The 183,206-nt window shown below is 39.0% G+C and carries 158 protein-coding genes and 1 pseudogene (1 of these 159 running past the window's edge); 101 read left to right on the forward strand and 58 right to left on the reverse strand.

Annotated elements, in window-relative coordinates; translation table 11 throughout:
• The 9 genes from dnaK to CWB65_RS01050 all read left to right on the forward strand — a co-directional run.
• A protein-coding gene (gene dnaK, locus CWB65_RS01010; protein WP_138739645.1) for a molecular chaperone DnaK crosses the window boundary here: on the forward strand, positions 1-820 show its end. It extends 1,097 nt beyond the left edge of the window; only the last 820 of its 1,917 coding nucleotides appear in the window; its start codon lies beyond the left edge, outside the window; the stop codon is at positions 818-820.
• 201 nt (positions 821-1,021) lie between these two features.
• Complete coding sequence (gene dnaJ / locus CWB65_RS01015; protein ID WP_006791697.1) at positions 1,022-2,161, forward strand: molecular chaperone DnaJ; 1,140 nt, start codon at positions 1,022-1,024, stop codon at positions 2,159-2,161.
• An 87-nt stretch (positions 2,162-2,248) separates the two neighbouring features.
• Positions 2,249-2,710: a Cys-tRNA(Pro) deacylase gene (gene ybaK / locus CWB65_RS01020; protein WP_138739646.1), complete on the forward strand. Its 462-nt coding sequence runs from the start codon at positions 2,249-2,251 to the stop codon at positions 2,708-2,710.
• A gap of 104 nt (positions 2,711-2,814) precedes the next feature.
• A complete protein-coding gene (locus CWB65_RS01025) occupies positions 2,815-3,219 on the forward strand; it encodes a DUF1761 domain-containing protein (protein WP_138739647.1) in 405 nt (134 codons plus the stop codon).
• A gap of 56 nt (positions 3,220-3,275) precedes the next feature.
• Positions 3,276-3,653 carry a response regulator gene (locus tag CWB65_RS01030; protein WP_138739648.1) on the forward strand — a complete coding sequence of 126 codons (378 nt, stop codon included), beginning with the start codon at positions 3,276-3,278 and terminating at the stop codon, positions 3,651-3,653.
• A gap of 110 nt (positions 3,654-3,763) precedes the next feature.
• Positions 3,764-4,015, forward strand: a complete 252-nt coding sequence (locus CWB65_RS01035; RefSeq protein WP_138739649.1) for a hypothetical protein — start codon at positions 3,764-3,766, stop codon at positions 4,013-4,015.
• Between the two features lie 151 nt (positions 4,016-4,166).
• Positions 4,167-4,430 carry a CBU_0592 family membrane protein gene (locus CWB65_RS01040; RefSeq protein ID WP_008127470.1) on the forward strand — a complete coding sequence of 88 codons (264 nt, stop codon included), beginning with the start codon at positions 4,167-4,169 and terminating at the stop codon, positions 4,428-4,430.
• 204 nt (positions 4,431-4,634) lie between these two features.
• On the forward strand, positions 4,635-6,101 hold the full coding sequence (locus CWB65_RS01045) for an SLC13 family permease (protein ID WP_033025038.1): 1,467 nt from the start codon (positions 4,635-4,637) through the stop codon (positions 6,099-6,101).
• Between the two features lie 139 nt (positions 6,102-6,240).
• Positions 6,241-7,659, forward strand: a complete 1,419-nt coding sequence (locus CWB65_RS01050) for a coniferyl aldehyde dehydrogenase (RefSeq protein WP_008127473.1) — start codon at positions 6,241-6,243, stop codon at positions 7,657-7,659.
• Between the two features lie 68 nt (positions 7,660-7,727).
• Here CWB65_RS01050 and CWB65_RS01055 read toward each other — a convergent pair whose 3' ends face one another.
• Positions 7,728-8,453 (reverse strand): tetratricopeptide repeat protein, encoded by a 726-nt coding sequence (locus CWB65_RS01055; protein ID WP_006791705.1) that lies wholly within the window; start codon positions 8,451-8,453, stop codon positions 7,728-7,730.
• A gap of 399 nt (positions 8,454-8,852) precedes the next feature.
• On the opposite strand from CWB65_RS01055, the gene CWB65_RS01060 reads away from it, so the two are divergent.
• The 7 genes from CWB65_RS01060 to CWB65_RS01090 all read left to right on the forward strand — a co-directional run bounded on the left by CWB65_RS01060 (position 8,853) and on the right by CWB65_RS01090 (position 16,842).
• Positions 8,853-9,713, forward strand: coding sequence for a DUF6279 family lipoprotein (locus CWB65_RS01060; RefSeq protein WP_008127475.1), 861 nt, complete (start codon positions 8,853-8,855; stop codon positions 9,711-9,713).
• A 167-nt stretch (positions 9,714-9,880) separates the two neighbouring features.
• The gene (locus CWB65_RS01065; protein WP_008127476.1) at positions 9,881-10,900 is read left to right on the forward strand and encodes an XdhC family protein; all 1,020 of its coding nucleotides are present in this window, start codon (positions 9,881-9,883) and stop codon (positions 10,898-10,900) included.
• A 3-nt stretch (positions 10,901-10,903) separates the two neighbouring features.
• Positions 10,904-11,503: a nucleotidyltransferase family protein gene (locus CWB65_RS01070; RefSeq protein ID WP_008127478.1), complete on the forward strand. Its 600-nt coding sequence runs from the start codon at positions 10,904-10,906 to the stop codon at positions 11,501-11,503.
• A gap of 236 nt (positions 11,504-11,739) precedes the next feature.
• Complete coding sequence (locus CWB65_RS01075) at positions 11,740-12,228, forward strand: (2Fe-2S)-binding protein (RefSeq protein WP_008127481.1); 489 nt, start codon at positions 11,740-11,742, stop codon at positions 12,226-12,228.
• 12 nt (positions 12,229-12,240) lie between these two features.
• Positions 12,241-14,532, forward strand: a complete 2,292-nt coding sequence (locus CWB65_RS01080; protein ID WP_008127483.1) for a xanthine dehydrogenase family protein molybdopterin-binding subunit — start codon at positions 12,241-12,243, stop codon at positions 14,530-14,532.
• 198 nt (positions 14,533-14,730) lie between these two features.
• Positions 14,731-15,702 carry a GTP 3',8-cyclase MoaA gene (gene moaA, locus CWB65_RS01085; RefSeq protein WP_138739650.1) on the forward strand — a complete coding sequence of 324 codons (972 nt, stop codon included), beginning with the start codon at positions 14,731-14,733 and terminating at the stop codon, positions 15,700-15,702.
• Positions 15,703-15,807: 105 nt separating this feature from the next.
• Positions 15,808-16,842, forward strand: coding sequence for a GGDEF domain-containing protein (locus CWB65_RS01090; RefSeq protein WP_138739651.1), 1,035 nt, complete (start codon positions 15,808-15,810; stop codon positions 16,840-16,842).
• Here the strand turns inward: CWB65_RS01090 and CWB65_RS01095 are convergent.
• Positions 16,839-17,777, reverse strand: a complete 939-nt coding sequence (locus tag CWB65_RS01095) for a LysR family transcriptional regulator (protein ID WP_033025041.1) — start codon at positions 17,775-17,777, stop codon at positions 16,839-16,841. The genes CWB65_RS01090 and CWB65_RS01095 overlap by 4 nt on opposite strands.
• A 120-nt stretch (positions 17,778-17,897) precedes the next feature.
• On the opposite strand from CWB65_RS01095, the gene CWB65_RS01100 reads away from it, so the two are divergent.
• The 5 genes from CWB65_RS01100 to CWB65_RS01120 all read left to right on the forward strand — a co-directional run bounded on the left by CWB65_RS01100 (position 17,898) and on the right by CWB65_RS01120 (position 27,402).
• Entirely contained in the window at positions 17,898-19,067 is a 1,170-nt protein-coding gene (locus CWB65_RS01100; RefSeq protein ID WP_006791714.1) for an efflux RND transporter periplasmic adaptor subunit, read from the forward strand.
• Positions 19,068-19,077: 10 nt separating this feature from the next.
• Positions 19,078-22,230, forward strand: coding sequence for an efflux RND transporter permease subunit (locus CWB65_RS01105; RefSeq protein WP_138739652.1), 3,153 nt, complete (start codon positions 19,078-19,080; stop codon positions 22,228-22,230).
• On the forward strand, positions 22,223-23,635 hold the full coding sequence (locus tag CWB65_RS01110) for a TolC family protein (RefSeq protein ID WP_138739653.1): 1,413 nt from the start codon (positions 22,223-22,225) through the stop codon (positions 23,633-23,635). Before CWB65_RS01105 ends, CWB65_RS01110 begins: the two co-directional genes overlap by 8 nt.
• A 9-nt stretch (positions 23,636-23,644) precedes the next feature.
• Positions 23,645-24,673 (forward strand): zinc-binding dehydrogenase, encoded by a 1,029-nt coding sequence (locus CWB65_RS01115; RefSeq protein WP_138739654.1) that lies wholly within the window; start codon positions 23,645-23,647, stop codon positions 24,671-24,673.
• A gap of 473 nt (positions 24,674-25,146) precedes the next feature.
• Complete coding sequence (locus tag CWB65_RS01120; protein WP_058429757.1) at positions 25,147-27,402, forward strand: acyl-CoA dehydrogenase; 2,256 nt, start codon at positions 25,147-25,149, stop codon at positions 27,400-27,402.
• A 190-nt stretch (positions 27,403-27,592) separates the two neighbouring features.
• Here CWB65_RS01120 and CWB65_RS19995 read toward each other — a convergent pair whose 3' ends face one another.
• On the reverse strand, positions 27,593-27,703 hold the full coding sequence (locus tag CWB65_RS19995; RefSeq protein ID WP_235591591.1) for a hypothetical protein: 111 nt from the start codon (positions 27,701-27,703) through the stop codon (positions 27,593-27,595).
• Positions 27,704-28,082: 379 nt separating this feature from the next.
• On the opposite strand from CWB65_RS19995, the gene CWB65_RS01130 reads away from it, so the two are divergent.
• The 8 genes from CWB65_RS01130 (at position 28,083) to CWB65_RS01165 (ending at position 37,941) form a co-directional block, all read left to right on the forward strand.
• On the forward strand, positions 28,083-28,757 hold the full coding sequence (locus tag CWB65_RS01130) for a hypothetical protein (RefSeq protein WP_138739655.1): 675 nt from the start codon (positions 28,083-28,085) through the stop codon (positions 28,755-28,757).
• Positions 28,758-29,368: 611 nt separating this feature from the next.
• Complete coding sequence (locus CWB65_RS01135; protein WP_138739656.1) at positions 29,369-29,791, forward strand: DUF4174 domain-containing protein; 423 nt, start codon at positions 29,369-29,371, stop codon at positions 29,789-29,791.
• A 122-nt stretch (positions 29,792-29,913) separates the two neighbouring features.
• A complete protein-coding gene (locus CWB65_RS01140) occupies positions 29,914-30,870 on the forward strand; it encodes a protein kinase family protein (protein ID WP_138739657.1) in 957 nt (318 codons plus the stop codon).
• A 142-nt stretch (positions 30,871-31,012) separates the two neighbouring features.
• Positions 31,013-31,642 carry a uracil phosphoribosyltransferase gene (gene upp, locus CWB65_RS01145; RefSeq protein WP_006791732.1) on the forward strand — a complete coding sequence of 210 codons (630 nt, stop codon included), beginning with the start codon at positions 31,013-31,015 and terminating at the stop codon, positions 31,640-31,642.
• 138 nt (positions 31,643-31,780) lie between these two features.
• Complete coding sequence (locus CWB65_RS01150) at positions 31,781-33,019, forward strand: uracil-xanthine permease family protein (protein WP_138739658.1); 1,239 nt, start codon at positions 31,781-31,783, stop codon at positions 33,017-33,019.
• 144 nt (positions 33,020-33,163) lie between these two features.
• Positions 33,164-34,909 carry an HAD-IIB family hydrolase gene (locus tag CWB65_RS01155; RefSeq protein WP_138739659.1) on the forward strand — a complete coding sequence of 582 codons (1,746 nt, stop codon included), beginning with the start codon at positions 33,164-33,166 and terminating at the stop codon, positions 34,907-34,909.
• Positions 34,902-36,122: a glycosyltransferase family protein gene (locus CWB65_RS01160; RefSeq protein WP_006791735.1), complete on the forward strand. Its 1,221-nt coding sequence runs from the start codon at positions 34,902-34,904 to the stop codon at positions 36,120-36,122. The genes CWB65_RS01155 and CWB65_RS01160 overlap by 8 nt, the downstream gene beginning before the upstream one ends.
• A 40-nt stretch (positions 36,123-36,162) precedes the next feature.
• Positions 36,163-37,941, forward strand: a complete 1,779-nt coding sequence (locus CWB65_RS01165; protein WP_010556278.1) for a sugar phosphorylase — start codon at positions 36,163-36,165, stop codon at positions 37,939-37,941.
• Positions 37,942-37,986: 45 nt separating this feature from the next.
• On the opposite strand, the gene CWB65_RS01170 is transcribed toward CWB65_RS01165, so the two are convergent.
• On the reverse strand, positions 37,987-40,830 hold the full coding sequence (locus CWB65_RS01170) for a TonB-dependent receptor domain-containing protein (protein WP_138739660.1): 2,844 nt from the start codon (positions 40,828-40,830) through the stop codon (positions 37,987-37,989).
• 693 nt (positions 40,831-41,523) lie between these two features.
• Between CWB65_RS01170 and CWB65_RS01175 the strand changes: the two genes are divergently transcribed.
• The 5 genes from CWB65_RS01175 (at position 41,524) to CWB65_RS01195 (ending at position 44,779) form a co-directional block, all read left to right on the forward strand.
• Entirely contained in the window at positions 41,524-41,913 is a 390-nt protein-coding gene (locus CWB65_RS01175; RefSeq protein WP_039037452.1) for a cytochrome b562, read from the forward strand.
• Positions 41,914-41,922: 9 nt separating this feature from the next.
• Complete coding sequence (locus CWB65_RS01180; protein ID WP_008127939.1) at positions 41,923-42,309, forward strand: OsmC family protein; 387 nt, start codon at positions 41,923-41,925, stop codon at positions 42,307-42,309.
• Positions 42,310-42,623: 314 nt separating this feature from the next.
• Complete coding sequence (locus CWB65_RS01185; protein ID WP_138739661.1) at positions 42,624-42,890, forward strand: hypothetical protein; 267 nt, start codon at positions 42,624-42,626, stop codon at positions 42,888-42,890.
• A 153-nt stretch (positions 42,891-43,043) separates the two neighbouring features.
• Positions 43,044-43,850 carry an alpha/beta fold hydrolase gene (locus CWB65_RS01190; protein WP_138739662.1) on the forward strand — a complete coding sequence of 269 codons (807 nt, stop codon included), beginning with the start codon at positions 43,044-43,046 and terminating at the stop codon, positions 43,848-43,850.
• A gap of 5 nt (positions 43,851-43,855) precedes the next feature.
• Positions 43,856-44,779 carry a diguanylate cyclase gene (locus tag CWB65_RS01195; RefSeq protein WP_138739663.1) on the forward strand — a complete coding sequence of 308 codons (924 nt, stop codon included), beginning with the start codon at positions 43,856-43,858 and terminating at the stop codon, positions 44,777-44,779.
• Here CWB65_RS01195 and CWB65_RS01200 read toward each other — a convergent pair.
• Together CWB65_RS01200 and CWB65_RS01205 are read right to left on the reverse strand one after the other, a co-directional pair.
• Positions 44,776-45,813 (reverse strand): metal-dependent hydrolase, encoded by a 1,038-nt coding sequence (locus CWB65_RS01200; protein ID WP_138739664.1) that lies wholly within the window; start codon positions 45,811-45,813, stop codon positions 44,776-44,778. The two genes, CWB65_RS01195 and CWB65_RS01200, sit on opposite strands and share 4 nt — an antisense overlap.
• Positions 45,814-45,871: 58 nt before the next feature.
• Positions 45,872-46,759 (reverse strand): LysR family transcriptional regulator, encoded by an 888-nt coding sequence (locus CWB65_RS01205; protein WP_138739665.1) that lies wholly within the window; start codon positions 46,757-46,759, stop codon positions 45,872-45,874.
• 114 nt (positions 46,760-46,873) lie between these two features.
• Here CWB65_RS01205 and CWB65_RS01210 point away from each other — a divergent pair, with 114 nt between their 5' ends.
• The 3 genes from CWB65_RS01210 (at position 46,874) to CWB65_RS01220 (ending at position 49,360) form a co-directional block, all read left to right on the forward strand.
• On the forward strand, positions 46,874-48,046 hold the full coding sequence (locus tag CWB65_RS01210; RefSeq protein WP_138739666.1) for an MFS transporter: 1,173 nt from the start codon (positions 46,874-46,876) through the stop codon (positions 48,044-48,046).
• A gap of 145 nt (positions 48,047-48,191) precedes the next feature.
• Positions 48,192-49,007, forward strand: a complete 816-nt coding sequence (gene dkgB / locus CWB65_RS01215) for a 2,5-didehydrogluconate reductase DkgB (protein ID WP_008127928.1) — start codon at positions 48,192-48,194, stop codon at positions 49,005-49,007.
• A 65-nt stretch (positions 49,008-49,072) separates the two neighbouring features.
• Positions 49,073-49,360 carry a putative quinol monooxygenase gene (locus CWB65_RS01220; protein ID WP_138739667.1) on the forward strand — a complete coding sequence of 96 codons (288 nt, stop codon included), beginning with the start codon at positions 49,073-49,075 and terminating at the stop codon, positions 49,358-49,360.
• Between the two features lie 109 nt (positions 49,361-49,469).
• Here the strand turns inward: CWB65_RS01220 and CWB65_RS01225 are convergent, their stop codons facing one another.
• On the reverse strand, positions 49,470-50,123 hold the full coding sequence (locus CWB65_RS01225; RefSeq protein ID WP_008127925.1) for a DUF6058 family natural product biosynthesis protein: 654 nt from the start codon (positions 50,121-50,123) through the stop codon (positions 49,470-49,472).
• Positions 50,124-50,295: 172 nt separating this feature from the next.
• On the opposite strand from CWB65_RS01225, the gene dapA reads away from it, so the two are divergent.
• Positions 50,296-51,213: a 4-hydroxy-tetrahydrodipicolinate synthase gene (dapA, locus tag CWB65_RS01230; protein WP_138739668.1), complete on the forward strand. Its 918-nt coding sequence runs from the start codon at positions 50,296-50,298 to the stop codon at positions 51,211-51,213.
• A gap of 51 nt (positions 51,214-51,264) precedes the next feature.
• On the opposite strand, the gene CWB65_RS01235 is transcribed toward dapA, so the two are convergent.
• Positions 51,265-53,085 carry an Lnb N-terminal periplasmic domain-containing protein gene (locus tag CWB65_RS01235; protein ID WP_138739669.1) on the reverse strand — a complete coding sequence of 607 codons (1,821 nt, stop codon included), beginning with the start codon at positions 53,083-53,085 and terminating at the stop codon, positions 51,265-51,267.
• A 59-nt stretch (positions 53,086-53,144) separates the two neighbouring features.
• Positions 53,145-53,606 carry a DUF3015 family protein gene (locus tag CWB65_RS01240; RefSeq protein ID WP_008127917.1) on the reverse strand — a complete coding sequence of 154 codons (462 nt, stop codon included), beginning with the start codon at positions 53,604-53,606 and terminating at the stop codon, positions 53,145-53,147.
• 300 nt (positions 53,607-53,906) lie between these two features.
• On the opposite strand from CWB65_RS01240, the gene CWB65_RS01245 reads away from it, so the two are divergent.
• Positions 53,907-55,208 carry a DEAD/DEAH box helicase gene (locus CWB65_RS01245; protein WP_138739670.1) on the forward strand — a complete coding sequence of 434 codons (1,302 nt, stop codon included), beginning with the start codon at positions 53,907-53,909 and terminating at the stop codon, positions 55,206-55,208.
• 33 nt (positions 55,209-55,241) lie between these two features.
• On the opposite strand, the gene CWB65_RS01250 is transcribed toward CWB65_RS01245, so the two are convergent.
• Together CWB65_RS01250 and CWB65_RS01255 are read right to left on the reverse strand one after the other, a co-directional pair.
• Positions 55,242-56,660 carry an amidase family protein gene (locus CWB65_RS01250; RefSeq protein WP_138739671.1) on the reverse strand — a complete coding sequence of 473 codons (1,419 nt, stop codon included), beginning with the start codon at positions 56,658-56,660 and terminating at the stop codon, positions 55,242-55,244.
• An 89-nt stretch (positions 56,661-56,749) separates the two neighbouring features.
• Positions 56,750-58,357, reverse strand: a complete 1,608-nt coding sequence (locus CWB65_RS01255; protein WP_138739672.1) for an NAD(P)/FAD-dependent oxidoreductase — start codon at positions 58,355-58,357, stop codon at positions 56,750-56,752.
• Positions 58,358-58,549: 192 nt separating this feature from the next.
• Here CWB65_RS01255 and fdxA point away from each other — a divergent pair, with 192 nt between their 5' ends.
• The 4 genes from fdxA (at position 58,550) to CWB65_RS01275 (ending at position 65,430) form a co-directional block, all read left to right on the forward strand.
• Complete coding sequence (gene fdxA, locus CWB65_RS01260) at positions 58,550-58,873, forward strand: ferredoxin FdxA (protein WP_006791755.1); 324 nt, start codon at positions 58,550-58,552, stop codon at positions 58,871-58,873.
• Between the two features lie 146 nt (positions 58,874-59,019).
• Positions 59,020-61,263: a carbohydrate binding family 9 domain-containing protein gene (locus CWB65_RS01265; RefSeq protein WP_138739673.1), complete on the forward strand. Its 2,244-nt coding sequence runs from the start codon at positions 59,020-59,022 to the stop codon at positions 61,261-61,263.
• Between the two features lie 240 nt (positions 61,264-61,503).
• Positions 61,504-63,414, forward strand: coding sequence for a putative bifunctional diguanylate cyclase/phosphodiesterase (locus CWB65_RS01270; protein WP_138739674.1), 1,911 nt, complete (start codon positions 61,504-61,506; stop codon positions 63,412-63,414).
• Between the two features lie 93 nt (positions 63,415-63,507).
• The gene (locus CWB65_RS01275) at positions 63,508-65,430 is read left to right on the forward strand and encodes a putative bifunctional diguanylate cyclase/phosphodiesterase (RefSeq protein ID WP_008127901.1); all 1,923 of its coding nucleotides are present in this window, start codon (positions 63,508-63,510) and stop codon (positions 65,428-65,430) included.
• A gap of 75 nt (positions 65,431-65,505) precedes the next feature.
• On the opposite strand, the gene CWB65_RS01280 is transcribed toward CWB65_RS01275, so the two are convergent.
• From CWB65_RS01280 to CWB65_RS01335, 12 genes are all read right to left on the reverse strand, one after another.
• Complete coding sequence (locus tag CWB65_RS01280; RefSeq protein ID WP_039037422.1) at positions 65,506-66,207, reverse strand: TorF family putative porin; 702 nt, start codon at positions 66,205-66,207, stop codon at positions 65,506-65,508.
• A 9-nt stretch (positions 66,208-66,216) separates the two neighbouring features.
• Complete coding sequence (locus CWB65_RS01285) at positions 66,217-67,434, reverse strand: BCCT family transporter (RefSeq protein ID WP_138739675.1); 1,218 nt, start codon at positions 67,432-67,434, stop codon at positions 66,217-66,219.
• Positions 67,435-67,583: 149 nt separating this feature from the next.
• Positions 67,584-69,251: a choline dehydrogenase gene (gene betA / locus CWB65_RS01290; RefSeq protein ID WP_138739676.1), complete on the reverse strand. Its 1,668-nt coding sequence runs from the start codon at positions 69,249-69,251 to the stop codon at positions 67,584-67,586.
• Between the two features lie 11 nt (positions 69,252-69,262).
• Positions 69,263-70,726 (reverse strand): betaine-aldehyde dehydrogenase, encoded by a 1,464-nt coding sequence (gene betB / locus CWB65_RS01295; RefSeq protein WP_138739677.1) that lies wholly within the window; start codon positions 70,724-70,726, stop codon positions 69,263-69,265.
• A 1-nt stretch (position 70,727) separates the two neighbouring features.
• The gene (gene betI / locus CWB65_RS01300; protein ID WP_008127893.1) at positions 70,728-71,303 is read right to left on the reverse strand and encodes a transcriptional regulator BetI; all 576 of its coding nucleotides are present in this window, start codon (positions 71,301-71,303) and stop codon (positions 70,728-70,730) included.
• 489 nt (positions 71,304-71,792) lie between these two features.
• On the reverse strand, positions 71,793-72,098 hold the full coding sequence (locus tag CWB65_RS01305) for a hypothetical protein (RefSeq protein WP_138739678.1): 306 nt from the start codon (positions 72,096-72,098) through the stop codon (positions 71,793-71,795).
• Positions 72,098-72,355 carry a DUF3081 domain-containing protein gene (locus CWB65_RS01310; RefSeq protein ID WP_138739679.1) on the reverse strand — a complete coding sequence of 86 codons (258 nt, stop codon included), beginning with the start codon at positions 72,353-72,355 and terminating at the stop codon, positions 72,098-72,100. The genes CWB65_RS01305 and CWB65_RS01310 overlap by 1 nt, the downstream gene beginning before the upstream one ends.
• A gap of 346 nt (positions 72,356-72,701) precedes the next feature.
• Positions 72,702-73,925 carry a type III PLP-dependent enzyme gene (locus CWB65_RS01315; RefSeq protein WP_138739680.1) on the reverse strand — a complete coding sequence of 408 codons (1,224 nt, stop codon included), beginning with the start codon at positions 73,923-73,925 and terminating at the stop codon, positions 72,702-72,704.
• A gap of 405 nt (positions 73,926-74,330) precedes the next feature.
• Positions 74,331-75,134: a DUF1338 domain-containing protein gene (locus CWB65_RS01320; RefSeq protein WP_138739681.1), complete on the reverse strand. Its 804-nt coding sequence runs from the start codon at positions 75,132-75,134 to the stop codon at positions 74,331-74,333.
• 22 nt (positions 75,135-75,156) lie between these two features.
• The gene (astD, locus tag CWB65_RS01325) at positions 75,157-76,623 is read right to left on the reverse strand and encodes a succinylglutamate-semialdehyde dehydrogenase (RefSeq protein WP_138739682.1); all 1,467 of its coding nucleotides are present in this window, start codon (positions 76,621-76,623) and stop codon (positions 75,157-75,159) included.
• A 7-nt stretch (positions 76,624-76,630) separates the two neighbouring features.
• Positions 76,631-77,665: an arginine N-succinyltransferase gene (gene astA / locus CWB65_RS01330; RefSeq protein ID WP_138739683.1), complete on the reverse strand. Its 1,035-nt coding sequence runs from the start codon at positions 77,663-77,665 to the stop codon at positions 76,631-76,633.
• Between the two features lie 45 nt (positions 77,666-77,710).
• Complete coding sequence (locus CWB65_RS01335) at positions 77,711-78,916, reverse strand: aspartate aminotransferase family protein (RefSeq protein WP_138739684.1); 1,206 nt, start codon at positions 78,914-78,916, stop codon at positions 77,711-77,713.
• A gap of 182 nt (positions 78,917-79,098) precedes the next feature.
• On the opposite strand from CWB65_RS01335, the gene CWB65_RS01340 reads away from it, so the two are divergent.
• Positions 79,099-79,527, forward strand: a complete 429-nt coding sequence (locus CWB65_RS01340) for an Lrp/AsnC family transcriptional regulator (protein ID WP_006791771.1) — start codon at positions 79,099-79,101, stop codon at positions 79,525-79,527.
• 33 nt (positions 79,528-79,560) lie between these two features.
• Here the strand turns inward: CWB65_RS01340 and CWB65_RS01345 are convergent, their stop codons facing one another.
• Entirely contained in the window at positions 79,561-80,475 is a 915-nt protein-coding gene (locus CWB65_RS01345) for a hypothetical protein (RefSeq protein WP_138739685.1), read from the reverse strand.
• A gap of 387 nt (positions 80,476-80,862) precedes the next feature.
• On the opposite strand from CWB65_RS01345, the gene CWB65_RS01350 reads away from it, so the two are divergent.
• The 10 genes from CWB65_RS01350 to rluF all read left to right on the forward strand — a co-directional run bounded on the left by CWB65_RS01350 (position 80,863) and on the right by rluF (position 96,348).
• On the forward strand, positions 80,863-81,165 hold the full coding sequence (locus CWB65_RS01350) for an isoamylase early set domain-containing protein (RefSeq protein ID WP_008127875.1): 303 nt from the start codon (positions 80,863-80,865) through the stop codon (positions 81,163-81,165).
• 9 nt (positions 81,166-81,174) lie between these two features.
• Positions 81,175-83,166 (forward strand): 4-alpha-glucanotransferase, encoded by a 1,992-nt coding sequence (malQ, locus tag CWB65_RS01355; protein ID WP_138739686.1) that lies wholly within the window; start codon positions 81,175-81,177, stop codon positions 83,164-83,166.
• Positions 83,167-85,404 carry a 1,4-alpha-glucan branching protein GlgB gene (gene glgB, locus CWB65_RS01360; RefSeq protein ID WP_138739687.1) on the forward strand — a complete coding sequence of 746 codons (2,238 nt, stop codon included), beginning with the start codon at positions 83,167-83,169 and terminating at the stop codon, positions 85,402-85,404.
• Positions 85,397-87,460 carry a glycogen debranching protein GlgX gene (gene glgX, locus CWB65_RS01365; RefSeq protein WP_138739688.1) on the forward strand — a complete coding sequence of 688 codons (2,064 nt, stop codon included), beginning with the start codon at positions 85,397-85,399 and terminating at the stop codon, positions 87,458-87,460. Before glgB ends, glgX begins: the two co-directional genes overlap by 8 nt.
• Positions 87,453-89,984 (forward strand): glycogen/starch/alpha-glucan phosphorylase, encoded by a 2,532-nt coding sequence (locus tag CWB65_RS01370; RefSeq protein ID WP_138739689.1) that lies wholly within the window; start codon positions 87,453-87,455, stop codon positions 89,982-89,984. The genes glgX and CWB65_RS01370 overlap by 8 nt, the downstream gene beginning before the upstream one ends.
• 18 nt (positions 89,985-90,002) lie before the next feature.
• Positions 90,003-91,304, forward strand: a complete 1,302-nt coding sequence (gene glgC / locus CWB65_RS01375; RefSeq protein WP_006791778.1) for a glucose-1-phosphate adenylyltransferase — start codon at positions 90,003-90,005, stop codon at positions 91,302-91,304.
• Positions 91,305-91,374: 70 nt separating this feature from the next.
• Positions 91,375-92,910: a glycogen synthase gene (locus CWB65_RS01380; RefSeq protein ID WP_138739690.1), complete on the forward strand. Its 1,536-nt coding sequence runs from the start codon at positions 91,375-91,377 to the stop codon at positions 92,908-92,910.
• 92 nt (positions 92,911-93,002) lie between these two features.
• Positions 93,003-94,217 carry an EAL and HDOD domain-containing protein gene (locus CWB65_RS01385; RefSeq protein ID WP_033018946.1) on the forward strand — a complete coding sequence of 405 codons (1,215 nt, stop codon included), beginning with the start codon at positions 93,003-93,005 and terminating at the stop codon, positions 94,215-94,217.
• A gap of 15 nt (positions 94,218-94,232) precedes the next feature.
• Positions 94,233-95,318 carry a DUF418 domain-containing protein gene (locus tag CWB65_RS01390; protein ID WP_249365005.1) on the forward strand — a complete coding sequence of 362 codons (1,086 nt, stop codon included), beginning with the start codon at positions 94,233-94,235 and terminating at the stop codon, positions 95,316-95,318.
• 64 nt (positions 95,319-95,382) lie between these two features.
• Positions 95,383-96,348 (forward strand): 23S rRNA pseudouridine(2604) synthase RluF, encoded by a 966-nt coding sequence (rluF, locus tag CWB65_RS01395; protein WP_138739691.1) that lies wholly within the window; start codon positions 95,383-95,385, stop codon positions 96,346-96,348.
• Positions 96,349-96,440: 92 nt separating this feature from the next.
• Here rluF and CWB65_RS01400 read toward each other — a convergent pair whose 3' ends face one another.
• Complete coding sequence (locus tag CWB65_RS01400; RefSeq protein ID WP_138739692.1) at positions 96,441-99,518, reverse strand: efflux RND transporter permease subunit; 3,078 nt, start codon at positions 99,516-99,518, stop codon at positions 96,441-96,443.
• 2 nt (positions 99,519-99,520) lie between these two features.
• Positions 99,521-100,603, reverse strand: coding sequence for an efflux RND transporter periplasmic adaptor subunit (locus CWB65_RS01405; RefSeq protein ID WP_008127849.1), 1,083 nt, complete (start codon positions 100,601-100,603; stop codon positions 99,521-99,523).
• A gap of 122 nt (positions 100,604-100,725) precedes the next feature.
• On the opposite strand from CWB65_RS01405, the gene CWB65_RS01410 reads away from it, so the two are divergent.
• Together CWB65_RS01410 and CWB65_RS01415 are read left to right on the forward strand one after the other, a co-directional pair.
• Positions 100,726-101,628: a LysR family transcriptional regulator gene (locus CWB65_RS01410; protein ID WP_008127847.1), complete on the forward strand. Its 903-nt coding sequence runs from the start codon at positions 100,726-100,728 to the stop codon at positions 101,626-101,628.
• Entirely contained in the window at positions 101,618-101,923 is a 306-nt protein-coding gene (locus CWB65_RS01415) for an MGMT family protein (RefSeq protein WP_008127844.1), read from the forward strand. Before CWB65_RS01410 ends, CWB65_RS01415 begins: the two co-directional genes overlap by 11 nt.
• 66 nt (positions 101,924-101,989) lie before the next feature.
• On the opposite strand, the pseudogene CWB65_RS20000 reads toward CWB65_RS01415, so the two are convergent.
• From CWB65_RS20000 to trhA, 5 genes and pseudogenes are all read right to left on the reverse strand, one after another.
• Positions 101,990-102,154 (reverse strand): annotated as a pseudogene (locus CWB65_RS20000) (transposase); the annotation flags it as partial.
• 33 nt (positions 102,155-102,187) lie between these two features.
• Positions 102,188-103,279 (reverse strand): HNH endonuclease, encoded by a 1,092-nt coding sequence (locus CWB65_RS01420; RefSeq protein WP_138739693.1) that lies wholly within the window; start codon positions 103,277-103,279, stop codon positions 102,188-102,190.
• 36 nt (positions 103,280-103,315) lie between these two features.
• The gene (locus tag CWB65_RS01425) at positions 103,316-103,732 is read right to left on the reverse strand and encodes a hypothetical protein (RefSeq protein WP_238530294.1); all 417 of its coding nucleotides are present in this window, start codon (positions 103,730-103,732) and stop codon (positions 103,316-103,318) included.
• Between the two features lie 195 nt (positions 103,733-103,927).
• Positions 103,928-105,082, reverse strand: coding sequence for a YaaC family protein (locus CWB65_RS01430; RefSeq protein WP_008129217.1), 1,155 nt, complete (start codon positions 105,080-105,082; stop codon positions 103,928-103,930).
• 266 nt (positions 105,083-105,348) lie between these two features.
• Positions 105,349-105,978 (reverse strand): PAQR family membrane homeostasis protein TrhA, encoded by a 630-nt coding sequence (gene trhA / locus CWB65_RS01435; protein ID WP_008129215.1) that lies wholly within the window; start codon positions 105,976-105,978, stop codon positions 105,349-105,351.
• A 151-nt stretch (positions 105,979-106,129) separates the two neighbouring features.
• Between trhA and CWB65_RS01440 the strand changes: the two genes are divergently transcribed.
• The 16 genes from CWB65_RS01440 (at position 106,130) to CWB65_RS01515 (ending at position 118,078) form a co-directional block, all read left to right on the forward strand.
• On the forward strand, positions 106,130-106,462 hold the full coding sequence (locus tag CWB65_RS01440; RefSeq protein WP_008129213.1) for a hypothetical protein: 333 nt from the start codon (positions 106,130-106,132) through the stop codon (positions 106,460-106,462).
• Between the two features lie 341 nt (positions 106,463-106,803).
• Complete coding sequence (locus CWB65_RS01445) at positions 106,804-107,076, forward strand: hypothetical protein (protein ID WP_006794865.1); 273 nt, start codon at positions 106,804-106,806, stop codon at positions 107,074-107,076.
• Between the two features lie 235 nt (positions 107,077-107,311).
• Positions 107,312-107,890 carry an LON peptidase substrate-binding domain-containing protein gene (locus CWB65_RS01450; protein ID WP_171047553.1) on the forward strand — a complete coding sequence of 193 codons (579 nt, stop codon included), beginning with the start codon at positions 107,312-107,314 and terminating at the stop codon, positions 107,888-107,890.
• 67 nt (positions 107,891-107,957) lie between these two features.
• Entirely contained in the window at positions 107,958-108,581 is a 624-nt protein-coding gene (locus CWB65_RS01455; protein WP_138739695.1) for a sigma-70 family RNA polymerase sigma factor, read from the forward strand.
• On the forward strand, positions 108,574-109,254 hold the full coding sequence (locus CWB65_RS01460; RefSeq protein WP_138739696.1) for a ChrR family anti-sigma-E factor: 681 nt from the start codon (positions 108,574-108,576) through the stop codon (positions 109,252-109,254). Before CWB65_RS01455 ends, CWB65_RS01460 begins: the two co-directional genes overlap by 8 nt.
• An 8-nt stretch (positions 109,255-109,262) precedes the next feature.
• Positions 109,263-110,216 (forward strand): YbgA family protein, encoded by a 954-nt coding sequence (locus tag CWB65_RS01465; protein WP_010556229.1) that lies wholly within the window; start codon positions 109,263-109,265, stop codon positions 110,214-110,216.
• The gene (phrB, locus tag CWB65_RS01470) at positions 110,216-111,610 is read left to right on the forward strand and encodes a deoxyribodipyrimidine photo-lyase (protein WP_138739697.1); all 1,395 of its coding nucleotides are present in this window, start codon (positions 110,216-110,218) and stop codon (positions 111,608-111,610) included. Before CWB65_RS01465 ends, phrB begins: the two co-directional genes overlap by 1 nt.
• Before the next feature lies 1 nt (position 111,611).
• Entirely contained in the window at positions 111,612-112,040 is a 429-nt protein-coding gene (locus CWB65_RS01475) for a nuclear transport factor 2 family protein (RefSeq protein ID WP_138739698.1), read from the forward strand.
• Between the two features lie 2 nt (positions 112,041-112,042).
• Positions 112,043-112,753 (forward strand): SDR family NAD(P)-dependent oxidoreductase, encoded by a 711-nt coding sequence (locus CWB65_RS01480; RefSeq protein WP_008129197.1) that lies wholly within the window; start codon positions 112,043-112,045, stop codon positions 112,751-112,753.
• Positions 112,750-114,006 (forward strand): NAD(P)/FAD-dependent oxidoreductase, encoded by a 1,257-nt coding sequence (locus CWB65_RS01485; protein WP_138739699.1) that lies wholly within the window; start codon positions 112,750-112,752, stop codon positions 114,004-114,006. The genes CWB65_RS01480 and CWB65_RS01485 overlap by 4 nt, the downstream gene beginning before the upstream one ends.
• On the forward strand, positions 113,999-114,727 hold the full coding sequence (locus CWB65_RS01490; protein WP_008129195.1) for a DUF1365 domain-containing protein: 729 nt from the start codon (positions 113,999-114,001) through the stop codon (positions 114,725-114,727). Before CWB65_RS01485 ends, CWB65_RS01490 begins: the two co-directional genes overlap by 8 nt.
• 49 nt (positions 114,728-114,776) lie before the next feature.
• Positions 114,777-116,039: an SAM-dependent methyltransferase gene (locus tag CWB65_RS01495; RefSeq protein WP_058429233.1), complete on the forward strand. Its 1,263-nt coding sequence runs from the start codon at positions 114,777-114,779 to the stop codon at positions 116,037-116,039.
• Complete coding sequence (locus tag CWB65_RS01500; RefSeq protein WP_039037394.1) at positions 116,017-116,526, forward strand: DUF2878 domain-containing protein; 510 nt, start codon at positions 116,017-116,019, stop codon at positions 116,524-116,526. Before CWB65_RS01495 ends, CWB65_RS01500 begins: the two co-directional genes overlap by 23 nt.
• A 48-nt stretch (positions 116,527-116,574) precedes the next feature.
• On the forward strand, positions 116,575-117,054 hold the full coding sequence (locus CWB65_RS01505) for a chalcone isomerase family protein (protein WP_412762936.1): 480 nt from the start codon (positions 116,575-116,577) through the stop codon (positions 117,052-117,054).
• A gap of 1 nt (position 117,055) precedes the next feature.
• Positions 117,056-117,595: a DUF3833 domain-containing protein gene (locus tag CWB65_RS01510; RefSeq protein WP_058429236.1), complete on the forward strand. Its 540-nt coding sequence runs from the start codon at positions 117,056-117,058 to the stop codon at positions 117,593-117,595.
• A 207-nt stretch (positions 117,596-117,802) separates the two neighbouring features.
• Positions 117,803-118,078: an HU family DNA-binding protein gene (locus tag CWB65_RS01515; protein ID WP_006793424.1), complete on the forward strand. Its 276-nt coding sequence runs from the start codon at positions 117,803-117,805 to the stop codon at positions 118,076-118,078.
• Positions 118,079-118,169: 91 nt separating this feature from the next.
• Here CWB65_RS01515 and ilvN read toward each other — a convergent pair whose 3' ends face one another.
• Complete coding sequence (gene ilvN / locus CWB65_RS01520; RefSeq protein ID WP_006793425.1) at positions 118,170-118,667, reverse strand: acetolactate synthase small subunit; 498 nt, start codon at positions 118,665-118,667, stop codon at positions 118,170-118,172.
• On the reverse strand, positions 118,667-120,394 hold the full coding sequence (locus CWB65_RS01525) for an acetolactate synthase 3 large subunit (RefSeq protein WP_008129190.1): 1,728 nt from the start codon (positions 120,392-120,394) through the stop codon (positions 118,667-118,669). The genes ilvN and CWB65_RS01525 overlap by 1 nt, the downstream gene beginning before the upstream one ends.
• Positions 120,395-120,877: 483 nt before the next feature.
• Between CWB65_RS01525 and CWB65_RS01530 the strand changes: the two genes are divergently transcribed.
• Positions 120,878-123,889, forward strand: coding sequence for an immune inhibitor A domain-containing protein (locus CWB65_RS01530; RefSeq protein WP_138739700.1), 3,012 nt, complete (start codon positions 120,878-120,880; stop codon positions 123,887-123,889).
• A 52-nt stretch (positions 123,890-123,941) separates the two neighbouring features.
• Here the strand turns inward: CWB65_RS01530 and CWB65_RS01535 are convergent, their stop codons facing one another.
• From CWB65_RS01535 to CWB65_RS01560, 6 genes are all read right to left on the reverse strand, one after another.
• Entirely contained in the window at positions 123,942-124,949 is a 1,008-nt protein-coding gene (locus CWB65_RS01535; RefSeq protein ID WP_006793428.1) for an isocitrate dehydrogenase, read from the reverse strand.
• Positions 124,950-125,135: 186 nt separating this feature from the next.
• Positions 125,136-126,824, reverse strand: coding sequence for a hypothetical protein (locus tag CWB65_RS01540; RefSeq protein ID WP_138739737.1), 1,689 nt, complete (start codon positions 126,822-126,824; stop codon positions 125,136-125,138).
• A gap of 7 nt (positions 126,825-126,831) precedes the next feature.
• Entirely contained in the window at positions 126,832-127,218 is a 387-nt protein-coding gene (locus tag CWB65_RS01545; protein WP_033025357.1) for a DUF3192 domain-containing protein, read from the reverse strand.
• Between the two features lie 68 nt (positions 127,219-127,286).
• Positions 127,287-128,060, reverse strand: a complete 774-nt coding sequence (gene xni, locus CWB65_RS01550; protein WP_138739701.1) for a flap endonuclease Xni — start codon at positions 128,058-128,060, stop codon at positions 127,287-127,289.
• A 10-nt stretch (positions 128,061-128,070) separates the two neighbouring features.
• Positions 128,071-129,414, reverse strand: a complete 1,344-nt coding sequence (gene ppnN, locus CWB65_RS01555; RefSeq protein ID WP_138739702.1) for a nucleotide 5'-monophosphate nucleosidase PpnN — start codon at positions 129,412-129,414, stop codon at positions 128,071-128,073.
• A 71-nt stretch (positions 129,415-129,485) separates the two neighbouring features.
• On the reverse strand, positions 129,486-131,021 hold the full coding sequence (locus tag CWB65_RS01560; protein WP_010556215.1) for a GGDEF domain-containing protein: 1,536 nt from the start codon (positions 131,019-131,021) through the stop codon (positions 129,486-129,488).
• 204 nt (positions 131,022-131,225) lie between these two features.
• Between CWB65_RS01560 and CWB65_RS01565 the strand changes: the two genes are divergently transcribed.
• From CWB65_RS01565 to CWB65_RS01575, 3 genes are all read left to right on the forward strand, one after another.
• Positions 131,226-133,013 (forward strand): M61 family metallopeptidase, encoded by a 1,788-nt coding sequence (locus CWB65_RS01565; protein ID WP_138739703.1) that lies wholly within the window; start codon positions 131,226-131,228, stop codon positions 133,011-133,013.
• A gap of 155 nt (positions 133,014-133,168) precedes the next feature.
• Positions 133,169-135,256, forward strand: a complete 2,088-nt coding sequence (locus CWB65_RS01570) for a sensor domain-containing protein (protein ID WP_138739704.1) — start codon at positions 133,169-133,171, stop codon at positions 135,254-135,256.
• A gap of 430 nt (positions 135,257-135,686) precedes the next feature.
• A complete protein-coding gene (locus tag CWB65_RS01575) occupies positions 135,687-136,958 on the forward strand; it encodes an O-acetylhomoserine aminocarboxypropyltransferase/cysteine synthase family protein (RefSeq protein ID WP_138739705.1) in 1,272 nt (423 codons plus the stop codon).
• 8 nt (positions 136,959-136,966) lie between these two features.
• Here the strand turns inward: CWB65_RS01575 and CWB65_RS01580 are convergent, their stop codons facing one another.
• The 11 genes from CWB65_RS01580 to hisG form a co-directional block, all read right to left on the reverse strand.
• Positions 136,967-137,773 (reverse strand): glycosyltransferase family 25 protein, encoded by an 807-nt coding sequence (locus CWB65_RS01580; protein WP_138739706.1) that lies wholly within the window; start codon positions 137,771-137,773, stop codon positions 136,967-136,969.
• A gap of 63 nt (positions 137,774-137,836) precedes the next feature.
• Positions 137,837-138,022 (reverse strand): DUF1289 domain-containing protein, encoded by a 186-nt coding sequence (locus CWB65_RS01585; protein WP_006793440.1) that lies wholly within the window; start codon positions 138,020-138,022, stop codon positions 137,837-137,839.
• A 2-nt stretch (positions 138,023-138,024) separates the two neighbouring features.
• On the reverse strand, positions 138,025-138,555 hold the full coding sequence (locus CWB65_RS01590) for a hypothetical protein (RefSeq protein WP_138739707.1): 531 nt from the start codon (positions 138,553-138,555) through the stop codon (positions 138,025-138,027).
• Between the two features lie 119 nt (positions 138,556-138,674).
• Positions 138,675-139,289 (reverse strand): bifunctional phosphoribosyl-AMP cyclohydrolase/phosphoribosyl-ATP diphosphatase HisIE, encoded by a 615-nt coding sequence (gene hisIE / locus CWB65_RS01595; protein WP_138739708.1) that lies wholly within the window; start codon positions 139,287-139,289, stop codon positions 138,675-138,677.
• A complete protein-coding gene (gene hisF / locus CWB65_RS01600; protein WP_006793443.1) occupies positions 139,280-140,059 on the reverse strand; it encodes an imidazole glycerol phosphate synthase subunit HisF in 780 nt (259 codons plus the stop codon). The genes hisIE and hisF overlap by 10 nt, the downstream gene beginning before the upstream one ends.
• Positions 140,041-140,775, reverse strand: a complete 735-nt coding sequence (locus CWB65_RS01605; RefSeq protein ID WP_004586383.1) for a 1-(5-phosphoribosyl)-5-[(5-phosphoribosylamino)methylideneamino] imidazole-4-carboxamide isomerase — start codon at positions 140,773-140,775, stop codon at positions 140,041-140,043. Before CWB65_RS01605 ends, hisF begins: the two co-directional genes overlap by 19 nt.
• A 33-nt stretch (positions 140,776-140,808) precedes the next feature.
• Complete coding sequence (gene hisH / locus CWB65_RS01610) at positions 140,809-141,399, reverse strand: imidazole glycerol phosphate synthase subunit HisH (RefSeq protein WP_138739709.1); 591 nt, start codon at positions 141,397-141,399, stop codon at positions 140,809-140,811.
• A complete protein-coding gene (gene hisB / locus CWB65_RS01615) occupies positions 141,396-142,457 on the reverse strand; it encodes a bifunctional histidinol-phosphatase/imidazoleglycerol-phosphate dehydratase HisB (protein WP_006793446.1) in 1,062 nt (353 codons plus the stop codon). Before hisB ends, hisH begins: the two co-directional genes overlap by 4 nt.
• On the reverse strand, positions 142,454-143,563 hold the full coding sequence (hisC, locus tag CWB65_RS01620; RefSeq protein ID WP_138739710.1) for a histidinol-phosphate transaminase: 1,110 nt from the start codon (positions 143,561-143,563) through the stop codon (positions 142,454-142,456). Before hisC ends, hisB begins: the two co-directional genes overlap by 4 nt.
• Positions 143,553-144,854, reverse strand: a complete 1,302-nt coding sequence (hisD, locus tag CWB65_RS01625) for a histidinol dehydrogenase (protein WP_138739711.1) — start codon at positions 144,852-144,854, stop codon at positions 143,553-143,555. The genes hisC and hisD overlap by 11 nt, the downstream gene beginning before the upstream one ends.
• Positions 144,855-144,859: 5 nt before the next feature.
• Positions 144,860-145,759: an ATP phosphoribosyltransferase gene (gene hisG / locus CWB65_RS01630; RefSeq protein WP_004586378.1), complete on the reverse strand. Its 900-nt coding sequence runs from the start codon at positions 145,757-145,759 to the stop codon at positions 144,860-144,862.
• A gap of 407 nt (positions 145,760-146,166) precedes the next feature.
• On the opposite strand from hisG, the gene CWB65_RS01635 reads away from it, so the two are divergent.
• Positions 146,167-146,415: a hypothetical protein gene (locus CWB65_RS01635; RefSeq protein ID WP_010556203.1), complete on the forward strand. Its 249-nt coding sequence runs from the start codon at positions 146,167-146,169 to the stop codon at positions 146,413-146,415.
• A gap of 22 nt (positions 146,416-146,437) precedes the next feature.
• On the opposite strand, the gene CWB65_RS01640 is transcribed toward CWB65_RS01635, so the two are convergent.
• Entirely contained in the window at positions 146,438-147,388 is a 951-nt protein-coding gene (locus CWB65_RS01640; RefSeq protein WP_138739712.1) for a GlxA family transcriptional regulator, read from the reverse strand.
• A gap of 195 nt (positions 147,389-147,583) precedes the next feature.
• On the opposite strand from CWB65_RS01640, the gene CWB65_RS01645 reads away from it, so the two are divergent.
• From CWB65_RS01645 to CWB65_RS01660, 4 genes are all read left to right on the forward strand, one after another.
• Complete coding sequence (locus CWB65_RS01645) at positions 147,584-148,207, forward strand: transglutaminase-like domain-containing protein (protein WP_138739713.1); 624 nt, start codon at positions 147,584-147,586, stop codon at positions 148,205-148,207.
• A 129-nt stretch (positions 148,208-148,336) separates the two neighbouring features.
• On the forward strand, positions 148,337-150,253 hold the full coding sequence (yoaA, locus tag CWB65_RS01650; RefSeq protein WP_010556200.1) for a DNA repair helicase YoaA: 1,917 nt from the start codon (positions 148,337-148,339) through the stop codon (positions 150,251-150,253).
• A gap of 9 nt (positions 150,254-150,262) precedes the next feature.
• Complete coding sequence (gene tsaB, locus CWB65_RS01655; RefSeq protein ID WP_138739714.1) at positions 150,263-150,964, forward strand: tRNA (adenosine(37)-N6)-threonylcarbamoyltransferase complex dimerization subunit type 1 TsaB; 702 nt, start codon at positions 150,263-150,265, stop codon at positions 150,962-150,964.
• A 76-nt stretch (positions 150,965-151,040) separates the two neighbouring features.
• Positions 151,041-151,370, forward strand: a complete 330-nt coding sequence (locus tag CWB65_RS01660) for a hypothetical protein (RefSeq protein ID WP_138739715.1) — start codon at positions 151,041-151,043, stop codon at positions 151,368-151,370.
• A 61-nt stretch (positions 151,371-151,431) separates the two neighbouring features.
• Here CWB65_RS01660 and CWB65_RS01665 read toward each other — a convergent pair whose 3' ends face one another.
• Positions 151,432-152,721: an alkaline phosphatase gene (locus CWB65_RS01665; protein ID WP_138739716.1), complete on the reverse strand. Its 1,290-nt coding sequence runs from the start codon at positions 152,719-152,721 to the stop codon at positions 151,432-151,434.
• Between the two features lie 359 nt (positions 152,722-153,080).
• Between CWB65_RS01665 and CWB65_RS01670 the strand changes: the two genes are divergently transcribed.
• From CWB65_RS01670 to rnd, 3 genes are all read left to right on the forward strand, one after another.
• Positions 153,081-153,932 (forward strand): alpha/beta hydrolase, encoded by an 852-nt coding sequence (locus CWB65_RS01670; RefSeq protein ID WP_138739717.1) that lies wholly within the window; start codon positions 153,081-153,083, stop codon positions 153,930-153,932.
• Positions 153,933-154,047: 115 nt separating this feature from the next.
• On the forward strand, positions 154,048-155,700 hold the full coding sequence (gene fadD / locus CWB65_RS01675) for a long-chain-fatty-acid--CoA ligase FadD (protein WP_138739718.1): 1,653 nt from the start codon (positions 154,048-154,050) through the stop codon (positions 155,698-155,700).
• A 51-nt stretch (positions 155,701-155,751) separates the two neighbouring features.
• Positions 155,752-156,882 carry a ribonuclease D gene (gene rnd, locus CWB65_RS01680; RefSeq protein WP_008131726.1) on the forward strand — a complete coding sequence of 377 codons (1,131 nt, stop codon included), beginning with the start codon at positions 155,752-155,754 and terminating at the stop codon, positions 156,880-156,882.
• A gap of 61 nt (positions 156,883-156,943) precedes the next feature.
• Here the strand turns inward: rnd and minE are convergent, their stop codons facing one another.
• From minE to minC, 3 genes are read right to left on the reverse strand one after another with little or no spacing between them, the layout of a single operon-like run.
• Positions 156,944-157,207 carry a cell division topological specificity factor MinE gene (minE, locus tag CWB65_RS01685; protein WP_006793461.1) on the reverse strand — a complete coding sequence of 88 codons (264 nt, stop codon included), beginning with the start codon at positions 157,205-157,207 and terminating at the stop codon, positions 156,944-156,946.
• 1 nt (position 157,208) lies between these two features.
• Positions 157,209-158,018: a septum site-determining protein MinD gene (minD, locus tag CWB65_RS01690; RefSeq protein WP_006793462.1), complete on the reverse strand. Its 810-nt coding sequence runs from the start codon at positions 158,016-158,018 to the stop codon at positions 157,209-157,211.
• Between the two features lie 5 nt (positions 158,019-158,023).
• Entirely contained in the window at positions 158,024-158,728 is a 705-nt protein-coding gene (gene minC / locus CWB65_RS01695; protein ID WP_010556195.1) for a septum site-determining protein MinC, read from the reverse strand.
• A gap of 155 nt (positions 158,729-158,883) precedes the next feature.
• Between minC and CWB65_RS01700 the strand changes: the two genes are divergently transcribed.
• Together CWB65_RS01700 and CWB65_RS01705 are read left to right on the forward strand one after the other, a co-directional pair.
• Positions 158,884-159,165, forward strand: a complete 282-nt coding sequence (locus CWB65_RS01700; RefSeq protein WP_006793464.1) for a YcgL domain-containing protein — start codon at positions 158,884-158,886, stop codon at positions 159,163-159,165.
• Positions 159,158-160,174 carry a lytic murein transglycosylase gene (locus CWB65_RS01705; RefSeq protein ID WP_006793465.1) on the forward strand — a complete coding sequence of 339 codons (1,017 nt, stop codon included), beginning with the start codon at positions 159,158-159,160 and terminating at the stop codon, positions 160,172-160,174. The genes CWB65_RS01700 and CWB65_RS01705 overlap by 8 nt, the downstream gene beginning before the upstream one ends.
• A gap of 32 nt (positions 160,175-160,206) precedes the next feature.
• Here CWB65_RS01705 and CWB65_RS01710 read toward each other — a convergent pair whose 3' ends face one another.
• From CWB65_RS01710 to CWB65_RS01720, 3 genes are all read right to left on the reverse strand, one after another.
• Positions 160,207-160,752 carry a GbsR/MarR family transcriptional regulator gene (locus CWB65_RS01710; RefSeq protein ID WP_010556194.1) on the reverse strand — a complete coding sequence of 182 codons (546 nt, stop codon included), beginning with the start codon at positions 160,750-160,752 and terminating at the stop codon, positions 160,207-160,209.
• Positions 160,753-160,928: 176 nt separating this feature from the next.
• Positions 160,929-163,346 (reverse strand): TonB-dependent receptor, encoded by a 2,418-nt coding sequence (locus CWB65_RS01715; protein ID WP_138739719.1) that lies wholly within the window; start codon positions 163,344-163,346, stop codon positions 160,929-160,931.
• Positions 163,347-163,762: 416 nt separating this feature from the next.
• Complete coding sequence (locus CWB65_RS01720) at positions 163,763-165,040, reverse strand: Xaa-Pro dipeptidase (RefSeq protein ID WP_138739720.1); 1,278 nt, start codon at positions 165,038-165,040, stop codon at positions 163,763-163,765.
• 143 nt (positions 165,041-165,183) lie between these two features.
• On the opposite strand from CWB65_RS01720, the gene CWB65_RS01725 reads away from it, so the two are divergent.
• The 15 genes from CWB65_RS01725 to CWB65_RS01795 all read left to right on the forward strand — a co-directional run.
• Positions 165,184-167,013, forward strand: a complete 1,830-nt coding sequence (locus CWB65_RS01725; protein WP_138739721.1) for a DUF885 domain-containing protein — start codon at positions 165,184-165,186, stop codon at positions 167,011-167,013.
• A 97-nt stretch (positions 167,014-167,110) separates the two neighbouring features.
• Complete coding sequence (locus tag CWB65_RS01730; protein WP_138739722.1) at positions 167,111-167,623, forward strand: YcgN family cysteine cluster protein; 513 nt, start codon at positions 167,111-167,113, stop codon at positions 167,621-167,623.
• Positions 167,623-168,141, forward strand: coding sequence for an RNA methyltransferase (locus CWB65_RS01735; protein ID WP_006793471.1), 519 nt, complete (start codon positions 167,623-167,625; stop codon positions 168,139-168,141). The genes CWB65_RS01730 and CWB65_RS01735 overlap by 1 nt, the downstream gene beginning before the upstream one ends.
• A gap of 157 nt (positions 168,142-168,298) precedes the next feature.
• Positions 168,299-169,192, forward strand: a complete 894-nt coding sequence (locus CWB65_RS01740) for a substrate-binding periplasmic protein (protein WP_138739723.1) — start codon at positions 168,299-168,301, stop codon at positions 169,190-169,192.
• A gap of 98 nt (positions 169,193-169,290) precedes the next feature.
• On the forward strand, positions 169,291-170,541 hold the full coding sequence (locus CWB65_RS01745) for a sugar MFS transporter (protein WP_138739724.1): 1,251 nt from the start codon (positions 169,291-169,293) through the stop codon (positions 170,539-170,541).
• A gap of 251 nt (positions 170,542-170,792) precedes the next feature.
• Positions 170,793-172,682, forward strand: a complete 1,890-nt coding sequence (locus CWB65_RS01750) for a methyl-accepting chemotaxis protein (protein WP_138739725.1) — start codon at positions 170,793-170,795, stop codon at positions 172,680-172,682.
• Positions 172,683-172,684: 2 nt separating this feature from the next.
• Complete coding sequence (locus tag CWB65_RS01755) at positions 172,685-173,773, forward strand: GGDEF domain-containing protein (RefSeq protein ID WP_138739726.1); 1,089 nt, start codon at positions 172,685-172,687, stop codon at positions 173,771-173,773.
• A gap of 8 nt (positions 173,774-173,781) precedes the next feature.
• Positions 173,782-174,396, forward strand: coding sequence for a DsbA family protein (locus CWB65_RS01760; RefSeq protein WP_138739727.1), 615 nt, complete (start codon positions 173,782-173,784; stop codon positions 174,394-174,396).
• 211 nt (positions 174,397-174,607) lie between these two features.
• The gene (locus CWB65_RS01765) at positions 174,608-175,360 is read left to right on the forward strand and encodes a DUF3450 domain-containing protein (RefSeq protein ID WP_138739728.1); all 753 of its coding nucleotides are present in this window, start codon (positions 174,608-174,610) and stop codon (positions 175,358-175,360) included.
• A 10-nt stretch (positions 175,361-175,370) separates the two neighbouring features.
• On the forward strand, positions 175,371-176,738 hold the full coding sequence (locus CWB65_RS01770) for a MotA/TolQ/ExbB proton channel family protein (RefSeq protein ID WP_006793479.1): 1,368 nt from the start codon (positions 175,371-175,373) through the stop codon (positions 176,736-176,738).
• 3 nt (positions 176,739-176,741) lie between these two features.
• Positions 176,742-177,269, forward strand: coding sequence for a MotA/TolQ/ExbB proton channel family protein (locus CWB65_RS01775; protein WP_006793480.1), 528 nt, complete (start codon positions 176,742-176,744; stop codon positions 177,267-177,269).
• Positions 177,270-177,319: 50 nt separating this feature from the next.
• Positions 177,320-177,730: an ExbD/TolR family protein gene (locus CWB65_RS01780; protein WP_006793481.1), complete on the forward strand. Its 411-nt coding sequence runs from the start codon at positions 177,320-177,322 to the stop codon at positions 177,728-177,730.
• A gap of 9 nt (positions 177,731-177,739) precedes the next feature.
• A complete protein-coding gene (locus CWB65_RS01785) occupies positions 177,740-178,345 on the forward strand; it encodes an energy transducer TonB (RefSeq protein ID WP_006793482.1) in 606 nt (201 codons plus the stop codon).
• A 30-nt stretch (positions 178,346-178,375) separates the two neighbouring features.
• The gene (locus CWB65_RS01790) at positions 178,376-179,704 is read left to right on the forward strand and encodes a tetratricopeptide repeat protein (protein WP_138739729.1); all 1,329 of its coding nucleotides are present in this window, start codon (positions 178,376-178,378) and stop codon (positions 179,702-179,704) included.
• A gap of 308 nt (positions 179,705-180,012) precedes the next feature.
• The coding region (locus CWB65_RS01795; protein ID WP_138739730.1) for a beta-helix domain-containing protein at positions 180,013-183,206 on the forward strand (3,194 nt) is incomplete at its 3' end.

The raw sequence follows: 183,206 nt of genomic DNA on the forward strand, positions 1-183,206 counted from the left end.
CCCTGATGAAGCTGTAGCTGTAGGCGCGGCAATCCAAGGTGGCGTACTAGCAGGTGATGTTAAAGACGTACTATTACTAGACGTTTCTCCATTATCTCTAGGTATTGAAACAATGGGTTCTGTAATGACAGCGCTTATTGAGAAGAACACGACGATTCCTACTAAGAAATCACAAACGTTCTCAACAGCAGAAGATAACCAGTCTGCGGTAACAATTCATGTGTTACAAGGTGAGCGTAAACGTTCAAGCGACAACAAATCTTTAGGTCAATTTAACCTTGAAGGTATTCGTCCTGCTCAACGTGGTACACCACAGATCGAAGTAACATTTGATGTTGATGCTGACGGTATCTTACATGTATCTGCTAAAGATAAAGACACAGGTAAAGAGCAAAAAATTACTATTCAAGCGTCTTCAGGTTTAAGCGATGAAGAAGTTGAAAAAATGGTACGTGATGCAGAAGCGCATGCTGAAGAAGACAAAAAGTTTGAAGAGCTTGTAGCTGTTCGTAACCAAGCAGATGCAATGGTTCACGGTACACGTAAGCAAGTTGAAGAAGCGGGCGATGCTTTACCAAGTGAAGATAAAGAAGCGATTGAAGCGGCAGTTGTAGACTTAGAAGCTGCAATTAAGAGCGACAACAAAGACGAAATTGAAGCTAAAACGCAAGCACTTGCTGAAAAGTCTCAAAAGTTAATGGAAATTGCTCAAGCTAAAGCACAGCAAGGTCAAGCAGACGCAGGTGAGCAACAACAATCAGCTAAGCAAGATGATGACGTTGTTGATGCAGAGTTTGAAGAAGTAAAAGACGAAAAGTAATTGTTGCCGACGCTTCTAACTGACCAAAAACACTTAACTCGGTTAGGTGTTTAGGTTAGGATGAACAAATGAGGCGCGCGAGCAATAGCTTGTCGCGCCTTTTGCATGTATTTAAGGTTCATAATTCAATGATAAATCGATGAGATTTATCGGTTTATCCCGCAGCTTACGCTGCAAAATAGAAAGAGTAGTGTGATAGATATGTCAAAACGCGATTATTACGAAGTCCTCGGCGTAAGCAAAGATGCGAGTGAGCGAGACATAAAAAAAGCGTATAAACGCTTAGCGATGAAATATCATCCAGATCGTACCGCAGGCGATAAAGAGCTTGAGACCAAGTTCAAAGAAGTAAAAGAAGCATACGAAATTCTAACTGACGATCAAAAACGCCAGATGTACGACCAATACGGTCATGCGGCCTTTGAACAAGGCGGTGGCGGTGGTCATGGCGGCTTTGGTGGCGGCCATGGCGATTTTGGTGACGTATTTGGCGATGTGTTTGGTGACATTTTTGGTGGCGGCGGTGGCCGACGTCAATCTCGCCAGCAACGCGGTTCTGATTTACGTTACAACATGGATTTAACGCTTGAAGAAGCGGTTCGTGGTAAAGAAGTAGAAATTAAAGTACCAACATGGGTAAGTTGTGACCCTTGTGATGGAAGCGGTGCAAAAGCGGGTTCTAAACCTAAAACATGTACTACCTGTCATGGTGCAGGCCAGGTGCAAATGCGCCAAGGTTTCTTTGCTGTTCAGCAAACATGTCCTACGTGTCAGGGGCAAGGTCAAATTATTTCAGATCCTTGTAACAGCTGTCATGGTCAAGGCCGTGTAGAAAAAACTAAAACGTTGTCGGTGAAAATACCAGCGGGTGTTGACACAGGCGATCGTATTCGTTTATCGGGTGAGGGTGAAGCCGGGGTACATGGCGCACCAGCGGGTGACTTATACGTACAAGTGTCTGTAAGAGAACATGACATATTTGTACGTGAAGGTAACAATTTATATTGTGAAGTTCCTATTAGCTTTACTACATCTGGTTTAGGCGGTGAAATTCAAGTACCGACACTTGATGGTCGTGCAAAACTTAAAATACCGTCAGAGACGCAAACCGGCAAAATGTTCCGTATGCGTGGCAAAGGTGTTAAGTCTGTACGAAGTGGCGCACAAGGTGATTTAATTTGTAAGGTAGTTATTGAAACACCTGTCAATCTTAACGAGCGCCAACGTGAATTACTTAAAGAGTTAGAAGAAAGCATGGGCACAGATAGCTCAAAAAACCGTCCTAAAGAGCAAGGCTTTTTTGATGGTGTTAAAAAGTTTTTTGATGACTTAACAAAGTAAAAATTATGTTGTTTAAAAAAACGGTGCTTTACAGCGCCGTTTTTTTTGCTTTAAATTTGCTAACACCTCTAAAAAAGTGAGAACCCAATGACACCCGCTATCGCACTGCTCGAAAAACAAAAAATAAAGTTCGAAATACTAAGCTATGAGCACGATGTAAACAATGGTCACTATGGCTTAGAGGCAGTTGAAAAACTCAATTTAAATAGTGAGCAAGTATTTAAAACACTTGTACTAGAAACGCATGAAGGTGAATTAATCGTTGCCATCACCCCCGTATCTCAACAAGTTAATCTTAAACAGCTTGCTAAAGTGGCAAAAACAAAAAAAGTGGCCTTGGCCGCGCCTCAAAAAGTAAATGTAAGTACCGGTTATATACTTGGAGGTGTGAGCCCAATAGGACAAAAAAAACGTCTTAAAACATATATTCACAGCAGTGCTAGTGAGTTTGAAATTATATATGTCAGTGCCGGTAAGCGTGGGTTGGAGTTAAAGTTAGCCATAGACGATGTAGCTGAGTTAACAAAAGCAACGTTTGCATTGTTCTAATAGTTTGTAGTTATTTATGTGTCGGTTACACTTTAGTATTTGCTGCTTTAGTTAATATTAACTACATTAAAAAGACGTTACGATTCAGGAAATTTCAGTGTTGTATGAATTTTTCGGATATTAATTTTATTTCGATACTGGTTGCTGCGCTTTCGTCGTTTACGTTAAGTAGTGTTTGGTATTCAAACTTATTATTTAGACAAGCTTGGCTTGAAAGTTGCGGCTTGACCGAGCTTGATTTGCAAAGTGCCAATAAAAAACGCATATGTGTTGGCACATTTTCATTTTCATTTTTGGCTGCATTTGTACTGTCGATATTTTTAGGTAACGAGTCGAGCTTGGGTTTGAGTGTAGGGACTGGTTTTGCTATTGGTTTATTTTGGGTGAGCAGCTCTTTGGGTTTAAGTTATCTTTATGAGCAGCGTCCAGTAAAACTTTTTTTGATAAACAGTGGTTACTATGTAAGCCAATTTTCGTTGATGGGATTAATTTTAGGCGGGTGGCCATAATTGATTTATAAACACAAAATTGTCTATCTTTTTATTTATTCAGGTAACTAAATAATATGAAAATACTTGTTGTTGATGACGTACCACTGATGCGACATGTATTAATTAACATGCTTAGAAATCTAAACTATCTTGATATTGTTGAAGCGACCGATGGTATTCAGGCGTTCACACTGTTAAAAAAGCAGGCTTTTGATTTGGTCATCACTGATTTATATATGCCCAAAATGGACGGTAAAGATTTACTAAATAGAATAAGAAATGACGAACAGCTTACCTCAACTCCTGTCTTGATGGTGACATGCGAAGATAATTCTAAAACTATAAAAAATGTAATCGCAGCTAAAGTTTCAGGCATTATTGTTAAGCCCTTTAGCCTTAAATGCCTCGCTGATCACTTAAATCATGTTTTAGCTACTGCCAATAAGTCATGAACTGGGCGGTTAAAATATTTTCTAGTCACTACGGCTGTTTTAATTTACGGGCTACCTCATTAAACTTATCTTATTTAACCTTAAATATAATTATTAATTACGGAGGTGTTTTGGCACAACCAAACAAAAAAGGCCCTATAAAAACCGTTGATATTTTTTGCTCGTCATGCAGAACGCAACTTTTTAAATATCGCAAAGGGGGGAAGGGGGCGCTTGTTAAGTGTTTTAAAGAGCGTATATCTCAAGACTTCACAAAAATTCCGTGTATTTGCCCAAGTTGTGAGCGGGCTTTTGCAAGACCTGCTTTAATCCGCGGCGCACCTGCCTACAAAATGATAGGTGGAAAAGTTACATTTAAATAAGCTAAAAAATATATGCGGACATATGGCCTTGTTTGAAACTGCTTTGTTGCTATGATCGCCCGGTTTTGCTGTTTCAATGAATGAAAAATACCCTCCCCATGGAATGGGCCAGTTTTTTGGGTTATTTGAAAAATGGATAAAGGATAGTTTCGTGATAGCACTCTTATTTGACATCATCGGTATGACAGGCACATTTTTAGTTGTTGGCTCGTTTTTTCTACTTCAATTAGGTAAAACAACACCAACCAGCTTGACGTACAACATGATGAACCTAACAGGGGCGATTTTATTATTAATAAGCCTTTGTTATAACTTTAATCTAGCGAGCTTTGTGATAGAAATATTTTGGATAGCTGCTTCATTAATTGGTTTATATAAGTATATAAAAAATAGATCAGCATTAGCGACTAGTTAATTTTGATATGTTCGCCGTAGACCTCTTGTTTACGGCGTTTCTATAAATTCCCCTTCTTAATTTGTATGATGTCTTACACTTTTCACTCGTACTAAAGCTCTAAGCCTTTAACTCTATGCAAATTTAGTTATGGCTGATATCCATTTGACAAGTCCTTACTATCTTCTTTACTGTGTCGTCTGTTAAATAGCTTTTGGCGTGGTGATGGTAAGCAACCTAAACAATTCTAATCAAATACATCCTATTATACGAAGCGTGTGGCTTTGGCTTGGGCCCATAGTAATGTTGTTAACCTGTTTATTAGATCCACCAAATGGCCTATCTGATACAGCCTTTAAAACAGCAGGTTTAACATTTTGGATGGCCTCTTGGTGGGTGACTGAGGTTGTCCCTATTCCTGCAACTTCATTGTTACCGCTAGTAATAACGCCACTTGTAAATATTGCGCCTATCAAAATTACGGCAGCGCCTTATGCACACCCACTTATATTTTTATTTTTGGGTGGTTTTTTAATCTCAATAGCTATGGAACGTTGGGGGTTACATAAACGAATTGCGTTAACCACTATGTTATATGCGGGTAAAAAACCGAGCTTACAAATTTTAGCAATGATGTTAGTAACAGCATTTTTATCTATGTGGATGTCAAACACGGCTACAACGGTGATGATGTTACCTATCGCGTTATCAATTATTCATTTAGTGAGTCACTCTGATTCTGGTGAAGATGGATTTGCAAAAGCATTACTTCTATCAATTGCCTATGGTGCCAGCATTGGTGGTATTGCTACGTTAATAGGAACACCGCCTAACGCGCTTATGGCAGCATACTTATCTGAAAGTTACCAAATTGAAATAGGCTTTGGGCAATGGATGATGATAGGTGTGCCTTTAGCAATTGTTATGTTACTGGTGTGTTGGATATGGCTTACTAAATTCAGCTATAAAGTTGATAAAAATGCAGAAAACATTAAAGACAGTAAGGCTATGTTTGTAAATGAACTTGCTGAACTCGGTGCGTTGCAACGGGCTGAAAAAGGCGTGTTTTCAGTATTTGTACTAGCCGCGTTATGTTGGGTTTTTAGACCGCTATTAGCTGATTTGTCGGGTCTTAGCATTTCAGACACTGCTATTGCTATTACAGCAGCCTTGTTGTTATTTGTTTTGCCAGCTAAGAAGGGCAGTGACGAGCGAATTTTAGATTGGCAAAGTACATCTAAAGTGCCATGGGGCGTATTGTTATTATTTGGCGGTGGTTTATCGTTAGCATCACAGATTAAATCTTCTGGTTTAGCGCAATACATTGCACAAATGATAGAAGGGGCGAGTGCTATTCCGTTAGTTATGGGCATAGTGGTTGTTGTAGCGCTTATCACCTTTTTAACCGAAATCACGAGTAATACAGCTACTGCGGCGGGCTTTTTGCCGTTATTAGGCCCAGTTTCTGAAAGTATTTTTGGCTCGCCTTTAGTGTGGGTTATTCCTGCTGCTATAGCATGCAGTTGTGCGTTTATGATGCCAGTTGCTACACCACCAAATGCCATTGTATTTGGCTCGGGAAAAATTAAAATTCGCGATATGATCAGAGCAGGTTTTGCACTTAACCTAGTCGCTATCGTATTAATTACACTTGTAACAATAACGCTCGCAAAAACAGTATTTAATTTTTAAAAATTGAGTCGGTTTGTATCTTAAACAAAGCGACTCTTAATCACTATGTGTGTGGTTGTAATAGGTAAATTAGTGTTATTGCTCGAAAAACAGATCAAGGTTATAGTCGACAATAACATTAAAAGTCGAGTAATCTATTTTGACAACAGACACAGCACAAATAGCCTCTTTATCAGCGCACTTTACTAGTTTACAAAATGCGTTTTTAGATAATCCTTATCCTTCTATTCATTCTCGAATTGCCATTTTAAAAAAATTACGTTCGCGCATTGTAGAGCTAGAAGAAGAACTTATCAGTGCAGTATCTAAAGACTTTGGCTACCGGACTGCGTTTGATACCTTACTTGGTGATATTTTGCCTACCGTGCAAGGGCTTTCGCACATTATTAAAAAATTACCTAAATGGTCAAAGCCTAGTAAACGTTCTGTGGGGCTTAGCTTATGGCCGTCTAAAGTGAGTGTTACCTATCAGCCTAAAGGCGTGGTAGGTGTTATCGCACCGTGGAATTACCCAATACAGCTAGCGGTTGTGCCAGTGATCACCGCTATCGCAGCCGGTAATAAAGTAATGTTAAAACTCAGCGAATTTACACCACATACTAATGCCGTATTAGAAAAGCTTTTTGATGACAAAATGAGTCAGCATGTATGTGTGGTCCAAGGCGGCAGCAACGTTGCCAGCGAATTTTCGTCTCTTCCTTTTGCGCACTTATTATTTACCGGCTCTACTGGGGTTGGCAAATTAGTAATGAAAGCAGCCAGTAAAAACTTAACTCCCGTTACTTTAGAGCTTGGTGGCAAGTCACCAGTGATTATTACCGAGCAAGCTGATGTTGCAAAAGCAGCACACGCACTGTTATTCGGGAAAATGGCAAATGCCGGGCAAATTTGTGTCGCGCCAGACTATGTATTTGTGCCTAAAACCCTAGAAAGCCAGCTTATTAAACAGTTATGTGAGCTTTATAAAAAGCATTTTAAGCAGGGTGTTGAAGGTAAAAACTTAACCTCTATTATTAGTGACTCACATTATGCGCGTCTAGCCGGATACTTAGTGCAAGCACAAGAACTTGGGGCAAATGTCATTAAGCCACTTGAACAAAATCAACAAGATGCAGATAAACATCGTATGGGTCTGCATTTAGTAACGAATGTGACCGACGACATGCAACTTATGCAAGATGAACTATTTGGGCCTATATTGCCAATTAAGAGTTATGGGAAGTTAGATGACGTTCTCGATTATATTAAACAGCATCCAAATCCGCTTGCTTTATATATTTTAGGCCAAGATAAAGAGGCACAAGAGTACCTTATTAAACAAACACTTAGTGGCACCGTTGCGGTTAACGACACTTTAGTACAAGTCACTGCTGACGACGCGCCATTTGGTGGGGTGGGTCATTCAGGTATGGGGCACTATCACGGTAAGGAAGGGTTTTTAACGTTTAGTCACGCTAAAAATACACTCGTTTCTGGTTCTTTTAACCCGCGCATAGGGTTGTTACTTAAGCAAAGTAAAATACTAACCAGATTGCTAAAGTGGTTATATATTAAGTAAAACAAGCCAAAAAAAGCTGAACTAAGTATGCGCAATGATACTAAGTCCAGCTTTATTTTTTGCTTAACCTAAAATAGACGTCCTTCACCTGCGTAGGTACCTGCAAGGATTTTAGTGTAAATTGCATCAGCTTTTTCTTTTGCTTCTTCAATTTCTTTAGGTAGCATTGAACGCTCATCTAACTTTCGACTATGGCTTGCTTGCATGTTGCCATTGTATTCGGCAATTGTATTCCATATGTATGACTTCTCAAGGTTTTTAGGCATTCCTAGCCCTTCAAAGTACATAAGCGCTAAATTAAATTGCGCTAAAGAATAGTTATTCCCAGCGGCTTTTTCGTACCATGTTTTAGCAAGTTTGTAGTCGTGACTAACACCATCACCATTTGAATACATCACGCCTAAGTTAAACTGTGCGGCAGGCATGTTTTTTTTGGCTGCTTTTTCGAATAGAGATAAAGCCATTTGTTTGTCTAACTTAACGCCTTTGCCTTCGTCGTATAATACCGCTAATGCAAACATTGAGTCTGCGTGATTCTTTTTTACGCCTTTTTTGTATAGATCGGCTGCTTTGTAATAATCGCGTGTAACGCCGTGGCCTTCTTCGTATAATTTAGCAAGCTCGTAAATGCCAGGTGCAAACCCCTTGTCGGCAAGGTATTCAAATTCTTTTAAAGCGAATTCAAAGCGACCTTCGTTCGCCGCAATAATACCTTCTTCAAGGGTTGCATTCGCAAAAGGGCTCGCAATTAAAGCACCCGTAAGTAATAACGTTTTTAAATTAAACTGTGACATAGCGATGTCTCCAAAAAGTAATCGTTTCACTGTGAGTTAAATAAAACCATTTTATTTGCAACACTATTGCACTTGCAGCTATTTAAGGGCGTATAACGTTGCTATATTTTAGGTTTATTTTATTACTACAAACAAACTAGCGTGCATTTAAGTTTAGATAAACTCTGTTTGTGATTATAGCTCAAATCGGGGGCGTTTTTTCTAACACGTTCGATTTTATAAGCGTAAGATACAGATATAACAGAAAATTTAAAAGAAATAACTATGTCAAAGCATGGCGAAAAGTTGCTAATTATAAACTTTTGACTGTTATGCTATTTAAGGTAGCGAGTTCACGTTACGTAGGTTCATTATGTAAGTGCTTAGCTAAGTGAAGCGTTTATATTTGCAGAGGTGAAAATGTTAAAAACAATAAAAAATAAGTTGTCACATATAACTATTGCGTTAAGCGTACTGCTATTAACGAGTTGTTCTGCCTCGTTTACATATAATAATTTAACTTGGTTATCGTCATTTTGGGTTGATGATTACGTTGATTTAAACAAACAACAGAACAAGCAATTAAAAGAGATTATTAACACCACACAGCAATGGCATCGCGATACACAGTTGCCAGCATACAAGCAAGATATTGAAAATTTAAAGTCGCTGTTTAATCAAAATCTAAATCATGCTCAATTAAAAGAGCAGGTAGTATTTGCTAGGGCCCACTGGAAAAATCTTCTTGAGCATGCGCATTTTTCGCTTGCGCAATTAGGGTATACGCTCTCTACAGTACAGCGCGATGAATTTATACAAAATATTCAAGATCAAATTAACGAAGATCGTGAGCAATACAACGAACAATCTAGTAAAGAGCGCAAAACTAAACGCCTAGAAAACCAGTTAAACTACTACTCAGATTGGCTGGGTAAGCTCACTGACCAGCAAAAGCAACTTATTACAGACGCAAACAACAAGCATACGGAGTCAGGCGGGCTGTGGCTCGATTATAAACAAACTCGATTAGATGCAGCAAAATCAATAATGGTTGATGGAACACTCTCTGAAGATGAGTTTGTAACTAAATTAAGCTATGTAATAAAAGAGCGTGAAGCCTTTATGAGCGAAAAGCAATTAGCCATAAATGCCAGCAACCTTGATTTATATGTTAATTTATTAATAGAACTAGCCCCGACATTGAATAAAAAACAGCGCGAAAGTGTTAATGATGAATTTGACAGCCTAATTGAAACCCTCAACGATTTAATGGAACCATAAAATTTAAACCTTTACATTGAGTAAGAAAATTTCATTTATATAATATAAATATGATCTTACTAAGTAGGCTCAACGTAGGTTAAACGTTTTTAAAATTAGTCAGTTATTTACAGCTAAATTTTATAGGCTACGAAAATACATAAATAATGGATTCTAACGGCACTTATATGGTAACTGATTTAAAAAGCATGCTTGCAACGTGGCACCCTTTACGAGACGAACAGCAATGGGTTTTGGCTACATTGTATAAAATTGAAGGCTCGAGCTACCGTAAGCTAGGCGCCATGATGCTTATTTCTAGCTTAGGGCAGCGATTGGGTATGCTCTCCGGTGGGTGCTTAGAGGCAGATATTCAGCGCCACGCCAAACAAGTAATGACCTCCCTTACGTCAAAAACGATTACGTATGATGCCACCGATGAAGATGACTTAACTTTTCAGTTAGGTATTGGCTGTGGTGGTGTTGTCCATATTGTTTTACAGCCAGTTAATAGCGCCAATAAATACCTAAATCTCGATTTTGTTTTTAATGCTCTTAAAGAAAAAGTGTCAGGTTATTATTTACAACCAGTGCAACCTCTTTGTGCGTTGGGGCAGGGCGTTTTTTCAAAACGTAATGTTTCTGATGGTCTTTCTGTTAATCGTAAAGCACAAATCATTGAAAAAAATAATCAGCATTGGCTACAAGTGGCCGTATACCCAGCCCCACATATTTTAATTGTGGGTGGCGGTGCCGACGCTGTTGCCGTTTATTCTATGGCTAAGCAGCTGGGTTGGGTTGTGACTGTGTGGGATCCCCGCGCGGCTAATGCTAAAAGGCAATATTTTCAGCAGGCAGATGCAATTTTACGTTGTCCGCCTCAAGAGCTAACCCAATATTGCGAAAAGCAAAAGGTGGATGCGAGCATATTAATGGCCCACAGTGTTGAGCTTGATGCAAATGCACTTTATGCGTTGAACCAGTCTAATTTAAAATATATGGGGCTGCTGGGTCCTAAGCACCGACGAGCACAAGTTTTTGAGCAAGCTAATATAGCTATACAAGAGGTTAAAGCGCCTGTTTTTGGGCCTGTAGGGCTTAACTTAGGTGGCGACTCGCCAGAGAGTATTGCATTGTCACTTATTAGTGAAATACACGCCGTGCTTTCTAATAAAGATGCTACATCCCTAAGCAATTGGGGTCAGTGAAGTATGCGCATAGCAAAAGTGTTGTTAGCCGCAGGACAGTCGTCTCGTTTTGATGGATGCAAATTAATAGCAAATGTGGGCAATAATAAAACTATGATTGCGCGTGCAGTTGACGTTTTACAGCAGTTAGACGCGGGTGCCGTCTATGTTGTTTCAGGCGCCTGGCATAACGAAATTACTCAAGCGCTAAAGCACTACAATAATGTCGAAATTATCTGTAATTTAGATTGGCAGCAAGGGTTAGGTAAATCAATCGCGCTTGCAGCTAATCAGTTAAGGCATAGTGACGGTTGGGATGGCATTTTATTTATGCTAGCCGATCAGGTTGAATTGGAGGCGTGCGATATTCAGCAGTTAGTCACTCGTTTTCAGAATAACCCCACTCGATGGTGTGCTAACTATGGAGAACGATTAGGTGTGCCGGCAATTTTTCCTCATGATGATTTTGATTTACTCACCACTTTGTCGAATGACAAAGGCGCTCAACATCTACTTCGTGAATCCGGCGGTATTGTAAACTGCGTTTTACTAAATAAGGCAAGCGCAGACATAGATACCGTTGAGCAGTTAAATTGTTATACCGCTAAACAGGCGCTAAATTAAATAATTAAAACTTTAGGCAATAAATCAACCTCAAACAGAGGTTCAGCTTAAATAAAAAAACAAACTAAACTTTAATTGAACATGTTTATATAAATACATACTGCGCAGGGCATAAAGTTGCGCATCCAACTTAAGAGCAATGTCGAGGATCAAGTTGCTTTAATTTTAATGGTATTACCAACTGCTCAGCACAAATCGCAGTGCAGTTGATTGAGAGCTAATTCAAGGGGCGGGTTATGGTAACGTTTACAATTAATGGCAAAGTGATTGAATCACAAGCAAGTGAAGATACACCACTGCTATGGGTTATTCGCGATGAAATAGGGTTAAAGGGCACTAAGTTTGGTTGTGGCATAGCAATGTGTGGTGCGTGTACAGTGCATTTAGATGGACAGGCTACACGTTCATGTGTATTACCCGTAGGAGCTGTAGCTGGTAAAAACATTACCACTATTGAAGGTCTCAATAACGAACACCCGCTTCAAAAAGCATGGGTTGAAGAGCAAGTACCGCAATGTGGTTATTGTCAGTCTGGGCAGATTATGCAAGCGGCAACATTACTTGCAGACAATCCGTCGCCAACAGACGAAGAAATTGTCAATCATATGAATGGTAACTACTGCCGCTGTATGGCGTACAAACGTATAAAGTCGGCAATACAACGTGCGGCCGATGAGTCACAAAGTGCAGTACAGATGTTTAACCCAAATGAGCAAGACGTTTAATCGGAGCGGATAATGAAAAAATTATTTCAAAAAAACAGCGAAACCGTCAACTTAAATCGTCGTTCATTTATGATTGGCAGTGCTAGTGCGGGCTTGGTAATGGCATTTGCGCCTGCGTTACTTTCAGGTTCTTTAAGCGCCAAAGAATCAATTTCACAACAGGCGTTTTCACCCACTATTTGGTGGACAATGGATACCAATGGTGGGGTAGAGGTTAGCATTGCAAAGGCTGAAATGGGCCAACACATTGGCACTGCTTTAGCACGAATAGTGGCCGACGAGTTAGAGTGTGATTGGGATAAAGTATCAATTACTTACGTAGACACCCATGAGAAATGGGGATATATGGTTACAGGTGGTTCGTGGTCAGTATTTCAAAGTTTTAAACCGCTATCGCAAGCGGGTGCCGCAGGTCGCTTAGCCCTTATTGATGCCGGGGCTAAAATGCTAGGGGTTAAACCAGAGCAATGTATTGCACAAAAAGGGCAAATTGTTGCTGGTGGTCAATCGGTAAGTTACGCTGATATTGTACAAAAAGGTGAATTTAATCTTACCTTTACAAGTGAAGAAGTTGCAAAGCTTCCTTTAAAACCAGCCAATAAACGTCATTTAACCGGCTTAAACCAAGATTTTAAAGCATTAGATATACCCGCTAAAACAAACGGAACAGCAGTGTATGGCATTGATGTTGAAATAGAAGGTATGGTGTATGCGCGTCCGGTTATTCCTCCGACACGTTATGGTAGTAAAGTAACAAGCGTTGATGACAGTGGCGCAAAAGCAATTAAAGGTTATCGCGGTTTTGAAATATTAAACGATCCTAGTAATACCGTTGAGGGATGGGTTGTTGTACTGGCTGACAATTATCACAGTGCTATTAAAGCGGTTGATGCGTTAAATGTAAGCTACCAGGTAGGCAAAACGGCCAACGTCTCCGAGGCAGATATTCAGGCGCAGGGTAAAAAATTATGTGACGATAGCGCATCCGGTACTTTATTTGTAGATGAAGGCAATACGCCTCAGGTTTTGGCCGATGCAAAAAACACATTTGATGCAACTTACACCACGGCGACAGCGAGTCACTACCAATTAGAGCCACTTAACGCCATAGCTGAATTTAAAAACGGTAACTGGATTGTACATACGGGTAACCAATGGCAATCACTCACGTTACCAGCTTTAGCCAAAGCCCTCGATATAGAGCAAAATAAAGTCATTATTCGTCCTTACTATTTGGGTGGTGGCTTTGGACGTCGTTTATTTGGTGATTGGACAGTCCCTGCTGCATTAACGGCAAAAGCAATAGGTAAACCGGTTAAGCTTGTATTTACCCGTGAAGATGACAGTTTATTTGATCAGTCTCGCTCAGCGTCTACGGCTAAATTAACCGCTTCGTTCGGTGAAAAGGGAGAGCTTAGCGCATTAGAGCATGCGTTTGCTGCAGGCTGGCCAACTAAAGCAATGGCGCCAGGTTTTTTGGCTCCTGGTGTTGATGGTAATGGTAAATTTGATTCGTTTTCTGCCTCAGGTGCTGATCACTGGTATAGCATGAGTAACCATCGTGCTCGTGCTATCAATAACGAGTTAGCACAAAGCACTTTTACGCCAGGTTGGTTACGTTCAGTTGGACCGGGTTGGATTGTATGGAGCCTTGAGTCTTTTATAGACGAAATAGCGCACAAGCAAGGTATTGATCCGGTTAAGTTTCGTTTATCAATGCTTGACGGTAAAGGAAAACAAGCGGGTAAAGCACCTGAAAGTGTTGGTGGCGCGCGCCGTTTACATGATGTACTTAAAAAAGTGTCAGACAAAGTTAGCTCAATAAAGCTTAACGAAAACGAGGGCATTGGTTTTTCGGTTAGTTCAGGGCAAGAGCGCCACATGCCAGCATGGATTGGCACTGCAGCCCATGTTCACGTTAACAAAAGCGATGGTAAAATCACCCTTAAAAAGTTATACGCTGTTGTTGACGCCGGTTTAATTGTACATCCTGATGGTGCGATGGCTCAATTAGAAGGGTCATTATTATGGGGAGCGAGTATGGCCTTACATGAGTCCAACTCTTATGAAAATGGTCAAGTAGCTGCTACAAACTTTAATACTTACCTTCCAATGAGAATGCAAGATGTACCCGAAATGGACATTGAGTTTGTGCAAAGTGATGAGTTTCCTGTAGGGTTAGGGGAGCCAGGTGTTATTGGCGTTGCGCCAGCAATTGGCAATGCCATATACAATGCAGTAGGTGTACGTTTACGTGACTTACCAATGAAACCAAGTGCAGTTGTAAAAGGTTTAAAAGCCTAAATAAACACCAAAAGCGTGTAAACCTTAAATTTACACGCTTTTGCAGTGCGAGTTATTAGGCTCATATTAGATTAAATACATAAGGCCTTTATTTTATATTAATAAAGCCAAAATCCGTGTGTTAACCTACAACCATAACAAAAGCATAACCTGTAATACTCACAGGCCCAGTCAAACAAAGTAAAGTGAAGGTTTTTTATGCTCATCGACCCAGCAGGGCGAAAATTTAGTTACTTACGTTTATCGATTACCGATGTGTGTAACTTTAAATGTGTTTATTGTTTACCAGATGGCTACCAATGTGGCCATGACAGAGAATTCCTTTCACTGAATGAAATTAGCAATACTATTAGCGCTTTTGCGCATCATGGTATTACCAAGCTACGTATTACTGGCGGTGAACCCACCCTTAGAAAAGATTTCATAGATGTTATTCGTGTGGCAAAAGATACGTCGGGCATTACAAAAATAGCCGCTACAACAAACGGCTTTTCAATGCATAAGCACATTAACAATTGGGTAGATGCAGGGCTTAATGCGATTAATGTGAGTATTGATACACTTGATCCAAGAATGTTTAATACTATTACCGGTCACGATAAATTTAATACCGTGATGAAAGGCATAGACGCCGCGTTAGAAAGCGGTATTGAATCGGTAAAAATAAACAGCGTGTTAATGAAGCAATATAATGGTCAAGAGCTCGACACATTTATAGCGTATTTAAAGCATCGTCCAGTCACTATGCGCTTTATTGAACTAATGCAAACTAACGACAATAAGGCGTTTTTTGATAAAAATCACGTATCCGGCCAGTCAATTAAAGTACGATTACGTGCAGCGGGGTGGCAACCTGTCATTAGAAGCATTACAGACGGTCCTGCTCAGGAGTTTTATCACCCTGACTACCAAGGGCGTATTGGCTTAATAATGCCCTACAGTAATGATTTTTGTAGTTCGTGTAACAGGCTGAGAGTGTCTTCTTTGGGTAAATTACACCTTTGTTTGTTTTCAGAGCAAGGTATTTCATTACGAGAGCACATGAATGAAAACTCAAACCAAGCACTTATAAACCAGCTATCTCGCTATATTAAAACTAAAAAACCAACTCATTTGCTACATCAGGGCGAAACAGGTGTAACAACTAACCTTTCAATGCTGGGTGGTTAGCGGTTAAAAATGCCACAATGTGGTGTAATAACGCTCGGTTACACTTGTTATATATTTATTACAGGGTAGAATAATTCCTTAGTTCGACGTTATTGAGTTAATTGAATGGATATCACCGCTCTAAATAGTACTAAAGCATTAAGAAAGCACGTTCTTGTATGGATGTGTTTGTTTTTTGGTTCTGTGTCATTATTTTTTAGCGCATTAAACGTATTCAGTGGTGTCTATTTGCTCGGCTTTTTAGAGTTCTGTTTTTCAATTTATTGCCTGTATACCATTCATCATTTAAGTAAGCATGCATTGCGGTTTTGGCAGTCTGTTGTAATGTGTGTATTGGTTTGTATTATAGTTTTGTACGCCAATTATATATCAGAACCTAAATATGGCTTATTTGTATGGTCATTCGCTTTGCCTGTATTGTGTTACTTATTAATGGGAAAGCGATACGGAATTTTCTTCTCAGGTACTGTCCTCTTTATTCAATCACTGATTTTATTAAGTAAATCTTCGCCTGATCCTATAGTAAATTTAAATATGGCGATTAACTTACTATTGGCCTATGTCAGTATTTGGACTGTTTCGCATATTTTTGAGGGAAGCCGCGCGCTTTCATCTAAACGTTTAAAAAACCTAGCACTACTTGATCCATTAACTGGCGCAGGTAACCGGTTATCAATGAACCACTATTTTGAAGTAGAGCTGGTTGATAAAACAAATACCTATTTATTTTTACTCGACTTAGATTACTTCAAACAAATAAATGACAAATTTGGCCATGATGTAGGCGATAAAGTACTTACTGAAATTGCAACGCTTTTAAGAATAACCTTAGCAAAGGGGTACGTGTTTAGGGTTGGCGGTGAGGAGTTTGCCGTTATTCATTCTTTTAATAGCAAAGACGAAGCCTTATTTGCAGCTGAAAAGTTAAGAGAAACTGTTGAAAAAACACCGTTTAATATTGAGGGGCATGCAATTAAACTTACTATCAGTATTGGTGTAGCTGACTATCAAGCTAACCCCTCGCTTGAATCTATTTTCATTGCAGCTGATAAACAGCTTTACAAAGCAAAACGCTTAGGTCGAAATAAAGTATATGCAAGTTCAAAAGAGCAATTAAAGCAAATAGAAGTACCTGCTTAATACATTTTTTCAAAGTTTGGGATGCCGCGTTCCCAAATTGGTTTATCTTTTCCTAAATATTCGCGCACTGCATCAAAAAATAACCGTGTACGTACAGGTAAATCTCTGTGCGGATAAACAGCATACATAGCACTGTAATCCATTAACTTCACATCCGTTAATATAGGAATTAATTTACCCTCAGTAATTTCGTCACCGATTATAAATGCCGGTGCTACAAAATATGCGGTGCCAGATATGGCCTTCATTAGCAGTGCTTCAGCGTCGTTGGCGCGGTATACACTTTTTATTTTTTGCTCACATGGCTCACCAGAGCTATTGTAATAATCCACTGTTTCAACTCTCATAGAGTTGCTCGCATAACTTGCCGCAGGCAAATCTGCTAGTTCTTCCATGGAGGATGGCATCCCATACGTGCTTATAAACTCGGGGGCGGCAACAATTAATAAGCGATTACGTGCAATTTTTCTTGCAATGAGTGATGAATCTTTTGGCTCACCAATACGAAATGCTAAATCGAACCCTTCAGATACAATATCTACTAATCTGTCATCAAGCCTTAATTCAACTTCAACTTGAGGAAAGCGCTTTTGAAAGTCATTAAGTACTGGTTGTAAGTAGCGCCTACCAATGAGTGTTGATGAAGTAATTTTGAGGACGCCACGAGGCTCTAAATGGTAGTTTTCGGCCATGCGCACGGTTTCGCCAAGCAGCTCTCTGAGCTCACCGGCTTTTTTTATCATTTCTGCACCAGCGGCAGTGAGTGAAAATGAGCGAGTAGTGCGGTTTAGTAATCTAACTCCTAGTTCATCTTCTAAACGGCTAATTTGTTTAGAGATCACAGAGCGATCGATATTACGTAATTCGGCAGCTTTAGCAAAAGAGCCTTGCTCAACCACTTCAAGCAACATTAAAAGCCGACTTGTCGTATCCATAAAACCACCAAAACAATACTATTGATGCCATTTTGGCATTAATGAATTTAAAAATCTATGGTTTTTGTCCGCAGGTATAACCCGTAGTATGCGTTCTTAATCAATTAAAGGAGCGTCTTCATGAAAAAACACCTTATCGCTGCTGCATTTGCAGGCGCATTTTTAACACTTGCTGGTTGTGCTGATGAAAGTACACCGCCTTCTGCTCAAGCACAATTTCTTCAACCCATAGATGTTGCTAACGTACTTGTTAAACCAGTACAAAGCTGGCACACCTACACAACTCGCTTAGAGTCTCCGCAAGAAGTTGCACTTATGCCACGAGTATCTGGTGTTATAGAACAAATTACGTTTAATGAAGGCGACCTTGTTAAAAAAGGCGATGTATTATTTAAGCTTGATGACCGTCCGTTTGCGGCGGTTGTTGCTAGTTTAAAAGCCCAAGTTAACAGTGCACAAGCTGCGCTCGAGCAAGCAAAAAGCGAAGCTAAACGCGCTGAGCGCTTAACTGAACGTAAAGCAATTTCAACTGAGCAAGCAGAATCACGTACCTCTGTATTACGCCAACGCGAAGCTCAACTTGCTGCATTACAAGCACAGCTAACATCAGCTGAACTTGATTTAGAATTTACAGCCATTGTGTCACCTATCGACGGTGTGATCTCGCGTGCCAATATCACGAAAGGTAACAACATTATTGCAGGGCAAAGCGTGCTAACCAGCATTGTTTCTAACGAAAAAATGTACGCCTATTTTGATGTGGACGAACGCACCTGGAATAGCGATTTTAGTAACGTGACCTCAAAAAGTCGCCAAGCCGTTGTAATGCAAAAAGTAGGCGAGCGCGATTTTGCTTACAAGGGGTACATAAACTTTATTGATAATCAAATTAACTCATCAACAGGTACGCTGCGTGTGCGTGCTGTATTTGATCAGGATAACAGCCAATTACGTGCAGGGTCGTTTGCGCGTATTAAGCTTGCTGCTAATTCAGTCACAGAGCAAATAATTGTGCCAGACAGAGCAATAGGGACTGATTTAAAAAACCGCTTTGTTTTGACAGTGGGTGAAAACAATGTGCTGCAGTACAAATTAGTCACAGTGGGTGAGCGCTATGGCTCTCTTCGTGCCATCACCTCAGGTCTTTCAGAGGGCGATGTAATAGCCGTAAATGGCCCTGCTCGTGTTGGACCAGGTATGCCTGTGGCACCGAACAAAGTAACCATTGATAGCAGTGATGTTGCGTTCACCATGAACAATGACGATTCAAGCTTAGTCGCAAAGCAATAAGGTTTTTTAGATGAAATTTTCACACTTTTTTATACAGCGACCCATTTTTGCGGCCATGCTGTCTTTGGTTATATTAATTGCCGGTGGTATTTCGTTATTCCAACTGCCGGTAAGTGAATACCCAGAAGTCGTGCCTCCTACCGTGGTTGTAACAGCAAGCTACCCAGGAGCTAACCCAACGGTAATAGCGCAAACGGTAGCAACGCCTTTAGAGCAAGAAATTAATGGTACAGAAAACATGCTGTATATGTTTTCTCAAGCAACCAGTGATGGTCGTATGACGCTGACGGTTACATTTGCACTAGGGACTGATTTAGACCGCGCCCAAGTACAAGTACAAAACCGTGTAAACAGCGCCTTGCCACGTTTACCTGAAGAGGTGCAACGTTTAGGTGTGGTGGCTGAAAAATCGTCGCCCGATTTAACCATGGTGGTGCACTTGTACTCACCAGAAAAATCGCACGATACCGCGTATTTGTCTAACTATGCAGACCTCTATATTAAAGACGAAATAGCACGTTTACCGGGTGTGGGTGATTTGCGTTTATTTGGCGCAGGTAAATACGCCATGCGTGTATGGTTAAACCCAGATGCGCTAGCAGCACGCGAGCTAACCGCAACCGATGTAATAACAGCACTTCGTTCACAAAACCAACAAGTAGCAGCAGGTAGCTTGGGTGCACAGCCGGTTTCTAACGACAGTCAATTTCAAGTACTGTTAAATGTAAAAGGGCGTTTAAACAGTATTGAAGAGTTTGAACAAGTAATTATTAAAGTGGGCGATGAAGGCCAAATAACACGCCTTACAGATATTGCTCGCGTAGAGCTTGGTCAAGACAGCTATTCTTTGCGTGCTGAGCTTGACTCGCAACCTGCACTTGCAATGCCTATATTTCAACGCCCAGGGTCTAATGCCATTGAGCTTTCGGACCAAGTACGCGAAACCATGGCGCGTTTATCAAAAGACTTCCCTGAAGGTGTAGAATACGACATAGTTTATGACCCTACTGTATTTGTTCGTGGCTCTATTGATGCTGTTATTGCCACGTTGCTTGAAGCTATTGTACTAGTAGTGATTGTTGTCATTGTGTTTTTACAAACATGGCGTGCATCTATTATTCCACTTATTGCGGTGCCTATTTCACTCATTGGTACATTTGCGGTAATGCAGTGGTTAGGCGTATCTATTAACACCTTGTCGCTGTTTGGTTTAGTACTTGCCATCGGTATTGTGGTGGATGACGCCATAGTTGTAGTTGAAAATGTTGAGCGTAACATTGAACAAGGGTTATCGCCGCTTGAGGCAACACGTGTTGCTATGAGCGAAGTAACAGGGCCAATTATTGCCATTGCACTCGTATTGTGTGCTGTGTTTATTCCTACGGCATTTATTACCGGACTGTCAGGGCAATTTTATAAGCAATTTGCCTTAACAATTACTATTTCAACGGTGATTTCAGCAATTAACTCGTTAACGTTGTCGCCAGCATTAGCGGCACTGTTGTTAAAGTCTCACGATACTAAGCCAGATGCATTCACACGTTTGTTAAATAAACTATTTGGCCGCTGGCTATTTAAACCTTTTAACCGTGTATTTGACCGAGGCGCAAAAGGCTACGAAAAATTAGTTAAAAAACTAATTCGTATGAGCTTTATTGTAATGATCGGTTATGTTGCCCTAGTAGGTGGAACCATTAAGCTGTTTGATGCAGTACCTGGTGGGTTTATTCCACAACAAGACAAACAGTACTTAGTTGCCATTGCACAACTACCTGATGCAGCAAGCCTTGACCGTACTGAAGATGTTCTCAGGCAAATGCAGCAAATTGCACTTGAAGTACCAGGTGTTGCTAATACGGTTGCGTTTCCAGGTTTATCAGTAAATGGCTTTACCAACAGCCCTAACAGCGGGATTGTGTTTACCCCATTAGATGCATTTGAAGATAGAACCGATCCGAGTAAATCGGCTATGGCTATAGCCGCGCAGTTAAATCAACGGTTTGCAGCAATTGACGAAGCGTTTGTCGCAGTATTTCCACCGCCGCCAATTCAAGGCTTAGGTACTACAGGTGGCTTTAAACTTCAAATTGAAGACAGAGCAAACAAAGGTTTTGAAGCGTTATTTAACAGCCTACAAACAGTGATTGGCAAAGCGCAACAAGATCCAGCATTAATGGGTCTTTACTCAAGCTTTAGAATTCAAGTTCCACAAATGGATATTGATATTGACCGTGAACAAGCGTTAATTCAAGGCATTCCGCTTGACGAAGTGTTCAATGCTTTACAAATATACTTGGGTTCTGTGTATGTAAACGACTTTAATATGTTTGGCCGAACGTACCAAGTAAATGCGCAAGCTGATGCTGATTATCGCTTAGATCCTGATCAAATTCTTAACCTTAAAGTAAGAAACCGTGAAGGTAACATGGTGCCATTAGGCTCAATCCTAACGGTTACGCCAACAATTGGCCCAGACCGTGTAATGCACTACAACGGTTACCCAAGCGCAGAGCTTAACGGCAGTCCTGCACCTGGTTTTAGTTCTGACCAAGCTCAACTGGCAATTGAGGCTATTTTGGCCGACAACTTACCCAGTGGTATCGAGTACGAATGGACTGAAGTAACGTACCAACAAGTATTAGCAGGCAACACTATGGTGTATGTGTTCCCATTAGTTGTGTTACTGGTGTTTATGGTATTGGCTGCACAATATGAAAGCTTACGCTTACCATTGGCAATTATTTTAATTGTTCCAATGACGATATTTTCAGCATTACTTGGTGTTTGGTTTGTAGGTTCAGACAACAATATATTTACGCAAATAGCGCTTATTGTGCTGGTTGCCTTGGCCTCTAAAAATGCGATATTAATGGTTGAATTTGCAAAAGATAAAAACGATACAGGCTTATCGCATTTTGATGCAATATTAGCGGCATGTCGTATGCGTTTACGCCCAATACTTATGACATCAATCGCGTTTACAGCGGGTGTTATACCACTTGTACTAGCAACGGGTGCAGGGGCTGAAATGCGCCATGCAATGGGTAATGCCGTGTTCTCTGGGATGATTGGTGTAACCGTGTTTGGTTTATTGTTTACCCCGGTGTTTTACATGCTTGTTGTAAAGAAAAAAGGTAACACACAGGAGTTATCAAATGACTAATCAAATAGCAAAGCGGTTTAAAACACAGTTAACCGTAGCTTCTGTATTAATGGTCACGCTCATATCTGGCTGTGCAAGTAAGGTTGACGTGCTTGACGAGCAAAAAACAATTAACGAATTTGTTGCCAGTGCTGCAGTTGCTGACCAACTAAGTGGTGCAGATGAAACTAACTGGTGGCACGCGCTTAAGTCTGAGCAGCTAAACCAATTAGTATCAGATGCACTCGCTAAAAACTACGACCTAAAAACAAGTCAGCTTTTACTAAAAAGTGCATTAGCTAGGCTGGGCGAGCAAAAAGCACAATATTTACCGCAAGGTGGTGTTGAGTTAGGCGCTCAAAGAAGCAGCTTAGCAGATACAAACTCACGCCAATCAAGTGCTAACTTTGCACTTAATTGGCAGCTTGATTTATTTGGCCGAGTGACTGCTTTAGTTGATGCCGCAAATGCATCGGCTATGAGCCAAGCAGAGCAAGTTCGTTTACTCCAAATTGAAGTTGTTTCAGCGGTTGTTAAAGGGTTTGTTAGCTATCAAGGCAATGCTGAAAAACAGCGCATTATTAGCTTACAAATACAAGCGCTTGAGCAAAGTATTGATGTGTTACAAGCGCGGGTTGATGAAGGTGTTGCAAGTGAGCTTGATTTAAACCGCACCCTAGCGCAATTACGCCAGCAACAAGCGTTAATTCCTGCCATTGAGTTTGCAAAGTACAGTGATTTATCAACGCTTGCTGTTCTTACAGGGCGTTTAACTCAAAATATTGAATTAACAAATGAACTGAGTGTGTTACGCAATAAATTTGACGTAACACTTAGTAAGCCAAATGCCGCTATTGCACTGAGGCCAGATATTAGCCGTGCAATTTATGACTTTAGCCAAGCCAATAGTTTAAGTGTGGCAGCCAGTAAAGCTTTACTACCTGATGTAAGCCTAAGTGGCTTTGCAGGTGTGTTAAGTCTAGGTAGTAATGGCTTTAGCGATACACAGCAGCAATGGCAAATTGCGCCTAAGTTGCAATGGTCAATCTTAAGCTATCCTGCTCTTTTAGCACAACGAGACGCACAACAGTTTTTAAGTGAAGCCGCTTACAGCGATTATCAAAACGTGGTGCTTAAAGCACTTAGTGAAAGTGAGCTTTCGTTGCAGGGTTTAGTTAATCAGGCACAGCAAAAACGTTTTGCAGATGAACGTTATGACTTTGCTAATAAAGCATTTTTACAAGCAGAAGCCATGTATGAAGAAGGCCAAATCCCTTATCTAGAGTTGTTAGATGCGCGGCAGGATGTTTTAATAGCACAAGAAAATGCAGTTGAAACAACCATTTTATCGTTACTTGCTAAGGTCAATGCGTACCAATCATTTAATGGGCAATGGAGCTATGCACTAAGTAACACAAATAAGTAGAGTTTAACGATGTCTGATACTGATATTTTAACGCAAAATACTATACCGCACACAATGCGTGCCATTGTATTGGAAAAACCGAATGATCAAATAAATTTAGCTGACATTGAGTTACCTGTTCCTGAGTGTTCAGATAACGAGCTACTGATAAAAGTAGAATATGTTGGTTTAAATCCCGTTGATGGGCATTTTGCAAAATCAGGTTTTTGTCAGTGGCAGTACCCTCATATTTTGGGGCTTGATGCGGTAGGTGTTGTAGTAAAAGCAAGTAAAGGGATTTTTCCTAATGTTGGCGAGCGAGTCATGTGGCACGCCAACGTAGGTGGGCAAGGGGTACTGAGTGAATACACAAAAGTGCCTAATTTTGCAGTGTCTATTGTACCGCAAGAGTTAAACCCAGCGGTTGCTGCTGTGCTGCCTTGCGCCGGAATGGCAGCACTAATTAGCTTAGATAAAATTAGTATCACCGAAGGGCAAACTGTTTTTATTGAAGGTGGAGCAGGTGCAGTGGGGCAGTTTGCTATTCAGTACGCTAAACAGCGTGGCGCTGATGTATTTGCAACAGCCTCTAAGAAAAACCATAAACTCGTAAAACAGCTTGGCGCGGATGTTGTGTTTGACTACAACGATAAAAAGTTGTGTGAAAAAATTAGTAGAGAGCTAGGGCCGCAAGGGTTTGATGCAGTAATCGATACCGTGGGTGGTGAGTCGACAGCGCGTAATATCGAACTCATGCGTTTTTGCGGAAAAATAGCGTGTTTAAATCCATTACCTTGTTTTGAACAAGATCTAATGTACCGGCGCGCGCCAAATATAAGTGTTGTGTCGCTTGGTGGTGCATGGCTCGCTAATAGTTTATGTGCGCAGCAACGCTTGAGCTTTATGGGTAATTTATTACTCGAAGGCGCCACTAATGGTGATATTAAAGCACCGACCTTAACGCCTGTTGAGTTTAACGCAAATGCGGTATCTAATGCCTTAAACACGCAGCTCGCGGGTGGTTTTACAGGCAAGCATGTCGTAAAAATAGGCTGTTAAAAAACTCTGATTAATACAAAACGCAGCCTGTTTAAGCTGCGTTTTTTTATGCCTTTTTTAGGTGTCATTCACTTATTATTTTTTATACATTTACACTAATAAGCAAAAGCATTTTAAAAAACTTGAGTGGCCATAAATCACGTATTTAACGTGTCAACTTACCCTGTTCAATACAATAAATCAGGCTTAAATTTAAAAATTAAAACAGTCTGTATTTAAAAAAAACACCCTAATTCATTACCCGCTTTGCAGATTATTTGCTTTTTGGTGCCTTTGCACGGCGTTTTATCCATCAATCTTAAAAAATTTATCATTTTCAGCGTACAGGTGTAAGCCTTTGTGTTTCAACAGTTTACGTTCGAGTAAAGAAAATAAATTGAAAAAACTGTTAATTAATTGAATAGAGTAATTGATCTAAAGCGATTTTTATGACGTAATGTAGGTATTATTTATCTGGTCGGATGAGTTCAATCATGAGTTTACGTACAAAGTTAAAAAAAGTTTTACCAAGTATTTCTATCACTGAGCAAGAAGCGCTAGACGCGGGTGATGTTTGGCTTGAAGGTTCTATCTATCAAGGTAAGCCTGATTTCAGTGCATTACGCGATGTACCAGCAGCTACACTAACAGCTGACGAACAAGCATTCCTTGACGGCCCTGTACAAGAGCTACTAGGCATGATTGACGATTCAGTAATTCAAAATGGCATTCACTTACCGAATGACATTTTAGAGTTTTTGAAAAAAGAACGTTTCTTCTCGCTTATTATTCCTAAGTCATTTGGCGGTTTAGAGTTTAGCCCTTACGCAAACTCAACAATTGTTGGCACAATTGCGACTAAAAGTTCTGCAGTAGCAGTAACAGTAATGGTACCTAACTCATTAGGTCCGGGTGAGCTACTTCTTCACTTCGGTACGCAAGAGCAACAAGCGCATTACTTACCACGCTTAGCAAACGGCACAGACATCCCATGTTTTGCCCTAACAAGCCCTGAAGCGGGTTCTGATGCAGGCGGCATTCCAGACGTTGGTAAAGTAACCAAAGGCATGCACAACGGCGAAGAAGTTCTTGGCCTAGAAATTACATGGGACAAGCGTTATATCACACTTGCACCAATCGCAACTGTTCTTGGTTTAGCATTTAAAGTAGTTGACCCAGACGGTTTACTAGGTGGTAAAGAAAATCTAGGTATCACGTGTGCCTTAATTCCAAAAGAGCACCCAGGTGTAGAACTTGGTAATCGCCACGATCCAATGGGTATCCGTTTTTACAACGGTACTACACGTGGTAACAAAGTATTTGTACCAATGGATTTTGTTATTGGTGGTCAGAAAAACATCGGCCGTGGTTGGCAAATGCTGGTTAGCTGTTTAGGTGCTGGCCGTGGTATTTCACTACCCGCGCTAGGTGTAAGTACAGCGCAAGTTGCACTTAAATCTGCATCTGAATACGCAGCAGTACGAGAGCAGTTTGGTCTATCAATCGGTCAGTTTGAAGGTATTCAAGAAAAGCTTGCTGACATTGCGGGTAAAACATACCTTCAAGAAGCAATGCGTGTACTTACAACTGAAGGTTTAGGCATGGGCTTAAAACCGTCGGTAGTAACGGCAATTGCTAAATACCACATGACTGAGCTTGGTCGCGACGTATTAGACTCGGCGATGGATATTCAAGCCGGTAAAGCGATTCAAAACGGTCCACAAAATACACTAGCAAGTGGCTACGTTGCACAACCTATTGCAATTACTGTAGAAGGTGCAAACATCCTTACTCGTAACCTGATGATATTTGGTCAAGGTGTTATGCGTTGTCACCCATACTTACAATCTATGGTTGAATCAATCCACAGCGACGACAAAGGCGCTGATGCAGAATTTAACGGTATTTTACGTAAAACAATTGGTTACAGTACAGCAAACAGCTTACGTGCATTCCGTTTAGGTGTATTACCATTTACAGCTGGCGCAAGCTCAGCATTACCAGAAGTACGTGACTACGAAAAAGCAGTACACAAACTATCTGCAAAACTTGCAGTATACGCTGACTTCTCGTTGTTAGTACTTGGCGGTAAATTAAAGCAAGCAGAAATGCTATCAGCACGTTTAGGCGATGTAATGAGCTTCTTGTATGCAGCTATGGCATCAATTAAATACTACGAGCAAAAAGTGGCGAGCAGCGAGCGCGAGCAAGCAGCACCTTACTTCCATTATGCAACTCGTTTTGCACTACAAAGCGCAGAAGAAGCATTGCACAAGTTCTTAGATAACTTCCCTGCAAGTGGTACTCGTAAGTTTATTCGTTTCGTTACAATGAACTACTCAACTAAAATGCCAAAAATCAGCGATGATTTAATCCGCGAATTAGCTGAACAAGCACAGCTTGATACAGCATTTAAAGCGCAAATAACGCATTTAGTTAAGCCTATTGAAGGCGACGGTCATCATATTAACGAGCAAGCTTATAAAGCTAAAATTGCATCACTAGCTGAACTTGCAAAAGTTAAAAAAGCATTACGTGCAAGAACCATCAAGCCAGGTGCTCGTTTTAGCATTACGCTTGAAAACGCACTTGCTGCAAACGTAATTACAGATGCTGAGTTTGCTCAGTTAATTGATTACAACAAGAAACGTGAAAAAGCGATTCGTGTTGATGAGTTCGATTTTGATATGAACATATTAGATGACAACGCACAACCAGTTAACCCACTTAAAAGTGTGGTTAACCAGTAAGCTACAAAGCTAATTCAATGATGCAAAGCGCCAGCAAAATCGGCGCTTTTATTCTTGAGTCACTAATTAGTGTGGAGCCCCTTTTGATTAAAACCAAACGGGGCTTTTTTATGTGTTTTTTAAAGTAGCAATAGATAGCGATATTGGTTTTAAAGCGAATATGTAACGCTAGAGGATTAATAAGAGACGCTCATAATTTTGAAAAAGGGCTAACAACTCCATTAGCAGCTTGTGTTTTAGCTGACATGTTACGTTTTAATAGAATATGGTCTAAAAACGCTTCGACTTCTGAATTTCCCATTGAGCTTGGATGGAGTTTGTTGTGAAAGTGAATAAAGTTTGGACCCAACTCAAATAAGCATTAATAGTTCTTAATGAATACTGTCGAGTGAGAATATAGTCCGCAATGTAATTTAAATACGCAGAGCAAGTTTTTATTTTCAATTCGTCAAATTAGCGCTGTATATATGCACAGCCATGGCTTCGTCGCTCGCATAGTCAAGAAAACGACCCATTCGCTCGTTTTATACTAAGAAGAAAACGCGCGCGGGTGAATTTTAATAACACTGGCAATTAGTTGGCAAGTTTGTTAATAATAAACCAATAAGAAAACGAGCTACGCTGTGGTAGAAATACGCGCGATTAGCTCGCTATAAACATGTTAAATTGCTAATGGAGTTTTGACCATCCGCGACATTTTAGTAACTGATCGTTCAGTAGCAGAGTTCTGCTCAACATTCGATTCAGAAATAACTGAGATAACAAATTTACTCGAACAAAGCGAGTCATGCTTTGAGCACTACTTTAGTGAGCCTGAAAAACAGAAGTACAAATGGGTTCAGGAATTCACTTTTATGACCATAGAGTCTCTTGTTACGGCAACAAGGCTTTTGATTGAAGGTCATATTAATGCTTCAGGTAATACGATGAGAATTTCATATGAATCTCTTTGTTTAGCAATACTACTTAGTGCAGAGAATAATGTATTAATTAGTGAGAGTAAAAAAGCAAAACCTGTAAATTTTTATAAGTCTTATTTACAAGGAAATAAAAATACAAAAGCTCATAAAGCCATAGGTAATGTTTTATTAAACGCTGAGACTTTAGGTTTAATTGAAGGCTATGAATGGCTCGAACAAGCAAAAAATTTTTATAATGGTTATAGCCACGCATCAATAATGACAATGGGTTCATTGATGTTACCTTCGGGCAAGCCAATTATTGCAGGTGGTTTTTATAAGGAGAAAGTAGGCTTATACAAAGATCATTTAAACTTCGTACTCAGGTTTGCAAAACATCTACCCAAGCTTATTGAGGTAGTAGCTTTACGCAATTTAACAAGCGCTTTAAAATGAACAAAAACAGTTGGTTAGGTTCCGCTTCGCTTCACATTATAACCAACAATTTTTGTCCGCTTAAGCGGGCGTTAGCTGCCAATGAAATCTCGAACTATGAGTCTAAATTTACAAGTTTCCAAATTCTGCCTTATTTCCTTCGGCGTTTTTATGGTTATCATATTTGGCACTCCCGTTATTAGTAATTTAATAGTAATGGAGTTAATAGATATTTCAGGGTGTGACTTATCTCCTGCTGGCCCTTCGGAATGTCTAATTTTGGGGGTTGATTTTGGAAATCGATTATTTATATATGAGTCATTTATAAGTTTTATATTTGCCCCATTAGTATTCTTAATTTACTTTTGGGATATTATTTTAATTTGGTTGGTCTGCTATTTAGTTTTACATATCCAAAAATGGCGGTTAAATTACGGCAGCTAACAAGTGACTATGGGAAAGATTAACAAGACACTTATTATAAATTTTGCACTTTAAGCGGGTTAAAACAAAAACAACAACGATACCCATACAAATACTCTACAGCAATAAACGCTAAAAAATAAAATAAGCAAAACCGCAAAGCCAAATAGAACGTATTTTATTTATAAACTCTATTTTTAGGCTATGTTATGAAATATCTCAAATACCTTCCTTTACTCGTATTCAGCGTGTTTTCGAATGCTAGTGAAAGTATTCCATTGAATGACTTATCCAGTTTACGATGGGAAAATCGCCTGATTATATTAAATAAACCTACAGATACTGAGCACGTATTAAGCCTTATGAAAAACAGTTCAGAAGGGATTAATGAGCGACACATAGTTTGGTTTATTTTGAAAGAAAGTGAGGCTTTAACTAACTACTCTGGTCGGTTATCCGAGTCGTTCATGTTAAATGTTAGGCAGCAATATCAACTAAAAAACAATACCGTTACTTTAATAGGAAAAGATGGGGGCATTAAATCTCAAGGAAGCACCATTGATGTTAAAGCACTTTATTCAATTATAGATGCCATGTATATGCGACAGCGAGAAGTACAACTAAAAAATTAAAAATGGGTGCTATTTAAAAATAAAAGCTGTGGGCTTGTTAAAGCATTGGGTTTAATTAAGTACTTTCACTAATAATACCGTCTAATGCTAAACTACAAAAAAATTAATTACTTAATACAGCTATGGCATTTTACCTTTCCTTATTACAGCCTCACTTTAAACATATTGAAATAGGTGCAACACTTACCTCGCTTTGGAGCGGGTGTGGCAGTATTATTGAGTGCAGGCTTGATAATGTGCCTTGTGTTATAAAGGCGATTAGAATACCCAGTCACATAAACCATCCAAAAATTAAGCAAAGCGAATTTGCATTAAAAAGAAAGCGGCAGTCTTATAATGTTGAATATAACTTTTATAAGCATTACAGCCAGCATTTACCTAAAACAGCAAACAGTATTGAATGTGTGAGTGCTATTAATTGTGGCGATGAGTATGTGCTGGTATTTAAAAATTTTACTCAGTTTGGGTTTACGCAAGCCAGCACGTTGCATATAAAGCCAATATTAAAGTGGCTTGCTCACTTTCATGCGTTTAATTTAAATAAGCAACATGATGATTTGTGGGAGCAAGGGTGTTATTGGCATTTAAATACCCGGCCAGATGAATTTAACGCGCTTGTATCAAACCCTAATAATCAGTTTGATATAAAAGCGGCAGCTAAAAAAATAGCTTATCAGCTAGAACACCCTAAGTATAAAACGTTACTACATGGCGATGCTAAAGTGGCCAATTTTGCCGTTAATTCAAATAATGAGATACGTGGTTACGACTTTCAGTACACAGGCGCTGGCGTTGGTATAGTCGATGTTATGTATTTTATGACGAGCTGCTATAGCTGTGAAGAATTACATGCTCATGCAACAAGCGAACTTACCTATTATTTTTATGAGTTAGAACATGCGCTAACTCAGTATCAGCCTAATATACCTGCTCAAGCGGTAACAAAGGAATGGAAAGCGTTGTGGCCTGCTGCTTGGGCTGATTTTTATCGCTTTTTAGCCGGCTGGAGCCCAGAGCATTACAAAATAAATAGTTATATGCATGACCAAGTTGTTAGTTGGTTTGAAACCAACAGCTGAACTTTTACAATTGTGTTGTGCATAAATATCAAACAAACACATATATTTGCGCACAATGTATGAGAATTGGTTTAAAACTACAGGTCAAATGATCATTTTTAATATAAAATATCGCTAATTATTGTCTAAGTAGGTTTTCATCATGGCTATTCACGTTATTACTCATCCACTTGTTCAACATAAATTAGGTTTAATGCGCGCTTTCGGCATTAGCACTAAAAGCTTTCGTGAGCTGTGCTCAGAAGTTGGCACATTATTAACGTACGAAGCAACGAAAAATATTCCCCTTGAAGACAATGAAATAACTAGTTGGGACGGTAACAAACTTAACGTACAGCATATTAAAGGCAAAAAAATTACAGTGGTGCCTATCTTACGTGCAGGTTTAGGTATGATGGATGGTGTTATGCAGTTGTTGCCTGCGGCTAAAGTGAGTGTAGTTGGCCTTCAACGCAACGAAGAAACGCTTGAGCCAATTCCTTATTTTGAGAAGTTGGTTGGTAACATTGAACAACGTCTTAGCTTGGTTATCGACCCGATGCTTGCAACAGGTGGCTCGATGATTGCCACAATAGACATGTTAAAAAAAGCGGGCTGTAAAGAAATCAAAGTTATAGTGTTAGTTGCAGCCCCTGAAGGGGTAGAAAAAACGTTAGCAGCTCACCCTGATGTAGAAATATTTACCGCAGCGGTAGATAGCCACTTAAACGAGAAAGGATATATAGTGCCTGGTTTAGGTGATGCGGGTGATAAAATATTTGGTACGGTGTAGTCGTCATTAATTAGCGTTAATTGTGTTTCGCGTTATGGGCAACGCAATCATTAAAGAGGCTTTCTGAGGAAGGCCTTTTTCGTGTTTGTTTATTACTTTATAACTGCAAAAAGCAATGTTTAAATTTAGGAGTGTGTAGTGAAAAGTAACGCAACGTTTTCAATTAAAACAATTTTAACCGGCGCACAAATGCTATTTGTTGCATTTGGTGCATTGGTACTGGTGCCGTTATTAACGGGACTCGATCCTAGTGTGGCGCTATTTACTGCAGGTGTTGGCACATTACTATTTCAATTAGTGACTAAAGGGCAGGTACCAATATTTTTAGCCTCTTCGTTTGCGTTTATAGCTCCCATTATTGCAGGTGTACAAATGTGGGGCGTACCCGCTACGATGGGCGGATTAATGGCCGCTGGTGTTGCTTATATGTTGTTAGGTTTGTTAGTTAAATTTAAAGGTGTGGCGACTCTTCATAAAATTTTACCACCGGTTGTTGTTGGCCCCGTTATTATGGTGATAGGTTTAGCGCTTGCGCCTGTTGCAGTTAATATGGCAATGGGTAAAACAGGTGATGGCAGCGTTCAGCTTATTGATTACAACAGTGCTATTTTAATTTCCATGTTTTCACTTGTGGTAACGCTTATTTTTGCCGTGTGGGGTAAAGGAGTATTTAAGTTAATTCCTATATTGGCAGGCGTAATATCGGGCTATGGTTTATCGCTTGCGTTGGGGGTAGTACAGTTTGATGCGGTAAGTAATGCACATTGGTTTGCTATTCCAAACTTTACACTGCCAGAGTTTAAATGGCAGGCTATTTTGTTTATGGTGCCTGTGGCCATTGCGCCAGCTATTGAGCATATAGGCGATATGATGGCTATAAGCCAAGTGACTAAAAAAGACTTTTTAAAAAAGCCAGGTCTGCACCGTACTTTGTTTGGTGATGGATTAGCAACGTCTGCAGCATCGTTATTTGGAGGCCCGCCAAACACCACGTACTCAGAGGTGACTGGCGCGGTAATGCTAACTAAAAACTTTAATCCAAAAGTAATGATGTGGACCGCTATTATTGCTATTGCTCTGGCATTTATTGCAAAAATGGGGGCTGGGTTACAAACCATACCGGTGCCTGTGATGGGCGGTATTATGATTTTATTATTTGGTTCGATTGCGGTCGTTGGACTCAATACGTTGGTTAAGTCGGGTGATGATTTAACAGCGCCCCGTAACTTAAGTATTGTTGCCCTTATTTTAGTGTGTGGCATTGGCGGAATGTACATAGGCAGCAGTCAATTTAGTTTAGAGGGCGTTAGCTTGTGTGCCGTTTTAGGTATAGTGCTTAATTTAGTACTCCCCAAAGTAGAGCAACCCGCTGCTTAACTTTGAACATTAGTTAAAATATTTGCACCAATTTGGCGCGTTTTAAACGCGCCTTTTTTATAACCTATTAAAAAGGTTATAAAAATAATGTTGGTCTAGTCCCTGCATTTAGTACTCTGAACACTATGTATTTAAGGAGTTACTATGTCAGAGGCCAATATTGTGGATATAACCCCGTTTTTAGCAAAGCATCAACTGCCTTTAAAGTATCAATATTTGAGTGAGCAGTACTTTGTACCTCTTGCGCATGACATTCTCGAATCAAAAAAATCATCAACTCCTCTTTTTGTTGGCATTAATGGTTGCCAAGGCTCCGGCAAAACAACCCTTGCAGACTTTTTAGTCACGTGGTTTAGCAACAATACGTCGTTAAATACGGTCGCTTTATCAATCGACGATTTTTATCTAGGTAAAGAAAGCCGTAAGCAACTAGCTCAAGACGTACATCCTTTATTTGTAACACGTGGCGTACCCGGTACACACGATACCGACCTGATGAATAAAACAATTACTCAGTTATTAGCCGGTGAGGTGGGCATAGCATTACCACGTTTTAACAAACACCAAGACGACTGCGTTGCAGAGCAAGATTGGGTTAAAAATGTAGCGCCTGTTGATATTGTGTTTTTAGAAGGGTGGTGTGTAGGAAGCGAGCCACAGCCGCTATTTTCACTAAGCGAGCCACTGAATGAATTAGAACAATTAAATGATAAAGAAGGTGTGTGGCGTCGTTGTATAAATAGCTGCTTAGCAAACGAATATAAATCTATTTTTAATAAAATAGATTACAAAGTTATGCTTAAAGCGCCTAGCTTTTCAGATGTTTTTACGTGGCGAAAAGAGCAAGAACAAAAGCTAATAGCTAAAAGTGGTGTTGGTACAGGCACGATGACAGACGAGCAGTTAGTTTATTTTATTTCTCATTTTGAGCGTATAACCCGCGAAAACTTAAATACATTGAGTCGCAAAGCAAACGCACTCATTGAGCTTGATAGCAATCGAGACATAGTAAGCATGCACTTAACAAGTGATGATACCTTAAAGCCTATTATTTTTACTGACTTAGACGGTACTTTACTCGACCATACAGATTACAACACAAGCAATGTAAGTGAGCTACTTCAGCAGTTACAAAGCGCACACATTCCTGTGGTATTTAATACCAGCAAAACATTTTGCGAAGTGATTGAAATAAAAAACGAGTTAAACATTCAGCAACCTTTTATTGTTGAAAATGGCGCAGCAGTATTTATACCGCAAAATTACTTTGAGCTTAAGCCAATAGGCTGTAAAGAAGTAGCAGGTTATTGGTGTTATGCCTTAGCGTCTCCGCTATCAAGCTTGTTAAGTGATTTAGACTCATTAGATGCACAATACAAAGCACACTATAAATTATTTAGTGAGTTAAGTAGCGAGCAAATAAGCGAGCTTACCGGATTAAATAATGCGCAAGCTAAGCGCGCTCAAACACGCGATTACTCCGATCCTTTGTACTGGTATGGCAGTGACGAATTACTCGATACCTTTGTAAATGACGTAACAGCACTTGGCTACGAAATAAAGATAGGTGGCCGATTTATTCATATTGCTAAAAATACAGATAAAAGCGCTGCGCAGCAGTGGTTAGTTAAACAATTTACTCAACATTTTAGAAAGCCTCTCACAGTAATAGCCCTAGGTGATAGCGACAACGATAAGCAGATGTTAGAACACGCTGATATCGCCATCATCATCAATAACCCAAGCAGTAAAAAGCCGGTTAAATTATCGCATAACAAGGCACGTTATTCTCAATCGCCCGCGCCGCAGGGCTGGGTTGAAGAAATAACAACATTGCCAAGCATTAGCAGCATTTTAAATACTATTGAGGAGCAAAAATCACATGGCTGATTTTTATCAAAATGGCATTATCACGACTTTACATAATATTGCAGATAGACCGATTGAAGCACTAGAAGAAGAGCTAATAAGCTTTAGTAAACAACGCCCTATGGGGCTAATTCTCCCTTCTTTATTTAGCGAGTTAGAAGGTCCGGCACTACAAAATATAATAAAAGAGTTAAGAGAAGTGCCGTACTTGTCGCAAATAACAATTGGCTTAGATAGAGCCGATGAGCAGCAATACCGCCATGCACTTGGTTTTTTTAAAGAGTTAAACCAAAATCACAAAGTGTTGTGGAACGACGGCCCACGTTTGCAAGCACTTGATAAAGAGCTTCAAGAATTAGGCGTTGCACCAAGAGAGCTGGGTAAAGGGCGTAACGTTTGGTATTGCATGGGTTATAAGCTTGCAACCGCCGAGGTTGAGTCTATAGCGCTTCATGACTGCGATATTTTAACCTATGACAGAAGCTTACTTGCACGTCTTATTTATCCGGTTGCACACCCTCGTTTTAACTACGAGTTTTGTAAAGGATTTTACCCGCGTACAGCCAACGGCAAAATTAATGGCCGTGTATCGCGTTTATTAGTCACACCTTTGTTGCGCTCATTTAAAACCATTTTAGGTAATACAGACTACCTTGAATATATGGATTCGTTTAGGTACCCATTAGCGGGTGAGTTTTCGTTTAGGCGCGACGTATTAAACGATATTCGTATTCCAAGTGACTGGGGGCTTGAAATAGGCGTATTGAGTGAAATGTATCGAAACTATTCGCATAACCGTTTATGCCAAGTAGATATTGCCGATAACTACGATCACAAACATCAAGCGTTGTCGCTTGACGATCAAAGTGCCGGTTTGTCTAAAATGTCGATTGATATTACGAAGGCATTATTTAGAAAACTCGCTACCCAAGGGGTGACATTTACTAGCGAAACTATTCGTTCATTAAAAGCAACGTACTACCGAATTGGCTTAGATTTTATTGAAACCTACCACAATGATGCATTAATGAACGGACTAACACTGGATGTTCACCAAGAAGAAAAAGCCGTAGAAATGTTTGCACAAAACATTATGGAAGCAGGCCAACACTTTTTAGATAACCCAATGGAAGCGCCATTTGTGCCAAGTTGGAACCGGGTGGTATCGGCTATGCCTGATGTATTTGAACGTTTAAAAGAGGCGGTAGAGCTCGATAACGAAGAATACAGTTAAGTTAAAAAAATAAATATAAAAACGGTTAAAGGAGTCGCGTGTGAGTACAGTGAATGAATTATTTTTACAGCGAGTAGAGCAGCACCTACACATTATTTACCAAGATGTTGAGCTGCCTATATCGATAGCAGAGTTTGCACAGCAACTCATTAAAATTATTTTAGGTGACAGTCCACTTCGCGACCCAACTCCACACACTAACCGATGGGATGAGCAAGACATTGTACTGATTGCTTATGGTGATTCGATTATAAAGCACGACGACACTGAGTTTGCGGTAGCAAACCCAATCGAAGCACCACTAAAAACCTTGCATCGATTTATAAAAGAGCAGTGCGATATGCAAATTAACGCCCTGCATATTTTACCTTTTTACCCGTATAGCTCTGACGAGGGGTTTGCGGTGATGAACTACGTGCAAGTCAACGAGTCGTTAGGTGATTGGGAAGACATAAAACGCATTGCTAAAGATGTAAAGCTAATGGCTGACTTAGTTATTAACCATTGCTCTAGCCGAAGTGTTTGGTTTGAAAATTTTTTAAATGATTTACACCCCGGCAAAGATTACTTTAAAACTGCAAGCTTAAGCGATGATTTAAGCCAAGTTGTGCGTCCGCGCACATCGTCTTTACTCAATACAGTAACAACTCCCAGTGGTGAAAAGCATGTATGGTGTACGTTTAGCCATGATCAAGTTGACTTTGATTTTGCAAACCCGGAAGTTTTGAAAGAGTTTGTAGGCATTATTCGTCATTATTTAGATAACGGTGTGAGGCTTTTTAGGCTCGATGCAGTGGCGTTTTTGTGGAAACAACTTAATACAAGTTGTATTAACCTGCCACAAACCCACGAAGCCGTTAGGCTAATGCGCACACTTATTGAGCATGTTGAGCCAAGTGTGGTGATCATCACTGAGACAAATATACCAAACCAAGAAAACCTGTCGTATTTTGGTAATGCCAATGAAGCGCATGCTATTTATAACTTTGCTTTACCTCCGTTACTACTGCATACCTTATTAAGTGGTGATAGTTCGGCACTCAAGCATTGGATGATGAGCATGCCACCTGCGCAAAACGGTACCGCATACTTTAATTTTATTGCGTCTCATGATGGTATAGGGCTTCGTCCAATTGAGGGATTATTGCAGCCAACTGAAGTGGCGTCGCTGGTCAGTACAACCATGCAATTTGGTGGTCGCGTTTCAATGCGAACCAGTAACGATGGCACCCATACACCATATGAGTTAAATATTGCGTTATTTGATGCAATGCAAGGAACACATAATGGGCCTGACAAATTTGGCTTTGAGCGTTTTATGTGCGCGCATGCCATTATGTTCGCGCTTGAGGGGATACCTGGCTTATATATTCATAGTTTACTTGCCACAACCAACGATTATGAACGTTTTGAAAACTCGCAACACAACAGGGCAATTAATCGCCATCGTTGGCAAGAATCAAAACTGTTAGCCGCAATTGGCGAAAAATACAGCCATCATCACAAAGTGTTCACTTCAATTAAAAACTTATTAGGTGTGCGCAAAAAACAACGTGCATTCCATCCTAATGCCACTCAGTTTACGTTACATCTTTCTGGTGGATTATTTGGCTTTTGGCGCCAGAGTATAGACCGCAGACAAAGTATTTTTTGTGTATTTAATATTAGCGATAAACCGCAAACACTTTTATTAGCTGACTTAAATTTAATTAATACTCAGCAGTGGTTTGACTTAGTGTCAGGAAAAACAATAGAGGAAGGGCAGTTAACGATTGAACTTGAACCGTATCAATGTGTTTGGCTAAGTAATATAAAATAACAAATAGGCCGGGCAAGCGTTGCCTGGCCTATTATTCACTTTAAATTAAAGCTTGTAAGAAAAGCTTACATAACCAAAGCGGCCAATGTTATCGTAGCTTGCGCTACCGGCGCCTGTACCGCGTGTACCGTATGGTAGTTCACGGTTAAATAGGTTATCTACACCTACTTTAACGCCAACACCGCTATCGAAGTTGTAACCTACAGTCATATCGGTAATAAAGTATTTACCGTAGCTCATGTTGCTATTAGGGTTTGAGTTTTGAGCAAGTTCAACATTTGTATAAAGGTCTACTTCGTCAATAAAGCGTGTTTCAACAGTGCTGAAAAAGCGGTCAATTGAGTAGCTTACAGATAGATTTGCTTGCCATTTAGCTTCGCCAGAAGTACCTGCTGCTTCAATAAAGTTGCTTGGATCATCTTGGAAAGGGTAGTCTTTTCGTTCAATTAAGAAAGTACCAATTAAACGTGTTTTAAAGCTACCTTCTAGGGCTTCAAAATCGTAGCCTAGTTCGAAATCAACACCTGATGCTTTTTGACCCGCCACGTTTAATACAGAGTTTTGGATTAACGAAATTTCGCTGTTTGCATCGCGCGTAATTAAATTACAGTACTGGTTGTTGATGCCAGTTGTGCTGTCTACACAGCGGTCAAGAATATCTTGCGCGCTGATTGTATCAATGGCATCTTCAAGTTCAATTTCCCAGTAATCGATAGTTAATACTGCGTTGTCAATAAACTCTGGTTGGTAAACAATACCTACCGTTGTACTTGTTGACTCTTCACCTTTTACGTCACGGTTACCGCTTGTTAAGCCATTTAAAGACGCTGAATCGTAGTCTGAGTTAAAATCATTTGCTACACCTAATGCGGCACAGTTAGCGCGGCGGGTCGTGCTGTTTGACAAGTCATTTAGGTTTTCAGCACGACATGGATCGTCAACACTGTAGAAAGTTTGGCTAGGTGCGCCAAAAACTTCACCAATATTAGGCGCTCTAAGGGCAGCAGATTGCGTTACACGCACGCGTAGCTCGTCGTTTACTGTCCAATCAAGGCCTAGTTTCCAGCTAGTTGCTTCGCCAATAGTACTGTAATCGGCATGGCGTACCGCGGTATCAAACACTAAGTCTTGAATAAGCGGTAAATCAGTTAAGATAGGCATTGAAGCTTCAAAAAACACTTCACGCACGTTAAACGAGCCTTTATCTTCGCCTAGTGCGTTAAAAAATGTACCTTCTGCGTTATCTGGCTCGTTCGTTTCGCTTTCTTCTTTACGATACTCTGCGCCAAAAGCAATACCTACATAACCGGCTGGTAGCTCAAAAATAGCGCCGTTTGCAAGCGAAGCTGATACAACAGTTTGCTCAATGGTGGAGTCGCCAATAGACACTGTGTTTATGTAATCAATGGCTTGTTGGCTTGGTGCGCCAAAGCCCATAATATTAACAGGTACACAGCCATCAGCTTGCGCCTCTGCGCTACGACACACAATATTACCATTTGCATCTTCAACGGCATCAAGCGCATTAAAGTAGTTTGCTAAAATCATGTTAGCGCCATTTTCGCGCTCTAATTCTGTTTTACCGTATACGATTGATGTATCTAGTTCCCAATCTTCAAATACAGTGCCTTGTAAGCCTGTAACAAAACGGGTTGTTTCACGGGTGTTGTTTTCAACGCGGCGGCCTAAGTCAGTCATCATGCGGTTAACCATGATTGACTCAACACCTTCTTCTTCCATACGCGCTTTAATGCTTGGGTCTAGGTATGGGTTATCTAGCTTAATGCTGTTGTCGCTGTCAAAAAAGAAAAACGCAGGTTGGCCTATGCTTTCGCCTTGGCTATTTACATATTTAGCGTCGAAGTAAGCATTTAAATCATCAGTCACATCGTAGTTAACTTTAAAGTTTACGTTGTAACGTTCAAACTCAGGTTGAATTTCTTCAAACTGACCTAGGTTAAAAAAGTCACAGTTAGCACATGAAAGGCCGTCAACATTGTCACCAATGTATAAGTCGCGAGCGGTACTATCTGGGTTGAAGCTATTTGTGTAACCATTTTCTAATGCATAAACACCTGCGTTGTTGATCGCGTAGTAACCAGCGTTAGGTGTTAGTATTTTGTCTGGAAAGTCTGCGCTGTCTTTGTTTTCATCGGTTTGCGCCTGATTACGTAGGCTTCTGAACGATGTGCTAGTCCAAGGGTGGTCTAAAGCATTTAACGACTCTTGTGAAGAATACTCTACTGCAAAAGCTGCATTACCACGATCATCATTAAAGTTTGAACCGTATGAAAAAGTCGCTTTTTTGTTGTTATAGCTATTTAGGTCGGCAAAGCCACGGGTTAGGCTTACATCTAAACCTTCAATATTATCTTTTAAAATAAAGTTAACTACACCCGTTACGGCGTCAGCACCATATACAGCAGAGGCGCCACCAGTAATAATTTCAACACGTTCAATCCATACGCTTGGAATTGTATTAGTGTCAACTGATTGAGAGCCCGCAGAGCTTGATACGTGACGTTTACCGTTTACAAGTACAAGTGTGCGGTCTGTTCCCATATTACGTAAATCAAGGATGTTTAAACCTGCAGTACCTATAAAACGACCAGAGTTAGCCATTGAATAAGTGCTACCCAGTGCAGGAAGGTTATTTAATGCTTCACCAATATTAACAGCGCCACTATTTACAAGTTGATCGCCACTGATTACGGTTACGGGTGCCGGTGCAATTGCGCCTTCACGTAATATGCGTGAGCCTGTTACTTCAACGCGTTCTATTTTTTTTGCTACTTGCTCATCTTGAGCTAATACTGTGCTACTCGCTGTTGCAGCAGCGGTTAGTAGTGCACATTTAATGCTGTTGGAAATTAAAGAATAATGTTTCATGAGTTCCCTAATGGGTGTTTGTTATGAAAAAATGCTTAACAAAATTGGCATAGTTAAAGAGCAACATTGTCATCACATTTGGCTAAAGAACTAACGATTATTACACGCTCGTAAATAAGATTAAACCCTCTGAAAGCCTCTATATTGTTGTATTAAGGTTTGAAATTAATTTTATTTATAGTGTTTTAAGTTGTTACTTTTGTTTAAATTATGATGACAATAAGATAGGGTTTTTCTTGGTTGTTTACCTTTTTTGGCCACGTTGTTTACATTGAGTTATTAATATTAAAATTGGCGCGGTATTTTTGATCTATTTGCTGTTTATTTGACTCGTCAAAGTGATAGTTAAATTGCAGATGTAATTAACAGGTGTGTTTGTTAATTGTGCTATTAAGTTACTTAAATGTATATTTTTGCTGATTTAGCGAGCGGGGCGTTCAATGGTGTTATTAAAATAAATGTTTAAATTGAGTAAATTTCATCATCTTTATTAAATGTGTCGTTATTCATTTGTTGATCTAGATATATTCAATGTTAGTAAGATAGGTAGTTATTTGATTTTAACTTAATGCTGACAATTACCAATAATAAGTTGTAAACCCCCTTTACAGCATATAAAGAGTGATTGCTGATTCGTTACTTTATTCTGTTTACTTGATACAATTTGTATTATCAGTTTTTTTAGGGTTATTCATGAAATACACTTACCTCATTATTGTCATTTTATTTAGCTCGCTCAGTTATGCTAGCGAGACTATTGATCTAGAATTAAACATGAAAAACACAGGGCTTGCTTATAAAAAAGCGGTACAAGCTAGCCAGTTAACAGAGTTTAATACCGCAATTGATGAATTTATTAAGCTGGTTGAAGTAAGCAAAACGGCAAAGTTTTACAAGAAGCCCGAACAGTCGGTTAAGGGGCTTGATAAAGTGCTTACACAAGCAAGGCTTGCTAAACAAGCGGCTAATCAGCAAGGGCTTACTGCTGCTAAAGTACCGCTTAAACGCATTGATGATTTACGAAAAAAATATCATAAACTACATGAGCCACCAGGCTTTTTTGAATTATTGTTTGGAAAGTAAGGAATAGTTATGGAAATTTCGGTTTCATTATTAGAAGGCCAAAAGCAAAGTGCTAAATTTGGTGATTTGGAAGTCATTAGCGATCAGAGTATTTCGGCTGGTGGTGGTGCAGAGCACCCAGAACCATTTGACTACTTTTTAGTGAGTATGGTTTTGTGTGCAGGGTTTTATGCGCGAAAATTTTGTGAGCAACGTGACATTTCTACAGAAGGTATGACACTTACACAAAACAACGAAAATGTAGATGAAAATGGTAAAAAGTTATTTTCAATCGAAATTAATTTGCCTGATGGTTTTCCTCAAAAGTATAAAAAAGCATTAATTGCGGCAGTAAATACATGTACTGTTAAAAAAGTAATTCAAGCTGTGCCTGAGTTTTCTGTTGTTGTAAAATAAATTCACCAATATGTAGGTAACTTTAACGAGTTACCTCTTTCATTTTAATACCCTTGCCTTGCCGCTCACCCTAAAATACGACGTTTTTAGATAGCTATAAACACAACAATTACGAGTTGTAATTTGGTGTATTTTTTATTGGCTTTTCAATATGTGATGCTTTTATAAACACTCCTGATGGCTATTTAAACAAATAAATCAAAAAGTAATCACTTAGTTCAAAAATACTGGCTATTCATGTTTAGGCTGTTATAACTATAAACACAACAATAAAAATAGTTAAATCATATTTACAGTAGATACTGAGGTATTTTATGAGCGACGCAATACAACAAGAACAAATAGATCAAGGGGTAATGGAGACCTTAAGAGAGCGCGACCATAGTGCCTTAGCACAGCAAGTTAACCATCTTGCATGCAACCACAACGATATTATTGAGCTGCTGGCTCACTATATGGCGTTGAGCGAGCAAGAAAATGATGAACTATTTGATGACTGGTACGATAATCTATCAAAAGACCAACATACTGTTTTAAAAGTATTTGAGGTATATAGAGGCCAATACGAACATCAAAATTAAATCTTTATTTAATTAATAGCTTGTATTGGTTGTATACTAAGATTTATTGATAAAGATTATACGGCGGTTAATTTGAGTAAGAGTTAATACAAGTTAGCTTTTAACATTTTGTCGATAACATTACTTATATTACAGATAAAGGCGTGCTTTAAAGTGCTAAATTCAGAATCGATAAAAGCGAGAAACAATGTAAAGGTAATTGGTAGCGGCTCTAAAACATTGCTATTTGGACATGGATTTGGATGTGACCAAAACATGTGGCGTTTTTTAACTCCTTATTTAGATACGCAATTTAGGGTTGTGCTTTTCGATTATGTGGGGTCAGGTAATTCGGATATATCTCAATACGAAAAACAGCGATACAAGAAACTAGAAGGTTATGCATTAGATGTTATAGAAGTATGTACTGCTTTGGAATTATTTGATGTTGTATTTGTTGGTCATTCTGTCAGTAGTATGATTGGTGCCTTGGCTGCTTTTGAAAGGCCTGATTTAATTAGTAAGTTAATTATGGTATGCCCCTCGCCTTGCTTTTTAAATTTCCCGCCAGATTACCAAGGTGGCTTTGATAAAGAAGACTTGCAAGAATTATTAAGCTTAATGGATAAAAATTATATCGGTTGGGCTGATTACCTTGCACCTTTAGTTGTAGGTAATGCTAACTCGGCTGAGTTGATTGGCGAGCTTTCAGGTAGTTTTTGTTCTACCGATCCTGTTATAGCCAAAAATTTCGCAGAGGCGACGTTTTTTTCTGACTATCGTTTTCTATTAAAGAAAATAAAACAACCTACATTAATTTTGCAAAGCCAAGATGATGCTTTGGCGGATGTATCTGTTGGTGAGTTCGTAAAACAAGAGATAGAAACCAGCTCGCTCATTGTTATAGCCGCCCAAGGCCATTGTTTACAAATGACTCATCCCGAGATTGTAAGTGAATCTATTATTAATTACATGCAGTAATTGGTGTGAGTAAATTCAACCCAAATAATGTAACACCAACAACTTATTCAGTTGACTGCTTTCTATGCGGTGCTTTAATAACTGACTCTAAAAATACAATTGTTTATGTAAACAACTATTTTGAAAGCCACTTACTTTGGAAGCCGGACGAGTTAGTGGGTCAAAATATAAATAAAATTTTGACAAAATCGTCAAGAATTTTTTTTCAAAGCTACCTTATTCCCACCGTACTTCATGAGAAAAAGTCTGAAGAAATGCAGTTGATCATTTTTAATGGGCAAGGGCGAAAAACCCCGATGACTATTAACGCGCATATAAATGAAGAGGGATTGGTGTTTTGGAGCCTATTCAATTCATCAAAGCAGGATCAACTTTATGATGAGCTAATAAAAACACGAGAAAAACTAGAAGAGCAGGCTGAAGAGTTAAAGTCATTAGCTTCTACTGACGAGCTAACTAATTTGTTAAACAGAAGAGAAATGAATTACCGCAGTACTTTACTGTTAGAACAATCGTTAAGATCAAAGCAGTCTGTAGCCTTGCTTGTTATAGATATAGATAATTTTAAATTAATTAATGATACTTTTGGCCACTTAGAAGGCGATCGTGTTTTAAAAGAGCTTGGGCAAGCACTAAAAAGTTTTGGACGACAAACCGATTTAATTTCCCGCTATGGTGGTGAAGAATTTTTAATCATGCTATCAGACACAGATAAAAAAGGGGCCTTACTATTTTGTAATAGATTGCATGCCATTATTGCGGACATATTAGTCGATAATAAGCCTGTGACTGTGAGTATAGGTATGACCATAAGTAATACAATAAACACATTTATAGATTTATTTACACAAGCAGACAACGCTGTTTACCAAGCAAAATCGCTTGGTAAAAATAGAACTCAGCTGTTTGGGGACGATAACACTATTTAATGATTAGTATCGTTGTTGCATGTATTGTTGAGGAGTGAATTGCTGGGTTGCCAAATTCTATCCCATATTTTATCCATATCATTGAAGCTTGGACGTTGACTTATTTTGTCAAAATTACTGGCTGTGAGTCCCTCTGAATTTATTTCACCTACTTGAAAATTAAACACATACTGACATTCCATTCCCATGCGCAAGTCTGACAAAATCACTTTGTTTTGCTGCTCTCTTACTGAATAGAACCCTTTTGTAAACCATTGCAAGCGTTTTACACCCCATTCATTTTTAATGTTATTTAATAGCGAGGGATTTGTAGGATATGCACTAAGTGTTACCTCGTCGGGTTCATCAAATACAGAGGCATAGCCTTCATAGTAATGATCGTCAGACATAACAACGACTCGCCAAAGCAAGGTAGTAAGTGGCGCTGGTGTGCTTATATACTTCTCAGACGTAATGTTTTTGTTGTTTAGCGCCGTTTTTACTTTGTCATCAATCATGACTTTCAATGCAAAAGACGTACATAAATAAAGTGAGCTTAATCCAAGCGCAATACTATTAATTTTGTAGGCGGTGTTTGATGATACTTTAGGAAGTAACGTACACACCAATCCTAGCAATAATGGAAGTGTATAAAGGGGATCAATTATAAACATATTTGATAACGCAAAAGGGTACTCAGTAAACGGCCACATTAATTGGGTGCCATATACGGTAAAACTATCTAGCAATGCGTGGGTTGATAAGCACAAAAACACTAACCAAAACCATCTCACTTTGTAAGTTTGCATGCCAGAGTGTAATTTTAATATAAGCCATACGATAAGTGGGCTTATTAATAAATGGATAAAGAAGGAATGGCTAAAACCGCGATGATAAGTAAATGACTCTACAGGGCCGCCATAAGGTAAAAAAACATCTAAGTCGGGCAAGGTGCCAAGCGCTGCACCCCAAAATACCGCTTTACGACCAATTTTATTGCCTAGCACGGCGAAGCCTACAGCACTACCCAAAGCAACCTGTGTTAACGAGTCCATATCAATCCTTTATTAATTATAAGTCTGTTTATACTGATTAAAAGCGTAAAAAGGCCACTTATAATGCAAGCTTTGGTTTTATAAAATCTAAAAATGCAACAATGCGAGACGACACCGCACTGTTTTTGTAATAAACGGCTTGTATATCTTCTCGGTGGTTTGGTGTTTTAATACTATTTGGTAAAACATTGACTAACCTACCAGCTTTTAAATCGTTTCCAATCATTAAATGCGAGAGTAAAGCAATGCCTTGGTTTGCTATACATAGTTGTCTAATTGTTTCGCCGCTGCTTGCTGTGATTTCAAACGAAAGCTTTGAGGGTATGTTAAGAGGCCAGTTATTGAGCGCGGGTGAGTCGGTAAAGCCGATAAGTTTATGTTGGCCCAAATCGCTTGCTTGAGTAAGTTCAGGTGCGTTTTTCAAATACTCAGGGCTTGCGACCAAATGCAATTTACTGGCCCCCAACTTTTTTGCATACAGGTTTGAATCTTTTAAATCACCAATACGTATGGCTAGGTCAGTTTTATGCTCTAGTAAATCAATAATGCTGTCGTGAGAGGTAATATCAAGCGTAATGTGGGGGTACTGCATATTAAACTCAGCAATCAAAGGTACCAATTGATGCAGTACAAAAGGGCTTGCTGCATCAATACGTAACTTTCCACTGGGCGACTGTTTTAACAGTTTGATTGCCTCTTCGCCGGTTTGTAAGGTGTTTAAGCCATCACGAGCATATTTAATAAAGGTATGGCCCTCTTCGGTTAGCTCTAATCGGCGGGTGGTCCTGTTTAGTAACGTACATTGTAGCGTATTTTCAAGACGAGACACGGCACGCGACACTTTTGCTACTTGCTGATTAAGCAAGTTCGCGGCTGCTGAAAAACTCCCGCTATCTACTACCGTTAAAAACATTTCTAAGTCTTCGGTTTTTGCATGCTGAGCCATATTTTAGCACCTTACTTTTGCATTTATTACAAAAGTATTTTGTCACTAATGCTATTTTTTGCAAACACATTTTTAGTCAAACTGTAAGTCTTAACTAATAATGAGGATTTAATTATGCCATTGGCTTTGTGGGCGCTCACCTTAAGCGCATTTGCAATAGGAACAACCGAGTTTGTAATAGTGGGATTAGTGCCTACTATTGCAAACGATTTAGGCGTAAGCCTACCTTCAGCGGGTTTGCTAGTGAGTTTATATGCGGTAGGTGTGGCTATTGGTGCACCGGTACTTACTGCACTCACCGGGAAATGGAATCGTAAAATTGTACTTATAAGCTTAATGGGCTTATTTGTGCTGGGGAATTTATTAGCATGGCAAGCGCCAAGTTATGAAACATTAATACTTGCGCGTATTTTAACAGGCTTAGCCCACGGGGTGTTTTTCTCAATTGGTTCTATGATTGCCACAAGCTTAGTAAGTAAAGATAAAGAGGCCAGCGCTATTGCAATTATGTTTACGGGACTCACGGTTGCACTTGTAACAGGAGTGCCATTAGGAACGTGGATAGGCCAGTATTTTGGCTGGCGTGCAACATTTTTAGTGGTATCAGTGTTGGGCTTAATTGCTTTGGTAGGAAGTGCTATTTTGGTACCCAAAAACTTGAAGCAGTCTATCCCTGCAACCTTTAAAGAACAGCTTCAGGTTATTGTTAAACCGCGCTTATTACTCGTATATTTAATGACTATTTTAGGCTATGGCGGCACGTTTACAGCATTTACTTATTTAGCGCCGATTTTAGAGCAGGAAACTGGCTTTGCACCCTCAGCTATTGGTTTAATTATGCTGGTTTATGGTGCATCTGTAGCGGTAGGCAATATTTGGGGTGGAAAACTTGCGGATAAACGCGGACCAATAAGTGCACTCAGTATTATATTTAGTGCTCTTAGCATTATTTTATTGGCACTTACATTTACCATGGATAATAAAGTAGCTGCCGTACTTACCATTTTAGTTTGGGGCGCCTTTGCGTTTGGTAACGTGCCAGGCTTACAGCTTTACGTTGTAAAACAAGCACAAAAACATACACCTAATGCTGTGGATGTTGCATCTGGATTAAATATAGCCGCTTTTAATATTGGTATTGCACTTGGCTCAATCATTGGTGGAAGCGTAGTGGAAAGTATGACTCTGCGAGACACAGCATGGATAGGCGCCGTCATTTCTGTATTGGCACTTATAGTGACTCGTTACAGTGGCTTGCTCGATAAGTGTGAAATTCAGCGAGCATAAAGTGTAAACTTTGTATCATTAAACCCTTGAAACGCATTTTTATAACCTCATAGCTACTGTGAGGTTATTTTTTGAGAAAGTAAAAGGTGTATTTTTTAACGCTATTCAATAGCTGTATTTTAAACCAACGTATAAGGATAGATTCATGACACAACGTGTAATTGAAATGCCGAATTTAGGTGTTGGAACATTTCGTTTAGAAGGCGATACTGCATACAACTCGGTAAAAATGGCATTAGATGTCGGGTTTCGCCATATAGACACAGCGCAAATTTATGGTAACGAAGAGCAAGTAGGCCAAGCTATAAAAGATAGTAACATTCCGCGCAGCGAAATATTTTTAACGACTAAAGTGTGGAATAACAAACTCAATAAAACTGATTTTATTGCAAGCGTAGAAAAGTCTTTAGAAAAGCTGCAAGTAGACTCTGTTGATTTATTGCTTATTCATTGGCCTGCGCCATCAAACGATGAGCCAATGAGTGAGTACCTAACTGAGCTTTTAAAAGCTAAACAGCTTGGTTTAACAAAACATATTGGCGTGTCTAATTTCACTATTGCAAACTTAAACGAAGCAATGCAAACGCTAGACTCGCGTGAAATATTTACTAACCAAGTTGAGGTACATCCTTACTTAACCAATACAAAATTACGTGCGTTTTGCGCTCAGCACGGTATACACGTAACGGCTTATATGCCGTTTGTGGTCGGTAAAGTACTAAAAGATGAAACGATTCTTGATATAGCGAATAAGCATAACGCTTCACCTGCGCAAATTGTAATTGCTTGGGAAAACGCAAATGATATGACTACTATTCCATCGTCAACCAAGCGTAAAAACTTGGAAGATAACTTTAACGACCATGTTAAGTTAGACGATGAAGACATTGCCCGTATTGATGCACTTGATTGTGGCGACCGCCAAGCAACGCCTGATTTTGCGCCGCAGTGGGATCAGTAATAAAATACGCAAAACAACATTAGGTGTAGCAAAACTGCACCTTTGTTTTTTAAAAAGGACTGATCATGTTAACGGTAATTGCCACAATCGCGAGCAAAAATATTGATGCAGAAGTTGTATTAAGCGCACTCGAAAATCTACAAAAGTACTCGCGCCAAGAAGTTGGCTGTCTACGTTATGAGCTATCGGTAAAAAGTGACGCGCAGCAAACGACTTATTTAGTGACTGAACAGTGGGCATCAGATGAGCATTTTGAATCGCACAAAAACGAGCCACATTTTAAAGCTTTTGGAACACAAGTTACCGGGCTTCTAACAAACAGTAATATTGACGTTTACAACACCATTGGCTAGTAAAAAGCACTCTTATTAGTTAGTAAAATACAGTGGCGACGTAAACATACATCGCCATTTGCGTTCCTCAGTATTTTAAACCCCAAGCGGGTATAAATCTCAGCCGTATTTATTTAATCGATAAATCGTACTTTAAAATAAGTGCATCTATGTAACGGGCACGCAATGTGTGTTGTTTTTCGTGATCAGCCCCGTGCCCTAATGCTTTATTGAGCAGCTTCATAGCGGGGTGAAGCTGCGTACGCTCTTGTTGGTTTAAACTTCCTTTAGTGCGCAATTCAGTAATATCGTCTACCAGCAAGCGGCCTATATCCACACATACTATTTCGTCAATTAACCCGTTTTGTGTCAGTACACCGTATTTGCTGCATAAAAACTGTTGCCACACTTGCTGTAAATGCTCGTCTATTTCGCAGCCAAATAATTCTTCATTAAAATTAAAGCCTTGCTGAGCAAGTTTACTCAGGCTTGCTGTGTACTGCTGCGCAAAGTAATTAAAGGCATTGCTTGAGGATTCAATTTTTTGTTTTATTAGCCCTTGCCCCCAATTTACACAACCTCGCGGGTAATAATCATCGTACTCTTCACATTCATACAAACCAGAATACGAGCTGCAACTTAACTGGCTTTTTATACAATAACTTGGTTTAGGAAAAATACTTTGCTGCTGCCATGTATCTAGTTGCTCGGCGTCAATATTTAAAGCATGGCAAAGCTCATCGGTGGTATAAAAATGAGTGGCTAAGTAGTCAGATAAACGCATAAAGGCTCGCTTAAAGTTAAAAATACAAACACTGTTTAAATGTACAGTGTTTGTATTTTGTATTATCAAACTAAATAACACAAGCCATTTTACGTTTATTATTAGCTTAGGCCTGCAAAAATGCGTGTAAGTATGTTACAAATAGCGCAAGTTTTATAAATAATGAATTTTTATGCGCACCCTAGAACAAATTAAACAAGCAAGCTTAATTACTGCTATTAAAACCCCGTATTTAGCAAATGGTGAAATAGATTTAGTCAAGTATGATGAACTCGTCGAAATACAAATTGCAGCGGGTGTAGATGGCATTGTGGTTGGTGGTACAACCGGCGAAGGTCAGTTAATGAACTGGGAAGAGCATTTAATGCTTATTGCGCACAGTGCAAACAAGTATGGCAATCAGTTACTAATTGTTGGTAATACAGGCAGTAATAATACACGCGAGGCAATAAAAGCCACTAAATATGGCTTTGCAAGTGGAATGCATGCAGCGCTGCAAATTAATCCATATTATGGCCGTACGTCTATTGCGGGTGTAAAAGAGCACTTTAAACGCGTGCTCGATATAGGCCCTGCGTTTATTTACAACGTAGCAGGGCGCACAGGGCAAGATTTAACACCTGATATTATTGAGCCATTAGCAAAACACCCTAACTTAATTGGTGTAAAAGAATGCGGTGGTAACGAGCGAATTGCACATTACGAGCAGCAAGGTATTGCGTGCTGGTCTGGTAACGATGACGAAGCGCACGACGCACGCCATGTACACAAAGCCCACGGTGTTATATCGGTTACCTCTAATCTTATTCCAGGGTTGTTTCGCCAGCTAATGGATACTAAAAATGATGCGTTAAATAGCTCATTACAACCTTTAATGAACTGGTTGTTTTGCGAGCCAAACCCGATTGCAATAAACACGGCATTGATGATGACGGGCGCGGTAAACCCCGTATTTAGATTGCCGTATTTGCCACTGAATGATGAGCAGCAACAAATAGGGTTGCCACTCATTAATCAGTTAAATGAAGCCGATGTAGTAGGTGGCAAGGCGCGTTTACTTAACAGCGATGAAGTATTAACTCTTTCTTAATTAAGATTTAAGCCAAAAGTGAAGCGTAAATGATTTCACTTTTGGCCTATTTTATTGCCAGTAATAATTTAATTTAAATTTCCAGCTTGTTAATTTTGCATGCTTATAACTGAAACGAATGTCAAAATTTTGATTAATTGGAATTGATATTTCAGCTTGAGTTGATGACTTCTCATCATTTCCTAAAATAAATTGTTCGTGAGAAGCTCTTAATTTTATATCTGAGTATAGTGTTGTTATTACACCTAGTTCTAACGATGAATCATAAATCTTGTCTGTAGCAGCGAGATCTCCAATATACCCGTTAGCAAGCGTAAAAATTAAGGTTTTATTATTGTTGGTAAGATAAGATTTACCTATTCCCCCCATTAAAAACGTGTTTGTGCAGCTTCTGCAAAGTGTATTCTGTCTTTCAAAACCAGCATTAATTTTCCATGATAAGTTATTTTCTTGTGGCCATTCAACGTAGGCTGGTGAAAAGGACTCAAGGTCCAGTAAGTGTAGTTTATCTAGGTACACCTTAGAGTTTAAAATTGAGACTTCGGTATCAACCATTTCTAAATTAGAAAACGCAATGCGTGCAACATCTGACGCTAAGGAATCAAAATAACTTAGCCTAAATCCTAACCCTAGGTTGTGCTGTTCATTTACTCGTGTTGAAGAAACAGAAATGTTTGACGGCTTTTGCCCTTTGTGAGGCGCTTGTTGGGTATATGATGAGACTAGCACTTCATTACCAATTGGGAGTGTTAAACGCGTTTTAATAAGCGCCTTTTTTAAGCTTTTAATATGGTCAATATTGTGTTTTTTTATTTGCTGTAATTGGACTAGTTCAAATAATGTTTCAATAATTCGCTTTTTACTTTTTATATTGAGTGAGGTGAAATCATTTTGCTCAAGAAAATCAGGTGTTTTGTATATTTTCTCTGCAATGTTTGATTCGTTGGCCGTCAGCTTTTTCATGTACTCAATAAAAACAGTACTCCTAGATGGCGTAAAGAGTACGTCTTGAACCAGCTTTTTATTGTTATAAGTTGCCTGATTTAATTTTGAAAAAACAGTTGTAGGGATCATCCAAGGCGAACTGTTATTTGTTAACTGCTCTCCTATAACAAGCTCTATTAGCTGCGCAATATGAAAAGCACAGTTTTCATCAGCAAAATAGTAATCGAATTGCGCACCGAGTATTTCCCATAAATGATTAGCAATAAACCTTGTATCGTTATTTTTTAAGGCTAACTTATATTCCCAAAGGTCTCTTAGTTCTATCTCGCCATAATTATGTTGGTGGCGGTAAAACAATTGATCTGAAAATCCCGCTTTATAACCGCCAAACAAGCCTTTTGTTATATAAACTAGTCCATTTTCGTTATCCGGTACATGAGCACCATAGTTTATGCTGTAATCGAGTAGTTTATTATTTTTGGCTGATGACCGATTTAGTTTTAACAACAAATGCCCATAAAGTGATGCGGGGTTACTCATATAACCCGATGCAAATATTAGGCTTATAGAATGTATAGGCTGCTCATCTCGCCATTGTTCTAGTTCAATACAGGAGGATTTAGGCTGCGTAAATGTGAGCCCTTGTTTTTGTAGCCACGTGTATCTTGCTGGGTATTTGCATTGTGTTAATGGATTTGAATTAAAGCTTTGCACAGTCGCTTTTAGTTCTTCAAAAGGGCTTGTTGCTCCCAGTGGAGATATAAAAAATGACGTGTTTGTAATATAGCTCTCATTAAACGCTGGTTTTTTGTAATGGCCTAAACTTAGCCATGTGGGATGTTGTGCTAATTGTTTTAATGTTGTTGATGCTTGAATATTAAACGAAGCAATAAAAAAAATAAAAATTATTGAAGAATGAATTTTCATAAATACCCAACGGGCTTGGGGTAGAAGAGCTAAAAGGGCTAAATTAGCCCTTTTATATATTATATTGCAGAACAGTTAGCTGAGAACTGGCTAGCAATGTTGCTTTCAACAAGTGTGTAAAGAGCCTGAGCATCGTTTACAGATGTTTGAGCAAAATCATTACGTATTGTTGAGATCATTTGCGTGTGAGCTGCGCTGTCACAACCACGTACATTAAGCATTGCTGAGATGTACTCGCCTTCACCTTGTGCAATTTCTTGCTCTAAGATTGGGAATGTTTGTTGAATAAATTGTGCAGTTTTAACGTTTGCACCTTTACAGCTTTCTACAGATGAAACATTTGAAGAAACAGCTGTTGTTCCTAAATCCCAAATAATGTTTGAGATAGCAGCGGCTGTACCATTATCAGGAAAAACCATTGCACCGATACCACATTGTTGCCATGGGTTAACATCTGCTTGCGCTGGGGTTACTACGAAAGCACTTGCTAATACTGCTGCAGTTAAACATCTTTTTATCATTATTAAATCCTTATTTAAATGTCCCTTAAATGGGGCTTGAATTCTATACATAAGAAAGCTGTAGAGCAATAACACGTTTAAAAAAAATTAATAATAAGTATATTTTGTAAATTTTTATGAGGTAAATATTTTTGCGAGAAGTGAGATTGCGGCTACTTTGTGAAAGAAACTCTTGGGTTACAGGTAAGGTACTTTTATAAAACAAAATATTTAAATAGTAATATTGTTTAAAACTAACTGTTGGCTCATTTTTACTGTATAATTTGCGACCCTTGATAATGTGGCCGTAGGTTATACAGCATGAATTTTAAATCTTTTAGTTTCGCACCTGAAATCATCCAGGCATTAGACGAACTCAACTATCACACTCTTACGCCCATTCAACGCGCAGCAATTCCAGCTGTTCGTAAAGGTAAAGACGTTTTAGCCAGTGCACAAACTGGTACCGGTAAAACTGCCGCGTTTGCTTTACCTGTTATCCAAAAATTAATTGAATCAGACTTAAGCACAACCAATGCACCTAATGCTTTGGTTTTAGCACCAACACGAGAATTAGCAGAGCAAATAGCCAATAACTGTAAAGAATATGCAAAGCATACCTCACTAAAAGTAGTGAGTTTATTTGGTGGAGTAAATACCGCAGGCCAAGAAAACGCATTAAAAGCAGGCGTTGATATTGTAGTCGCAACTCCGGGTCGTTTATTAGATCACATTCGCCTAGGTAACTTAAGCTTGGCCAATGTAAAGCACCTAGTACTTGATGAAGCCGACCGTATGCTTGATATGGGCTTTATCACAGATATGCAAACTGTGATTAAAAGCTGTGCTGATGACCGTCAAATTTTATTATTTTCGGCTACATTCCCTGCAGCTATTAAACAATTTGCTTCTAAGGTACTTAAGCAACCTGAAATTGTGCGTGTTGACCAAACTAACAGTACCGCATCTACTGTACAGCACGTTGTATACCCAGTGGAAGAGCGCCGCAAACAAGAACTTCTTTCTGAGCTGATTGGTAAAAAGAACTGGCAGCAAGTACTTGTGTTTGTAAATATGAAAGACACAGCGGATGAGCTAGTTAAAGAATTAAATCTCGATGGCATTCCTGCAACCGTTTGCCATGGCGATAAGTCACAAGGTAACCGACGCCGTGCTTTACGTGAGTTTAAAGAAGGTAAGGTACGTGTGTTAGTGGCCACTGAAGTTGCTGCGCGTGGTATTGATATTGATGGATTACCGCGTGTAATTAATATTGACTTACCATGGCTTGCTGAAGATTACGTTCACCGTATTGGCCGTACAGGCCGTGCTGGTAATCAAGGCCAAGCAATATCGTTTGTAAGCCGTGAAGAAGAAAATACATTATTTGAAATCGAAGCATTAATTGGTCAAAAAATTAAGCGTGTTTACCTTGAAGGCTATGAAGTGAGTAACCGCGAAGTGCTTATTGATAAAATAGGTAAAAAGCCGGCTCACTTACGCCGTACTCGTTCTAATAAGTTATCAGGGCAAGCAACGGGCGAAGCTCGCGCGGTAAACCGTTCGCGTATATCTAATGTGCGTAAAAGTTTAAAAGGTGCAAAGTTGTCACTTAAAAAATAACAACTCATATAAGAATTAATAAAACCTGAGTTTTTACTCAGGTTTTTTTATGGTCGAAATAAAGGCTTCGTCGATTATTTGAGCATGTGTGTAAGCTGCCTGTGGCTGGTTTTTATTTGCAATAATAGATAACCCAACAGGTAGTCCACTAACTTGACCAGCAGGAAGAGTAATATGAGTGGTGCCGGCAATTGCTGATAAAGAACTACTACTGCCTTGAAAGTTATCACCATTTACTAAGTCTGTTTTCCATGCAGGTGATGTTGTTGGGGCAATGACAACATCCACATTATTATTTTTGTATAAATTAGTAATTGCAGCTGTGGCCAGTGTGCGGTAACGGTGTTTAGTTTTTTGGTATTTGTCTGTTTGTGTTAAGTCGACAGCATTGGCTTGTATTAAAATATCTTGCCCAAAATGAAGCATTTCAGCTGCTTTGTTTTGTTTATTAAAATCATAAAGTAATACGTAATATTCATCGACAAAAAGCGTAGCTAGATCATCAGATATATCAATATTGACTACTGTATGACCTGCCTGTTTGAGCGCTGAGAGCTGTTTTTTGTATAAACGCTGGGTCTCTACTGTAAACTTATCACTGGGCAACGCACCAATAACTAATGATGGTTTTGTAACTTTATATTGTGCTTGCAATTCAAAGCTATGTGTTGAAGTATCAAGCGGATCGCGTCCTTGTAGCACAGATAATACTAGGCGGGCATCTTTTAATGAGTGTGCCATTGGGCCAACACTGTCTTGGCTACTAGAAAGTGGCACTACACCAGAGCGCGATACTTGGCCCATGCTTGGTTTTATAGCATAAACGCCATTTACAGAAGCGGGGCAGGTAATAGAGCCATCGGTTTCTGTTCCAAGGGCAACAGGGGCAAAGTTAAGTGCGATGGCAACCGCTGATCCTGAGCTCGAACCACAGGGATTTCGGGTTGTATCATGCGCATTGTGTGTTTGCCCGCCAACTGCACTCCATCCAGACGATGAGTAAGACGATCTAAAATTTGCCCACTCACTTAAATTGGTTTTACCTAAAATAATAGCGCCCGCATTTCTTAACTGCTTAACAACAAATGCATCGTTATTAGTTATATTATTTTTAAGAGCTAAAGAGCCAGCTGTTGTTGGTAATGATCCAGTGGTTTCTATGTTATCTTTTAAAAGTACGGGTATTCCATGAAGAGGCCCAGCCCAAAGCCCTTGAGCACTAAGTTCATCAATTTTTTTTGCTTGCGTAACAGCTGTAGGTTCAATATTTATGACGGCATTAAATTGAGGGTTAAGCTGATTAATTCGTTTAATATAGCCTTGAGTAAGTTGTTGAGCGGTAATTTTATTATTTTTATACGCCGAGTGGATCTCATCTATTGTTTTTAGCTCGAGTGCTGAAGTGTTAAAAGCAACGACCCAGGTTAATAATCCTAATAATTTTTTTATCATAAAAAAGTACACAAATAATTGTTTGGTTACTTTTAACACAAAAAAGCCCCACAATGTGAGGCTTTACGATAATTAACTAAATAGCGCGTTTAAGCGTTTTCAAGCATTGAAAGCGCAACAGCTTCGGCTGCTTTAATGCCATCAATACCCGCTGATAATATACCGCCAGCGTAGCCTGCACCCTCACCTGCAGGGTAGAGTCCTTTGGTGTTAATGCTCTGAAAGCTTCTATCACGTTTTATACTAATGGGTGATGACGTGCGCGTTTCAACACCCGTTAGTAATCCATCATTAGTAGAAAACCCACGTATTTGCTTATTAAAAGCAGGAATAGCCTCACGTAACGCTTCAATAGCAAACGCAGGCAATACGTTACTTAAGTCAGTTAACTTAATTCCTGGTGTGTAAGAGGGTTTAACATCGCCTAAATCAGCAGAAGATTTGCCTTTTAAAAAGTCGCCGATAAGCTGGGCTGGTGCATCATAGTTTTCGCCGCCTAGCTTGTAAGCTTGCTCCTCTAATTTGCGCTGCAGCTCAATACCCGCTAAAGGATGGCCTGGGAAATCTTTTTCAGGTGAAATACCCACAACAATAGCACTATTTGCATTGCGTTCACTGCGTGAATATTGGCTCATACCATTGGTAACAACTCGGCCTTCTTCAGATGTTGCCGCAACTACAGTGCCACCAGGGCACATGCAAAAGCTATATACAGTGCGTCCGTTATTACAATGATGCACGAGCTTGTAGTCGGCAGAGCCTAAAATTGGGTTGCCAGCATTTGGTCCAAAGCGACACTCGTCAATCATTGATTGCTTGTGTTCTATTCTAAAGCCAACTGAAAAGGGCTTGGCTTCTACATAAATGCCTTTATCGTGAATCATTTTAAAGGTATCGCGTGCGCTGTGCCCAACGGCAAGAACAACGTGTCGTGTTTCAACATGTTCACCGTTAGAAAGGGTTAAGCCTGTTACTTGACCGTCATCTAAGTGAATATCATCTACACGGGTACTAAAGCGAATTTCACCACCTAACTCTATAATACGAGCGCGCATTTTTTCAATCATTGTCACAAGTTTAAACGTACCAATGTGAGGCTTACTTACATACAAAATTTCTTCAGGTGCGCCTGCTTCAACAAATTCGGTAATAACTTTACGGCCATAATGCTTTGGATCTTTTACTTGGCTATATAATTTGCCATCTGAAAATGTACCCGCGCCGCCTTCACCAAACTGCACATTTGATTCGGTGTTTAGTGTTTTTTTACGCCAAAAGCCAAAGGTGTCTTTGGTACGCTCTCGTACTTCTTTTCCACGCTCAACAATAATTGGATTAAATCCCATTTGTGCAAGCACTAAGCCTGCAAATAAACCACAGGGGCCAAAACCTATAACAACGGGGCGCTCTGTGATGTTTTTATTTGCTTGAGCTACAAATTTATAGGATGTGTCGGGCGCTGTTTTAACATGTTGATCTTTTGCAAATGCAGCTAAAAGCTCAGCTTCGTTATCAACTTCTATATCAAGGGTGTAAATAAGTAATATGGCTGTTTTTTTTCGCGCGTCGTAGCCACGTTTAAATACGTTATAACTGTGTAATTGTTCTGGTTGTATTTTTAGTTTGTTGATAATGGCTTGGCCAATGGCATTTTCATCATGATCAAGTGGCAATTTTATTTCAGTTAAACGTATCATTAATATCTCTATTTGGTGTCTTAGCGGTTGTATATCCGCTCACAATAAGAAAGTGTAGGGCGCGAATTGGCTTTACATTAAGGGCGCATATACTACGTTAAATTGGCTAATTATGGCAGTTATTTATTGTATTTTTGAGGTGAAAGGGTATGATCGCGCACTATTAAATTAGCTTTATGGTACAAAAAATTTATGGCGTTTGTAGTTACTGAAAATTGCATAAAATGTAAGTACACCGATTGCGTATCAGTGTGTCCTGCCGATGCATTTTTTGAAGGCCCTAATTTTTTAGCAATTAGCCCAATTGATTGTATTGATTGTGGATTATGCGTACCGGAATGCCCAGCTGAAGCAATTTATCAAGAAGATGAGTTACCCGACTCTCAAAAAGAGTTCACTGAACTTAATGCAGAGCTTGCCTTAATTTGGCCGCGCATTACCCAAGTCAAATCTGCCCCAGATGATGCAGACACATGGAATGGAGTTGAGAATAAGCTAAAGCTACTCGACACCTAACCGTCCAATTAAAATAATCCTTTATTATTAATTAGTTAATATTCAGCGAAATTTTGTTTGCAAGGTATTAACAAATGTACTCGCTTAAATTACACTCCGGCTTAGAAATTACTCATATTGGGTAAAGTTGTTCTAAATGGATGTTTATGCAGTACTTTATAACTATAAAAAAACCACTCACGCTTTTACTTTTATCCTTTTTTCTCCTATTTAATAGCTTCTGTGTATTTGCAGAAAAAGAGCAGGTATCGCTGGCACGAATCAATCAAAATATTAGTGTTGATGGCGTACTTGATGAAGCGCAGTGGCAAAAAGCGACCTACGTTCCTTTACTCGTTCAAGATGAGCCTAATGAAAGAGGCGCGCCTCCGGTAAAAACCGATGCCTACATGTACGAAGATGGCACAAATTTGTATGTTGGTTTTATTGCTTACGACCCTGACCCAGATCAAATACGTGCTTCACTTCGTGACCGAGATACCCTTTGGCAAGATGATACTGTCATACTTGTAATAGACACCTTTAATGATGAGCGCTCAGGCTATGAGTTTTTTGTTAACCCGTTAGGTGCACAAGGCGATTTACGCATGAGCGATACCGATGGTTGGCAGTCTGATCCGTCGTGGAATGCAATTTGGGATAGTGCCGGAAAAATTACCGATGAAGGTTATGTAGTTGAAATGCGTATTCCTTTTAAAGCATTGCGTTTTCCAGAAGATAAAAAAGACTTAACATGGGGGTTTTTGTTAATGAGAAACTACCCACGGGACGTGCTCTATCAAATATCTAACATGGGGTTCGACCGCGATGTCAAATGTAGCCTTTGCCAGTTTGATAAGTTAACGGGCTTAAGTGAAATTGAATCAAGTAAAAATGTACAACTTACCCCAACGCTTACAGCGCTTCGTCACGATGATAAAGCGCAACTTCCCGGTGACTGGGAGAACGGTAACATAGATACTGAAGCCGGTTTAGATTTACGCTGGGGAATAACAAAAGACGCGGTATTAAATGCGACTATTAATCCTGATTTTTCGCAAGTAGAGACTGATTCACTAGAGCTTGATGTGAATACAACCTACTCAATTTATTATGCAGAAAAAAGACCTTTCTTTTTAGATGGTGCCTCATATTTTAAAAGTAGCTTATTTGAGCTTTTATACACCCGAACCATTGCAGAGCCAACTTTAGGCGCTAAGTTAACCGGTAAAACGGATGGGCATAGCTATGCACTTATGTTAGCTGATGATGAAAACAGTAATATTCTACTTCCTTCAAATCAAGGCTCTGGTTTTGCTTCATTAAATGAAAAAACACAGGCAGCAGTAGGCCGTTATCAATATGACTTAGGTGATCAAGGAACGTTGGGCGTTTCAAGTACACACCGACAAAGCGATAATTATCGTAATACGGTACTATCAGTTGATGGCAGTTATTGGTTTAATCAGTCAGATACATTGCTTTATCAGGTTTCGTCAGCTGATACACAAAATTCTGACTTTTTGGTTGATAACTATGGACTATCCAAAACGCAATCTGATCAGGCATACGCAATTGAGTTAACGCGTGACAAGCGAGACTATAAACTTTACACATCTTATGAAAATATTGGTGAGGATTATCGCACCGATTTAGGATACCAAGAAAAAGTCGATTATGAAAAAGTGCTAATTGGTGGCGGTCAAACGTGGTATCGAGATGAGTTAGATTTAATTACTTCATGGTCTTATGAAGCTGATTGGGATAAAACCTGGTCGCAAAGTGGTGACTTGCTTGAGGAAGAATACGAAGGCTTTTTAAGTTTTAAGGGGCAAAAGCAGTCTTTATTTAATATTGGTTTTATCCATCGTAAAGAAAGTTATTACGATGAATTTTACAATCAGAATATAGGTTATCTTTACACTTCGCTTAAACCGACAAAAGACTTGAACTTATCGTTTTACTTAGAATATGCAAGCCGTATTGACTATACAAATTTAGAGCTTGGCGATGTAATTAATACACAAACGCAAGCAGTTTGGGATATAAACGATCATTGGCAAGTGGATATAAGACACAGTTATAGTAAGTTAGATAACCCACGAGATGACCGCGTTTACACAGCTAATTTAGTCGATTTTAGACTGCATTATAAATTTAACATGAGATCAATGTTAAAGCTGATTTTACAGGTTGAAGATATAGACAGAAACAAAGACGCTTATTTTTATCAAGTAAGCCAGACAAACAAAGACTATGGCAGCCAACTTGTTTATTCGTATAAGATTAACGCACAAACGTTATTTTACCTAGGTTACTCAGATAGAGGGTATCAGGATGACACACTAGAAAATATTGAGCGCGACCAACGCACCTTTTTTACAAAAGTAAGTTATGCATGGCAGCTTTAAAAGAATAGATAGATTTAAGCTCATAAACAAAATACACATATAAGCTGTTTGTGAGCAATCTATCAAATACATGGTCTGACTTTGCGCTAAAAATAATTGCCTTAACGAATAATCAATAACTTAGCTATATTAAAATGAACAAAAAATAGCATACAAGTCATTAATAATTGCTTACAAACAAAAATAGGGGATATAATGAGCATTTAGTTATTAAGGATTAGTATTGTTAGGGAATTTTTCATGAACAAATTAAAGCATGTTGGATTAATTTCCTTAGTCACTTTGTTATTTTGCTTTTACCTAAATGCTGAATTAACGAGCCAAATAAGCCGTACCAATCTGTTTCAGTCTAATTTTAGTGTTAAAAAATTTGATATAAGCAGCACCAGTTTAGATATTGCCCCTTGGTATAATCCTGTTTTAAGCGGTCATTATACAATTGACAGTGCTTCTCAAACATTACTTCTTGTTAAAACAACGGATCAACATTTTATTGCGGCTGATTCAAACGCACTCATCTTGATGGTGTTAACGTCGCCTAAAAACATTATTATTTTCTTCTCTTGTATACTTTTGCTTGCTGTCTACATAAAAAAACAAAGCAGGAAACAAAATCACAAACATAAGCTAAGCCAACTTAATCAGCAGGCTAATAAACTTTTAGAGTTGTTTAACTTAGATATTGAACCTGCTCAAAACCCTAATGGTATTAGTAACTTAAGCAAATCTATCACGACCTTAAATTTGCATGTAGTGAATTATGTGAAACAAACACAAACAAGTATATGCCAAGATAAATTAACACAACTCATCGATAGACATGCCTACATAGAGCATATTGGTAGGCACATAAATCAAACCGGTCAAAAAGAACTTACTTGTGCATTGTTGTTTATAGATTTAGATGGGTTTAAGCAAGTAAATGATTCATTTGGTCATAGTTTTGGCGACGAAATATTGGTGCAAGTTGCCACGCGATTAGCTAATGTGTTGCGTCACCATAAGTTGAGTAATATCAATTCTGCAAACCAGTTAGAACAAAATTTATCGCGTTTAGGCGGTGATGAATTCTCTATATTTATTGAATCGTTGGACGAAAGTGACAAAGTAGTCGACATAGCCAAGCAAGTACTTAGTGAGCTTGAAAAAGACTTTGTGCTTGGCAATAAGATTGTAAAAATTAGCGCAAGCATTGGTATTGCTACTTATCCAGAAAGCGCATCTACACCACAAGCACTATTACAACTAGCTGATGTAGCAATGTATCGTGCTAAAAGTGATGGTAAAGGTATTTTTAAAGTTTATTCTCCAGAAATGGGTAATAAAATGCGTCGCTATCATTACTTACTTGAAGAGCTTCGTTTAGCCATTGCATGCAAAGACTTTTATTTGTCTTTTCAGCCAATTGTGCACGTAGAAGATTGCATGATTGACTATTTTGAAGCGCTCACTCGATGGAATCACCCCGTTGAAGGTATGATCTCTCCCGCTGAATTTATTCCTATTGCTGAAGAATCAAATTTAATATTAGAGTTAGGTGATTGGATTATGCTTGAGTCATGCAGACAAATGGCTGCTTGGCACAATGCGGGTATGCGTAAAGTAAAAATATCAGTAAATATTTCCGGTATTCAGTTAAAACATCGTGATATATACGATTGGATCACAAAAATCCTCAAAAGTACGGGGTTACCGGCAACGTCTTTAATGCTTGAAGTAACAGAGTCTACCTTTATTCAGGCAAGCTCTAGAATTATTGATGAGTTGAGCAAGCTAAGAGAAGACGGTGTAACTATTGCTATAGACGATTTTGGTACCGGGTTTAGCTCTTTAAGTACGCTAGCAGATTTACCCATCGATGTTATAAAAATAGATCGCTCGTTTATTACACAAGCTAACAAAAGCAAAAAATATAACGATATACTCAATACAATTAGTGAGCTTGGGCAAAGATTGGGGCTTAAAATTGTCGCAGAAGGCGTTGAAGAAATCGCCCAGTTTGAGCTTGTGAAAAAATTAGGTGTGAGCTCAGTTCAAGGTTATTTAGTCAGTCGACCTGAGTCGTCAATTAATGTAGGAAATAAAGTGTTACGTAATAATAACGCTAATTTATCTGCATCTGGCTCTAGCGCCTGGGAAATTTCTAAATAAATGTGTTGCTAGGGCGTTTACTGGACAATTTTTTAATTAAGGCATAGCTTTAGTTAAACTAATAATAAAAACGAATGTAAAGGCTTAGATAATATGCATCGAAGCTCCCTAATCAAAGAAAACCTTAATGATACCGTTAGATTGCTTTACGAGAACGCTTATTCAGGTTTACTCGTCTCTTTATTTGCCAGCGCATGTATTGCTTTTAGTTTTAATAAAGGCGGATTGTTAAGCTATAACGACAAGCTAGTTTGGTGGCTTATTATGCTGCTTGCTTTGGGGATCCGTTTTTTAGATATTCGTCTATTTTTAAAAACAAACAAAACGGCTACCCAATTAGACCTACTAAAGTTTTCAACAGGGGTTATTATAACTGCCATTATATGGTGCAGTTATGCCTTGTATTTTCACACTTCTTTTGCCCCCCTAGAAGCCACAAGTATCATAATTATATTATCCGCTCTTGGTGGTGGCTCTGCCAATGTTTTGTCAGCACATAAGCTGACCTGTTTTGCTTATGCTTTTATTCTGTTATTTCCCTACGCTTTAGTGCTAATAATGTCTGAAGACTATTACGAAAATGTACTCGGCTTTTTGGGTATTGGCTATGGCTCAATTACCTTGTTAACTCTAAATAAAGCATCTGCATTTACACAACAGGCAATACATTTAAAAAATCAAAACAGCGATTTGCTAGAAAGAATGGAGCTAAGAGTTGATGCGCGTACTAAAGAAATAATGCATTTATCAAACTCTGATTCGCTAACTCAATTATTAAATCGAAATGCATTTTTAAATGATGCAAAAAAGAGAATTAAGCATTATCCAGACCCACCTTTTGCGCTATTTTTTATAGACCTAGATGGGTTTAAGAATATAAATGACGTGATGGGTCACAAGGTAGGCGATAATGTTTTAAGAAGAACAGCGAAACGTATTTCTGACGTGTGTGCTCATAATCAGCAAAAGTGCCGCTGGGGTGGCGATGAGTTTTTAATTTTAAGTGATTTTGTATGCAAAGAAAATACATACGATTTTGCTAAAGAAATTATTGATGCAATTACGCAGGATCATCCAGAAACAGAGCACGGTGCACGGGTAGGGGCAACCATAGGTATTGCACTTTACCCAGAGCATGGTAGAGATCTGGATGCCTTAATTTTAAATGCCGATATGGCAATGTATCATCAAAAGAGAATGAATCGTGGGCAAATAAGTTTTTTTAGCGAGTCGCTTCGTTCAGAATTAGAAAGAAAGCGCCTGCTTAGCGAAGAGCTTTTAACAGCGCTCATCAACAATTGTTTTTCGTTAGTATACCAGCCCATTATTGACTCTAAAACACATGATATTTATGCGATTGAGGCGCTTATACGTTGGCAATTGAAAGGAGAAAACATTCCTCCTGACGAGTTTATACCTATTGCTGAGCAGTATGGGTTAATTTCAAAAATAGGTTTTTGGGTACTCGAAACGGCATGCCAACAAGCACTTACTTTTCAAAAATTAACTCCAGATTTATCAGTCAGTATTAATGTATCTGTAATGCAGCTTAAGGAGATAGAGTTTGCCAGTAAGGTTAAAAGCATTTTGGCGGATTTAAATTTTCCTGCTCATAAGCTTCATTTAGAAGTTACTGAATCTGTATTTGCAAACGATAAGCATACATTTTTGTATGTGGTTAAATCATTACAAGAGTTGGGTGTTAGAATTTCAATAGATGATTTTGGAACCGGTTACTCTTCTTTATCAAGTATGCTTGATGTTGGTGTAGATATTGTAAAAGTAGATAAAAGTTTTGTTCAAGATGAGGATGAAAGAGGCTTAAGCATTGTTAACGCAGTAGTGCAAATGGCAAGTTCGCTTAATTTTAATGTTATTGCTGAAGGGGTTGAAACACCTTTGCAGTGCAAAAAGCTTACTCAACTTGGCGTAACGCATTTGCAAGGGTATTACTTTTCAAGACCGCTGACATCAAGCGCATTAATTGAATATTTAAACAATAAAAAAGCCTCATAAAGAGGCTTTTTTCAGTTTAACGAACCTGGGTTGTGGTTCGCTAACTTTATGTACAGAGTTAAAATTAATTAATCTTTATAAATCAAATGTTCTTGAAATTGCTAACACGATGCGCTCATCGGCGTAATCGTAGTCAAGGCTAGTATTTTCAGCTGCTACTTCAATACCAAAACCTTCGTAACTTGTTTGATAAGCAAGACGGTAGTGATTATACGATTTCTTTTGGTTTACATCCCAAGCCCATTTTTCACCGTCAAGTGAATTAGAGATATCAAAACTTGCACGTATTGCATGATTTGGTGCAAGTTCATAAGTATGAGCAATCATTGAAACTACATGGCCCGCACTTGTTCCAAAATAATCCCAGCTGTACCAAAAGTTAAGCTCTGTTTGGCCGTAGTCACTTGCGTAACCAAATTTAGTATAAACCTCTGGGTAATTTCCATCACTGTTATTACCTTGGTATGTATAGTATGCAATACCGTAGTCAACGCTAAACTTGTCGTTTAATTGTACATATCGACCAACATAGCCATCTAGTTCAAAATCAGTATCGTCACCAAAGTCAACGTTTGATGCCCATACACCGGCATACACGCCATTATCAAAAGCATAATCTAAACTTGCTTGTAAGGCAGGGTCGTTATCTGTTTGGCTAACACCATTAAAAGTGTAATCTGATGCTGCTGTGATAGTTGTTGACCAGTCTGCAGCTGCCGTTGTTGATAAAAGTGCTAGTGGCAATGCTACTGCAAGTTGTTTTAGTTTGTTGTTCATTATAAATCCCTAACTTTGTGTCTCAATTTTAGTGTAGTCAATCTTGTTTGCTTTTGGTGAGCTATCAATACTATTAACGGTTTTAAATTTGCTATAGCCAATGAAGCCAGCACATAGGAAAAACAAGGCAATCACCAATGCACCTACCCACTGTATTTGTAAAAACTCTAGCTTGAACAATAATGTTAATAATGAAAGCGCAAGTATGTTTCCAATCATATACTTCGCTTTACCAAAGCGTTTTACAGTGATGTTTAAATTATCTGTGTATAAACGCACTAACGAATCAAGTGAATTAATAACAAACACAATACCTACAAATACCATTGCAAAGTTTTTAATGCCTTGCGTTGGAATTCCCGCTTCATGATAGTGGTAAAGTACGCTGAACCAAATTGCGATTGGTATTGAAGGGAAAATCAACATAGCGCCAAGTACTTGGAAAGTTTTTAACCCGCCAACAAAACGAGAAGTAAACTGTCCAATCATAATACTCCAAGCAAACCACCAAAATAGGTAAAATTCATGGTAATCGTTAAGCGGTAAAACAAATTCATTTATGTTGGCAAAGTATGTGCCGATAGAGGCTAAGTTATCTGTGAATGCTGACATTTGACTGTCACCCAATACAAAGGCACCTGCCCACATAAACCCAATTAATGCTATGAATAACCAAGTTGTAGAAATACTTAAAAATCGTACGTACTTAATATCAGTACTTGAATATACCGCAAAACAAATTGCTGCAAATACAATTAAGTAAAACTCAGAAACGACACTTGAACCATCACCAATTTCAGGTAAATACCATGGAAGGTTTGAAAGTAAAAGGTATGCGGTAAAAGCACACGTACCAATAATTACTACATTATTGATAAATTTAACCCAAGGAATTTCGAAAAATTTAACTTTAGGTTCTATTACACAGAAATAAAAACACGTAAGAAAGTAAAATCCCCAGATCAAAAATCCCCAGTAACCAAACTCAATGGCCAGTGGATTTGCAAACGCGTATTCTGGGCTTGCTTTTATGTCTGCATAACCTGCAAACTCAGTTAAAGGAAACATTATAAGGCCAACATCAAGGCCTGAGGTAAAGAGTATTGCGATAAAAGTAAGTGTTTTAACTGGTGTAACACCAACAACACGTACATTACCCCATTTTAATAAAATGATTGTAATTGCAAGTAGGGTAAAAATAATACCAGCATTAAGCCAAATGGTCATTGCTACCCTCCAATAGTGAGTTATTCATAAGCACTCCGTTTTTATTGTTCAATCTTGCATTATTACAACATAACCAATTTATGTTGTTCGCCACTGCAAGGCACGCTGTGGTTAAACCTAACGAGGATAAACCAAGCATGTGGCTAAAATTAAATCTCCGTACTACGTTGCGTTTCTTGCCAGTTAGTTGGTATGGCAACATTCACATCCGATTTATGTAATGGACTTTTACCTAAAATTAAATCAGCGGCTTTTTCAGCAACCATAATCGTAGGCGCATTAAGGTTTCCGTTAGGAACTGTCGGAAATATTGACGAATCAACCACACGTAAGCCTTCAATACCATGTACTTGGGTATTTGAATTAACTACGGCCATGTTGTCTTCACCCATTTTGCATGAGCAAGAAGGGTGGTAAGCACTCTCTACGGCTTGGCGTACAAAGGCATCTATTTCTTCATCTGTTTGAATATGTTTACCTGGTTGAATTTCTTCATCACGGTAATCATCAAAGGCACTTTGCTCAATAATGTCGCGAGTTAAACGCACACAGGCTCTAAAGCCTTCAATGTCGTCTTTGTGCTGTAAGTAATTAAACAAAATTTGTGGCGGTTGCTCAGGGTTAGCTGATTGAATAGTAACGCTGCCACGGCTTTTTGGTTTGTTATGACCTACGTGAACTTGAAAACCATGACCTGCAAATGCACTACGCCCATCGTATCGCATAGCGGCTGGTAAAAAGTGATACTGAATATCAGGCCATTCAACTCCAGGCTTTGAGCGGATAAATGCACATGACTCAAAGTGGTTAGTAGCGCCTAAACCTTTTCGAGTGAGTAACCATTTAGCGCCAATTAAGCCCTTGGAAATAAGACCCAATTTGCCGTTTAGTGTAATTGGCTGCTTACATTTATATTGAAAGTAAAATTCAAGATGATCTTGTAAGTTTTGACCCACACCCGGTAAGTGGTGACTAACTTCAACGCCTGCTTTTTCAAGGATGTCTTTATCGCCAATACCAGATAGCTGTAATATATGCGGAGAGCCAATAGGGCCTGCACTTAAAACAACCTCTTTTGCTGCATGTGCTGTTTGAACATTACCGTTTACCTTGTACTCAATGCCTGTGGCTTTTTTACCGTCTAGAATAACTTTTTGAGCAAGTGCGCCAGTAATGACTGTTAAATTGCTACGTGATTTTACAGGGTCTAAATATTCACGAGAAGCCGAGCTGCGTACACCGTTTTTAACGGTCATGTGCATTGGGCCAAAGCCTTCTTGCTGTGACGCGTTATAATCGTCTGTACTAGCGTAACCGGCTTCTACACCTGCTTTTATAAACGTGGTGTACAACGGGTTTTGCATTTCGTTACCGTTATTAACGCCAAGTGGGCCTTTGCCACCTCGGTATGTGTTTTCTCCAAGGTAAAAGCTTTCCGCTTTTTGAAAATACGGTAAACACGATTGGTAATCCCAACCATTGGCACCGTGTTGCTGCCACTCATCAAAGTCTTTAGCGTGGCCGCGTACATACACCATGCCATTAATCGACGACGAGCCCCCAAGTACTTTACCGCGAGGGCAATGCATTTTTCGGTTATCTAAATACGGTTCTGGTTGAGTATGAAATTGCCATGCGTACTTGTCAGTATTCATAGGAATAGACAGCGCCGTTGGCATTTTTATAAAAATACTTTTATCACTGCCACCGGTTTCTAGCAGTAATACGCGATTGCTTGAATCTTCAGATAATCGGTTAGCTAAAACACAACCCGCAGATCCCGCACCAACAATAATATAGTCGTAATGATTACTCATAAAAGGGCGCCTTAAAATGGGCTTTCTATGTCGGCCATACCAACATAAATAGACTTAGTTTGCGTGTAATGATCAAGTGTTTCGATCCCGTTTTCACGGCCAATACCTGATTGCTTATAACCACCAACAGGCATTTCAGCAGGTGAGTTACCATAGGCATTAATCCAACAAATACCCGCTTCTAATTGATGAATAACACGGTGTGCGCGTTTAATATCGCTTGTAAATACGCCCGCAGCTAAGCCTAGGTGAGTGCCATTGGCACGTGCAATTACGTCGTCTTCGTCTTCAAAAACAAGTACGCTCATTACTGGGCCAAATATTTCTTCTTTAACAATCGTCATTTCATCGTTGCAATCAATAAACACGGTAGGTGCAACAAAGTAGCCATTAGGCGCAGATTCAGGTGAAAGCGTTGAACCACCGGTAAGCAGTGTTGCGCCTTCTTCAATCCCTTTATTGACATAACTCATTACTAAGTCTTGATGCTTTTTAGAGATAAGCGCACCAAAGTTAGTGTTTAAATCTTGCGGGTCGCCCGCAATAATATTTTTCTCTGTTCGCGTTTTAAGCTCATCAATAAATTGCTGATATATATTTTTATGAACGTAAATACGTGTACAGTTAGTGCAAATTTCGCCTTGGGTATAAAAGTTACCTAGCATGGCAGCGCTGACTGCTTGCTCTATATTTGCATCATCAAACACAACAAGCGGCGACTTACCGCCAAGCTCCATGGTTACGTCTTTTAATGTGCCTGAAGCACTTGCGACTACTTTTTTACCTGTGCCTACTTCGCCAGTGAACGACACTTTGTCAATCTCACTATGTGCAGTTAGCCATTGGCCTACATCACCCGCACCTTGTACTACATTAAATACGCCAGCAGGTACGCCCGCTTCTACAAAAATTTCGGCAAGTTTAATAGCGCCTAGTGGCGTTTCTTCAGATGGTTTAAATATAAATGCGTTGCCAGCAGCAAGGGCTGGGCCTGATTTCCAACATGCTATTTGTAGCGGGTAGTTCCACGCACCAATACCGGCACAAATCCCTAATGGCTCTTTACGTGTATAGTAAAAGTCTTCGCCTACCATTTGTTGTTGGCCTACTTGCGCAGGGGCTAGGCCTGCAAAGTATTCAATTACATCGGCGCCGGTTTCTATATCAACACAGTTTGCTTCTTGCATTGGCTTACCGGTATCAAGCACTTCTATTAAGGCAAGCTCATCGTTACGTTCGCGAAGTATTGCCACAGCGTTTAATAAAATACGGCTGCGTTCAATAGGTGTCATTTTAGACCACTGTGCAAAACCTTGCTTTGCACTTTCAATGGCTGCGTTTTGAACAAATTCATCGGCAACTTCGACACTGTAAATAACTTCACCTGTTGCAGGGTTAGTTACATCAAAAGTTTCACCGCTTTGGTTAGCAAGAAAATGGCCATTAATAAAATTTTGATAGACTGGTGTGCTCACGCTAGGCTCCATATTGCTTGATGAGTGAATTTACATAGCTTTTTGCTAGAGTTTCACTGTGTTTAAACTGGTTTTTGTCTGATTTACTCAATACTGCTCTCAGCCATAGGCCATCAATCATAGCGGCGCTAAGTTCAGCAGCTTGTTTTGCTTGCTCAATAGGCATTAATTGCTTAAATGAGAATGCTAAATTACTTTGCAAGCGTTTACTGTTTACATTTTGCAGTCGGTGAAGTTCGTCATCGTGCATTGATTGCGCCCAAAAGCTCAACCAAGTTTTGGTTGTATCACTGCGCTGTTGTACAAGCGCAAAGTTAGCTTCAACAATAAACATAAGGCGCTGTGTAGCGCTGGTGTTGTTGCACACTTTTTCAATAAGGTCTTTTTTAAGATTAGAAAGCAAATAACGAACAGTTGCTTCTATTAAACCCTGCTTACCACCAAAGTAATGACTAATAATGCCTGACGATAAACCCGCATTTTTACTGATGCTGTTAATAGTGGTTGCTTGTAATCCACGCATCGCCACTGACTCAATTGTCGCGTCAATTAACTGTTGACGCCTGACCGGTTCCATTCCAACTTTAGGCATAATTTTTATTAATTGAACGTTCAATAAAGATAAGCTTAAGGTAATAGCTCTAACAATTCAAGGGTGAAGTAAATAGTCAGATACTAAAATGTAGATGAATTATTAATAAAACCAACAGGAGAAGTGGTTAAGTAAATAGATGCAGTAGATAGTTAATTGTCATTTAAAACAGTGGTTTAAATGTTATTTTAGAAATGTTTAAGAGTGTAATTATATCTTTACTCCTTGTTATCAAATAAAAGATGAATAAATTTATTTGAGTGGTAATAATTAGAGTACTAATAGTATTTTTTAATCCAAGTGAGCACAAACACAACAATTACTTAGTGCACTAATAACTTAGGGAAGGTTAGCATTACTGGGGCAGGGTAAGGCAACTAGCTCTGGCTAAATAATATTAACCACGCTAATTTGGAAATTACCTGAGGCTTTTATCTGGCTTGTATAGATGTTATTTAGTATAAATAATAGCTATTATTGTTCGCTAATCACGCCTTTGAATAGAAGGGGGTAACGTCTTAGGCGATTTCCAATATAGTCGTCAGCTAGTATTTGTTCACAAATAAAATTAACATCATCACTTGCCTCAAATACCCAGTCAAAGCGTTCAATTGCGAGTAAAAACCCCCGTTTTAAATGGCGTTGGCTTCTGTATTTTTCCAGGTTTTCTTGAATGACGGCGAGTTTTGATGGATCTGATTTAAGCGCAGCTATTACCTGATTAATAAAGGCTGTATTGAGAATGCTGTCGCTGCGCTTTCTTACTTTTCTTGGATACATTATTCCTCGTTGGCGATATTGTGTAATTTTTTTAAGAAATCATCTTTATGTTTATCGTGCTCGTAATCAAGATGATAAGTGTTATGAAAACCAAAGCGTAATAGTACGCCACTACCTTGTAAATAAATTGTGTATCCATCTACATCTGAGAATGCAGTAACACCTTGATAATGCTTGCCTTCATCGTTCGTTTCTCCGCGTTTTTGTATTCGATCGTACACGGCAAGTATTTGTTTATTGTCGAGTTCATTTTTCATGATTGGCACCTTTAATTTAAAACACTTACGTTAAAGTTGTGTGGGGCGATCAACTTAAAAGCAATGGTTAAGAGTAAGTTTAATGCAAATATTCGCTATGTTTAAGTAATTGAAAGTGATAGTGGGCGAATTTAAGTTTGTTCAAACCCGGTAAGAATAGTCGCGATATGCAATTTAACATTTTGGGGGTAAATAAATACGAGTAAACAAATACAACTATTTATTGCTACAGACTACATTGAGTATCAGGTTGTTTTTAAAGCTAAAAAACGCAGTTGGAATGAGCAACTGCGTTTAAGTATATAGTTACAAGCCAACGTAACTATAGTTGAGGAAATTTAACCAATTAGCCAGTTAATACCTGGCTGTGTACTTGTTCGTTTAATACAATAACTTCAGCTCGTTTGAAAAAGTTAAAGTCGGTTGCTGTAGCCAGTGTGTATGCGCCCATCATACGGCTGATAATTAAATCGCCGTTGTTTAGTTTTGGTAACATAATCGAGTCACTCACTACGTCTATGCTGTCGCATGTTGGGCCAGCAAGTACAGACTCAAAACGCTCGCCATCTTGTTTAGCACTGTCTATAGGGTAGGCTGCTTCGTCAAACATTAAGCCGCTGAAAGAGCCGTAAATACCGTCATCTAAGTAATACCACGTTCTACCTTCGCGCTGCGCTTGGCCCATAACTGAGGCTACGCTAGTTACGCTACTTGCTACAATAAAACGACCCGGCTCTGCAATAATTTGCATTGTTTCGGGTAATTGCGCTAATGCTACATTTATTGGTGCACAAAAAACGTTAATTGGCAGTACATCTGCGCTGTATGGTACAGGGAAACCACCACCAATATCGAGTGTGCTAAGTGCTGGTAAACCAAGTTCACTGACTTTGTTAATTACTTTTGCACACGCATTTATTGCTTCAACATATTTAGTTGGGTTTGGTGATTGCGAGCCAACGTGAAACGATAATCCTTTTATACGAATACCTAGTTGCTGTGCGTAGCTAATAATGTCAATTGCAGCGTCAGGGCTGCAGCCAAACTTTTTAGATAAATCTGCAAATGCATCTTTATTACGAAAGCTTAAGCGCACTAAAATTTCAGCTTGGTCTTTGTAGGCAATAAACTTTTCAAGCTCGTTTATGTTATCAACAACAAACACTGTGCAGCCATACGCTAGCGCATCGCGAATATCACTGTCGCGCTTAATAGGGTGAGTGTGTATAGTACGTTCACTTGGCACGCCTTGGCTTGCCACTAAATCAACTTCACCACTTGTTGCCAAATCAAAGCTTGCGCCTTCTTCAAGTAAGGTGCGCACAACAGCGGCTAAAGGCAGTGGTTTTAATGCAAAGTGTAAAACAACGCCTGGTAATGCATTTTTAAGCGCGTGGTATTGGCGACGAATAGCTTCGCAGTCAAGGACCATAAGTGGTGCACCAAATTGTGCTGCAAGTTGCTCAATGTGCGTGTTGGTCGGTTGTACATAATCAAATGCCTGATTTGCAGCAACCGCTGCTGAAGGTACTTTAGTTACGGTGTCTTTTAGTTGAGTTGATAAAGCCATTATATTTTCCGAGTCAATTAAGCAACCGCTCGGGTTATGGTTTATCCGCGAGTCGGTTGAGTGAGATCAATAGTGCTTACGCACAGTCAAATTCACTCTTGGATAGTTGCTCTATCGCCTTGCTACAAACAGGGTTTGTAATGTACTCGGATTGGCTATCATCAAGAAGCGGCGAGATAATAATACCCAATATTATGTTATGCAATATAAAAAACATTAAAATTAATAATAATTTATTTTATTTATAAACAAACGGTTATACGATTTAAAGTGCTTATCTTAACGACAAGAATATTAAATCTATACCCAGCTTAAAGGGTATTTTGGGTACTTAAAACAGAGTTGCGGCATTAAAAAAAGCCCAAAAGGGCTTTTTTACGTTGAAAAATTAACGATCAAGAGTATTTAGCGAGCGTTTGTGCTTTCAAATATTTTATCAGCTGAAGCTGCAACAAAGCCTGTGTAAAGTTCACCATCAGCTTTAGGGTAACGTATTGCAAACTCATAAAAACAGCTAGGAATGCGCATGTCGCCGTCGCTAAAGGTAACGGCGTAATCATCAGCAAGTGTTGATGATTGCTCCAGTAGCACCTCTGGCGAGCCTTTTACTTCGCCGCCTGATGTATTAAGCGCAAAGCCTGCATCTTTAAGCGCTTGGTTAACATCGTGAATGTTATCAAACTTGGCAAGCATATTAATATTTACAGTAAAGTGGTTTGCACGGTAGCCCCATGCCGACATCCACGCTGCGTACTCACTTTCAGCGAGTAATTGCTTATAAGTGTCGCTACTTACTTGCCAATGGGTGCCTGAGTATAAAAAGTTATCGGCAATTACTGCGTTCTCATCTATTTGCTCTACCATATCTGTCACAATGGCTTGTAACTCTGGTGAACACTTTTCAACTAATAACTCAGAGATAAATACTTTAGGTTGCTTAGGATCGCTGTGTTCGTAGTGTTTAGCGTATAGCTTTTTAGCTTCAAAGTGGTATTCGCCGCACTCTGTGTAACCTAACGCTAAAAAGTGTGCTGCTAGTTTTTCAAGGCCTACTTTTTCAATATTGAACGTACGTAGCGCAATATGGTCGTTAATTATGTCGTCTTTTTGGGTTGAACCTAAAAGGTCATGAATTTTATCTGCCGATGGGGTAACTGCTAAATAGTTATCCCATAGGTTTTCAAATAATGTATTTACGTTAGTATGCATGTTAAATCCTTAAAAATGGGTATTATTCTATTACTAAGCCAGGTGCTAAAGTTTGCGGTAAATTCACTTTTTCTGATTCAACCGACGCAACAGGGTAAGCGCAGTAATCTGCAGCATAATAAGCGCTAGCACGGTGATTACCACTTGCACCAATACCACCAAACGGTGCAGCACTAGATGCACCCGTAATAGGGCGGTTCCAATTTACAATGCCAGCACGAATACGCTTTAAAAAGTGGCTGTAATCATCTTCGTTATCGCCAAGTAAGCCTGCTGATAAACCAAAGCTGGTGTTATTAGCCTCTGCTATTGCGCTGTTAAAGTTGTTGTAGCGGTAAACTTTTATAAGCGGGCCAAAGTGTTCTTCATCGGCCATGTTGGTAATGTTAGTAACATCAATAATACCTGGGCTTACAAAGCCGGTGCCTGCTTTTAGCTGCTTAAGCTCAACGAGTATTTCGCCGCCGCTTTCAACTAATTCTTTTTGCGCAGCAACCATACCAAGGGCTGCTCTTTCGCTTATCATTGCACCCATAAATGGCTGGTCAGTTGCAAAACTGTCGTCAACAACGATATTTTTAGTCGCGCTAATTAGTTTTTCTAAAATGGCATCGCCATTGGTTGAATTCTCAATAAACACGCGGCGGGCACAAGTACAGCGCTGGCCAGAAGTAATAAAGCCAGACTGAATAATATCGTGCACTGCAGCGTTTACATCGGCTACATCTTTAACTATTAATGGGTTATTACCGCCCATTTCAAGTGCTAATATTTTACCTGGGTGGCCTGCAAACTGTTTATGTAATAAATGGCCGGTGTTTGAGCTGCCGGTAAAAAATAAGCCGTCTATGTCTTTATGTGAAGCAAGTGCTTTACCTGTTTCTACCTCACCTTGAACTAGGTTAATAACACCCGCTGGTAATCCTGCTTTTAACCAAAGTGCTAAAGTAAATTCAGCAACGTGAGGGGTTAGCTCAGACGGTTTAAATACAACGGTGTTACCCGCTAAAATAGCCGGTACGATATGGCCATTAGGTAAATGCCCAGGGAAATTATACGGGCCAAATATAGCTACAACGCCGTGTGGTTTATGGCGTATAAAGGCTTTAGCACCCGGCATTGGGTTTTCTGTTGTGCCGGTGCGTTCATTATAGGCTTTGATAGAAATGGCTACTTTACCAGTCATAGCGCCTACTTCTGTTCGTGTTTCCCAAAGAGGCTTGCCGGTTTCGCGCGCTATAATGGCTGCAAATTCTTCGCTGTGCTCTTTTAATTGTGCTACAAAGTTTTCAAGTATGGTTATACGCGACTCAATTGGCGTATCGGCCCACTGTACTTGTGCGGCTCTAGCTGCATTAATTGCAGAATCTACTTGCTCGGCATTTGCGCCATTACCTTGCCATACAACTTCGCCGTTACTTGGGTTAACAGAGTTAAAAGCGGGGCCTTGGCCTGTTTGCCATTGGTTATTTATAAGGTGTGTGTTCATATTTGTTTTACAGGCGGAAAAAACGCGCTGCATCTCCTTGGGATAGATTAAGGGCATCAGCCACTTCTTGGCTTATTACTAATGTGTGCTTAGCGTGGTTATAGTGGGCGTGCTGGGTAAAGGTTGCTCTAAACCCACTTACACCTTGATTGCAAACGGCTAAAGTATCTGAGCTGTGCTGGCTAATATGTTCCAGCTCGCCAATTGTAATAGGGCATACTTGAGACTCACGAACACTGCGAATATTACCAAGCTTAGCTTCTACCGTTGGCCCTGCATCAAACAAATCAACGTAGCCACGATGCTCAAAACCTTCTTTTTCGAGCAGTTTGAGCGCCGGTTTAGTTTTATCATGCACGTTGCCAATCACTGCTTGGGCTTTTTTACTGAGTAAGTTGACGTAAATAGGGTATTTAGGCATTAACTCACTAATAAACACTTTATCGCCAAGCCCCACTAAGTGATCAGCCTGAGGAAACTCAATACTAAAAAAGTGCTCTTGCAGCCACTGCCAAAACGGTGAATGACCATCTTCGTCACTTACACCGCGCATCTCAGCAATCACGGTATCGGCAAAGCGTTCGCTGTGCTGCGCCATAAATAAAAAGCGTGAACGTGATAAAAATCGACCGGTTAAACCTTTGCGGCTGTTTTCGCGCAAAAACAAAGTACATATTTCAGAGCATCCGGTGTAATCGTTACACATGCTTAAAATATCTACGGTGTTATAAACATTAAGTGTAGGCGAGTGGTGTACTGTTTTACCTAAATGGTAATGGTACAGCGGTACCGATAAGCCAACCGCGGCTTCTATGGCGGTAGTACCAATGACTTCACCTGTTTCGCTATCTTCTAAAACAAATAGGTAGCTCTCATCTAACGGCTGATTGATATTTTTAGCAAAGCTTTTTTCGGCACGATCTATTTTTTCTTTTAATTGCTCATCGTCCACCGGAAGTGATGTAAACCCATGGCCTGACTCGATTGCAATTTGCTTAAGTGCGGCAAAATCTGCAGTGGTAATAGGACGTAATACTTGCATTTATTACTTGCTCCAACAGCGCGCCCTGAGGCGCGCTTAATTAAATTAGCCGTTTACTACGTCGCTTACTGCTTTTTCAAAGCGTGCTAGGCCTTCTTTAATATCTTCAAATGGAATAACTAAAGAAGGGGTAAAACGAATAACATTCATGCCTGCAACAAGGTTCATTAAACCATTGTTAGCACTGGCAACTAAAAAGTCACGTGCGCGGCCTTCATATTTATCGTTTAATACAGCGCCAATAAGTAAACCTTTACCACGTACTTCGCTAAATACGTTGTATTTTTCGTTTATTGCGTTTAAGCCATCGCGGAATAACTGTTCACGCTCTTTTACGCCGTTTAGTACATCAGGTGTATTTACGGTATCAAAGGCTGCTTCTGCTACTGCACAGGCAAGTGGGTTGCCACCGTACGTAGAGCCATGCGTACCTATTTTTAAATGCTCTGCAATAGCAGTGCGTGTGATCATCGCACCTATAGGAAAACCACCACCTAACGCTTTAGCAGTCGTTAAAATATCGGGTACTACACCTAAGCCTTCGTAAGCGTATAAATCGCCAGTGCGGCCAACGCCTGTTTGTACTTCATCAAAAATTAGCAGTGCATTGTGTTTAGTACATAATTCGCGTACTTTTTTAGCAAATTCGTCGGTAGGTGAAATAATGCCGCCTTCACCTTGAAGTGGCTCCATCATCACGGCACATGTTTTATCACTGATAAGTGCTTCAAATGCTGCAATATCGTTGTAATCACAATGCATAATGTCGCCAGGTTTAGGGCCAAAGCCATCAGAGTAAGCAGCTTGTCCACCCACCGTTACAGTAAAAAATGTACGACCGTGAAAACCTTTGTTAAACGCTATAATTTGTGACTTTTCTTCGCCGTGTACGTCAAGTGCGAAGCGACGAGCAAGCTTCAGAGCCGCTTCGTTAGCTTCTGCGCCTGAGTTTGCAAAATACACTTTATCAGCAAATGTAGCTTCAACCATTTTTTGTGCTAAACGCAGGGCAGGCTCGTTAGTCATTACATTTGATAAGTGCCAAATTTTCTCACCTTGCTCTTTAAGTGCATTAACAAGCGCTGGGTGACAGTGGCCTAAACAATTAACGGCGATACCACCTGCAAAATCAATAAACTCATTGTCACTTTGATCCCATACACGTGAGCCTTCGCCTCGCACTGGAATAACAGCAGAAGGGTTGTAGTTTGGCACCATTACATCATTAAATAAGTCTCTTGTTACTTGCATTATGTACACCTAAAAATTGTGAATATTGAATAAAGATTAGCAAAATAAAAACGTTAGCGTTTTCTCAGCTAGGTAATTTTTGTTATTAGTGGTTATTATCGAAGGTTATAGGTTAAATTTGCAGTGCTATTTTGTGAAAATTGATTACAATAAAAGTCAAAATAACGAAATCAATAAGCAATATGATAACTCCACAAGATGAAAAGCTACTTTCTGTTCTTAAAACCAACGCCAGAGCGAGTATTTCTGACTTAGCTAGAATTCTTAATTTATCGCGTTCTACAGTGCAAAGTAGGATGCTTAAATTAGAAGAAACGGGTGTTATTAAAGGCTATAGCGTTGATTACGGCGATGCTTTTTTAAGTAAAATGGTATCGGCGCATGTGTCAATAAAGGTGATTCAAAAGCTTACTACTAAGACGAATATTGAGCTAAAGCAAATTGATGCGATATCACAGCTTTATGCAATAAGTGGTGAGTTTGACTTAATTGCAGTTGTACAAGCACAAAACTTAGAAAAACTCAGCCACTTACTCGATGATATTGGTAATTTAGATGGTGTGGAACGTACAACTTCTTCGGTTATTTTAGAAACCAAGTTTAAACGTTGATGTACTTCCTATGTAAATTTATGTTTTATTGCACTATGGGAGAGCGCGTTTAACAACCACTTTTTTTGCTTTATCAAGTTTTATAAAGTAGGCATTACCACCAATTCCTTTAAACTCCTCGTCGGTGAATACAATTGTATTATCGTCATAAAAAGTGATGGCTTCTTTTTGCGTAACGATGCCTAAATCTATTTTAGACACATCACCAGAGAAAAACTGATCACCTTTAAAGTTCTCAAATAACCAAATACTGGTAGAGTCGAGTAGTACGAGTTTTTTACGATCTGGGCTTAACGCTGCAGAGGTTATCCAGCACAGTTTTTCCATTGTTGTACAGGTTTTAAAAGATCCTATTAATTGGGCTTTAAAGTTAGCAGCGTGGTCGCCTACTTTGTATAAATTTGTAATGCCATCAAAAGGTTCTGTGCGGTTTTTAGTGAATAAATAAAGGTGGCGACCCAAGGCTACAAACGCTTCTAGATCAAAATTACGATTACTTGGTTTTATTGGATTGCCATCCATTTCAGGGTACGTAAACTTTATTATTTCGGCATTTGTTGTATCGGTTTTAATATCGATTGGATTCTCTATTTTATAAATAGTCAGCCAACGCCTATCATTTTTATTGTTGCCAAAATCACCTAAAAAGAAATGACCAAATTTATTTTGAGTCATGTCTTCCCAATCAATGTTTTTAGCATTAGATACTAAAATTTTTTGCGCAATCGACCCATCTTTATTTAAGCGGTAAAGCTTTGGATCGTCACCCCCATCATTAATTGCCCACAAGCGATCGCGCTTATCAAATTCAATGCCTGATATTTCTTTGAGTTTAGGGTCGAATGAAATTTCCTTTTTACTATATAAGGTGTAGATTGAGGAAATAATAGACACTGCGACAACTAAAAAAATGAATGCCGTAGTTAATAAAATGCTTTTTTTCAACATGAAATTTACGATATTTCAGAGCGTTAAATTGATGTGTATTATCACTGATGTGAATACGTAACAAAAGCAGTTTATTGAGTAAGCTCTCTTTTTACTTCAAACCAAGTCATCAGTGTAATAAAGGTAAGTATTAAATAGTTAAATCGCTCTAATTGGTTTGAAAATTGCTGTGTACTAAATATGTCATTCTTAATATCTATATTTTATGTTTTACGCACTAATAAAGTGCGATAAGTAAGATTGCCTGCACTGTAATATTGCGTAAACAAAATTTTGCTTTACTACAGTTAGCTTAAAGTTTGACTGAATACATTCCCACATCGCCAGCTTAAAAATAGGCCCTGTGGCAATAATTAAATACCTTTTACTGTTTAGTTGGAGCCTACTATGTTGCACAAACGATTTTTTAAAACAAAAGATGAAGCGGAAATCACCTTTGAATTTGCTCACCCAGATGCGCAAGAGGTCTGCTTAATTGGCGAGTTTAACAGCTGGCAGCCCGTGCCAATGAAGCTTAATAAAAAACAAGGTGTGTTTAAATGCAAACAACGCCTTCCTCTTGATCAACAATACCACTTTCGGTATTTAATAAATGGCGAATTTTGGGATAACGATCATAAAGCAGACGCTTATGAGGCTAACAGTTTTGGAACTGAAAATAGTATTGTTAACACCCAACGTATTAATTAAGGCCTGTAAATGAACGAACTTTCGCAGTTGTTTTACTTACACGGTATTGGCTATGAGTTTACTAAATACACAGGGGAGCAGATATTTTTCAGTGAAGATACACGTAAGCGTGCCCTGCAATGTTGTGGTGTTGATACCAACAACTATAACAAAATAGCTCAATTAAATTACAAGCTCGATGTAGAGCCTTGGATGCAGCTCTTGCCCAATGTAAGTTTAATTGAGCAAACAGACTGTTATTTAAAAGTGAAAATAGATGACAGACAACTTAGCCAAACTGCATCAGTAAGTGTTGAACAACTGGGAATAGAGTGTGAATTTACTAACCTTGATGATTTAATAATTACAGGCGAATACCACTTTAATGGCGTCCGTTATATTGAAATTACACTGCCTTTACCTTCAATACCAACAGGGTATTACCACGCAGACATTACAGTAGGCGAACAGCACGCAAGTACTGAGATCTGGTCTGTGCCCGAGCGTGGTTTTCAAGTTGAAGATACAAAAAAAACGGGGTTGTCTGTTCAGTTATATACGCTTAAAAATAATGAAAGAATGGGAATTGGCGACTTTTCAGATTTACTCACGCTAGTTGACTTGTGCTGTGAGCAAAATATGGATTACATTTTGCTCAATCCTCTGCATTTGTTGTTTTGCGACATGCCTGAGCGTGCAAGCCCATACAGCCCTAATAGTCGAGCGTTACTAAACCCTTTATACATTTCTGTTGATTTGTGCGAAGACAGTAAAAACAATGCTGAATTAGCAAAAATTATGCAAAGTGATGAGGCGACTTCTCTTTTAAATAAAAGCGGACAGTTTATTAATTACGAGGATGTTAGTTGCGTTAAATATAAATTATTTAAAGCACTGTACAACCATTTTGAATTAACAGCCAGTAAGCTTCGTCGTGATGCATTCAATACTTTTTGCGATAAACATCAGCCCACCTTACAAATAATAGATTCACAAACCCCTCTTTTTGATTATTACCTACAGTGGCAAGCGCATCTTCAACTTGGTTTATGTCAAGAGCGGTCCAAGAAAGGGGGTATGGCAATAGGTCTGATTAATGATTTAGCTGTTGGGTGCGCTGGCGATGGTGTTGAGTTCAAATCACAACAGTCATTATTCGCCGATAATGCCAGTGTGGGTGCACCGCCTGACCCTTGGGCTGAGGGCGGGCAAGATTGGGGGTTACCGGCTTTAAACCCGCAAAGTTTAGCACACAATAACTACTCATTTTACCGTTCGTTAATTCGTGAAAATATGCAGAATGTAGGCGGGCTAAGAATCGACCATGTTATGGCTATTCGCCGCTTGTGGTGGTGTTTTGAAAATAATGGTCAGCGTGATGGTTGCTATATTTATTACCCCTTTGAACATTTGCTGGCTATTTTGAAAATAGAGTCGCATATTAATCAAAGCATAGTTATAGGTGAAGATTTAGGCATTGTTCCACCAGAAGTAAAACATGCATTATCAAGTAGTGGTATTTTTTCAAACAGTTTGTTTTATTTTGAAAAGCAAAACGATGGTGATTTTTTACCATTACACGAATTACCCTCTCAGTGTTTGTTGATGATTGCAAATCACGATGTACCGCCCTTTACAGGCTGGTGGCAGCACGATGACATAGCTATAAAACAACAATATCATTTAATTGACGACCAACAATCAACGCAAATTACCAACCAGAGAATCGATGAAAAAACGCGATTGCTTCGTTTTATCAATGCTACAGCTAATCTTACATTAACGATACACAGCGATGCTAAGTCGGTTTACCGTGCGCTTAGCCAGTGTTTAGCTGGCTCAGATTCTCGATTGTTTGCACTACAAATAGATGATTTAGATGAACAGAAATATCCGGTGAATATTCCTGGTACAGACAAAGAATATCCAAATTGGCGACGTGTATTAACACATACATGTGAAGAAATTTTTGCAAACAACGCCACGCTTTTAGCTGCAATCGATTCAATAAGGAAAGGTTAAATGAGCAGTACAGCTTCAAATAGTTCGGCATTACCTAAATCTCAAAGCGCTGACTACGATGCCCAAGTTAATGCACTTAACATAGGGCGATTTAAAGACCCATTTAGCTTTTTAGGTGCACATAAAGTAAGTGAGTCAAATATAGAAGTGCGTGTATATTTACCTGATGCCCACCATGTTTCTTTGTCAATTGACAATCAAATAGTCGAAACGCAAAGATATAAGCACAGTGATTTATTTATAGCCCGTGTAAGTCAGTTGCCTACCTCGCCTTATTTATGTACAGCCAAATATAGCGACACTTCGACTACGTTTTTTGATGAATATAGTTTTAACAGTGAGCTTGATACAGATGCCATGTACTTATTTAACGAGGGCAGTTTAGAGCATGCATACTTGCACTTTGGCGCGCACTTTACCAACCAGCAAGATGTAGATGGCGTTCGTTTTTGTTTGTGGGCACCTAATGCAGCCAGCGTTTCAATTATTGGTGAGTTTAATTTTTGGCAAGCGAACCGACATTTTATGCGTTTTCACCCTGCCAGTGGTGTGTGGGAGTTATTTATTCCCGAGCTTAAAGCAGACATGTGCTACAAATTTGCCATTACAGCGCAAAGTGGTGAGGTAATAGAAAAAGCAGACCCTTACGCTTTTAAAATGCAACAGGCTCCAGGTACCGCGAGTGTTCTTCAATACAAACCAGAGGCAATAGCGTTAAGTGAACAAGCAATAAGCAATAGGCAAAAGCGTAATCATATAGACGCACCAATCAGTATCTATGAGGTGCATTTAGCGTCGTGGCAGCGAGGTGAAGGTAATCGTTATTTAAGTTATACCGAGCTTGCCGACAAACTCGTTAGTTACGCACTTGAGATGAACTTTACCCACTTGCAGCTTATGCCCATAAGTGAATACCCGTTTGACGGTTCATGGGGATATCAGCCTGTTGGGCTATTTGCTCCAACCAGTCGTTTTGGTGATTACAACAGCTTTAAATATTTTGTAGAGCAATGCCATAAATATAACGTAGGGATTTTACTTGATTGGGTTCCTGGGCATTTCCCAAGTGATCCCCATGGTTTACACCGATTTGATGGTACACACTTGTACGAACATGCAGATATGCGCCAAGGCTTTCATCCAGATTGGAATACTTATATTTATAATTATGACCGTCCAGAAGTTAAGAGCTTTTTAATTTCTAATGCAATGTATTGGCTTCATCAATTTGGTTTAGATGGTTTAAGAGTAGATGCCGTTGCGTCAATGTTGTACTTAGATTACAGCCGCAAAGAAGGTGAGTGGATACCTAATTGCTATGGTGGTCGCGAAAACCTTGGTGCAATTGAATGCCTCAAACAGGTTAATTTACGCAGTTATAAAAACAACCCTGGCATTATGATGGTGGCAGAAGAGTCGACTGCTTGGCCAGGTGTTACGCAGAGTGTTGAGCATAATGGCCTAGGCTTTGGCTATAAATGGAATATGGGGTGGATGAACGATAGCTTGTTGTATATGCAACGCGATCCACTTTATAAGCAACATCACCATCACGAAATAACGTTTTCGATGGTATATGCATTTAGTGAAAACTTTATTTTACCGCTGAGTCACGATGAAGTTGTTCATGGGAAAGGCGCGCTAATTGAAAAAATGCCGGGCGATGATTGGCAAAAATTCGCAAATTTACGTGCTTATTATGCATTTATGTGGGCACACCCAGGTAAAAAGTTGTTATTTATGGGGGGGGAAATAGCTCAACGTGCTGAGTGGGGGCATGATCATTCTATTGATTGGCATTTACTACAACATGAAAGTCATAAAGGTATAAAGCAGACAGTAAAAACGTTAAATGAGGTTTATAAAAATCAACCCGCGCTGTATGAACTTGACTCAAGTGCCGCAGGATTTGATTGGATTGACAACAATAATAACGAGCAAAGCATTTTAAGCTTTGTACGTTACGCTAAAAATGCCCATGACTTTTTAGTGGTGATTGCCAACTTTACGCCTATGTCATATCAAGAATATACCTTAGGCGTTCCGAGCAAAGGCGTTTATAAAGTAATAATAAACACAGATGAAAGCGAATTTTTTGGCTCGGGTATTAAAGTATCGCAAAACCAATCAAATACTGTTGTCACTAACGACAATCCTCAACATGGTTTTAACCAAAGCATCACTATTGCTATGGGTGGCTTAACAACAATTTATTTGCAAAAGGTACAAGATGAGTAATCAATTTGAAGTAACTCACGGCCTTGTTGAGCCTCTTGGCTCGAGCTTGCATTTAAATGGTGTTAATTTTTCATTGTACGCGCCAAAAGCGACACAAGCGTATGTGTGTTTATTTGATAAAAGTGGCCACTCTGAAATACTAAAAGTGGCTATGAATATAAATGAAGGTGGTATTTGGAGTATCCATATTGCACCTCTCACCACTGGGGCACTTTATGGGTTTAGGGTTGAGGGTGAATATAACCCTGATACTGGCCTGCTATTTAATGAACATAAATTATTAATTGACCCTTACGCTAAAGATTTATTTGGTGAGTTTACATGGAGTGAACGCCATTATGGACAAATGCCAATAGGCACCAAAAGTACCGTTAACAATGCCATTGATATACCAAAATCAAAAGTGTCATCAATTGATTTTTATGAACATAAAAAACCGAATCACAGATGGTCTAAAACAGTCATTTATGAGTGTCATGTAAAAGGGACTACGTGTCGTCATCCTAAAATACCTAAGACGCTGCAAGGCAAATTTTTAGGATTGAGTCACCCGCATTTTATTGACCATTTAAAAAGTTTTGGAGTCACAGCAATAGAGCTACTCCCTGTGCATGCCTTTATTAGCGAGCAATTTTTAACAGGCAAAGGCCTACAAAATTATTGGGGATACAACACGCTTAACTTTTTCACTCCTCACAAAGACTATTTGGTAAACGACGATATTAACGAGTTTAAACAGATGGTTAAGGAGCTTCATGCTGCAGATATTGAAGTTATTTTAGATGTTGTTTACAACCATACAGCTGAAGCGGGTAATGATGGCCCCATATTGTCGTTGCGCGGGTTAGACAACCTTGCTTATTACCGTACAGTAGAAGCTCAACCCAATGTATATATAAACGATACGGGGTGTGGTAACACCATTAATATAGATCACCCAAAAACCTTGCAGCTCGTACTCGATAGCCTGCGATATTGGGTTGAAGTAATGGGTGTTGATGGCTTTAGATTTGATTTAGCAACAATACTGGGCCGCTCAAAGGCTGGGTTTAGTTCAGCGCATACGTTTTTACAAACTATTGCTCAAGACCCTGTTTTAAATAAGGTAAAGTTAATTAGTGAGCCATGGGATATTGGCCCTGGTGGGTATCAACTAGGGGCTTTTCCTCCACCTTGGCGAGAGTGGAATGACCAATACCGAGATGTAATTCGTCGTTTTTGGAAAGGCGATGAAGGAATTATAGCCAACGTGGCTAAACGCTTACATGGCTCGTTTGATATATTTGAGCATAGCCACCGAGGCCCATTAAATAGTATTAATTTTATAACCAGCCATGATGGATTTACGCTTGCAGATTTAGTGAGTTACGAGCATAAACACAATGAAGCTAATGGCGAGAATAACAGAGATGGCCACAGTGCTAATTACTCATTTAATTGCGGGGCAGAAGGCTTTAGCAATGATGAGAAAATAGCCGCACTAAGATTACAACAGCAAAAAAACTTTTTACTCACATTAATCCTTTCTAAAGGCGTGCCTATGATTGCTGCTGGCAGCGAAATGGCACATTCTCAAGGGGGTAATAACAATGCATATTGTCAAAATAATCGCACGAGTTGGCTTGCATGGAAAGACTCACAGCTGAATCATTCTTTAACGCGTTTTATAGACGATGCCCTTAAAATTAGACGTGCACATAGTGCGTTTAAACACAGTGTATTTTTAGACGATATAGACGAGCGCTTTACAGTGAAATGGTTTACCGAAACAGGTGACACTATGACAGATTCGCATTGGCATGAGAATTCGCGTCAATTTTTAATGTATAGCTTGCTTGATAAGCAAAATGAACACGCATTACTTATTGTATTCAACGCTAATAAAAAATCAGTCAGTTGTCAGTTGCCTCCATCACCTATTAATGCGCAGTGGCAAATGGTTTTATCAAGTGTAAATAATGCATCTTTAACAACTCACCAAGATGCACCCGTTGAAATTTCTGCACAAAGTAGTTGGGTTTTTAGTGCTAACTTAGAGGACGTAGCTAATGGCTAAGCAAGTTGAACAAGTATGTGTTGTAAAGGGGTGGCAAGAAGGCCCAGTAATAGACGAAAGCACCTTAAAAGATGATTTAACGCGCCATTTTTATTACACCCTAGGGCGAGACAAAGTTGGAGAGTCGCAGCTGTATTTGTACCATGCATTAGCATTGACGATCCGCGATCGTTTAGTGGCACGGTGTCGAGAAACTAATAAAAAAATCAAACAGCAAAAAAGCAGAAAAACCAGTTACCTTTCACTTGAGTTTTTAATGGGGCGTGCTCTGGGAAATGCGGTATTAAATCTTGATTTAGAGGATCAAGTGTCATCGGCATTACAAGAATATTGTACCGAAATTGAAACGGTCGAAGACGCAGAGCACGATGCAGGCCTTGGTAATGGTGGCTTAGGGCGCTTAGCTGCGTGTTTTTTAGATAGCTGTGCAAGTTTAGCTTTACCCGTTGTGGGTTACGGCATTAGATACGAATACGGAATGTTCAACCAATCAATTAATGATGGTAATCAAATAGAGCAACCCGATAATTGGCTTCGTGAGGGTCACCCTTGGGAGCTAAGTGCCCCGGAGCATTCTAAGCGCATTAAGTTCGGTGGTTATGTAAATAGCTATACTGATAAACAAGGTAGGGAACACCGCCAGTGGGTAAGTAGCCATGACGTGTTAGCAGTGCCTTACGATGTGCCCATTCCTGGTTATAAAAACAATATTGTAAACACGCTACGCTTATGGAAATCAGAAGCGACCGACGAATTTAACCTAACTGAATTTAACGCGGGTAGTTATTCAGAAGCCGTTGCACAAAAAAACTTAGCCGAACAAATCACTATGGTACTTTACCCTAACGACAGCAGTGAAAATGGTAAAGAGCTACGACTACGCCAACAATACTTTTTATCATCAGCGAGTATTCAAGACATTGTTGATCAGTGGGTGAGTGATCATGGTGAAAGCTTTACTGATTTTGCCGATTACCATGTTTTTCAATTAAACGATACTCATCCAAGTATTGCAGTGGCAGAGCTTATGCGAGTGTTAGTTGATGATTACGAGCTCGACTGGGATGATGCATGGCAAATAACAATAAAAACAATGGCCTACACAAACCATACATTATTGCCAGAGGCGTTAGAGAAATGGTCAGTTTCATTATTTTCAAAATTGTTACCCCGTATTTTAGAAATAGTATTTGAGATAAACGCACGTTTTCTAGCTGAAGTTGCACAGCATTGGCCTGGTGATGTTGATAAACAGCGAGAGCTATCGCTAATAGAGGAAGGTGGCGAACCGCAAATTCGCATGGCTTATTTAGCCATTGTAGGCAGCTATTCAGTTAATGGTGTTGCTGCACTGCATACAGAGCTATTAAAAGCGGGTTTATTTAAAGAGTTTTATACACTTTGGCCTAACAAGTTTAATAACAAAACCAATGGGGTTACACCTCGCCGTTGGCTAGCCCATTGTAACCCTACATTGAGTGAATTGATTAGTGAGAAAATAGGCACCGATTGGGTACGTGACTTTGCTCAAATAAACCAGCTACGTCGTTTTTATGATGACACATCATTTCAAGCACAGTGGCAAAAAGCCAAAGTAACAAACAAACAACGTTTAGTTGATTTAGTAAAAGAGCGCTGTGGTGTAGAGTTTGATGTATCCATGATGTTTGATGTACAAGTTAAACGGATTCATGAATACAAGCGTCAGTTACTAAATATACTCCATGTTATCCATTTATATGACCGCATTCGCCGTGGTGATACACAAGGGTTAGTGCCACGTTGTGTTTTACTCGGTGGTAAGGCTGCACCGGGTTACTACATGGCTAAAAAAATAATTAAGCTAATCAATAATGTGGCAGATGTGATCAATAAAGATCCCCTCGCGTCGTCGTATTTACGCGTGGCTTTTTTACCTAATTACAATGTGACAGCCATGGAAGTTATTTGTCCAGCTACTGATTTGTCTGAGCAAGTTTCAACTGCCGGTAAAGAAGCTTCAGGCACCGGTAATATGAAGTTCATGATGAATGGTGCATTAACTATTGGCACGTTAGATGGCGCCAATATAGAAATTAGAGATGCCGTTGGTGCTGATAATTTCTTCTTATTTGGTGCAGAGGCACATCAGATTGATGATATTAAGTCGCGTTATAACCCCGCACATTTAATTGAGCAAAATAGCGACTTAGCTAATGTTATGCACTTGCTAGAAAGCGGGCACTTTAATTTATTTGAACCTTGCCTATTTGACGATGTAATTAATGCAATTAAGAGCCCACACGATCCATGGCTTGTTGCACATGATTTCGAAAGCTACGTATCTGCACAAAAACAAGTAGATAAAGCCTATGCTGATCAAGCTTATTGGACGCAAATGAGTATTCTAAATACCGCTGCCAGTGGCATATTTTCAAGTGATAGGACCATAAGCCAATACAGTGACGACATTTGGCATTTAACCCCACTCAATACTAGTGACACTGACTCAACGACAACTACCAGTAAAGCCACTAAAAGCTAGATAAATGGAGAGAATAGTATGCCTAATTATGCAAATCGCTACATAAGTAGCCTAACTAGAGAAACGTATGCGTTAATACTGGCTGGTGGTCGTGGTTCTCGCCTGCACGAATTGACCGACTGGCGTGCAAAGCCAGCCGTTTACTTTGGTGGTAAACACAGAATTATTGATTTTCCTTTGTCTAACTGTATCAACTCGGGTGTTAGGCGTGTGGGTATAGCAACACAGTATAAATCTCACTCACTTATTCGCCACGTAAATCGAGCTTGGGGGCACTTTAAAAAGGAATTAGGTGAATCGGTTGAAATATTACCTGCATCACAACGCCATGGTGATGAATGGTATTGCGGCACCGCCGATGCTGTTTTTCAAAATATGGATATTATTCGTCATGAGTTACCTAAATATGTAATGATTTTATCAGGCGACCACGTTTATCGTATGGATTACGGTGCATTGCTTGCTGAACATGTTCAAAAAGGGGCCGATATGACCGTGTGTTGTATTGAAGTACCCGTTGAAGAAGCTGCAGATACCTTTGGTGTAATGACAGTAGATGAAGAAAGCCGTGTTTGTCGTTTTGATGAAAAGCCAGCTATGCCAAGCTCAGTGCCAGGCAAGCCGGGTACATGTTTAGCATCCATGGGTAACTACATATTTAATACTGAGTTTTTATTTGAGCAACTAAAGAAAGATGCTGAAAATGAAGGGTCAGGACGTGATTTTGGGCATGACATAATCCCCGCTATTATTGAAGAGCATAACGTTTTTGCATTCCCATTTAGAGACCCTCAACAGGAAGGTCAGCCATATTGGCGCGATGTAGGAACACTCGACTCATTTTGGGAGGCTAACATGGAGCTTGTTATGCCTGAGCCTCAACTTGATCTGTACGACCCAGCGTGGCCAATTTGGACATACCAAGAGCAATTACCCCCAGCTAAATTTATATTTGATGATGACGACAGGCGAGGAATGGCCCTTGACTCTACAGTTTCGGGAGGGTGTATTATTTCGGGGTCGGCAGTAAGAAAATCATTGTTATTTTCTAACGTGCATGTGCGCTCGTTTTGTGAAATTGAACAATCGGTTATTTTACCGGGTGCTATTATTAACCGCGGTTGTAAAATTAAACGTGCAATAATAGACAGAAGTTGTGAAATACCTGCAGGGCTTGAAATAGGGTTTGACCGTAAAACAGATGAAGAAAATGGTTTTAGGGTATCAAAAAAAGGCATCGTACTTGTTACCCGCGACATGCTTAGTGAACTTGCTAAAAAGTTAGAGCGTCAAACACAAGAAAATAAGAAACTAGCTTAATACAGAGTTAGGCAAAACAAGCTTGCCCTAAAGCGGGTGAGCTTATTAAAACAAAGGAAGTAGTAAATTAATGCATGTATTAATGGTTGCAGCAGAGAACGATGCGTTACCTGGCGCTAAAGTAGGCGGTGTAGCAGATGTAGTCCGTGATGCCCCGAAGGCCCTTGCGAAGCATAGCGTATCGGTTGATGTGGTGATCCCAGATTATGGATTTGAGCCATTAAATAGGCATTATATAGGTGAAGTAACCGTGGCGTTTAATGCTCAATCTCATGTAATGACTTTGTTTAAAGTGGATCAAACAAAAAATAACATAACTCAAATTGTAATAAGCCACCCAATGTTTAGTGAATCGGGTAGCGTTTATTGTAATGATGCACCGGGTAGGCCATTTGCAACCGATGCAACAAAGTTTGCGCTATTTAATGCGGCTGTTTGCGAAGCATTATTGCAAGGGCTACTTAAGCGCCCTAGTACGCTGCATTTACATGACTGGCATAGCGCATGCGTTGCTGTTTTAATTAAGTTTGAGCCACGTTACAGTGCTTTACACGATATACATTTAGCGTACACAGTGCACAATTTAGCACTACAAGGAATAAGGCCTTTTAAGCACGATGAATCGAGCTTAGAAGCTTGGTTTCCATCATTAAGTTACAACGGGCAACACTTGTGCGACCCAAGGTATTCAAATTGTTTTAACCCAATGCGAAGCGCCATTAATTTAGCAGACAAAATTCATTTAGTATCGCCTACCTACAGCCAAGAAGTGCTTAAACCCAGTAATTACAATAATGGCTTTTTTGGTGGGGAGGGGCTTGAACAAGACCTACAAAATGCAGCCGAACAAGGTAAATTGGTCGGCATTTTGAATGGCTGTGAATACCCTGCATTGGAAGTTGCAAATGCAGTTATGGACGAGTTGTACAACGAGACAGAAAAAAGCTTATTTGCTTGGATGAGCAACAGCGAACAGCTTGAAAGCGTTCACTACATTGCGCACCAACGATTAAAGCAATTTAAAGCGACACCAAATAATGGGCCAATTGTTACAAGCGTAGGTAGACTCACAGAACAAAAAGTATTGTTATTATGTCAGCCATTAAATGGTGAACTTGCGATAGACGCAGTATGTAATAGTATTAATGAACAGGGTGGGCGTTTAATCATATTAGGCTCTGGCGATAAAGCGCTAGAAGCATTGTTTACAAAAGCCATGGCACGTAACGAAAATTTACTATTTTTAAAAGGTTATGCGCAAAGAGTAGGTGATTTAATGTATCAATTAGGTGATTTATTTTTAATGCCTAGTTCGTTTGAGCCTTGCGGAATAAGCCAAATGCTGGCAATGCGCGCAGGCCAACCTTGTTTGGTACATAGTGTTGGCGGATTAAAAGATACTGTAAAACACAATCAAAATGGGTTTAGTTTTAATGGCGCAACATTACGTGAGCAAACACATACTTTGCTTTCATGTTTAACCGAAACGCTAGCATTTTATAAACAACATCCAAAAAAATGGCAGCAAATAAAATCTAATGCTAAAGCAGTACGCTTTTCGTGGTCTCAGGTTGCAAGTGATTACATTTCAACCTTGTACCGATAAACTTTGTTTAATTTAACTTAAGCGAAGTGACATTTTAGATTATTTACGCTATTAATAACTTGGTATTAATCGAATTAAATAAAGTAGGTAAAGTGTCTGTATTTGTTGCAAGGCAAGCAATTTTCAATCGGCGTCAAAAAGTAGTTGCTTACGAGCTACTTTTTAGGGACAGTCCTAAAAACTTTTTTCCTGATATAGCCGAAGGGCAGGCAACTGCACGGCTTATTATGGAAAATCAACTTAATTTGGGCACACGCCATATCACCTCTGGTAAAAAAGCACTCATCAACATTGGGCCTGAATCTTTAGAGCTTGACCTGTGTGCCTTTTTACCGTGCCAAGATGTTGTAATAGAGCTTCTTGAAAGCATAGAGCCCACTGATACAAATTACGAGTTATGCCGAGAGCTCTTTCATAGTAACTTTAATTTAGCCCTTGATGACTTTGTATACAAACCGCAATGGGATCGCTTTTTAAAGCTGGTTAAACTCATAAAATTTGATATAACCATAACCCCATTAAACGATATTCACCCTATTATAAAAAAGCTCAAAGATCACAAACAAATTAAGTTACTCGCAGAGAAAATAGAAACACAGGAAGAATACGAAGTTGCCGCTGGCATGGGCTTTGATTACTTTCAAGGTTACTTTTTTGCGAAGCCCACCATGATGAAGCATAACGACATTGATTATAACTACGGGTTAGTCGTTGCAATTTATGCTGAAATAATGGGCCCGAATCCAGATTTAACCAAAATAGCAGCGTTGTTTGAATTGGATGCCGCACTGGCTTATAAATTACTACGTTTAATTAACAGCGGCGTATTTCCTATACAAAGTAAAATAGCCTCCTTAAAGCAAGCGCTGGTTTATTTGGGCCAGGAGCGTTTAAAAAAGTTTGTTAGTTTAATTGTGACCGCTCACACCGCTGGTAAAAAGCCTGCAGAGCTAATGCAAGTGTGCGTCGTACGTGCGCGCTTTTGTGAATTGATTGCTAAAAAAGTGGCCAAGCATCAGTCAGGAGAGGCGTTTTTAACCGGCTTGTTTTCGCTTCTTGACGCTATATTAGATCAACCAATGAGCTTGCTTGTTGAAAAATTACCTTTTCAGGATGATATAAAAGCAGCCTTGCTCGAAGAAAAAAACACACTGTATTACATTTTAAAAGTTGTTAAAGCATACGAAACCGGCAGCTGGTGGGCACTCGAACAAGCTGTTATATTTTTAAACATACAAAGTGATATACTACCAGAGCTTTACCAGAAGTCGGTTGACTGGGCCGACAGCTATAAAAATAATATTTAACGGAAAATAGCTTTAATGCGTAATTATAATATGGACTTTATTCGCGGCATTGCCGTGCTTGGCTTAGTGTTTATGAATGGCTATGCCTTTGGTTTTATGGAATTCGGTTATGTGCCTTTAACCATCCCCCCTGTAAGTGACACCATTATTGAATATTTGAATATACTGTTTATAGAAGGCCGATTTAGAACGCTGTTTAGCTTACTTTTTGGCGCAGGTTTGTATATTCAATGGCAGCGCTTTAAATCATCTGCGCAAATAAAAAGTCGATTATATTGGCTCATAATTTTTGGTCTAATACATGGTTTTTTACTTTGGGCTGGTGATATTTTGTTTGTTTATGGGGTGTCTGGCTGGTTTATTATTAAATATCTAGACACCGACAACCCTAAGCTATTGCAAAGAGGGCTCGAGTTTACTGGGCTCTCGGCGGTGGTTACGTTTTTAGTGTTGTTCACTATTCCTGACGATCAGAGCTTTCGTGACTCTGCCAAGTTTATTGAGTTATTTAGCCCTCATTACAGTGATTACTTTAATGAAAATCTTTTTATAAATATCCTTATGCTAATCACAGTGCCGCTAATGACGATGTGGATGTGCGTTGGCAGCATGCTAATTGGCATTTACGCGTATAAAGAGGGAATATTTAACAAAGGTCTATCAAATCAGCAGTTGTGGGTGTGTGGCTTAGGTGTACTTATATTTTGTAGTATACGACTAAGCACATCAACGCTTACTGGTGGTTTGGGTATGAGTTTACAAGAAATTTCTAACATGTTCGCTGCTCTGTGTATGGCTGGGCTTTATATTCATGTAATTGTTAAGTTTTGTAAAAATAGCCCACAGTTTGGCAAACTAATACAGCAGGCGGGTCGCATGGCATTCACACTGTATATAAGCCAAACCTTTATGCAATTACTTATTTATAGAGTGTTATTTCCAGAGTGGATACTTAGCTTTAATAGAATAGATTACTGGTTAGTTGCTGGCAGCTTAGTTGCTGTGCAGTTATTATTTACGTTATTTTATAGTCGTTATTTTAAACAAGGGCCGCTTGAAGTGCTGTGGCGCAAATTAACCGACATTAAATCGGCGGCATAACTCGCATTTTTAGGTGGTTTGGGTATACACTAGCGACCCTAAAAAATTAATACCATTAAGTGATATGACCGAATTAAAACGTTTAAATAAATTTATTAGTGAAACAGGTTTTTGTTCACGCCGTGAAGCCGATAAATATATTGAGCAAGGTCGCGTGTCAGTTAATGGTAATGCGCCAGAAATGGGCGTGAAGGTTGCAGCAACCGATGTAGTATTGGTCGATGGCAAACCATTAAAAACACCACCTAAACGCGTTTATATTGCCTACAATAAACCGGTGGGTATAACGTGTACAACCGAACGTAAAATCCAAAGCAATATTGTCAAAGCGGTTAATTACCCCGATCGTATATTTCCAATTGGGCGCCTAGATAGACCTTCTGAAGGGTTAATATTTTTAACTAACGAAGGCGACATTGTAAATAAAATTTTGCGTGCGGGTAATAACCACGAAAAAGAATACGTTGTCACCGTAGACAAGCCTCTTAACCGCCAATTTGTATCTAAAATGGCCAACGGCATTCCTATTTTAGATACTGTTACTAAAAAGTGTAAGGTTACACAAACAGCCCCTAAAGAATTTAAGATCATTTTAACTCAGGGGTTAAATCGCCAAATTCGCCGGATGTGTGAGTATTTAGGTTACGAGGTGGTGACTTTAAAGCGCACTCGTATTATGAATGTAACATTAAAAGGATTAAAAGTGGGTCAATGGCGTCATTTATCCGATGTTGAAATGGCGCAAATAAACGACTCAATTGCTGACTCAGGCAAAACCCAAGAGCACTCGTTAGATACTAACAAGCAAGTTGATAAAAATGCGGCTATATCACCTAAGCGCGACTTTCAGGGTGAAAACCCTCGTCGTAATAAGCAAAAAGAGCGAGGCGATGAGCAAAAAAGTAATCGAACTAATGCACCTTATCAAAAGCGCTCTACAACCTATGTTGGTAAACCAAAAACGGCAAAAGCTAATAGTGCATCTAGCAATAAAGCAGGCGCACGCACTAAGCTAAGTTTAAAAAAATAAGCTAAGCAATTACCACTGTATTTATTTAAGTTATAAAAAATGCCACAGTTTACGCTGTGGCATTTTTATTTAGTTAAACACTTAATCTGTCTTTATTTACGTGGTTGGTATTCAATTCTAAAAATCATAGTATATAAAACAGGCACTACTATTAATGTAAGTATGGTCGCAAAGCCTAAACCAAACATAATTGTGACCGCCATAGATTGAAAGAACACATCAAACAGCAAAGGGATCATACCGAGTATTGTAGTGATTGCAGCCATTGCTACAGGTCGCACACGGCTCACCCCAGAATCAAAAACCGCTTGGTAAGGTGAGCTGCCCGCTTTTAGCTCAAGGTTTATTTGGTCGACTAATACAATGCCATTTTTAATGAGCATACCACTTAAGCTTAATAACCCAAGTAGGCCCATAAAACTAAACGGCGCGTTCATTGCTAATAAACCGGCACTGACACCAATAATTGCCAATGGAACTGTGGCCCAAATTACAAGAGGCTGCTTTAATGAGTTAAACAGTAAAACCGTAATAGCAAACATAGCTAAGTAGCCAAGCGGCAAAGACCCAAATATAGCCTTTTGAGCTTTGCTTGAAGATTCATATTCGCCGCCCCATTCTAATGAGTACCCATGAGGTAGCTCTATAGATTCAAGAGGGCCTCGTACTCGGGCAAACAATTTAGCGGCTGTTTCATCTCCCAGCACATTTTGGTCGGCCATTACCGTTATTGTTCGCTTTCTATCGCGACGCATTATTAGGCTGTCTTCCCATTCAACGATAAACTCATCTACCACTTGAGTTACTGGTACAAATACACCTAAAACAGGGCTGTATATTTGTAAATCATGAACGCTATCTACATTAAGACGCTCATTAGCAGGGGAGCGCGCAATAATTGGCAGTAATTGAGTACCATCACGGTATACACCCACCTGTTTACCCGACAGGCTTGTAAGCAGCACATCATCCAGATCTGATTTACTTATTCCTAAGCGTCGTGCCTTTTGCTCGTTAAACTGTGGACGAATCATTTTGGTTCGCGCACGCCAATCATTACGAATATTAAATGCGCCGTCATCTTGAGCCATAAGCTTTTCAGCTTCAGCTGCGAGTTTTCTAAGAATGACAGGGTCAGGGCCTGTAAAACGTGCTTCTATTTTTGCATCAGTAGAAGGCCCAATCTCCATAGGCTTTATTTTTAGTTGAGCTGATAATGGTGTATTTTGAGAATAATCACGGACCTTTTGCATAACAACCGCAACTGCTTCGCGATCTTTTACTCTTATAATAAGTTGTCCATACGACGAGTAAGACTTTTGAGGCGCATAAGTAAGCATAAAGCGCGGCGCACCTTGCCCGGTTGTACTTGTTACTTCTTCTACAAGTTCTTCTTGTTGCAAATAGTTTTCAAGCTTCTTTATGCCATCTAGTGTGGCACGAATATCCGAACCTTGTTGTTGCCAGTAATCTACGTAAAACATAGGTGTGTTTGATGCAGGGAAAAACGACTGCTTAACCGAACCAAAACCCACTACGGCACTGCACAGTAATACAACCATGAGGATCATTGTTGACTTACGATAGTGCATTGCTAAATCTAATAGTGCTTTATAGCCTGTAAAAATAAACCCTTGGTATGGGTCGTTATCTGAATCGTCTTCGGTGTTTTTATCTTTTTTAAATTCATTTTCTGAAAACATAAGGTTTGCAAAAAATGGAGTTAAAGTAATAGCGGTTATCCAGCTAAGTAACAGCGATATAAACAACACCCAAAACAAGCTGCCCGCAAACTCACCGGTTGCGTCAGAGCTTAAACCAATTGGCGCAAATGCAGTAATACCAATAATAGTTGCACCTAACAGTGGCCATTTAGTTTGCTCCACAATGTTAACTGCGGCCTTAAGTTTGGTTTGGCCACGTTTTAGGTTAATTAAAATTCCTTCGGTAACCACTATGGCGTTATCTACCAGCATACCAAGGGCTATAATAAGCGCACCTAACGATATACGTTGTAAGTCTATGGCAAACAACTTCATAAAAATGAAGGTGCCTAAAACCGTTAGTAATAAAATACCGCCTATTAAAATACCGCTTTTAAGGCCCATAAAAATAAGGAGTACCACAATTACTATCGCAATTGCTTCTAGCAGGCTAACAATAAAACCGTCTACCGAGGTTTCTACTTCTTTTGGCTGGTTGTATACAGCATTCACGTCAATACCATGCGGGCGCTGGTACTCAAGTTCTGCTAAGTGAGCATCAATACGTTTACCCACATCAACCACATTAACGCCATTCATAAACGATACGCCAATTAATAGCGCTTGCTCAGAGTTATATCTAATTACATTAGTGGGTACTTCAGCGTACTCTCTAAATACTTCGGCAACATCACCCAAATAAATAAGCTCGCTCGCACCCGGTTTAGAAATCAGCAGAGTTTCAAGTTCTTTAACATCTTTAAATTCGCCAGTAGGATGAAAACGAATCGACTCATCGCCCACTCTAATTTTACCCGCGTTAGACACCGTGTTTTGAGATTGTAACAAAGCAAATATATGGCTAGGTGCAATACCAAGTTGGGCTAATTTACGGGTAGATATTTCTACCATTACTTGCGGCTGTTGCTCACCTGCAATCGTTACCTTGCTTACCCCTTTAACTAATACCAGTTCACGCTTTAAATAATCGGTGTAGTCTTTTAGTTCATCGTAAGAATAGCCATCACCTACAACAGAATATAAAACACCATATACATCGCCAAAGTCATCTAAAATTGTACTTGGATAAACACCACTGGGTAAAGACGGAGAAAGATCGTTTATTTTACGACGCATTTCATCCCAAATTTGGCGAAGTTGCTCTTTTCGATAAGTGCTCTTCATTTCCACGGCAATTTGCGACTTCCCGTTGGATGAAATAGAAGTCACGTGGTCAACATAGGGTAACTGTTGAATTGCATTTTCGAGTGGAAAAGTAACTTCTTCCTCGACTTGCTGCGGTGATGCGCCAGGGTACATGGTAATAACCATGGCCTGTTTAAGTGTAAATTCAGGGTCTTCTAACTGGCCTAAATCAAAATACGATACGCTACCACCAATTAAAAGCAGCAGGGCAAACATCCAACTAATTACTTTTTTCTTTATAGAAAATTGTGCAAAGCTCATAATTATAAGCCTCGCTCTTTATTCCATGGACGAACTTTCATGCCTTCTTCAATCGAGTGAACACCCGCAGACACCACAATTTGGCCCTCTTTAATACCGCTAAGTACCTCTATGCCATCATGGTGTAATTGGCCAACTTCAACAGCTTGCTTATGGACTTGGCCGGTATTTTCATCATAAAGCCAAACATAGGCATTATTTTTAATTGCTTCTTGTGGATCAGAAAAAACCGATTCAATAGGGAGTATTGTGTAAGCAACCTGCGAACGTGTTACTTTACTTAAATCAATTAAAACGCGGCCAGTCATACCTGCTAGTAAGTTAAAGTCATCAGGCACGGGTAACGAAAACACCACTTTATAAGTGAGTGTTGCTGGGTCGGCTTGAGTGTCCCATTCTTTAATATCGAGCGAGTATTCTTTATCTTCAAAACCATCAAATTTAACAGTAGGGTGGTAATCAGTGCCTTTTTTGAATCGTGCCACTATTTTTTCAGGAACCTGAATTTCTACGTCCATTAAATCACGCGTTTCTAGGCGCAAAATATTTTGTTTAGCTTGAATATTTTCAAAATTCTTTACAAACACTTTGGCAACAGTGCCCGCAAAAGGGGCTCGCAATTCACTGTACTCTAGGTTGGTTTCAGCAATTTTAAATGCCGACTCAGCAATTTGCATATTGGCGGTTGCTTGGTCTAGCTCAGATTGACTGGTAATTTTTTTCTCGAATAATTGTTCAATTCGGCTCAGTTGCGATTTTGCTAGTTCGTAACGTGCTTTACGTTCATCAAACTGGAGTTGAAAATCTTCAGGGTCTAATTTGGCTAGTAAATCGCCTTTTTCAACGTGCTCCCCAGCAAGAACCGGAAACTCTATAAGTTCTCCGTTTACCCTAAATGCAAGGTAAGATCCTTGGTTTGCAACCACCTCAGCTGGGAAACTACGAATATTGATTTGAGAGTCATGGCCAATATTGAACAGCTTAACAGGGCGAATGGGCTCTTCTTTAACTTGTTGTTCTGGCTCAGAACAGGCAATTAAGCTAAGTAGGGTCGTTGTTAGTAAACATAGACGAAAGAGTTTCATGTCTTCTCCGTTGCAATATTGGCAAAATAAGTAAGTGCAGGATACGCTGCAAACATATAAAATAAAATTCATTAAATTTTAGATACTCAATAAGTTTTACTTATAATGTTTTGAGGCGGTATATGAAGCTGAATCAATTAGTAATATTAGATGCCATAGTGCAAAGCGCAAGTTTGAGCGGTGCTGCGCAAAAGCTTCATAAAACACAGCCCGCGCTAACGTTGGCTATAAAAAACTTAGAAGCGCAAATAGGCTTTGAGCTGCTAGATAGAACTAAGTACCGGTTACAGCTTACTGAAAAAGGACGTATTTTTCATCGTGAGGCACAACAGTTACTGCATGCAAATGACGAGCTTGCCAAACTCGCAGAAGAGCTTTCGTTAGGAAATGAACCCCAATATCAAATTTGTTACGAACAGCTCTGCCATAAACAAAGTTATAACAAGATCATAAGTAATACTTTTAGGCAGTTTACGAGTACAGAGTTTTGTATTACCAGTGGCAAACGGTTTGTATCATTAGAACAAGTTAATAGTGGGCAAGCAGAGTTAGGTATTGGCCCCTGGTTTGATTTATTTCATGCTACAGGTGACTTAGAAAGCGTGCCCATAGGTAAGCTCGATATTGGTATAGTAAGTGCTAAAGGGTTATTACCCCAACAGTTAACATACACACAATTACAAACCTATCCGTGTTTAGCTATGTTTGAAAGCGATTTAAGCATAGACAGCGATAGGCTATCTTACTCTAAAGGTTCTGCAATGATGAAAATAGACGATGTAGCAACTTTAAAATCGTTTTTACTTTCAGGGGCCGGATGGGCAATGATGAGCCTAGAGCATTGCAAACCTGAAATAAAAGCAGGCTTATTACAAGAAATCCATATTACAGATCGCGAACATAAATTTAGCGCACAAATAAGAGCGTTTAGGCAGCATGCTATTCATCATGGCCCTGTGGCACGCACTGTATGGGAGCAATTTAAACAACTAAGTAAGGCTTACGCTGATAAAAATGGATATTGAAAAAGAAACCCTTATTTATACTGTAATAGCCGGTATCCCAGCAGGAAAAGTAGCAAGCTATGGTCAAGTTGCTACGTTGGCTGGATTTCCGCAAAACTCACGTTTAGTTGGCCGTTTATTAAAAATAATGCCAAGTGATTCGGTTATTCCATGGCATCGTGTTGTAAACAGCCAAGGTAAAATAGCGTTCCCTGTAGGCAGTAACAAGTACCAAGAACAGCGTCAAAAATTATTATCAGAAGGTGTACTTTTTATAAACGACAAAGTAAATATGCGTGAGTGTAGATGGCAGTAAAATTAACACTTTAGGCTAATTGCCAGTGTAGATCCGATAAATTAGTGCCATTCGGCACAGTAAAATACCTTCTAGATATTTTTGCAAAGTACTCAGTATTAACAGATGAACACCTAACGCCTCGGCAACGTCCTGTGATATTGCATCGTCTCGTAAGCTAAGTTTGACTGCTTTGATTTTGAAATTAGCGGGGTAAAAATATGTCTTTCTAGATTGGGTATATCTAGGCATATTAGCCTCCTTAAAGTAATGATGAGGTGTCCACTAAATCGGGTGAGGAGCATAGTTTCGTTTAAAGCTCTTGTTATGCGCAATCACTTGCCCCGAACTATCAAAAAGTATGGATAGTTGACCTGATTTCAACTTTTCTCGAAAGTCAGGTAAAGCAACTTTACCATCAAGTAGATCGCCTAGTAACATGTCCATCAAACTACCAAATACTAGGTCATTATAATTTTCAAATTCAGGATTTGAATTTAACAAAGTACATATCATACGTGGAGGTTGAACTCCCGAGGAATCCGAAATAGTAGAGTGCTTGGGGTTATTCTTTAGATGTAAACTACAACAGGCGAAGTGAGCAACAAGTTCTCTAAATTGCATATTTGTAACTGAACCACTTAACTTATTTATAACTGTTGGTTGGATCTGATTATATACGGCGCCAGCGTCGCCGAATACAGTAATAATGCCAATGCCTCCAATAATAACTCCTGAAGTATTTGCGTAAGAGACGTCCATATAATCAAACTCTTTTTCTGCATCAATACTTTCAACCGGAACAATAAAGAAAGATCCTACACAATTTTGTTCTAATGTTGCTTGGGTATAGGGCACACGGCTTAAACAATAAACATGATGAAAACTTTCCCACTCATAACCTACTCCTTTTGCGATTGATGAATACTCAACCCTTCGATCTAAGTACATTCGTAGAGACTGATCTTTAACATGAGTTTTAATAAATAGAAGCGCCATCCACAAATAAAGGTTCAAGTATCCTTTCTTCTCAATATAATTAACCAAATCATCGAAACCTCTTGAAAACGCCTTACTCAATGGAGTTTCCAATTCAGCACTAAGTAGGCTATTACATTCGATGCAACAGGGAATCACATATTGGTTGTATTTATATTTTGAACCATTAGGTAAATTCACGGCTTCATTGTGAAGGTCAAATCGCTTTAGAATCCAATTAGGTATGATGTGCTCTTTATTCTGATTCTGTGGGTTTAGAACTTTCGTACAAAGAAAGCATATATTTAAACTACAAACGTCAGATTCAAATGCTGCAATGCTAACAAATGTAACTTTACCATTCGCATCTACAATATTTCCATTTTCAAGTATCATCATACTGCCAAGCGTTGCGAATCACTCTTAAATGCTTTGTTATAACTTTGATACCAGTAGGTCTCTTAGCTGCGTCACTACCCCGACTAAACTTTCATTCGGGTTAGATGATTCATAATCATCAGGACATATCCAATCTAGAAACTCTGCCGCATTAGTCCCACCACCAATCATAGTGATAATATGATTTTGTACTTCGTCTGGTGTTAGACACTTTTTTGTTTTCAGTGAGTTAATATGAGCCACGTAGTCATCTCGCAAGGTTAACAGTGATTTGTTGCTAGTAATTAGCTCGTTATACTGCCCCCGAATTTTATTCAACTCAGGAGTCATTTCGTTAAATTCACGAGAGTACTTACGATTTAACTCAACGTACTTGCAGCAGTTTAATACAATTGAGTTAAAACACAGTCTCCAAATACTTTGTCGACTAGCTACTAATTCTGGTTTGTGCATATAAGGCTTATCTTCATATTCACGAATGATACTAACTGAAATAGTTAGATCACCGATCAAACCAACGAGAATCTCTGATAGCTCATGATTTCTATTTCTCACTCAAACTCCAATAAAAGTTATAACGCCGCGCTCTGCGGAAATTTGGGAGCGCCAGCGAGTAATTTTTCCGTAGCAGCGCCTTGTTACGTGTTTTCATGAGCGAAACCCAGTCATCCGGAACTCATTTCCAGTGATTTCACAGGATATTTGATCAATAAACTGTACTATGGATTTTTCGATGAACTCACTAAGTAGCCAAGACGCATCTTTTTCTAAGTGTGCTCTTAGCGACTGTGGTTCATACCGAGCAAGCTCACTTAGCCTATGCATTGCAGCATAAGTTAGAGGCAGCGTGCTACGACTAATTACAGATGTAGATTTTAAGTCTTTTCTTTTAACGTACCAGAGGTCGTTTGCGCTATAAATATAGGCCATTTCAGAGCGCCTATTCTTTAAATAATTTTTTAGCCTATTATTACTAATCAAGTCAGGTTTATTTCTTGGTGCATTCCATTTAAAATCTTTATTCCTTCTCACGGTGTAAATTTCGTCATTTCGATACCTACGATCTAAACTATACCCCACAAGTCTACCTAACGTTGTTGCATTTGAATGCTCTGGCTCTAATTGGAGTTCAAGCCAGCATTTACCTCGACTTTTGTCGTGAACAATTCTAGGATTTAATACAGGAATAAATACTTCAGCTTGATTACCGTATGTTGAATGATACGCTCGATGAACATAGGGTAAATTATATAAAATGTCTTTCAGATTATATTCTTCAAACTTTCTCTCTGTTGACTCTGGTGTAACTGGTTCTTCTAGGTAAACACATAACCCCGAAAGTACACCTCTAACCTGAAACCTGACAAGCTCATTATTTAGACGTTTGTGGCCATCTGATACCTTTCCAGAAACCCCATGCGAAAAATGATAATCAATTGACTTACACTCCAGCAAAGCCTTTGTTGCATTTAGAAAACAGTAATACGTTGTTAATGGCTTAGATATAAGATCAAGCTGTTTGGTTGCTTCATAGAAATTTTTTGCCTGCTGCCAATAGAAAACAGCATCACTATTCGTGCAATTTCTTTTTAGATATATCTCTACAAACTGCCAAGTTGAGTCAGTGAGAATTACTTTGCTGTCTAATTTCGGGGAAATAAGAGGCCGATATACTCTTACAGGCCACTTACCACACTGAGTAGATGGGCGAATTTTATTCTCTTTGAGATCAGATTTAATCTTAGAAATATCATCATCCAATCTGGTAACTTTTTGCGACAATGAATTATTTGGGTTTGCCAATCTTCAATTCCTTAGATGATCTTCAAAAGACACGTAACATGTTTATAGCGAGCTAATCGCGCGTATTTCTACCATAGCATCGCTTGTTTGTCTTAATTACTCATTTGTAACAAACTTCTTAAGCATTTGCTAGTACTAACAAAATACAGTCGTTCAGGTTTTTAATGCAAGATAAAAACGAGCGATTGGGTCGTTTTCCTGACTATGCAAGCACTATACTTTGACGAAATTAAAAAGTAACTGTTAACTCAAGCTCTAAGCAGCCATTAATAAACGTAGGTACTGATCGAAATATAATGACAAACACAACCAGCTATTACGAATAAGTGCCAAATTGCGTGACTGAATTGAGTTGTTTTAGCGCTGTAAAATAGTGTGCCTGCGCTATAAAAAATTCCGCCAGCGAGTAGCCAATACAAAGCTTTTACATCAATGCTTGAATACAATGGATAGATAATTGCTAATGCAAACCACCCCATGAGTAGGTAGGTGGCTAGGGATATTTTTTTGTTACCATTTTTAACAAGTATTTTGTATGCAACACCTGCAATCGCAACGGTCCATATAAAGGTGAGTGTACCCCATGACCAGGCCCCCGTTAGTGAGAGTAATAAAAAAGGAGTGTATGTGCCTGCAATAAGTAAATAAATGGCGCAGTGGTCACACTTTTTGTACAAGGCACGCAACTTAGGTTGCACGCTCGCGTGGTATAGCGTTGATGATAAAAATAGTATAAATAAGCTACTACCGTATATTGCGGTACTTATATTGGCTTTAGTGCTGGTTGCTTGGTTAAATAAATCCCACATCACAAAAACAGCAAAAAAAATACCGAGTGCGTGGCTTATAACATTGAGCTGTTCTTCTTTACGAGAATAAGGGGCGTCGAGTGACATTACTGCTCCTACCACTATTTAATTTGCGTTTAGTGTACAAGTGTACGCTGAAACTTTCAATCACTGTATAAGTTAAAGCTTTTTCTTGATTTTAAACAAAAATAATTCACTATGGGTTGGCCTATTTACAACAAAACTCAAGTTAATAACCATGAAAGCAAATTTAAAAGCCGCATTACTAACAGCCATTATTTACCCAGGGGCAGGGCACTTTTCGTTAAAAAAACATTTAATAGGTGCAATATTTGCTGGTGTGTTTTCGGTATTATTAATTTTAACGATGAAAGATATATTTGCCGTTGCACAATGTACAGCCAATGAAATTGTGGCAGGAAAAATACCGATGACCATCACCTCTATTTTAGGTGCTGCAAAAGAGCCATCACTGGCATGTGCAAAACTTGCAGAGTACAAATATTTGCCACTTATGATAATTATTTGGGTGCTGAGTATGGTTGATGCCTATCGTTTAGGTAAAAAGTAAACCCAGGACTCCCCATTTTTTTGTATTCACTTTTTTGTTATTTCAAAACCATTATTTAAAGTTGTGTGTTTTTTCGTAATGACTTTGTAATTCACCGTGCCATTTTGTATTTAAATTTTTTAGCTAGCATAAAATAATTAAGCATACCCCTATTTATTTTTTAACTAAAAAGTGGCTAAAAAATAAATTTACGTGGTTAAATTAACCTTTCCTGAATTTCAATAAATTAACCAGTTCATTAAAACTTTATTAATATCAGCGATTTAAACTTTATTTTCATCTTGGCACAACCCTTGAGTATATAACTACGTCTAAACAATACACAAACAAGGAATACCATTATGAAACATTCAATTAAAATCGCTATGGCTAGTTTATTAGTATTAGGTTCTTCGCAAGTAAACGCGACAGAAGTGGACCTAGATGTAACTGATATTTTAACAAACAGTGTAACTACCTACATTAAACAAACCACCATTGAGCTTGAAAAATCTATAAAAGAAACACTTTATTTTGATACAAAATTAACACTGGAAACGTTAATTGAGCCTGCTGATTTGGTGAGTAATGAAGCGGCAGAAAGTAAAGACCCTGCAGTTAATAACGTAAAATAAGCAACTTAAAGGAATAAGGCGATGAGTACCGAGCTTGGATTATTTGCACTTATGTTGGCACCCGTAGTGAGTATTATAACTGCGTATGTATCTGTACAAGCACTAAAGAGTATGGGTGGGTGGCTTAATATTTAACCAATTAAGTACAATGCAATTAATTCGGTTTACTTAAAGCTGATCGACTTAGTAAAAACGCACGTAAATAAAGGCAGTGTTATTGATAGAAGTAGACTTTATGAAACGTGCGATTTTCCCATTACCCATTTTTATTTTACCTGAAGGTTATACGCGTTTGCGTATTTTTGAACCTCGTTATTTAAACATGGTTAAAACCGCATTAAAAAATAACACGGGGTTTGTGCTATGTACGTTTGAGCACGACACACCTTTTAAAATTAGCGCCCAAGGATGCTTGGTTGATATAATCGACTTTGACCAAGACGATAATGACGTGCTGCTTATTGATGTTTTTGCGTCTAAAAGTGTTCAAATAAATGATGTTTACCAAGACGAAGAAGAACTTCGCCATGGTTTAATATCTGATTGCAAAACGCCTTACTGGTATAGCGATAAAAACAAACAAGTGGGTGAGCATTTTTTATTGCATGACGCATTGCGTAACGTTTTTTATGGCAACCCTGAACTTAGCCTACTTTACAAAACAACTAACTTTAGTAATTTAGCTTGGATAGCCGCCCGTTGGCTTGAGTTGTTACCTATTTCGATCGAGAAAAAACAACAACTTGCGTTCGAAACTAACTTTGATAACTTACTTAATTTCCTCCATACTGTAATTAATAACGAATTTGCCTAAATAATGTGATCTCGTACCATTTATTGCACGTATTACCTTTATCAAAACAATAATGGGATTAATTACTATGGTAAGTCAACAACAGTCAACTCGTTGTGAACCTAATACAGGTAAGTACACTGCCATGCCAGAAACGCCTAGTTCTGAACTTATGCAAGCATTACTATCGGTCGCACAAGACCGTGATAAAAAAGCATTTGCCTGTTTATTTGAATATTTTTCACCAAAAATTAAACGCTTTGGAATAAAGCAATTTGGTGTAGAAGCACAAGCCATGGAGCTTGTACAAGAAACATTAACGTCTGTATGGCGTAAAGCACACTTATATAACAGCGATAAGGGTGCTGCTACTACGTGGGTTTATACAGTAATGCGTAATGCGTCATTTGATATGCTTCGTAAAATGAAGAGCAATAAAGAAGAAAACATTAGCGAAGACATTTGGCCTTTAATTAATGATTCTGAAGACACAAATCACGAATACACTGACCATTTAGAAGACAAACAAATTAAACGCTACCTTGATAAATTGCCTATCGCTCAACGTGAAGTTGTTCGTGGCGTTTACTTTCAAGATATGTCGCAAGAGCAACTAGCTCAACAACTTAATATTCCAGTAGGCACGGTAAAATCACGATTACGTTTAGCCTTGCAGAAATTACGTAATGAAATGGGAGATCAGCATGATTAAACATCACCCGAGTGAAACACTACTTACAGAGTATTGTTCAGCGTCGTTAAGTGCCTCTTTGAGCCTTGCAGTTTCGATACATGTAGATATGTGTCCTGTTTGCCAAGAAAAAGTAGCAAAAATAGAAGCAAGCAACGCAGATGCTCTGTTTAGTGAAGACACCGAAACTTTTGAGCAACCGGTTAATAACCAATCTCAGTTGCTTGAAGAGTTTGATATGAATGTGCTTGACTTAATTACTGCAGACGACTCTATAGACGAAGTATATGAAGTAGAGCCAGTTAAAGTAAGTGTAAATGATCACAATTACCAACTCCCTCGTGCTCTGACCCGTATTTCGCACAGCAAGTTTACTCAAGTTGGCAAATTAGCCCGTTCACGTGTAGCACTAGATGATGGTGCATTACGTTCAAGTTTACTGCACATAGATGCGGGCGGTGAAATTCCTGAACATACGCACACAGGTTTTGAAATAACCCTATTACTTGACGGTGAGTTTTGTGATGAAGACGGACACTACGTGCCAGGTGACTTTATTTGGCAAGATGGTCGTCATCAACACACGCCAATAACAAAAGATGGGTGTTTATGCTTTACAGTTGTGAGCAGTGCGCTACATTTTAATAAAGGGCTAAGTAAATTACTAAATCCAATTGGTAATTTAATCTACTAAGAGATTACATGCAAAAAACTACAATAAAAATAGGTATAAGCGCCTGCTTAGCAGGCGAGAAAGTTAGATTTGATACAGGTCACAAAAGGTCAAACTTTTGTATGGACGAACTCGCAAAGCATGTTGAATATACACGCTTTTGTCCTGAGGTTGCGGTTGGCTTACCAATACCTCGGCCTACAATTCGCCAAGTTCGAGTTGGCGACACAATTAAAGTTTGCCGTCCTGATGGCTCTGGTGACGTTGGACCGCAGTTAACCGAGTACGGTAAAAAGGTTGCTACTGAGCAAGCTAAAGAGTTGAGTGGTTTTGTATTTTGTGCCAAAAGCCCAAGTTGTGGCATGGAGCGTATAAAAATATACAACGAGGCTGGGACGGGTAATACCTCAGAGGGCGTTGGTTTCTTTGCAGAACAAATTATGAAGCATAATCCACTTTTGCCTTGCGAGGAAAATGGTAGGTTAAACGATATACACCTGCGTGAGAATTTTGTAATGCGCGTGTACGTTTTAAACAGCTGGCAGCAGCTTGTAAAAGAGCCACTAAGTGTTCACCACTTAACGCAATTTCATGCTAAGCATAAGTATTTATTAATGGCACACAATTACCAAGCTTACCGAGAGCTTGGCAAGTTACTTGGAACCTACGCTGGTGATGATATAAACGCATTGGCTGATGAATACATTTTAGGTTTAATGACAGGGCTTAAAAAACCTGCATCTCGTCGTAATAACTGTAATACGTTAATGCATTTACAAGGTTACTTTAAAAAAGACCTCGCTAAGGTTGAAAAGCAAGAACTACGTGAAGCAATAGACGAGTATCGCTCTGGTTTAGTGCCGCTTTATGTGCCTCTTACTTTACTTAAGCACCATCTAAAAGTTCACCCTAAAGAGTACCTAGAAAAACAGGTGTTTTTTAATCCCTATCCTCATGATTTAAAACTACGATTTGGTATTTAATGAATACATTATTTTGGTTTAGGCGCGATTTGCGCCTTTTTTCGAATGAAGCGTTAATAGAAGCGCTAAATAATGGCGCTAAACACGCCATTTTTTTTGTTTGCGAAAAGCAGTGGCAACAGCACCAAGCAGCGCCAATACAAATTGATTTACTAAAGCGACGTGTAACTTATTTGCAAGAGCAACTTGCCAATTTCGGCATCACGCTTAATGTAATAAACGCTCCTAACTTTAGTGATTGTGAATCTGAGCTACTTTCGTTTTGTGAAACTCATGATATTCAGCATATTATTGCTAATACAGAATATGAGCTTAACGAAGTAAATCGAGACAAGGCGGTTTTGGCACAATGTGACAAACGTTCCATTACTTTTACATTATACGAAGGAGATTTAATTGCGCCTGTTGGTAGCGTTAAAAACCAAAGTAATGAAATGTATAAAGTATTCACACCATTTAAACGCGCATGGTTAAAACAGTATCAAGATACTCACTTTAGCTTGGCGCAATGGCCACTAGAACAAAACCCTATAAAAATTGAAAAAAGCCAGCATCTTGAAAGCGATTGTAGTTCGGATAAATGGCCTGTTGATGATGAAACACTTTTGAGTGTAGTTGATAATTTTATTTGCGATAAGTTAACAAGCTACGACGATCAGCGTGATATCCCCAGTATTAAAGGTACATCGGGTTTGAGCCCGTATTTAGCGCTGGGCATTATTAGCCCAAAGCAGTTGCTAATTAATATACAGCAACGTTACCCCGACATTCTGACTACATCAAAAAGTAAAACATTCACATGGGTTAACGAGCTTATTTGGCGAGAGTTTTACAGGCATCTTATTGCAGAGTACCCGAAGCTCTCTCGTGGTGAAAACTTTAACGAGAAATACAATCCTGTTAAATGGCGAAAAAGTGAAAAAGAATTTAATGCGTGGTGCGAAGGTCGAACTGGTTACCCACTCGTAGACGCAGCTATGTTACAGCTTAAGCAAACTGGATGGATGCATAACCGTTTAAGAATGGTAGTGGCCAGTTTTTTAACTAAACACCTATTAATTGACTGGCGTGAAGGTGAGCGCTTTTTTATGCAGCACCTAATTGATGGCGATTTAGCTTCTAACAATGGTGGCTGGCAGTGGGCTGCAAGCACAGGATGTGATGCACAACCTTATTTTAGGATTTTCAACCCTATTACCCAAAGTGAGCGCTTTGATCCAACAGGTAAGTTTATACGTAAGTATTTGCCTGAGCTTGAAAATGTGCCAGATAAACACATTCATTTTCCGCACACCTACTTAGCTGCAACGGGCAAGGGAAGTGAATGTTACTGGCCAGCAATTGTTGACCACAAAGCTGCACGTGAACGTGCGCTCGCTGCATTTAAGGTATGATATGGATAACCAGTTACCAGTAGATAAATTTGTTGATATTTACCAGCAACTTAATAGCTCTAATTTGGACTTATTAAGTGACATTTATGCCGACAATATTCAATTTATTGATCCGATGCACGAAATTAACGGTATTGAAAGTTTGCGTGACTATTTTGCAAATTTATATAGCAATGTTAAGCATTGTCAATTTGATATAACGGATTCGTTTGGTATCAACAACAATGCATTTGTTTATTGGACAATGCATTATTCACATCCCAAACTGGCTTCTGGTAAAACCATATCTGTGCAGGGGCACAGTAAACTAACTTTTGATAATGATAAAATTGTTAAGCATCGTGATTATTTCAACGTTGGCGAACTACTTTACAAGCATATTCCAATTCTAGGTAGTGTAGTTAGTTACATTGATAAGAGGGCGGGCTAATTATGGTTACCTTAATTACAGGCGCAACGTCAGGCATTGGCGAACAACTAGCTATTAAATATGCACAAATGGGCGACACGGTTATTGCATGTGGACGTAATACGGAAAAGCTAGCTGAGCTTTCAAAACATAACAACATAGAAAGTTGTAAGTTTGATGCAACAAGCCTAAAAGATATTAAAGAAGCAACCATTGGATACCCACACTTTGACCGAGTAATTCTTAATGCGGGCAATTGTGAATACATAGACGACGCAAAAAACTTTGACAGCGCTTTGTTTGAGCGCGTAATTAATGCAAATTTACTGTCGGTTGGTTACTGCTTAGAAGCATTACTCCCTAAAGTTAAAAGTGGCGGTCAATTAGTTATTGTTAGTTCAAGCGTTACATACTTACCGTTACCACGCTCCGAGGCTTATGGGGCGTCTAAAGCGGGCGTAAGTTATTTAGCTAAAAGCCTAGCCGTTGATTTGATGGATGTGGATGTCACGTTAGTTCACCCAGGGTTTGTAAAAACTCCTCTGACTGAAAAAAATGATTTTCCCATGCCTATGGCAGTGACCGCTGAAGAAGCGGCAGATTATATGATCAAAGGAATAAACAAACGACGTAAAGAGGTACACTTTCCGTATCGCTTTACGCTTATATTAAAAGCATTGCGGATATTGCCTTTACCGCTTTGGCTTAAAATAGCAAAAGGATTAACCCGTTGAAAAAAATAGCAATAATAGGAACTGGTGTATCAGGTTTAACATGTGGGCATTTGCTTCACAAACACTACGATGTCACTTTATTTGAAAAAAACGATTACATTGGCGGGCACACTGCGACTGTTGACGTAGATGTTAAGGGCGTTAATTACGCCGTGGATACCGGATTTATTGTTTTTAATAACCGAACTTACCCTTATTTTGAAAAGTTACTTGCGCGTATTGGTATAAAAAAGCAAGAGACCCAAATGAGTTTCAGTGTTCATAATGAGGCAACAGGCTTTGAGTACAATGGCCATACCTTCACCAGTTTATTTGCACAAAGAAGAAATATTTTTAGGCCTAAATTTTGGCGCTTGTTATCTGACATAGTTAAATTTAACAAACTATGTAAAGCCATACACGAAAAAGGCGAATATCAGCAATCGCAAACACTCGGTCAGCTACTTAAAGAAAATCAGTTTAACGACTTTTTTAAATATCATTATATTTTACCTATGGGCGCAGCTATTTGGTCTACTAGTATTAAAGAAATGGAAAACGTCGGCGTAGAGTTTTTTGTAAAGTTTTTCTTTAATCATGGCCTTTTAGATATCACAAATAGGCCGCAATGGTATGTTGTACCTGGTGGTTCACGTGAATACATAAATCCATTAATTAAAGGGTTTGCTGACAGAATAAAGCTTAACACTGATATTAAATCGGTAACACGTGTAAATGACGATGTAACCATTGAGTTTGCTAATGGTGAGCAGCACGTTTTTGATAAAGTTATTTTTGCGTGCCACTCTGACCAAGCACTCAAATTACTTGGTGATGCAACAAGCCAAGAAAAATCAGTACTTGGCGCAATTCCTTATACTGAAAATTCAGTAGTACTTCATACAGATACAAATTTACTACCTGACAGAAAAGCCGCTTGGGCTAGTTGGAATTATTTATTAAATAACAATACCGACAAAGCAGCTGTTGTTACCTACCAGATGAATATATTGCAAGGTATTCAATCAGACACGCAGTTTTGCGTTACGTTAAACCATCTTGAAGGGATAGATAAAAGCAAAATATTGCGTGAATTCACTTATCATCACCCTGTTTTCAACAAAGAGTCTATTGCTGCGCAAGGGCTCAAACAAACGATCGATGGTCAAAATAATAGTTACTTTTGCGGAGCCTATTGGTACAACGGCTTTCATGAAGATGGTGTACGCAGTGGTGTAGATGTAGCAAGGCAGTTAGGGGTTGAATTTGACTAGTGCTGTTTATCTAGGCGATGTTAAGCATCGCCGTTTTGCTGTTAAGACTCATCATTTTAGTAACCCACTTTATATGATGTGGGTTGATCTCAACAACCCAGAGCAATTGAACAATAAGCATAAATGGTTAGGTACGTCTGGTTCAAAAGCATTAAAGTTTAACGAATCAGACTACTTTGTTAATAAGCCCCACAATAATGATGCGTCAATCATTGAACGTGCAAATCATCAGTTATTATCGCTTGGTGTAACTGAGACTTTTAACCATGTATACATGCTTGGACAGCTCCGTTGCTTTGGTATTTACTTTAGCCCAGTAAACTTCTTCTTTTATGGTCATAGCGACAGTGAATTTAAGTACATGGTGGCTGAAGTTAGTAATACGCCATGGAATGAGCGACACTACTACTTGATACCACTAGAAAAAAAAGTGAACTTTAAAAAAGTCTTTTCCGTATCACCTTTTATGAACCTCGATATGAACTATCATTGGACAATTAGGTTAACGCAAGATAAAACATTGATTCATATTGAAAATAAACGGGATGGAGAATTGCTATTTGATGCTACTCTTCGATTAACCCGCAAAGAACTGACTGAAAAAGAAATGAGTCAGTTGTTAAAACGATTCCCAGCAATGACGTGGACAATATTTAAAGGTATTTATTACCAAGCGTTGAAGCTGTTTATAAAAAGAGTGCCTTTTTTAGGTCATTCTTAAACGTCACAAATTACATACAAGCAGTAATAAAAATAATATAGGTGTTCTAATGGAAAAAGTGTCTAGCTTAAATTGCGAACAAAACACAGGCTGGTTTACAGGGCTTTATAAAAAATTAGTATTTAAAGCTTTTTCTTCAATAGAAACAGGGCAAATCACCGTTATTGATGAAGATCTGCAGCTTGTTTTTGGAGACGCATCATCCGACTTAAAAGTTACGGTAACAATTCACGACAAAGCGATGTACAAGGCGTTTGCATTATCTGGAAGTGTTGGTGCAGGCGAGTCTTACATTTTAGGTCAATGGAGTTGTGACAACTTAACCCGACTAATTGAGTTATTTGCCATAAATGAAAAACAGCTGGACGAGTTTGAGAAAAAATTCGCGTTTTTCAGCAACATTGCCCACAGACTAACTCATTTAAAAAATAAAAATTCTGAGTCAGGCTCTAAAAAAAATATAGTTGCTCACTATGATCTAGGTAACGATTTATACGAATCGTTTTTGAGTAAAGAAATGCTTTACTCGTGTGCTGTTTATCCATCAAAAGATGCCAGTCTTGAAGACGCGCAGCAGTACAAATTAAAGCGCATATGTGAACAAGTAGAATTGCAACCTGGCGATTCCGTTATAGAAATTGGCACTGGATGGGGCGCATTTGCCATTTACGCAGCAACACATTACGACTGCCACGTGACGACTACTACAATATCTGATGAGCAACATGACTTTGTTGCAGAAAAAATTAAACAGTTAGGTTTAGAGAATAAAATTACGCTTCTTAAGCTTGATTACAGACTACTCACGGGCAAATACGACAAACTCGTTTCGATTGAAATGATTGAAGCGGTTGGCCACGAATATTTACCTAGCTTTTTTACCCAGTGCGGTTCGCTACTCAAAGACGATGGCGCAATGTTGATACAAGCAATCACCATAAGCGATCAGCGATACAAGCACTACCTTAAAAATTCAGATTTTATTCAACAGTATATTTTCCCTGGTGGGTGTTTACCCTCATTAAACGAAATGAGTGAGCAAATCAAAAATAACACCGATATGGTTATCCATACTGTTAGTGATATTGGAACACATTACGCACGAACCTTAGCTGACTGGCGTGAACGCTTTATCAAAAGTTGGCCTGACCTAGACCGAACAAAATTTGATGACCGTTTTTACAGGTTGTGGTTATTTTATTTTGCGTACTGTGAAGGTGCATTTAGAACGCGTGCAACCAGTACTGTACATTTAATGGCGCGCAAACCTCGCTTTAGCAGCAATGTAGATGAAATTGCACTCGCTTATTAATTTTGTCTTGTTTCAAGCAGTGTGGTTTTTATCATTACTGCTTGAAGGACAATCACTTTTATTTAGCGCTGGCATCATTGTCTTAATGTTTTATTTGTCAAAGCAAAAAAAACAAGATGCATTATTGCTATTAAAAGCACTTCCTATTGCTTTGCTACTTGAATACATAGCGGTGGAGCTTGGTCTACTTTCATTTAAAGTTGATCCTTTTCCAATTTGGCTGGTACTTCTATGGGCCGCGTTGCTTCTTTCATTAAATACATCGATGCATTTTTTAAGTCGATTAAGACTTTGGCAGGTATTTGTTGTTTGCCTTATTTTTGCGCCAGCTAGCTACTGGGCGGGTGCGCGTTTTAACGTAATTAATTTAGGCTTACCGCTATGGCAGTTTTGGGTAGCCTACGGTGTTATTTGGTCGGCAGCCTTTACGTTTATTGTATTTATAAACCAAAAAATTAAGTCGATTATTTTAGCAAGTCAAAATTAGCTTACCCTTTTATTTGTTATTAAAAGAAGGACTTTAATTGTGAAATCAATCATAACGACAACTGTTTTATGTCTTTTATTGTCTACTTCTGCCTTTGCTAATGTTGAATTTAGCAAAGTGGGCGAGGGTAGAATGGAATACTTGTTTTGGGATGTTTACGACGCCACCTTATATACCCCTTCTGGCGATTATGCTTTGGGTGAACACCCTGTCAAATTTAAGCTGACCTATTTACGTGATTTCGACGCCAAAGATATAGTTAAAGCAACCAATGAGCAGTGGGATCACATAGGTAAAAAAAATCTAGTCGGCAAGTACGATGAGGTGCTTTTGTCTATTTGGCCAAACATAGGTAAAGGTGATTCGTTAACGCTGATAACTGATAAAGAAGGCAAAAGTACTTTTTTGCATAACGATAGCGAGGTTGGCGTCATTGATGATGTTGCATTTTCAAGTGACTTTTTAGCTATTTGGTTAGGTAAAAATACGTCAGAGCCAGCTTTAAGAAAAAAACTATTAGGAAATTAAAATGATTATTAATAACGCGTTAAAAACGATTTTTGTGTGTGTATTTGCACTTCTTTTGGTTAGTTGTTCAGCCCCTAATGTAGAACACTACAGTAAAACAACTCCCAATTTTGACTTTAAAACCTTCTTTAGCGGCAAATTAAAAGCATATGGCGTAGTGCAAGACTTTAAAGGTGAGTTAACCCGTAAGTTAGTCGTTGATATGAACGCTACGTGGGAGGGCAACCAGGGCGTCATAGAAGAAGACTTTGTGTATGATGATGGTGAAACACAAAAACGCATCTGGAAAATAACCCTTAATGACGATAACACCCTTACAGGGACTGCCGCTGACGTTCTTGGCGTTGCACAAGGTAAGAGTGATGGCAGTGTATTTCATTGGAACTACAACGTAGAACTCCCTTATGACGGAAGCACTTTAGAAGTTAATTTTGATGATTGGATGTACTTGGTAACACAATCGCGCTTGATTAACCGCACATCTATTGTTAAGTTTGGTGTCGAGGTCGGGGAAGTGACCTTAGTTATCGAAAAAATATAGTTTTTATATGCTGATTAACATGCACCAAAATTGTACAAAAATTAAGTCTTTGTTAACACAAGATGCTGTATTTTAGCGGAAATTAATATAATTTTATGTGTTTTATAAGATTTTAACTAAAAATTGCAATTTGCTGTTGCTAACTTTTAAAAAATACATAAAGATAGGTTTTGCGAAGGCAAAATAATAACGAATAGGAATCTAACAATGAATAAAGCTCAATTAGTTGAAAAAATTGCTACTGACGCGGAAATTTCTAAAGCCGCAGCTACACGTGCTCTTGACGCATTTACTGGCGCTGTAACTTCTGCACTTAAAGAAGGTGATTCAGTAGCATTAGTTGGTTTTGGTACATTCTCAGTTAAAGAACGTGCTGCACGCACAGGCCGTAACCCTCAAACGGGTGCTGAGATCCAAATCGCAGCGGCAACTATCCCAAGCTTTAAAGCAGGTAAAGGTCTTAAAGACCAAGTAAACCTATAATTGGTTTTACAAATTAATTGAAAAAGGGCTAATAAGCCCTTTTTTTTTTGTGTTGAAAAAGCCGTAATGTAACGGCTCAGTATTTGAAAAGTTATGCTTTTAAGGCTTTATCGCCTCTACCAATTCCAACTGCACCTGAACGTACAACTTCTATGATATCTGTTTCATGGCGTAGCGTATCTAAAAATGATTCTATTTTGTCTGTGCTGCTCACAAGTTGTAAGCTGTAACTCTGACGGCCCATATCTAAAATATCACCTTTAAACACATCTACTACCCGGGTAACTGCAGCACGCGTTGTTTCGTCTTGTGCAAATACTTTTACAAGGAGTAGTTCTCGTTCAATGTGGCTCATTTCTGTTAAATCAATAATTTTTAATACATCAACTAGCTTGTTCACTTGCTTGGTAATTTGTTCAACAATTCGGTCATCACCCATTGTTGTTATGGTAATACGCGATAAAGACTGATCGTCAGTAGTACCTACCGTTAGGCTGTCAATGTTGTATGCTCGTTGTGAAAATAGTCCAACAATACGAGATAGTGCACCGGGTTCGTTTTCTAATAATATTGATAAAATACGACGCATTATGCTTTAACTCCTTTACGTAACCACATTTCGTCAATGCCACCTAGTTTAATTTGCATTGGGTACACATGTTCTTTTTCGTCGACAAGTATGTCTAAAAATACTAGACGATCCGTTATGCTCATTGCTTTGTCAATCGCAGGTTGAAGCTCGTCAAGTGTGTTTACCTGAATACCAACGTGGCCATAGCTTTCAACTAATTTTATAAAGTCAGGTAGTGAGTCCATGTAAGATGATGAATGACGACCGCCGTACACCATATCTTGCCATTGGCGTACCATTCCTAATGAGCGGTTGTTAAGAGAGACGACTTTAACGGCTAAGTTGTACTGCAAGCACGTAGAAAGCTCTTGAATGTTCATTTGAATAGAACCATCGCCAGTTACGCACACCGACTCTTTATCTGGAAATGCGAGCTTAACGCCCATGGCAGCCGGTAAACCAAAGCCCATAGTGCCTAATCCGCCTGAATTGATCCATTGGCGAGGGTATTTAAATGGGTAATACTGTGCTGCAAACATTTGATGCTGCCCTACATCAGAGCTGATGTATGCTTCGCCGTCTGTTGCTTTATAAAGCGCCTCAATAACAGCTTGAGGCTTAATTTTTTCTGAAGGGCTTTGTTTGTAACCTAAACATTTTTGTTCACGCCAGCTAATAATTTGTCGCCACCAATCTTCTTGTGCACTGCGATCTATTTGAATTGTACTTTTGTCTATTCCATCTTGTAGTTGTTTAAGTACAGTGTCTAAACAACCTACAACAGGTATATGCGCCTTAATGGTTTTAGAAATAGAAGTAGGGTCTACATCTACGTGAACAATAGTTGCATTAGGGCAAAACTTTTTAACGTTATTTGTAACCCGATCATCAAAGCGAGCACCTAATGCCAATATAACGTCGGCATTTGCCATAGCTTTGTTGGCCTCTAGCGTGCCGTGCATCCCGAGCATACCGATAAAATTAGGGTGAACCCCTGAAATACCACCTAAACCCATTAAAGTGTTGGTAATAGGTGCATTCAATGATTCTACTAAGCGCGTTAATTGCTCTGAGGTGTTTGAAATGATAATGCCACCCCCAGAATATATAACTAGCTTTTTAGCTTCTAATATAGCAGCTACGGCTTTTCTAATTTGTTTTGAATGGCCTTTGGTATTTGGGCTATAAGTGCGGAGTTCAGTCGTTGCAGGGAAGTCGTATTCAAATTTGACGGCAGGGTTAAGCATATCTTTTGGTAGCTCAACAACAACAGGCCCAGGGCGACCAGTGCTTGCAATATAAAAAGCTTTTGCCAATATTGCAGGTATTTCCTGTGCACTTCTGCAGTTAAAGCTGTGTTTTACAATTGGTCGAGAGCAACCAACTATGTCTGTTTCTTGGAAGGCGTCGTCACCAATTAGACTAGTAGGTACCTGCCCAGATAATACAACCATCGGAATTGAGTCCATGTACGCAGTTGCAATACCGGTTATACAATTTGTAGCACCAGGGCCTGAAGTAGCAAGAACAACACCGACCTCACCAGTAGCACGTGCATAACCGTCAGCCATGTGTGTTGCTGCTTGTTCATGCCTAACTAAGATGTGCTCAATATCATTTTGTTGAAAAAGTGCATCGTATAAATCTAATACTGAGCCACCTGGGTAGCCAAATATATATTTTACCTTTAATTCTTTTAATGCCTGAACGACTAGTTCAGAGCCATTATACTCTTGTTTGCTCATCCTCATTCCTCTGCGCTTTTTTGTGCATAAAAAAACCCCCGCGTGGTGCGGGGGTTTTTAAAAAGCAGTATTACCTTTTAATACATCCCCGCTGGGCTTATTACTAAGACCAGTACGAGAACGACTAGAAGGTTAAATTGTGTTTTCATAGTTACTTACTCTACTCAGCAAAACACTGCTTTGATGTGAAATTTTATATGGGGTTATTTTTAAGTGTTTTAAGTGTTTATGTCAACCTTGAATGTTGTTTTTTGCATTTTAAATTCGTTTTTTATTGTTTTTTAGTGGTTTATTGCTTTTTGTTCGTTTAATTTGAAGTTTTTAGGGAGATAATATGCAGCGCGCTTATTTTTGCTTTGTTTGCTGTTGTTTTAGTATTAAGCAATTATAGATTGCTAACGTATACTTAAAGGTGGTTTATAACATGTTTAAATAGTTGTTATTAGGTATGATGTGCTTAACAAATTGTTTGAGGAATATACAGTGAACAAAATAGCGTTACTTACACTTATTACTACGTTGTTTAGCTCTATAACTGTAGCTAAAACATCTACTCCGCACGATATAGGTGTAACCAACAAAGAACGTATTTTGTATTGGCTTAATAAAAAAGAAGACTTAACTTCCGATGAGTTAGAAGCGTCTTACAATGAATACATCAACAACAAATCACCTGTGCAAGTAGCATTAAAAAATGGGTTTAGCCAGCTACCTCGTTTATCGACATATAACCCAATACAAAAGGGGTTCTTACCTAGTCAACAATCTAGTTTTTCATCGGAGTTAACCCCAGATGATCGAGTCAATACAGTTAAAGTATTAACTATTTTAGTTGATTTTCCTGATTTAAAGCACGACGAAAACCAGTTAACTCCCCAAGACACTGATATGTTTTATACCGACTACTCCCCGGATCATTACCAGCAGATGCTGTTTAACACTAACGGCTATGAAGGCCCTGACGGACAGGTTCTTTTATCGGCGGCCGATTATTATAAAGCGGCTTCTGGCAACAGCCTTAATTTTGAAGGGCAAGTTTACGGGTGGGTAACTGCAAATAATAACGCTAAATTTTATGGTGAACGTTTAGGCTCTACCCGAGATAAAAATGCGCCGAGCCTTGTAAAAGAAGCTGTTGAAAAAGCGGTTGCACAATTTAATATTAATTTGGCTGATTATGACTTAACTGATCTTGATGACATAGACGGTGATGGTATTACCGACGAACCAAATGGGATAATCGATCATGTTATGATTTTTCATTCTAGTATTGGTGAAGAGTCGGGCGGGGGTTATTTATCAACAGATGCAATTTGGTCACATCGTTATTATGTTTTAGACGAAAATAGCCAACCAACTGAAGTTGTTGGGAGTGATATAAAGCTATTTGGATACACAATAAACCCTATTGATGCCGCCATTGGTGTTGTTGTTCATGAGTTTGGGCACGATTTAGGTTTAAAGGATGAATACGATTTACAGTCTAATACGGTAGGTGAGCCTGTCGCTTCATGGTCGGTTATGTCCTCAGGTACGTGGGCAGGTTCACCACGTGGGTCTGAGCCAGTAATGTTTAGCCCATATGCGCTGGAGTATCTTCAAACACGCTACCAAGGTAACTGGGTAAACCAGCTTAGCCTGGATATGGATGAGGTTGTTACGAACCCAGTGCAAGTGATTAATAACGCAGCAAGTACGTCTAAATCACAAAGCCAAGTAAAGGTCACATTGCCACCAAGGCTTGAAAAATTTAAAACACCAGTAGAAGGCGTTTTTCAATATTATTCAAATACCGGCGATAATCTTAATACTAGTTTAGTGAACACCATTAATTTACCAAGCACGACAGAGTCGCTTATGCTGAGCTTTGTTGCTTTTTATAGCATTGAGCAAGATTATGACTTAGTTCAAATAAAGGTTAATGGTGTGCCAATCGCGGGTAACTATACGCAAGCTGCTAACCCTTACTATGGCAATATTGGTCCTTATATTACAGGTGATTCATTTTTAAATCCTGATGCACAACTTCCTAACGGATACTTAACGCATCAATTTGATTTATCTGCTTATGCAGGGCAAACAATAGAGTTACAAGTACAATACTTAACAGACGCTAATACGCATTATTATGGTTTTGTTATTGACGATATGCGCATTGAGCAAAATGGTTCATTAATTTGGCAAAATAATGCAGAAACTCAAAGTAATACGACCTTATCCGGGTTTGCAAAAGTAGGGAGTTATGTATTTGCTATGCCATCTTACTATTACCTGCAGTTGCGTGACTATTCGGGTATAGATAGTGGGTTACAAAAAGAAGGTTACTCGCCGGGGTTATTACTGTGGTACAGCGATGAGTCGCACACTGATAACAATACAACTGAGCACCCCGGTAGTGGTTTTGCATTGGTTGTTGACGCAGATCAGCGTGCTATCAATAAAGGAAGCACGCAATCACCAGCAAATACCGCTATTCAAATAAGAGATGCCGCATTTAGCCTTTATGCTCAACGAGCAGGGCTAGGAGATGACGATTTATCTGCTATCAGCTCTTTTAGTGACGAGATAGACTATCGCTTTGCAGAACAAGCTGAATCGGGTGTTAAATTACCACAAGTTGGCTTTGGTTTTAGGCTCACAAACCAAGAAAACGATAATCAAAGCATAGAAATATTATTAAATTACGAGCCATCAAATGGCATTAGTTACTCACTCTCAGATTTCACAGCAGATTTTACAGTTGATGGATTGACGCTTTCGCCATCTGATACGTTTACTTGGGATTTTGGTGACGGCAGAACAAGTTCTGAGTTATCCCCTTCGCACGTTTTTGAGAGTTACGGACGCTATGATGTTACATTTACGGCTAGCAACGGTGATGAAGAGCAGGTAGCAACAACAGTCATTATTGCCGCACCCCTGAGTATTACTGAAATTGATTACGAAATAACACAAGGGCTACTAACGGCAAAAGCTGAAGTTGCAGGAGGGTTAGCACCATACAGTTATTTGTGGAATTTAGGCGATGGCAGTTCGCTAGCATCACAAGCCATTTCATATGACTATTTACACTCGGGTGATTATTTATTGTCGCTAACAGTGACTGACGACCAAGGAATGTCGGTATCTCAAAACGTTAATGTAAACGTCAATGTTCCACTCGCAGTTAATACCAGTTTTTCAACAAATAATTTAACGGTCCAATTTAACGCGGATGTCATAGGTGGGTTTAAAAATTATACATATAGCTGGGATTTTGGTGACGGCAGTGAGCTTTCTCAAGTTCAAAACCCAGGTCATACTTATCAAAATGCTGGCAGTTATTCTGTTACTTTAACTATAACCGACACAATTACGGGAGAGGTTATTAGTGATGACTTATCCGTAACGGTAGCACAATCTCAAACTAATAGCGGTTCAAGCTCTAGTGGAGGGGCGCTTGGCGGGTTATTAATTTTTATGTTGTTAATTTCAATTAGATTTAAACGCCCTTAAATGGCATAAAAAAGCCAGCAAAAATGCTGGCTTTTTTGAACGTTTTATTAAATTACAGGCGGTCGATCACTGACTGTGTGAAATCAGTTGTTCCGTGGCTGCCACCTAAATCACGTGTAGTACGGTCACCTGATTTAATTACATCAGCAACAGCGCTGCGAATACGCTCCGCTGTGTCACCCATGTTTAAGTGCTCTAGCATTTGAATAGACGCTAAAATTACTGAGGTAGGGTTTGCTAGGTTTTTACCCGCGATATCTGGTGCGCTACCGTGCACAGCTTCAAAAATCGCAGCATCTTCACCAATGTTTGCACCTGGTGCCATACCTAAACCGCCTACTAAGCCAGCACATAGGTCTGATAAAATATCACCAAATAAGTTAGTCGTTACAACAACGTCAAACTCTTCTGGTGTCATTACAAGTTTCATACACGTTGCATCAACAATCATCTCTGTTGATTCAATTTGTGGGTAACGCTCAGCTACTTCACGAGCAACTTTTAAAAATAAGCCAGAAGTAGATTTTAAAATGTTCGCTTTGTGAACCGCTGTTACTTTTTTACGGCCTTCTCGTACCGCAAGCTCATAAGCAAATGTTACGATTTTTTCAGCGCCTTCACGCGTTATTACAGACTTTGCTTCTGCTTCATTGCCGTCTTCGCTAACTACTTGGCCAGCACCTGAGTACATACCTTGTGTGTTTTCGCGAATAGTGATGATATCAATATCATCGTAACGTGCTTTAGTGCCTACAAATGATTTTACTGGACGTACGTTAGCGTATAAGCCAAATTGCTTGCGCAGTGTTACGTTAATAGACGTAAAACCTTCACCTACAGGGGTAGTTAACGGGCCCTTAAGTGTGATTTTGTTTTTAGCAATTGTATCAATTGTCTCTTGTGGAAGTAACTCACCTGTTTTTTCAAGAGCGGCTAGGCCAGCATCAACAAATTCATAATCAAAATCGCATCCTGCGGCTTTTAGTATTTCAAGTGCTGAGTCGATGATGCTAGGACCGATGCCGTCGCCTTTGATCACTGTGATGGTTTGTTTGGCCATTATCTTTTCCTTTAAAGAGTTTGATGTGCACATAAATTACTACTCTGAGAGAGTAGCTGCTTGTTAGGTCATTTATGTGAATGGTTGAAAATTTTAAGGGCGCATTTATACCAATTTAACGCTTATTTTGCCAGTTTATAGAATAAATAATGGGTATAACCTGTATTTATAATGGTAATAACCGAACTAAATATTGTTATATATTTGTAGATTTCCTAATTGGTCGTAAAAAGTGCGCTCTTCATTCCAGCCATTTAATTTTAGTTGTTCACTGAGAGTTTGCTGTTGCCATGGGGTTAATTTTAGTTCTGGTTTGAAAACCTGTTGCGCAATTACTTTTAAAGCGACCCATAGCTTATGTTTATTTGTTAGCTGTTTTTTTGCTGTGTGCTCTGCCTGTAACAATGTGTTTGCCCAAGGGTTATCGCTCAGCAATTGTGAAAACAATGATTCGATGTGTTCATTTTTAATACTTTCTACACCAAAAAATGCACTAAATGGTGCACTTAGCGTTTTGTTATGCACTTCATCGATAGCTACTTTTCGTGTTAAGCGACTACTGCATTGGGTTAACATAAAATGAGTATATGCATACAGAGGTAAAGTTATGTGCTCAAATTGATACTGCTTATTGGGTGCTACCAATAAAGCCATTATTTTTACTAAGCTGTCTAATCTATTTACGATAAACCTTTGTAGTGGGTGAGGTGTTGAATTCACCAATTGTTCAAATACAACGCGCTGAATAATAGCAGGTGCGTTGTTGTATCCAACCATCGACAAGCTATGGCGGAGATCTTTAGCTGCTTGATGTTCTTTGTTATAAGGTTTTACGGCTTCACATACTCGCGCAACAATCTCAGGGTAATGACCCATTATTTTATTCAAACCTTTAAAACTATATTCTTGGTTAACTTTAATTTGACTAATTAACTCAATTAGTTGCCTTGGTTTATCTAAACTGCTTTGCTCATTAATAGTAATATGTTCACTGTTCCACACACTGTATAGAAGCTTTTTATCTGCACACTTCCATTGTTTGGGATTGTCTTTTAGTGACGCTTTTATTCTATACCAAGCTAATTTCTGTTTATTTTCTGAGTTAACTAAAATGTGTCGGTTTTGTTTGTCGGTCGCTAAATAAACCATACTTTGATCTTGATATGTAACTCGGCTACCAGCTAAAAAGGGTCCCACGTCGGCCACGTAAGACTTAACCAAATGTTGTGCATACAGATTTGGCGTGCGCAAATATAAGTCTGCCAAAGCTTGATAAAAACTTATGTGCTTTTTAGCAGGGGTATGAGTTATATTCATTGCTATTATATTAGCTAATGCAACAAGCGTAATTCCACCATCGTAAAGCATTGTTTTAGGCGTGTTTACAAGGGCTTGCTTATATTTATTTAGTTTAGCGAGTATATGTGTAATAGGGGCTGCGCTATTGCCGCAGCTCAACATTATTTTTGCTGCAAATTGGTGGCGAAGCTGCCAAATTTTTTTATCATTGGCACTAAATTTAGACTGTTCAGCTAGCTTATTTAACTGCGAACAAACACATATATGCTCCACAAGCGCAGCGCTAATATAAAGTTCGGTAAGTTTTTTATCGTAATTTTGGCTAGCGCATAAGCCGGCGGTAATTACACATTGGCTTATAACTAAATTAGTCGAATAGCTGTATTGAGGATTAAATAACGTTAATTTAGACAACAGTGCGTTAGGGCAGTGTTCGTATAAGATTCTATATTGTTCAGCTAATTTACAAGCCATAGGATATAAAGCTTGCCAATGCTCTTTGTTATTATAGCCTGTTAAAAAACGCTGCGTATTTTCGTGCAGTTGCTTTAAACGATTCGCAAGTGGCTCATCCATTATGCCTTCACCCAATTTCTTCCTGATATTTACTGTACGCACTTGGTCCCCATAAAATGAGTTGGCCATTTTTAAATAATAAACCTGTGCATTCATCCATTGTCGTTATTCCGTCTGACGTAATATGCTGAGTACGATAAAAAATAATCTGCAATACTTGTTCGTTATCGCGCTTAGCAAATGTCAGGTCTGGGCTGCCAAGGTAATCAAGTACGGTGTTGAGTGTAGTTTGAGAATCTAGCGAAAGTTTTTCAATGTAGCGCTTGTTAAATGACTCTCGATCTTGCCAAATCATAGCTTGAGGATCGTCTTTGTAAAACGCAATCACCAAAGTTGCAATGAGCGCATATAGCCCCAAGCCTAAAATTAAATACCGAATAAACTTTTTCAACACTATTTACCTTAAATACTACCAGGGTATTAGTATACGTTTTGCTGTAAATACACGCTATTTACTTGCGACTAATTAAGTCTGAGCTGCTTTAGACTAAACCCTAAATTAATATCTGTTCTTAAACTAACCAATTGTTTGGAGATAACGTACATATCCATATTGGTTTCAAGCTTTTTGCGTAGTCCTGAATTAAGTAATTCATCGCTCAATGCTTCATTTATAGAGGTGTAATTATTAACAAGCTGTTGAGCTGATTTTATACCAACGCCTTTAACACCAGGAATATCATTCGTTTTATCGCCTGCAAGCGCCCAAAAGTCGACGAGTTTATTCTTATCTACCCCAAAGCGTTCATGTATTCCAGGTTCATCTAAGTGCTGCCTTTTAAAGTAATCGTAAATATGTATTTCACTGTTTAAATACGGTAAAAATCCCTTGTCAGTGGATACGATAGTACTCGTGATTTTATTATCAGCCGCTTTGCAAGCAAGGGTAGCAATAATATCGTCAGCTTCATCATTTATTGGTTCAAAAACAACAATACCGGTTTCCTCTATTGCTGATTTAAAATGATGCAACGCACTTTTTAGCGTTTCAGGCATTGGGGCTCTTGAGTGTTTATAATGTTCATAAAAGTGATAACGCCAACTTTTATCCCCATCAAATATCGCAATAGCATGTGTTGCATCCGTTATGCGAAGCATTTTTTTGCATGCTTGAGCTACACGCTCGCTGCAAGTAAGCACTAATTGCTCTTCGTTGATATGTTTTTGATTTGCGTCAACTGCGTAAATGCGCCTAATTAAATTAAGCGCATCAATTAATAATAAATGGGGTTTCAAACTGTACGACTCATGCTTTTATTTTGTAACACGGAATATACTTACTACCAGGGAGTTTCATACGACCCTGATCAACAAAAGCCTGTAAAAGTACATCCATATCTTGCATTAAGGCAGGCTCGCCGCTGAGAGTATAAGGTCCATGTTGTTTAATAGCGCGTACCCCCTCATCTTTAACATTACCCGCAACAATACCAGAAAATGCACGTCGTAAGTTTGCTGCAAGCTGTTGTTTTGGTTGATCCAAATGTAGGTCTAAGCTTGCCATATTTTTATGTGTGGGTGCAAAAGGCTGCTGAAAATCGTGATCAATTTTAAGCGTCCAATTAAAGTAATACGCATCGCCTTCACTTTTTCTATACTCGCGTACATTGGCCATTTTAGATTTTAGCTTTTGACCTACTAAACTCGGATCATCAATAATCACTTCAAATTTGTCTAATGCTTCTTTGCCGAGTGTCATTTCGATAAATTCACAGAGTTTTTCAAAGTAATCTTTACTTTGTTTTGGTCCTGTTAAAATAAAGGGCAAACACTGCTTTTCGTTATCAGGATGCAATAAAATCCCTAGTAAGTACAATAGTTCTTCGGCAGTGCCCGCACCACCTGGAAAGATAATAATTGCATGAGCTGTGCGTATAAATGCTTCTAACCGTTTTTCTATATCTGGCAAAATAACGAGTTCGTTTACTATTGGGTTAGGGGGTTCAGCTGCAATAATGCTGGGTTCTGTTAACCCTAAATAACGATTGTTTTTAATACGTTGTTTAGCATGGCCAATGGTGGCACCTTTCATTGGACCTTTCATTGCCCCAGGTCCACAACCAGTACAAATATTCAATCCACGCAAGCCAAGTTCATAACCCACTTGTTTGGTGTACTTGTACTCAGTTTCGTTTATTGAATGTCCACCCCAACAAACCACCATATTAGGCTCGCTGTTTACACGAAGTGCATGCGCATTTCTGAGCATATCAAACACCATATGAGTTATGGCTTTTTGTTCTTGCAGGTCTTTTTCGTACTTTTGACAAATAAATAAAATATCGCGAATAACTGAAAATATATGTTCGTGTATACCGGTGATTATTTCACCATCTACAAAGGCTGTTTTTGGAGGGTTTTCAAGTTCAATTTTTATACCGCGCTCTCGGCTGAGTAAGCGAATATCAAAGTCTTTATATTTGTCGTATATTTGCGAACTTTCGTCTGTGTGGCTGCCTACATTGAGTACCGCCAACACGCAATTTCTAAATAATTTATAACGTTCGCTGGTAGAAGATTGTTCTAATAAATCAACCTCTAACTGAGATAGTAAATCTAATACACCAGTTGGGTTTAACTGTATTAACATGGGCGTACTCCTTGCTATTTATGTAAATTACTACTGAGTCATACATTTACAATATTTATAAACGAATTACATTATTTACTTATACAAAGGCGGTCTCTACCTGTATTTTTGGCCTCATACAGAGCGTCGTCGGCTCTATCAAAAGCTTTAATCGGCGTATCCCCTTTTTTTAATTGTGTAGCGCCTACGGAGATAGTTATTTCAATTTGCTTGTCTTTAAATTTAAAAGGGATGTTTTTTATAACCTTTCTGAGTTTTTCAAGCGGTGCAACTGCATTATCAACAGTGGTTTCGCTCATTAATAGGACAAATTCTTCACCGCCATATCGCGCTATAAAATCAGATTTTCTTATCGATTTTTGTAATGCTTTTGCAATAACTTGCAACGTTATATCGCCAGCTGTATGGCCAAATCTATCGTTTATTGACTTAAAGTGGTCAACATCGATGACAACCAGCGTAACATTTGATTGCTGAACATTAAATAAATGCATTTCGTGATTGTAACGTTCGTCAAAAGCGGCTCTATTAGGTAATTTTGTTAAGCCGTCCAGCAGGCTTTTAAAACGTTGATCGTTTAGGCGTTTTTTGTATTTTGTAAGCTTTGTTTCAAGCGTGCCAATACGGCCATTAATCTCATTAAAACTAGATACAAGTATTTCTCTGTCTTCGCGTTCTAGTTTTTCTTTTGCCATAAAGTCTTGGGTTAACGACTTTAACTCATTATCAACAAGCTCTTTTAATGATGAAATAGAAGTCGCAGATTGTGTTTTTTCGTTTAAGCTTTCTATTTTACTTTTAATACTTTTATTTAGGTTTTCAAACTCAGTCCCCATTGAGGTTGAGTGCTTACTTGTAGCGACTATTGATTTGTGTAGTTCTTCAATTGTTTGGTTAAGTGACGATAAAAAGCTTTGCGCTGATTCTCGTTCTTTATTTATATTTTTAACAACAACAGTAATTATATTTATGGCCGTATCGAGCAAAGACCCTAAATTATCGCTTTCAGATATAATGCTCTTAATACGTTTAATTTCTACAGTTGCTTCATCTTCAAGAACTAAGTCGTTAGCGAGTTCAAGCAGCTTTTGTGCTAGTGCAGGCGTGGCCTCACAACTAATATTGCTATCAGCACGTAGCTTTGTGTTTAACGCCTGATGATAAAAGCTTATTAATTTTTCTAGAAGCGGAATAAAGTCATGAGTGGAATGGACGTTATTCATTTCGTGATCAAGTAAGTTTCTTAACGAGCGGCGTGTACCCTCTGGCAAGCCTTTGGTTTTTTGTAGTTGTCTGCCAGCAGATAAAACACTTTCTTGCAGGTCACGTTGCTGCGATAGTTGTATGGCTTCTTGCTTTTTTAAAAGCTCTATTGTTTCGTCGATTAAAGGAGATAAATCATCAAAACCAACGCCTTTATTTAATGCGCTTCTAAAGTTAGCAAGTCTGTTATCAAGCTCCGTGTCTAGACCCTTACAGGCTAGAGATAGTTTAGATGAGAAAATAGAGAGGGTGTCTACTTGATGTTTTCGCGCGTCTTCAAGTGCCATGCGCGCACCAATTGCTTGTTTAAGTTTTTTCTCTGTAGCAGTAGATTTTTCTGACACCTAGGCAAGCCACCATGATTTGTAATTTTATTATTCTAAGTCTACAACAAATTTATATTAAGTGTAGTTATCTCGGTAAAAACTCTATAATTTTATTAACCTAGTGCGTACAAACTCGTATACATGAGTGTTTATCGCTTTTAATTCACATTTAAATTTACGCTTGTTAACCTTGAGCACAATTAAGGTCTTAATTAGGTTTCTATGAAAAAGTTATTAGTTTTATCAATTTGTGCTGCGTTATCTGCATCTGCATCTGCATTTGCAGATGTTAACTACTCATTGAGTATTGAACAGCCTCAACATCATCTTGGTGATGTGCGCGTTCAATTCCCTAAATCAGCACAAGCCCATCTTGATATTAAATTACCTTCTTGGCGCACCGGTCGTTATGAAATACTAAATCTTGCCAATGGCGTACGTTACTTTAACCCAACAGATAAAGAGGGTAACTCCTTAAAGTGGGAAAAAATTGATCACAGCACATGGCGTGTTCACATTGATACACCAACAGAAGTAAGTGTAGGGTATCAGGTCTATGCAAACGAGCTTGGTAAACGTGCTCGCCATATTGATGATAGCCACGCTTTCATAGACGCTTCTGGCTTTTTTATGTTTAGCGAATCATTTCGACAAGAGCCTATAACGGTTAATTTAGATGTTCCGAAACAGTGGCGTTCAGTATCTGGAATGGATAATTTAGATTCTACTCATTCGTTCAAGGCAGCTAATTACGATGTGCTTGTGGACTCGCCTATCGAAACAGGTATTAACCAACTTCACTCATTTAACGTTGATGGACGTGAGTACGAATTAGTTATTTGGGGAGAGGGTAACTACGACGTTGAATTAATGCTGCGTGATCTTAAAAAGCTAGTAACAACCGGTAATGTAATTTGGGATAGTTACCCATATGAGCGCTACGTTTTTATGGTGCATGCAACTTCTGGCGCTGGTGGTGCAACCGAGCATTTAAATTCGACCATAATTCAAAGGCCGCGTGATCGATTTGGCTCTCGTGAAGATTATTTAGGTTTCATAAGCACAGCAGCTCATGAGTTTATTCACACTTGGAATGTAAAAGCATATCGCCCAAATGGATTGGTACCTTACGATTATACCAATATGAATTACTCAAAATTACTTTGGATTGCAGAAGGCTCAACAAGCTACTTTGAGGATCATTTATTAGTGCGTTCAGGCATTGAGACGACAGATGAGTTTTTTAAAGGCCTAACAAAAACCATAAATCGACACTTGCAAACACCAGGCAGAGAAGTTCAAAGTGCCAGTGAAACGAGTTTTGATAAATGGATTAACCAAGGTGGGGATCACGGACGCAACTACAGTACCAACATATATTCAGAAGGCTCATTGTTGTCAATGGTACTTGATATTGACCTACTAGAAAAAACAGCGGGTAAAGTAAGTTACCGTGATGTGCATAAAGCACTATATAACAATCATAAGTTACCAGCGGGCTTTGATGAAAAAGACGTACTAAGCATTCTACAAAACCTGACAGGTCTTGATTATTCAGACTGGTGGGAAGGGCATGTGGACTCACCTGCAAATATTGATTTTGACGAGTTGCTTAATAAAGTAGGTTTGATTTTTGAACGACCGAAAGGTGCTGAGGCTATTGCCAGCATAGATGCAGTGGCTAAAAATACCGGCCAGCTTTTAACATTAACGCATGTTCAACGCGGTGGTAGCGCGTGGAAAGCAGGCTTAACAACTAACGATAAAATTGTAGCTATTAATAAGCTCCATGTTAATAAAGATTTAAAGTCTAGCCTTGAGACATTTAAACCTGGTGATAAAGTGGTTATTGACTTTATTCGTCGTGATGCATTACAAAGCCTCACATTAGTATTAACTGAAAAGTTTGATAAACCTAAAAAGGTAACTGCTAATTTACAAGCAAGTGAGAAACAAAAAGCCCTTTTCAAAGCTTGGATGGGTGTTGAGCACCCCAATGATACTAAATAGGATTTAAAAATAGTAATAAAGGAGCTAAGGCTCCTTTTTTATTGCTCCAACAATTAATAATAAACCTAAGCTTATTTTTTAAATATATGTGTATGGAAATTCAACAATTAACTTCTATTATAAAATAAGGAAATTTTAAAGGAGATAGTCACAGCATGACTGCCAACTCAATTGTGAATCAATTATCTAAACAGTTTGTAACTAACGATTCTTTGCACCAATTATTTGAAAGTGTTAATTCAATCTCAGTGCAAGGTTATGATGATCAAAGACGAGTTGTGTATTGGAACAAAGGGAGTGAGCTCCTTTATGGCTATAAACAAGAGGAAGCACTTGGAAAGAAGCTAGAAGAACTGATAGTACCAGCCCCTATGAGAGACATGGTAATTGAGGCTCATACAAAGTGGATCAATGAAGGCGTAGCAATCCCTGCTGCAGAAATATTACTTAAACATAAAAATGGAACTGACATATACGTTTATTCAAGCCACGCAATGTTTGAAAATGAATTTAAAAACAAGCAAATGTATTGTATAGACATTAATTTGTCGGATGTAAAAAAAGCCCAAGCCATTGCCACATTTAAAGAACAAATGCTAAAAACCATTTTTGAAGCAATCCCAGATTTGCTTTTTTTAATGGACTATAACGGAATAATTATCGATTACCATGCTAATAATCAAGATGCCCTCTTTGTCTCCCCTGACCAATTTGTTGGTAATAATATGCTTGATATTTTACCGAAGAGTGTTGCTAAAAAGTTTGAAGTTTACATAGAAAAAGCAATTGAACAAGATGAAATTGTAACGTTTAAATATGGGCTGTCCGTTCCTCAAGGGCAGGTGTATTTTGAAGCAAGAATTAACAAAGTTTTAAAATACGACCAAATAATGATAATTATTCGAGATATAACCGAACAACACCAATCAGAGCAACTCATTCGTAAACAAGCTTATTTCGATAGCCTTACACAATTACCAAACCGTTTACTCGCTCTTGACCGTTTATCACAGCTAACAGTTGAGGCGACTCGTAATGATGAAAAAGCAGCGGTATTTTTCTTAGATTTAGATGATTTTAAAAAAATTAACGATTCACTAGGTCATGAAGCAGGCGATAAAGTTTTAATTGAAACAGCCAATCGTTTACAAAGGGCATTAAGAAAAGCTGACACAATTGGTCGCTTAGGTGGCGACGAATTCATTATTTTGTCAAAAGGAATTTCCACTCAACAAAATGCTGTAGGTATTGCCGAAAAACTCCTGCAAAATTTTCGAGAACCTTTCACAATTGAGGGGCGAGAGTTAATGTTAACAATTAGCATTGGGGTAGCAATGTTTCCAGATAACGGCAAATCTGTGTCTGACTTATTAAGAAACGCCGACACGGCAATGTATCAAGCCAAAGCTCTGGGTCGAAATACATACTCGTTTTTTACTAATCAAATGAATACTGTAATCCAACGACGCTTAACAATAGAAGAGCAAATGCGAGGTGCATTGCAGCGCAATGAATTCATTCTTTATTACCAACCGCAATTTGATGTTAAAAAGAACGAAATTATAGGGGCAGAAGCATTACTCAGGTGGCTAAACCCTGTACTAGGAAGTGTGGCACCAGATGAGTTTATCCCTATTGCAGAAAAAACAGGCGTGATCATATCTATTGGTGAGTTTGTTATTAAAGAGTCACTTAGTTTACTCAATCGATGGAAGAACGTAGAACAGCTCAACAGAAATTTTTCAATTGCAGTAAATTTATCTCCTAGTCAATTTAAAGACCTGAGCCTGTTTAACTTTATCAAAACATCGTTATCAAATGCGAACATTGAACCTCAAAGTCTTGAACTTGAAATTACAGAAGGTGTTTTAATGAGTGGAGAGTCCAGTATTACTGACACATTAAACGATATAACAAATTTAGGTGTTATATTGTCAATGGATGATTTTGGCACAGGTTATTCCTCGTTAAGTTATTTAAGGAAGTACCCGTTTAATGTACTAAAAATAGACCGTGGTTTTATAAATGGGATTACAAAAAATAATGAGGATTACAGTTTAGTAGAAGCAACAATCGCTATGTCGCATGGTTTAGGGTTAAAAGTTGTCGCTGAAGGCGTAGAAACAAAAGAACAACTCACAATATTAAAAGAACTTGGTTGCGATCTAGCTCAAGGATATTATTTTAGTAAACCAATACCTGAGCAGGACCTCATTGATTTTTCGATACGTTTTTATAGTTAACTTGCAGTAAACTTTGTAACGGGTGCGATGTAACTACCGTGTTTAAATAACATTTTTTAAATGGTTTTCTAATTCAAACATAAATCGATTTAAGACTTCGTTTAATTTATTACTTCCATATATAGCAGCATGAGCCCGTATTTGTTGGGTTTTGACTGTGCCATTGCTCTTAAATCGGTCGAGTTATATCAGTACTTCACATTCAGCGTCTGCTATGTATTGAGGTCATAATTTAATAGACAATAAGAATTAACAAGTTTAGTTCATGCTCTAGTATTAGCTGGTAGGTGCTCTAAAATAAAATCAACTAGTTTAATCATAAATTGTGTATTTATTGATTATATTATCTCTTTATTTTGTTTTTATATTTTTACGTGCATTTAATTACCCTTAAGTGGTATGTTTTAATAATTTACTAAAGGAATTAATTATGAAATTAGAGTCATTAGCACTGCACCATGGTTACGAGTCTGAAGAAACCACGAAATCAGCAGCAGTACCTATTTACAATACCTCATCCTACACGTTTGATAACACGCAACACGGTGCAGATTTATTCGACTTAAAAGTACCAGGTAATATTTACACCCGCATAATGAACCCTACTAATGCCGTGCTTGAACAGCGTATTGCTGCAATGGAAGGGGGCATTGGTGCGCTAGCGGTAGCCTCGGGCATGGCAGCTATTACCTATGCGATTCAATGCTTATGTGAAGTAGGCACTAATATTGTCAGCACCAGCCAAGTATATGGCGGTACGTATAATTTATTTGCCCATACATTACCCCGCCAAGGTATTGAAGCGCGTATGATTAAGGCTGATGACTTTAGCGTATTCGAAGATGCCATTGATGACAACACCCGTGCTGTTTTTTGTGAATCTATCGGTAACCCTGCAGGTAATATTGTCGATATTGAGCGTTTAGCTAAGATTGCTCATAGCAAAGGTGTGCCGCTAATTGTAGATAATACTGTGGCGACCCCGTATTTATGCCGTCCATTTGAGTTAGGTGCCGATATAGTGGTTCATTCACTGACAAAGTATATAAACGGACACGGTACAGCTATTGGCGGTATGATTGTTGATTCAGGTAAATTTGATTGGAAAGCCAATGCCACACGTTTTGCAATGATGAACGAGCCCGATCCGTCGTATCACAATGTGGTTTATACCGAAGCCTTTGCTGAAGCTGCATTTATTGGGCGTTGTAGAGTAGTGCCACTGAGAAATACTGGTGCAGCGCTTGCCCCTAAAAACGCATCTGACATTTTAATCGGCCTTGAAACCTTAGGCTTAAGAATGGATCGCCACTGCGAAAACGCGCAGCAACTGGCTGAATACTTAGAAAATCACCCTAAAGTGCTTTGGGTTAACTACGCGGGTTTAACATCAAGCCCATATAATGCAATGAGCCAAAAAATCACCAGTGGTAAAGCTTCAGGTATTTTAAGTTTTGGTATCGCGGGCGGCCTTGAAGCAGGCACGCGCTTTATTGATGCGCTTAATATGATCCTGCGTTTAGTTAATATTGGCGATGCTAAATCGCTGGCTTGTCACCCAGCGTCAACTACACACCGCCAATTAAATGATGAAGAGCTTGCAAACGCAGGTGTGAGCCGCGATTTAATTCGCCTATCGGTCGGTATTGAAAACATTGCTGACATAATTGCGGATGTAAGCCAAGCGCTCGATAAAGCATAGTTATACAATTAAGGACCTTGCGTGAGTAAAGAAGGTGCTTTTGTAGCGCCTTTTTTATTAGGTTTAATTTGCTTGGTTTGTTTTATAAATGCATTTGTATAAAGTTTATTTAAAACGCCGCTGTGTAATTGTTGAAACTTACGTTTAAAAAAAGCTTTTTTAACCTTGGTTTTAGTAGTGCAGCTTGCAATATCGCTCTGTATGTCTGTATTTTGCGAAACAGGGTATGGCATAAGCGAAAAACCATTTACGTGGGTTTCCCAAATATGTTGTAAGTCGCAATCTACAGGGCGGCCAGATTGGGCTGTGGCTTTAAGTAATTGCTTAGCCCCTTCATAGCTTATTGCTGTAGCGCAGCAGCCAGTCATTAGCTTTTTATGTATGACTAATCGCTGGTGGTTATTTAGGTTTTGCTGATAGGCAATAGGGTGAGTGCGGTTTTCATAGGCTGCGAGTTTAATAAGTTGCCAGGGCTGGTTTAACTGCTCAATATTTTTAATCGCATTATGAATGCTGTCATCAATATAAAAATCATCCTCTAGCACAATCGCGTATTTTAATTTCTCATCAACTATTTTTTGCCATGCTTTACGGTGGCTTAAATAGCAGCCAATTTGGCCATTGCTTAGCGGATAGTGATACTGTTGTTTATTCAATTGCGGGCTGTAATGTAGGTACTTTTGTAGTGTACTCAATTGTGCGCCATCTACGGCATCAATACGTTCAAATGGCAAGCTAACACGTGCCAGTTGCGTTTGAGTATTTGCGAGTCGCTGCGTTGAGCGCGCTAAGTTTATTACAAATAATGCTGCCATGATGTTCACCCCCTAGCGTTTTAAGCAATACTAAAGAGGGGCTGTTACACGCAAGTGGCAAATTTATGGATTTTTTAAGTCAGCTCGCGGCTGTGCTAAAATGGCGTTTTTTTCTTCTTGAGAGAGAATGATCCAATCAAATATTTCTTCATTAGTTCGACCGCACCCAGTGCAATAACCGCTGCGACGTTCACATATGCCTAAACAGTCGCTTTTTAATTTAGATGTGTTTTTATTCGTTTTTCGCATTATTAAAATCCTAACGGTGGAGCAATTTCAAAGCGAGTAGAAAACCCATTACCTTCTTGATTTGTAGACAGTGTAATAACCGGATTTTTAGTATCAAGTACAAAGGTGCTGTAAATTGAACTGGCTGTTTCTTTTTGGCTTTCAAGCCAACCTGTTTTTGATAGGCATTGGCGTAACTGTTCAGCAAGTGTTTGATGCGAATTTACTGCATGCGTTTGCGCTTTAACAGGTGTTTGGCATTGGTAACTTACTTGCTCAGACTTATTTAAAGTAATTGTACAGGCAGATCCAATGATATGAGTATTAGTGTGCCATTGGTTTGAAAACGGGTTATTCACTTTATCTGCTTTGATTGAATTAAAACCAAACTCATAACCATTTATTAGGTTATTTACGCTGCTACATTCATCGGATGTGACTGTGGTTTTTACAGACTGATTCGTTGTAGTAGCTTTGGCTGTAGTCTGATTAGTTTTGCTTGTACAGCCCGCTAAAATAAACACGATAATAAGAAGGATAATATAGTTTTTCATAGTTCACAGTAACCGATAAATTGAGCCATGCACTATAACACACATCATTTATTCAACTAAAAGGGAAAATAAAAAGGCCCATAAAATATGAGCCTCTTTTTAATTTACTTTAGGAGGCGCTATTTATGGCGACCTTGTAGGCATTTTACAACGTCTTCTAGGGCTAAGCCTTGGCGTTGTAGCAATACAGTAAGGTGATAAATTAAATCAGCCGATTCATTAGTAAGCTCATCGTTATCGTGCTTCATTGCGGCAAGCGCTACTTCTACGCCTTCTTCGCCCACTTTTTGACAGCTACGGCTTAAGTCTTTAGCAAATAATGAAGCGGTGTAGCTTTTTGCTGGGTCGTCGTTTTTACGCTCAACAATCACATCTTCTAATTGCGCTAAAAAGCTCAGGCTAGGTTTAGCGTCATCACCAAAGCAGCTTTGTGTGCCTAAGTGACATGTTGGGCCTTCTGGATTAGCCAGTACTAAAATTGAGTCGTAGTCACAATCGGTATGCACCGATACTACGTTTAAGTAGTTTTCTGATGACTCACCTTTGGTCCATAAACGTGACTTTGAACGCGAGTAAAAGGTTACTTTGTTACTTTCAAGCGTCGACTTTAGTGCTTCGCTGTTCATAAAGCCTTGCATTAAAATAACACCAGAGCGAGCATCTTGAACAATCGCAGGGATCATTTCGCTTTTAGCAAAATCTACTTGAGTTTGGTTTTGTTGTGTTACTTGCATAGTCTTGCTGCCACTTGGTTATCGGTTAAAAATTGTTTTAATTCGCCAATGTTAATCACATTTTTGTGAAAAACGCTTGCTGCTAATGCGCCATCGACTTCGCTTTGTTTAAATACATCAACAAAATCTTGCATACTGCCTGCACCGCCAGATGCGATTAAAGGAATATTACATAATGCGCGCATTTTACTTAGCTGCTCATTGTCGTAACCGTTACGTACGCCATCTTGGTTCATACAGTTTAAAACAATTTCGCCTGCGCCTAAGTCTTGTACGCGTTTAACCCATTCCTCGGTTTTGTAACGTGTACGGCTTGATGCATTAGGATCGCCGGTTAATTGATACACTAAATACTCGCCGGTCACTTCATCGTAAAAGCTATCAATACCTACAACAACACATTGCTTACCAAATTCATCGTGTAGCTCTTTTATAAGCTCAGGGCGGGCAATAGCAGGGCTGTTAATACTTATTTTGTCAGCGCCACGCTCTAGTACACGTGCTGCATCGGCTACCGATTTAATACCGCCAGCCACACAAAATGGAATATCGATGTGGCGGGCAATGCTCTCTACCCAATTTACATCAAGTAGGCGTTTTTCAACACTTGCGCTGATTTCATAAAAAACCAGTTCATCGGCGCCGGCATCGCTGTATGCTTTTGCCATTGTTAAAATATCGCCCACTATTTCGTGGCCTTTAAATTTAACGCCTTTTACTACTTGGCCGTCTTTTACATCTAAACACGGGATTATGCGTTTTGATAACATGCCAACGCCTCCTCAACACTAAATGCGCCATCAAGTAGTGACTTACCTAAAATAACGCCACCTACGCCCAGCTCTTTAAGCTTTTTAATGTCATCAAGTGAACTTACGCCACCCGAAGCCTGCACTTTAATGCTGCTGTTATGGCGGGTTAAATCTTCGTAAAGCTCAAACGATGGGCCAGTCATGGTGCCATCTTTACTGATGTCCGTACATAAAAAGTCAATAACGCCCAAGCTTACATAAAAATCTACAAGCTCAAGTAAACCAAACTCAGATTCACTTAACCAACCATGGGTAGCAGGTGCCCAGCCCGTGGCTGTTTTATTTACATCAAGGGCAATAACAAAGTGCTCGGCGCCAAATTGTTCAATCCAGGCTTTTACTTGCTCGCGTTTTTCTACCGCCATAGAACCAATAACAACTTGGTTAGCGCCGGCTTTTAGCCAATCGCTTACATCTTGCTCTGAGCGAATACCGCCGCCCACTTGGTACGGTACGTTAAGCGCTTTAGTTGCAGCTTGTATATGTTGCCACTGTTTTTTACTTGGATCGCGTGCGCCTTCTAAATCTACAAGGTGCAATTTACCTGCGCCGCTATCGGCGTATTCTTTTAAACGTGCGCCAAGCTCAAAAGGGTAAAACTGAGCGGTGTCGTACTTACCTTGGTACAAACGAACAATTTGATTTTGTAATACGTCTAATGCTGGAATAATCACAAATAATCTCTTTATTGTTGGTTAATGGGCCGTTTATAACTGCCAATCAACAAAATTTTGTAATAAACGTGTGCCTACTTTTGCACTGCGCTCTGGGTGAAACTGCATGCCAGCGTAGTTGTCTTTTGCAACAATGGCTGAAAAGGTTTGGCCGTATTCGCCGCTTACAAGTGTTGCATCGTTTACGGTGTGCGCAAAGCTATGTACAAAGTACACTTGCACGTCTTGTGTTAAGCCTTTTGTGAGTGCATGCTCTTTATTTACGCTTAAGTTATTCCAACCCATATGCGGCGATGTTAAATTACCAACATCAAGGGCTTTTACTTGGCCTGGTATTTTACCTAAGCATTGTACGTTACCTTCTTCGGTGCTTTCGCACAGTAACTGCATACCTAAGCAAATACCCATAAGTGGGCGCTGGTATTCGTTTATAGCTTGTTGCCAGCCGTTATCTACAAGGCGTTTCATGGCAACAGATGCATGTCCAACGCCTGGTAATATAGCACGCTCAAAGCCGGCTAATTGCTCTGGCGAGGTAATGACCGTTGGCGTTTGACCTAAGCGTTCAAACGCAAAACGAACTGAATTTATATTGGCACACCCGGTATTAATTATAGCAATCATAAACATCCCTTAGAGCTGGCTGTTTGTTGGGTCGTGTCTTGTGCTACTGCCATACGAAGGGCACGTGAAAACGCTTTAAATAAGCCTTCTACTTGGTGATGACAGTTACCGTCGCTTACCGATAAAATAAGGCTAATAGCGGCATTATCGCTTAAGCTTTTAAAAAAGTGCTCAACCATTTGCACGTCTAAATCGCCTGCTTTTTCGCGGCTAAAATTAGCGTTTAATACAAATGAAGCGCGGCCCGATAAATCAATCTGTGCCTCTGCTTTACATTCATCCATTGGTAGTGCAAAACCATAGCGCGCTATTTGCGATTTAGTGCCAAGCGCCTGTTTAAGTGCAACACCTAGGGCAATACCAATATCTTCAACAAGGTGGTGCTCGTCTATGTGTAAATCGCCTTTCGCTTTAATGTTTAAACCAATGTTGGCGTGCGTGCGAATTTGATCAAGCATATGATCAAAAAAGCCAAGGCCTGTTTCGATACTACCGTTTTTAGTTTGATCTAGGTTTATGGCTACATCAATTTGGGTTTCTTTGGTGTTACGCGTAACACGGCCTTCGCGGTTAGCCGTTGTAAGCTTTGTAACAATGGCAGGCCAGCTGCCATCATACAAAATGCCTTCACAACATAAATTTTGAGCAAGGCCAATATCGGTTTGGCGATCGCCAATGACATATGAACGTGCTAAATCAACTTTGCCAGAGCGCATAAGTTCAGTTAATAAACCTGTTTTAGGTTTACGGCAATCACAGTTTTGCTCGTCAAAGTGTGGACAAATTAATACCTCGTCAAAGCTAATGCCTTGGCTTTGCATTATGTCCATCATTTTATCTTGGGCTATGTCAAAGTCAGCAGTCGGGAAGCTGTCTGTGCCTAAGCCATCTTGATTCGATACCATCACTAAACGGTACCCTGCGGCTTGTAACTGTAATAAAGCCGGGATAACACCAGGTAAAAACGCTAATTTTTCTAGGCTGTCTACCTGTTTGTCGGTGATTGGCTCTTCAATTATGGTGCCGTCACGGTCAATAAATAAATAGGGGTTACTCATGATACTTCTTGTCCTGATAAAAGAGGTGAGGTTGCTGGCTTATCAAGGCCATCTAACCAAATTTTTACTTGTTCGAGCTCTTGTTCACTACCAATTGAAATTCGTAGCCAATCGTCTTCACCGTATAGGGTAAACGCGCGCATCACTAAGCCTTGTTCAAGTGCTACTTTAAAGTAGTTTTTGTCGGCTAATTTTAAGGTAACAAAGTTACCTTCACCAGTGAGAGTTTTTAATGCAGCGGGGGAGGAGTTTAACCACTGTACAAGTTTAGCTTTTAAGCTATTTAAAATAGTCACTTGGCGGCGCATTGATGTAATTGCATCAGGTGCAATTGCTTGCGCAGCAATACTTGCCACTACGCCAGATACCGGATACGGCGCAATCACTTTACGAATAGGTGCAAGTACACTTTTTTGTGCAAGTGTAAAACCGGTTCTTAGCCCTGCAAGCGCAAACGCTTTAGATAAAGTGCGCAGTACCACTACATTACTATATTCGTTAATCAGCGCTGTAGCACTTTGCTCAGGGCAAAACTCAATATAGGCTTCATCAACAATAACTAAGGCTTTACCGGCAAGCGCTGTTGCCAGTGCTTTTACTTTTTCAAGGGGGGTTAAGCTACCAGTTGGGTTATTTGGGTTACAAATAAACACCAGTTTTGAGCTGCCCACAGCCTCAACTATTTCATCAACACTGCCATCAAGTAATAGCGCTTGGGTTAAGCCATTGATTGCAACGTTATGCGTATCAGCGGTTACTTTGTACATACCGTAGGTTGGCAAAAATAACGCAATGCTGTCTTTTGCAGGTTCGCAGTAGGTACGTACTAAAAGCTCAATGCCTTCATCGGCGCCGCGAGTCATTAATACGTTTTCGCTTTCAAGCTCTGCATACGCAGCGTAGCGGTCAATAACCAATTGCGGCTGTGGATCTGGGTAGCGATTTAAATCTTCAATACTCAGCTCAATATTTTTAGCATACGGGCTTTCGTTAGCATTTAGCCACGTAGTACCGGTTAGCTTTTCACTTTTTGCAGAGCTGTATGCAGCAAGGGCTGCAATATTTTGTGGTAATAAGCTAGACGCTTGTGCGCTCTCATTGCTCATTTTTAATTGCCTCTAAACGAATTGAAACCGCATTAGCGTGGGCATCAAGGCCTTCTGCATCTGCAAGTGGTAAAATAGCTTTTGACAGCTGTGTGAGGCCACTTTTACTTATAGTTTGTACTGTGTAAGTGCGGAAAAAATCAAGCAAGTTTAAGCTTGAGTAGGTTGCACTGTAACCGTAGGTAGGTAACACGTGGTTAGTACCCGATGCGTAATCGCCCGCTGATTCTGGCGTGTAGTCGCCAACAAATACCGAGCCTGCATTTTTTACTTTATCTAAGTAAGGTGTTGAATCTGCTAATTGCAAAATTAAGTGCTCAGGGCCATATTGCGCTGATACGTCAAATGCTTGCTCAACAGAGTCCACTAAAATAAGTGATGAATTAGCCAAAGCTTGCTCGGCTGTATCTTTGCGGCTTAATTTAGCAAGCTGGCGTGTAAGTGCCTGCTGCGTTTGCTCAATGATACTTTCGCTGTTACATAATAAAATAACTTGCGAGTCTGCGCCGTGCTCAGCTTGCGAGAGTAAATCTGCCGCTATAAATTCTGGGTTTGCACGCTCATCTGCTATTACTAACACCTCAGACGGGCCTGCTGGCATATCGATTGCCATACCAGGAATTGTTTGTGCAACAAGCTGTTTGGCCATCGTTACAAAGCTATTACCTGGGCCAAAAATTTTGTTCACTTTAGGCACTGATTCAGTGCCGTAGGCCATTGCAGCTATAGCACCTGCGCCACCGCTTTCAATTAAAGTTGTAATGCCACATAACTTAGCTGCATATAATATCGCAGGGTTAATGCTTTCATCACCTTGCACAGGGGTTGCAAGTACGACGGTTTTAGCACCACTTAATTGTGCAAGTACACCTTGCATAATAACCGATGATGGCAGTGGAGCACTGCCACCAGGTACATAAATACCCACAGCTTCGATGGCCTGATATTTCAGTTCACATTCAACGCCAGTTTGGGTTGATAACTTAATATCTTTAGGCAATTGCGCCTCGTGAAAACGTTTCACGTTTGCATAAGCGGTGTCAATTGCGTATTTAAGCTCTGCGCTTAGTGCCTGCTCTGATGCGTTTATTTCATCAAGCGGTACACGTAAACGAGGGTTAGCTCTATTATCAAACTTTTTAGCCATATCAAGTAAGGCTTTATCGCCTTGCTCTTTCACATCGCTCATAATTGTTTGGCATATTGCTTCAACCTTTGCGCTGGCAGAAACCGCAGGGCGCATTAGCGCCGCTGCTTGTACTTGTGAAGATTCCTCATTCCAACGAAGCATGGTACTTACTCCATCATTTTTTCAATTGGCATTACTAAAATAGAGTTAGCGCCTAGGGCTTTAAGCTGCTCCATTGTTTCCCAAAATAATGTTTCGCTGCTTACCATGTGAAGCGCTACGTACTCTTCATTACCAGCAAGTGCAAGTAGAGTAGGTTGACCTGAGCCTGGTAAAATTTCGCAAATTTCATCAAGTTTAGTTTTTGGCGCGTGTAGCATAATGTATTTGCTTTCTTTAGCTTGTTTAACACCGCGAAGGCGTGGCATAAGCTTATTGATTAGCGCTAGTTTGTCTTCATCTTGCAGGTCTTTATTTTGAATTAAACATGCGTTTGATTCTAAAATTGTATCACCTTGAATCAAGCCGTTCGCTTCTAGCGTTGCACCGGTTGAAACTAAATCACAAATTGCATCAGAAAGACCTGCACGTGGGGCTACTTCTACTGAGCCTGTAAGCATTACAGTGCTTGCATTAATGCCTTCGCGCTTTAACCACTGCGTTAATATTTCTGGGTAGGTTGTTGCAATACGTTTGCCTTCAAACCAGCTTTTATCACGTGGGCCAAGCTCTTGTGGCCATGCAAGTGCAAGGCGGCAGTAACCAAAATCTAGTTTTGCTAGTTTGCTAACTTCGCTTGGTACACCTTGGCGTTCACGTTCGGCTTGTACTTCTACTAGTACGTTTTCGCCAACAATACCTAAATCACAAACACCGTCCATTACTAAGCCCGGAATATCGTCATCGCGCACACGAAGTACGTCAATTGGCATATTGGTTGAGTGTGCAATTAAGCGTTGCTCACGTAGGTTTAATTTTACACCTAGTTGCTTTAGTAAATCTTGACAATCTTTAGACAGGCGACCGCCTTTTTGGATGGCGATACGTAGACGATTTGTGTTACTCATTATTCATTTTCCTTTAATTTAAAAACTAAAAACCCCGAGGGGAACCTCAGGGCGAAAATGAATCAATGTGTTTTGAATCGCCAGAGGTTCCTTTTAGGAATAACCTCTCAGCGAAAGACCTGACAGGTTATTCCGGTGAATGGTGGTGATGATGTACTGTTGTCAGGTTTAAGCGCATTTTATTTCCTTTGTGCTGCTCGTTACTAATGCAACGCTCAACAAATATCTGTTTTAATAAATTTCGGGATTATAAAAACATATTATGCATCACTATGGCAAGTGTTTTTTAAGCTTAATTAAAGCATATCTTATAACTGCCGATACTATAGATGTAACTGAATTAGTTTGTATTATATCAGCTGGTTGATTTTTGCTCATAACTAGGCTTTGGCTTTAAGGATTTATAAATGGATATAATGATCCCTTATTTGGGTAGAATAACGCGGCTGTCGCTTGAATCTAAAGGTGCATTCCATATTGCAGGTGTGCAAAGTAGCGCTGCGAGTGAAAAAGTGGAACTTGAAAACAAAAAAAAGAGAGAATTACAGAAAAAGAAAAAACTAAACGGTTTAAGTGACGAGACTCAACCACCAACCCATAAAAAAAGCGTTAATAAAGATGACGATGGTATTGAGCATTTAGACACATGGGCATAAATGCTCATAAAATTAAAACTTATTATTCATTTTTACGCCACTTTGCGGGTGTTAGCCCTGTGTTTTTTTTAAATAAGCGGGTGAAGAAGCTGCTGTTTTCGTAGCCTACGTTAATTGATATTTCGTTTACGGTTTTATCTGTAGACAGTAACAGTTTTTTGGCTTTGTCTATTCTCACTTCTTGCAGGTACCTATTTATTGATATACCGGTTGCTTGCGTAAATCGCCTCTTTAAATTGCGCTCACTAAAATTAAAGTATTTTGCTAACTCAACGATTGTGATTACGCTGCTTGAGTGATTATAAATCCAGTCTTGCACTTCACTAATTTTTTCGTCTCTGTGGCTACTATATTTTGGTAATGCAAAATTTAACTTACCAGAGTCAGAAATAAGTAAATGTGTGGCACATTGCTGGGAAAAGCGATCGCCTTTGTCTTTTGCAACTATTTCTAGTAGTACACTTATTCCCGCCTCAAAAGAGCCCGTTGTATAGATACTTCCCATTTTTAAATACGATTTATGATTAATAAACTGGCAATCGGGAAATAGTTTACTCAATGGTTTAACCAAACTCCAATGAGTTGCAATGGCTGTTTTATTTAACTCGCCTGTGGCGGCTAAAAAATAAGAACCAGTGCTTAAGCTGAGAATAGACGTACTACTATTGATTTTAGGTATTAACCATTCAATTATTAATATACTGCTAGAGGGCATACTCTTTAATTTAGAGCCCTCAATTGGTGGAATAATCACTAAATCATACGGTTTGTCAGAAAGCGAATTATCGGCAACAACAATTGAATTACTTGAGCTTGTTATAGGTGCACCGTCTGTCGTAACTATTTCTACGTTATAACTTTGAGGTAATGAATAATGCGAGTCGAGTAACGAAACAATGGTAAAAAAGTCTTTAGCTAATAATACGCTGACTGCCCAGCATCCCTCGTAGGCAATAATTGCTATATTTTTCATAATTTCATTTGGCCCAATCGGACTGTTAAAAGTACCCGTGAAGACATATTATTTTAATCTTTGTAAAAGTAACATTAAAACCTACTTTAAATAGTGGTTATTTTTTAAGTGATTGTTTTAAAATTATTTTGTTTCATATTAAATGCATTTTAAATATTTTAATTTATAAAAATCAGAGTCACAAAGGGGAATGGTTTGCAGCAGTATATACAAAATGATGCTTATTTTAATCAAAAGCACAGTGAAATAAATAACTGGTTGAAAAATGTTAAAGGCCATGACGATCGCACTAAGGCCGTTTCAATTTATTATCTTGTAAGAGATGGAATTAAATATGATCCTTTTACACTTTTAGATGGGGCAAAGTCACTTAGTAGTGATTATTGCTTAGACAATAAAGCAGCATACTGTATTCCAAAGGCATCATTACAAATTGCATTGAGCCGAGCTATTAATATTCCTGCCCGCTTGGGTTTGGCAGATGTTCGTAATCATTTAAGTACACCTAAGTTAGACAAGTTACTAAAAAATGATGTGTTTACAATGCACGCTTATGTAGAGCAGTTTATTGAGGGAAAGTGGGTGAAATCGACACCTGCCTTTAATAAAGAGCTATGTGACCTCGTTAGTATAAAGCCATTAGAATTTGATGGAGTAAACCACTCTTTATTTCATCAATTTACTGCTGACGGCGAAAAGCATATGGAGTATTTAAAAGATCATGGTCAATTTGCGGCAATGCCAACGGCCCTCATTAACAAAAATTGTGATCACTATTACCCGCATTTAGCTCTCGATTTTTCAAATGTTGGTAAGTAAATATTTTATATGTATTGCTCCTTTTGCAGTCTTTATTACTTAATTTTAATTTTTTATATTTTGTTAGGAGGGGGATTTGCTTGCCCTTGGTTACAGCCTTACGTAAAATCGCGCTATTGTTTTTAAAATGTGATTGCTGTTATCAAACAATTGTTTAGTGCAACCGGCCCCTTAGCGTTATCTTTTGATGGCTACACTCCACGTCAACCGCAAATTGATATGGCCGTTGCAGTTGCCCAAGCGTTAAAAAACAGTTCCCAACTCGTTGTTGAGGCCGGCACAGGTACGGGCAAAACGTTCGCTTACTTGGCACCCGCGCTTAAATCTAAGGGTAGAACAATTATTTCTACTGGCTCTAAAGCATTGCAAGAGCAACTGTATCATCGTGATTTACCACAATTAGTAAAGGCACTCAGTGCTACAAAAAAAACGGCCTTACTAAAAGGTCGCGCTAATTACTTATGTACTTACAGGCTAAATCAACATGTTGCGCATGTGCCTACAGACGATCCCGATGTTATGCATCAACTTGCCATGGTTGCTAAATTTGCAAGTGAAACACAATCAGGCGATTTAGCTGATTGTATTGGTATAGAAGATGACGCCAAAGTTTTACCTTATGTGAACTCCACTGCAGATAATTGTTTAGGTAAAGAGTGTCCAGACTTTCAAGAGTGTTACATACGAAAAGCGCGTTTAACTGCTGCTGAAGCTGACGTTGTTGTTATTAATCATCACTTATTTTTTGCAGATATGGCTGTTAAAGAAAGTGGCTTTGCTGAATTGATGCCCACAGCCGACGCTTATATTTTTGATGAAGCTCACCAACTAAGCGAAATTGCCAGCGACTATTTTGGTGAAAGTGTAAGTACTAAAAAGCTGGTGGATTTAATTAACGATTTACGCGCGATATACCGAGCTGAAATTCCTGATATGTTACAACTTGGTAAAAGCTTAAATAAATTAGAGACCAGTGTAGCTGATTTACGCTTGCAGTTTGGTGTCGATGGCAGTAGAGGTGATTGGCGAGAAAAGCTTAGCGATAAGCAAATATGTGCAGCACTGCATCGTGTCATTAGCGATTTGGACTTTGTTTATCAAGTACTAAAACTATGCTTAGACAGAAGCGATAAAATAGAACACCCGTTTGAACGGGCTTTAGCATTTAAAGGTCAATTAGAGCGGGTTTTTGATACAGCACAAACTGGTTTTAGTTACTGGTATGAGACAACACGGCGCTTTTTAACTATAAATATTACGCCGTTAAATGTATCGGCAAAATTTTCACAAATGATGCAAGACACCGGTGCTGCATTTGTGTTTACCTCTGCAACGCTCTCGGTTGATAATAAGCTTGACCACTTTAATGCAAGCTTAGGGCTAAAACCAGCACAAAGCATGATGGTTGACAGTCCGTTTGATTACCCAAACCAAGCATTATTGTGTTTGCCAAGATACTTGCCAGAATCGCATGCTGATAATATGCCTCATGCTATTGTAAAATTAACCCTTGAGCTTATAAAATCAGCGCAAGGGCGCTGTTTTGTGCTTTTTACAAGTTACCGTATGATGCATTTAGTTGCAGAGGGGCTCACAACGCAAATAGACTACCCCGTTTATATGCAAGGGCAAATGTCTAAGCGGATTATTTTAGAAAAATTTACCCGCCATGGTAATGCAGTTCTACTCGGTACGGCATCATTTTGGGAAGGGGTAGATGTGAGAGGCAGTACATTAAGCTGTGTTATTATAGATAAATTGCCTTTTGCAGCGCCAGACGACCCCTTGCTGCAAGCTAAAATGCAGGATTGTCAAATGCAGGGAAAAGACCCATTTGCACATATCCAATTACCACAAGCAGTTATTGCCTTAAAGCAAGGTGTAGGGCGATTAATTCGCGATAGCAAAGATAAAGGCGTGCTTGTTATATGTGATAATAGATTAGTAACACGCCAATATGGTCAAGTGTTCTTAAAAAGCTTACCTGCAATGCGTCGTACGCGAAGCTTAGAAGTCGCTAATACATTTTTACAACAAATTAATTAGAGTAATAAAATGATCAAAAGTAATATTCTTGCCCTTGATGCTTCAACAGAAGCACTATCACTTGTTTTACATTATAAGGGAGAGACATTTCATCATTTTGAAGAGTGCCCTCAGCAGCATAGTCAAAAAATTCTACCTTTGATTGATGAGTTATTGGCCAAAGCAAATTGTAAATTAAAAGAACTGGATGTTATTGGTTTTGGCCAAGGGCCCGGTAGTTTTACAGGCGTAAGAATTAGTGTTGCTATAGCTCAAGGGTTAGCGTACTCAACTAATTTACCATTGGTAGGTGTTTCTACATTGGCTGTTATGGCGCAACAAGCATACGAGCAAAACAACAGCTCGCTTGTTTTTCCAAGTATAGATGCGCGTATGGGTGAAATTTACTTTGCACAATACCAAGAAAATAATGGTTTAATGGTATTAGTTAATAACGAGTGTGTTATTAAACCTGAACTTTTAACTAATGAGTATATAACGAGTAACGAAGCATCAGTTGCAGTAGGCACAGGTTTTAAAACGTACCCTGATGCATTAGCAAACTTTGAAAACATCACTATTAATACAGACATAACATTACCAGATGCACGTTTTATGCTTGCCTTTGTTGATGCCGCATTTATTGCAGGCCAGGGCGTTCAAGCAAGTGATGCCCAACCAAAGTACGTTCGTGATACCGTAACATGGAAAAAGTTACCAGGGCGCGAATAAAACAGTACCGCGTTAATTTGCAAATTGATTGTTTTTAAATCATAATTTTAGTTATGTTTAAGGTTGGAGAAGCGTGATGACGCTGCCTATTGGCTCAGGTTTTTTTACAGGTGATATTCCTGGTAGAGTAATCCCTGCTAAGGGAGTAACTGCAAAACCACAAGGTTTGGCAGATCAAGCTGCTGCTCAAAAAACAAATACTGATTATGTAAAAACCAGTGCCGAGGGCGTTGAGCTTGCTAATCGATTGTTCAAAACTAGCGCAAAGGGTGATAACTTCAGCCAAACAATTTACGACCAGCCTAGTGCAAAAAATAGCAAAGCCATTTCTACCTATACTGAGTTTGCAAATTTAGAACGCAGAGCTGAAGTACAAAATTTAATTGGGGTAGATATTTACGCTTAAAAGTAATCAACCTTTAATAAAAAACCGAACATTGTTCGGTTTTTTTTGCTTTATACGTATTTTACTGTTCTATAAAGTGTATTAACTTATCAGCTATATCTGTATTATTTTGAGAGCCAACAAATTGCTCACTCCCTTTACCATAAGCAAATACTTGTACGTCTACTGCAGTATGGCCACCCGTAGTCCATCCAGTAAAGCTTGTGTCACTAATAATACTTTTAACGGCTAAGTTGAGTGCTTTGTCACCCATAGATTTAGCTTGCTCAAGTTTTATTTTGTTTTCAGGGGTAAATGCAATGCTGGTATATTTATTCCACACAGATTTTAAATCATCAGACTCAAGTAAGTGTTGTGTAATTGTACCCGCTGTTGCTTTTACGCCATGCACAACAGCTGCTTCCCACTTATATTGGCCGTGCGCACCCAATGTTAAGCCACCTGTAGAGTGATCAGCAGTTATAACTAATAAAGTATCTTTATTTTTATCAACATACGCTTTAGCTTTTTCGATAGCAGATGCAAAGTCATCCATTTCGGCCATGGCACAGGCTATATCATTTGCATGCCCACACCAATCAATTTGGCTACCTTCAATCATTACAAAAAAACCATCTTTATTTTGATTGTCTAGAAGCTCGAGTGCTTTAGAAGTGAGCTTAGTTAACCTTGTTGGGTTTTCGTCTAACGCAAAAGGTAAGCCTTTAGCGGCATATAAACCGATAGCTGGAAGTTGCGTAATTTGATCAAGGTTTTGAATATCGTCACCATACTGGTAACCCGCTGCTTTAAATTCGTCAACTAAATTTCTATCGTCTCGAATAAAGTATTTAGTACCACCACCCAGCATTAGGTCAACGGGTAGTTTGCCTGCAATTTTATTATCAATATAATCATTAGCAATTTCGTCGTAATTATTACGTGATTCATTATGAGCGGCAAAGCTTGCTGGTGTAGCGTGGTTTATTTGTGATGTAGCTAATAGGGCTGTAGTCATGCCTCGCTGTTTAGCGATTTCAAGCATTGTTTTAAGTGGTTTTTTATCAGTATCTACGGCAATTGCACCATTATAACTTTTATGCCCGCTGCTCAACGCTGTCGCACTTGCGGCGCTATCGGTTACAACTGTGTGATCGTCAGGGTAAGTACGCGCCATTCCTGTCAGCATGGTATCAAAAACGGTTTGATCAACAGACTTTGTAGTGGGGTCATCTTTAAAATAACGATAAGCAGTAGTATAAGCAGGCCCCATGCCATCACCAATCATATAAATTACATTTTTAGGTGCAGTTTCGGCCATTGCACCAGATGCAGTGCACATTAGAGCTAACACACTTAGTTGTTTTTTCATGTTTTATGTACCTTTTGAGTGTACTTTATTAATAGCTAAATTATTGTATACCTTAACTATGATAAATAAATTAATAGATTGCGACAAATGATGATTTAGCTATATATAAGCTGATTATTGTGCGTAAAAACTATTGTAAAGCCGTTAAAATATCTATTAGGAAACACCAAATAACAAAAAATACACACATAATAGTCGAGCTAAATTAAAAATAACATTATGAATAAATGACGGTTTTTATTTATTCTTCTAGGTTGCAGTTGTAGCCTCAGCGACTAAAATAACAAACATTTAGTGAAACTATTTAGTGGTCTGACAACTTGTATGTTATAAATTTACAAAAATAAAAAGGGGTTTATGTGCGGCCATTTAATATTAAAACACGTAATTTAGATATTCATGGTTTAAAAATAGGCTCTGGTGAAGAGGTAGTAATAGCACTTCACGGTTGGTTAGATAATTGTAATAGTTTTAAGCCCATGCTTGATGGCCAAAAGCCAGAGCAAACTTGGTACTGTATTGATTTTTCTGGACATGGTTTAACATCGTGGCGCAGTGATGACGCTCATTACTATTTTGTTGATTACATCGATGATGTTTATCAATTTATTGAAGCCATTGGTGCTGACAAAGTTCATTTAGTCGGGCATTCTATGGGAGCTATGGTCGCGGGTCTTTTCGCCAGTTGCTTTAGTCAAATGGTTAAATCGGTAAATTTTATTGAGGGTATTGGCTGCGTAACAACACCCAGCGATGAAGTTACGGAGCAACTAAAAAATGCTGTGCTTAATCGTGCAAGAACGCATAATAAAAAAACAAGAATATATCCCTGTAAAAAAGATATTTACGAGGCACGGTCTAAAACAACCGACTTAGATGTTGAATTAATTTCGCTATTGATGGAACGAAATATCAAAGCAGTCTCTAAGGGTTTTGCACTAACAACCGATCCTAAGCTCAAAAATCATTCAGGTTTTAGGTTTGATGAAGTGCAATGTATTGGTGCAATAAAAGAATTAATTGCACCATGCCAATTAATTTTAGGTAACCAAGGTTACGCGTTTGTAAAACAAAATTTAGAAAAGTATATTAATTATTACAATGACTTGAGTGTAATTAATGTGGAGGGTGGGCACCATTGCCATATGCAAAGTAGCAAAGAATGTTATGAACACATTCAAGCATTTATGGTGCAAAGTGGTGCACGTTAATTGTATATTGACGTTAAATGTGGGATTATTCCCGCATTAGAGTATTTGCTCAATTGTTAAAGTGCCTTACTTAGATTAAGGTTAATAAAAATATAACTATAAACAGGGGCTAAGAGTGGAAAAAATCTGGCTTAAGCGCTACCCAGAAGGTATGCCTGAAACAATCGATCCTGAGCATTACAACTCGTTACTCGAAGTGTTCGAAAAAAGTTTTTCTGATTACAAAGATTTACCTGCATTCACAAACATGGGTAAAACGTTGTCGTATGAAGAAATAGACACAGCAACTAAAAAAGTTGCCTCGTATATTCAAAATGATTTGGGACTCAAAAAAGGCGACAAAGTTGCCGTAATGATGCCTAACTTATTACAAACACCTATTTCTATTTTAGGTATTTTACGCGCCGGGTGTGTGGTAGTTAACGTTAACCCTTTATACACTGTACGTGAGCTCGAACATCAGTTAAAAGATTCAGACACAAGCGCCATTTTCATTCTTGCAAACTTTGCAGATACTCTTGAAAAGGCTTTAGGTAAAACAGACGTTAAACACATCGTGGTTACTCAAGTTGGTGACATGGTGGGTGGCCTTAAAAAGCACATTGTTAACTTTGTTGTTAAGCACGTTAAAAAAATGGTGCCTAAATACAACTTACCAAACACGATTAAATTTTCAAATTTGTTAAACGCTGATGAAAATGCTTACACACGCCCTGAATTAAATTTATCTGACCTAGCATTTTTACAATACACAGGCGGTACGACCGGTGTATCTAAAGGTGCTATGTTGAGCCATGGTAATATGGTGGGTAACCTTGAGCAGGTGTCTGGTTGTTTAGATAAGGTACTAAACCGTGGAACAGAAGTGGTTGTTACTGCACTTCCGCTTTACCATATCTTTGCACTTACGGCTAACTGCTTAACGTTCATGAAATATGGTGGTCTAAACTTATTGATTACTAATCCGCGTGATATGCCGGGTTTTGTAAAAGAGTTAAGCCAAACTAAATTTACAGCAATCACCGGTGTTAACACATTATTTAATGGTTTACTAAACACACCAGGTTTTGATGAACTTGATTTTAGCCACCTAAAAATGTCGTTAGGTGGTGGTATGGCGGTTCAACGTCCTGTTGCTGAAAAGTGGCAAAAAGTGACGGGGTCAAAACTGATGGAAGGCTACGGCCTTACTGAATGTGCTCCACTTGTTACAATTAGCCCTTACGACTTAGAGTCTTATAACGGTTCTATTGGTTTACCTGCACCAAATACTGACATTAAGCTAATGCTTGAGAATGGTGAAGAGGCAGCTAAAGGTGAGCCTGGCGAATTATGCGTTAAAGGCCCTCAGGTTATGCTTGGCTATTACAAGCGCCCAGATGCCACAGCCGAATGTTTACAAGACGGTTGGTTTGCAACAGGTGACATTGCTACATATGACGATGAAGGCTTCTTCTATATAGTAGATCGTAAAAAAGACATGATCATAGTATCTGGCTTTAACGTTTTCCCAAATGAGATTGAAGAAGTCGTTGCAATGCACGACGGTGTGCTTGAAGTGGCGGCTGTTGGTATTCCTCATGATGTCAGCGGTGAACAAGTTAAAGTTTTTGTTGTTAAAAAAGACCCTTCTTTAACTGAAAAAGATATAATAAACCATTGTCGTGATAATTTAACTAATTACAAGGTTCCAAAACTCGTTGAGTTTAGGGATGAGTTACCTAAAACAAACGTAGGTAAAATACTCAGACGAGCCTTGAAAGATTAGAAAACTATAAAAAAGCCGGCATTAGCCGGCTTTTTTATTGTAGGAGACTAAGTGCAATATCAATTAATTCAAACACAAGTTCAGCTTAATACCTTTGTTGAGCAGATCCAAAATAAGCCTATATTAGCTATTGATACCGAGTTTATGCGTCGTCGCACTTTGTATCCAGAAGTTGCACTGATTCAGGTTTTTGACGGTGAGCATTTAGCACTTATCGATCCTTTAGCTGAGCTCTCGTTATTTGATTTTTGGCAGGTTTTAAAAGACCCCGCAGTTTTAAAAGTGCTTCATTCACCATCTGAAGACATTGAAGTATTTCAAAAATATGCTGGGTTTGTTCCTGCACCATTGTTTGATACTCAATTTGCTTTGCAATTGCTTGGTGAAGGAAACTGTATGGGGTTTGCCCTTATGGTTAAAACACTCCTAGGTATTGAAATAGATAAAAGCGAATCACGTACCAATTGGCTACAACGACCGCTAACTACTAAGCAACTTGATTATGCTGCCGCTGATACATTTCATTTATTACCGTGCTTTGAATTAATTATCGATCGCATCAACAAAGCTGACTTGTTTGAGATTGTGTTGGATGAGAGCGAATTAATTGCTAATAAGCGAGCTTTTCAAACACCGGATGAATTGCTATATAAAGATATTAAAAATGCTTGGCAGTTAAAACCACATGAATTAGCTGTATTAAAAGAGTTAGCTATATGGCGCCGTAATAAAGCAATACGTAAAAACCTTGCTCTCAATTTTGTGTTGAAAGAACATAACATGACCGAAATCGCTAAGAGAGGGCCATCTAGTTTAAATTCATTGCGTCAAATACCGGGTGTAGAATCGATTGAAGTTAATCGCTCAGGGGTTGAGATTTTAAAGTGTATAGAAAAAGCTAAAGCAATTGCTGTTGACGAGCACCCGCAAGTGTTGAAGCGTTTAATCGATTTTCCTAATTATAAACAAACGGCAAAAGATATTAAGCAAAAAATAACGAAAGTTGCTAAAGCTAATAATATTCCCGAGGATGTTTTAGCATCTAAAAAACAAGTAAATCAATTAATTAGCTGGAATTGGAAGTTAACGGCAGAGCAAAAAATGACACATATAAAGCCAGATTTATTGAGCTCTTGGCGTTATAGCTTTATTAAAGAAGCTTTAAAAGAGTGGGATACCTAAAAGGTTAATATTTTAGTAGTTGTTAGTTATAAAGAGGGCGCTTAACGCGCCCATTCTTCAATTATTTCTTTTCTTCGTCAGGTAAAGTTACGTTTAGCTCTAATACAGCTAAGTCGTCTTCATTCTGATCAAATTGTACCTGCACGGCATCACTATTAACGTTCACATATTTTCGAATTACATCCAAAATATCTTGTTTTAATTGTGGTAGGTATTCAGGTGTTCCACGCTGAGAACGTTCGTGTGCGACAATGATTTGCAATCGCTCTTTTGCAAGAGACGCACTGTTTTTCTTTTCTGAGCGGAAATAGTCAAGTAACGACACATTAGCCTCCAAAAATCCGTTTAAAAATGCCTTTTTTCTCTACATCTAAGAAGCGAAAATCGACGGTTTCACCAAGTAAGCGGTTTATGGCATCGGCATATGCTTGACCAGCATCTGATTCGCCATCCAATATTACCGGTTGACCTGAATTTGATGCACTCAATACTGCTTGTGACTCAGGAATAACACCTAACAAATCGATAGCTAATATGTCTTGTACGTCTTCTACCGAAAGCATTTCACCTTTAGCAACACGCTCAGGGTTGTAGCGTGTTAATAATAGGTGTTCTTTGATATTTTCAAGGCCTTCTTCAGCGCGTTTAGATTTGCTATGCAAAATACCTAAAATACGGTCAGAATCTCGTACAGATGACACTTCTGGATTGGTGGTTACAATCGCTTCATCAGCAAAATACATTGCCATCATCGCACCCGCTTCAATTCCTGCTGGTGAATCACATACTATATAATCAAAGTCTTCTTTTAGCTCGTTTAAAACGCGTTCTACACCATCACGAGTTAGTGCATCTTTATCACGCGTTTGCGATGCTGGCAGTAAAAATAACTTCTCAACGCGTTTGTCTTTGATAAGTGCTTGGTTTAGGTTTGCTTCACCGTTTATGACGTTTACAAAGTCATAAACAACGCGGCGCTCGCACCCCATAATTAAATCAAGGTTACGTAAACCGATGTCAAAATCGATAATAACCGTTTTGTAGCCTTTTAATGCTAAGCCTGTGCCTATTGCGGCACTTGATGTTGTTTTACCAACACCACCTTTACCCGAGGTAACGACAATTACTTTTGCCATGAGATTTATCCTTTAACCAAAGCTGAAATTTCTAATGATTCATTTTTTTGTTGTATTTGCACTGCACTGCCCCAAAACTCACCTTGTAGAGAGTCACTGATCCAGTAGTTGCCATTTATGGAAACAAGTTCTGCTTCTAGCTTTTGGCAAAATATATGTGCGTTTTCTAATCCTTTTGCGCCCGCTATTGCGCGACCACGAAGGGTTCCGTAAATATGTACGTTGCCATCTGCTATTACTTCTGCACCATGACTAACAGCGCCCAATACAATAAGGTCGCGGTCTTTTGCATACACCTGTTGACCCGAGCGTACAGTACCGTTAATTATTTGTGCTGGAAGTATAATATTTTTTTCGACAATTGACGTGTTTGGTTGCTTTTCAACTGGCTCTGCTTTTACGTCTTGCGAATAATTTAATACTGAAAAGCCAGCTTTTTTGGCATTTGCATGCTGCCCATCAGAGCCATTGCATACACCCACTGCGTTGAAGCTCATTCGTTCGATAAGTGACTTTAAATGAACAAAGTCTAAAGAACTGCTTTTTACTTCTTCTAAATTGACAACAATAGGGGCTCCTTCAAAAAAACGAGGGGCTTGGGCTATTTTTACGTACAATTGTTCTGCTAAAAGGTTTATATCAGCACTATAAAGATGTAAAACTGATAACGTAAAAAGATTCCCTTTTAACTCAAAAATTTGGTCCGACATACACGCTCAATTGAATTGTATGATAAGAAATTATAATTAGATAAACACAGGCTGAATAAGGCCTTAATCAAAATTTCTAATCTAAATTTTCTAACTTATTATTACTCTCATGGTATAGTGTGCAGCATTGTTGTGCAAGAATTTATAGGGTCATAATGTTAACTGCGGTATATAAAAGTAAGAAAAAGACGGATACCTTCTTATTTGTTGAAAAAAGAGATGATTTTAGCAAAGTTCCAGAACCTCTAATGGCTATGTTTGGCAAACCTCAATATGTGATGCTCATCAACTTAGCTAAACGTGAGCACCTAGGTGGTGCGGATTTGGAAACCGTTAAGGGTGCATTAACCGATCAAGGATACTATTTACAACTTCCACCACCGGAAGATAATTTGCTTACTGAACTAAGAAAACAAAATGGAGCCGATCGTGATTAAAAAACTGGCAGTTGTATTATGTGGTTTATGCTTGAGTTCGTCAGTTGTTGCCAAAACACAAGCCGAATTTAAAGATTACTTAGTAAACCTAAAAGAAGAAGCAATCGCAAAAGGCTACGAAACGTCGTTAATTGATAGTGCATTTGCGACTGCGACGTATAAAGAAAAAGTGGTATCAGCTGATAAAAACCAGCCTGAAGTAAAAGAAACACTCGAGACCTATTTACCAAAACGTGTACCACAATGGAAAATTGACCGTGCTCGTAAACTTTATGCTGAGAACAAAGATATTCTTGAGCAAGTAGCTAAAGAGTTTGGCGTACAAGCACGCTTTATAGTCGCTTTATGGGGTCTTGAAAGTAACTTTGGTACTATTCAAGGCGGTCACAATGTTATTTCATCATTAGTGACACTTGCCTTTGATGGCCGCCGTGAAGCACTTTATAAACGTCAGTTGTGGGCGGCTTTAGACATTTTAAAATCGGGTCATATTACCTTAGATAAGTTTAAAGGTTCTTGGGCTGGGGCTATGGGGCAAACTCAATTTATGCCAACGTCTTTTAATGCTTATGCAATTGATTATAACAATGATGGTCGCAAAGATATTTGGACTACAAAAGAAGATGCGTTTGCTTCAATTGCTAATTATTTAAAGCAAGAAGGGTGGAACGACTCATTAACTTGGGGTCGTCAAGTTATGCTTCCTGATAACTTTGACAATAAATATATTTTAGTTCGTGGTACTAAAACACGTAAACAATGGCTTGAGTATTGGAATGATTCTGAGCGTTCACTCGATGAGTGGCAGGCTTTAGGGGTGAGAAGAGCAGACGGTACTGCGTTGCCTAACGTTGATGTACGAGCAGCACTGGTTATGCCTGATGATATCAACGGCCGTATGTTTTTGGCCTATGATAATTACAAAGTGTTAATGCATTGGAACCGTTCTTATTACTTTGCAACGAGTGTGGGTTATTTGTCTGATAGAATCGGATACCCAAAAATATAGTTCAATAAAAAATAAAGCCGCAAAATGCGGCTTTATTCTTTTTTAAAAATTTTGTCTTTTAAATCGATGACCTTGCCAATTCCTGAACCCAGTTTCATAAGTTTGTTGAGCTGCTCGGGAGTTAAACGCTGTAACTCAGACGACCATTTAGTGACCGTTTCAAGTAGGTTGTGAATTTCTTCCATTTGCTTTTGGGCATACACTTCTTCTTCGTTATTCGCTTCGTCGAGTAAGTTATCTCGCAAAAGGCTGAGCGTCGGATCGATTTCACGTTTTTTTCGCTCTTCAAATACTCGATTAGCCATATCCCAAATATCGCCTGCAGGCGCATAATACTCTTTACGATCACCCGGAATGTGCTGAACTTTAATTAATTGCCAAGATTGCAGCTCTTTTATGCCCATACTCACATTACCACGAGAGATACTTAGTGAGTCGGCAATTTCATTCGCTGTCATCGGGTTTTTAGTAATGATTAGTAAACCACACATTTGGCCTATTGTACGGTTAAAGCCCCAACGGCTGCCCATTTCGCCACAATGCATCACAAAGGTAAAATTCTTTTCAGATAAAGTCATATCATTAACTTTCAGTAATTTCAGAAATTAAATGCTAGCATGTTGATTTGCGATAGCAAGGCATTAAGTGCACTAAAATAATCTTAGTTTGGCTTAAATACAATTTAAGCCATTTTATGCATAGTTTTTAAATATTAAAGGCGCTTGTAAATACAAGCACCCATAAATTTTAATCACTAAAGTGTGTAACTAAAACTTAATTTAGCATTACGCTCTTCACCAGGCATACCGCCTAAAAACATCGCTTTAGAATAATACTGTTTGTTAAATAGGTTGTTTAAATTAAGCTGCATGTTCCACTGTTTAGTTGTATACGAGATTGCAGCATCGTACACAGTGTAGGCAGGTACATAGCCATCAGGAATACTAAATGAACTTGAGTTAGTACTTCTGTTATCAACGTAAGTAATACCCCCGCTAATATTAACTGACTCGGGTAAATTAAATATGTTTGCATAGTAAGTAACCCATGTGCTTGCAGTTACATAAGGCACCCCTTTTTGACGAGTGTCGTAAGCGCTACTATTGGGGTTAGATTTATCGCGCGCGTCTTGATATACGCCGTTAACATTTATTTTCCACTGCTCATTTAAATACGCATTTAAATCAAGCTCAACGCCTTTGGTTTGCTCTTCGCCATCAAAGTAGCTTTCTACTATATCAGGGCCAGACACACCAGCTTCATACAGTGGGTTACTGTATTCAAGATTTGTACGAGCGCTTTCAAACACAACTAAAGTAGCTAGTAGCTGGTCGTCAAATGCTTTATACCTAAAGCCTAAGTCATTACTTATTGACTCTGAGTCTTCTCTATCTGCTTCGTTACCAGCAACAGAGCCTAATACACTGTATGCGGTTCGGCCTTTAGAGTGATTAACAAACACAGAAAAATCTTCAGTAGGCTGATAAGTAGCACCTAAATTATAGGTTAAACCTGAATCAGATGTGTTTGCTTCAGGGGTTGGCTCTGCACGGCTTGAACTGTAACGTTCATCTACACCATTATGTTCGTAGCTCTGCTTAATACGGTTATAGGCGACTCCTATGCGTGTAGTAAGTGAGTCATTAATATAGCCTACATGCTGAACGCCCATTCCCCATGCTTGAACCTTTTTATTATAATCACTCGTTTTTAGAGGATCGTAATCGTCAAAGCCACCGATTGGCCAATTTGGTTGCCTCATGTCATAGATATAGGGTAAAGCACCTTTATAAAGCACATTACCATCAGTGTCGTAAATTACTTTATCGCTGTCATAAATAGAGTATTGTTTGAAACCAATATCTCGGTCTTCATAATTTGCATTAACTAAGAGTTCGTTATCAATATCGCCTATCTCAAAGTCGTATCTTAAATCTAAAAAGTACTGCCATGATTTTTCATCTGCTTCTACTTGGCGATACTCTTGGCGCCTAGCTGCAAATGGATAAAGTACATCATTTTCAACTAAAGGAGCACGTGGGTCTTGATTAATAACGCCACTGCGAGTTGAGTACACGTAATTAAAAGCCCCTGTTTGACGAGCAAAGCTTGATGTGTAATTACGGTACTGTAGTTGCTGGTTTAAGAATAAGTCATCATTAATAAAGTAATTATGCGTAAGCTTAAATCGTAATTCTTCACCTTCATTATCATCGGCCATTGGTGAAATAATCCCATTGGTACCAAAGTCATAGGGTGTTAAACCATCTGTTGCAGAAAGAGAGTTCGCTAATTGTAATTGCTGTTCACTTGTCAGTTGTAAGCCACTGCCTGTCGGATCGTTTACTAAGTCTGCAGCGGTTACTTCACCAGCAGTTAACCCATTCGCTGTCTCTGCGTTGTATATGCGAATAGGGTGGCCAATTGAGTCAACAGCAATTGAATCCTTAATATAGGCAGCAGAGAGCATAACGTCTTGTTTATCGTTTAACACATACTTAAGTGATGTATAAATTTCATCACGCTCTTCTTTTAAATCACGAAAGCCATCGCTTGATGCTGTTTTAGCCATTACGCGATACGCTAAGTTCTCGCTAAGTGCATTTGTGCTGTCAAACGTAAGAGAGTAGCTGTCCCATTGACCAAGCTCTAAAGCGACTTTATGCTTTTCTTCAAATTCAGGTTTTTTTTCAATTAAATTAATTACACCACCAGCGCTACCAATACCATATAAACCTGTTGCAGGGCCTTTTAACACTTCAACTGACTCAACATTGGTTAATGAGCGAGTTGGATTAAAGGTGTTTCCAAGTCCAGCTCCCCCATACATACCATCATAAGTGTAATTGGCGTCAAGACCACGAATAACCAGGTTATCGCCAATGCCATAATTATTACCCGCTTGGGTTAAACCACTCACATTACGGACAAGATCTTGTAGGCTGTCTACGCCCTGTGATTCAATTAATTCACGATCAATAATAACAACAGGAGCAGGGGTTTCCATTAAGGACATATCTGACTTTGTGGCAAGGCCCGAACTCATAACAACTTGATTTTGTTTTTGATAAACACTTATGTGTTCAATATCTTGTTCTGCAGTGGTTGATGCTAAAGCGGCTTGTGCATTTAAACAAGCAAGGGTGAGGAGTGAGTATTTAAACTTTTTCATTATGATAACCATTCGCATTTATTTATTTGCGGTAATGGTAATGGTAATGATTATTATTTGCAAAATATACTAAAAGTTCAATAAATATTAGATTAAAACAACTGTTTGCGTGTTTTTTATACAAATAGGCCGGCTTAGTTAATAAAAACCAAACAAATATAAAGGAGGGGACGAATTTGGCAATTAAGAAAAACAAATTGCAATATGATTTTCTTTAACAACTCTCCCGAATTAAGAGTAATAAACTAAAAGTGACAATAGAGATCAGGTAAAACAATGCTATTAAAGCTTTAACACATTGTTTTACAATGCTTTTAATTTTAGTGTTTTTAGGGTTGAGTATTAAAATTTAATGAATTTTAACGTTAAAAGTAAAGGCTAACACTATAAAGCCAGCCTTAACTTAGATTTAAATTTTATTTTTCAGTTTTATAAACAATACCTGCTTTCATCACAAACGGTATTTGCTCTAATGTTGAAATGTTTTTTAATGGGTTTCCTTCAACAGCAATAATATCGGCGGCATATCCCGTTTTTATTTGCCCTAGTTTGTTATGCATTTTCAGCAGTTTAGCGCTGTTAATGGTAGCTGATTGAATGGCTTGCAGTTCAGTCATGCCAAATTCAACCATACGTGAAAATTGCTTTGCATTATCACCATGTGGGTAGATGGCCGCATCGGTCCCAAAGACCATATTTACACCTGCTTTAACTGCTCTGCTAAAGCTATCTCTTTGTTTTTTTGAAACTTGACGTTCTTTATTTAAGTTTTCTTCGTCTACACCATTTTGTTCGCCAAAGCTTAATGTATATTCTGTGTTGTATATATCCATTGAAAGCCAAGTCCCATGCTTTTTAGCCAAGGCAATGGCTTCATCGTCTAAAAAGCTTGCATGTTCTACGCTGTCAACGCCTGCAATAATGGCTGTTTTAATCCCACTTGTACCATGTGCATGAGCAGCAACAGGAAGGTCGCGCATATGTGCTTCTTCAACAATGGCCTTCATTTCTTCAAGTGAGTATTGTTGTACACCTACTTTTGTGCCCTTTGAAAATACACCGCCTGTTGCGCAAAACTTTATAGCATTGGCTCCATACTTTATATTTTCACGCACTTTTGTCCTAACGGCCCAAGGCCCATCGGCTACGCCGGTTGAGGTATATTTTAACTCAGGCGGTAAGCGGTTATTGTCACAATGCCCGCCTGTTATACCCAGTGAAGGACCTGCAGCCCAAATTCGTGGGCCTACAATGTCACCCGCATTAATACCGTCTCGAACCGCAATAACGCTATAACCATCTGCGCCCACATTTCTTACGGTAGTAAAACCTGCTTCAAGGGTCTTTTTAGCAAAATAAGCCGATTTAACTGCCATGCGTGGGATTGATTGACCCAAGCGCTCACTTCGAGAAACAGTAGGATCACTCGTTAAGTGTACATGCATGTCCATCAATCCAGGGACTAGTGTTAACTGTGGCAGGTTAATAAGTTCATCATTTTTACCTAGTTTCGGCTTTTTATTACGTTCTATTGAGGTGATCACACCATCATCAATAGTAATTAATGGCGATTGAATGAGTGTACCATTCTCTACATCTAACATGGCTTTTGCAGAAATGTAGGTGACTGCCTGGGCAGGTAGACTGCTCAAACATAATATGGCTATTGAGGCTGATAATAGGTGCTTTTTCACTTTTTAATTCTTTTATATGAAAGTTACGTTGCTTTGACTTTACCAAGCTCAAGTAAAAGTGCAATAAAATAACGACTAAGTTACTACTTTATTTAGCTTAATTTAAAGCACATAATCGAGCTGAGTTTTTTATAAGGATTAATATGAAATTATTAAAATTAGCACTGGTAGCTTCTTCAGTGATCGGTGCGCTTATGGGGTGTAGTAGCACAACGTCTCAACAAAATAATAGTAAACCCGTTTCATCAGCTATAAATGCTGTGGTTTCAGAATTATCGGCCGAGCAGCAATTAGACGTGCTTGTTGATCAATACTACAACGAGTCGCTTGCATTTTCGCCAATCAGGGCAACATATAGCGGTAAAGATGAATTTAATGATCAGTTCACGCCTGAAATTTCAGCGACAAATCGTAATAAAAAGGCGGCTTTTTATAAAAAGTATCAACAACGCCTTGCTTACATTGATTCACAACAATTAACAGGGCAAGCGCTATTAAGTTATGAGATTTTAAAACGTGACCTTGCACTTAACCTAGAGGGGATGCAGTTTCCAAGCTACTTTCTGCCTATTAATCAAATGTCGGGAGCGCATAATGTGTTTGCTGGATTTGGCTCTGGGCAAAGTGCACAACCTTTTAAAACAGTACAGGATTACGATAATTTTTTAAAACGTAGCGATAGCTATATCAAATGGCTTAAAAGTGTTGAGCTTTCTATGGCTGAAGGTATAAAACAAAATATTGTTTTACCTTTGCCACTTGCAAAAAAGTTAGCCCCACAATTTAGTGCGCATGTTGTAAATAAGGCTGAAGATTCACTGTTTTGGGGACCTATAAAAAACTTACCAAATTCGTTTACAGTTGAGCAAAAACAAGAAATAACAGCGCAATACCGCGATTTAATCATGAAGCAATTAGTGCCGGCTTATCAAAGCATGCACACATTTTTAATTAACGATTATATACCTAGTAGTCGTGTGTCAGTAGGCTACAGTGATTTTACTAATGGTAAAGCTTGGTACGAATACCAAATAAAGAAAAACACAACGCTTAACTTATCTGCTGACGAAATTCACAATATTGGTTTAAGCGAAGTATCGCGTATTTTAAGCGAAATGAAAAAGGTAAAACACACCGTTGGCTTTGACGGCGATTTGCCTGCATTTTTTACCCACTTGCGTGATTCAGATGAGTTCTACTTTAATACCGCTGATGAGCTTATTGAAGCGTACGAAAATGTGAAGAAAAAAATTGATGCCAAAGTACCGCAGTTATTTGATGTGGCTCCTAAAGCGCCTTACATTGTAAAACCAGTAGAAGCTTATCGTTCTCAGTCTGCGGCGGGTGCTTCTTATGCAGCCCCTGCACCAGATGGCTCACGTCCGGGTATTTTTTATATCAATACTTTTAATTTAAAAGCACAACCTAAGTTTTTACTCGAAACACTCTCGATTCATGAAGCGGCACCTGGTCATCATTTTCAAATTGCTCTTCAACAAGAAATAGACGGTTTACCTGATTTTCGTAAATTTGGTGGGTATACGGTTTTTGCTGAAGGGTGGGCACTGTATGCAGAAAGTTTAGGAAAAGAGCTTGGATTATTTACCGATCCGTATATGTGGTATGGGCGTTTGGCTGACGAGCAATTACGGGCAATGCGTTTAGTACTCGATACTGGTTTTCATGCAAAAGGGTGGACGCGCGAGCAAGGTATACAATACATGCTTGCTAATTCATCAATGGCTGAAAGCGATGTAGTGGCAGAGGTTGAACGTTATATTGCGTGGCCAGGGCAAGCACTTTCGTACAAATTAGGGGAGTTTAAAATTAAAGAACTTCGCGATTATTGTAAAAAAGAGCTAGGTTCTCAATTTGATATTAAGGCGTTTCATACGCAAATACTAATAGATGGCGCATTACCCATGCCTATTTTGGAGAAAAAAATAAAGCGTTGGGTGCAATCGCAGCGTTAATGAATAGCGCAAAGTGATTATCAAATTGAGGTATTCGCTTTGCGCCATTTAGTGCAATACGTTAGAATGCGCGCTCTTAAAAGGGCGCGAGAACACTATGTTTGATCAACAGTTAGCAAATACACAGTTTTGGCTTACAAAAAGCTTGAGCGAAATGAGCCAAAATGAATGGGAAGCTATTTGCGATGGCTGTGGTAAATGTTGTTTAAATACGTTTATAGATAGTGAAGACGAAGACGATTTTTCCCCCACAGATCAGCTACGTGAAGGTGAACAGCTCATTTTCACAAATATTGTTTGTCAGTATTTAGATAATAATACCTGTGGGTGTAGCGAATACGAAAACCGCCAAACACTTGTCCCTTCTTGCGTAAAACTCACTAAAGAAAACCTTAAAGATATTTTCTTTATGCCGCAGAGCTGCAGTTACCGCCGCCTGCATGAAGGGCGTGGTTTATCTTCGTGGCACCCGTTATTAAATAACGGTGATAAAACACTTATGCATGATCTCGGTATTTCAGTAAAAGATAAAACAGTCAAAGACAGTAATGTAAAATTAGATGATTTTGATTTATACATTGCTGAGTGGCCAACAAAGGATTGCGATTAATGAGCAAGTTAAAAGCGAGTATTGGTTTAATAAACCCGAAGAGCCCTACTAACGTTGGCGGTGTGTTACGAGCTGCTGGGTGTTACGACGCAAAGCAGGTTTATTTTACGGGTAATCGATATCTTAATGCGCAAAAATTTCATACCGATACTAAAAATGTGGTTGAACGTATTCCATTAACCTCTACTGATAGCCTAGAAAAAGTAAAACCTGAAGGGGCAACCGTTGTTGTCGTTGAGTTAATTGAAGGGGCTACACCGCTCCCTGAATTTAAGCACCCAGAAAATGCATTTTATGTTTTGGGCCCAGAAGATGGTTCTGTTCCTAAAGACGTACTAAAGTGGTGCGATGAAGTAGTTTACATTCCTACTATAGGATGCATGAACTTAGCTGCAACCTGTAATGTAGTACTTTACGATAGGCTTTCTAAATTAGGTGGTGTTAAAAGCAGTGATGACACAATAATAAGTTCGCGCGATACCAACAATAAAATGAAATGGGTTAAACCTGCTTTATAACTTTTGTAATGCCAATTAAATCTGCTAGTTGGCATTAGACACTGTCTATATTCAATTTTACGTTCTACCAATTTTTCATTCTCTAGATTTATTTCTCCTTCAAAAGTGTAAATAACGCCTACACTTAACTGACTATTAGTTTGACGATAGCTTTATTATGCGCATTGTAGTCTTTTTGTTGTCCTTTATTAGTTGTTTTAGTTTCGCGAGTCAAAGCGTAACCTTCATTCATAAAAATAGCCTTAAAACTGTAGAAGGACAGCGTTATAAATCGGGGCTTTTATATAGCGCCCCAAATAGTAAACGCACATTACATATTGTTACCTTAGATTGGCCGCCTTATATAAGTAACGACTTATGTAACAAAGGGTGGGTCTATCATTTTGCCGTTGCTGTTCTTAATAGTCAGGGTTACAGCGTTTATTTAGAATTTTTACCTTGGGCAAGAGCTGTGCGTAATGTGGAACTTGGAAAAGCCTATATTTTAATGCCTGAGTACTTTATTGAAGACACTGCGCCTTCAGACTATGTTAAAAATAAAATGCGAAGAGAGCTGCTTGGTATTTCAAATTCGTTTCAAGGTGGAAATATTGTATTTCTAAAGCGAAAAAACGCACCTGGTATTTTTATAGGTAATCTAAACTCATTAAAAGGCTCAACAATAGGTGTTGTAAGAGGATATCAAAACACGCCTGAATTTGATGCCATGATGGATAATGAAGAGTTTAAAGTTATTAGTGCGGTAAACGATTTGCAGTTAATGCAATTACTTTTTGCCAAGCGGGTCGATCTTATTATAGGCGATCCTTCGGTGTTAACCCATTCAGTTACGTTTTCTGAGCTTAACCAAAATGAAAAAATAAAACTGCTTAATGTAGTTGAGCAAGATGGTAAACCACTACATTATAACTCATTGTATTTTGCTATAAGTAAGCTAACACCTAACTGGCTTGGAGTGCTAGATGATATAAATCAAGCCTTATATATATTTTCTAATAGCGGTGAAACTGAGCGTTTAATCAATACTGTATCAGAAGGGTGTGCAGTTTGAATAAAGATGATGAATTGGATCGTTCTAATTACCTTGTGCCCAAATAACTTATTAACAATGTAGAATCAGTTTAACTTGTTAATGGAGTGAAAATAAAAATGAGCACACTGAACACACATAACGATTATGGCGTTAATAAACAGCACAACAAAAATTACCTGTTTCCCCTAACGGCAATGACAACCCTGTTTTTTTTATGGGGTTTTATTACAGTATTAAATGATGTACTGATTCCACGATTAAAAGGCGTATTTGATCTTAGCTACTTTGAGGCAATGCTAGTGCAGTTTTGCTTTTTTGGTGCCTACTTCATTGTATCTATCCCCGCTGGTATTTTAGTTAAACAGCTTGGCTATAAAAAAGGTATTTTAACGGGGCTTATTATTGCTTCGATTGGTTGTATGCTTTTTTACCCTGCAGTAGTAGTGCATGAGTATTGGTTGTTTTTAGGCGCATTGTTCGTGCTTGCTGCTGGTATAACCGTATTGCAAGTATCAGCTAATCCATACGTTGCGGCTCTTGGTCCTGATAAAACCGCCTCTTCACGATTAAACTTAGCACAAGCGCTTAATGCCTTGGGTACTACAGTAGGGCCTTACGTAGGAGGCATTCTCTTTTTCGGTACTGCTGGTACATTGGCTGCGTCTGCTGCATCGGCAGAATCAGTAAAAGTGCCTTATTTAATGTTGGCTGTAGCACTTTTATTAATTGCCATTGTGTTTGCATTTATAAAGTTACCTGAAATTGAAGCCCATAAGGAAGACAGCACAGACACCGAAACTCGTTCTTTAATGCAAGCACCTCACCTTACTATGGGGGTTGTAGCAATATTTTGTTATGTAGGCGGTGAAGTAGCTATAGGTAGCTTTTTAGTTAATTACTTTGGTGAAGCACACATTGCTGGGCTTGAAGAGCATGCTGCCGCGGCACTTATTAGTTATTATTGGGGCGGAGCAATGGTTGGGCGTTTTGTAGGCTCTGCGTTGTTACAAAAAATTGCGCCTTCTAAAGCAATTGCCTTTAACGCTATCAGTGTTATTGCGTTGTTATTAATCACTATTTTTACACAAGGTGATGTCGCTTTGTATTCAGTATTGGCAATCGGGTTGTTTAATTCAATTATGTTTCCAACTATATTTTCTGTTGCGATTGAAAAATTAGGCCCGTTAACAAGTAAAGGCTCTGGTTGGCTATGTTTAGCGATTGTAGGTGGTGCATTAGTGCCTTTATTACAAGGGTATATTGCCGATACCGTAAATATTCAAGATAGCTTTTTCGTACCTATGGTATGTTATGTATTTATAGCTTGGTATGGTTTAAATGCTGTTCGTTTAGCAAAAAAATGGTAGAAAATGTATTGAATAATAATGGCTGAATACGTATTCAGTCATTATTATTTTCTTTTTATTTGGAACATTCCAAATTCGTTATCTATTGAACATTATTTATGTAAAATTAATTACTTAAAATTTGTAATTAAGTTTTTCTAGTCCTTTTTTATTGTTTTTAGCTGCTATTTTCGGAAAAACCGAAAATAGCTAAGACAATGCTCACAATATTTGCTAAAACTAGAGTGCTAAAAATAAATTAAAGGGCATTTATGTTTGGGGCATTCAAGTTTACGACAAAAGTCACAATAGCAGCGTCTGTTGTACTCGTTTTGGTATTAGGGTTATTCACTGTAAATAACTACTTTACCTTAAAAAACCAAACACAAAATCAGCTTGCTCTCGTGTTGCAACAAAACTCAGAATCTGTTTCTCAAAATATAGCTAGCTGGTTAAATGCAAAGCTGGCCATTGTTAGCGCGTTTGCTAAAACCCACCAACCATCAGATCCAAATACGCTTACATTACTACAATTAAACACAGCAGGGTTAGCAGGTAGTTTTAAAAACACCTATATTGGCCAATCTAACGGTAATTTTATTTTAAATGATCAAAGCATCGTTTTACCGCCAGATTTTGATGCAACATCACGTCCTTGGTATAAGCTAGTCGAAAACAAAACCAATACTGCCTTTACTACTCCCTATATTGATGTAACAACTAACGAGTTAACTATATCTGCTGTTGTGCCTATAAACCAAAATGACCGTTTTGTTGGTGTTGCTGGTGCTGATATTGATATGCAAACTGTGACAGAAATTATTAATAATATTGATTTTTTAGGGCTGGGTTATGGTTTTTTACTCGATGACAGCGGCCAAATATTAAGTCACCCACAAAGCAATGTTAACCTAAAAAATATCGCTGAGTTATTTGGCACCAAACCATTACTTAGTAGCGAGTTTGTTGAATATCAAATAGCTGGCGAAACTAAATTAGTTTCGTTTAATAAAATACGTGGTATTGAAAATGTAAATTGGTATTTAGGGGTTGTTATTGATCAACAAAAAGCATTTGCTAGTGTATCTAGTTTTGGCAAAACGGCATTTATTTACTTAATTGTGGGTACAATCGTCATTGTAATTTTAATGCAATTTTTACTTCGTTATTTAATGCGTCCAATGAATCGGTTAAATGACGCTATAAAAGATATTTCACAAGGGGAAGGTGATTTAACACGCCGTTTAGAGATAGAAAATGACGATGAGTTTGGTGAGCTAAGTCATTCATTCAATGTGTTTATCGAAAAAATTCAATCATCAATCGAACAAGTTAAAAATACAACAATACTTCTTGATGGCGTAATAGCCAGTCTGCTATCACAAACACATTCTTCACTTGCGATGTATGACGATCAAAGTATGCGTACTGATAGCGTTGCAGCTGCAATTAATCAATTTACAGGGATGACATCAGATATATTCAATAGTGCGTCTGACGCATCATCACTTGCAAAAGATGCTAATAAGCACTCTACACAAAACCAAGAAATATTAAGCACTAATGTTGCTGGGATCCATGAGCTATCTGCAAATATAGTGCAGGCTCAACAAACTATTAATAGCTTAAATGCACATACAGAAAGCATTGGTAATGTTTTAGAAGTGATTAAAGGCGTGAGTGAACAAACCAACTTACTTGCATTGAATGCGGCTATTGAAGCAGCTCGTGCAGGTGAAGCCGGACGTGGTTTTGCAGTAGTGGCTGATGAAGTTCGACAATTAGCTCATCGCACCAAAGAATCAACGCAAGAGATAGAAGAAACAGTCATAGAATTGCAAAAAGGGTCAACTTTGGCTGTAGAGTTAATGAAAACAAGTTTGCAAGGCAGTGAAAAAAGCGTGTCAGAAGCTGATGCAGTTGGAGAATTAATGCAGCAAGTAATAGAGGATATAAAACAAATAAGTGCTGCTAACCATGCCGTTGCGTGCGCTACAGAAGAACAAAATCAAGTTGTTAAATCACTAGATGCAGATATACAAACTATCAGCGAACTGTCTATTCAAAGTAAAACCAACCTAAATAATACTCTAAACGAATGTACAAAACTGAGGCAACAATTCGGTGATTTAGAACAAATGGTTAAAAAGTTTAGAGTATAGATATGGATGATGAAAACTTAAATAAATCGAGTTGGCGCAACTTGATTAATATAGACAGTGTTTATAACTCAGACAGGCAGCGTCAAGCATTTTCATTATTTACAATGATAGCCTTTGCTATTGTTGTATTGGGTTTTTTACTTCTATCTAATTATGATGTGTATTCACCTATTTTAAGTGTAGCTTTGCTCGTTGCTAATATGACGATTATTGCCTGTACCGTTTACTTTTTTAAAACAGGTAAATTAGAGGTTGTGTCTTTAATAACCATGCTAATCATTTTTATTATGTGTATTGCGCTTATTTACACAGGTGGTAAAGAGAACACAGCGCTGTATTGGCTCATGTTTTATCCAGTTGTTACCTTTGCTACTCTCGGTGTTAAATTAGGGTTATGGCTTAGTGGGTTTTTATTAGTCTGTTGTTTAGGGCTACTGTATGGCCCTAACATCGGTCAGGTAGATTATGGCGATGTAGAAAAATCGCGTTTTATGGCATCTTTTGGTTTAGTGTTTGTTTTTTCATTTATTGGCGAATTTTTTAGGCAAAAAAGTCATGCGTCTATTGCTGAAATTACTTTATCGCAAAAAAAGGATGCGTATACCGACCAGCTAACTGGCGCTGCAAACAGACGTTTTGTCACATCTCACTTTTTTAACTTAGTAAGTGACTGCCCAGATGAGTATTTACCATTTAGTATTTTATTATTAGACCTCGACCATTTTAAGTCTATAAACGATAACTATGGTCATGATAGTGGTGATACTGTCCTAATAGAATTTACTAAAATGCTGGAGTCACACTTCAGTTGCGATTCAATAAAAGCGCGTTATGGTGGTGAAGAGTTTGTGGTTATTCTCCCAAAAGCGACTATTCAAATTGCAGAGCACATTGCTAACAACTTTAGAGAAAGTGTTGCCAATACAACACTTTTGAATGTTGATAGTAAAAACGTAGCACTTACCTGTAGCATAGGTGTAGCACAAGTAAATAAACTATCAGATTACAATGATGCTTTAAAACAAGCCGATCGATGCCTTTATAAAGCAAAGGAAACGGGTCGAAATAAAGTTGTTTCAGCTTTTATGTAGGAGTTGTTATGTTTCAAAGTAAGTTAATTTACATACACGATCCAATGTGTAGTTGGTGTTGGGGCTATGCACCTACGTGGCTAAAATTAAAAGAACAACTTGAGCATAAAATTATTGTTGAATATAAAGTGGGCGGCTTAGCTGCCGATAGTCAGCAGCCTATGCCAAAAGCAATGAAAGAAATGCTTGAAGATACGTGGCACAAAATACAAAAGCAGTTAGGTACACAGTTTAATTATGACTTTTGGCGTAATTGCGAACCTCGCCGTTCTACTTACCCGGCTTGTAGAGCAGCTCTGATCGCGCGTAAAACCAATAAAGAAGCGCAAATGATAGAAGCAATCCAACATGCTTACTATTTAAATGCGCAAAACCCTTCTGATGAAGCCACCTTGGTAGCGCTCGCTAAAAGCATTGGTCTAGATGAAGAGGGATTTGCAAATGAATTAGTCAGCTCATCATTAAATAATGAATTGAGTGACGAGTTGGCATTTGTTAAAGCGTTGCCTATTAATGGCTTTCCTTCCTTGGTACTTATTCATAACAACAGCTACTATCCTATTGGCGTTGATTACACTGATTGGCAAAGTACTTACAGCCAAATTTTAAATATTATTGATTAGGAAGCGTTAATTTTAACGCCTCGACCGTCTTTATTCTGCTATAAGTCCTAATTATGACAGCTGTCATAAAAGCGACTTTTTTGCGCAACATCCTTGTCATCTTTTATCTATAAACTTCCCTTCATTGAATTATTCAAGCCACTAAAGCTCTGTTTATTGGCTTGAAATACAACCTAGCAAATCCGCTAATTAACGAGTAAAGGTGTATACGATGAAAGGCGTTAAATCATTAATCTTAGCTGGTATTGTGGCCGCAAGTGCAGCAGTACACGCTAACGATTTAGATAAGGTTATTGATAAAAGCAGCGAAATTAATAAATCAGCTGCGCAATCACAAACAAAAATAGACAAGATTGCAGATTCAATGCAAGGACGTTTACAGCAATTTAAAACGCTCAATAAAGAGATTGACGGTTTAGCTGTTTATAACGCGCAGTTAAATAAACAGCTTAATAATCAAATTGAAGAAATGGAATCGCTTAACCTATCAATGGATCAGGTTTCTATTATTGAGCGCCAAATTACACCACTTATGATGCGAATGATCACAGGTCTTGAGCAGTTTGTATCGTTAGACATTCCCTTTTTGCAAGACGAGCGCGCTAAGCGTTTAGTATCACTGAAAACCATGATGGACCGCGCTGATATCACCTCGAGTGAAAAATTTCGTCGTGTGCTAGAAGCTTACCAAGTAGAGGTAGACTACGGGCGCACAATTGAAGCTTACACCGCATTGTTAGATGTAAACGGTAAAGAGCGTGAAGTTGACTTTTTACGCATTGGCCGATTAGAGCTGATTTACCTAACACGTGATGGTAAGCAAGCTGGTAGCTACAACACAGAGACTAAAACATTTGAAACATTACCAGATTCAACAATTAGTCAAATCAATAAAGGTTTACGTATTGCGCGCAAGCAACTTGCCCCAGATATGCTAACTCTGCCAGTACACGCAGCAGAATAAGAGGTTAAAAATGAAATTGTTTACTCAAATGACAAAAATGGCATTGTTTGTTACAAGCCTCGGTTTTGCAGGCGTTAGCACTGCGGCAGAAACAATGGATCTTGATTCATTATTAAAAACATTAGAAAACGGCAAGACCGTTCAAAGTGCTCAAAATAAACAACGAGAGCAGGAGTTTACTTCTCGCCAAAACCAGCAAGTTCAAATGTTAAATGATACAACTGCAAAGCGTAACCAAATGCTTGTTGAATCAGAGCGCCTTGAAACACAATTTGAAGAAAACGAAGTTAAACTAGCAAACTTAACCGATACCTTATCTAAGCGAATGGGATCACTTAAAGAGTTATTTGGGGTATTACAGCAAGTCGCTGGGGACTCTAGCAATAAGTTTGCTACTTCGGTTGTATCAGCAGAATTACCGGGCCGTAGTGACTTTATGGACGAGTTAGCTCAAAAAATGGGTTCAACGTCTAAGCTTGCATCAATAGAAGATATTGAAAAGGTGTGGTACGAGCTGCAACGTGAAATGACTGAGCAAGGTAAAGTCAGTCGCTTTAATACTTCAGTTATTGTTGAAGGTGGAAATAAAGCAGAGCAAGAAGTTGTTCGTGTTGGTGCCTTTAACTTAATTTCACAGGGTCAATACTTAGAATATAACCCAGGAACAAACACGCTGAGCGCGCTTACTCGCCAACCAGTGTCTCGTTATACCGCTACAGCTGCTGACTTACAAGATGCTAAAAGTGGTGTTGTACAGTTTGCATTAGACCCAACAGGAGGCTCTATTTTAGGTTTACTTGTTCAAGCACCAGATACATCAGAGCAAGTTCATCAAGGTGGTGCGGTTGGTTATGTAATTTTAGGTGTTGGTTTGCTTGCTTTATTAATTGCAATTGAGCGCTTTATTTCATTGTTACTTGTTGGTGGAAAAATTCGTCGCCAATTAAAAGATTCAGTAGCGCGTGACGACAATCCGCTAGGTCGTGTAATGAAAGTAAAAGACGACTACCCACATGTTGCTTACGACACGTTAGAGCTTAAATTAAGTGAAGCAATTTTACGTGAAATGCCAAAAATCACACGTAACTTAACGCTTATAAAAATCATCTCTGTTGTTGCCCCATTACTTGGCTTGCTAGGTACAGTTACCGGTATGATCAACACGTTCCAAGCAATCACATTATTTGGTACTGGCGACCCTAAACTAATGGCTGGTGGTATTTCTCAGGCACTGGTTACGACCGTACTTGGCTTAGTTGTGGCAATCCCAACAGTGTTTATATACACATTACTAAACACGCGTTCAAAAGGCTTACTGCTTATTTTACAAGAGCAAAGCGCAGGTATCATTGCTGAGCGAAGCGAGAAGGGAGAATAAACCATGGTGCTATTGATTGACTCAATCAATGCTATCCGTGATTTTCTCGACACCGGTGGCCAAGTCCTCTTGGTCATTGGGGTGTTAATCTTCGCGATGTGGTTATTGATACTCGAGCGATTTATATACTTTTTCAACGGGTTTCGCGGATACAAAAATAGCATTAAAGGAACATGGTCAACGCGTAACGAACGCAATAGTTGGAATGCTGAGCAAATACGCCAAGCTATGATTTCGCGAGCAAGTATGCGTTTAAATGCAAACCTTCCGCTTATCAATGTCATGGTGGCTTTGTGTCCACTACTTGGGTTGCTTGGCACAGTAACGGGCATGATTGAAGTGTTTGATGTAATGGCTATAACAGGCACCGGGAGTGCGCGTTCAATGGCGTCAGGTGTATCTAAAGCCACAATCCCGACAATGGCGGGTATGGTAGGGGCGTTATCTGGTGTATTTGCCTCAACGTACTTACAACGTAAAGCCAAACGTGAAGTAGAACTACTTGAAGATAGCATGTTGCTAGATCACTAAATAAGTTTTATGAGCGGCTAAACATACCCGCTCATATCAGGAGAATAAAAATGAGAGCGCCTTTAGGTAATTTAATGCAAGAAGATGAAGCTGAAGAAATAAACATGACACCCATGCTAGATGTTGTATTTATTATGCTTATCTTCTTTATTGTAACAGCTTCATTTGTTAAAGAAGCAGGTATTGACGTAAACCGCCCAGAAGCCGCAACTGCGGTTAAAAAAGAAAGAGCCAATATCTTAGTTGCTATTTCAGATAAGGGTGAAATTTGGATTAACAAACGCCAAATAGATGTTCGCGCAGTGCAGGCGAATATTGAACGCTTAAAAGCTGAAAACCCACAAGGTAGCGTTGTAATTCAAGCTGATAAAAAAGCAACCACCGATACGTTAATTAAAGTAATGGATGCCGCACGCGCTGCAGGTGTGTTTGATGTGTCAATTGCGGCTCAAGAAGCGTAAGGGTAAGTAATGCGTTATTTAGTAGCATTAATTGTTGCCGGTGTAGTCACGTTTATGCTGTTTTTGGGCATGCAAGCACTTATAACCGGCGGTGAAGGGGCAATGAGCGAACCAGCTAAAGGTAATGTTCTTGATTTTGTTCGTTTGAAAAAAGAAGAAAGTGTTCAAAAGAAAGAGCGTAAACCACAAAAGCCACCTACGCCAAAAGAGCCGCCACCACCAATGGAATCGCCACAAATGCAAAGTAGTGATGCTAATGCCAACGCTAACAACTTTGACTTTGGTGCTAATGTTGACGCCGAAGTGAACCTGGCGGGTGGATTAGCACTGGAAACGAGCGATGGCGAATATTTACCCATTGTAAAAGTTGCACCAGTTTATCCGCGTCGAGCGCTATCGCGCGGTATTGAAGGGTATGTGATTGTTGAATTTACTGTAACAAAGCAAGGTACCGTTCGCGACCCGCAAGTATTAAAAGCAGAGCCTGAGTCGTTATTTGATCGGGCTGCAATGGACGCTGCTCTTAAATTTAAATATAAACCGCGTGTTGTCAACGGTGAAGCTGTTGAAGTAGCGGGTGTTCAGAACAAAATATCTTTTCAAATTGGCGGATAGTAGCTAACTAGAAAAGACCGTGAGGCGATTATGAAATTATTAACCAAAACTAAACTTTTAAAAGTAACACTACTTTGTACCACTGCGATAGGGTTCAGTATTGTTACACCCAGTGCACTAACGTTGTTACCTGGCGTATCAATAGCAAGTGCTCAAGCGGCGCAGGAGCAAAAAACAAAACGCGTTCCTGCGCTTCGTGAAAAAGTATACAGCCAACTGGCTCGCGCACAAAAATTGGCAGACGATGGCGATGTAAAAGCCGGGCTTGAAGCGCTCGATAGCATTAATGAACGTTCTTCAAGTATGAATTCTTACGAAATAGCCATGATGCATAATTTTTACGGGTTCATTTACTACAATCAAAATGACCTACCAAAAGCGATAGCTTCATTTGAACGCGTTGTGGCAGAAGAAGGGATCCCTGAAACATTGCGTTTAAGCACCACTTTTAGTTTAGCGCAGCTTGCTATGGCAAACAGCGATTACGATAAAGTCATTGCCTTTTTGGATAACTGGGATGAAATTAACACTCAGCCAATACCTGAAGGGTATTACTTACTTCGTGCACAAACGTATTACCAGTTAAAAGACTATAAGCAAGGCCTAGACTACATCACTAAAGTTATTTCATTAAGTGATGACGAAGGTAAAACCCCAAAAGAAAACTGGCTTGTATTACAGCGCGCTATGTTTTATTCACTAAATCAGACTAACAAAGTGGTTGAAGTGCTTGAACGCATGGTTAAGCTTTATGATAAACCAGAGTACTGGGTACAGCTTTCGGGTATGTATGGTGAAACAGGGCAAGAGAAGAAGCAATTAGCTGTTATTGAAGCTGCCTATCAGCAAGGTTTTTTAACATCAAGAGCCGACTTACGCCAACTTGCTCAAGTTTACTTATACAATGGACTTGCTTTTAAAGCGGCAGAAGTTATGAGTAAAGCAATAGATAATGGCATTGCCGAAAAAACAGCTAAAAACTATGCGTTTGTTGCCGAGGCGATGATCCAAGCAAAAGAAGATGAAAAATCGATAGAGTATTTTGTTAAAGCCGCCGATTTATCAGAACATGGGCAATACGATCAGCGTTTAGCTGAGGTGTATGTTAATACAGAGCACTATGAAGATGCTGCCGACTCAGCTCGTAAAGCGCTTGATAAAGGGGGACTTGATTTTGAGTCAAATGCCTTTGTTGCACTGGGTATGGCGCAGTACAATTTGCAAAATTTCGATGCGTCTATTTTAGCGTTTGAACAAGCTGAAAAACACAAAAAATCACAGCGTTTGGCTAAGCAATGGATTAAGTATGTTAAACGTGAAAAAGTACATGCTGAAACGTTAAGAACCGCTCTGCTTTAAATTTTAAAACAACAAGTCACTACTTCGTTGGTGCTTGTAATATCAATTTCATATTCGCACTACGCAAGCCGACTCAATTATTATTGAGTCGGCTTTTTTTATTGCTGTAGCAATTAAGTTGTTGAATTTTAATAATATAGTTTTGTCATGTTATGTTTATTAAAGTGTAACTCCAGTGTCATATAGCTCCCGTAAGGTAAGCCCTGCTGATAACTCAAGTGACCTTAACGCATTATTAAGTGCTTTAAAGTGACTTGAGTTTTTATAAAGCGCTAACAAAATAATTAAATACTTTAACGGAGTGAACAATGAAATTATCTGACTTATTCAAAGTTAGTTTGATTGCAACTGCAGTATCTTTAGCGGGTTGTGGTGGTGACTTAGTAGTATCTGAAGGCGACACAACAATTAACGAAGGCGATACAATAACAAACGTTGTTGAAGGCGGCTCAGACACAGGCGGTGAAACGTCATCTCGTGATGATTCACAAAACGGCACAACTGGTTTCCCTACCACTATTGATAACGCATTTGTACAAGGCTTAGCCACAGACGTATCAAGCGAATTTCCGGAAATTACTGATAAGCCAGTGTATCGTTTAACAGCAGATACAACGTTCACTACCGATGCAACACTTACAAACGACGCGCATTGGATTGTAAATGGTCGTACAGCAGTAGGTAATGACCGTGCAGATAACGCAAAGCTTTATATTCAACAAGGCACAATAATTATTGGTGAATCTGGCGATGACTTTTTAGTCGTTCGTCGTGGTTCACAGCTTGAGTCGGTTGGTACGGTAAGTCAGCCAATTACTATGACCTCTATTCAAGATGTAACGGGTGGTGAAACAGCCATTGGTCAATGGGGTGGTTTAGTATTACTAGGTAATGCACCTGCTAACTCATGTGGCGACCAACAAGGTGAAGCAACAGCCGATGAGCTAGCTAACTGTGGTGTCTCTGCTGAAGGTGACGCCGGCCAGTTTGGTGGCGATGTTGCAGATGATAACTCAGGTACATTAAAGTACTTAATCGTTAAGCAAGCAGGTAAAACTCTGGGTAATGGCGATGAGCTAAACGGTATTTCGTTTGCCGGTGTGGGTTCTGCAACAACTGTTGATTACATTCAAGTACACGAAAACCTTGATGACGGTATCGAGTTTTTTGGTGGTACAGTTGATGTAAGCAATGTTGTATTAACCAGCATTGGTGATGATTCACTTGACTGGTCGTTCGGTTGGACAGGCTCTGCAACTAACGTATACATTCAACAAGCTGCAAACGTGGGTGATAATGCGATTGAAGCAGATAACTCTGAGTTTGATTCAAGTGCAACACCACTTACAATGCCAACCGTTTCAAACGTAACAATTGTAGGTGCTGAAGGTAACAACGGTATTCGTTTACGTGCAGGCACTGCGGGCGCATTAAGCAATGTATTCGTAACGGGCCCAGCTACTTATGAAAATTGTTTACGTGTGGGTTCAGACTCTGTACCACGCGCAGAAGACGGTTCATTAACTATCACTAATTCAGTTGTTGCATGTCAAACAACAGCTAACAACTTTGGTAGTGAAGCGATTAATGGCGGCGATGTTAAATCATGGTTTGAAGCTCAAGACGGCAACCAAACGCTAACTCCCGCAGATTTAATGCTTGATGATAATGGTTACACACCACTGCCGGGTTCACCGCTTATTGCCAATGGGCAAATTGGTGCATTTAATGGTACAACTAACTGGATGGAAGGTTGGACAGTAGGTATTAATGGTGGCTTCCCAACAGATATTTCAAATGCATTGGAGCAGGGTTTAGCGACCAATGTATCAAGTGAATTTCCACAAATTACCGATAAGCCTATTTACCGTTTAACACAAGATACTACATTTACAGCCGATGTAACGCTTACAAACGATGCACATTGGATTTTAAATGGCCGTACTGCGGTAGGTAACGATCGCGCAGATGCAACTACACTTTACGTTCAAGCGGGCACTACGCTTATCGGTGAAACTGGTGACGATTTCTTAGTTGTACGCCGTGGTTCACAAATTAACGCTAATGGTAATGCAACAGCACCTATCACTATGACATCTATTCAAGATGTAACGGGTGGCGAAACAAATATTGGTCAATGGGGTGGTTTAGTATTACTTGGTAATGCACCTGCTAACTCATGTGGCGACCAACAAGGTGAGACTACACCAGAAGAGCTCGCTAACTGTGGTGTATCGGCAGAAGGTGATGCAGGTCAGTTTGGTGGTGATATCAGCGATGATAACTCAGGTGTTCTTCGTTACATTGTTGTAAAACATGCGGGTAAAACACTGGGTAATGGCGATGAACTAAACGGTATTTCGTTTGCTGGTGTAGGTTCACAAACTAAGGTTGAATATATCCAGGTTCACCAAAACCTAGACGACGGTGTAGAGTTTTTTGGTGGTACAGTAAATGTACGTAACATTGTACTGACTGATATTGGCGATGACGCATTTGACTGGTCGTTTGGTTGGACAGGTCGTGCACAAAATATCTACATTCAACAAAGTGCTGTTGAGGGCGATAATGCCATTGAAGCCGATAACTCTGAATTTGATTCAAATGCAACGCCATTGACTAAGCCACTTATTTCTAACGTAACTATTGTAGGTGCAGATGGTACTAACGGTGTTCGTTTACGTGCTGGTACAGCGGGTGTGCTTCGTAATGTTGTTATCACTGGCCCAGATGGGTATTCAAACTGTTTACGTGTAGGTTCTAACTCGGTAGCTAATGCAGAATCGGGTGATCTTTCTATTGAAAACTCAGTAGTAGCCTGTAATGAAGATAATAACTTCGGTAGCGAAGCGATTGCTGGTGGTAACGTTCAATCGTGGTTTGAAGGCCAAACAGGCAACCAAACACTTACGGCTACAAACCTAAGCTTAGCAACTGATGGATATACACCTAAGTCGAGTTCACCTTTACTAGGTGCTGGTGTTGATACCTCTGGCCTTGATTCGTTCTTCACTAAAACCGATTACATTGGTGCGTTTGACGGTGATAATAACTGGATGGAAGGGTGGACCGTTGCTACTAAACCTAGCTTCCCAACAGATATTCAAAACGCATTAGAGCAAGGGTTAGCAACAGATGTGTCTGCAAGTTTCCCAGCTATTACCGATAAGCCTGTTTATCAGTTAAATTCAGATGTGGTATTCACAGCTGATGTAACACTAACAAATGATGCACATTGGATTTTAAAAGGACGTACAGCTGTTGGTAATGACCGAGCAGATAACACAACATTGTATGTTCAGTTTGGTACAACATTAATTGGTGAATCGGGCGATGACTTTTTAGTTGTTCGTCGTGGTTCAAAAATTGAGGCCGTAGGCACAGCAACTCAGCCAATCACCATGACGTCTATTCAAGATGTAACGGGTGGCGAAACAACGATTGGTCAATGGGGCGGCTTAGTATTATTAGGTAATGCACCGGCTAACTCATGTGGCGACCA

Origin of the sequence: Pseudoalteromonas sp. S554, assembly GCF_005930865.1 — a bacterium.
Classification (GTDB): Bacteria; Pseudomonadota; Gammaproteobacteria; order Enterobacterales; family Alteromonadaceae; genus Pseudoalteromonas; species Pseudoalteromonas marina.

Bases quoted from the DNA above. Each gene is read 5' to 3' on its own strand.
- dnaJ (WP_006791697.1), top strand. From the start codon at position 1,022: ATGTCAAAACGCGATTATTACGAAGTCCTCGGCGTAAGCAAAGATGCG.
- ybaK (WP_138739646.1), top strand. From the start codon at position 2,249: ATGACACCCGCTATCGCACTGCTCGAAAAACAAAAAATAAAGTTCGAA.
- CWB65_RS01025 (WP_138739647.1), top strand. From the start codon at position 2,815: ATGAATTTTTCGGATATTAATTTTATTTCGATACTGGTTGCTGCGCTT.
- CWB65_RS01030 (WP_138739648.1), top strand. From the start codon at position 3,276: ATGAAAATACTTGTTGTTGATGACGTACCACTGATGCGACATGTATTA.
- CWB65_RS01045 (WP_033025038.1), top strand. From the start codon at position 4,635: ATGGTAAGCAACCTAAACAATTCTAATCAAATACATCCTATTATACGA.
- CWB65_RS01055 (WP_006791705.1), bottom strand. From the start codon at position 8,453: ATGTCACAGTTTAATTTAAAAACGTTATTACTTACGGGTGCTTTAATT.
- CWB65_RS01060 (WP_008127475.1), top strand. From the start codon at position 8,853: ATGTTAAAAACAATAAAAAATAAGTTGTCACATATAACTATTGCGTTA.
- CWB65_RS01065 (WP_008127476.1), top strand. From the start codon at position 9,881: ATGGTAACTGATTTAAAAAGCATGCTTGCAACGTGGCACCCTTTACGA.
- CWB65_RS01070 (WP_008127478.1), top strand. From the start codon at position 10,904: ATGCGCATAGCAAAAGTGTTGTTAGCCGCAGGACAGTCGTCTCGTTTT.
- CWB65_RS01075 (WP_008127481.1), top strand. From the start codon at position 11,740: ATGGTAACGTTTACAATTAATGGCAAAGTGATTGAATCACAAGCAAGT.
- CWB65_RS01080 (WP_008127483.1), top strand. From the start codon at position 12,241: ATGAAAAAATTATTTCAAAAAAACAGCGAAACCGTCAACTTAAATCGT.
- moaA (WP_138739650.1), top strand. From the start codon at position 14,731: ATGCTCATCGACCCAGCAGGGCGAAAATTTAGTTACTTACGTTTATCG.
- CWB65_RS01090 (WP_138739651.1), top strand. From the start codon at position 15,808: ATGGATATCACCGCTCTAAATAGTACTAAAGCATTAAGAAAGCACGTT.
- CWB65_RS01095 (WP_033025041.1), bottom strand. From the start codon at position 17,777: ATGGATACGACAAGTCGGCTTTTAATGTTGCTTGAAGTGGTTGAGCAA.
- CWB65_RS01100 (WP_006791714.1), top strand. From the start codon at position 17,898: ATGAAAAAACACCTTATCGCTGCTGCATTTGCAGGCGCATTTTTAACA.
- CWB65_RS01105 (WP_138739652.1), top strand. From the start codon at position 19,078: ATGAAATTTTCACACTTTTTTATACAGCGACCCATTTTTGCGGCCATG.
- CWB65_RS01110 (WP_138739653.1), top strand. From the start codon at position 22,223: ATGACTAATCAAATAGCAAAGCGGTTTAAAACACAGTTAACCGTAGCT.
- CWB65_RS01115 (WP_138739654.1), top strand. From the start codon at position 23,645: ATGTCTGATACTGATATTTTAACGCAAAATACTATACCGCACACAATG.
- CWB65_RS01120 (WP_058429757.1), top strand. From the start codon at position 25,147: ATGAGTTTACGTACAAAGTTAAAAAAAGTTTTACCAAGTATTTCTATC.
- CWB65_RS19995 (WP_235591591.1), bottom strand. From the start codon at position 27,703: ATGGGAAATTCAGAAGTCGAAGCGTTTTTAGACCATATTCTATTAAAA.
- CWB65_RS01135 (WP_138739656.1), top strand. From the start codon at position 29,369: ATGAAATATCTCAAATACCTTCCTTTACTCGTATTCAGCGTGTTTTCG.
- CWB65_RS01140 (WP_138739657.1), top strand. From the start codon at position 29,914: ATGGCATTTTACCTTTCCTTATTACAGCCTCACTTTAAACATATTGAA.
- upp (WP_006791732.1), top strand. From the start codon at position 31,013: ATGGCTATTCACGTTATTACTCATCCACTTGTTCAACATAAATTAGGT.
- CWB65_RS01155 (WP_138739659.1), top strand. From the start codon at position 33,164: ATGTCAGAGGCCAATATTGTGGATATAACCCCGTTTTTAGCAAAGCAT.
- CWB65_RS01160 (WP_006791735.1), top strand. From the start codon at position 34,902: ATGGCTGATTTTTATCAAAATGGCATTATCACGACTTTACATAATATT.
- CWB65_RS01170 (WP_138739660.1), bottom strand. From the start codon at position 40,830: ATGAAACATTATTCTTTAATTTCCAACAGCATTAAATGTGCACTACTA.
- CWB65_RS01175 (WP_039037452.1), top strand. From the start codon at position 41,524: ATGAAATACACTTACCTCATTATTGTCATTTTATTTAGCTCGCTCAGT.
- CWB65_RS01180 (WP_008127939.1), top strand. From the start codon at position 41,923: ATGGAAATTTCGGTTTCATTATTAGAAGGCCAAAAGCAAAGTGCTAAA.
- CWB65_RS01185 (WP_138739661.1), top strand. From the start codon at position 42,624: ATGAGCGACGCAATACAACAAGAACAAATAGATCAAGGGGTAATGGAG.
- CWB65_RS01200 (WP_138739664.1), bottom strand. From the start codon at position 45,813: ATGGACTCGTTAACACAGGTTGCTTTGGGTAGTGCTGTAGGCTTCGCC.
- CWB65_RS01205 (WP_138739665.1), bottom strand. From the start codon at position 46,759: ATGGCTCAGCATGCAAAAACCGAAGACTTAGAAATGTTTTTAACGGTA.
- CWB65_RS01210 (WP_138739666.1), top strand. From the start codon at position 46,874: ATGCCATTGGCTTTGTGGGCGCTCACCTTAAGCGCATTTGCAATAGGA.
- dkgB (WP_008127928.1), top strand. From the start codon at position 48,192: ATGACACAACGTGTAATTGAAATGCCGAATTTAGGTGTTGGAACATTT.
- CWB65_RS01220 (WP_138739667.1), top strand. From the start codon at position 49,073: ATGTTAACGGTAATTGCCACAATCGCGAGCAAAAATATTGATGCAGAA.
- CWB65_RS01225 (WP_008127925.1), bottom strand. From the start codon at position 50,123: ATGCGTTTATCTGACTACTTAGCCACTCATTTTTATACCACCGATGAG.
- dapA (WP_138739668.1), top strand. From the start codon at position 50,296: ATGCGCACCCTAGAACAAATTAAACAAGCAAGCTTAATTACTGCTATT.
- CWB65_RS01235 (WP_138739669.1), bottom strand. From the start codon at position 53,085: ATGAAAATTCATTCTTCAATAATTTTTATTTTTTTTATTGCTTCGTTT.
- CWB65_RS01240 (WP_008127917.1), bottom strand. From the start codon at position 53,606: ATGATAAAAAGATGTTTAACTGCAGCAGTATTAGCAAGTGCTTTCGTA.
- CWB65_RS01245 (WP_138739670.1), top strand. From the start codon at position 53,907: ATGAATTTTAAATCTTTTAGTTTCGCACCTGAAATCATCCAGGCATTA.
- CWB65_RS01250 (WP_138739671.1), bottom strand. From the start codon at position 56,660: ATGATAAAAAAATTATTAGGATTATTAACCTGGGTCGTTGCTTTTAAC.
- CWB65_RS01255 (WP_138739672.1), bottom strand. From the start codon at position 58,357: ATGATACGTTTAACTGAAATAAAATTGCCACTTGATCATGATGAAAAT.
- fdxA (WP_006791755.1), top strand. From the start codon at position 58,550: ATGGCGTTTGTAGTTACTGAAAATTGCATAAAATGTAAGTACACCGAT.
- CWB65_RS01265 (WP_138739673.1), top strand. From the start codon at position 59,020: ATGCAGTACTTTATAACTATAAAAAAACCACTCACGCTTTTACTTTTA.
- CWB65_RS01270 (WP_138739674.1), top strand. From the start codon at position 61,504: ATGAACAAATTAAAGCATGTTGGATTAATTTCCTTAGTCACTTTGTTA.
- CWB65_RS01275 (WP_008127901.1), top strand. From the start codon at position 63,508: ATGCATCGAAGCTCCCTAATCAAAGAAAACCTTAATGATACCGTTAGA.
- CWB65_RS01280 (WP_039037422.1), bottom strand. From the start codon at position 66,207: ATGAACAACAAACTAAAACAACTTGCAGTAGCATTGCCACTAGCACTT.
- CWB65_RS01285 (WP_138739675.1), bottom strand. From the start codon at position 67,434: ATGACCATTTGGCTTAATGCTGGTATTATTTTTACCCTACTTGCAATT.
- betA (WP_138739676.1), bottom strand. From the start codon at position 69,251: ATGAGTAATCATTACGACTATATTATTGTTGGTGCGGGATCTGCGGGT.
- betI (WP_008127893.1), bottom strand. From the start codon at position 71,303: ATGGAACCGGTCAGGCGTCAACAGTTAATTGACGCGACAATTGAGTCA.
- CWB65_RS01305 (WP_138739678.1), bottom strand. From the start codon at position 72,098: ATGTATCCAAGAAAAGTAAGAAAGCGCAGCGACAGCATTCTCAATACA.
- CWB65_RS01310 (WP_138739679.1), bottom strand. From the start codon at position 72,355: ATGAAAAATGAACTCGACAATAAACAAATACTTGCCGTGTACGATCGA.
- CWB65_RS01315 (WP_138739680.1), bottom strand. From the start codon at position 73,925: ATGGCTTTATCAACTCAACTAAAAGACACCGTAACTAAAGTACCTTCA.
- CWB65_RS01320 (WP_138739681.1), bottom strand. From the start codon at position 75,134: ATGCATACTAACGTAAATACATTATTTGAAAACCTATGGGATAACTAT.
- astD (WP_138739682.1), bottom strand. From the start codon at position 76,623: ATGAACACACACCTTATAAATAACCAATGGCAAACAGGCCAAGGCCCC.
- astA (WP_138739683.1), bottom strand. From the start codon at position 77,665: ATGCAAGTATTACGTCCTATTACCACTGCAGATTTTGCCGCACTTAAG.
- CWB65_RS01335 (WP_138739684.1), bottom strand. From the start codon at position 78,916: ATGCAAGTAACAAGAGACTTATTTAATGATGTAATGGTGCCAAACTAC.
- CWB65_RS01340 (WP_006791771.1), top strand. From the start codon at position 79,099: ATGATAACTCCACAAGATGAAAAGCTACTTTCTGTTCTTAAAACCAAC.
- CWB65_RS01345 (WP_138739685.1), bottom strand. From the start codon at position 80,475: ATGTTGAAAAAAAGCATTTTATTAACTACGGCATTCATTTTTTTAGTT.
- CWB65_RS01350 (WP_008127875.1), top strand. From the start codon at position 80,863: ATGTTGCACAAACGATTTTTTAAAACAAAAGATGAAGCGGAAATCACC.
- malQ (WP_138739686.1), top strand. From the start codon at position 81,175: ATGAACGAACTTTCGCAGTTGTTTTACTTACACGGTATTGGCTATGAG.
- glgB (WP_138739687.1), top strand. From the start codon at position 83,167: ATGAGCAGTACAGCTTCAAATAGTTCGGCATTACCTAAATCTCAAAGC.
- glgX (WP_138739688.1), top strand. From the start codon at position 85,397: ATGAGTAATCAATTTGAAGTAACTCACGGCCTTGTTGAGCCTCTTGGC.
- CWB65_RS01370 (WP_138739689.1), top strand. From the start codon at position 87,453: ATGGCTAAGCAAGTTGAACAAGTATGTGTTGTAAAGGGGTGGCAAGAA.
- glgC (WP_006791778.1), top strand. From the start codon at position 90,003: ATGCCTAATTATGCAAATCGCTACATAAGTAGCCTAACTAGAGAAACG.
- CWB65_RS01380 (WP_138739690.1), top strand. From the start codon at position 91,375: ATGCATGTATTAATGGTTGCAGCAGAGAACGATGCGTTACCTGGCGCT.
- CWB65_RS01390 (WP_249365005.1), top strand. From the start codon at position 94,233: ATGCGTAATTATAATATGGACTTTATTCGCGGCATTGCCGTGCTTGGC.
- rluF (WP_138739691.1), top strand. From the start codon at position 95,383: ATGACCGAATTAAAACGTTTAAATAAATTTATTAGTGAAACAGGTTTT.
- CWB65_RS01400 (WP_138739692.1), bottom strand. From the start codon at position 99,518: ATGAGCTTTGCACAATTTTCTATAAAGAAAAAAGTAATTAGTTGGATG.
- CWB65_RS01405 (WP_008127849.1), bottom strand. From the start codon at position 100,603: ATGAAACTCTTTCGTCTATGTTTACTAACAACGACCCTACTTAGCTTA.
- CWB65_RS01410 (WP_008127847.1), top strand. From the start codon at position 100,726: ATGAAGCTGAATCAATTAGTAATATTAGATGCCATAGTGCAAAGCGCA.
- CWB65_RS01415 (WP_008127844.1), top strand. From the start codon at position 101,618: ATGGATATTGAAAAAGAAACCCTTATTTATACTGTAATAGCCGGTATC.
- CWB65_RS01420 (WP_138739693.1), bottom strand. From the start codon at position 103,279: ATGATGATACTTGAAAATGGAAATATTGTAGATGCGAATGGTAAAGTT.
- CWB65_RS01425 (WP_238530294.1), bottom strand. From the start codon at position 103,732: ATGCACAAACCAGAATTAGTAGCTAGTCGACAAAGTATTTGGAGACTG.
- trhA (WP_008129215.1), bottom strand. From the start codon at position 105,978: ATGTCACTCGACGCCCCTTATTCTCGTAAAGAAGAACAGCTCAATGTT.
- CWB65_RS01440 (WP_008129213.1), top strand. From the start codon at position 106,130: ATGAAAGCAAATTTAAAAGCCGCATTACTAACAGCCATTATTTACCCA.
- CWB65_RS01445 (WP_006794865.1), top strand. From the start codon at position 106,804: ATGAAACATTCAATTAAAATCGCTATGGCTAGTTTATTAGTATTAGGT.
- CWB65_RS01450 (WP_171047553.1), top strand. From the start codon at position 107,312: ATGAAACGTGCGATTTTCCCATTACCCATTTTTATTTTACCTGAAGGT.
- CWB65_RS01455 (WP_138739695.1), top strand. From the start codon at position 107,958: ATGGTAAGTCAACAACAGTCAACTCGTTGTGAACCTAATACAGGTAAG.
- CWB65_RS01460 (WP_138739696.1), top strand. From the start codon at position 108,574: ATGATTAAACATCACCCGAGTGAAACACTACTTACAGAGTATTGTTCA.
- CWB65_RS01465 (WP_010556229.1), top strand. From the start codon at position 109,263: ATGCAAAAAACTACAATAAAAATAGGTATAAGCGCCTGCTTAGCAGGC.
- phrB (WP_138739697.1), top strand. From the start codon at position 110,216: ATGAATACATTATTTTGGTTTAGGCGCGATTTGCGCCTTTTTTCGAAT.
- CWB65_RS01475 (WP_138739698.1), top strand. From the start codon at position 111,612: ATGGATAACCAGTTACCAGTAGATAAATTTGTTGATATTTACCAGCAA.
- CWB65_RS01480 (WP_008129197.1), top strand. From the start codon at position 112,043: ATGGTTACCTTAATTACAGGCGCAACGTCAGGCATTGGCGAACAACTA.
- CWB65_RS01495 (WP_058429233.1), top strand. From the start codon at position 114,777: ATGGAAAAAGTGTCTAGCTTAAATTGCGAACAAAACACAGGCTGGTTT.
- CWB65_RS01500 (WP_039037394.1), top strand. From the start codon at position 116,017: ATGAAATTGCACTCGCTTATTAATTTTGTCTTGTTTCAAGCAGTGTGG.
- CWB65_RS01510 (WP_058429236.1), top strand. From the start codon at position 117,056: ATGATTATTAATAACGCGTTAAAAACGATTTTTGTGTGTGTATTTGCA.
- CWB65_RS01515 (WP_006793424.1), top strand. From the start codon at position 117,803: ATGAATAAAGCTCAATTAGTTGAAAAAATTGCTACTGACGCGGAAATT.
- ilvN (WP_006793425.1), bottom strand. From the start codon at position 118,667: ATGCGTCGTATTTTATCAATATTATTAGAAAACGAACCCGGTGCACTA.
- CWB65_RS01525 (WP_008129190.1), bottom strand. From the start codon at position 120,394: ATGAGCAAACAAGAGTATAATGGCTCTGAACTAGTCGTTCAGGCATTA.
- CWB65_RS01535 (WP_006793428.1), bottom strand. From the start codon at position 124,949: ATGGCCAAACAAACCATCACAGTGATCAAAGGCGACGGCATCGGTCCT.
- CWB65_RS01540 (WP_138739737.1), bottom strand. From the start codon at position 126,824: ATGGATGAGCCACTTGCGAATCGTTTAAAGCAACTGCACGAAAATACG.
- ppnN (WP_138739702.1), bottom strand. From the start codon at position 129,414: ATGTTAATACAGTTAAACCCAACTGGTGTATTAGATTTACTATCTCAG.
- CWB65_RS01565 (WP_138739703.1), top strand. From the start codon at position 131,226: ATGAAAAAGTTATTAGTTTTATCAATTTGTGCTGCGTTATCTGCATCT.
- CWB65_RS01570 (WP_138739704.1), top strand. From the start codon at position 133,169: ATGACTGCCAACTCAATTGTGAATCAATTATCTAAACAGTTTGTAACT.
- CWB65_RS01575 (WP_138739705.1), top strand. From the start codon at position 135,687: ATGAAATTAGAGTCATTAGCACTGCACCATGGTTACGAGTCTGAAGAA.
- CWB65_RS01580 (WP_138739706.1), bottom strand. From the start codon at position 137,773: ATGGCAGCATTATTTGTAATAAACTTAGCGCGCTCAACGCAGCGACTC.
- CWB65_RS01585 (WP_006793440.1), bottom strand. From the start codon at position 138,022: ATGCGAAAAACGAATAAAAACACATCTAAATTAAAAAGCGACTGTTTA.
- CWB65_RS01590 (WP_138739707.1), bottom strand. From the start codon at position 138,555: ATGAAAAACTATATTATCCTTCTTATTATCGTGTTTATTTTAGCGGGC.
- hisIE (WP_138739708.1), bottom strand. From the start codon at position 139,289: ATGCAAGTAACACAACAAAACCAAACTCAAGTAGATTTTGCTAAAAGC.
- hisF (WP_006793443.1), bottom strand. From the start codon at position 140,059: ATGTTATCAAAACGCATAATCCCGTGTTTAGATGTAAAAGACGGCCAA.
- hisH (WP_138739709.1), bottom strand. From the start codon at position 141,399: ATGATTGCTATAATTAATACCGGGTGTGCCAATATAAATTCAGTTCGT.
- hisB (WP_006793446.1), bottom strand. From the start codon at position 142,457: ATGAGTAACCCCTATTTATTTATTGACCGTGACGGCACCATAATTGAA.
- hisC (WP_138739710.1), bottom strand. From the start codon at position 143,563: ATGAGCAATGAGAGCGCACAAGCGTCTAGCTTATTACCACAAAATATT.
- hisD (WP_138739711.1), bottom strand. From the start codon at position 144,854: ATGCTTCGTTGGAATGAGGAATCTTCACAAGTACAAGCAGCGGCGCTA.
- hisG (WP_004586378.1), bottom strand. From the start codon at position 145,759: ATGAGTAACACAAATCGTCTACGTATCGCCATCCAAAAAGGCGGTCGC.
- CWB65_RS01635 (WP_010556203.1), top strand. From the start codon at position 146,167: ATGGATATAATGATCCCTTATTTGGGTAGAATAACGCGGCTGTCGCTT.
- CWB65_RS01640 (WP_138739712.1), bottom strand. From the start codon at position 147,388: ATGAAAAATATAGCAATTATTGCCTACGAGGGATGCTGGGCAGTCAGC.
- tsaB (WP_138739714.1), top strand. From the start codon at position 150,263: ATGATCAAAAGTAATATTCTTGCCCTTGATGCTTCAACAGAAGCACTA.
- CWB65_RS01660 (WP_138739715.1), top strand. From the start codon at position 151,041: ATGACGCTGCCTATTGGCTCAGGTTTTTTTACAGGTGATATTCCTGGT.
- CWB65_RS01665 (WP_138739716.1), bottom strand. From the start codon at position 152,721: ATGAAAAAACAACTAAGTGTGTTAGCTCTAATGTGCACTGCATCTGGT.
- minD (WP_006793462.1), bottom strand. From the start codon at position 158,018: ATGGCAAAAGTAATTGTCGTTACCTCGGGTAAAGGTGGTGTTGGTAAA.
- minC (WP_010556195.1), bottom strand. From the start codon at position 158,728: ATGTCGGACCAAATTTTTGAGTTAAAAGGGAATCTTTTTACGTTATCA.
- CWB65_RS01700 (WP_006793464.1), top strand. From the start codon at position 158,884: ATGTTAACTGCGGTATATAAAAGTAAGAAAAAGACGGATACCTTCTTA.
- CWB65_RS01710 (WP_010556194.1), bottom strand. From the start codon at position 160,752: ATGACTTTATCTGAAAAGAATTTTACCTTTGTGATGCATTGTGGCGAA.
- CWB65_RS01715 (WP_138739719.1), bottom strand. From the start codon at position 163,346: ATGAAAAAGTTTAAATACTCACTCCTCACCCTTGCTTGTTTAAATGCA.
- CWB65_RS01725 (WP_138739721.1), top strand. From the start codon at position 165,184: ATGAAATTATTAAAATTAGCACTGGTAGCTTCTTCAGTGATCGGTGCG.
- CWB65_RS01730 (WP_138739722.1), top strand. From the start codon at position 167,111: ATGTTTGATCAACAGTTAGCAAATACACAGTTTTGGCTTACAAAAAGC.
- CWB65_RS01735 (WP_006793471.1), top strand. From the start codon at position 167,623: ATGAGCAAGTTAAAAGCGAGTATTGGTTTAATAAACCCGAAGAGCCCT.
- CWB65_RS01740 (WP_138739723.1), top strand. From the start codon at position 168,299: ATGCGCATTGTAGTCTTTTTGTTGTCCTTTATTAGTTGTTTTAGTTTC.
- CWB65_RS01745 (WP_138739724.1), top strand. From the start codon at position 169,291: ATGAGCACACTGAACACACATAACGATTATGGCGTTAATAAACAGCAC.
- CWB65_RS01750 (WP_138739725.1), top strand. From the start codon at position 170,793: ATGTTTGGGGCATTCAAGTTTACGACAAAAGTCACAATAGCAGCGTCT.
- CWB65_RS01755 (WP_138739726.1), top strand. From the start codon at position 172,685: ATGGATGATGAAAACTTAAATAAATCGAGTTGGCGCAACTTGATTAAT.
- CWB65_RS01760 (WP_138739727.1), top strand. From the start codon at position 173,782: ATGTTTCAAAGTAAGTTAATTTACATACACGATCCAATGTGTAGTTGG.
- CWB65_RS01765 (WP_138739728.1), top strand. From the start codon at position 174,608: ATGAAAGGCGTTAAATCATTAATCTTAGCTGGTATTGTGGCCGCAAGT.
- CWB65_RS01770 (WP_006793479.1), top strand. From the start codon at position 175,371: ATGAAATTGTTTACTCAAATGACAAAAATGGCATTGTTTGTTACAAGC.
- CWB65_RS01775 (WP_006793480.1), top strand. From the start codon at position 176,742: ATGGTGCTATTGATTGACTCAATCAATGCTATCCGTGATTTTCTCGAC.
- CWB65_RS01780 (WP_006793481.1), top strand. From the start codon at position 177,320: ATGAGAGCGCCTTTAGGTAATTTAATGCAAGAAGATGAAGCTGAAGAA.
- CWB65_RS01785 (WP_006793482.1), top strand. From the start codon at position 177,740: ATGCGTTATTTAGTAGCATTAATTGTTGCCGGTGTAGTCACGTTTATG.
- CWB65_RS01790 (WP_138739729.1), top strand. From the start codon at position 178,376: ATGAAATTATTAACCAAAACTAAACTTTTAAAAGTAACACTACTTTGT.